Source organism: Desulfovibrio sp. (assembly GCF_009712225.1).
Classification (GTDB): domain Bacteria; phylum Desulfobacterota; class Desulfovibrionia; order Desulfovibrionales; family Desulfovibrionaceae; genus Desulfovibrio.
This window is the reverse complement of record NZ_WASP01000006.1, coordinates 408,119-638,804: the sequence shown is the minus strand read 5'-3', so window position 1 is coordinate 638,804 and position 230,686 is coordinate 408,119. Positions and strand designations below refer to the sequence as shown.

Annotated in this window: 188 protein-coding genes, 5 tRNA genes, 2 other RNA genes and 1 pseudogene (2 of these 196 cut by a window edge); 85 read left to right on the top strand and 111 right to left on the bottom strand. The window is 55.4% G+C overall.

The features are described from left to right. The 15 genes from F8N36_RS08185 to F8N36_RS08115 all read left to right on the top strand — a co-directional run. Positions 1-1,033, top strand: the 3' portion of a protein-coding gene (locus tag F8N36_RS08185) for a sigma 54-interacting transcriptional regulator (protein ID WP_291332308.1). 944 nt of this gene lie to the left of the window's left edge; the window shows 1,033 of its 1,977 coding nt (coding positions 945-1,977); the start codon falls outside the window, past its left edge; the stop codon is at positions 1,031-1,033. An 876-nt stretch (positions 1,034-1,909) separates the two neighbouring features. Further along, a complete protein-coding gene (locus F8N36_RS08180; RefSeq protein WP_366247040.1) occupies positions 1,910-2,125 on the top strand; it encodes a 4Fe-4S binding protein in 216 nt (71 codons plus the stop codon). After that, positions 2,122-3,273 (top strand): 2-oxoacid:acceptor oxidoreductase subunit alpha, encoded by a 1,152-nt coding sequence (locus F8N36_RS08175; protein ID WP_291332307.1) that lies wholly within the window; start codon positions 2,122-2,124, stop codon positions 3,271-3,273. Before F8N36_RS08180 ends, F8N36_RS08175 begins: the two co-directional genes overlap by 4 nt. A 1-nt stretch (position 3,274) precedes the next feature. Continuing rightward, positions 3,275-4,072, top strand: coding sequence for a 2-oxoacid:ferredoxin oxidoreductase subunit beta (locus F8N36_RS08170; RefSeq protein ID WP_291332306.1), 798 nt, complete (start codon positions 3,275-3,277; stop codon positions 4,070-4,072). A gap of 4 nt (positions 4,073-4,076) precedes the next feature. After that, positions 4,077-4,625, top strand: coding sequence for a 2-oxoacid:acceptor oxidoreductase family protein (locus tag F8N36_RS08165; protein ID WP_291332305.1), 549 nt, complete (start codon positions 4,077-4,079; stop codon positions 4,623-4,625). A 241-nt stretch (positions 4,626-4,866) separates the two neighbouring features. Beyond that, a complete protein-coding gene (gene sucC / locus F8N36_RS08160) occupies positions 4,867-6,039 on the top strand; it encodes an ADP-forming succinate--CoA ligase subunit beta (RefSeq protein ID WP_291332304.1) in 1,173 nt (390 codons plus the stop codon). Beyond that, on the top strand, positions 6,036-6,911 hold the full coding sequence (gene sucD, locus F8N36_RS08155) for a succinate--CoA ligase subunit alpha (protein ID WP_291332303.1): 876 nt from the start codon (positions 6,036-6,038) through the stop codon (positions 6,909-6,911). The genes sucC and sucD overlap by 4 nt, the downstream gene beginning before the upstream one ends. 87 nt (positions 6,912-6,998) lie before the next feature. Next, entirely contained in the window at positions 6,999-8,405 is a 1,407-nt protein-coding gene (locus tag F8N36_RS08150) for a DASS family sodium-coupled anion symporter (RefSeq protein ID WP_291332302.1), read from the top strand. Positions 8,406-8,515: 110 nt separating this feature from the next. Further along, on the top strand, positions 8,516-9,895 hold the full coding sequence (locus F8N36_RS08145; protein WP_291332301.1) for an FAD-linked oxidase C-terminal domain-containing protein: 1,380 nt from the start codon (positions 8,516-8,518) through the stop codon (positions 9,893-9,895). Between the two features lies 1 nt (position 9,896). After that, positions 9,897-11,045 carry a (Fe-S)-binding protein gene (locus F8N36_RS08140; RefSeq protein ID WP_291332300.1) on the top strand — a complete coding sequence of 383 codons (1,149 nt, stop codon included), beginning with the start codon at positions 9,897-9,899 and terminating at the stop codon, positions 11,043-11,045. Positions 11,046-11,162: 117 nt separating this feature from the next. Beyond that, on the top strand, positions 11,163-12,626 hold the full coding sequence (locus tag F8N36_RS08135) for a DASS family sodium-coupled anion symporter (protein WP_291332299.1): 1,464 nt from the start codon (positions 11,163-11,165) through the stop codon (positions 12,624-12,626). Positions 12,627-12,643: 17 nt separating this feature from the next. Continuing rightward, on the top strand, positions 12,644-13,924 hold the full coding sequence (locus tag F8N36_RS08130; RefSeq protein WP_291332298.1) for a hypothetical protein: 1,281 nt from the start codon (positions 12,644-12,646) through the stop codon (positions 13,922-13,924). Positions 13,925-14,249: 325 nt separating this feature from the next. Further along, entirely contained in the window at positions 14,250-15,209 is a 960-nt protein-coding gene (locus tag F8N36_RS08125; RefSeq protein WP_291332297.1) for a transglutaminase-like cysteine peptidase, read from the top strand. A 107-nt stretch (positions 15,210-15,316) separates the two neighbouring features. Further along, positions 15,317-17,494: an HD domain-containing phosphohydrolase gene (locus tag F8N36_RS08120; protein ID WP_291332296.1), complete on the top strand. Its 2,178-nt coding sequence runs from the start codon at positions 15,317-15,319 to the stop codon at positions 17,492-17,494. A 5-nt stretch (positions 17,495-17,499) separates the two neighbouring features. After that, positions 17,500-18,525, top strand: a complete 1,026-nt coding sequence (locus tag F8N36_RS08115; RefSeq protein ID WP_291332295.1) for a hypothetical protein — start codon at positions 17,500-17,502, stop codon at positions 18,523-18,525. A gap of 222 nt (positions 18,526-18,747) precedes the next feature. Here F8N36_RS08115 and F8N36_RS08110 read toward each other — a convergent pair whose 3' ends face one another. The 14 genes from F8N36_RS08110 to F8N36_RS08045 all read right to left on the bottom strand — a co-directional run bounded on the left by F8N36_RS08110 (position 18,748) and on the right by F8N36_RS08045 (position 35,726). After that, the gene (locus F8N36_RS08110) at positions 18,748-21,192 is read right to left on the bottom strand and encodes a flagellar hook-basal body complex protein (RefSeq protein WP_291332294.1); all 2,445 of its coding nucleotides are present in this window, start codon (positions 21,190-21,192) and stop codon (positions 18,748-18,750) included. A gap of 83 nt (positions 21,193-21,275) precedes the next feature. Beyond that, entirely contained in the window at positions 21,276-22,022 is a 747-nt protein-coding gene (locus F8N36_RS08105) for a flagellar hook assembly protein FlgD (RefSeq protein ID WP_291332293.1), read from the bottom strand. Between the two features lie 24 nt (positions 22,023-22,046). Continuing rightward, entirely contained in the window at positions 22,047-24,077 is a 2,031-nt protein-coding gene (locus F8N36_RS08100; RefSeq protein ID WP_291332292.1) for a flagellar hook-length control protein FliK, read from the bottom strand. Between the two features lie 112 nt (positions 24,078-24,189). Further along, a complete protein-coding gene (locus F8N36_RS08095) occupies positions 24,190-25,602 on the bottom strand; it encodes a glycosyltransferase family 9 protein (RefSeq protein WP_291332291.1) in 1,413 nt (470 codons plus the stop codon). Positions 25,603-25,604: 2 nt separating this feature from the next. Beyond that, on the bottom strand, positions 25,605-27,434 hold the full coding sequence (locus tag F8N36_RS08090; RefSeq protein WP_291332290.1) for a glycosyltransferase: 1,830 nt from the start codon (positions 27,432-27,434) through the stop codon (positions 25,605-25,607). Continuing rightward, on the bottom strand, positions 27,431-28,567 hold the full coding sequence (locus F8N36_RS08085; RefSeq protein ID WP_291332289.1) for a FapA family protein: 1,137 nt from the start codon (positions 28,565-28,567) through the stop codon (positions 27,431-27,433). Before F8N36_RS08085 ends, F8N36_RS08090 begins: the two co-directional genes overlap by 4 nt. 39 nt (positions 28,568-28,606) lie before the next feature. Then, a complete protein-coding gene (locus tag F8N36_RS08080) occupies positions 28,607-28,960 on the bottom strand; it encodes an STAS domain-containing protein (protein WP_291332288.1) in 354 nt (117 codons plus the stop codon). 32 nt (positions 28,961-28,992) lie between these two features. Next, entirely contained in the window at positions 28,993-29,475 is a 483-nt protein-coding gene (dtd, locus tag F8N36_RS08075) for a D-aminoacyl-tRNA deacylase (protein WP_291332287.1), read from the bottom strand. Beyond that, positions 29,475-31,262 carry a long-chain fatty acid--CoA ligase gene (locus F8N36_RS08070; RefSeq protein ID WP_291332286.1) on the bottom strand — a complete coding sequence of 596 codons (1,788 nt, stop codon included), beginning with the start codon at positions 31,260-31,262 and terminating at the stop codon, positions 29,475-29,477. The genes dtd and F8N36_RS08070 overlap by 1 nt, the downstream gene beginning before the upstream one ends. A gap of 48 nt (positions 31,263-31,310) precedes the next feature. Next, entirely contained in the window at positions 31,311-32,522 is a 1,212-nt protein-coding gene (ispD, locus tag F8N36_RS08065; protein WP_291332285.1) for a 2-C-methyl-D-erythritol 4-phosphate cytidylyltransferase, read from the bottom strand. A gap of 18 nt (positions 32,523-32,540) precedes the next feature. Then, positions 32,541-32,902: RNase P RNA component class A (gene rnpB, locus F8N36_RS08060), an RNA gene on the bottom strand. A 61-nt stretch (positions 32,903-32,963) separates the two neighbouring features. Then, the gene (locus tag F8N36_RS08055) at positions 32,964-33,740 is read right to left on the bottom strand and encodes a C4-type zinc ribbon domain-containing protein (RefSeq protein WP_291332284.1); all 777 of its coding nucleotides are present in this window, start codon (positions 33,738-33,740) and stop codon (positions 32,964-32,966) included. Between the two features lie 19 nt (positions 33,741-33,759). Continuing rightward, positions 33,760-34,551, bottom strand: coding sequence for a Nif3-like dinuclear metal center hexameric protein (locus F8N36_RS08050; protein WP_291332283.1), 792 nt, complete (start codon positions 34,549-34,551; stop codon positions 33,760-33,762). Positions 34,552-34,916: 365 nt separating this feature from the next. Further along, positions 34,917-35,726, bottom strand: coding sequence for a phosphoribosylformylglycinamidine synthase subunit PurQ (locus tag F8N36_RS08045; RefSeq protein WP_291332282.1), 810 nt, complete (start codon positions 35,724-35,726; stop codon positions 34,917-34,919). Positions 35,727-35,997: 271 nt separating this feature from the next. On the opposite strand from F8N36_RS08045, the gene F8N36_RS08040 reads away from it, so the two are divergent. The 11 genes from F8N36_RS08040 (at position 35,998) to F8N36_RS07990 (ending at position 46,920) form a co-directional block, all read left to right on the top strand. Continuing rightward, on the top strand, positions 35,998-37,641 hold the full coding sequence (locus F8N36_RS08040) for a CTP synthase (RefSeq protein ID WP_291332281.1): 1,644 nt from the start codon (positions 35,998-36,000) through the stop codon (positions 37,639-37,641). 332 nt (positions 37,642-37,973) lie between these two features. Then, entirely contained in the window at positions 37,974-39,401 is a 1,428-nt protein-coding gene (gene rpoN, locus F8N36_RS08035) for an RNA polymerase factor sigma-54 (protein ID WP_291332280.1), read from the top strand. 36 nt (positions 39,402-39,437) lie between these two features. Continuing rightward, positions 39,438-39,977 (top strand): ribosome-associated translation inhibitor RaiA, encoded by a 540-nt coding sequence (gene raiA / locus F8N36_RS08030; RefSeq protein ID WP_291332279.1) that lies wholly within the window; start codon positions 39,438-39,440, stop codon positions 39,975-39,977. Positions 39,978-40,149: 172 nt separating this feature from the next. Beyond that, on the top strand, positions 40,150-41,100 hold the full coding sequence (rapZ, locus tag F8N36_RS08025) for an RNase adapter RapZ (protein WP_291332278.1): 951 nt from the start codon (positions 40,150-40,152) through the stop codon (positions 41,098-41,100). A 33-nt stretch (positions 41,101-41,133) separates the two neighbouring features. Continuing rightward, a complete protein-coding gene (locus F8N36_RS08020; protein WP_291332277.1) occupies positions 41,134-41,577 on the top strand; it encodes a PTS sugar transporter subunit IIA in 444 nt (147 codons plus the stop codon). Position 41,578: 1 nt separating this feature from the next. After that, the gene (locus tag F8N36_RS08015; RefSeq protein WP_291332276.1) at positions 41,579-42,037 is read left to right on the top strand and encodes a PTS sugar transporter subunit IIB; all 459 of its coding nucleotides are present in this window, start codon (positions 41,579-41,581) and stop codon (positions 42,035-42,037) included. 219 nt (positions 42,038-42,256) lie between these two features. Then, entirely contained in the window at positions 42,257-42,712 is a 456-nt protein-coding gene (locus F8N36_RS08010) for a hypothetical protein (protein ID WP_291332275.1), read from the top strand. A gap of 261 nt (positions 42,713-42,973) precedes the next feature. After that, positions 42,974-43,050, top strand: a tRNA-Arg gene (locus F8N36_RS08005). A gap of 424 nt (positions 43,051-43,474) precedes the next feature. Continuing rightward, positions 43,475-44,029: a hypothetical protein gene (locus tag F8N36_RS08000; RefSeq protein WP_291332274.1), complete on the top strand. Its 555-nt coding sequence runs from the start codon at positions 43,475-43,477 to the stop codon at positions 44,027-44,029. Positions 44,030-44,311: 282 nt separating this feature from the next. Further along, positions 44,312-46,288 carry a sensor histidine kinase gene (locus tag F8N36_RS07995; protein WP_291332273.1) on the top strand — a complete coding sequence of 659 codons (1,977 nt, stop codon included), beginning with the start codon at positions 44,312-44,314 and terminating at the stop codon, positions 46,286-46,288. Next, positions 46,285-46,920, top strand: coding sequence for a response regulator transcription factor (locus tag F8N36_RS07990; protein WP_291332272.1), 636 nt, complete (start codon positions 46,285-46,287; stop codon positions 46,918-46,920). Before F8N36_RS07995 ends, F8N36_RS07990 begins: the two co-directional genes overlap by 4 nt. 176 nt (positions 46,921-47,096) lie before the next feature. Here the strand turns inward: F8N36_RS07990 and F8N36_RS07985 are convergent, their stop codons facing one another. Continuing rightward, positions 47,097-47,369 carry a hypothetical protein gene (locus F8N36_RS07985; protein WP_291332271.1) on the bottom strand — a complete coding sequence of 91 codons (273 nt, stop codon included), beginning with the start codon at positions 47,367-47,369 and terminating at the stop codon, positions 47,097-47,099. Between the two features lie 4 nt (positions 47,370-47,373). Between F8N36_RS07985 and F8N36_RS07980 the strand changes: the two genes are divergently transcribed. Then, entirely contained in the window at positions 47,374-47,622 is a 249-nt protein-coding gene (locus F8N36_RS07980; RefSeq protein ID WP_291332270.1) for a hypothetical protein, read from the top strand. Positions 47,623-47,945: 323 nt separating this feature from the next. On the opposite strand, the gene F8N36_RS07975 is transcribed toward F8N36_RS07980, so the two are convergent. The 5 genes from F8N36_RS07975 to F8N36_RS07955 form a co-directional block, all read right to left on the bottom strand. Continuing rightward, the gene (locus F8N36_RS07975) at positions 47,946-50,297 is read right to left on the bottom strand and encodes a response regulator (RefSeq protein ID WP_291332269.1); all 2,352 of its coding nucleotides are present in this window, start codon (positions 50,295-50,297) and stop codon (positions 47,946-47,948) included. Between the two features lie 607 nt (positions 50,298-50,904). Further along, positions 50,905-51,381, bottom strand: coding sequence for a hypothetical protein (locus tag F8N36_RS07970; protein WP_291332268.1), 477 nt, complete (start codon positions 51,379-51,381; stop codon positions 50,905-50,907). Between the two features lie 72 nt (positions 51,382-51,453). Further along, complete coding sequence (locus F8N36_RS07965) at positions 51,454-52,869, bottom strand: VWA-like domain-containing protein (protein ID WP_291332267.1); 1,416 nt, start codon at positions 52,867-52,869, stop codon at positions 51,454-51,456. Between the two features lie 2 nt (positions 52,870-52,871). Beyond that, positions 52,872-53,864: a MoxR family ATPase gene (locus tag F8N36_RS07960; RefSeq protein ID WP_291332266.1), complete on the bottom strand. Its 993-nt coding sequence runs from the start codon at positions 53,862-53,864 to the stop codon at positions 52,872-52,874. Between the two features lie 180 nt (positions 53,865-54,044). After that, entirely contained in the window at positions 54,045-55,010 is a 966-nt protein-coding gene (locus F8N36_RS07955) for an AraC family transcriptional regulator (RefSeq protein WP_291332265.1), read from the bottom strand. Positions 55,011-55,312: 302 nt separating this feature from the next. Here F8N36_RS07955 and F8N36_RS07950 point away from each other — a divergent pair, with 302 nt between their 5' ends. The 10 genes from F8N36_RS07950 (at position 55,313) to F8N36_RS07905 (ending at position 66,296) form a co-directional block, all read left to right on the top strand. Next, positions 55,313-56,470, top strand: a complete 1,158-nt coding sequence (locus tag F8N36_RS07950; protein ID WP_291332264.1) for an aldo/keto reductase — start codon at positions 55,313-55,315, stop codon at positions 56,468-56,470. 61 nt (positions 56,471-56,531) lie between these two features. Next, on the top strand, positions 56,532-57,068 hold the full coding sequence (locus F8N36_RS07945; RefSeq protein WP_291332263.1) for a flavodoxin family protein: 537 nt from the start codon (positions 56,532-56,534) through the stop codon (positions 57,066-57,068). Between the two features lie 207 nt (positions 57,069-57,275). After that, a complete protein-coding gene (gene larC, locus F8N36_RS07940) occupies positions 57,276-58,649 on the top strand; it encodes a nickel pincer cofactor biosynthesis protein LarC (protein ID WP_291332262.1) in 1,374 nt (457 codons plus the stop codon). A gap of 24 nt (positions 58,650-58,673) precedes the next feature. Next, on the top strand, positions 58,674-59,438 hold the full coding sequence (gene larB, locus F8N36_RS07935) for a nickel pincer cofactor biosynthesis protein LarB (RefSeq protein WP_291332261.1): 765 nt from the start codon (positions 58,674-58,676) through the stop codon (positions 59,436-59,438). 213 nt (positions 59,439-59,651) lie between these two features. After that, positions 59,652-61,061: an aldo/keto reductase gene (locus tag F8N36_RS07930; protein ID WP_291332260.1), complete on the top strand. Its 1,410-nt coding sequence runs from the start codon at positions 59,652-59,654 to the stop codon at positions 61,059-61,061. Positions 61,062-61,064: 3 nt separating this feature from the next. After that, the gene (locus tag F8N36_RS07925; protein WP_291332259.1) at positions 61,065-62,543 is read left to right on the top strand and encodes a 4Fe-4S binding protein; all 1,479 of its coding nucleotides are present in this window, start codon (positions 61,065-61,067) and stop codon (positions 62,541-62,543) included. A 265-nt stretch (positions 62,544-62,808) separates the two neighbouring features. After that, entirely contained in the window at positions 62,809-63,975 is a 1,167-nt protein-coding gene (locus tag F8N36_RS07920; protein ID WP_291332258.1) for an 8-amino-7-oxononanoate synthase, read from the top strand. After that, complete coding sequence (locus F8N36_RS07915) at positions 63,965-64,630, top strand: pimeloyl-ACP methyl esterase BioG family protein (protein ID WP_291332257.1); 666 nt, start codon at positions 63,965-63,967, stop codon at positions 64,628-64,630. Before F8N36_RS07920 ends, F8N36_RS07915 begins: the two co-directional genes overlap by 11 nt. A gap of 2 nt (positions 64,631-64,632) precedes the next feature. Further along, positions 64,633-65,397, top strand: coding sequence for a malonyl-ACP O-methyltransferase BioC (gene bioC, locus F8N36_RS07910; protein WP_291332256.1), 765 nt, complete (start codon positions 64,633-64,635; stop codon positions 65,395-65,397). Positions 65,398-65,489: 92 nt separating this feature from the next. Then, entirely contained in the window at positions 65,490-66,296 is an 807-nt protein-coding gene (locus F8N36_RS07905; RefSeq protein WP_291332255.1) for a hypothetical protein, read from the top strand. 117 nt (positions 66,297-66,413) lie between these two features. Here the strand turns inward: F8N36_RS07905 and F8N36_RS07900 are convergent, their stop codons facing one another. From F8N36_RS07900 to F8N36_RS07885, 4 genes are all read right to left on the bottom strand, one after another. Beyond that, positions 66,414-69,470 (bottom strand): EAL domain-containing protein, encoded by a 3,057-nt coding sequence (locus tag F8N36_RS07900; RefSeq protein ID WP_291332254.1) that lies wholly within the window; start codon positions 69,468-69,470, stop codon positions 66,414-66,416. Between the two features lie 207 nt (positions 69,471-69,677). Next, positions 69,678-71,669 carry a methyl-accepting chemotaxis protein gene (locus tag F8N36_RS07895; RefSeq protein WP_291332599.1) on the bottom strand — a complete coding sequence of 664 codons (1,992 nt, stop codon included), beginning with the start codon at positions 71,667-71,669 and terminating at the stop codon, positions 69,678-69,680. Between the two features lie 115 nt (positions 71,670-71,784). Next, positions 71,785-72,744 (bottom strand): ornithine cyclodeaminase family protein, encoded by a 960-nt coding sequence (locus F8N36_RS07890; protein WP_291332253.1) that lies wholly within the window; start codon positions 72,742-72,744, stop codon positions 71,785-71,787. A gap of 9 nt (positions 72,745-72,753) precedes the next feature. Then, a complete protein-coding gene (locus F8N36_RS07885) occupies positions 72,754-73,932 on the bottom strand; it encodes an alanine racemase (RefSeq protein ID WP_291332252.1) in 1,179 nt (392 codons plus the stop codon). A gap of 32 nt (positions 73,933-73,964) precedes the next feature. Between F8N36_RS07885 and F8N36_RS07880 the strand changes: the two genes are divergently transcribed. The 3 genes from F8N36_RS07880 (at position 73,965) to F8N36_RS07870 (ending at position 76,191) form a co-directional block, all read left to right on the top strand. Beyond that, the gene (locus tag F8N36_RS07880) at positions 73,965-74,972 is read left to right on the top strand and encodes a LysR substrate-binding domain-containing protein (RefSeq protein WP_291332251.1); all 1,008 of its coding nucleotides are present in this window, start codon (positions 73,965-73,967) and stop codon (positions 74,970-74,972) included. 346 nt (positions 74,973-75,318) lie between these two features. After that, positions 75,319-75,774: an FxsA family protein gene (locus F8N36_RS07875; protein WP_291332250.1), complete on the top strand. Its 456-nt coding sequence runs from the start codon at positions 75,319-75,321 to the stop codon at positions 75,772-75,774. A gap of 3 nt (positions 75,775-75,777) precedes the next feature. Beyond that, entirely contained in the window at positions 75,778-76,191 is a 414-nt protein-coding gene (locus F8N36_RS07870) for a nucleoside 2-deoxyribosyltransferase (protein ID WP_291332249.1), read from the top strand. Positions 76,192-76,702: 511 nt separating this feature from the next. On the opposite strand, the gene F8N36_RS07865 is transcribed toward F8N36_RS07870, so the two are convergent. The 8 genes from F8N36_RS07865 to F8N36_RS07830 all read right to left on the bottom strand — a co-directional run bounded on the left by F8N36_RS07865 (position 76,703) and on the right by F8N36_RS07830 (position 83,761). Then, complete coding sequence (locus F8N36_RS07865) at positions 76,703-77,218, bottom strand: energy transducer TonB (RefSeq protein ID WP_291332248.1); 516 nt, start codon at positions 77,216-77,218, stop codon at positions 76,703-76,705. Beyond that, positions 77,215-77,637: a biopolymer transporter ExbD gene (locus F8N36_RS07860; RefSeq protein ID WP_291332247.1), complete on the bottom strand. Its 423-nt coding sequence runs from the start codon at positions 77,635-77,637 to the stop codon at positions 77,215-77,217. The genes F8N36_RS07865 and F8N36_RS07860 overlap by 4 nt, the downstream gene beginning before the upstream one ends. An 86-nt stretch (positions 77,638-77,723) precedes the next feature. Further along, complete coding sequence (locus F8N36_RS07855) at positions 77,724-78,326, bottom strand: MotA/TolQ/ExbB proton channel family protein (protein ID WP_291332246.1); 603 nt, start codon at positions 78,324-78,326, stop codon at positions 77,724-77,726. 42 nt (positions 78,327-78,368) lie between these two features. Then, entirely contained in the window at positions 78,369-80,201 is a 1,833-nt protein-coding gene (locus F8N36_RS07850) for a GTP-binding protein (RefSeq protein WP_291332245.1), read from the bottom strand. A 73-nt stretch (positions 80,202-80,274) separates the two neighbouring features. Next, a complete protein-coding gene (locus tag F8N36_RS07845) occupies positions 80,275-81,423 on the bottom strand; it encodes a twin-arginine translocation signal domain-containing protein (RefSeq protein ID WP_291332244.1) in 1,149 nt (382 codons plus the stop codon). Positions 81,424-81,433: 10 nt separating this feature from the next. Then, entirely contained in the window at positions 81,434-82,837 is a 1,404-nt protein-coding gene (locus tag F8N36_RS07840) for a hypothetical protein (protein ID WP_291332243.1), read from the bottom strand. Between the two features lie 10 nt (positions 82,838-82,847). Then, a complete protein-coding gene (locus tag F8N36_RS07835) occupies positions 82,848-83,120 on the bottom strand; it encodes a hypothetical protein (RefSeq protein ID WP_291332242.1) in 273 nt (90 codons plus the stop codon). Further along, positions 83,117-83,761 (bottom strand): GntR family transcriptional regulator, encoded by a 645-nt coding sequence (locus tag F8N36_RS07830; RefSeq protein ID WP_291332241.1) that lies wholly within the window; start codon positions 83,759-83,761, stop codon positions 83,117-83,119. The genes F8N36_RS07835 and F8N36_RS07830 overlap by 4 nt, the downstream gene beginning before the upstream one ends. Positions 83,762-84,101: 340 nt before the next feature. On the opposite strand from F8N36_RS07830, the gene F8N36_RS07825 reads away from it, so the two are divergent. Then, positions 84,102-85,277 (top strand): hypothetical protein, encoded by a 1,176-nt coding sequence (locus tag F8N36_RS07825; protein ID WP_291332240.1) that lies wholly within the window; start codon positions 84,102-84,104, stop codon positions 85,275-85,277. Between the two features lie 795 nt (positions 85,278-86,072). Here the strand turns inward: F8N36_RS07825 and F8N36_RS07820 are convergent. From F8N36_RS07820 to F8N36_RS07780, 9 genes are all read right to left on the bottom strand, one after another. After that, on the bottom strand, positions 86,073-86,780 hold the full coding sequence (locus tag F8N36_RS07820) for a hypothetical protein (RefSeq protein ID WP_291332239.1): 708 nt from the start codon (positions 86,778-86,780) through the stop codon (positions 86,073-86,075). Between the two features lie 66 nt (positions 86,781-86,846). Then, positions 86,847-87,806 carry an HNH endonuclease gene (locus tag F8N36_RS07815; protein WP_291332238.1) on the bottom strand — a complete coding sequence of 320 codons (960 nt, stop codon included), beginning with the start codon at positions 87,804-87,806 and terminating at the stop codon, positions 86,847-86,849. 40 nt (positions 87,807-87,846) lie between these two features. Beyond that, the gene (locus tag F8N36_RS07810; protein ID WP_291332237.1) at positions 87,847-88,590 is read right to left on the bottom strand and encodes an endonuclease; all 744 of its coding nucleotides are present in this window, start codon (positions 88,588-88,590) and stop codon (positions 87,847-87,849) included. Next, entirely contained in the window at positions 88,590-88,886 is a 297-nt protein-coding gene (locus tag F8N36_RS07805) for a hypothetical protein (RefSeq protein ID WP_291332236.1), read from the bottom strand. Before F8N36_RS07805 ends, F8N36_RS07810 begins: the two co-directional genes overlap by 1 nt. Positions 88,887-88,972: 86 nt before the next feature. Beyond that, on the bottom strand, positions 88,973-89,257 hold the full coding sequence (locus F8N36_RS07800; protein ID WP_291332235.1) for a hypothetical protein: 285 nt from the start codon (positions 89,255-89,257) through the stop codon (positions 88,973-88,975). Between the two features lie 70 nt (positions 89,258-89,327). Further along, positions 89,328-90,251, bottom strand: a complete 924-nt coding sequence (locus F8N36_RS07795) for an Abi family protein (RefSeq protein WP_291332234.1) — start codon at positions 90,249-90,251, stop codon at positions 89,328-89,330. Positions 90,252-90,585: 334 nt separating this feature from the next. Next, positions 90,586-91,239 carry a hypothetical protein gene (locus F8N36_RS07790; RefSeq protein WP_291332233.1) on the bottom strand — a complete coding sequence of 218 codons (654 nt, stop codon included), beginning with the start codon at positions 91,237-91,239 and terminating at the stop codon, positions 90,586-90,588. A 181-nt stretch (positions 91,240-91,420) separates the two neighbouring features. Beyond that, the gene (locus tag F8N36_RS07785) at positions 91,421-91,897 is read right to left on the bottom strand and encodes an Sbal_3080 family lipoprotein (RefSeq protein WP_291332232.1); all 477 of its coding nucleotides are present in this window, start codon (positions 91,895-91,897) and stop codon (positions 91,421-91,423) included. Positions 91,898-91,998: 101 nt separating this feature from the next. Beyond that, positions 91,999-92,202, bottom strand: coding sequence for a tail fiber assembly protein (locus F8N36_RS07780; RefSeq protein ID WP_291332231.1), 204 nt, complete (start codon positions 92,200-92,202; stop codon positions 91,999-92,001). A 303-nt stretch (positions 92,203-92,505) separates the two neighbouring features. On the opposite strand from F8N36_RS07780, the gene F8N36_RS07775 reads away from it, so the two are divergent. The 6 genes from F8N36_RS07775 to F8N36_RS07750 all read left to right on the top strand — a co-directional run bounded on the left by F8N36_RS07775 (position 92,506) and on the right by F8N36_RS07750 (position 96,508). Continuing rightward, entirely contained in the window at positions 92,506-93,330 is an 825-nt protein-coding gene (locus F8N36_RS07775) for a PD-(D/E)XK nuclease-like domain-containing protein (protein WP_291332230.1), read from the top strand. Then, entirely contained in the window at positions 93,327-93,698 is a 372-nt protein-coding gene (locus F8N36_RS07770) for a recombinase RecT (RefSeq protein WP_291332229.1), read from the top strand. The genes F8N36_RS07775 and F8N36_RS07770 overlap by 4 nt, the downstream gene beginning before the upstream one ends. After that, on the top strand, positions 93,623-94,528 hold the full coding sequence (locus F8N36_RS07765; RefSeq protein WP_291332228.1) for a hypothetical protein: 906 nt from the start codon (positions 93,623-93,625) through the stop codon (positions 94,526-94,528). The genes F8N36_RS07770 and F8N36_RS07765 overlap by 76 nt, the downstream gene beginning before the upstream one ends. A 121-nt stretch (positions 94,529-94,649) precedes the next feature. After that, entirely contained in the window at positions 94,650-94,898 is a 249-nt protein-coding gene (locus F8N36_RS07760) for a hypothetical protein (protein WP_291332227.1), read from the top strand. A gap of 228 nt (positions 94,899-95,126) precedes the next feature. Continuing rightward, positions 95,127-95,420 carry a hypothetical protein gene (locus F8N36_RS07755; protein ID WP_291332226.1) on the top strand — a complete coding sequence of 98 codons (294 nt, stop codon included), beginning with the start codon at positions 95,127-95,129 and terminating at the stop codon, positions 95,418-95,420. A gap of 8 nt (positions 95,421-95,428) precedes the next feature. Continuing rightward, on the top strand, positions 95,429-96,508 hold the full coding sequence (locus F8N36_RS07750) for a site-specific integrase (RefSeq protein ID WP_291332225.1): 1,080 nt from the start codon (positions 95,429-95,431) through the stop codon (positions 96,506-96,508). 36 nt (positions 96,509-96,544) lie between these two features. Here F8N36_RS07750 and F8N36_RS07745 read toward each other — a convergent pair. The 6 genes from F8N36_RS07745 to F8N36_RS07720 all read right to left on the bottom strand — a co-directional run bounded on the left by F8N36_RS07745 (position 96,545) and on the right by F8N36_RS07720 (position 101,444). Next, a tRNA-Val gene (locus F8N36_RS07745) sits at positions 96,545-96,620 on the bottom strand. 134 nt (positions 96,621-96,754) lie between these two features. Then, positions 96,755-97,057 carry a hypothetical protein gene (locus tag F8N36_RS07740; protein ID WP_291332224.1) on the bottom strand — a complete coding sequence of 101 codons (303 nt, stop codon included), beginning with the start codon at positions 97,055-97,057 and terminating at the stop codon, positions 96,755-96,757. Positions 97,058-97,233: 176 nt separating this feature from the next. Then, positions 97,234-98,070 (bottom strand): carbohydrate ABC transporter permease, encoded by an 837-nt coding sequence (locus tag F8N36_RS07735; RefSeq protein WP_291332223.1) that lies wholly within the window; start codon positions 98,068-98,070, stop codon positions 97,234-97,236. Then, the gene (locus tag F8N36_RS07730; RefSeq protein ID WP_291332222.1) at positions 98,067-98,951 is read right to left on the bottom strand and encodes a sugar ABC transporter permease; all 885 of its coding nucleotides are present in this window, start codon (positions 98,949-98,951) and stop codon (positions 98,067-98,069) included. The genes F8N36_RS07735 and F8N36_RS07730 overlap by 4 nt, the downstream gene beginning before the upstream one ends. 92 nt (positions 98,952-99,043) lie before the next feature. After that, positions 99,044-100,327 carry an ABC transporter substrate-binding protein gene (locus tag F8N36_RS07725; protein WP_291332221.1) on the bottom strand — a complete coding sequence of 428 codons (1,284 nt, stop codon included), beginning with the start codon at positions 100,325-100,327 and terminating at the stop codon, positions 99,044-99,046. 127 nt (positions 100,328-100,454) lie between these two features. Continuing rightward, the gene (locus F8N36_RS07720) at positions 100,455-101,444 is read right to left on the bottom strand and encodes an ABC transporter ATP-binding protein (protein WP_291332220.1); all 990 of its coding nucleotides are present in this window, start codon (positions 101,442-101,444) and stop codon (positions 100,455-100,457) included. A 306-nt stretch (positions 101,445-101,750) separates the two neighbouring features. On the opposite strand from F8N36_RS07720, the gene F8N36_RS07715 reads away from it, so the two are divergent. Then, complete coding sequence (locus tag F8N36_RS07715; RefSeq protein WP_291332219.1) at positions 101,751-102,569, top strand: phosphodiesterase; 819 nt, start codon at positions 101,751-101,753, stop codon at positions 102,567-102,569. Positions 102,570-102,662: 93 nt separating this feature from the next. On the opposite strand, the gene F8N36_RS07710 is transcribed toward F8N36_RS07715, so the two are convergent. The 4 genes from F8N36_RS07710 to F8N36_RS07695 all read right to left on the bottom strand — a co-directional run bounded on the left by F8N36_RS07710 (position 102,663) and on the right by F8N36_RS07695 (position 108,600). Next, positions 102,663-104,276 (bottom strand): aldehyde dehydrogenase family protein, encoded by a 1,614-nt coding sequence (locus F8N36_RS07710; protein WP_291332218.1) that lies wholly within the window; start codon positions 104,274-104,276, stop codon positions 102,663-102,665. A 98-nt stretch (positions 104,277-104,374) separates the two neighbouring features. Beyond that, entirely contained in the window at positions 104,375-105,940 is a 1,566-nt protein-coding gene (locus F8N36_RS07705) for a carboxylesterase/lipase family protein (protein ID WP_291332217.1), read from the bottom strand. A gap of 284 nt (positions 105,941-106,224) precedes the next feature. Then, the gene (locus F8N36_RS07700; RefSeq protein WP_291332216.1) at positions 106,225-107,949 is read right to left on the bottom strand and encodes a methyl-accepting chemotaxis protein; all 1,725 of its coding nucleotides are present in this window, start codon (positions 107,947-107,949) and stop codon (positions 106,225-106,227) included. 171 nt (positions 107,950-108,120) lie between these two features. Further along, positions 108,121-108,600, bottom strand: a complete 480-nt coding sequence (locus F8N36_RS07695) for a hypothetical protein (protein WP_291332215.1) — start codon at positions 108,598-108,600, stop codon at positions 108,121-108,123. A 28-nt stretch (positions 108,601-108,628) separates the two neighbouring features. On the opposite strand from F8N36_RS07695, the gene F8N36_RS07690 reads away from it, so the two are divergent. The 5 genes from F8N36_RS07690 to F8N36_RS07670 all read left to right on the top strand — a co-directional run bounded on the left by F8N36_RS07690 (position 108,629) and on the right by F8N36_RS07670 (position 114,956). Continuing rightward, positions 108,629-109,687 carry a glutamate synthase gene (locus F8N36_RS07690; protein ID WP_291332214.1) on the top strand — a complete coding sequence of 353 codons (1,059 nt, stop codon included), beginning with the start codon at positions 108,629-108,631 and terminating at the stop codon, positions 109,685-109,687. Next, a complete protein-coding gene (locus F8N36_RS07685; RefSeq protein WP_291332213.1) occupies positions 109,675-111,306 on the top strand; it encodes a glutamate synthase-related protein in 1,632 nt (543 codons plus the stop codon). Before F8N36_RS07690 ends, F8N36_RS07685 begins: the two co-directional genes overlap by 13 nt. A gap of 20 nt (positions 111,307-111,326) precedes the next feature. Beyond that, the gene (locus tag F8N36_RS07680; RefSeq protein ID WP_291332212.1) at positions 111,327-113,624 is read left to right on the top strand and encodes an FAD-dependent oxidoreductase; all 2,298 of its coding nucleotides are present in this window, start codon (positions 111,327-111,329) and stop codon (positions 113,622-113,624) included. A 221-nt stretch (positions 113,625-113,845) separates the two neighbouring features. Continuing rightward, the gene (locus F8N36_RS07675) at positions 113,846-114,355 is read left to right on the top strand and encodes a nitroreductase family protein (RefSeq protein ID WP_291332211.1); all 510 of its coding nucleotides are present in this window, start codon (positions 113,846-113,848) and stop codon (positions 114,353-114,355) included. A gap of 34 nt (positions 114,356-114,389) precedes the next feature. Continuing rightward, positions 114,390-114,956: a GNAT family N-acetyltransferase gene (locus F8N36_RS07670; RefSeq protein ID WP_291332210.1), complete on the top strand. Its 567-nt coding sequence runs from the start codon at positions 114,390-114,392 to the stop codon at positions 114,954-114,956. A gap of 123 nt (positions 114,957-115,079) precedes the next feature. Here F8N36_RS07670 and gdhA read toward each other — a convergent pair whose 3' ends face one another. Then, positions 115,080-116,429 carry an NADP-specific glutamate dehydrogenase gene (gene gdhA, locus F8N36_RS07665; protein ID WP_291332209.1) on the bottom strand — a complete coding sequence of 450 codons (1,350 nt, stop codon included), beginning with the start codon at positions 116,427-116,429 and terminating at the stop codon, positions 115,080-115,082. Between the two features lie 210 nt (positions 116,430-116,639). Continuing rightward, complete coding sequence (locus tag F8N36_RS07660) at positions 116,640-118,013, bottom strand: NAD(P)/FAD-dependent oxidoreductase (RefSeq protein WP_291332208.1); 1,374 nt, start codon at positions 118,011-118,013, stop codon at positions 116,640-116,642. Between the two features lie 382 nt (positions 118,014-118,395). Here F8N36_RS07660 and F8N36_RS07655 point away from each other — a divergent pair, with 382 nt between their 5' ends. Continuing rightward, the gene (locus F8N36_RS07655; RefSeq protein ID WP_366247039.1) at positions 118,396-118,866 is read left to right on the top strand and encodes a TOBE domain-containing protein; all 471 of its coding nucleotides are present in this window, start codon (positions 118,396-118,398) and stop codon (positions 118,864-118,866) included. 269 nt (positions 118,867-119,135) lie between these two features. Then, entirely contained in the window at positions 119,136-120,437 is a 1,302-nt protein-coding gene (gene brnQ / locus F8N36_RS07650; protein WP_291332206.1) for a branched-chain amino acid transport system II carrier protein, read from the top strand. Between the two features lie 256 nt (positions 120,438-120,693). On the opposite strand, the gene F8N36_RS07645 is transcribed toward brnQ, so the two are convergent. From F8N36_RS07645 to F8N36_RS07585, 13 genes are all read right to left on the bottom strand, one after another. Further along, entirely contained in the window at positions 120,694-122,553 is a 1,860-nt protein-coding gene (locus F8N36_RS07645) for a carbamoyltransferase (RefSeq protein ID WP_291332205.1), read from the bottom strand. A gap of 45 nt (positions 122,554-122,598) precedes the next feature. Further along, positions 122,599-122,748: a DUF5989 family protein gene (locus F8N36_RS07640; protein WP_291332204.1), complete on the bottom strand. Its 150-nt coding sequence runs from the start codon at positions 122,746-122,748 to the stop codon at positions 122,599-122,601. Positions 122,749-122,771: 23 nt separating this feature from the next. Next, positions 122,772-123,140 carry an SxtJ family membrane protein gene (locus tag F8N36_RS07635; RefSeq protein ID WP_291332203.1) on the bottom strand — a complete coding sequence of 123 codons (369 nt, stop codon included), beginning with the start codon at positions 123,138-123,140 and terminating at the stop codon, positions 122,772-122,774. Positions 123,141-123,181: 41 nt separating this feature from the next. Beyond that, positions 123,182-124,219, bottom strand: a complete 1,038-nt coding sequence (locus F8N36_RS07630; protein WP_291332202.1) for a GDSL-type esterase/lipase family protein — start codon at positions 124,217-124,219, stop codon at positions 123,182-123,184. A 352-nt stretch (positions 124,220-124,571) separates the two neighbouring features. Then, positions 124,572-126,323, bottom strand: a complete 1,752-nt coding sequence (locus tag F8N36_RS07625; RefSeq protein WP_291332201.1) for a hypothetical protein — start codon at positions 126,321-126,323, stop codon at positions 124,572-124,574. 306 nt (positions 126,324-126,629) lie between these two features. Next, positions 126,630-128,249, bottom strand: a complete 1,620-nt coding sequence (locus F8N36_RS07620) for a peptide chain release factor 3 (RefSeq protein ID WP_291332200.1) — start codon at positions 128,247-128,249, stop codon at positions 126,630-126,632. A 369-nt stretch (positions 128,250-128,618) separates the two neighbouring features. Next, a complete protein-coding gene (locus F8N36_RS07615; RefSeq protein WP_291332199.1) occupies positions 128,619-129,236 on the bottom strand; it encodes an HD-GYP domain-containing protein in 618 nt (205 codons plus the stop codon). Between the two features lie 57 nt (positions 129,237-129,293). Further along, positions 129,294-129,578: a hypothetical protein gene (locus F8N36_RS07610; RefSeq protein ID WP_291332198.1), complete on the bottom strand. Its 285-nt coding sequence runs from the start codon at positions 129,576-129,578 to the stop codon at positions 129,294-129,296. Positions 129,579-129,682: 104 nt separating this feature from the next. Continuing rightward, a complete protein-coding gene (gene glpK, locus F8N36_RS07605; RefSeq protein WP_291332197.1) occupies positions 129,683-131,179 on the bottom strand; it encodes a glycerol kinase GlpK in 1,497 nt (498 codons plus the stop codon). Between the two features lie 96 nt (positions 131,180-131,275). After that, positions 131,276-132,001, bottom strand: coding sequence for an MIP/aquaporin family protein (locus tag F8N36_RS07600; protein ID WP_291332196.1), 726 nt, complete (start codon positions 131,999-132,001; stop codon positions 131,276-131,278). Between the two features lie 423 nt (positions 132,002-132,424). Continuing rightward, a complete protein-coding gene (locus tag F8N36_RS07595) occupies positions 132,425-134,182 on the bottom strand; it encodes a methyl-accepting chemotaxis protein (protein WP_291332195.1) in 1,758 nt (585 codons plus the stop codon). A 399-nt stretch (positions 134,183-134,581) separates the two neighbouring features. Next, positions 134,582-135,463: a hypothetical protein gene (locus F8N36_RS07590; protein WP_291332194.1), complete on the bottom strand. Its 882-nt coding sequence runs from the start codon at positions 135,461-135,463 to the stop codon at positions 134,582-134,584. A 376-nt stretch (positions 135,464-135,839) separates the two neighbouring features. Beyond that, complete coding sequence (locus F8N36_RS07585; RefSeq protein ID WP_291332193.1) at positions 135,840-137,384, bottom strand: methyl-accepting chemotaxis protein; 1,545 nt, start codon at positions 137,382-137,384, stop codon at positions 135,840-135,842. 811 nt (positions 137,385-138,195) lie between these two features. On the opposite strand from F8N36_RS07585, the gene F8N36_RS07580 reads away from it, so the two are divergent. Next, complete coding sequence (locus F8N36_RS07580; RefSeq protein ID WP_291332192.1) at positions 138,196-139,794, top strand: diguanylate cyclase; 1,599 nt, start codon at positions 138,196-138,198, stop codon at positions 139,792-139,794. A 103-nt stretch (positions 139,795-139,897) separates the two neighbouring features. Here F8N36_RS07580 and F8N36_RS07575 read toward each other — a convergent pair whose 3' ends face one another. The 13 genes and pseudogenes from F8N36_RS07575 to F8N36_RS07515 all read right to left on the bottom strand — a co-directional run bounded on the left by F8N36_RS07575 (position 139,898) and on the right by F8N36_RS07515 (position 151,457). Continuing rightward, positions 139,898-141,337 (bottom strand): NADH-quinone oxidoreductase subunit N, encoded by a 1,440-nt coding sequence (locus tag F8N36_RS07575; protein WP_291332191.1) that lies wholly within the window; start codon positions 141,335-141,337, stop codon positions 139,898-139,900. Positions 141,338-141,369: 32 nt separating this feature from the next. Then, positions 141,370-142,893 (bottom strand): NADH-quinone oxidoreductase subunit M, encoded by a 1,524-nt coding sequence (locus F8N36_RS07570; protein WP_291332190.1) that lies wholly within the window; start codon positions 142,891-142,893, stop codon positions 141,370-141,372. A gap of 25 nt (positions 142,894-142,918) precedes the next feature. Beyond that, positions 142,919-144,709, bottom strand: a complete 1,791-nt coding sequence (locus F8N36_RS07565; protein WP_291332189.1) for a Na(+)/H(+) antiporter subunit D — start codon at positions 144,707-144,709, stop codon at positions 142,919-142,921. Further along, positions 144,702-144,953: a hypothetical protein gene (locus F8N36_RS07560; RefSeq protein ID WP_291332188.1), complete on the bottom strand. Its 252-nt coding sequence runs from the start codon at positions 144,951-144,953 to the stop codon at positions 144,702-144,704. Before F8N36_RS07560 ends, F8N36_RS07565 begins: the two co-directional genes overlap by 8 nt. Next, positions 144,950-146,443 (bottom strand): monovalent cation/H+ antiporter subunit D family protein, encoded by a 1,494-nt coding sequence (locus tag F8N36_RS07555; protein WP_291332187.1) that lies wholly within the window; start codon positions 146,441-146,443, stop codon positions 144,950-144,952. Before F8N36_RS07555 ends, F8N36_RS07560 begins: the two co-directional genes overlap by 4 nt. Positions 146,444-146,455: 12 nt before the next feature. Next, the gene (gene nuoK / locus F8N36_RS07550) at positions 146,456-146,782 is read right to left on the bottom strand and encodes an NADH-quinone oxidoreductase subunit NuoK (RefSeq protein WP_291332186.1); all 327 of its coding nucleotides are present in this window, start codon (positions 146,780-146,782) and stop codon (positions 146,456-146,458) included. Continuing rightward, complete coding sequence (locus F8N36_RS07545) at positions 146,782-147,306, bottom strand: NADH-quinone oxidoreductase subunit J (protein ID WP_291332185.1); 525 nt, start codon at positions 147,304-147,306, stop codon at positions 146,782-146,784. The genes nuoK and F8N36_RS07545 overlap by 1 nt, the downstream gene beginning before the upstream one ends. Then, a complete protein-coding gene (locus F8N36_RS07540) occupies positions 147,306-147,746 on the bottom strand; it encodes an NADH-quinone oxidoreductase subunit I (RefSeq protein WP_291332184.1) in 441 nt (146 codons plus the stop codon). The genes F8N36_RS07545 and F8N36_RS07540 overlap by 1 nt, the downstream gene beginning before the upstream one ends. Position 147,747: 1 nt before the next feature. Beyond that, entirely contained in the window at positions 147,748-148,740 is a 993-nt protein-coding gene (gene nuoH, locus F8N36_RS07535) for an NADH-quinone oxidoreductase subunit NuoH (protein WP_291332183.1), read from the bottom strand. A gap of 11 nt (positions 148,741-148,751) precedes the next feature. Next, positions 148,752-149,870, bottom strand: a complete 1,119-nt coding sequence (locus tag F8N36_RS07530) for an NADH-quinone oxidoreductase subunit D (RefSeq protein ID WP_291332182.1) — start codon at positions 149,868-149,870, stop codon at positions 148,752-148,754. Continuing rightward, complete coding sequence (locus tag F8N36_RS07525; protein ID WP_291332181.1) at positions 149,867-150,463, bottom strand: NADH-quinone oxidoreductase subunit C; 597 nt, start codon at positions 150,461-150,463, stop codon at positions 149,867-149,869. The genes F8N36_RS07530 and F8N36_RS07525 overlap by 4 nt, the downstream gene beginning before the upstream one ends. A 131-nt stretch (positions 150,464-150,594) precedes the next feature. Further along, a pseudogene (nuoB, locus tag F8N36_RS07520) lies at positions 150,595-151,077 on the bottom strand (NADH-quinone oxidoreductase subunit NuoB); the annotation flags it as partial. Next, positions 151,047-151,457: an NADH-quinone oxidoreductase subunit A gene (locus tag F8N36_RS07515; RefSeq protein ID WP_291332180.1), complete on the bottom strand. Its 411-nt coding sequence runs from the start codon at positions 151,455-151,457 to the stop codon at positions 151,047-151,049. The pseudogene nuoB and the gene F8N36_RS07515, both read right to left, overlap by 31 nt. An 885-nt stretch (positions 151,458-152,342) precedes the next feature. Between F8N36_RS07515 and F8N36_RS07510 the strand changes: the two genes are divergently transcribed. Continuing rightward, positions 152,343-152,419, top strand: a tRNA-Pro gene (locus F8N36_RS07510). 82 nt (positions 152,420-152,501) lie between these two features. On the opposite strand, the gene F8N36_RS07505 is transcribed toward F8N36_RS07510, so the two are convergent. From F8N36_RS07505 to F8N36_RS07410, 20 genes are all read right to left on the bottom strand, one after another. Further along, a complete protein-coding gene (locus tag F8N36_RS07505) occupies positions 152,502-152,963 on the bottom strand; it encodes a DinB family protein (protein ID WP_291332179.1) in 462 nt (153 codons plus the stop codon). Between the two features lie 272 nt (positions 152,964-153,235). Then, a complete protein-coding gene (locus F8N36_RS07500; RefSeq protein ID WP_291332178.1) occupies positions 153,236-153,916 on the bottom strand; it encodes an outer membrane beta-barrel protein in 681 nt (226 codons plus the stop codon). A gap of 267 nt (positions 153,917-154,183) precedes the next feature. Continuing rightward, positions 154,184-154,260, bottom strand: a tRNA-Pro gene (locus tag F8N36_RS07495). 54 nt (positions 154,261-154,314) lie between these two features. Beyond that, positions 154,315-156,378 carry an alpha-amylase family glycosyl hydrolase gene (locus tag F8N36_RS07490; RefSeq protein ID WP_291332177.1) on the bottom strand — a complete coding sequence of 688 codons (2,064 nt, stop codon included), beginning with the start codon at positions 156,376-156,378 and terminating at the stop codon, positions 154,315-154,317. 114 nt (positions 156,379-156,492) lie between these two features. Next, on the bottom strand, positions 156,493-157,398 hold the full coding sequence (locus tag F8N36_RS07485; protein ID WP_291332176.1) for an NAD(P)-dependent oxidoreductase: 906 nt from the start codon (positions 157,396-157,398) through the stop codon (positions 156,493-156,495). A gap of 17 nt (positions 157,399-157,415) precedes the next feature. Beyond that, the gene (locus tag F8N36_RS07480) at positions 157,416-159,143 is read right to left on the bottom strand and encodes an SUMF1/EgtB/PvdO family nonheme iron enzyme (protein ID WP_291332175.1); all 1,728 of its coding nucleotides are present in this window, start codon (positions 159,141-159,143) and stop codon (positions 157,416-157,418) included. Then, positions 159,133-160,413 (bottom strand): FtsX-like permease family protein, encoded by a 1,281-nt coding sequence (locus F8N36_RS07475; protein ID WP_291332174.1) that lies wholly within the window; start codon positions 160,411-160,413, stop codon positions 159,133-159,135. Before F8N36_RS07475 ends, F8N36_RS07480 begins: the two co-directional genes overlap by 11 nt. Before the next feature lies 1 nt (position 160,414). Beyond that, a complete protein-coding gene (locus F8N36_RS07470) occupies positions 160,415-161,227 on the bottom strand; it encodes an ABC transporter ATP-binding protein (protein ID WP_291332173.1) in 813 nt (270 codons plus the stop codon). 133 nt (positions 161,228-161,360) lie between these two features. Next, positions 161,361-163,340, bottom strand: a complete 1,980-nt coding sequence (locus F8N36_RS07465) for a vWA domain-containing protein (protein WP_291332172.1) — start codon at positions 163,338-163,340, stop codon at positions 161,361-161,363. 142 nt (positions 163,341-163,482) lie between these two features. Continuing rightward, positions 163,483-164,580, bottom strand: coding sequence for a sel1 repeat family protein (locus F8N36_RS07460; RefSeq protein WP_291332171.1), 1,098 nt, complete (start codon positions 164,578-164,580; stop codon positions 163,483-163,485). Between the two features lie 3 nt (positions 164,581-164,583). Beyond that, complete coding sequence (locus F8N36_RS07455; protein WP_291332170.1) at positions 164,584-167,208, bottom strand: virulence factor SrfC family protein; 2,625 nt, start codon at positions 167,206-167,208, stop codon at positions 164,584-164,586. Between the two features lie 12 nt (positions 167,209-167,220). Beyond that, entirely contained in the window at positions 167,221-170,337 is a 3,117-nt protein-coding gene (locus F8N36_RS07450; protein ID WP_291332169.1) for a virulence factor SrfB, read from the bottom strand. A 2-nt stretch (positions 170,338-170,339) separates the two neighbouring features. Continuing rightward, complete coding sequence (locus F8N36_RS07445) at positions 170,340-171,704, bottom strand: SrfA family protein (protein ID WP_291332168.1); 1,365 nt, start codon at positions 171,702-171,704, stop codon at positions 170,340-170,342. After that, on the bottom strand, positions 171,701-172,879 hold the full coding sequence (locus tag F8N36_RS07440) for a serine protease (RefSeq protein WP_291332167.1): 1,179 nt from the start codon (positions 172,877-172,879) through the stop codon (positions 171,701-171,703). Before F8N36_RS07440 ends, F8N36_RS07445 begins: the two co-directional genes overlap by 4 nt. 81 nt (positions 172,880-172,960) lie before the next feature. Next, positions 172,961-173,821, bottom strand: coding sequence for a glycine zipper domain-containing protein (locus F8N36_RS07435; protein ID WP_291332166.1), 861 nt, complete (start codon positions 173,819-173,821; stop codon positions 172,961-172,963). 309 nt (positions 173,822-174,130) lie between these two features. After that, positions 174,131-174,706, bottom strand: a complete 576-nt coding sequence (locus F8N36_RS07430; RefSeq protein WP_291332165.1) for a TetR/AcrR family transcriptional regulator — start codon at positions 174,704-174,706, stop codon at positions 174,131-174,133. Between the two features lie 145 nt (positions 174,707-174,851). Continuing rightward, the gene (locus tag F8N36_RS07425) at positions 174,852-177,290 is read right to left on the bottom strand and encodes an ATP-binding protein (protein WP_291332164.1); all 2,439 of its coding nucleotides are present in this window, start codon (positions 177,288-177,290) and stop codon (positions 174,852-174,854) included. Positions 177,291-177,299: 9 nt separating this feature from the next. Then, entirely contained in the window at positions 177,300-178,229 is a 930-nt protein-coding gene (gene hemC / locus F8N36_RS07420; protein ID WP_291332163.1) for a hydroxymethylbilane synthase, read from the bottom strand. 10 nt (positions 178,230-178,239) lie between these two features. Further along, positions 178,240-178,470, bottom strand: a complete 231-nt coding sequence (locus F8N36_RS07415; protein WP_291332162.1) for a zinc ribbon domain-containing protein — start codon at positions 178,468-178,470, stop codon at positions 178,240-178,242. 2 nt (positions 178,471-178,472) lie between these two features. Then, a complete protein-coding gene (locus F8N36_RS07410) occupies positions 178,473-179,102 on the bottom strand; it encodes an SIS domain-containing protein (RefSeq protein WP_291332161.1) in 630 nt (209 codons plus the stop codon). Between the two features lie 147 nt (positions 179,103-179,249). Here F8N36_RS07410 and F8N36_RS07405 point away from each other — a divergent pair, with 147 nt between their 5' ends. The 3 genes from F8N36_RS07405 to gatB all read left to right on the top strand — a co-directional run bounded on the left by F8N36_RS07405 (position 179,250) and on the right by gatB (position 183,415). Beyond that, on the top strand, positions 179,250-180,104 hold the full coding sequence (locus F8N36_RS07405; protein WP_291332160.1) for an NAD(+)/NADH kinase: 855 nt from the start codon (positions 179,250-179,252) through the stop codon (positions 180,102-180,104). Then, a complete protein-coding gene (locus F8N36_RS07400; RefSeq protein ID WP_291332159.1) occupies positions 180,091-181,845 on the top strand; it encodes an ARMT1-like domain-containing protein in 1,755 nt (584 codons plus the stop codon). The genes F8N36_RS07405 and F8N36_RS07400 overlap by 14 nt, the downstream gene beginning before the upstream one ends. A gap of 136 nt (positions 181,846-181,981) precedes the next feature. Beyond that, entirely contained in the window at positions 181,982-183,415 is a 1,434-nt protein-coding gene (gene gatB / locus F8N36_RS07395) for an Asp-tRNA(Asn)/Glu-tRNA(Gln) amidotransferase subunit GatB (RefSeq protein WP_291332158.1), read from the top strand. A gap of 91 nt (positions 183,416-183,506) precedes the next feature. Here the strand turns inward: gatB and F8N36_RS07390 are convergent, their stop codons facing one another. Beyond that, positions 183,507-184,463, bottom strand: coding sequence for a hypothetical protein (locus tag F8N36_RS07390; protein WP_291332157.1), 957 nt, complete (start codon positions 184,461-184,463; stop codon positions 183,507-183,509). Positions 184,464-184,654: 191 nt separating this feature from the next. Here F8N36_RS07390 and F8N36_RS07385 point away from each other — a divergent pair, with 191 nt between their 5' ends. Genes F8N36_RS07385 through ybeY form a run of 3 tightly spaced genes read left to right on the top strand, consistent with a single transcriptional unit; the run spans position 184,655 to position 188,628 of the window. After that, complete coding sequence (locus F8N36_RS07385) at positions 184,655-185,653, top strand: PhoH family protein (protein ID WP_291332156.1); 999 nt, start codon at positions 184,655-184,657, stop codon at positions 185,651-185,653. 19 nt (positions 185,654-185,672) lie between these two features. Further along, complete coding sequence (locus tag F8N36_RS07380) at positions 185,673-188,162, top strand: HDIG domain-containing metalloprotein (protein ID WP_291332155.1); 2,490 nt, start codon at positions 185,673-185,675, stop codon at positions 188,160-188,162. Positions 188,163-188,166: 4 nt separating this feature from the next. Next, complete coding sequence (ybeY, locus tag F8N36_RS07375) at positions 188,167-188,628, top strand: rRNA maturation RNase YbeY (protein WP_291332154.1); 462 nt, start codon at positions 188,167-188,169, stop codon at positions 188,626-188,628. Between the two features lie 15 nt (positions 188,629-188,643). Here ybeY and F8N36_RS07370 read toward each other — a convergent pair whose 3' ends face one another. Then, positions 188,644-189,759: an HD domain-containing protein gene (locus F8N36_RS07370; RefSeq protein ID WP_291332153.1), complete on the bottom strand. Its 1,116-nt coding sequence runs from the start codon at positions 189,757-189,759 to the stop codon at positions 188,644-188,646. Here F8N36_RS07370 and F8N36_RS07365 point away from each other — a divergent pair. From F8N36_RS07365 to F8N36_RS07350, 4 genes are all read left to right on the top strand, one after another. Then, on the top strand, positions 189,758-190,576 hold the full coding sequence (locus F8N36_RS07365) for a biotin--acetyl-CoA-carboxylase ligase (RefSeq protein ID WP_291332152.1): 819 nt from the start codon (positions 189,758-189,760) through the stop codon (positions 190,574-190,576). The two genes, F8N36_RS07370 and F8N36_RS07365, sit on opposite strands and share 2 nt — an antisense overlap. A gap of 132 nt (positions 190,577-190,708) precedes the next feature. Then, a complete protein-coding gene (locus tag F8N36_RS07360) occupies positions 190,709-194,410 on the top strand; it encodes a pyruvate carboxylase (RefSeq protein WP_291332151.1) in 3,702 nt (1,233 codons plus the stop codon). A gap of 96 nt (positions 194,411-194,506) precedes the next feature. Further along, positions 194,507-198,082 (top strand): PEP/pyruvate-binding domain-containing protein, encoded by a 3,576-nt coding sequence (locus F8N36_RS07355; protein ID WP_291332150.1) that lies wholly within the window; start codon positions 194,507-194,509, stop codon positions 198,080-198,082. A gap of 220 nt (positions 198,083-198,302) precedes the next feature. Beyond that, positions 198,303-198,644: a pyrimidine dimer DNA glycosylase/endonuclease V gene (locus F8N36_RS07350; RefSeq protein WP_291332149.1), complete on the top strand. Its 342-nt coding sequence runs from the start codon at positions 198,303-198,305 to the stop codon at positions 198,642-198,644. A 90-nt stretch (positions 198,645-198,734) separates the two neighbouring features. On the opposite strand, the gene F8N36_RS07345 is transcribed toward F8N36_RS07350, so the two are convergent. The 5 genes from F8N36_RS07345 to F8N36_RS07325 all read right to left on the bottom strand — a co-directional run bounded on the left by F8N36_RS07345 (position 198,735) and on the right by F8N36_RS07325 (position 208,215). Next, positions 198,735-199,886, bottom strand: coding sequence for a nitronate monooxygenase family protein (locus F8N36_RS07345; RefSeq protein ID WP_291332148.1), 1,152 nt, complete (start codon positions 199,884-199,886; stop codon positions 198,735-198,737). A 139-nt stretch (positions 199,887-200,025) separates the two neighbouring features. Continuing rightward, positions 200,026-203,022 (bottom strand): PD-(D/E)XK nuclease family protein, encoded by a 2,997-nt coding sequence (locus F8N36_RS07340; RefSeq protein ID WP_291332147.1) that lies wholly within the window; start codon positions 203,020-203,022, stop codon positions 200,026-200,028. Next, on the bottom strand, positions 203,019-206,327 hold the full coding sequence (locus F8N36_RS07335) for a UvrD-helicase domain-containing protein (protein WP_291332146.1): 3,309 nt from the start codon (positions 206,325-206,327) through the stop codon (positions 203,019-203,021). The genes F8N36_RS07340 and F8N36_RS07335 overlap by 4 nt, the downstream gene beginning before the upstream one ends. A gap of 9 nt (positions 206,328-206,336) precedes the next feature. Further along, a complete protein-coding gene (locus tag F8N36_RS07330) occupies positions 206,337-207,641 on the bottom strand; it encodes an ATP-dependent 6-phosphofructokinase (RefSeq protein WP_291332145.1) in 1,305 nt (434 codons plus the stop codon). Between the two features lie 13 nt (positions 207,642-207,654). Next, positions 207,655-208,215, bottom strand: coding sequence for an HD domain-containing protein (locus tag F8N36_RS07325; RefSeq protein ID WP_291332144.1), 561 nt, complete (start codon positions 208,213-208,215; stop codon positions 207,655-207,657). Positions 208,216-208,488: 273 nt separating this feature from the next. Here F8N36_RS07325 and ricT point away from each other — a divergent pair, with 273 nt between their 5' ends. Both ricT and metG read left to right on the top strand, forming a co-directional pair. Further along, positions 208,489-209,466 (top strand): regulatory iron-sulfur-containing complex subunit RicT, encoded by a 978-nt coding sequence (gene ricT / locus F8N36_RS07320; protein ID WP_291332143.1) that lies wholly within the window; start codon positions 208,489-208,491, stop codon positions 209,464-209,466. Between the two features lie 24 nt (positions 209,467-209,490). Then, positions 209,491-211,491 (top strand): methionine--tRNA ligase, encoded by a 2,001-nt coding sequence (gene metG / locus F8N36_RS07315; RefSeq protein ID WP_291332142.1) that lies wholly within the window; start codon positions 209,491-209,493, stop codon positions 211,489-211,491. Between the two features lie 95 nt (positions 211,492-211,586). Here metG and F8N36_RS07310 read toward each other — a convergent pair whose 3' ends face one another. Then, a complete protein-coding gene (locus F8N36_RS07310) occupies positions 211,587-211,778 on the bottom strand; it encodes a hypothetical protein (protein ID WP_291332141.1) in 192 nt (63 codons plus the stop codon). A 113-nt stretch (positions 211,779-211,891) separates the two neighbouring features. On the opposite strand from F8N36_RS07310, the gene F8N36_RS07305 reads away from it, so the two are divergent. The 4 genes from F8N36_RS07305 (at position 211,892) to F8N36_RS07290 (ending at position 214,469) form a co-directional block, all read left to right on the top strand. Then, positions 211,892-212,689, top strand: coding sequence for an undecaprenyl-diphosphate phosphatase (locus tag F8N36_RS07305; protein WP_291332140.1), 798 nt, complete (start codon positions 211,892-211,894; stop codon positions 212,687-212,689). A gap of 66 nt (positions 212,690-212,755) precedes the next feature. Then, positions 212,756-212,832 (top strand) — tRNA-Met (locus F8N36_RS07300). 293 nt (positions 212,833-213,125) lie between these two features. Further along, on the top strand, positions 213,126-213,323 hold the full coding sequence (locus F8N36_RS07295) for a hypothetical protein (protein WP_291332139.1): 198 nt from the start codon (positions 213,126-213,128) through the stop codon (positions 213,321-213,323). A 144-nt stretch (positions 213,324-213,467) separates the two neighbouring features. Then, positions 213,468-214,469 (top strand): GNAT family N-acetyltransferase, encoded by a 1,002-nt coding sequence (locus F8N36_RS07290; protein WP_291332138.1) that lies wholly within the window; start codon positions 213,468-213,470, stop codon positions 214,467-214,469. A gap of 39 nt (positions 214,470-214,508) precedes the next feature. On the opposite strand, the gene F8N36_RS07285 is transcribed toward F8N36_RS07290, so the two are convergent. Together F8N36_RS07285 and F8N36_RS07280 are read right to left on the bottom strand one after the other, a co-directional pair. Then, positions 214,509-215,336 (bottom strand): class I SAM-dependent methyltransferase, encoded by an 828-nt coding sequence (locus F8N36_RS07285; protein WP_291332137.1) that lies wholly within the window; start codon positions 215,334-215,336, stop codon positions 214,509-214,511. A 204-nt stretch (positions 215,337-215,540) separates the two neighbouring features. Further along, the gene (locus F8N36_RS07280; protein WP_291332136.1) at positions 215,541-216,827 is read right to left on the bottom strand and encodes a dicarboxylate/amino acid:cation symporter; all 1,287 of its coding nucleotides are present in this window, start codon (positions 216,825-216,827) and stop codon (positions 215,541-215,543) included. Between the two features lie 672 nt (positions 216,828-217,499). On the opposite strand from F8N36_RS07280, the gene F8N36_RS07275 reads away from it, so the two are divergent. The 4 genes from F8N36_RS07275 (at position 217,500) to pgm (ending at position 223,270) form a co-directional block, all read left to right on the top strand. Further along, the gene (locus F8N36_RS07275; protein WP_291332135.1) at positions 217,500-218,969 is read left to right on the top strand and encodes a 30S ribosomal protein S1; all 1,470 of its coding nucleotides are present in this window, start codon (positions 217,500-217,502) and stop codon (positions 218,967-218,969) included. A 14-nt stretch (positions 218,970-218,983) separates the two neighbouring features. After that, on the top strand, positions 218,984-220,411 hold the full coding sequence (locus tag F8N36_RS07270; protein ID WP_291332134.1) for a DegQ family serine endoprotease: 1,428 nt from the start codon (positions 218,984-218,986) through the stop codon (positions 220,409-220,411). Positions 220,412-220,468: 57 nt separating this feature from the next. Next, the gene (locus F8N36_RS07265; protein WP_291332133.1) at positions 220,469-221,494 is read left to right on the top strand and encodes a glycosyltransferase; all 1,026 of its coding nucleotides are present in this window, start codon (positions 220,469-220,471) and stop codon (positions 221,492-221,494) included. Positions 221,495-221,620: 126 nt separating this feature from the next. Then, the gene (gene pgm, locus F8N36_RS07260; protein WP_291332132.1) at positions 221,621-223,270 is read left to right on the top strand and encodes a phosphoglucomutase (alpha-D-glucose-1,6-bisphosphate-dependent); all 1,650 of its coding nucleotides are present in this window, start codon (positions 221,621-221,623) and stop codon (positions 223,268-223,270) included. Positions 223,271-223,441: 171 nt separating this feature from the next. Here the strand turns inward: pgm and F8N36_RS07255 are convergent, their stop codons facing one another. Next, entirely contained in the window at positions 223,442-224,170 is a 729-nt protein-coding gene (locus F8N36_RS07255; RefSeq protein WP_291332131.1) for a pseudouridine synthase, read from the bottom strand. Between the two features lie 94 nt (positions 224,171-224,264). Here F8N36_RS07255 and F8N36_RS07250 point away from each other — a divergent pair, with 94 nt between their 5' ends. Continuing rightward, positions 224,265-224,591, top strand: a complete 327-nt coding sequence (locus tag F8N36_RS07250) for a hypothetical protein (RefSeq protein WP_291332130.1) — start codon at positions 224,265-224,267, stop codon at positions 224,589-224,591. A gap of 72 nt (positions 224,592-224,663) precedes the next feature. Here the strand turns inward: F8N36_RS07250 and F8N36_RS07245 are convergent, their stop codons facing one another. Beyond that, on the bottom strand, positions 224,664-224,885 hold the full coding sequence (locus tag F8N36_RS07245) for a hypothetical protein (protein WP_291332129.1): 222 nt from the start codon (positions 224,883-224,885) through the stop codon (positions 224,664-224,666). 155 nt (positions 224,886-225,040) lie between these two features. Between F8N36_RS07245 and rdgC the strand changes: the two genes are divergently transcribed. The 7 genes from rdgC to ssrA all read left to right on the top strand — a co-directional run. Next, complete coding sequence (rdgC, locus tag F8N36_RS07240) at positions 225,041-225,664, top strand: recombination-associated protein RdgC (protein WP_291332128.1); 624 nt, start codon at positions 225,041-225,043, stop codon at positions 225,662-225,664. 18 nt (positions 225,665-225,682) lie between these two features. Further along, positions 225,683-226,210 (top strand): hypothetical protein, encoded by a 528-nt coding sequence (locus tag F8N36_RS07235; RefSeq protein WP_291332127.1) that lies wholly within the window; start codon positions 225,683-225,685, stop codon positions 226,208-226,210. A gap of 9 nt (positions 226,211-226,219) precedes the next feature. Then, the gene (locus F8N36_RS07230) at positions 226,220-227,251 is read left to right on the top strand and encodes an ABC transporter permease (RefSeq protein ID WP_291332126.1); all 1,032 of its coding nucleotides are present in this window, start codon (positions 226,220-226,222) and stop codon (positions 227,249-227,251) included. After that, positions 227,251-228,087 (top strand): ABC transporter permease, encoded by an 837-nt coding sequence (locus tag F8N36_RS07225; protein WP_291332125.1) that lies wholly within the window; start codon positions 227,251-227,253, stop codon positions 228,085-228,087. Before F8N36_RS07230 ends, F8N36_RS07225 begins: the two co-directional genes overlap by 1 nt. Positions 228,088-228,164: 77 nt before the next feature. Next, positions 228,165-229,769, top strand: a complete 1,605-nt coding sequence (locus tag F8N36_RS07220; protein ID WP_291332124.1) for an AAA family ATPase — start codon at positions 228,165-228,167, stop codon at positions 229,767-229,769. Positions 229,770-230,034: 265 nt separating this feature from the next. Next, the gene (locus F8N36_RS07215) at positions 230,035-230,571 is read left to right on the top strand and encodes a hypothetical protein (RefSeq protein ID WP_291332123.1); all 537 of its coding nucleotides are present in this window, start codon (positions 230,035-230,037) and stop codon (positions 230,569-230,571) included. A 47-nt stretch (positions 230,572-230,618) separates the two neighbouring features. Continuing rightward, positions 230,619-230,686, top strand: a transfer-messenger RNA (tmRNA) gene (gene ssrA / locus F8N36_RS07210) (it continues 312 nt past the right edge of the window).

Sequence of the window (230,686 nt, the reverse complement as noted above, 5' to 3'; positions counted from 1 at the left end):
CGCCGAGATGGTGGCTCAACACAGGTTTGAAGACATAATCGGCTCCTCGGCTGCCATCAAGGCGGCGGTGGCCAGGGCGCGCAAGTTTGCGCCATCCACGCAGCCGGTGCTCATTCAGGGCGAAACCGGCACGGGCAAAGAGCTGTTTGCCCAGTCCATACACAATGCCAGTACGCGCTGTGACCAGCCCTTTGTGGCCATCAACTGCGGCGCACTGCCGCAATCACTGCTGGAATCTGAACTTTTTGGCTATGAAGAGGGAGCTTTTACCGGGGCCAGCCGCAAGGGCAAGCCCGGTCTTTTTGAGCTGGCCCACAACGGCACGCTGTTTCTTGATGAAGTGGCCGAGCTTGATATGCGCGCCCAGCGACGGCTTTTGCGTGTGCTTGAAACCCAGCGGGTGCTGCGCATCAGCGGCACACGCAACATTTGTGTAGATGTGCGCATTATTGCGGCCACCAACGCCAAACTGTGGGAGCGGGTCAGGCGAAACCTGTTTCGCGCCGACCTGTTTTACCGGCTTTCTGTGCTGGTGGTTTCGCTGCCGCCCCTGCGCGAGCGCGAGGGCGATGTGGAGCGGCTCATGCGCTATTTCTTGTCGCAAGCCGAGGGCGATGTGCTGCGCGGTCAGGTTATGGATCCACAGGCGCAGGAGATGTTGTACAGCTACTCCTGGCCGGGCAATATCCGCGAGTTGCGCTACTTCATCCATCGGCTGTGCGCCACCATGCCCGATACGCTCGATACCGCCACCATGCAGGCCGAGCTGCTCATGCCTTTTGACTGCCAGCGCAGCCCCGTTTCTGGCCCCTGCCGCGAAGCGGATGCAAGCCCTTGTACTGGGGCAAACCCCTATGCCGCTGGCCCAGCCCCCAAAGGGCCCACCCACGCGCCAGCAGCAGGCGAGAGCGAGCGTGAGCGTATTGTGCAAGCCCTGCACGCCTGTCACGGGCATCAGGGCAATGCAGCCCTCATGCTGCACATGAGCCGCAGCACGCTGTTCCGCAAAATGCGCAAGTTTGGCATTCGCTAGCTCGCACTGCGCACCCTTCTACTGTCTCTGTTTCTCCTCAAGCCAGCTCCGCATTCGCTCCTCTTTTCATCTCAGTGATTCGCCCCTTGTGGGGTGTCTCTGCTTTCAGTCTTGGCTGCAAGCCTCATATCTGCCATTATGCCTTAACATGCCTAACTGGCATGTTTTTTTTGTGGCTTCCACTGTACGACACTAAACCACCCAGGGTTGGGACAAATGCTACACGCATGACACAAATTGTTTCATTTAATGTGCAAATTGTTTCAGGTGATTGACCTAGGACACTATTGATACCAGATGCCAATAGCATCCAGCTTGAATATTTTGATATTTTTTCGTGGCAGGTATGGCACAAAGATTGCTTAAACTTGTAGCATGTGCGCTCATGAACCATTTTTATTATCTTGAATCAGCGTACAGAGTCATTACAGAATAGCAATTATGTTTTTTTGAAAAACTTGTGTGCGTGATTACAAATATTTTTGCTATGCATATTATTTTGTTGGTATGCAATAATTGCATATCACCTTTTTAAATAGACTGTTTATGTAAACAGTTTTATGTATATTTAAGGAAAATTTTTTCCTAAGACAGTGTATATAGTTAATTGTAGCTGATTTTTTTGTTCTTTACTGTTGGTATATGTGGTGTGATCTGTTCATTCTGTTTTATGGCAGGCCATGATTAATGGCTTGCAGGGCAGGGGGCATACAGCCAAGCATGGTAAATAACAGGCAATAAGCACCGGAAAACGGTGCATGTGTTAGAAGAGACAGGGCATATATGGCCCGTTGTGGCCCGGGTTGCTGGGCCAGAATGTGCGGTCAGACTGCGCCAAGGTAACCAGCCGGCTATCGGCACAAACCCGCATGGGGAATGATGATGGTAAACATCAACCGCCAGTGGTGTAAGGGTTGCGGCATCTGCGTAGCCTTTTGTCCCAAAAAGGCTTTGTCCCTCGATGATGAGGGCAAGGCCTGTCACAATCCCGAGCTTTGCGTGGAATGTGGCATGTGTGAGCAATACTGTCCTGATCTGGCCGTTTCGGTTGAAAAAACCGCCAAGGCCAAAACCGGCAAGGAGGCGGCATGAGCCAGCAAGATATCCTCTTTGTGCAGGGTAACGAAGCCTGCGTGCGCGGTGCCCTGTATGCCGGGCTGCGCTTTTTTGCAGGTTACCCCATTACCCCCTCTACAGAAGTAGCAGAACATCTGGCAGAGCAGCTGCCCCGCGTGGGCGGCAAGTTTATTCAGATGGAAGACGAAATAGCCTCCATGTGCGCTGTGTGCGGTGCATCGCTGGCCGGTTCCAAGGCCATGACCGCTACCAGCGGCCCCGGCTTTTCGCTCAAGCAGGAGGCCATCGGCTATGCCGTCATGGCCGAAATTCCCTGCGTGGTAGTCAACGTGCAGCGCGGCGGTCCCTCAACCGGTCTGGCCACCAAAGTGGCGCAGGGCGACGTCAATCAGGCCCGCTGGGGCACGCACGGCGACCACTCCATCATTGTACTTACCGCCTCGAGCATTCAGGACGTGTTTCAGATCACGGTAGAGGCCTTTAACATGGCTGAAACCTACCGCACGCCGGTTATCCTGCTGTTTGACGAAGTAGTAGGCCATATGCGCGAAAAACTGGTGATTCCTGCTCAGGGCGAGCTGCCCGTGGTAGAACGCCTGCACACCGAGGTTCAGGCCGGGGTCAACTACTACCCCTACCTGCCCCGCGAAGATGGCCGCCTGCCCATGTCCGATTTTGGCGGCGTGCACCGTTACAACGTTACGGGCCTGTACCACGATATTTGGGGTTTCCCCACTGAAAATCCCGAGCAGGTCAGCAAGCTTGTGTACCATCTGGTGGACAAGATCGAAAACCGTGCCCACCTGCTGGCCCGCTGGAAGGAATATTATCTCGACGATGCCGAGCACGTCATCATTTCTTATGGCTCCTCGGCCCGCAGCGCGCGGCATCTGGTAGAAACCCGCCGTTCCAAGGGTGACCGCATCGGCCTGCTTGAACTGCAGACCCTCTGGCCCTTCCCGGCCCAGCTTGTGCGCGAAAAAACGGCCCACGCCCGCAATATCTTTGTGGCAGAAATGAACATGGGCCAGATCACCACCCAGGTGAAGCAGGTGGTGCAGCGGCCCGACCGGGTGTTCCTGGTCAACCGCATGGACGGTCTGATGCTCAACCCCACAGACATCGGCAAGGTCATGCGGGTTATTGAAGGAAGGGGGTTCTAACATGAGCGTGCAAAACATCCGCGAGCGGTTTTTCCCCCATATCTGGTGTCCCGGCTGCGGTCACGGCACCATCCTCAACAACCTGCTGCACGCCGTGCAGGATATGAACATAGACCCCTCAAACATGTGCATGGTTTCGGGCATTGGCTGCTCGGCGCGCATATCGGGCTATGTGGATTTTCATAGCATGCACACCATGCATGGCCGCGCCCTGGCCTGCGCCACGGGCATCAAGATGACCAAACCAGAACTTAATGTGGTGGTTCCCATGGGCGATGGCGACGCCATGGCCATTGGCGGCAACCATTTTATTCACGCCTGCCGCCGCAATATCGATATGGTTGCCATCATCATGAACAACCGCATCTACGGAATGACCGGCGGCCAGTATTCTCCCCTTTCGGGCGAGGGTATTCTGGCCACCACTGCTCCCTACCGCAGCATCGACCACGAATTCGACACCGTAAATCTGGCCATGGGCGCGGGCGCGACCTTTGTGGCCCGTACCACCACATTCCACGTCAAGGAAATCGTTACGCTGCTCAAAAAGGCCTTTGCCCACAAGGGGTTCTCGGTGGTGGAGATACTTTCGCAGTGTCCCACCTACTTTGGACGCAAAAACAAGATGGGCGGCGCGGTGCAGATGCTTGAATGGTACCGCGACAACACTGCCCAGCTGGGCTCCAAAAAGCTGGAGGAAAACCCCAATCTGATTCCGCGCGGTGTTTTTGTGCAGCAAGAACGCCCCGAATACTGCGCCGAATACGCCAAAATCATCGTAAAGGCCCATAAGGAGTAACGTCATGGAAAGATACCGCTTTCTCCTGTCCGGCTCCGGCGGGCAGGGCATCATTACCATGGCCATTCTGCTGGCTGAGGCCGCCGTGCTGCATGAAGGCCTGGTGGCTGTGCAGTCGCAGTCTTACGGGCCAGAAGCCCGAGGTGGGGCAACCCGCTCGGACGTGATCATCTCTGACAGCGAAATCTACTTCCCCAAGGTCAACCAGCCCAACGTGCTGGTGGCCCTTACCGATGAGGCCGCGGGCAAATATCTGCCGCTCATCCGCCCCGGCGGCATGTGCCTGTATGATAGCGACCTTGTGCATCCTTCAAAGCGCATAGACGCCGAGCGCATCGGCCTGCCCATGCTGCGCGGTGTCAAGGAAGCCTTTGCCGGAAAAACCCAAGCCCTGAATATCTGCGTTCTGGGCGCGCTGGCGACCATTACCGGCGCGGTACGGCTTGAATCCATTGAAAAGGTACTTGAATCGCGCTTTGCGTCCGTACACCACGAAAACAACAAAAGAGCGCTACACCTTGGTGCCGGGCTTGCCGGTGAGGCCAAGCGTTAACAGCCAATCAGCGCCGCGCGGCGGAAAACAACCCTCTCTCCTTCGCGAGGCAGCGTGCTGTGTGGCGGCTGGGCAGCCGCCAGCGCTGCGGTCCATCCCCGTGGCGGAGGCATTCCGCCACGGGGGGCCTCTTGGGCTGTATCGGCGGCACGCATTGCAGGCTGTTGCGTCCATGGCGCACCAACCCATTTTTGCGGCAGGCAGGCTCTGACCACTGCCAAAACAAACTTCGAGGATATGCATGAACATCCACGAGTATCAGGCTAAAACACTACTGGCCCAGTTCGGCGTACCCGTACCGCGTGGGTTGCTGGCCGAAAGCCCCGCAGGGGCCCGGCAGGCCGCGCAGGAAATTCCCGGCCCCGTGTGGGTGGTTAAGGCGCAGATTCACGCTGGCGGGCGCGGCAAGGGCGGCGGCGTTGTGGTATGCAAAAGTCCCGACGAGGTCGAGGCCGCTGCGGCCCGCATCATCGGCATGCAACTGGTCACCCATCAGACTGGGCCGGAAGGCAAAAAGGTGCACAAGGTCTGGGTAGAGCAGGGCACAAACATCGCCCGCGAGCTGTACCTGGCCGTGGTGCTTGACCGTGGTGCGCAGTGCCTCACGGTGATGGCCTCGCCCGACGGCGGCATGGACATTGAAGAAGTGGCCGCCAAAACTCCCGAGCGTATCTTTACCACCCGTCTTGATGGCGGCCACCGCATCTGGCCTTTTCAGGCGCGTTCGCTGCTGTTTGGCTGCGGGCTCACTCCTGCACAGGTAAATTCCGGTACGGCCCTGCTGCAAAATCTGGTACGTCTTGCGGCCGAAAAGGATGCCGTGCTGGTTGAGATCAACCCGCTGGCCGTTACGGCCGAGGGTGAGCTGATGGCGCTGGACGGCAAGATGGACTTTGACGAAAGCGCCCTCAAGCGCCATCCCGACATTGCCGCTCTGGAAGACCCAGAGGAATGCGACCCCCTGGAACGCAAAGCCCGCGAGCTTGGCGTAAACTATGTGCGTCTCAACGGCTATGTAGGAACCATGGTCAACGGCGCAGGCCTTGCCATGGCTACCATGGACGCCATCAAGCAGGCTGGTGCTGAGCCCGCCAATTTTCTTGACGCTGGCGGTGGCGCTAACGAGCAGATGGTGGCCGCAGGCTTTGAGGTAATGCTTTCAGACCCCAACGTGCGCGGCATTCTCATCAACATATTTGGCGGCATTCTGCGTTGCGACATCGTGGCGCAAGGCGTTGTGAACGCGGCCCGCAAAATTGATCTGCAGTTGCCCTTGGTGGTGCGCCTTGAGGGTACCAATGTGGAAGAAGGCCGCCGCATTCTGCGCGAAAGCGGGCTGAATTTTGAAACAGCGGCAAGCATGAGCGAGGCGGCTCAAAAGATTGCGGCCCTGACCGCCGGAGGTGCGGCATGAGCATACTCGTCAACGCACAGACCAGGGTGCTGGTGCAGGGCCTCACTGGCCGCGAAGGCATGTTCCACACCGAGCAGATGCAGGCCTACGGAACCAACGTGGTGGCAGGCTGCACGCCGGGCAAGGGCGGGCAGAGCGTGCTGGGCGTGCCGGTGTTCAACACCGTAGCCGAGGCCGTGGAGCAGACAGGAGCCGACGTAAGCGTGATTTTTGTGCCCTCTGCCGTTGCGGCAGACGCCATCTGCGAAGCGGCGGATGCGGGCATTGGCCTTGTTATCTGCATTACAGAGCACATTCCCGTGCTGGACATGGTGCGCGTAAAGGCCCGGCTCAAGGCTACAGGGGCGCAGCTTGTGGGCCCCAACTGCCCCGGCGTTATCAGCCCCGGCCTGTGCAAGATCGGCATCATGCCCGGTTACATCCACAAGCAGGGCAGCATCGGGCTTATCAGCCGTTCCGGCACGCTCACCTATGAGGCCGTGCACCAGCTCACCACACAGGGGCTGGGGCAGAGCACCTGCGTGGGCATTGGCGGCGACCCTGTGCCGGGCCTGTACTTTACCGAGCTTCTCAAAATGTTCCGTGACGACCCGGAAACCGAAGCCGTGTGTCTGATTGGCGAGATCGGCGGCGATGGTGAAGAAACCGCCGCCGCCTACATCAAGGAAAGCAAGTACCCCAAACCTGTCTTTGGTTTTATTGCCGGTCTTACGGCCCCCAAGGGCAAACGCATGGGCCATGCGGGCGCAATTATCAGCGGCTCCAAGGGCCGAGGCGAAGACAAGATTGCGGCGCTGGAAGATGCTGGAGTTAAAGTAATACATGAGCTTGGGCTGCTGGGCGAAACCGTAGCCAGGTTTATGAAAGGATAATTTATAGCTATAATATCAAGTAATTATATATTACGCTGGGCGGGTCGGCCCGCCCAGCGTAATGTTAAACCTTAAAGTAAGGTGCGTATGAAAACTAAGCAGCTCTTATCGTTGCTGGCGGCCATTGCGGCCATGCTAGGCATAGCCTTTCTGGTTCCAGACCTGCCGGGGCTGGACGCCAAGGGGCGAGCGGCACTGGGGGTTGGCGTGTTCGCCATCATAGTGTGGGTAACACAGGCCCTGGATGACGCCCAGAGCGGCTTTTGCATCGTAGCCCTGCTTGTTTTGTTGGGGGCGGCCAAACTTGGCCCGGCACTGTCCGGCTACGCCAACACGGGCGTGTGGATTGTGGTGCTTGGTCTGGTTATGGCGGCAGGTATGGAAATGAGCGGCCTGTCGCGGCGCATGGCGCTGAACATGGTAAGCCTTGCGGGGGCCTCGCCGGTAAAGATGTACTGGGCGGTGGCCCTTATTACCTTGGTGATGACCTTTTTCATCCCATCGCTGGGCGCAAAAACCCTGCTGCTCATGCCCATTATCGCCCAGATGGGTCATGCCTTTGGGGCAGAGAAGGGCAAGAGCAACATGGTCAAGGGACTCATATTTGTGGTGACCATTACGGGAACCATGTACTGCCTTGGCATCATGACCTCGCATGCCGCCAACCCCATCACTGCTGGTCTGCTTGAAAAAGCCACCGGCCAGCCCGTAACCTGGGCGCAGTGGTTCAAGATCGGCGCGCCGCCGGCCTTTGTGTGCGGTCTTCTGGCTGTGCCGATCCTGCTGTGGATGTGGCCGCCGGAAATCAAGGACATCAGCGCTGGTCAGGCCTATGTGCGCAAAGAACTGGACGCCCTTGGCCCCATGAGTTTTGTTGAAAAGTACACCATGGCCGTTTTTCTGTTCACCCTGGCGCTCTGGGCCACGGACACCTATCACGGCATTAACCCCACCCTCGTTGCCATGCTTTCGGTTGTGGCCATGATCGCGCCCGGCCCGCAGCAACTCATGACCTGGAAACAGGCGGAAAAAAAGGTTCCCTGGAATATCTTTATCGTTTACGGCGCTGGTCTTTCCATGGGCTCGGTGCTGGTTTCTTCCGGCGCAGCGGCCTGGATCGCGAGTACGTTTTTCAGCCCGCTGGCCTGTTTTGATATCAAGATGCAGGTGGTCATTCTCATCTGGATCATGCTTGTGCTGCAGTGTCTGTTCACAGGCGCTGGCCCCAAGACAACGGCCCTGACGCCTGTGGTCATCGCCTACGCCACAACTCAGGGCATTGATCCCACGCCCTTTGTGCTGCTTGTGGGCATGAACATGCTGCACCAGTACCTGCTGCCAGTCTCCAACCTGCCCAACATCATCGGCCTTGCCACAGAAGAAATCACTCCCAGCGAACTCATCAAAACTGGTGCTGTTATGAGTATTTTTGGCGCAGTTTTCATGAGCATCATGGTCTACACCTACTGGACGTGGATTGGCATGTTCGGCTAGTTACCTCGTAACAAAATGTTTTATTTCAAATAATTGTGGCTGGTCTCCATTTTTTGGAGACCAGCCGGATAGAATCTTTGCGTGTGCGCAAGCCAACACTGGAGGAAACCATGGCAGGGGAATACCTAACTTCGCTCACCCCTGAGCATAAGAAGTTTCTTGAGGAGTTGTTCAAGGACGGCGTTTCGTTCGACCCCAAGGTGCTGCGCGTGTACGCCTCTGATGCCAGCCTGCTTACCGGCACGGTTCTGGCCATGGTGCGCCCCGAAAGCACCGAGCAGCTGTGTGAGTTCATGCGCTGGGCCAACGAGCAGCGCGTGGCCGTGCACCCGCGCGGGCGTGGCACCAGCCTTTCGGGCGGGTGTGTGCCCACGGTTCCGGGCATAGTGGTTTCCATGCTGGGCATGGATAAAATTCTGGAGATCAGCAAGCAGGATTTTGTGGCTGTGGTTGAGCCGGGCGTTAACACTGCCCAGCTTCAGGCCGAGTGCGAAAAGCTGGGCATGTTTTACCCGCCAGACCCTGCCAGTGGCAAAGCCACCAGTATCGGCGGCAATGTCATTACCTGCGCTGGTGGTCTGCGCGCCGTAAAATACGGCGTTACCCGCGACTATGTGCTGGGCGTTGAGGCAGTGCTGCCCGGCGGCCAGCTGATGAAATTTGGCGGCCGCACCCACAAGGACGTGATCGGCCTTGATCTTGGGCGGCTCTTTGTGGGCAGCGAGGGCACGCTTGGCATTATCACCAAGCTTATTCTCAAGCTTTTGCCCAAGCCTGAGGCTTCTGCCTCGGTACTTGTGGGCTACCCCTCACTGGATGCCGCCCTGGCCTCAATGGGCAAGGTTTTTGCCGCGGGCATCTTACCCTGCGCCGTGGAATTCATGAACGAAACCGTGCTGGAAATCCTCACCAAAACTGGTGAAGTGCCGTGGCCGGACAGCGTAAAGTCTCTGCTGCTGTTCCAGGTGGACGGCAGCAAGGACACCGTGCCGCTCGAAAACGCCCGTCTTTCCAGCCAGCTTGATGACGCCCTGTGGCGTATGGAAGGCGTGGGCAAGGAAGAGGAAGACAAGCTGTGGGCCTATCGGCGCAGGGTTTCGGCTGCCTCGTACGTGCTTGGGCCAGACCGCATCGGCGGCGACATGGCCGTACCGCGAGGTTCCATTCTCAAAGCTGTGCGCAGGTTTGAAGAAATCGCCGCCAGCAACGGCAAGCGGCTCATCGGTTTTGGCCACGCGGGCGACGGCAACATCCACGCCAACCTGCACTACGATGCTTCTGACCCCGATGATGCCCGGCGCACCCAAAAAACTCACCATGAGCTCGACGCGGCAGCCCTGGAATTTGGCGGCAGCCTTTCCGGCGAGCATGGTGGCGGCTGCCTGAAGGAAGTGGGCAAGCAGCTGGGGCAAAAGGAACACGCCCTCATGAAGGGCCTGCGCCGTCTGTTTGATCCCAACGGCATTCTCAATCCCGGCAAGGGGTACTGAAATGAAACGCGGATGCACGCAATGCGGCGAATGCCTGAACGTGTGCCCTGTGTACGCGCTCTTTAAACGAGAGGAATACGCCCCCAAGGGCAAGCGTCTGCTGCTTGAGGCCATTGACCCTGAGTACGGCGGCAGCCCCGACTCTCCCATGCCGTGGGAGGACATACGCGAACTGGCGCGTTTGTGCGCTGGCTGTGAACGTTGCCAGCGGGCCTGCGCGCGAAAGCTCTCTACCTGCGATCTTCTGGCCGAGGCGCGCTCGCGCAACCCGCACTGGACACAGTCTCTGTGGGATGTGTGGATTCGCCGTGTTGGGCCTCTGTGGCCCATGGCGGGCAAAATAGCCATGCTCGCGCCTGATGCCGTGATTCCCGGCGCGTTGCGCTCGTCGGTAGATACCGCCCGCGCTCTGGTTGATCTGCCGCCCTGTGAGCCCTGGGTGCGGCTGCGCCCTGCGCAAAAGGTCAATGGGGTCAAGGTGGCCCTGTTCAGTGGCTGTACGGCAAAAAATGCCCGACCGCGCTGGATTGCCAAGGCTCACCAGCTGCTTGAAGGCTGGGGCTATGAGCTTCTGGATGCCTCTGATTTCGCCTGCTGCGGCGGCACGTTGCACCACGCAGGGCAGCTGGGAGCTCTGGCAGAAGTGCGCGAGCGCAATATCGAGCTGTGGCGCAGCCTCGGCAAGCCATATGTGGCGAGCTTTTGCGCCTCGTGCAAGCACAGTCTTGATGCATACACGGCAGTGCTTTCGCCAGAAGAAGGCAAGGAATGGAAGCAGAAATGCGTTGGGCTGTCGTCTCTGCTTGTAGGCCCGCAGGCAAGCCCCGCAGCCATGATCCCGGCGGCCATCGGTTACCACCAGCCTTGCCACTGGGGCACGGCTGACCCAGATCTGCCCCTGCTCAAAAGCTGGCTGCCCGGCCTGCAAAAGGGCACTGGCCTGTGCTGTGGCATGGGCGGCATACTGAAAATGAGTAACCCCGACCTTTCCGCCGACATGGCGCGCAAATGCATGGAAGGTTTTGCGCCCGAAGTACGACAGATCATTACCGGATGCAGCGGCTGCGTGATGCAGCTTGCCTCGGTGGCGGGAAATAACAGACAGGTGCGCCACTGGCTTGATGTGGTAACCTTGGAGGATACGCACTAGAGCGGAAGTATTTTCTATACGGCAAGCACGCCCTGATGACAGCAAGGGGATATGGGGGGCACCCCCGTGGCAGCCCCCCCCAAATAAGCCCTTTTGCCAGCAAGCGAGGAGGTTTACATGGCCAACAGATTTGAGGAGTACGGCAAGAAATACGGCACAATTGTTGCGGTTGCAGTGGCCCTGCTGGTGTGGCTGCTGCCCACGCCTGACGGCATGAACATAACCCAGCACAAACTGCTGAGCATATTCTCTGGCGCGGTTGTGTTGTGGATTACCCTGAGCGTTTCGGTGGCGACCAGCAGTTTTATCATTGTTTCGCTACTGTATTTCTGGGTGGGCAATGCCGAAGGAACCCTCAAAAACGGTGTTCTTGTACATAATGCCGGGTTTTCACTATCTGGTTTTTCCTCTCCTGCCTTGTGGCTGCTCATTACGGGCTTTGTCATTTCCATTGCCATGACCAACACGGGCATGGCGCGCCGTGTGGCCCTGCACCTCATGCGTCTTTTTGGCAAAAAACCGGGCGGCGCCATCCTTTCGCCCATGATTGCCAACCTGCTTGTTTCGCCGCTCACCCCCTCAAACACCGCCCGCACGGCAGCCATGCTGCCCATTGTTGAGGGCGTGGCCCAGGCCTACCGCGTAGAGCCGGGCAAGAGCAATTTTGGCAAGGCGCTGTTTATCGCCAATACCTTTGCCTCAAACATTACCGCCGGTGGTTTTTTAACGGCCACCATTCCCAACCCTGTGGCCATCGGCATGATGGTTACGGCCATGGGCGGCGCTGTTGTGGCTACCTCGTGGGGGTTCTGGGCTCTGGCGGCCCTGCCCACCACCCTGATCGTGCTTGTGGGCAGCCAGTATGTGGTGCGCTGGATTTTTCCGCCCGAGATGAAGGACATTCCCGGCGGGCTTGAATACATAGAAAAAGAGCTGGAGGCCATGGGCCCCACCACCATGCGCGAAAAAAAGGCCATGCTCTACTTTTTGCTGGCCCTTGTGCTGTGGTCTACCGACATGTGGCACCATTTCAATTCCACCATGGTCGCTTTTGTGGTCAGCACGCTTATTCTGGTGCCCGGCATTGGCGTGCTTTCGTGGAAGGAAGCGCAAAAGTCCATTCCGTGGGAGCTTTTTGTCTATTTTGGCGGCGTTATCACGCTGAGCGACGTGCTCATGAAAACCAAGGCTTTTGAGTGGGTCATCAAAAGCGGCCTGAACGCCATGGGCCTTACCCACGTTGAGATGCTTCCGCTCATGATCGGGCTCATGGGCTTTACCATTTTCAGCCATGTCATCTGGTCTACCACCACGGCAATGGCTGGCGTAATGATTCCCATCTATATCGGCCTAGCGCAGACCTTTGGTTTTCCCATTGCCGGTTTTGTACTGCCGCAGGCCATTCTTATGGGCTATGCGCTGTTTTTGCCCTTTAACACCATGGGCAACATCATCATGTTTGGCGCGGGCTATTACACGGTCAGCGAGCAGCTCAAGGCGGCAGTGGCCGTGGGGCTGTTTGCCTGGCTGGCCTGGGCAGTCACGGCCCTGGTGTGGTTTCCCGTTATCGGTCTTATTTAAGCAAGCTGGAGCAGACAATGACAACAACCCGCAAATCCCTGCCGCCCATGGCGCGCATACGGCAGTCATTTACCCGGCCCCGGGTGGATGATGCCGCAGCAGAAATGACCGCACAGATGGAACTGCTTGCGCCGCGCATCAAGGCTGGCACAAATGTGGGCATAACCGTGGGCAGCCGGGGCATACAGAATATTTGCGCCATGCTGGAGGCCGCCATTGCCGTTGTGCGCCGCTGTGGTGCTACCCCGGTGCTGCTGGCGGCCATGGGCAGCCACGGCGGCGGAACGCCCGAAGGGCAAAAGGAAGTGCTCGACAGCCTGAACATTACCGAAGAAAGGCTTGGAGCAAAGGTTGTGACCTGCGCCACCTGTCGCAGCATTGGGCAAACGCCCGACGGCCTCACAGCCCACATGCTTGATTCCGCCTTTTCGGTGGATGCCATCATTCCCATCAACCGAGTCAAAACGCACACCTCGTTCAAGGGCTGCGTTGAGAGCGGCATGTGCAAGATGCTGGTGGTAGGCCTTGGCGGCCCCGGCGGGGCGGGGCAGTTCCACAGTCTGGGGCAGGCGCAACTGCCGCGCCTGCTGGTGGATGTGAGCCGCATCATTCTGCAAAAGATGCCCGTTATCGGTGGCATTGCCATTGTGGAAAACGCCTACGAAGAAACCGCACGTATTCAGGGCCTGCTGGCCGAAGAAATGATCGAGCGCGAGGTGGAGCTGCTGACCTGGTCAAAAACCCTCATGCCCGCCTTGCCCGTAGACAGGCTGCACGGTCTGATAGTGGAGGAAATGGGCAAGAACTTCAGCGGCACGGGTGTGGATACCAATATCATTGGCCGCTTGCGTATTCAGGGCGAGGCCGAGATGACCAGCCCTAATATCCGCTATGTTTCGGTGCTGGATATTTCGGAAGAGTCGCACGGCAATGCCACTGGCATCGGACTGGTGGACTTTGTGACCCAGCGGCTCATCGACAAGGTTGACCGCAAGGCCACCTATCTGAACAACCTTACCACCACCTTTGTGACCCGCGCCTTTTTGCCAACCTGGTATGATACGGAGCAGGAAGCGCTGGAGACCATGATGTTCTGCCTGCGCAGCATACCTGAAGACGAAGTGCGTCTGGTGCACATTCCCAACACCCTGTATCTCACAGACTGCTTTGTGAGTGAGGCCGTGCTGAAGGAACTCACTGATACTTCGCGCTTTACAGTGGTGCACGAACCCCGGCCGGTGCTGTTTGATGCGGCCGGGCAACTGGCAGACCGCATAGGCAGGCCGCATCAGGCATGATTCTGGGGTCAGCCTCAGTAACGTATGAGGCCATATGCCGTTCTGCGGCTGAGGGGCATTTCAGTAGGGGCCGCCATGCGCGGCCCCTTTTGCGTTGCTGATTTGTTGTCTTGTTGCGTTGTTGTGTGGTGGGTGTGCTTACGTGCGCCAGCCATGGCCAGATTTTGCCCTCTAGAGGCGAAAATTGCGACCAGCAGCCTGCAGAATACTGGACGCATGCAACGCGGCAGTATAGTATCAAACGTCGCATACGCCTGTAATCGGTGAACCTATGCCAAAATTTCGGCACACCAAATTAATTTTTGCCGCCACCTTCTCTGGAGTTATGGCGGCTCTTTTGGTCTGCCTGCTGTGCTGGAATCAGGGCTGGAACCCCGCCTGGGCTGCGGCCCTGAATCCGCAGGCCGGAGCCCCCATTGGCACGGCCAGTGTTTCTGAACCTCCTGCCATATCTTCCAGCGCTGCCAAAAGCAGCACTCTCCAAAATACCACCAATGGGCAGGCTGCTGACCCAAATGGCCCAACAGGTGAAAGTTCTGCTGTTTCCGTACCCCCAGCCGATGCTGCCGGGCTTGCCGAAGATCAGGTTTCCGAGCAGGAACTGGCGGATCAGGCGGAGGGCCAGCAGAAGGCCGGTGCCGCAGCTCCGGCTGCAACGCCTGCCACCGCACCGGCCACACCCGCGGGTGCTGCTGTTCCTCAGGCTGCAGGCGGCGCGCACGATTCAAAGGTGCAGCTTTTTGGCACGGTTGAATTCAAACGCCCCCTTTCGACCCTGCCGGGCTGGCTTGATCTGCTCAAGCGCAACAACATGGATCCCATTTTTATTCCCGGCAAGGTGTTCAAGAAAGGCGTAACCTGGGAGAATTTCAAGTCCAAGGCTCCCATGAACAACAAAATGGAACTGCTGCGCTACGTCAATGCATTCTGGAATACCTGGCCGTATGTGGAAGACATCGTTAACTGGAAACAGGAAGACTACTGGGAAATTCCTGCCGAATTTCTTAAAAAGTCAGGCGATTGTGAAGACTATTCCATTATCAAGTATTTTACCCTTAAGGAATTGGGCGTTGCACCCGAAAGCATGCGTATTGTGGTTGTGCGAGATACAATCCGAAATTTTGCTCATGCCGTGCTGGCCGTGTACGTTAATGACGATGCCTTTATTCTTGATAATTTGAGTAATTCGGTTTTGTCACACACCAAACTGCGCCAATACAGTCCACAGTATTCGGTTAATGAGTTTGGCCGCTGGGCCCACATGAAGGGCCGCAAGATAAACTAGAGCCACCAGACCGTGCCTTGGGCATGGGAGCGTGGCGGGTGCAGTACCCATGCGGCAAGATTGCTGCAAACGGCACTGCCAATCGTAAAGTACAACAGGATATGCCCATGAAAACGCAGGAACTTAACGAGCAAGCCGTTGCCGGACGCTACCGTCTTAAAAAGGCGGCTGTGGCGGCGGTGAGCCTTTCGTTGCTGGTGGTGGCTGCCGCCATTGCCTATGGTCTTTGCACCTTGCAACTCAAGAACGTCACACAGGATATCCTGAATAACCAGCGTGAAGTGCAACAGTCATGGGTCGATAAATCGCAGGAATCCATTCGCGCCTGGCATACCGCAGTGGTGGAACAGGCACGGCTTGTGAGTACTGCCGAGATGTTTCGCCTGTTTGCTGTAGATGTGCGCAATCTTGGCCACAACGGGCAGGCGCGCCTTTCCGCGCCCGACGCCATGAGCCACAGCGATGAATCGTTGCGCAATCTGGCCGAGCAGATGGGCTACATGCAGGACCTGCTGCAGGATTTCAGCCGCAGCAAGGGCTGGATTTCTGCCAAGATGGTGTCGCCCAAGGGCAACCCCTTTGTCGTGCGCATGGGCGATACCCCCCTGGATGAAGCGCAGATTGCCCTTGCCGCGCGGGCTGTTGAGCAGAAGACCGTTGTTTTTGGCCCGGTGCGCGCCCTTGGCAACAACGTTGTGATGGATCTGGCCGACCCCATGTACGAGGTGCTCGGACGTGGTGAAAACGCTCCTGTTGCCGTGTTTTTTGCAACTATCCCCATGGACAGGGTACTGACATCGTTTCTTGCCCTGCGCCAGGAGCAGTACGGCGGATTTTTACCCCGGATTCTGCAGACCGGAGCAAAGGGTACGGAGGCAGTACTGCTGCGTGACGGCAAGATTGTGCTGGAACCCGTGCAGCCCCTGCCGCTGGAAGACGGCCTTGCTTTCAAGCGCAGGCAGGCCCTTGTGGGCGGCGAAGAAGCCTATTCGCTTGGCAGCTACCTCAAAAATCTGGGTTGGCTTGTAGCCCTTGAGGCCCCTGCCGCCATGGTTGACGCTGTGGTTGAGGGGCAGGCCATGCAGATTTATGGTCTGGGCATTCTGGGCAGCCTTGGCACGGCGCTTTTGCTGGCATTTATCTGGGCTTCGCTGGTCAGCCGTTCGCACCGGGCAACAGCACGTCACTTCCAGCATCTGTACACGGTTATCCGCCAGCAAAAGATCATGCTCGACAGCGTGAACGCCTCGTTGCAGGCTGGCCTTATGCTTATGGACAAGGATGGCCGCCTGCAGATGTGCAACCCGGCCTTTGGCCAGATTGCGGGCAAGGACGAGAATACCCTGAAGGACACGCCCGTGGGTGACGTATTGCCGCAGGATGCCGCAACCCGCCTTATGGAAGGCATGGCTCAGGTGACTGGCACAGGCAAGGAAGGCAGCATAGAAGTTTCCATTCCCCAGCCGGGCGATGTGCGCCTGTACCGCGTGACGCTCTTTCCCTTTGAAGACGGAGATGCCGCCAGCGGGGCAAGCAAGGGCGGCTGCGTGGGCATATTCCAGGATATTACGGAATTCCGCCGCCGTGCGGAAGCCGCGCGCGAACGGCAAGCCAACAGCATCGCTGCCCTGGTGCGGGCCATCGAAAGCGTGGACGTGAACCTTATCGGCCACTCCATGAAGATGGAACACGTGGCGGATCTGCTCTCTGGCGCCATGAGCCTGCCCGACAAGGATCGCGAAACCCTGCGTCTTGCGGCACGGCTTTCGCAGGTGGGCAAAATCTTTGTGCCGCGCGAGCTGCTCACCAAGAAGGGCAAGCTTACACCCGAGGAACAGGCCGAAGTCATGCGCGCGCCAGAATACGCCTACCGCATCCTGCGCGACATGCAGTTCAACCTGCCTGTGCCCGACGCTGTGTTCCAGATGGGCGAGCGCATGGACGGAACGGGCCTGCCGCAGCGGCTGGCGGGCGAAGCCATCAACCACAACGCCCGTATTCTGGCTGTGGTCAATGCCTTCTGCGCCATGGTCAGCCCCCGTTCGTACCGTGCGGGCATGCAGCCTGAAGAAGCCGTTGGCCTTCTCATGAAGGACCAGGGCTTTGACAACGAAATTGTCATTGCCCTGTCGCAGATATCTGCCGTCGCTCTGCAACAGGCCATTGCCACGGCGGATGAGGCCAGCAAAAAATCGGCAGAGGCCTCTGCACCTTCCAGTCAGGCAACAGAAGAAAAGCCCGCCGGGCAGGCGGCAGATTCTGCCCCGGCAGAGCAGCAAAAATAACAGGCATGCCGGAACCAGTGATTCAGAATACAGCGGAGCAGGGCTGGTCTGATAAAATCGACGTGGCGATGAACATCTTCGCCAAGCCGTATCAGACCGCCCTCTCTGTGCTTTCGCTGCTCAAGCACAGCGGCAGGCATGTAGGGAGTGTGTGGCTGCAGTTTGAGCCCTACGGTTCCCAGTACGACATTGTCAGCCCCTATGCCATTGCCCAGTACCTGAGCGGCAAGATAGGCGATCGCTGTCGCGTATTTCAGCCCGAGTACTGGCTGGACCTCAACGCCGCAGACCCCGCTCGTCTGCACGAAGATGCCTACCGCTACGGCATCCGCTACCAGTATGCCTTTGAGCACAGCACAAGCCGCAGGCTCTTTTTGATGCACAACGACGTGCTGATATTGCAGGATGTGCTGGGGTTTATGCTTGATCAGATGGGCGAGGCGGTTGCGGTGGGGCATCTGGGGCAGTGCTGGAACTGCCCGGCCCATGTGGAAATACTGACGCGTGAAGTGATGGGCTGCGGGCCTTGCGATCCGCTCAACTACATGAATTTTCAGCCAGATTTTGACCAGTTGCAGCAACTCTACACTCTGGCGCAGCAAAAGGGCATTTTTGCCCGCCCCTACGATCAGGGTTTTACAGGCATCTTTGACCAGCAATCCTGGCCCCTGCCAGAATGCCGCGTCAATGAATGGGCCTGCCTGCTTGATCTTGAGGCATCGCGGCCAGTGTGTGTGCCCAACGGCCCGGTATTGCCGCCCGGTGCATACCGCCAGTGCGGCCCGGTTTGCCTTGATATTGGCGTGGAATGGTTCAGGGGCATGCACGCGCTGGGCAGATTTGCACGGCATCTGGATTTGTCGCGCCATCTCAAGCACTGGGTGGGTACGGGCAAGGTTACAGCCCGCAGGTATGCCCTGGCGGAAGAAAATGCCCTCAAGATACTGCTTGCAAATTTTCCCGACTACTGTGACTGGCTGCGCGGCACCATCGGTAACAAGTCTCTTGGTGTATCAGATATTCGCATCTGAGCTCCGGATTCAACAAGGGCAGTGCGCTATCATTTTTATACCCGCAGGGCCACCTGCGGGTTTTGTGTTTCTGCCCCTGTGCCCACCTTTGCGACAGCACAAAAAAAGGCGTCGTCCACCTGGACGACGCCCGACACGGGAAAGAATGGTTTGCAGCGCTATCCCCAACGCTGGGAGGGCCTTGCGGCCCTCCAGCCTTCTTTCAAGAGTGGTCTCTACTCGTTATCGCTTCATGCCGATTACTGTTTCCAGCATACTGTCCACTGTGGTGATGGTTTTCGAGTTTGCCTGGAAGCCGCGCTGTGTGGCGATCATCTGAACAAATTCTCGGGACATGTCCACGTTGGATTGTTCGATGTTGTAGGCCTTGGTTGAACCAAAACCGTTGTCGCCCGCCACGCCAAGATTGGCTTCACCAGATTCGTTGGTCTGCGCGTACAGGTTGCTGCCTTCGCGGTACAGCCCCTGGGTGCACTTGAAGTCGTACAGGGCGATCTGGTACAGCGGCAGGGTTTTGCTGTTTGAATACACGCCGTTGACAACGCCGTTATTGTCGATCTTGACGTTGCTGAGCGTACCGGAGGCGTAGCCGTCCTGGGTTCTGTTCTGCACCGTGTACGACGTGGTATTGCTCACGCTGGCCGAGTCGCCACGCTGCACAGAGGTCATGGTGGGAACCACGGTGCCATAGTTGACCACGTTCTTGTAAATGGGCACACCGGTAGTCGGTGCCACGCTGGTCTGCTTTGATTCGGTGGTCAGGCTCGCCAGAGTGTTGTTGCCGGTTACCATTGTCGGGTTGGGACGTGTGCCGGCATCGGGCAGCGTGTAGGTGGTCGGGGTAATGGGCTTGGCTACGTTGACCTCAAAGGAAGTGGTGCTTGTGAGGGTATGCGGCGTACCGCCGCCGTCCAGATATTCGTAGTTGGTGCCGTTGTGGTAAACACGGCGCAGCGTGCCGCCATCATCAAAGGCGCCATAGTACTTGGTACCGGCCACGGTGTAGAAGTTACCGTAACTGTCGCTGCCACTGGGGTACACGTTGCCCGTGGTCGTGTCTGTGGTCTTGTTGGTGTAGGTGGTACCACCGCTCACCACATAGTAGACGCCGCTGTTGCTGCCCACATTGAGGTTGCCGAGGGCCGTGCTCAATGTACCGTAAACGTTGGCCGGGTTGGCGCCAACGGTGGTGTCTTTCCAGTAGTAGCCCTTGCTGTCGGCGTACACAGGGTCGAGAGCTGCGCCGTTGGCGGTACCGTACTGACCGTTGGAAAGGGCGTAGTAACCGAACGAGTTCATGCCCAGAGGAGCACTGGCGCCGGTCCAGGGCAGGGTACCAATGGGATTGCCTGCGCTGTCTTTCTGCACGGTGGTAACAATGGGGTTATTCCACGTGGGGTTACCAATGTCTTTCAGGCCAAAGTCAAGTTCCGTAATCTGCTTTTCAACCTGGCTGACCGTGGTGCTGCCCTGGGTCATGGTTTCACTCACGCTGTTGGCGAGCGGCTGGCCGCTGAAGTTGGCCGAGAAGACGGGCAGGCCGTTGCTGGAGGTCTTGGTGGGCTGCCACGAACTCTTGAGCGAGGGGTCGACCGCAACCTGGTTGTTGGCGGCAGGTGTTTCGGTGGCACCATACGAGTAGGCAGTCTGGTTTACCAGCTTGCCGCTGGCATCAAAGATCATGACGCCGCTCATGAGCACGCCGGCCTGCTTGTTAGTTCCCATGACCGGGTCGTTATAAAATTTCGTGGGTTCGGTCGCCCAGGTGTTGGTGGTGGAGTTGTAGCCCTGACCACCATAGCCGCGCTGGTCTTCTGCCGGGGGGATGGTGACCATGTATTCATACATGGTGTAGCCAGCGGGCAGGCCTTCAATGCTGTAAACGGTCTTGCCGTTGGTGTCAGTTTTGGAGGCGTCGACCTGGTCGTAGTAGACCGTGAGATTGTGGGTAGAGCCGCCCTCGTCGTACACCTTGATGCTCGACTGCGTGGCATAGGCCGAGTCGGCCATGGGGGGCGTGCTTCTGGCATCCCACAGGTCAAAAAGTGCGGTCATGGGGCTGGTGCTGCTGGTGGTCTTGTCGCCAGTGCCGTCATTGGTCAGGCCCATGGTAAAGCTGACGTTGGTCGTCTGCTGGGGCGGAATGTTCCAGCTGTCCAGAACGATGTCCACCGGCGTGCCGGTGCCCTTGTAAGCAGAGTTGGTCGCGGTGGTAGAGCCCGTACTGGTCGAGCCACCATAAAAACTCAGCGACTTGGTATTGTCGACCTTCCAGCCTTGCAGCAGATAACCCTCGGGGTTTTGCAGCTCGCGGTTGTTGTTGAAATAAAAGTCACCGGCGCGGGTGTAGTACATCTGCTCGCTGTTGGGCTTGCGCACCTGGAAAAAGCCATTGCCGTCAATGGCAAGGTCGGTGACCGAGTTGGTGGATTCAAAAGAACCCTGCGAGTAGTCGCCAAGCACGGCGTAGGTGCTCACGCCCTGGCCGATCTGTGTGGTACCGCTCACGCTGCCACCGTCGGTGTAGAGATAGTCGCTGAAGTCTGCGCGCTGACCCTTGTAAGCCAGGGTGCTGACGTTGGCGATGTTGTTGCCGACGATGTTCATTTTGTTCCCGTGTGCCATAAGGCCGGAAACGCTTGCCCACATGCTGGATGAGAGACTCATAACTTCCTCCGTGTCTGGGGATAGGGGGATATTTTTTCGGGTAGCGCAGTGGGGACTGCCTGCCCGCAGTTAAATCTGTTTTGCTAACTCGTTGTCGTACCCGATCCGGGTGTATTCGTGCTGGTGGTCGTGGGCACGGTAACCTGCCGTACCTTTGAGAGTTCCATCAGCTGGCCGCCATCAAGGCCCAGGTAGACGGTGTTGTTGTTGTTCACAACGCCTGTGACCTTGGCGTCCACAACCTGGTCGGCAATAACTGCCTCGCCCTTGGCATTGAGCAGCGCCAGGTTAACCGTGTACACGCCGTCTGGGGCCGCAGCTCCGCTGCTGTCCTTGCCACTCCAGTTGAATTCGTATGTGGTGCCAGATGCCTTTGCCCCAACTGTTTCCGTGTAGATAACGTTGTTGTCGGCATCGCGCACCGTAATGGTTCCGCTGGCAACAGTATCGTTGGGCGCGTAGCGGAACTTGGTGATGGAGGTCGTCTTGGCGGTGGTGTCAGTGACCTTGCCAATGCTGTTGCCCGAAACGGTCACTTCCTTGCCAATGTAGGAGGTGGCGTTGATCATCTGCTCATTGTTGGTGGCAGTTGTGAGCGAGCTCATGCTGGTATTCAGGTTGATGAGCTGTTCAAGACTCGAGAACTGTGCCATCTGCGAGACAAATTCCTTGTCGTCCATGGGGTTCAGCGGGTCCTGATACTTGAACTGCGTAACCAGAAGCAGCATGAAGGCGTTCTTATCAAGATTGGCGCCGCCTGACTGCTTGCCAACAACGGCGTTAAACTCGTTGTTGGCCTGTGTGATTGCGGATGCAACGCTGCTAGCCATAATTCACTCTCCTCACGGCCCGGTTCAGGCAACCACATTGAGGTTGCTGGTGGCATATCTTGCCGTGTGACCAAGAGAATGCACAGGCTGTTCCAATGTTGATATTTCCGCGCCAGATGAGGAATTTCGGATGGTTGCAAGGTTCTTTAACCGGGCAAGTTCTTCCCTGCGGGCATCTTCTTCCTGCCGGGCATTGTGCTGGTTAAAGTCCTGCCACGTAGTACTGTTCTGCTCCTGATACGTTTCCTGCCGCACTTCCACCTTGTCCACCTTGACGCCCTGCTGCTCAAGGTTGGTGCGGATAGCATCAACCTGTCGGTTGATCATCTCGGCGATCTCGGACTTTTCAGAGCGGATAATGGCGCTGACCTCTCCGTTGCGCACCGAGAGCGTAACATTGATGGAGCCCAGTTCCTGCGGGTTGAGCTGCAGGTCAAGCCGTGTGCCGCCGCCCTTGATGGTTGAGAGCATGCCCTGCTCAACCTGCTGGGCAGCCTGACGGGCAATGGGGGCTACTGTGGCCACATCCTGCACATCTACAGAGATATTTTGCACGCCCTGGGCGTTTTGCGCTGCTTGCGCGGCGGCGTAGGCAGCGGCGTTGGCACGGCCTGTCATGGAGGCAGACTGCACATCCACCTTGCCCAGCAGTTCGCCCCACGAAGAATTGTTCTTATGGTCCTTGTCCGATTCGCTCTGGCCGGAATTGCTGCCGCTGTTCTTTTGCCCCTTGTCGTCAAACGCGGTGGCCTGCTGGCTGGCTGCCTGTGCCAGTGTCTGATTGGAGGCGGCAGTCTTGGCGGTCTGGGCCTCGGACTGCGTGGCAGACTTGGTGGTCTGGTTCTCTGGTTGCGCGGCAGATCTGGCTGCTTGAGCCAACTGTTGCACCGTCGACTGTGCGGCAGGCTGCGTACCCGCGTTGGATTCGGCAATTTTTTCTGCCTGTGACGAGCGCTGGGCCGCTGTGGACTTGTTGTCGTTGGCGGTATTGGTACGACGGGAGCTGGCGCTTTCGTCCTTGCCGATCATCTCGCTTTGCGCGGCAACCTTGATATCGCCCGATTCAGACTTTTGCCCGGCCTCAAGGGTTGCACCCAGAATGTCGTTGCTCTTTTGCCGCACGGTTTTGTCAATATGCACCTTGCTCTGCTGGGCAGTGCGGTCGCGCAGCGAGTTGGCCTGCTTTTCTTTTTCCGTGCGGGCCCGGGCCTTGCTGATGCGCGGCTGCAGGGTGGTCTTGAGTGCGGTATCCAGCGTCTTTTGCGCGGCAGCCTGCGAGGTGAAAAAGTCGGTAACAGGGGCCATCAGCGTGCCAAACTGCTCGTTGAGGCAGGTGATGGAGGCACTGCCGCCAAAACTGTTGGCCAGGGTCTGCAGGTTGCTTGTACCAAGGCCAAGGCCGCGTCCAAGCGAGATGGCTTCGCCCTGCGTAACTTCCATGGTTCCGGCGGGGTCAAGCTTGTTAACAAAAGAAGATATGGTGTTGAACGCCTGCTGTGCGTTGCCCTGCATCATCATGGTCTGAACAGTGGTGTCCAGCATGCCGGAGGGGTCGATCTTTTTGAGCAGCGAGGTGATGTTGGATTTGTCTTCGTCCGTGAGTACAGGGGTACTGCCACCGCCCTTAACACTGGCCGTAACCTGCGCAAGGGTTGCGCCATCAGGCATGTCGGCCAGGGCAGCCAGCTTCACGAGACTGTCGGGAGATGCCCCCGCCTTGAGCAGGTCGTTGTAAAGGTCTTTGACTTCCTGCTTGGTAAAGCACACTTCGTCCAGCGTGTAGGTAACGCCGTTGCTCGAATTGCGCGAGTAGGGGCTTTGCACCTGCACCGCGGCCTTTGCGGTGGCGGTGGCGGGTGTGGCTGAGTGGGCAGAAATGGCGGTTGTTGCCGTCTGGAAAGGATTGGCGGCCTCGCCTTCAGATTCTTCAACTGCCTTCAGACTGTTGTTGAGGACGTCGAGAAACGAGGACGTGCGCTCATCATCAGGGCGGTTGTTGCTGGCGGCATTCCAAAGAGTTTGGTTGCTGCTTATGCTTGTGGGAAGAATCTGCATTGTTCACTCCTTGCGCCATAAGCTATTCAAGGAGTGTTCCAAATATTTTAGTTGTGCAAATTCATATGGTTAAAAAATGAAGGGTATCTGCAGCAGGGCAATACTTGCCGTGTCAGGCAGGGTTGGCAAAAAGTGGGGCCAGCGCTGCCAGGCGCTGCACGGCCATGTGCCAGCCCTGATCGCTGAAAACGGTGTTTTGCAAAAACATGTGCATGTGGCCGGTAAAGAGGCGTATCATGCCGGGTTGCCTGCGCCAGAAGTCGTCGGGCAGAGGGCTGCGCTGCTTGAGATGGTTGCTGCAAATGGCGCAGAGTCTGGCAATGTGCTCCGCCAGGCTTTGGGCCAACCGGGGGTGTGTCGTATGCAGCAGCGTCAGTCTTTGCCGTAGCAGAGCTTCTTGCGTAGAATCATAAAGATACAGAAATGCTGCCTGCCACACGTCTTCCAGAAGGGGGCGGCAGGATGCCTCTGGCTGGGTCGAAACCCGCCTGAGCGTGTGCAGGCCCAGCGCGTCGCGCCCCGTGCGGTACAGGGCCAGCCCCTTTGCATCTGTGACCGTGGGGGCTGTGGCGGTTGCAAGGCCCGTGTGGATGTCCATGATAATTTTGGCTACAGGCGCGGGCAAAAAGGCCTGCTTGCAATACAGTCTGCCACGGGTGCACTGCCAGCAGCCAACACAGCTCATGGCGGCGCGCAGCACCCACTGGTCAGAGGCCGAAGGTCCGGTTTCGCGTGCGTGCACTGGCCCCATGGAAAGATTGAGCACTGGCACACCCAGAAAGTCGGCCAAATGCATGGGGCCGGTATCGGGCGTAACGCACAGGTCAAGCGTGCCCATAAGCGCCGCCACCTCGCGCAGCGTCAGTTTGCCGCACAGGTTGGCCTGCGTAAGCCCGGTGCGCTGGGCCACCTCCTGCCCCAGTTCCATCTCGCCCTTGCCGCCCAGAAATATGGGTGTCAGATCGGCCGCAGCCAGCCGCAGTGCAAGGCGCGCCCAGAATCCGGCGTCAGGGCGTTTGGCGGCCTCGCTGGCCCCAAGCACCAGCCCCACCCGGCGCGTGCCGGCGGGCGTAGGGCGCGAATGCCCCACGCAGGCAAGGCTTGGGCTAGGCGCAAGGTCGAGCAGATGCAGGTCGGCCCAGTGAAAGGCGTTGGCGTGGTTGTTCTGGGTAAGGGCGGTACGGTAGAGCTGCCAGAAACCCTGTATATGCAGCGAGTTGCCATTGGCCACAGGCCCCAGTTTGACGGGTGATTCCAGCCGGGCCATGGTTTGGGCTGCAACCGGGCTGCTGCTCAGGTTAATGGCCGCCGCATATCTGCGCATGGCGAGGGCCTCGCAGTGCGAGGAGGGAAAGAATACGGCATCGGGAGCCAGTGGCATGAGCTGCTCAAAAAAGGCAGGCTCGGCCACCACCCACAGGGGATTTTGCGGCCACAGCTGACGCAGGCGCACGAGCAGCGGAAAGGTCAGAATCAGGTCGCCCATGCGGTGCATCTGCAGCACCAGAATAGGATCAGCCGCCATGGTCAGCCTCTGGCAGTGCCACGGGCAGCAGGAGTACCGTAAACCTCGCGCATGCGTTCCAGCATGGTTTGCAGCCTGTGCTGCCATGTGTGGCAGGAAAGCACACGCTTGCGGGCGGCCTTTACAATACGCTGGCGTTCCTGCGGGTGCGCAAGATAATGGCGCACCATGTCCGGGGCTTCGTCCGGTTCGCGAAAACAGGCCATTTCGTGCGGCTCAAAAAGCTGCTCCATCTGTTCACGCCAGTCGGTAAGCACAAAACTGCCAGTTGCAGGCACATCAAATACCCGCTGGTTTACAGCGCCTTTCATCTGCTTGCTGGTACAGTTGAAATTGATGACTGACTGGGGATAAAAAAGCGGCAGATCGTGGTAATAGCTCAGCGCGTCCATATAACGTGGCTGCTGGGCCTCGTGGCGGAATTCCACCTTCCAGCCTGTATCACCCACAATGAGGGGGTGCAGGGGCAGCAGGCGGCGCACGCAGCCGTTGCGGTAGAGACGCGTTGCCTGCCATGTGACGGCCGTTTCGTAGGCCAGCTTTGCCTCGTTATCGGGCAGTGCTTCATAGTGTTGGTAGGCATCGGGACGGCAGTTTTTGAGAAAATCGGCCACCGAACGCTGGTCACTTTCCATAAATTCGCGCGAAACAGCGTGAAATGTCAGTAGCAGAGCACGGGGAAAACGGCCGTTTTTGAGTCTGCCGCCCACCTTGTACACCATGGAATTGCCCACAAAAGAGAGGTCTGCCTTCCAGACGGCTGGGGCTGAAGCTCCTTTGGCGGGGTGAAACCGGTCGGGATCCGTACCCAGTGGCAGATAGAAAACGTTGTCAAAGCCAGCGGCCTGCAGTGAGGGAATGTTGTCTGAATCCCACGTAAACAGGGTTGTCCAGGGGCTTACGCAGCGCGTGTACAGGTGGATGATGAGGTGGGGATTGTCCACAAACCACGAGGCAAGGGGCAGCTGTAGACGTGCCAGAAGGTCCATCAGCACGCCTTCCACATCCACGCCCATATGGTTGAGCGTGATGCAGCAGTCTGGTCTGAACGAGATGACCGCTTCAAGCAGCTGCTGTACGAAATCGGTGCGGGCCACCGTATCGTCGCTAAGCACCACCAGTTTGTGTTCAATGCCCAGCTTGCGGCATGCGCCCTCAAGTTCACCCATCAAAAAGTATTTGCTGGTCAGCAGCAGCACCCGGGGGCTGTCGTTCACAAAGCGTGGCCCGGTGGCTTTGCTCCAGAAGTCGAACTTCGCACTGGCGGCCAGTTCTTTTTGCAGTCCGCCGTAATAGTTGCGGTCGAGCCGCAGGTAGAAGGGCAGAGTCAGAGGCAGCAGGCGCATGCCCCCGTGGCGCATTTGCCAGTGGGTAAGTTCGACAAGCGCTTCCTGCGGCTGATCACTGGTGATGAGTGTTACGCGCTGCGCGAACTCTGCAGGCAGGTTTTGCAGCACATGCGTGATGGCCTGCAGGTCGGTTTCCTTCTCCACCACGGCAACCGGCCCATTACTGCGGTGCAATACATGCCCCAGGGCGTGACCAAGGCCGCAACCGAGCAGCACCGGCAGGCAGCCGTGTTGCAGCTCCTGCAACTGGGCATCGACTACTGCGGTTTCCCTTTCGGCACCGCCTGGGTGCAGCATGTGAAAAACGCGGTCGCCCAGCTGCACTTCTACATCATGGGGTATGGCATGGGGCGCAACGCCGGATAATCCGGCTTTTGCAGATTTGCTGGCGTGAATTTCGGCTGGAGTTTGGCCCGATTGTGCCTGAGTGCTGGTATGGTGAGAAAAGACCGCCGTAAAGCACGGCGTATGAGGCAGTGTCATCGTTTGGTGCTCGTCTGGGCGGGCTGCATTGGTTCCGAAATAATTTCGTTATCCACAAGGCGGAAAAGGGTGCACTTGTAGATTTTGTCCACAACCATAAATGCCCGCCCGATGGAAATTTCCACACCGGGGTACACTGTTCCCTGGCAGAGCAGGCGGCAGTTCTGCATGTAGCTTTCGTCCTGCGCCAGTCTGCTCCACAGTTCGTCGCGCCGGTTGATGAGCTGTCTGCGCTGTAGCCGCAGGGCCTGCAGTTTGCGCGAGGCATCGTTGGTTTCTGGCGGCAGGTGCCCGGCAATGGCGTTGAGGTGGGTGATGGTTTGCGAAAGCTGGGCAATAATTTTGTCGATCTTTTCCAGCTGGCGTATGCTCAGAGGGTCGTAGCCAAGGTACACCTTGGTGGCAAGCGCAGCCTTGTTGCCCAGTTGGTTGCCCACATACACGCTGCCGTAGGCGTTGACGATGCCGCCGTAGAGCTTGTCGCGCACTACCATGTTGCTGCCAGCATATATGGTGCTGTACAGGCAGGTTTTTTCGATCACCATGTTGCCGCGTGCGCGGGCCTCCACGCTCTCAAGAAACGTGGTCATGAGCTTGTCGCCCGCGTCAACCTTGCTGTGCTTGCCCGCGCCGCCACGAACGCCGCCTTCAACCAAAAGGTCGCGCCGGGCGCGCACCACGCCACCCTCAACCATGCCCATGATGCGCACGTTGTTGCCCTGCACGGAAAAGCCCGCGCGCACAGAGCCGTGCACAGCCATATCACCCACAAAAAAGATGTTGCCGGTCTGAAAGCTCACGTCCTGGCGCACGTTGAGCAGGGTTTTGACGGTAATTTTGCCGTTGAGGTAAAAAACATACCCCTTGGCGGAGGCGAGCAGATAGTTGGGATAGCGGGGATCAACGCGGGTGTTGCCGCCCATGGGAAAGACGGCCTTGTCGAGAACAAAGCGCGTATCGTACCCCTGTCTGGCAGCTTCCAGCGGTAAAATTTCCGCAAGAACCTGACCGGCGATAACATTCTGGACATAGCCCAGACTGTACACGTCGGTAGATCCGTTATCCCCACCTGGCTTGAGGTTGAGATAATCGAAATCGGGATTGAAGTAATGCCTCAGATAGTATTGCACCATGCACCATCCGTCGGGCTGAAGGGCATACCCGTGATATTGTTACTCAGCAGTATCGGGAATATAGCCTTTCAATTCTTCTTCACTCTCGAATGTGGGGAAAAACCCCTCAATTTCAGCCTTGCGCAACAGTTCTGCCACATGAGGCGCTGGCATCAGCAGTACCAGCCTGCGTCCGCGGCCTCGCCCCTTGGTGCTGGCGCTTACCAGCACTCCAAGCCCAGAGGTGTCCACTTTTTCCACGTGACTCAGATCGAGAACCACCTCGCGGATTCCCGGCGCCAGCAAATAATCTTCGAGCTGTTTGCTGAACTCAGCCACGTCGGTTATCAGCAGATTGCCTGAATAGCGTAGTACCGTGACATTGGTGTGTGATTCCGCCTTCAGCTCAAACATGGCTGTATTTCCTCCGTAAGGCATTAGACGCTTCAACGGGAAAACAGGTTGGCAGAGTCCAGAATAATGGTCACAGGCCCCCAGTTGCAAAGGCGCACATCCATATCGGCTCCGAAGATGCCTGACGATACGCTTACGGCGCAAGTTTCGTCAACCATTTGAACGAAATCCGAAAACAGGTCCTTGGCCCAGGCTGGGTCGCCCGCATCGGTGAAGGAGGGCCTGCGCCCTTTGCGGCAATCGGCGTAGAGGGTAAATTGCGGCACGAGCAGCAGCTGACCGCCAAATTCATCTAAAGATGCATGAAATTTATGGGCATTTTCTCCCGTTCCGGGAAAGATGCGCAACCCCACCAGCTTGCGGGCCATGGCCGTGTAGGAAGGAGAAGATCGAAAATCCGGCCCGTCTTCTTGTCCAAAACCCACGAGCGCCATGATGCCAGCGTCGATGGCCGCCACAAGACGACCATCGACGCTGACAGATGCTTCTTTAACTCTTTGCGCGATTATGCGCATCAGGCATGCCCCACAGGCTCGTCACCGTTTTCGGTGGCTGTGGGGGCGGCAGATTCGGCAGGAGCTGCGGAGGCGACATCCGTAGAGCGCCGACGTTTGCGGTTGGCCATCTTCTGCTCTTCTTCCTCACGCAGGGCGCGGCGCAGTACTTTGCCAACAATGGTCTTGGGCAGCTCGTCGCGAAACTCCACCAGACGTGGAACCTTGTAACCGGCCAGCTTCTGGCGGCACCAGGCTATCACCTCGGCCTTGGTGAGTTCCTCGCCTGGGCGGCGCACCACAAAGGCCTTGAGAATCTCGCCGCGCACATCGTCGGTGATGCCAACGCTCACGGCTTCAAGGACCTTGGGGTGTTCCAGCAACACTTCGTCCACCTCGCGGGGGTACACGTTGTAGCCGCCAACGATAACCATGTCTTTTTTGCGGTCTACTATATAGAAGTAGCCGTCATCGTCCATGGTTGCCAGGTCGCCCGTGTACAACCAGCCGTTGCGAAGGGCGCTGGCACTTTCATCGGGCCTGCGCCAGTAACCGTGCATGACCTGCGGGCCCTGAACGATGAGCTCGCCCATCTTGCCGGGGGGCAGGGTAAGAGAGCCGCCTTCCATGTCCACAATGCGCGCGTCGGTTCCCGGCACGGGCATGCCGATGGAATTGGGGCGCTGCCCCTGCGTGCCCAGCGGGTTGCAGTGGGTAATGGGCGAGGCTTCGGTAAGGCCGTAGCCTTCAAGAATGGCAGCGCCGGTGGTTTCCTGAAACTTGCGGAAAATCTCGCGGGGCAGCGGCGCGGAACCCGAAACGCAGATCTGGATGCTGCGCAGGTCAAAATCGGCCAGGTTCTTTTGCTGCAAGAGCGAAATATAGACCGAGGGCGCACCGGGAAAGACCGTGGGCTTGTACTTGGCAATGAGGCGCAGCACATCCTGTGGCACATAACGTGGCAGGGGCAGGGTGGTGGCCGCCAGGGCAATGGGAATGATCAGGCCCGTGGTAAGGCCGTACACGTGAAAGAAGGGCAGCAGTGAAATAAAGGTGTGCTTATCTTCTGCACTAACATGAATGATATCGAGTACTTGACGGCAGTTTGTGCCCACGTTGCTGTGGGTGAGGGTAACACCCTTGGGCAAGCCAGTGGTGCCGCCCGTGTACTGCAGCATGATGGGGTCGCGCAACGGGTCGGCAATGGGAGCCGAATAACGTTCCGCGCCCTTGAAAAAGTGCTTCCACTCATGAACGTTCTTGCCGTCGTACGGTACGGGTTCCTTGACGCTGCGGCTCTTCTTGAGGCGATAGAGCCAGTTGAGCGGGAAGGAAAGCGCATCCGCAGCGCCGGTGACGATAAAATTCTTCAGCGGCAGGCGGTCACGCAGGGCTGAAACACGCGGCCAGAGCAGGTCGAGCAGCACCATGTGCTCTGCGCCCGAATCCTGCATGTTGGCCATGATTTCCTTTTCCATATACAGGGGGTTGGTCATGACCACCACGCCCCCGGCCTTGATGATGCCCCAGAATGCCACCACTGTCTGCGGCATGTTGGGCATCATGAGGGCCACACGGTGTCCGGTTTTTACGCCAATGCGGCGCAGCGCGCCCGCAAAGCGTTCGGCCTGCTCACGCAGCTGCTTGTAGGTAATGCGCGTATTCTGAAATATAACGGCCAGCCGGTTGGGATATTTATCTGCGGCCTCATCCAGCAAGGCATACAGCGGCTTGTTCCACACCTCGGAAGTGCGTGGAACAAAGGAGTCGTAATGCGCAAACCAGGGTCTGCTGAGTTCTGTATTCATGTCCTTCCTTGTGTGGTCGATACGTTATGGCAGGGGAGGCGGAGCAGATCAGCGCCCCCGCGCGGTCACAACTGCGTATGCCTTGATGCCTTCGGAACGGCCTGTGAAGCCCAGGTGTTCCTCTGTGGTAGCCTTGAGATTCACGCTTGATGCGGGCAACCCCATGAGCCGAGCGACGTTCTTTCTGATTTCTTCGCGGTAGGGCGCCAGCTTGGGAACCTGCGCCACAATGGTCATGTCCACATGACAGGGCGTGCAACCCGCCTCGCGCACCATGTCCAGAACCTGGTGCAGCAGAATGGCGGAAGATATGCCCTCAAAACGTGCGTCTTTATCTGAAAAATGCTGACCGATATCGCCAAGGCATGCGCAGCCCAGCAGAGCGTCGGAAAGGGCGTGCAGCAGCACGTCGCCGTCCGAATGGGCCAGAATTTCCGGCGCGTTGGGAATGCTCACGCCGCCAAGGCGCATGGGGCGGCCCTGGCCGTAGCGGTGCACATCATAGCCCATGCCGGTGCGTATGGAAGGAAGCGGCGCTTCGTCACGCAGCAGATCGAGATCTTCAGGACGGGTAATTTTCACGTTGGCGGCCTCGCCTTGTATGACGCGCACCTCAAAACCCAGAGCCTCAAGCAGGGAGGCATCGTCGGTCACGGCAAGCCCGGCCTCAAGCGCGTGGGCGTGGGCGTCCAGCAGGGTCTGGAGCTGAAAGCCCTGCGGGGTCTGCACCGCAGCAAGCCCGTCACGTGGAAGGGTGGCGGTGACGCGGCCATTTGCAACAGTCTTGATGGTGTCTGTGACGGAAATTGCGGGTATGACGCCAGCCGCGCCCTGAGCTAGCTCATGGCACACACTGCGTACCAGCGCAGGGGAAAGAAAAGGACGGGCTGCATCGTGCACAAGCACGCTTGTGGGGCGCACGGGTAGGGCCGCGAGCCCAAGGCGCACGGAATCCTGGCGCAGGGCACCGCCACAGGCAATAACCCAGGGCAGGCCGAGATCGTCGTGCTTTTGCAGGTCGGCCAGCAGTTCGCTGGCCTCTTCAATCTGGCTGGCGGGAAAAACAAAAACGATGCCGGCAACACATGCGCTGCGGCTCATGGCACGGGCTGTATGCCAGAAAAGAGGCACACCGCGCCATGGCAAAAACTGTTTGGCCGTGCCGCCGGTAGATGCTGCCATACGGTTGCCCTGCCCAGCGGCCAGAACGAGCGCCCAGGGTTTTGCCGCTTGGGGCGAAATGCCGGAACTTTCTGCCATGTAAATACCTTATCAACAAATGGGAGTCGGACGATAAGCCGGGTTCTGTCATGCGGTTGCCCGCACCAGACCGTCATTCCTCTAGGGGCACGGTTACCCGTACCCTCAAGCAACCTACCCGGAAGGCAATGGCCGGGCCGACCACCTTCCCTATTTGGTCTTGCTCCAAACGGGGTATGCCGAGCATGCCGCGTCACCGCGGCATCTGGTGGGCTCTTACCCCACCGTTTCACCCTTACCCCGCACGAGGCGGGGCGGTTTGCTTTCTGTGGCGCTGTCCGAGGGTCGCCCCTCCTGGGTGTTACCCAGCGTTCTGCCCTGTGGAGCCCGGACTTTCCTCCCCGGGCCTTGCGGCCCGCAGCGACGGTCTGTCCGACTCCCACCTGTTGTATCTGTTCTCCGGCAGGGATGGCGGTGCATGCCCTGCCGGAGAAAATCGTATTAATCGACGAGGGTCACCGGCTTCTGGGGCGCGGGAGCGGCTTCTTCCATAGAGAAGTGCTCGCACCAGAAGATAAGGCGCTGGCAGTTGGGGCAGCTCAGAATCTGCTGGCCACGCTGCAGCTCGATAAAGGACTGCGGCGGCACGGAAATGTGGCAGCCAGAGCAGATGCCTTCCTTGACGCCAACGATGACGGGGTGCTCAAGACGCCTGCGGATGAATTCGTAGCGCATGAACACGGGCTGGGGAATATTCTTGCTGGCTGCGTCGCGCTTTTCGTTCAGTACTTCAAGGGCGGCGTTGCCCTTTTGCAGCTTTTCTTCAAGGCCGTCGCGCTTGACTTCAAGCTCGGCCTTGATGGCGGTGTAGGTCAGGTCGATCTCAGCCAGAGCGTCGTTCTGGTATTGCAGCTCTTCGAGAAGAGTCATTTTTTCTTCTTCACGCGAGCGGTTGACTTTTTCCATACTGTCCATTTCGCGCATCATGGCGTGGTATTCGCGCTGGTTGCCCACCTGCATGAGCTTGTTCTTGCTCTTTTTGATGCGCGCGGAATCGTCGTCGATTTCGAGCGAAAGGCGCTTCTGCTGGTCCTGCAGGTGCGAGAGCTTCTCGAGAATATAGTTGCGCTGGGTTTCAATGGCGGCAAAACGCTGTTCAAGCGAATCAAGTTCGCTGGGAGCGCGGCTCAGGTCCTGCTTGACGGCGTGAATGGCATCATCGACCTTTTGCAGCTCGACCAGCTGCTTGATCTGGTCAAAATATACGGCATTGCTCATGAGAGTCCTCCTGATAAAATCATGATAGGGCAACAGTGCGGAACGGAGAGGCAGAAGGCACAAAGAACACTTCCACGTCGTGCAGTCGCTGTTGCAGCAACCGGCTCATGCGTAGCATCATTTCTTCTTCAAGACTGTGGTGCCCCACATCCAGAAGGCAGATTTCTGCAGCAAGGGCCGTGTGGTATTTGACATCGCCGGTTATGAAAAGCTGCGCTCCGGCAGCCTGCGCCGCATCAAGCAGCGATGAACCCGAACCCGTGCAGTAGCCCACGCGCGTAACGGTCTGCGGCTCGGGGCCGCTCACCGTGGCTGTGGAAAGGGGGGCGTTGCTGGCAATGATGCCCGCAATCTGCCGCACGGTCATGGGTTGCGGCAGGTCGCCCGCAAGGCCAAAGCCCAGCGGCAGCGTATCGCCCGTTGCCGGGGTCACCGGCTCCAGAACAGTAAGGTTGCCCAGCTCAAGCGTGCGCGCCAGCCAGCCCGCTGGGCCGTAGGCGTTGACGTCAAGCGAGGTGTGCGCTGCGTATAGCGGCACATCGGCCTGAAACAGCAGGCGCAGCACCGCGTGATAATCGTCAAGCCGGATGGGCAGCACGGCCTTGAGCAGCAACGGGTGATGGCTCAAAACAAACTGCGCGCCCTGTTCCAGCGCAGCCCCAACAGAGGCTGGCGTTGGGTCGAGGCACACGGCAAGTTTTGTAACATTTTGCCTGTGCGCAGCTACCTGCAGGCCCGAAACATCCCACGCGGCAGCGGCGGCCAGAGGCGCGGTTTCTTCTATCGCCTTAATAATTTCAATAGGTTGCATAGATATCACCCACCATAAAAAAAGGCACTTTCTTGCAGTAGCAGAGAAAGCGCCTCGTGAAATACGGCGTAAAAAAGTGTGCAACGTGTTGTGGCAATGTTGTTTCGCACCTTGTCTGACGCGTGCGCGCGCGAAAAACCAAAAAGATAAATTGCTCTTTGGAGTCAGACAATCTATCCAACCACCAAGCCTTTGTCAATATAATTGGCAAAGAAGCCACAGTGTCACAACCCGCCGGCATCAAAGAAAAAGGGGAGGTTTCGTAAAACCTCCCCAGAGATGTCTTCGAAGCGGTCATACTGATGCAAAGGCGGTCTGGTGGGGGAGATTGCCCCGACGCAAACCCGCTGCTACACCGATAAACCTTATTGCCCGCGCAGGTAGCGCACGGCATTAACAAAAATAAGCGTGCCCGGTGCATCCAGTTCGCCGCGTGTCCAGCCGGGGTGGTTGGTAACGTGGTGAAAGGCTTCCGGGTGGGGCATAAGGCCAAGCACCCGGCCCGTGGGGTCGGTGAGGCCAGCAATGGCAAGGGTGGAGCCGTTGGGGTTCAGCGGATATTCCAGCGTGGGCTTGCCAGTGGACGGATCAGCATACTGCAGGGCAATGAGGTTTTCAGCCTCAAGGCGGCGCAGGGTGTCTTCGTCGCGGGCAACCAGCTTGCCTTCGCCATGGCGCACGGGCATGGAAAGCAGGGGCAGGTTTTTGGTGAACACGCAAGGGCTGGAAGCGTTGGGCAACAGGTGCACCCAGCGGTCTTCAAACCGGGCGGAATCGTTGTTGCCCAGCGAAACCTGGCGTTCAAAGCGCTGGCCGCCAAGGGCGGGCAGCACGCCCAGCTTTACGAGCAGCTGAAAACCGTTGCAGATGCCCAGAATCAGCTTGCCCTCATCCAAAAACTCGCGCAAGCTCTGCAACAGGGCCGCGCCCGCGTCATCTTTAAGGTAACGCCAGCGCATGGCCGCAGCCTGGGCCGCGCCGAGATCGTCGCCATCCAGAAACCCGCCGGGAAAAATCAGAAAGTGATAGTCGGCAAGACGAACCTTGGCCGCCACCAGATCGGAAAAATGCACCACGTCAGCCTTGTCGGCACCAGCCAGACGGGCCGTGTGGGCGGTTTCCATGTGAGAGTTTGTGCCGTAGCCGGTGATGACCAATGTGTTGACCGTACCCATGCGGGGGAAGCCTCCTTGGCTTGCAACGCGTATATTTCCGGCCAGGCATACACTTGGCCGGACGTGCTTTTGCCTGGAAAAACCCGGCTGTCCCGCATCTGGCGTGTGTTGCGCCAATGATGACTGGGCCGCCCAAAGGGGCGCGCACGCTGAAAAGGGAATAACACATTACTTAGCTTGTTTTACTTAGTCAATGCTAGCCAAAAAATTCAATTTGGGTTAAGACTGTTTGGTTGAACTACCCAACATACCCAAGTATAGGTGGAAGGCCATGAAAACTAAATACATTTTTGTGACGGGCGGCGTACTGTCGTCGCTGGGCAAGGGCCTTGCGGCTGCGTCGCTGGGCGCGCTGCTGCAAACGCGCGGGCTAACTGTAACCATTCAGAAGCTTGATCCTTACATCAATGTTGACCCCGGCACCATGAACCCGTTCCAGCACGGCGAGGTATTCGTTACCGACGACGGCGCGGAAACGGATCTGGACCTCGGGCACTACGAGCGCTACCTCAACGTGCCCATGTCGCGCAAGAACAACACCACTTCTGGCGCCATTTATAACCATGTTATCGCCAAGGAACGTCATGGCGATTACCTGGGCGCCACTGTGCAGGTTATTCCGCACATCACCGACGAGATCAAAAGCGTGGTGCTCTCCCTTTCTGAAGGCGAAGACGCGCCCGACGTGGCTATCATCGAAATCGGCGGTACGGTGGGCGATATCGAAGGCCTGCCCTTCCTCGAGGCTATCCGCCAGCTTAAATCAGAGCTTGGTCGTGACAACTGCCTCAACATTCACCTCACGCTGGTTCCTTACCTGCGTAGCGCGGGCGAGCACAAAACCAAGCCCACCCAGCACAGCGTGAAAGAACTGCTTTCCATCGGCATTCAGCCCGATATTATTCTGTGCCGCTGCGAGCAGAGCATTCCTGAAGAACTGCGCCGCAAGATCGCCCTGTTCTGCAACGTGGATCAGGACGCCGTGTTCTCTTCGGTGGATGTGAACAACATTTATGAAGTGCCCCTCAAGTTCTATGAGGAAGGCTTTGACCAGAAGGTGGCCATCATGCTGCGCCTGCCCGCGCGCAATGCCCACCTTGAAGCCTGGGAAAAGCTGGTGAGCGACTGTGCCAACCCCAAGGGCAAGGTTACCATTGCCATTGTGGGCAAGTACGTTGACCTCAAGGAAGCTTACAAGAGCCTGCACGAGGCCCTCATTCACGGTGGCGTTGCCAACCGCGTTGAGGTGGAGCTGCGCTACGTCAATTCCGAAAACGTGGACGAAAGCAACTGCGCCGAATCCTTCAAGGGTTGTCACGGCATTCTTGTGCCAGGCGGCTTTGGCTACCGCGGCGTGGAAGGCAAGATTGCCGCCATTCGCTACGCACGTGAAAACAACATTCCCTTCTTTGGTATCTGTCTTGGCATGCAGTGTGCGGTGATTGAATTTGCCCGCCACGTTGCCGGTCTCGACGATGCCAACTCTGAAGAATTCAATCCGCTGTCAGACCACAAAGTCATCTACCTCATGACCGAATGGTTCGACTTCCGCACCAAGAATGTGGAAAAACGCGATGCGGGCAGCGACAAGGGCGGCACCATGCGTCTTGGTTCGTACCCCTGCAAGGTTGCGCCCGAAACCAAGGCTTTTGTGGCCTACAAAAGGGCCATGGTGGATGAACGCCACCGTCACCGCTATGAATTCAACAATGCTTTCAAGGAACTGCTGGCCGAAAAGGGCATGGTTTTCAGCGGCACCGCCCCCGATGATTCTCTTGTGGAAATCATCGAACTGAAAAGCCACCCCTGGTTCCTCGGTTGCCAGTTCCACCCCGAATTCAAGTCGCGTCCCATGACCGCGCACCCGCTGTTCCGTGAATTTATTGGCGCAGCCAAAAAGTTTGCCAAGGTTTAGTTTGTTTGCAGCCCGTGGGTGCAAACAAATAGTGTGATGCAGCCCCAAGGGTTGCCGGTTTACGGTTTTTTACCATGCTTGGGTATCGCAAAATCGCGCAAAAAGGGGAGGGCTTTTGCCTTCCCCTTTTTTGTTTGGGCTCTGGTTTTGGCTATGCCATAAAAACCGCGCAACAGCCCGATTTTGCGGGCCAGTCGTGGGCTTCAGTGGGTCTTGCGTTATGAACCTGAGTTTGCAACCGGCAGCTATTGCATAATTTTTGCAACTATGGCACAGTACTTGTAAACAGATAATTCTATAGCCCTATGGCAAGCTAAGGCAAAAGAGTACACATGGCACTGGAACTACGGCAGCAACTGAAGCTGACACAGCAACTAGTAATGACCCCGCAATTGCAGCAGGCAATCAAGCTGCTGCAGCTCTCGCGCGTGGAACTTCTGGAAACTGTGCAGCAGGAGCTGCTTGAAAACCCTTTTCTTGAAGAATCTTCCCTGGCCGACGACGCCTCGGCGGGTGAGCAGCACGAAGAAAGCCGCGAATCCGTCAAGGAGGACGTGTATGACAAGGAACTGGCAAAGGACGCTGACTGGGAAGATTATCTCGGTGAGTTTGCCAGCACGCCCCGCCTTTCGCAGTCGCGCGAATTTGAACTTGCCGAAGAAATTTCGCCTCTCGAAGCCCGCTACGCGGCCAAGCCCACCCTTGACGGCCATCTGCTGTGGCAGTTGCGCCTTTCTTCGCTGACAGAAGAGCAGAAGGGCATTGGCGAGGTCATTATCGGCAACCTTTCGTCTGCCGGATATTTGCAGGCCAGCATTGAAGAAGTGGCCGAAATGGCCAATGTCGCCCCAGAGGAAGTACTGCCTGTACTTGAAAAGGTGCAGATGTTCGACCCGGTGGGCGTTGCTGCGCGCGATGCCCGCGAATGCCTGATGGTGCAGATCAAGAGTCTTAACTACGCCCGTGATCCCATCCTTGTGGAGCTGGTAGAATCGCACCTTGAAGACCTTGAGGCCAAGCGCTACAAGCCCCTGCTGCGCAAGTTCAAGCTCGATATGGAAGAGCTCAAGGAATATCTGGATATCATCCAGAGCCTTGACCCATTGCCCGGTGCCAGCTTTGGCGGCGGCGAGCCCACCTACGTGAGCCCCGACGTATTCGTGTACAAGATGGGCGACGAATTTGTGATTCTGCTCAACGACGATGGCCTGCCCCAGTTGCAGCTTTCGGCCATGAGCCAGATGAATATTGGCAACTCTGAGCAGGAAAAGGACTACTGTGCGGAAAAGATCCGTTCGGCATCCTGGCTCATTAAAAGCCTGTACCAGCGCCAGCGCACGCTTTACAAGGTTATGGAAAGCATTGTGCGCCACCAGCAGCCATTTTTTGAAGACGGCGTTACCAAGCTTGCGCCGCTTATTCTCAAGGACATTGCCGACGATATCAGCATGCATGAATCAACGGTCAGCCGCATTACTACCAACAAGTATGTGGCCACGCCGCACGGCATCTTTGAGCTGAAGTTTTTCTTTAACAGTGGGCTTGAGCTTGACGACGGTAGCCAGGTTGGCTCGGAAAGCGTCAAGGCTCTGATAAAGAAATTCATCTCTGAAGAGGACACCCGGTCTCCTCTCAGCGATGAGCGTATCGGCGAAATGCTCAAGGAGCGTCTCAAGGTCAATATTGCGCGGCGTACGGTTGCCAAATACCGCACGGCGCTTGATATTCCCTCGTCATCACGCCGCAAGGAGCATTTCTGATTCACGTCTAGTGGCCAAATACTTTAGGAGGACCTTATGAACATCTCATTTGCATTCAAGAACTTTGAAGCCTCCGAACACCTGAAGAAGTATGCCCGTCGCCGCATGGAAAAGCTGGGACGGTTTTTTGGCAAGGCCTCTGGCCTGGAAGTGGCAGTTGTGCTTACCGTCGACAAGTTTCGCCATCGTTGCGAAGTGACCGTTACCGGTGAAGGGCTGCACATCAATGCCACGGAACAGACTTCGGACATGTATGCCGCCATTGACCTTGTTACAGACAAGGTGGAATCGCAGATCAAGCGCCAGGTGGCCCGCGTAAAGGCCCAGCGGCGTCACGCCCGCAATACCGATGTGGACGTGTTCACCTACAACCTCGATGCCGATGCAGACCTGCAGCAGCCCGTGGACGGCACAGACCGCCTCGCCACCAAGCCCCTGCATCTGGATGAAGCGCTCATGCAGCTTGATTCCATTGGCAGCGAGTTTCTTGTGTTCTTTAATGCAGAGAACAACCGCATCAATGTGGTGTACCGCACCAAGGTAAACGGCTACGCCCTCATTGACCCCGTGTTGTAAACGCTCATAATGCTGGGGCGGGCCGAAAGCGGCTCGCCCCTTCTCAAGCGCTCCCTGCCGGTTTCCGAGCAAAGCACCCATCTGGGCGGCCCGGATTGGTCACGTCCGTCAGAAGCATGTGGCCCTCAACGCCTGCTACAAACAGCAAGCTGCCCCTCAAGAGGCGAATGTCATGAAGGATTCCGCGCAGATGTTGCCGTCTGATTCTTCGCAGGCTGAAAATTCTTCTGCCGGTGGGTCTTTTGCCAGTGTAACCGCGCAGGTGTGCATTGTGACGGGCCTTTCTGGCGCGGGCAAAAGTACGGCACTCAAGGTTTTTGAAGACATGGGCCACTTTGTGGTCGATGGTCTGCCCGTAAGTCTGGTTATGGAAATGGTGGACATGATGTCGCGCCCCTCCATGAGCCATTTCAAGGGCATCGCTTTGGGCATGGATTTGCGCCAGAGCAACTTTGTGGAAGACATCAATGAATGTCTCAGCGTACTCGCGGGCAACAACATTCGGCCCATGCTGCTTTTTCTTGAGGCAAACAATCAAGAGCTGATCCGCCGTTATGCCGCCACCCGTCGCCCGCATCCGCTGGAGCGCGGGGGTATGGGGCTTGAGGCGGCCCTGCTGGCCGAGCGCAGCAGCCTGCGCCCCCTGCGCGAAATGGCCGATCTGGTCATTGATACCTCGCGGTTCTCCATACACGACCTGCGCCGCGCCATTCAGAAGCGCTGGAGCGGCAACAAGGGCAAGCTGCGGGCCATACGGGTCAATGTTATCTCGTTTGGCTTCAAATATGGCGTGCCGCGAGAGGCAGACCTTGTTTTTGACTTGCGCTTTCTGGCCAACCCGTATTTTGTGGATGAGCTGCGTCCCCTGAGCGGCAAGGACAAAGCCGTTGCCGATTATGTGTTCAATTCGCCCCATGCGCGGGATTTTCGCGACAAGCTCGTAGATCTGCTGTTTTTCATGCTACCGCTCATGGAGGCCGAAGGCCGCTACCGAATTACGGTGGCGGTGGGCTGCACGGGCGGGCGGCACCGTTCAGTGGCCATGGCCGAAGAAATTTTGCAAGCCCTGCGCCAGGCGGATTATCCGGCTTTTCTGGAGCATCGGCATCTTGAACTTGGCTAAAAAAGCTGGCACGTTCTGTTGCGTGAGGTTGTCATGACGGACGAAAACAAGAAGACCCAGGTCGGAATTATTCTGGTTTCGCATGCCGATTACGGCACGGCCATGCTGCGCACCGCAGAATTTATTCTTGGGCAGCAGAGCGATTGCAGCTCAATCAGCGTTGATGTTGCCCATGAGGTATCAGAAACCGTTCGCCGTCTTACAGACGCAACCCAGCGGCTCGACAAGGGCGCTGGCGTTATTATTCTTACGGATATGTTTGGCGGCACGCCCACCAACATTGCCCTTTCGCTGTTGGCAACCCACAAGGTAGAGGTTGTTACTGGCGTTAACCTGCCGATGTTGCTCAAGGTTTTTACCTCACGCGACAAAGAGCTGGGCGAGCTGGCCCGCATAGCTGGCGAGGCAGGCGCAAAGGGTATTGTGGTTGCAGGCAGCATGCTGCGCAACAAAGCTCGCGACAAAGCCGATAGCTAGTATGTGGTTTCGCGTGGACAATCGCCTGGTTCACGGCCAGGTAATCGAAGCCTGGTTACCCTACACAGGGGCGCGACATCTGGTGGTTGCCAACGACGAACTTGCAGGCGACATAATGCGGCAGCAGATTATTGAACTGGCTGTGCCGCACAGGGTTATGACCCATTTTATCACTGTTAAGGATCTGGGCGCCACTCTGAATTCGTGTGGCGACGAGTGCTTTGTGCTCTTTGCCAATTGCCAGGATGCGCGACAGGCCTGTGATGCCGGTGTGCTCATGCCGGTGCTGAACATGGGCAACCTGCACTATGGCCCGGACAAGCTGCAGGTGCTGCCGCATGTGGCGCTATCAGCCCAGGACAGGGAAGACCTGCACATTATTCAGGACCATCTTGTGCAGCTTGATTTTCGCTGTGTTCCTACCGAGACAGTTCGAGGCCCCAATGATCAACTTTTCTGATATTATCGCTGCCGGGGCTCCCTACGCTTTTTTTTTGTCCTGGCTGGCGCTGCCCGATCAACCTGCATCGTCGGCCTCATAGACCGTCCCATCTGTCTGGCCCTGTTTGCGGGCTTCTTTACCGGCGACTGGTCGCTGGCTCTTCCTCTTGGCATAATCATTGAACTTCTGTGGCTTGATGCCCTTGAACTGGGCAGCGTTGTGCCGCCCTATGGCAGCTTGAGTTTTCTGCTGGTGTTTCCGCTATGCAGGCACTTTGGGCTAGATCAGCCGGGTTTGGCGTTGCTGCCGCTTATTCTGTCCATGATGGCGGCCTACACTGCCAGCTGGTGTGAGCTGCGACAGCGCATTGAGCTGAACCCCATGGTGGATGCCGTGGTGAACTGGTGTGGCGGCAAAGGGCCAGCCTCGCCGGGGCGTGTGATTCTGCTGGCGGGGTTGTGCCGGGCCATGTGGCAAACGGCCCTGTATGCGGTCTGTTTTACGCTTATTTATATTCTGCTGACTGTGCTTGCGGCGCACCGCACACAGCCAGCGTTGCCAGCGGTAACGTGGTCAGCCCTGTATGTGGCGGCTCTGCTTGGGGCGGTGCTTTCGCTACGCACCCGACAGGCCTACGCCGTACTGTTGGGTACGCTGGGCGCGCTGGCCCTGCTGATTTGGGGCGGCAACTAAAGTGTGGCAGGATAGGGCAGCCAGACCAATTGAAATTGATGGCAGCTCTTGTGGACAAACCGGTGCTGCAGTATGCGCTTACAGCGCTGCCGGGCAGGGCGACAACCTCCTAAGTTGTAGGCCATAGATTCGATTTTTCTGAGATTGATTGAACCCTGCGGGATTGCCTGTGCCGTTTATCTGGCCGTCAGAGCCGCTGACAAAGCCAGGCACCGCCTTCAGCTTGACATGAGCCGAAAGAATTACTACACAATGCGAATTGCGCTCGTAGCTCAGTTGGATAGAGCGACAACCTCCTAAGTTGTAGGCCACAGGTTCGATTCCTGTCGGGCGCACCATTTTTAAGGGCTTATGAAGAAAATCTTCATAAGCTCTTTTTACGTTATTTTAACTCCATCACAAGCACTAAAGAATTAATGGACGTTACCTGTGCCTTTTGTGTCGCACAATAGTCGATTTTTGTTGAAAGATAAGAGAACCACGCCGAAACTTTAAAAAAATGTTCATCTGGCGTGGATATCCTTGCCTTTATTCGGCCTCCCCAATTTAATGCTGGCTACCCATTGGAATTTCTGTATTGTTTGTCAAATTATTCTGCCTTTACAATATAAATACCCTCCTCCCTGTCACCAAATGTGCTGACAAAGAATCGTAGTTTTTTGCGACAGACGGCCTGTCTGTTTTTAATAATGCTGGCTAGAGGGCAGTTCCCGTCATGCACGGGTCTGGCTGTTTGCTTTTTTCAAACCATGCGGGGGTAGTATGAAAAAGTGCAGATTTACGGTTCAGCTGGCAGTTTTTCTTGTTCTTTTGGCTGGCTGCGTCGATTCCATGTGGTCGCCTGCCCAGAGCGCAGATGAAGCAGGCGACGTTAAGGCAAAGTATGAAAAGCTGCTTGCAGACTATTCCCAAAACGTGCTGCACCCCACCAAAACGAGCCCCAGTGCTACCGAGTATGTTTTAAAAAACAATATGGTTTCCAAAGAATTGGCTGGCCTGCTCCGCAAGGATGACGAACTGGCGAAAAAAGAAGGCGGCATGGGCTACCTTGATTTTGACTTTCTGGTTAACGGCCAGGATTTGTGCAAGCCGGTCAAGGTGCTTGGCTTGGTCAAAAACAACGCAACATACGCCATGCAGGTCAGCAACCGCAGCAAGGAATGCTGTAAAGACTGCGATGAAATCCCTTACTCCTTTGTGCTGATCAATGAATCTGGCGTGTGGAAGATAGACGACGCCAATTATTCGTTTAAAGACGACGCAGGAACAGTGCAAAAGTTTACCCTCAAAGACATACTGAATGGCAAGGTAGATTAGCTGCCGCTGCGGGCAGGTCGCTGGATAACTGTGGCGTTACGGCCATAAAAAGCGCATTGTGTGCATGGATTTATCAGGCCAATTTAATTGGCAAACAAACCATCGCAACCGTGGCTGACCCGCACAGATGAACAACCTTGCGCGCCAACTTATAACATGCCTTGCCGCTCTGCCGGGCGCTCTGTGCCCACGCTTGCGGGCCTTTATTGGCGCGCCTGATTTTCTTCCATACCTTTTGCCTGTGTGTTGTCTGGCGCAGTATTCCCGGGCCGGGAGCCGCCTATGAGAATCAGCCGGGCAGGTCTGCTGGTGCTCCTTCTGTTGCTTCTTGTGTCTGGTTCTGCCGCGTTTGCCGGGCCAGCGGCCCAGCCGCCAGTGGTGGAACAGGGGGTGCTTGACCTTTCGAGCTGGAGGCTGAACAGGGACGGGCCCGTTAAGCTGGACGGGCAGTGGGAATTCTACTGGAACCAGCTGCTTGCGCCAGATGACTTCAAGGCTGCAAGCCCGGCAGAGCTGACCGGTTACCAGTATTTTCCCGGTTCATGGAAGGGGTTTGTGCTCAACGGGCAAAGCCTGCCGGGAACGGGGCGGGCCACATTCAGGCTGCGCATTGTTCCCGGTCAAAAAATTACTGATGCGGCGTTAAAAGTGTATAATATTCCAGCTGCCTACAAAATATGGGCAAATGGAATGCTTTTGACCGCAAGCGGCGAACCCGGTACCGATGCGGATACAGAGCTTGCCCACCGTACACACAAGATTGTTCCGTTTCCCGATGTCAGCTCAGAGATTGAGCTGGTGCTGCAAATTTCAAATTACCATTTTCGCCGTGGGGGTGTGCGCGATTCCATAGTCCTGTCGTCAGAAGAGCCATTGGAATCGGCCCATATCCGCACCTGGGGCTGGTCACTGCTTTTGATTGGCGGGCTGCTGTTCATGGGGGTGTACCATCTTGTTTTGCATTACTGGCGAAACAAGGATGTTTCTACATTATATTTTGGATTATACTGTATTGTCCTCGTCGGGCACTTCATAACGTCCGATTCCACAGAGTGGGTTGTCACACTTTTTGTTCCAAATCATTATCCGCTATTTCTGGAAAAATTATCTCTTGTATGCTATGTTTGTTCGGCATCAATTCTGTACAGGTTTTACAGGTCGCTATATAAAAATGAGTTTCCTCTTTTCATTCAGTATTTTTGCGATTTCAGAAGTCTGAGCTTTATTTTTTTATGTCTCACGCAGACTGACATTACTGTTTTTAATGCGCTGCATTTTTACATGCTGGCATCTTTTCTGCTTATTGGCAGCTATATAGTGCTGCTGTCCATCTGTTTTTTGCGCGGGCATACGGGCTCGCTGTTTTTGCTCATTGGCTCCATTGTCATAGGGCTGGTCGCCATTAACGATATTTTTTGTCACATGGGCTTCATCAATTCAATACTGCTGATTCAAGAAGGAACATTTGTTTTTGCCCTGTCACAGGCATTTGCACTGGCGCAACGGTTTTCCAACGCTTTTAGGGAAGTAGAATTCCTGTCAAAAGATCTGGAAGACAAAAACGCAGCGCTTGAAACCGAGATGGAAGAGCGCAACCGCCTGGAGCAGGAGATTATCAAGGTCAGCGAGGAAGAACGCCGCTGCCTGAGCCATGATCTGCACGACGGTCTGTGCCAGCATCTGGCCGTGGCGCGGTTGCGGTGCTCTGTGCTGGCGCTGGAGCCTGGCATGGGTCAGGAGGCTCTGACCAACCTGACCGACCTTTCCGCTCTGCTCAACGAATCTGTCAGCCTTGCCTATGACCTCTCGCGCGGGCTGTGGCCGGTGGAGCACGCAATCGACGGAGTTGGGCCCTCGCTTGAAGAACTCGCTCGGCGGGTTGGGGAATCGAGCGGCATCGATGTGGATTTTGTGGAAGATCTGCCCTGTGCCACCTGTAATAATCCGCATCTGCTGCAGCTCTACCGCATAGCGCAAGAGGCGGTGACCAATGCAGTAAAGCATGCCAAGCCGAGCCGTATCAGCATTGTGCTTAACTGCAACGCAGCGCGCGAGCTGGTGCTGTCGGTTTCGGACGACGGCGTAGGAAAAACTGACGCAACCTCGCCAACCGGCGGGCTGGGATTGAGAATCATGGCCCACCGGGCAAGGATGATTGGCGCAGAGCTGACTTTTGAAGCCTCAAAAGGCGGCGGCACGAGTCTTGTCTGCCGGCTGCAGTGCAACACAGAGCAGGAACTGACAGGAGATATGGAATGAGTGAAGACCAACCCCGCAGGGCGCGCGTATTTTTGATCGACGATCACCTTGCCATGCGCAGTGGTCTGTCGCTGTTGCTGACCAAGTCTGGTCATGTCATTTGCGGCGAGGCGGAGACCCGCGCCGAGGTGCTTGCCCGGCTAAAGGATTCCACTGCAGATGTTGCCCTGGTCGACCTGACACTTGGGGACGAATCTGGCCTTGATCTCATTGATGACCTGCTGGCGCACAATGTGGCCGTGGTCATCTATTCCATGCACGAAGACCGCAAAACCGTTGAAAGAGCCTTTGTTGCTGGTGCAGCAGGCTATGTGACAAAGCGTGAAGTAGCGGATGTGCTGCTCACGGCTCTTGATCAGGTTCTAGCGGGCAACCGCTATGCCAGCCCCAGGGCCACAAAAAGTCTGGCCAACCGTTTTCTTGTGCCCCAAGAGGGCATGGAAACAGTGTTGAGCTCGCGTGAAGAACAGATCATAACCATGATCGGCAGAGCTGAAACCAGCGAAGAAATTGCGGAAGCTCTTCATATCAGCATTCATACGGTCAAGACGTACTATGCTCGCATCATTGAAAAACTTGGAATCGGCGGCATGAAAGAGCTGCGCAAATTTGCAGCGTTGCGCAACAAATAAACCCGCCCTTGAGCCTGTTCTGTCCCCCAATTTAACGACACAAAAACGGAAAATTTGGTGACAATTTTTACCAGAATCTCACGTACATTATGAGCAAGCAAAATAGTATGTGTTGCGCGCCATGATCCCTCAGTATCGAAAAGAGAAGCGGCGCGGTTTGCTTGCTGGGTGAGGAGCTACCCGCTCTTATTCGTATCCCCAGCTGTTTTGCTGCACGCAGCATGGTGCATACGCGAGATAACTTTTGATTTTAATGCATTTTCTGGTTTTTGGCTAAAAACAGCATGTATTGAATTGTTGCCTTGCGGTGTCAACATTTTAATCAAGGAAATTGTCATGTTGAGGAATGTCTTGTTCTCTGTTGTCGCAGTTCTTCTTCTGGCAACAACAGCATGTGCAGATGATAAGGCTGTTGAATATGTCAAATCCCAGAAGCTGAAAGTCTGCAACAGAATGACCGTAGGTCAGCTGATCGCCAGAAACGTGAACAGGCCCTACTGGGAGTCTGGCACGTCCAGCAAGGGCGACGTGCTGGTAGAAGTCACGGGTACTATCGGGCAGGCCGGCGAAAGAATGTCGTATTACTCGCAGTTCAAGATCAATATGCGAGAGGGCGGCTTTACTACAACCGGAATGAAACTCGACGGAACGCCTTTGAATCATGATCAGATGCTTGAAGTTTTCCGTGCCATGTGCCGCTAGCTGCAGGCAGCTGATCGCCTTTATGTTTTTTGCAGTTGCTGGCTAACTCTTGGGGAGTGGTTCGTATTGGTTCGGAGGGGCGCAATCTGGCGGCAAGCGTCGCTTTGTATTGCGCAGGTTAGAGCTGTCAGTTTCTGCTGCATTTTGTGGATCATGCTTTTTGAGCAGGTTTTACGGGCATAGGCCTGTGTATGGGCATGGCAGCGAGGCAGCAGATATAAAGGACCAGCAGAGTGATCTGCCGGTCCTTTTTTCATCAATGCTGCCCTGCGATTTGGAATGGATAATTCATGTCATGGTTCAAGAGGCTTGTGCTGCCCGCCTTAAGTGCGTTTTTGCAGCCAGGTGCACAGCTTCTGATACAGTAGCGTGGTTGAGACAGGCTTGGCGATAAAGTCGTTCATGCCTGCAGCAAGGCACAACTCGCGGTCTTCGGCAAAGGCGTTGGCTGTCATGGCAATGATGGGAATCGTACTTCCCTTCGCAAGCTGGCGTATATCGCGGGTAGCATCAAGACCGTTTACGTGCGGCATCTGCATGTCCATAAAAATCAGGTCGTAGGACTTTGCCCGCACCAGTTCAACAGCCTTTGCACCGTCTTCCGCCAGATCCACTGTAAAGCCAACATCTTCAAGCAGGGTTTGCGCTATCTCCCTGTTGATGGGTTCGTCCTCTACCAGCAGTATGCGCTTGCCTTGCAGCTTTTGGCGAATGGTTGCCTCCGCATTGTCAATGCGGCCGCAAACTTCTTCTGCAGCCTGCGGTGCTGCTTTGGTAAGGGTGGCGGTAAACCAGAATGTGCTGCCCTTGCCCAGGGTGCTGGTCATGCCCGCCCTGCCGCCCATCATTTCTGCCATCTTTTTGGTTATGGCCAGGCCCAGGCCCGTGCCACCGTATTTGCGGCTGAGCGAATTATCGGCCTGTTCAAACGCGCTGAACAGCCGGGGCTGCTGCTCAGGGCTTATGCCTATGCCTGTATCCTCAACCTCAAAGCGCAGGGTTATGGTGCTGTCTGTCTGCGATTCCTGGCTTACGCTCAGGCGTACATGCCCGTGATCGGTAAATTTTAGGGCATTGGTAGCAAGGTTGAGCAGCGCCTGTTGCAGCCTGCTTTCATCACCATAAACGGGGCAGCTGAGGGGAGACATTTCTGTTATCAGTTCAATGCCTTTTTCATAAGCCTTTTGCCCAAGAATTGACGAGATGTTTTCAAGCAGGTTCTCTATATGCACGGGAACCGTTTGCAGCACAAACTTGCCCGCCTCAATCTTGGATAATTCAAGAACATTGTTGATTATCTCAAGTAAGTGGTTGCTGGCGATCTCAATCTTGCCCAGCTTGTCATTCTGGCTTGGCGTAAGCCCCGAACGGCGCAATATGTGGATCATGCCGGTTATGGCATTGAGGGGCGTGCGTATTTCGTGGCTCATGTTGGCCAGAAAGGCGCTTTTTGCCACGCTGCCAGCTTCCGCGGCTTCTTTGGCTATCATCAGGTCACGTGTGCGCGATACAACCAGTTGCTCAAGCTGGTCGCGGTGAGCCGCAAGCTCTGCCTCAACCAGCTTGCGTTCAGATATATCCCGCACAAGTCCAATGCCAATCCATTTGCCAAGGGTGTTCATGGATGAAAGTGAAAGCTCAATTGCAAATTCCTGCCCACCCTTGCGCAGGGCGCTCAGTTCAATGCTTTTTCCACAAAACATGCCCTGGCCTGTTTGCACAAATTCTTTCAGCCCGGCAGCAATCTCGGCCCGGTAGCGCTCCGGAACCAGAAAATCGAGCAAAATACGACCTATTGTTTCGCCTGCCGTGTAGCCAAAAATCTGCTCTGCCGCCTTGTTCCAGAAAATGATTTCGCCATCGCTGCTGAGTAGTACCAGCGCGTCCTTAATGCTGTCTGAGGTGAGGCGAAAGCGTTCTTCGTTTTCACGCAGGGTTCTGTCCCTTTTCTGAATTTCCCTGCTCATGGTGTTGATTGATGTGGCAAGGTCGCCAATTTCATCGCTGCCAATGTGTCGAACCCGGGCAGAGTAGTCGCCAGCTGCGAGTCTTTTTGCGTTTTCTTCCAGCCGTGCTAGCCGGTTAGCCACGTATTTGTTGAGCAAAAAACCCAGCGCAAGCAGCAGCAAGGTGTAGCCCACAAGGCGAATTGCAAGCTGCGCCCCCCATGCGGCATAGCTGTTTTTTCGCAGCTGTTCCGTGGGCATGTATATGCTTAAAATGCCGCGCAGCTCACCGTCATTATAATCGTAAGATTCCGAGTAGGCTGCGGCAATGGAGGCAGGGGCAGTAGCGCGGCTGCCGTGGCAGGTGAGGCAGTATTCTTCTATCCAGATAGGGCTTGTGTAGTGGTAGAATGACGAACCGTCTTTTGAAATCTCTAGCAGACGACTTTTTTCGTGCGAATTGGCCCTGAACCAGGCCATGGCATCCAGCTCAAAGCTGTTGGCACGATTCAGGGGATTGCGGGGCTTGTCTGAAACGTTGTTGAAAGTAAGGCCGGTGGTGTTCCAATGGGGAAATTCGACAGAAATGTGCGACAGCGCATGCGCAGGCAAAAAACCAACAGTATGCTCATTTACCGGTAGTCCACTTTCAATGAACTGTTTTTGATAGACCCTGCGGGTAGACATAAGAATTGCCCTTACGTCTTCCGCGTCATGGTTGAGCTCCATCTGTATGGATGATTCAATATGACGGTATCCATAATAAATATCAGCAAAAATGATTATGCTGATAATTACTGTGGCCAGGCTCCAAACTTTGTATTTAATGCGCATAGCTAACTCACAATGGGTCTATGGCACGCTGTCAGTTTGGGGAAACCGAATATGGGTACAGTATGTACGATGCATGAAAATACTGGCAATGGCATGGCATTGCAGGTAATTTTATTGCATCGTAATCTTTTGGAGCAGTAGGGGGAAAGTATGGATTTGTTTTGTGCTAATTATTACTGCCATAAATAAATCATGTCAAAATTCAAATATATAAAAACTGCAACGTGGCGAATAAAAAAGAATAATAAAAACAGGTGTAATATGTTTTTAATGATTTGTTATGTAATAAATTTATGATTTATTTCAGCGTATTAAACTTTTTATAAATTTGTTTGCGTGGATGGTTGCTAATCAGGGTTGAGCCGTAAAAGGCATGTAGCTTAATTTAATACATGTCTGTTTCAAAAAAGATGCGATGTTGAACAGTTATTGTATTCAATTTTCCGATGCATCTGTTGGTATCGTAATTTAATTGCAATTACAGTTACAGAGCAGCCTGCGTTCAACTTGCCTGGGCGTTGCTGGCGAGGCGCAAAAGGCGTTCTGCCAGCAGGTTAGGGGCCAGCATTACCTTGGCGGCCGCCGATGTCTGAACGCTGCCGTTCTCATTCATGGGCTGGCTGTTGTCGGCCTTTTCTATTTCGGCCTCAAGGACATCACGCAGGCGTTGAAACGACTGCTCAACTTCAGGGTATTCGTTAGCTGCACGCCAGGGCAGAATCAGGCAGCGCGTCCACGAATGTCCTTTGTGCGAGGGTGCCTCAAGAGTGTAAAAGCGTGTGGGCGTGTAACCTGCCGCACGCTCAAAAAGACCGGGGTAGCAGTAATCCTGCCGGTCTTCTTCCGGCTGCGGAATGTCTGAAACAATGCTCACAATGGGCAGGGCCAATGCTTTTTCGTGGTCTTCTAGCCGCACGCTGTAGTGCAAAGCAGGTCTGAAGTAGCCGCGTTTTTTTGTGATTTTCCATTCAATAATCATGCATTCTCCTTGCGCTGCCTGTACTCGGCAGCGTTTGCCAGACAGTGCTTACACCCCGATGCCGTGCGGGGCTTATGCCGCGCCAGCTGCTGTGGTGAGGTACAGCACCTGCCCAAATGGCGGCTGTTCTTCATGCGGTGCGGTGCAGACCCACAGCACCGGGTATTCCGGCTCGGCGGGGTAGCGGTTGCATTCAAGGTCGGTAAACCAGATGAGGCATGTGGGCTGCAGGTTTTCATCTTCAATGTGCGCGCAGACAGGTCTGTAATCTGTGCCACCGCCGCCAACGGGATTGAGGGTGGCTGGCATGTCCGTGCGCGTGAGGGTGATGCTTTTTTGCACCCTGGTATCGTGAAACAGCAAGGTCAACGTGGTGTCGTAAGCATCAAGTACGCTTGTGAGTTCCGCGCAGAACATGGCGAGCGCCTGCTCGTCCACAGAGCCGGAACAGTCAACAGCCAATGCCACGTGGGGCAGACGGGCCTCGCGACGTGCGGGCAGGTAAATATTCTGGTACAGATAGCGGCGGTTGGGGCTGGCCCAGGAATAATCGTTTTGCGCGCACTGTTCCAAAAAACGTTGCAACAGAGCTTTCCAGTCTAGTTTTGGCCGCCATGCATAGTTGAGCTGACGGGCAAGACCGGCGGGCATGCTGCCCATGTGACGCGCGCGTTGCAGGGCCTGCATCATGGCTATGTCAGCCTCCTGCTTGGCGGCCTTGAGTGCCTGATCGTTCTGAGCGCCCTGGGCATCGGGGTGGTCTGCCACCTCGCCGGTAAAGTTTGTTTTGCCTTCTGACTGTTCTGGCTTTCCGCGGTCTTTATCTGCGGCCTTGCTGCCCGCTGCAGCCTGCGGGTCCGGGGAATTTTGCTGCTTGTCCTGCTGCCTGTCGCCCTGCGGGTTTTGAGGTTGTGCGGCAGGTTCTGTCTGCTTGCCGCCCTCAAAACCGGCAGATCCCGCACCCTCGGCCTTTTCAGTGCCTTGTGCGGCCTGCGCGCTTTTGGCCCCCTTGTTTTCTGGCGCTTCCTGCAGGCTTGCCAGAGCTTCAAATATCTCGTCCGCATTCATGCCAGCATACGCAGGGTTGTGCGCAAACCCTTGAGGCAGGGTAAAGTCTGATTCGAGCAGGATGTGGTTGATTGCCAGATCACAGGCGCGGTTCCACTGTGCCGCATCGCGCCCTTTGCGGCGCAGGTGGTGCCCAAAGGCCAGATGCAGAACCTCGTGCGCCATGGCTCCTACCAGCGAGTCTGGCGATAGGGCGGCGGCAAAGGCCGGGTTGTAGGCAAGGGTTTTGCCGTCTGTCCACATGTCCGCGCAGGCAGGGTCGGCCTTGAGGCGCAGACGCAGGGCCAGGGAGCCAAAAAATGGGTGCTCCATAACCAGGGATGCCCGCGCCCGTGTAATGCGGTGTTCTGCCTCTATGTATGCGGTCACAGCGGATTTGGCACCTGCGGGACTCTGCGCCGGTAGTTGGTTGGCGCGCATAGTTAAAGTAGTACCTCAGCGTTTTTTTCTGCCCAGCGGCTAAAGGCTGACGTGTGCACCACTTCCGTATTCTGGCAGACGGCATCGCGCATGAGCAGCACGCTGAATTCCGCAGGCAGGCGTTCGGCATAGGCGGTAAGAGCGTCCATGGTGTCTTTTGTTGCCCGCAAGCTCAGGGCCTCGCAGGTGGCGTAGAGCGCTGCCGGTTCTTGCGGCACCTCTGCTTCGCTGGGGTCTGCCAGTATGGAGTCTACGGTTGGCAGCTCACGCCAGACAGACAAAAAACCCATGAATTCCGCCGCTGCGGCAGGGCCCACCGTGCCCTGAAACAGCTCGTACTCGACGTCCTGAGCGGGCTGGGCATCGAGAATGCGCGATACAAATTCCCACGAACGGGGTGAGGCAAAGGCCTTTTCTGCCCGTTGGGGGTCAAAGTCGTGCAGCAGGCGGGGGCGGAAGCGCAAAAATGCGCAGACCTCGCGGCGAATACCTGCGTTCTGCGCCCAGGTAAGCCAGTCGTCGAGGCTGGTGTCAAATTCCAGATGTACCATGCGGTTGGCCAGCGCCGATGGCATGCGGTAAGAAACCGCCTTGTCCTTTTCGCGGTTGCCGGCGGCTACTATGCACCAGCCGTCAGGCAGCCGGTATTCGCCAATGGCACGGTCGAGAATGAGCTGATAGCAGGCCGCCTGCACCAGCGGCGGGGCGGCGTTCAGTTCGTCCAGAAACAGCACTCCCTGTGGGGCATCGCTGGGGCCGGGTAAAAATGATGGGGGGCACCACACGGCAGTACCCTGGTCGCTAAGGCGGGGCAGGCCGCGCAAATCAACGGGATCAAGCAGAACCGCGCGAATGTCGCGCAGTTCAAGATCGTGTATGGCGGCAACCTGAGAAACTATCTGGCTTTTGCCGATACCGGGCGCTCCCCACAAGAAAACCGGCTGCCGGATGTGAGTGAGCGTTTGCAAGGCTGAGATAACCTGAGAGGGTGTCATTGTTCTTCCTGAATTGGGTGTGTGGTGCGGCGTATGGGCGCAGACCAGTTTGTGATCAGCGCGACCATGGCAGGAAGAAAATGTAATAAAAGAAATTGAAAGTCAATATCAATTTGAAGTGTGTCGAATAACTCTCACACAATGCCCGACAGCAAACAGGGCATGAAATGCCGGTGCAGTTCAGGCCGTGGCAGATTCCGCAGAGGGTGCGTCGGGCTGGCTGCTGTGGAGGTTTTTTATATCACGCAGAGGCGGTGTGCCAAACTGGCGGCGGTATTCGCGGCTGAACTGGGAGGGGCTTTCGTATCCCACCTGAAAAGCCGCGCTGGTGGCGTCCAGATGCTCCATAAACATGAGCCGGCGGGCCTCGTGCAGCCGCATCCATTTTTGGTACTGCAACGGGCTCATACTGGTCATGGCGCGAAAATGGTAGTGAAAGGTAGACGTGCTCATGCCTATCTGCCGTGCAAGGCTGTCGATCTTGAGGGGCTGGATAAAATTGTTTTTGAGCCAGTCAATGGCTCTGGCTATCTGAAAACCATGACTGCCGGTTGACACAAGCTGGCGCAGATAGTGCCCCTGTTCGCCCACCAGCAAACGGTAAAGAATCTCTTTGTGGATGAGAGGCGAGAGCACAGGCACATCGTGCGGGTTGTCGAGCAGGTCGAGCAGGCGCTGAAAGGCGTTGAGCAGGGGCATGCTCACCTCGTTCACGCGCATGCCACGCCCGGAACAGCTTGCACGGCTGACGGGGCGGCTGGCTGGCAGGTTGCTGTCCACCAGCATCTGGGCCAACATGCGCATGTCGAGCTTGAGCGCCAGCCCCAGCAACGGAACCTCGGGGCTGGCTTCTACCACATTGGCCACAACGGGCAGGCCCACAGACGAGATCAGGTAATGGTTTGCGTCGTACACGTACTCGTCATCGCCCAGCACCACCCGTTTGGCGCCCTGAGCGACCAGGCAGATGCACGGTTCATATACGCCGCTGCTGGGCTGGGTAGGGGCTTCGTATCGCACCAGCAGCAAACCCGGCACGCTTGTTTCAAGCCGGTGGGTTGTCTCTGTCCAGCGTGCAATGCTGTTAGCCAGCGTCTGGCGCTGTATGGACAGAAGGTCGCATTTTTCGTGGGGCTGTGCGTGCATGGTTGTCTCCGTTTTTTTGTCCTTTAACAGATACAGCCAGGCCGAAACAACACAAAATATGTGAACCTCGTACAATCAGGCAATAATTTAAGAGAATTTGTCTATCCGCTTCTGTCTTGGGCCCGTAAAAGAAAAGAAGCCGCACAAATGAGGTGGCGTGTGCGCCGCAAATGGATAAGTACTTGCGGCAGGTTCCAGTCTGGCTGCCCTGCAGCGGGTTTGAGCCGACAACGTAGAGCGCTGCGCAAGAGCATATCTGACCGCAGCCAGAAAACGAACAAAACCACAAAGGGCCGACACCTATGATCAGGAAACTTGGCTTTGGCTGTATGCGGTTGCCCCTGTTGGACGCCAACGACCAGACTTCGGTTGATCTGGAGCAGATGAACCGCATGGTCGATACGTTTCTTGCCCGGGGTTTTTCGTACTTTGACACGGCATTGCCCTACCATGCCTATCACAGCGAGCAGTTTGTGCGCGAGGCTCTGGTCAAGCGTCACCCGCGCGAGGCCTTCAAGCTTGCCACCAAGCTGCCGCCCCGTATGCTCAAGACAGAGCAGGACCAGCAGAATATTTTTGACGAACAGCTTGAAAAATGTGGCGTGGATTTTTTTGACTACTACTTGCTGCACAACCTCGGCGTAAGCTCGTACGCACAGGCAAAAAAGTATAACTGCTTCGACTTTGTGCTGCGTAAAAAGCATGATGGGCTCATCCGTCAGCTTGGCATGTCGTTTCACGATACGCCCGAACTGCTGGAAGAAATCCTTGCCCTGCACCACCAGGATCTGGATTTTGTGCAGTTGCAGATCAACTACATCGATTGGGAAAACCCCGGCATCCAGTCACGCCGCTGTTATGAGGTTGCGCGCAAGTACAATCTGCCCATTATCGTGATGGAACCGTGCAAGGGCGGCAGCCTCGCCGTTTTGCCGGAAAAGGCCGCGGCCCTGATGAAAGGATACAACCCCACGGCCAGCATTCCCTCATGGGCCATACGCTATGCTGCGGGTCTTGAGGGCGTGATGCTTGTGCTCAGCGGCATGAGCACCATGGATCAGCTGCTGGATAACACCGCCTACATGGCTGATTTTACGCCGCTCAATGAAGAAGAACACGAAATAATCCGTCAGGCTGTGGATATCATAAATGCCGATACGGCCGTTGCCTGTACAAACTGCCGCTACTGTGTGGAACACTGCCCAAGCGATATTCCCATTCCAGACTACTTTGCGCTGTACAACAGCTCGCGGCGGGCTACTTCAAGCAATCATTCAAGCCAGTATGTCTACTACCTCAACATGGCCGCCAAGCACGGCAAGGCCCAGGACTGCATTGCCTGCCGCGCCTGCGAGGAAGTGTGCCCCCAGCATCTGGAAGTATCTGCATTCATGCAGGAAGTTTCAAAGGCCTTTGACAGCGGGCCGGGTTTGCCAAGTGAAAGGCCAACCAGAGCCTGATCTGCGGTCCCTGTAACTTTGGGTAAATTCAGCCTTGCGCACAGCGTAAAGGAGCATCATTATGAAAAATATACTGATTTTGAGCGGCAGCCCGCGCAAGGGCGGCAATTCGGATACTCTTTGCGACCAGTTTATGGCAGGCGCGCAGGAAAGCGGGCATAACGTGGAAAAGATATGGGTGCAGGGCGAAAAAATTGCTCCCTGTCTTGGCTGCGGACATTGCCAGCAGCATGCCGGGGTCTGTGTTCAGAAAGATGCCATGGCGGGTATACTGCAAAAAATGGTTGAAGCCGATGTGCTTGTGCTGGCCTCACCCGTGTATTTTTATTCTGTAAGCGCCCAGATCAAGGCGCTCATAGACAGAACCGTGGCCCGGTATACCGAAATCAAAAACAAGAGCATGTACTACATTATTGCCGCCGCAGATACCAACCTTGCACACATGGAAAGAACCATCGAATGCTTCAGGGGCTTTGCCTACTGCATAGAAGGCTCGGTTGAAAAGGGCGTGGTGTACGGCGTGGGCGCGTGGAACAAGGGCGAGATCAAGGCTTTGCCCAGTATGGCGCAGGCCTGCGAAATGGGCAAAAGCGTCTAAATTTCTCCGGCATGCCGCAGAACGGTGTGCCGGAGGTAGTACTGCCTGTAGTTTTTTTGCCAAATTACAGGATCAGGCAAGAATTATGCTGTTTTGGCTATTTCTTGTGCGGCGCAAAGCTTTTATATTGCCATTCAGGAAGGTTGCCGGGCAACCGCGCCTGCCATAACCGGGTATTGCCGGACAGCATTTTTTGACCGGGGTTTTATGAAAATTCTTTATTACGACTGCTTTGCCGGAATCAGCGGCGACATGAACCTTGCCGCCATGATCGACCTTGGGGTCAGCCCGGACTACCTGAAGGCCGAGCTCGCCAAGCTCGGTCTTCAGGATGAGTTTTCTCTTGATTGTCAGCCCCGGCAGCGCAGCGGCATTCAGGGCATGCAGGTGCATGTGCGGCTTGGCAGCGACCACGGCGAGCATGGCGAACATGAAGATGACCATCATCATGACCATGGTCACCACCATGACCACCATCACGGGCACGGGCATGACCACGGCCACAAACATGATCATGATCACCACCATGAGCATGATCACAAGCATTGCAGCGGCGGGCATTTGCCGCACAGAAATCTGGCCGCCATCGAGGCCATCATCATGCAAAGCGGGCTGTCTGACCCGGTCAAGCAAACAAGCCTACGCATCTTCAAACGCATAGCCGAGGCCGAGGCCAAGGTGCACGGCAAGCCGCTTGAAGAAGTATATTTTCATGAGGTGGGTGCTACCGATTCCATTGTGGATATCGTAGGCGCGGCCATCTGTTACCACGCGCTGGGCGTTGATGCCCTTTGGGCCTCGCCGCTTGAGCTTGGCAGCGGATTTGTGCGCTGCGCCCACGGTATGATGCCCGTGCCCGCCCCGGCAACCGCCGAAATTCTGCACGGTCTGCCCACCAGCCGTGGCGGAGTAGAGCACGAGGCCACAACTCCCACTGGGGCGGCCATTGTGGCAACTCTGGCAAGTTCCATCACCGCTGCCCCGGTTATGACCACTCTTAAAACGGGGTACGGCATTGGCCACCGTCAGTCGCAGCGCCCGAATGTGGAGCGGCCCAACATGCTGCGCGTCGAGCTGGCCGAGGTTGAGGTCGATCAGGCTGGCATACTGGCGCAGCCAGTGCATGCAGGCTCAGGCCATGCTGCCAGCAGCCGGGCCTGTCTGCTGCAGTGCAATATAGACGACATGAGCGGCGAGCTGCTGGCCGAAACTATGGATATGATCATCGAACAGGGCGCGGGCGATGTCTATTTTACGCCTGTGATCATGAAAAAAAGCCGCCCGGGCGTTGTCATTTCCGTAGTGTGCGGCGAGGCCGAACGTGACAGATTTACTGAGCTTTTGTTCCGGCATACCACCACACTTGGGGTAAAGGTTTTTTTGCACGAAAAGGCCATGCTCGAACAGAGTTTTGCCAGCGTAACAACGCCGCTGGGCAGCGTGCGCCTCAAGCAGGCCCTGCTGCACGGCAAGGTGCTGCGTTCAAAACCCGAATTTGAAGACTGCAAGGCGCTGGCGCGCCGTCACGGTATACCTCTCGCCGAGGTATACGCCGCCATCAGCAAGGTTGCGGGCAACTGATCCCGCAAAGGTTGGAGTTTAACAATGTCGTGTGGTTCGCTGGAAAAACTGCTTACTGATATCAGCAACGGCAGCGTTTCTGTTGCCGATGGCATGAATCTGCTGCGTGATAACTCCGTGCTTGATCTTGGGCACACAAAGTTTGATCTGCAGCGCCCTTCACGCAATGGCTTTCCTGAGGTTGTGTACGGCGAGGGCAAAACGCCGGAACAGGTGGGTGAAATTTTTGCCCGTGTGGGCAGCCACAGCAACGTGCTTGCCACCAGGGTTTCCGACGCCATGGCGGCCCACGTGCAGTCGGTATGCCCTGGGGTGGAATACAACGCCCTTGGCCGTACCCTTACCCTGATCACAAAGCCTGTTGCGTGGAAGCAGGGCACGGTTGCCATTGTAACTGCGGGCACTTCTGACCTGCCAGTGGCGGAAGAAGCGCAGGTTACCTGCCACATGCTGGGTGTGCGGGCAAAAATTCTTGCCGATGTGGGTGTTGCGGGCATCCACCGCCTGCTCAACAACCTGCCAGAGGTGCGCGCGGCACGGGCCATAATTGTGGTTGCGGGCATGGAAGGCGCACTTGCCAGCGTAGTGGGCGGTCTGGTGGCACAACCTGTGGTGGCCGTGCCAACATCTGTTGGCTATGGCGCCTCGTTTGCGGGGCTGTCGGCCCTGCTGGGCATGCTCACCTCCTGCGCCAGCGGTGTTACCGTAACCAATATTGACAACGGCTTTGGCGCAGCCTGCGCAGCCTGCCGCATCATCAATGCCTGCGAGGGCAGCCATAACACTTAATCGTCCTGTCGGACAGGTTTTCTACTCCCCCCACGTCAATGCATGATCTGCGCTGCTGTGCAGAATCTGGTGTGCCCTGAACTGCTGCGTCGTCTGCCTGCCAGGCGGCGCGGTTACACTGGCGCTGAATCCAATTTACAGGGTTTTGTTAGCTGCTGAGCCTACGACAAGGCATATTCTGAACTTGAGACCATATTCCAAAGCGGAGTAGCTATGGACGAGAAAAATACATTATCGGGCGTGTCACGCCGCCGTTTGTTGCAGGTGGCGGGAGCCGGTGTTGCGGGCGGTGCCGTGCTGTACGGCCTGGACAAGCTGCGCCTGCTGCCCAGCTTTGAAAAGCCCCTGCCCGTGCCAGCGGCAGAAAAAATGACCTACCGGGTTAACCCCAAAAACGGCGACAAGGTTTCGCTGTTGGGTTTTGGCTGTATGCGCTTTCCCATGCTGCCGGGTGCAGACAGCCCCACCGGGGCCGAAGTGAACGAGCAGGGGGCTTTTGCACTTGTGGACTATGCCATGGCCCACGGCGTGAACTACTACGATACCGCCTGGCCCTATCATCAGGGGGTATCAGAAAGCGTCATCGGCAAGGCGCTGCAGCGGTATCCGCGTGAGAGCTACTTTCTGGCTGACAAAATGCCCACGTTTTTGATGCCAACACGTGAACAGGCCAAAGAAATTTTTGAAAAACAGCTTGAGAAATGCAAGGTCGACTATTTTGACTACTACCTTTTGCACGCCATTCGTTTTGTAGAAGACTACCAGACCGTCTATGAAAAGAACGGCGTGCTCGAATACCTGTTTGAAGAAAAGAAAAAGGGCAGAATCCGCAATCTTGGCTGGTCGTTTCACGGCAATACCGAAACGCTCGAATACCTGCTTTCGCGTAATGTGGAATGGGATTTTGCCATGGTGCAGCTCAACTACCACGACATGCTGCACAAATACGAAATAGCACCCAGACAGGCCAAATTCATTCCCAAAGATCCCGCACCCACGCAGTGGATGTTTGAAAAAATGCAGCAGAGCGGTTTGCCCCTGATCGTCATGGAACCCCTGCTGGGCGGCAGGCTGGCGCGGCTCAACAAAAAGGCGCTGGCGATTCTGCAGGCAGAGCGACCCGAGGCCTCTGCCGCGTCGTGGGCCTTTCGCTATGTGGCGGGCCTGCCCAATGTCATCACCATGCTGAGCGGCATGACCTACATGGAGCACCTGCAGGACAACCTGCGGGCGCTGGCTCCCTACGAGCCCCTGTCAGACCGCGAAATGCAGACTCTCAAGGCCGCTCTGGATGTGTTTCTGACCGGTGCAAACATACGCTGCACCACCTGTGGTTACTGCATGCCATGCCCTTACGGCGTGGATATCCCGGCCGTGTTTGCCCACTTTAACCGCTGCCTTGATGACGAACAGGTTCCCAAAGGTACGCGCGATGCCGATTATGAAAAGGCCCGCCGGGCATATCTGGTGGAATACGAACGTGCCATTCCCGAGCTGCGGCAGGCGGAGCGCTGCACCGGCTGCGGCGTATGCCTCAAGCACTGCCCGCAGATGATTCCCATTCCCGAAGAAATGGCGCGTTTGGGCAAGTTTGTTGAAAATCTGAGAACAAGGCAGGGCTAGCCAATGTTACGCACCATTCGCATCATACTGGCTGCTGTTTGCTTTGCAGCCCTGTGCCTGCTTTTTGTTGATGTGAGCGGCCTGTTTTCGCCCTCGCTTGCCTTTATGGCCAAGGCTCAGTTTGTGCCTGCCATGCTGGCTGGCAGCGTGGGGGCGGTTGTGGGCGTGCTGCTTCTTACCCTGGTTTTTGGCCGTGTTTACTGTTCTGTGCTGTGTCCCCTCGGGGTTATGCAGGATGTGATTGGCGCAAAGGCGGGCAGGTATCGCCATCGTTACTCTTCGCCCCGCACCATGCTGCGACTGACGGTATTTTTTGTGTTTGCGGTTTCGCTGCTTGCTGGTGTGCCCCTGGTGTTTTCGCTGCTTGAACCGTACAGCGCCTTTGGACGCATAGCGGCAGACCTGCTGGCACCCGCATGGGCTACGGGCAACAACGCCCTTGCCTGGGCCTCTGAACGTGCAGGCAACTATGATGTGGCCCCGGCCATGGTATGGCAAAAAGGCATTGCGGCGCTTGCGTCTGCGGGGGCTACTCTTGCCGTCATTGGCGTGCTTGCGTGGCGCAGGGGACGTTTGTGGTGCAATGCTGTGTGCCCGGTGGGCACGTTTCTGGGCTTTTTCAGCCGGTTTGCGGTGCTGCGGCCCCGTATTGAAGAAAACGCCTGTAAAAACTGCGGGCTGTGCGAAAAGGCCTGTAAATCTGGCTGCATAGACACCACTGCCGGAACCGTGGATACAAGCCGGTGCGTAGCCTGCTTTGACTGTGTGGATGTGTGCCGACACGGGGCCATGATCTATGGGCCTCACAAGGCTGGCAGCGCGTCAAAGTCATCGGCGAGGAACAAAGGGCAAGCCACTGGCAAAGGCAAGACCAACACCGCCCGGCGTGGTGTGCTGGCGGCCCTGGTGAGCGTTGCTGTACCAGGCATGGCCTTTGGCCGAAGCGCATCACCCATTGCGGCCCTTACCCGCAAGCTTGAGCCGGAACGTGCGGTTGCTCTGGTTCCCCCGGGCGCACAGTCTGTACAGCAGTTGAGTACCCGTTGCACTGGGTGCCAGCTCTGCGTTTCGGCCTGTCCCAATCAGGTGCTCAAGGGCACAGACAACGGCGGCGGGATGCTGCAACCCTCCATGGCCTTCGAACGGGGCTACTGCCGGGTCAACTGCGTTACCTGTGGCGAGGTTTGCCCCGCTGGTGCCATCAGGCCCATTACCCCGGCAGAGAAAAGCTCCATGCAGATCGGGCGGGCTGTGGTTGTTCTTGACCGCTGCATAACGGTTACAGACAAGGTAACCTGCACTGCCTGCGCCAAGATTTGCCCGCCGCGCGTAATCAATCTGGTGGGTCCGGAGGACGCCCCTAAAAAGCCTGTGGTGGATGCAGAGCGCTGCACCGGCTGCGGCGCGTGCGAATATGTTTGCCCGGCGCGCCCCTTTGCGGCCATTTATGTGGAGGGTGTGGCGGAGCAACGGCGTATCTGACGGTTGAAGCTGGCTGTTTACGATCAGTATGGTTGCCTGCGGGTTTTGCCCCGGGCAACCATTTGCATTTTGGGCGGTTTTCACACAAGAACATGGGTTCACTGGTTGGCGCAGCATATCATGCGCCATTGACTTGCCGGGCTTTGAGAGTGACGATGCCCTACAGCCTGGGCGAGCCCTGCGGTCAGCTGCTGCGTATTCTGAATATTTTTTTGTTTTATTCCGGCTGGTTGTTTTATGCACCGCCGCGACAGGTAGAATGATAATGCAATACCTTAAGCTGATTGATGAAAAAAAACAGAACGGCAGTCTGCGCTCGCTGCGCAATATTGACGCTGTACGGCGCGAAAGAGAAAATGCCGGAGCGCCCTTCATCAATCTGAGTTCCAACGACTATCTTTCGTACGGTGATGATGCCGCCCTGCGGCAACAATTCTGGGCAGAACAGAATGTGCCCTCGCTGCGAATGGGGTCGTGTTCTTCGCGCCTGCTCACGGGAACATGCGACCAGCAGGAGGCCTTTGAAAACGAGCTAGCTGCCGCCTACGGGGCAGAGGCCGCTCTTGTGTTCGGCAGTGGCTACCATGCCAACCAGGGCATTCTGCCCGCAGTATGCACTTCGCGCACCCTTGTGCTGGCAGATAAACTGGTGCACGCCAGCCTGATCGACGGCATACGCATGAGCGATGCCAAATGCATCCGTTTTCGCCACAATGACTACGCGCAGCTTGAAATGCTGGTACAAAAGCACGCGGCGGAATACGAGAATGTTATCGTAGCCACAGAATCCATCTTCAGCATGGATGGTGACGCCTGCGACCTGCCCCGGCTGGTGGCGCTCAAAAGGGCCTGGTCCAACGTGCAGCTCTATGTGGATGAAGCCCACGCGGTGGGTGTGCGCGGGGCGCGGGGCCTTGGCTGCTGCGAAGAACAGGGCTGCGTGGCAGACATTGACTTTCTGGTGGGCACACTTGGCAAGGCATGGGCTTCGCTTGGGGCGTACGTTATCTGTACATCTACTCTGCGCGAATATCTGATCAACACGGTGCGCCCCTTTATTTTTACCACGGCCCTGCCACCGGTAAACATTGCCTGGAGCCGCTTTGTGCTTGCGCAATTTGCCACGGCCGATGCCGCGGTCCGCAGGCAGCACCTGAGCAGTCTGGCTAGCATGATGCACGCCTTTGCCGACAGCCTTGGGCAGTCGGTGCGCAGCACCTCGCAGATAGTGCCCATCATCACGGGTGATAACGAACGTACACTGAACATTGCCGGGCATTTGCAGCGCGAGGGGTTTTACATCATGGCCATACGGCCCCCCACGGTTCCCGCTGGCAGCGCGCGCCTGCGTATTTCGCTTACTGCCGGTACGGCACGCAGCGACGTGGAATCGCTTATGGCGCTGCTTGGCAGGTTGCTGCATGAATATTGATTTTTTGCGGCGCTGCGGCAGTGCCACGCTTGAACTGTTTTTTGCCGGGTGGGGCATGGACAGCCGCCCCTTTGCCTGGGCTGCCGATTCACCGCACACGGCAGGTTGCGATTTTGCCGTGTGCTACGACTATACTGACATGCTGCTGACCAGCGTAGGTCAGGCCTGTGCCGATATTAGCGGCTATGGCGAGGTGCGGGTGCGGGCATGGTCGCTTGGCGTCTATGCGGCCTCGCTGGTGGTGCCGGGGCTGGGTTGCAAGGTAAGCAAAGCGGTCGCCATCAACGGTACGCTTTGGCCTGTTGACGACGAGCTGGGCATTCCGCATGCTGTGTATGATGCCACAGCGGCCAGCCTCTCTGCCGAGAGCCTCGAGCGCTTTAACCGGCGCATGTGTGGCGCGCACAAACCCGTATTTGAGGCGCGCAGGCCTTTGCGCAGTGTGGATTCGCTGCGGGCAGAGCTGCTGCACATACGCGATTGCGCGGTAGATCGCAGCAGGCCCCAGTTTACGGGCTGGACACAGGCTGTGCTGAGCAGCCGTGACAAGATATTTCCCGTTGCCAACATGCGCAGGGCGTGGCCTGAAACGCCCCGGCTTGAGCTGGACGAACCGCACTACATGCCGGATATTCCTTTTGTGACCGCAGAATGAGTATGGATACAGCACTGATCAGGCAGCGCTTTAGCGCCGCATCTGCCAGCTACGATGCCGAAGCGCTGGCGCAGCAGCACATTGCTGCCCATCTGTGGGAACTGGCGACCCCGCACCTTGCCCTTGGGGCTTCGGTGCTCGAAATTGGCGCGGGTACAGGACTGCTGACGCGGTTTGTTCTGGACGCGCAGCCCCGCAGCCTGACGGTCAATGACCTTTATATCAGCCCGCAGGTGCAAGAGCTTGCACAGCAGTTTCCCGGCAGGGTGCAGTTCCGGGAAGGCGACGCGGAGCATCTGGATTTTGGCGGCCCCTTTGATGCCGTGCTCAGCGCGTCTACCGTGCAGTGGTTTGAAGACATCACGGCTTTTTTTGACCGCTGCGCCAGAGTATTGCCCAAAGGGGGGCTGCTGGCGTTCAGCAGCTTTTTGCCCGGCAACCTGCAAGAGGTGGCCGAGCTCACAGGCGTGAGCCTGTCCTATTGCAGCGACGTAGAGTTGCAGGGCCACCTTGCCCGGCATTTTGACCTGGTGGCAATGGAGCAGGGCGAAGTGGCGTTGCATTTTTCCAGCCCACGCGACGTGTTGCTGCATCTGCGCCATACGGGCGTGACAGGCATACGTTCGGTTGTGTGGGGCAAAAACAGCTACAAGGACTTTGTAACGCGCTACACTGCCCGCTACGGCACAGAGCAGGGCGTGAGGCTCACCTATCGGCCAGTGTATGTGGTTGCAAAAAGCAAGGGACTGCCCTGCAGCAAACCTTAAGAGTACCGCGCACTAATCTGATTTTGTACCTCTGGGGTAGCACCCCTTGACCCATACCTCATAAACCTGCCCCGTACGGGAAGGAGTGTTGCATGAAGCGCTCAATCACACTTCTGCAACTGTTTGTACTGGTACTGGCCCTTTGTCACCTGCCAGTGGCTGCTGCTGGCGCCGGGTACGGCTTTGAGTCTGCAAGGGCATACCTTGAAGCCCGCAGCCGCGATATGACCGACTTTCAGAACAGATTTGAAAATGATCTTTTTCAAAACCTTGATGATGCCAACGCCATAAACATCAAATATAAAACAATTCCAGCAGAATACGTGTTATACCGGCTTGATCTGGCAAAAGGAATTGAGGCTAGTAGCAAAAAACCGGAAAAGCTCGCTGCTCTGTGCCGGAATTTTATGTTTATTGATGGGGCAGAAAAGGATTATAACGCAAAAATTCAAGCCTATAACGAGAATATCGCGGAAAAATTCATCCAGCGCGAAATGTATCAGCTGATGGACGATGATGCCCTGCGTGAAGTTTTGGTGAACTACCTGACAACATACAGCATGATATACGGATTCAACAAGCCGGAAACACTGAAAGTAAAGATTGAAAAATCCGTGCCGTATAAAACGGAAGATGGCGATTTTGGCGTTTTGTACACAGTGCACGTCATCGAGAAGGAAGCGGCCACAGGTGCTGGCGCCAAGGCTGCCGCTGCGACCGCAGCCGGTTCTGCCGCAAGTGCGGCAGATGCTACGGATACTGACGCAGAGGCAGCCACATACACCCCGGACAGGGTTTTTCTGGCTTCGTACCATCAGGGCGAGATCGTGAACTTTGAGCAGGCCACAGACGATGCCGCCGACCTTGCTGTCTTGAAGCTGTGTGGCAAACCGCAGTAGGGTGGAAGGGCAGGCTTTTATTTTACAGGCTTGAGTCATCCGCATATTTGAGGGGCTGTCCTTTTCGGGATAGCCCCTCTTCAATAACATCCTGCGATAGATGGGGAGTGGTATTGCCTAACTATCGAAAACAGTCTTGTTAAAGTTTCGGCAGAATTCAATGTAGTCCTTCTTGGGCAGTGGTCTGGAATAAAAATAGCCCTGAATGACATTGCATCTGTTTTTAACCAGAAACTCGAGCTGCTCTCTTGTTTCAACTCCTTCTGCAACCACATCAACATCCAGAGATGAAGCAAGCTTGATTATTGTTGTAACAATTTTGTCTGATCTGTTTTGTTGGCTGAAAATGTCATCAACGAATTTTTTATCAATTTTCAGACATGATATTGGCATGGTATGCAGGTAGGAAAGTGAAGAATACCCAGTACCAAAATCATCAAGAAAGATACGGAAGCCGTGATTATTTAATCTTGATATGGAGTCAATGCTGGTTTCAAGATCTGTCATCAGAATTGTTTCAGTTATTTCCACCCCGATCTGTTCATGAGGTACGCCACTACTGTCCACAGTTTTCAGAAAATCTTCAACGAACTGTTCTTTCGCAATGCTGCGAGCAGAGATGTTGACTGCGACTGAATGAGGTGCGTCAAAAAGGGGAGAAAAGTCTTTCAAGTCCTTACAGACCGTTTGCAGGACAAAACGGTCAATACCAACAATCAGCCCTGTCTCTTCTGCCAGAGATATAAAATCAACAGGTGAAACGTAGTGTCCGTCGGCGCGCTTCCAGCGGACGAGGGCTTCGCATCCCACAATGGTATTCTTTGTTGCGTCTACCTTGGGCTGATAGAAAACTTCAAAGTTCTCATCCTCGATAGCTGCAAACAACTCTGTTTCAAGTTCAAATCTGGCATTAACAGCATCATCAAGTTCTTTTGTAAAAAATGTATATGCGTTTTTTCCACGCTCTTTTGAACGATACATGGCAAGATCGGCATTTTTTATCAGAACATCAGCAGACAGGCCATCACCGGGAAAGAGTGAAATACCAATGCTGGCAGTTATGTATATCTGGCTGTTGTCGACAGTAAAGCACTGCGTTGCAGACAGCAGAATGCTTTTGGCGAGATTTTCAGCTTGTGTTGCCGCATCTTCGCCCTCAAGGATGAACATGAACTCGTCGCCACCGGTCCTGGCGATAATCGGGTTGTTATTAACCAGACTCGCCAAGCGCTCTGCCACATTTTGCAATAGTTTGTCACCAGCAGGGTGACCAAAGCTGTCATTGACCTGCTTGAAGCGGTCCAAATCCATCAGCAAAACGGCAATGACTCCATCTCCGCTTTTTGCACGACCGATCATCTGCGTAAGCTTTTCTTTGTAAAAGGCTTTGTTGCAAAAACCTGTCAGCAGATCGTGTGTTGCCCTGTATTCCAGATCCAATTCCATCTGGACGCGCTCTGACGTGTCAAACACTGAGATGATAAATGTAGAGCTGTCGGCTGTTCTGGCCAGTGAAACATGAACGTCAATAACATTGCCATTGTGTTTTGATATTTTTGTTTCAAATTCTGCGGTATAGTTTCTTTTTATGCTTTTAGGATACGTGATAAATATATTTTCTGTATTAACAAAGAAATCATGTATATATAATTTTTCTTCAATATCTTCTATTTCTCGTTCTACGAGTGCTGCAAATTTTGAATTAGCCATGCAAATCTTGCCTCCGTTGTTTACAACAATGGTGGCAACGCCGGTATTCATAAATAATGATTTGTATTTTATTGCTGATTCCTTGAGCTTTTGTTCAAGCCGTTCAACATTTGATATGTCAATAAATGTTTCGAGTAGAACTTCATGCCCGTTTTTCTGTATGGTATGGACTGACTTCAATACCGGTTTGATTTCTTTTTTGCCTGTGAGCAGCTTTCTCACTGACAGGTTCACTGTTTGATGCATGTCCGTAATGGGGCAACTGCCAACTTCAGTCGGGCAAATGAAATTATGGCATGTCTTGCCAATAATTTCGTCCTTGGGAAGCGCGATCAGATTTTGTGCGTAATCATTAACATCAAGAATTGTATGCGTATCTGGTGAAATGGTAACAACCCCAACATGAAGAGCATTGATTGTTTGGTGTAAAAACAATTCATTGTCTTCAATGTGTGCAAGCATTTTATTTATGTCGTTGGCAAGAAAATGAATTTCGTCAGCGGTATTGTCATTCATTTTGATTTTTTCGTCTGTGAGCGATTTGATGCCTGCCAGCTGACTTTGCAAAGAGATTATTCTGGACAATATTCTCTTTCTGACTGTCCACATAAATGCAACAATCAGAATTGCGCTGAATGCTATAAACAGAAGCAGTGAATTGAAGAATATTTTTTTCCCAAACTGCATGACTGTCCGGTTTGTTTGCATCTGCAGCCCAAGGGCAACATCACCAAAGGCATCAAATATTGGGACATAAACATAGATCGATTCAGATGATTTTTTTATCCTGAAAATATCAACAATGCTTGTTTCAGCCAGTTCTCTGTCAATGCTAAGCGGAGAAACTGGCTTTATTGTGAGCAAAAGATTGTCACCAATATTGTTTATAAAATTATTGTCAATCAATTTTGCAAATACAAGTATGCCATTGTACTCTTTTTGCATCAGTGTATCTGTTATTTTTCGAACTGCAAAAATATATGGTAGGCCATCCATCTGAACAACGCCCTCAAGTGTATTCAGGCCGCTGTTGTCATTTAACATCGCTGCAAGTTGCTTTAGTGAATCTATGGCAGAAGGAGACAGCTTTTCCATGGTTGAAAGCTGTGGAGCTGACTTTGTTCCGTAGATGTATTTATTGTCTAAATCAAATATTGCAGCTGCTGAAATCTGTTGTTGTTCAAAAATACTGTATTCAAAGTTTTTTAAAATGAATTCTTCATCTTTTACATTCATATATTCATATGTATCGTCCCAATAAGCCCAATCCATTGTGAGTTTGTCAAGCTCTTTTTCACAATGGTTTATATAATTCTTAAGCTTTAATGCGTCATCAATAGTCTGATCATTTTCAATATTATCAATGCCATCAAGTATTATGAAATTTGAAACAAATATCGATACAGCAACAAATAATGAAATTACAACTATCGAAGAGAATGACAAGAATGTATTTATTCTCATGAAAGCCTCTGTCTTGAACTGCGTATATGCCAATTATACAATGATAGTTGCATGGGTTTTGGGCTGAGTTATTGTAAATAATTATTCTTGTAAATTTAGCACAAAAAAGTTTAATGATATAGTACCTTGGAACAGGTATTTCCCAAGCGGCCCCTTTGCAGAGGCCGCTCAAGAAAGACTGGCTTAATATTGACAACAGCCTTATGGCTAGCCTTGGCTTTTCATTTCAACAATGAGCCGCTGGAGAGCCTGTGACTGCTGCGCCAGTTCTGCAACTGCGCTGGCTGCCTGTTCCATTGCCTGTGCTGTCTCGGCCGAAATGTTGGCCACCTGTTCAATAGAGTGGTTGATTTCTTCGCTGGCAGCCGATTGCTGTTCGCTGGCGGTAGCGATGGATTGCACCTGATCGTTGACCATATGGACAAATTCCAGAATGCGCTTGAGCGATTCGCCTGATCGCACAGAAAGTGATGTGGCCTCTTCAATGGATGCGGCGACCTGCTCGACATTGTGGATATTCTTTCTCGTGCCTTCCTGAATGCCGGTGATGGCCTGTCCCACTTCCTGGGTGGCAGTCATGGTCTTTTCTGCAAGTTTGCGCACTTCGTCGGCAACGACGGCAAAGCCTCTGCCGGCATCGCCAGCCCGGGCAGCCTCGATAGCTGCGTTTAGCGCCAGCAGATTGGTCTGGTCGGCAATGTCGGCAATTACACCCATGATCTGGCCGATATTTTCAGCCTGCTTGCCCAAGGCGTCCATATCAAGTTTGATTGCGGTGGATTGGGTGTGTACCGCCTCAATGCCCTTGACGGCTTCGTTCACAATCTGTGAGCCTTCCAGGGCCTGCTGCTGGGCTTGTTGCGAAAGGTCAGCTGCCTGTTGGGCATTTCGCGCCACTTCAAGCACTGTGGCATTCATTTCTTCCATGGCAGTGGCTGTTTCGCGTACGCGCCCCGACTGTTCGTCCGCGCCGCGGCTTGACTGTTCTACCTGGGCTGAAAGTTCCTCTGAAGCAGAGGAGACGATTTGCACAACCCCTTCGAGCTGTCTGGCCGCCTGAAGCATGCCTTCAATTTTTGCACGCTCGGCCTGCTCTTTGGCAGCCTGAGCTTCAAGTGTGGCCTGCTGGGCCTTTTCGGTTTCCTGATGGGCTATGTTTGCCTGTTCATCTGCCTCGTTCATTTTAGCAATCAGGGTTGTGACCATGGACTTGATGGCACTATCCAGCACGCCGATTTCATCCTTTTGGTCAAGCCCGGAAGTTGCTGTAAGATCTCCATTGGATATACTGACTGCTGCAGTTACAAGCTTGTTTACGGGTACGGCGATAGACCGTGCCAGCGCAAGGGCCACAAGTGCGCCAGCCAGCAGAAAACCGAGAGAGAGCAGGGTGAATGTCGTCTTCATTTCATAGACGTCTTCAAGCACCTCGGACTTTTTGGCACCTACAGCCACAGACCAGCCAGTATTCGGTATGGGGGCATAGCCGAAATAGTTTTCAGCACCTCCAAACATGTAGCTATCGTAACCTCTTTCACCCTTGACCATGCGTTGCAGCATCTTTGAAACAGCACTGAACTCTGGGTTTGTCTTTCCTTCTTCCAGAAAGTTGCGGGATTCAGTGACGAATTCACGTTTTCTGTGAGCGATCAAGACACCCTTGGCATTAATAATGTAAGAATACCCAATATCACCAAACTTAACCTTATCCGTGATTTCAGACAGAAGCTGCCCGTCAAGTCTGGCAAGCAGAACACCAATAGAGCGTCCATCAACGGTGATTGGGGAGGCCATCATGATAACAGGTTTGCCCGTTACCCGGCTGATGACCACGTCAGACATCACCACCTTGCCTGCAAGAGCGTTCCTGAAGTAATCCCTGTCGCCAAGCTCTGCTGTGCTGCCGTCGGTGTACCGCGTTTTTCCGTCGGGCGTGGCAACGCCCATCTCTATAAACCCTTGTCTCGAAATTTCTTCTTTAAGGGCTGGCAGCTGTTTGTCCCAGTCCATGCTTCGTATGACGAGTCTGTTGGCAACTGCTTCCATACCAACAAAATACACACCGAGCGTTGCATTAATAAGTTTTCCTGCGTCCTCGGCTATCTGAGGGAGGGATTCATTAACTCGTTTTTCAATTGCACTTGCTGATGTGCGGTATGAGGCTACGCCAAAACCAGTACAGACTACGGCCAGCAACATGCAGACAATGCCAATTATCTTTGTTTTGAGCTTAGCATTTTTAAGCATTTTGCCCTCCTTATCAGTTGCTAATCATCTTTGTGACTTAAATAGTATGTAAATATTTGCAAGTTGGCTAGATTTCTTTTGCCAGGCCCAGGCCAAGTGCTTTTTCGAGGGCCAGCGCGCAGATGGCAATGTCTTGAAGGGCCATTCCTGAACTGTCGAAAACCGTAATCTGCTGGTTGGATGTTCTCCCTGCCTGCCCATTGAGCACTGCCCCAAGCGGCGTGATGCACTCATTATTGATCAGGCCTGTTTTGAAAGCTTTTTCGTATTCGCCAACTGTTATTGACTGTTGCACCACGTCAGCAAACAGTTCTGCTTTTGCAACCAGCGCCGGATCAAGCTCCTGCTTGCCCTCGCCATCGGCTCCCATTGCGGAGATGTGTGTGCCTGCGCGTACCAGCTCTACGGGAAACAGTGCCTCATGGGCAGCTGTGACGGTGACGATGATATCTGCCTGTTGCAGGGATTCCGGCGCTGCAGCCGCAGCTGCCTCAATGGAAAGCTCTTCACGAACCCGTCGGGCAAAGGCATCCGCGGCTTCTTTTGATCTGTTGGTTATGAAAACCTTTTCAATTTTTCTTACTTCGCAAATGGCCAGTAGCTCGTACCAAGCCTGATGACCCGCACCAAAAATGGCAAGGGTGGAACTATCGTGACGCGAAAGATGGCGAACAGCAACGGCATCTGCGGCGGCAGTTCGCAGGGCCGTCATGTGCGAGGCGCCAATAAGCGCCCTGGCGTACCCGGTATCAGGATCAAGCAGCAGGGTAGTGGAGGCATGGGCCTTTTGGCCCTGCTTGCGGTTATCTGGCCAGTAGCTGCCCACCTTGAGCCCGACAACGCCACGGTTTGTCAGCAAGCCGCTTTTCATACTGAACGACGTGCCCTGTTTGGGGCCGTGCCCCATAACAACGGGAAAAACCTTGGCCTCACCCCTTCCAATGTCGCTGAACACCCCTTCAATTGCTTCGATGGCGTCGGCCATTGTAACAACAGATTTGGCAGTTTCTTCAGATACATAAAGCATATGTGCCCCCTACCAACCCTTCAGGCGCGTCCACTGGCCCGCGATTGTCTGTTTGTCTGAGCCAATAACATTGTAGGCGCTGTGCTGTTCAACAGTGGCGCAGGCATGGATGGGAAGAATACGCACCTTTGCGCCATAGGGCAGGTCAGGTATATGCCCACCGAAATCTGTCCGGCGGGCAATGATTCCGTGCTCCTGATTCACATTGGTCACAAAAAGCCCGTCGATGAGGTTGCCCTCCAGATCACAGACCAGACCGTAGCCCTGGTCGACGCGTTGTGATTCGGTGCCTCTGTCAGATGATAACGCCGCCCAGCCAGCATCTATGATTGTCCAGTCTTTTTCACGCTGATGCCCTATCACCGTTGCCAGTACAGAAACGGCAATGTCATCGGGCGTGCACACGCCAATACCTGCCTGAACAAGATCAAAAAAGGCAAACACCCCTGCGCGAACTTCAGTGATTCCGTCATAGTTTTCGGCAAACATGGCAGTTGGTGTTGAGCCGATGCTCACGACGGGGCAGCGATACCCCGCATGGCGCAATATTTCGGCTGCCCTTATGGCGCTTGCCCGCTCGTTTTCTGCCGCGGCAAGCAGGGCATGGCGGCTTGTAGCCGTGTAGCTTTCGCCCGCATGGGTCAGCACACCCCGTAGGCTTGCGGATGCATGCAGGCTGCTGGCAATGGCGAGCAGCCGTTCTTGGTCGTCACAATGCACCCCTGACCGGTGCCCGTCGCAATCCAGCTCTATCAGCGCCGGAATGGGAACATCCAGTGTGGATGCTGCCGCAACGGCATCTGCCTGCTCAGTGCTGTCGAGCAGAACTGTCATATTGATACCCTGGCGCAGCAATGCCTGAACACGCGGCAGTTTTTGGGGCGAAATACCTACAGCATAGGTGATGTCGGTTATACCAGCCCCGGCAAATGCCTCTGCTTCATTAAGAGTAGACACGGTAGCAGGGCCGTTTGGTCCGGCCACCATGCGGCGAGCGATTTCGATGGATTTTGCAGTCTTGAGATGGGGACGGAAAACAACATTTTTCATGGCGAGGCGCGAGTGTAACCGACCGATATTGCGGTTCATTCGCGATTCGTCAAGAAGCAGGCACGGAGTGTCCAGCTCGGAAACGTACACAGTTTCAGCTTGAGCCGTTGTCTGCTGAATTTTGTGATGGGTGCACATGATAACCTCTTTTATTCTGATACTACTTTAGTATGACATTAAATGTAAAAATTCAATTTACAAATAATAAATCCCATATTAAGTCGTTCTTAATGTTTACATCAGATGATATGATTTTTATTGCGGCACTCAGCAGATCTTCATCTCTGGCTGCCGCTGCAAGGCTTCTGAATGTTACCCCGCCTGCTGTTACACAGCGGCTGAGAGCTTTGGAAGCCCGTACTGGCGTGCATCTCGTGGATAGAGGAACGGGAGAAATCATATTCACCGAAGAAGGTGAATTGCTGATAGATGCTTCAAAGCGTATATTGCAGGATATAGATAGCGTTTCGGAGTTATTGCGAGAAAGAAAGGGTGTCGTTTCCGGTCAGCTGCACATTGCTGGGCCAACTGGATTCGGGCGCAGGTATCTCGCACCGGTGATAGAATCCTTTAGCACTCTCCATCCACAAGTTACCATCACTCTCAATCTGTCAGACAATCCCGCACATCTTAAATCGGATTATTGGGATTTGATCATTCATATTGGTGAAACACCAACCCACCCGTTTCAGTTGGTCACACTGGCGCCCAACAAGCGTTTGCTGTGCGCCTCGCCAGAATATCTGCAGAAGCACGGCACTCCGCAATCACCCAGGGATCTCGTCAAACACAATTGCCTTGCCCTGCGCGAAAATGATGAAGATGTGACCATGTGGCGCTTTAGTGGGCCAGACAACAACAATACGGCTGTACGCATCACTGCGGGGTTGTCGTGCAATGACGGAGATGTGATTCTGGAGTGGGCACTTTCCGGCATGGGTATCATTTTACGGTCAGAATGGGACGTGGCCGATGTTCTTGCCAGGGGCAACCTTGTTCACCTCATGCCAGACTGGGTTTCTCCCGATGCTCCTGTGGTCGCCCTGCTTGGGCCTCGCCGTCAGCGGACCGCGCGTGCGCGTTTTTTTCTCGAGTCTCTGCGGCAGGCTTTCGACCCGGCTCCATGGCGCTCAGAAGACGAAGGTTGCGGCGCATCGATACCAGCAATTGCGGAATAAACGCAGGTGGCCGATGCATGCGGTGGGTACCTTGGCGTTGTGATGGCATGTAATCAGATTGACCTGCTTGGTAGCTCATGTTTTTATTAGCGTGACAAGCTGATGGTCAAGGTTCAGCAATCAATGTCTGTCGGGTGGAACCTCTGCCCAACCAATCAGCAATACATGCCGCCTTCAGTTCTGGCGACACCCTGGCAGTTACGCGCGTATGGGCATGATGTTTCGGACGCGTGCTGTATGTGTGTTGCCGGGCAGGGTTTGATGTGTGCAATAAGCTTGTCGAACCTGTTGAAACTGTGAGGGCTGTATGTCTCCCCGCCTAACGCCTCAAGAAATTGCCTATCTGTTGGGCAAATCAGACAATGACCTGAACACGCAAAGTGTGCCCACAGTCGCCATACAGGCTTTGGAATTGCTGGAGCGCCTGATGCCCATGCGGCTTGCAAGCTATGTCTTTTTGTTTGCTGTTCTTACGATCATGCCCATGCTTGGCTTCAGGGTTATGCAAAATCTGATTGGCCTCGATGGTAGCTTTTTGGTTGGCATTTTCACAGCCTTTATCGGGGTTTTTCTGATATACCGAAATGCCAACCTTTTTCTCCGGCAAGCAGTTGAAAAAGTACGCAACGCAGAAACAATTCCGGTAGAAGTTTTACAGCGGGGTGCCACATGCGCAGCCGGAATCCTCATGATGCTGCCCGGCCCGGTTGTAAATTTGCTGGCTCTGGGCATACTGTGCCCCCCCGTGACCAGGCTGGTTGCGCTTTCCGTTTATAGATACCTTCAACGTCCTAAGGCATAACGCATGCGCACAATATACCAGGCTGGCCCATTATTCACCGAGGCGGAGCAGGCATGGCACAAGGCGCTGTCCGCACGGCTTAAAGACAGCGGGCACGACGTTATATGGCCTGGTAATCTTCTGACCGATGAACAGGTTCAAAATGCGGGGGCAAATGCCTCCACTTTGATTTTTGATACCTGCAGGGTGGGAATTGAGCGCTGTACCTGCGTGGTGGCCCTGCTTGATGGAACACAGGTAGACGACGGTACAGCATGGGAGATTGGCTACGCCTATGCCAGGGGGTTGCCGATTTACGGAATACGCACAGATTTTCGCCATGCAGGAGAAACACGGCACAGCACGGTCAACAGCATGATAGAAGGGTGTCTGTCGGGGCTGGCAAGGAGTGTGGAGGAGTTGCTGGCGCTTCTTTAAACTGCGTGGGTTGTGTTATTTGATTCGCGAGGGGTGCTGCTGCCACAGGGTGAAAGAGCACTGGTCGCAGATCAAGATTGCGCTCTTTTTACAGGCACAATGGTGGCCGCGGGCAGAATGCACTCGCGGCCAAAGGGGCATGGGTATAATCAGGAGGCCACGTAAGAATTCCACAGCCTGATGGCCGCAGATTCACTTACTGACCACTGCAGGGGGCAGTTGCCGCATTCGCATACAAGCCGATAGATGTCGCGGACTCTGCCGTCTGGGCGTGAGGTCTCGATAGTGGGGTGTTTTCCGCATTTGATACATGGGTGAATGACAGGAAGGTTTTCTTTGTTCATGCGCTTTAACTAATCACGATTGCTCGCGCAGTCAAAGGAAACTATAACCCAAAATGCCGTAGCGTCTTCATGTGCCCAAGATATGTGCCCAAAAATAAGGGGCCATCCTGTTAAGGATAACCCCTTGATTTAGTTTAGGTGCTCTTCGGGTATAATAATATTTTCTGCTAACGTAAGTCGTATTGATATTTCACGTGCAGCACAACGGGGATAGCTCCGTTGCCCAGAATTTCCGGGCGTTTCACGCTGCCGCTTGCCGCGCAAACAGCCCGGTATGCCGCAGCATCGAGAACAGGTGAACCCGATGTTTGCCGCAGCACGGGGTCAGTAAAGCTGCCGTCAGGACGCACGGTGAAAGCATAGGCTGCAACACCAAGCAGTTCCTCTTCACCTTCATCCATGCGGTGGGAATGTACTGCTGCATCCAGATCGTCAAGAAAGGCAAAAAAAGCCTCACGCCTTTTGTCTGCCGTATTGGGTGGTTCAATCCGGTTTGGGGCGGCCTCCATGCTGATGCCAGAGCCTCTCTCTGGTGAAGGCCCAAGCCCAAGAGAATCCATACTGATGGTTATCGGTGTGCCCAGTGAATTTTGCGCTGAGGCTGCGCCAAACAGGTGGAACATCCCCCAGTGAGCAAGGCACGAAATGGCAAGCGCTGCGTAGAATCGTTCGGTGCTGGTCATGGTTTGTCCGTTGCCGGTTGACCTGTAGTGGCAATGAGCAGTTTTTCACCGCCCTGCATACGCACTTCATCCACAAGAAATATCAGACTTTCTATCGGTGCTTTGGGGTCAGCGGCCAGCACTAGTCTGCCCGGTCTGCTCCTGAATCCGCGCACAAGCTCGTGCAGTTTGTTCCTGACCTCGTGCCGGGGCAGGGGCTGCCCTTCGCAAAGAATATCGCCGTCAGCGGTAAGGCGTAGTTCAATCACCCTGCCCGACAGCGCTTTGCTGCTGCTGGCGGCGGGCAGATCTACATCAAGCCCACGAACCGCAAATGCTGCGGCAATAACAAAAAATATAAGCAATATAAACAACATGTCTATGAGCGGGATCAGATCGTACTCATACGTTGCGTTCAACGGGCGGGTAAGGCGAAGCATCAGCATTGCCTCCTTGTATCAGCGAGAGGGAAGCTGCCGGGCAAATCTGCGTCAGCAGGTGGTGCCGCAGGTTGTGCTGCAAAAAATTAGCAGGCATGGCCGGTGCTGCCCTCGCTCTGTATCAACGATGCATTGCCAGCAGCATCAAGCATACTGGCAATGGTTTTGAGGCGGGCATGAAAAAATGCCAGCGAAAACTGGGCAACAATGGCAATGCACAGGCCGGAGGCCGTGTTGAGCAATGCCTGCCAGATGCCATCGGCCAGCATGCTCATGTCTACACCGTTGGTAGCATGCGCGATGCGGGAAAAAATGGAGATCATCCCGCTCACTGTTCCCAGCAGACCCATGAGCGGAGCAAGCCGGGCAATGGCACCCAGCAGGCCGAGCCGACGTTCCAGTTGCTCAAGAATCTGCTCGCCAGCCAGATGCAAGGCTGATTCACGGTTGGGGCTTGCCACTGTGAGCAGCTCGGCAAACGGTTGCAGCAATGGCACTGCGACCATGCGTTCCGCTACTGTGCCCACATCGCCGTTGCACGAGGCTTTGAGCAGTTCTGTTCTTAACACATCATCGGGCAAGGCGCACGATGCGTACAGCAGCAGGCGTTCTACAACCACCGTCAGGGCAAGAATGGAAACCGCTAGCAGGGGCCACATCATCCATCCCCCAAGTGCAATGATGTTCATTTCTGCCTCCTTGACGCAATCGGTACGCAGTACCGGCAGGGTTTATGCTGTTGTGGGCGGGCTGTCTGGAGCATGAACGGGTGACAGGTTCACCCCGATAAAGACCATGTATCGTTCATCAGATTCTTCCGGAACTTCTTCAAATTCCAGACGGCCAGCGGCGTACTGTGCAACAGCTGGTGTGATGGTGCCATCACCACAAAGATCAACAACGCCCTTGGCCCGGAACAGCCCGGGGCCAGCGCAATCCACCATGCTCTCTATGTCTTTTACACTGACCGGTTGCGGTAGCTTGAGGCAAAACGAGGCAAAGCCCTCGTCTGCGTGGTTGGAGGCGCGCAAGGCCTTCATGGTTTGCAGCCGGGGAGTGCGCGATGGTGGCAGGCCTTGGGCGTCCAGCCATGCGGTATGCAATGAGTCTAGGATCGCAAAGGAGATGTTGCCCTGCACTGCGGGAAGGATAACGGCTTTAGGATTGCAGCGGCGCAGATCGTGCATCATTGTCTCGAGCTGTTGCCGGGATACGGCATCGGATTTGTTGGCAATGATAACATCCGCCTGTTCCACCTGCGCCATACTGATGCCAGAGCATGAAACATCCCAGATAAGGGCGTCGGCAACAGTTATGACCAGTCCAGGTTGCACCAGATCGTCAAGATCTTTCATGGATTCTAGTACGTTGACTGGGTTGGCAAGACCCGTGGTTTCAAGAATTATCTGCTCGGCGGGGGCCGCATCCAAAAGGCGTTGCAGGCCCGGGCGCAGGCTGTCGGCAAGCGAGCAGCACACACAGCCTTCATCCAGAGCCTCCACATGCGTTTCGCCGCGAGTGAGGGAAGCGTCAAGCCCGATGTGGCCAAATTCATTCTGTATAACGGCGGCGTATTGTTCCCGGCCATTCAGATAATCCAGCCAGCGGCGTAGAAAGGTGGTTTTTCCCGCGCCGAGAAAACCGGTCAGTATATGCATGACAGGCAGATTGGCATTTGTGCATGCAGTTCCCTGGCGCTGGCGACCGGGCAGATGCGTCATAACTTTGCCGTCAGCAGTCAGGGCGGCGACCGTCCCCGTACGGCCATTGCCGTAACAGGCTGCTCGGGCTGGAGCCTGCGGGCCTGTTCCCAGTCGCGCTTGTAGCGACAGGATCTGGGGGAGGGTATCTTCTCGACCTGCGTCCGGTTGCGTCTGCTGTGTCATGTGCAGACTCAGGCGCGGTTCTTCGCCAAACAGGGTAAGGGCGGTGGCCGCTACCGTTGTAAAGAGCCGCAGCAGCAGCCTGAATGCGGGCACATCGTGTTCCACCCCGCCGGGTGGAACAATCCACTCCAAAGGCTGCGCGGCTTGCGCACCGTTACATTCTGATGCGGCGTGGTGTTGCGCGGCAATACCCCGTTGGGAAATCTGGCGGTATCTGGCCGGTGCGGATACGGACAGGGTCAACCCTGTGCCATCCAGCGCGGTGACAAGCTGAAATTTCCCCATGCAGAATGGGGCAAGTTCTGGTGCGTGCAGCGAGAGATTGCGCACGCTTTCCTCATATCCCTCCCCCATGGCCAGTGACAGGGCCTGTAGGGGAAATATATCCAGAACGGGATCTGCCGCATAGGGGAAGACGTGCGCTGTAAACGTGCCGTAAAGAAAGGAATCGTCCGAGTGTTCTTCCTGAAAAACCAGGCCGTAGACGTGCGGGGAATCAGCTACCCGGCATGTCCAGGCGGCATACAGCTGGTTGGAAGTGTGCACCCCTCGCCAGCCCAGCCCCCGCGCCCGTTTACGGTCAAGGTGAATACCGGTGAGCAGACAGTTGAGAATGGATGGGCTTTCTGCATCTGTTTCTGGCGAGAGGGGGCGCGGCAATAGAGTGGCGAGGCGCATGGCTGTTCTCCGTCGTGGTAGGCTGTGTTCATATCCAGCCGGGAGGAGACCCATCCCCCCCCGGCTGCGCCTTTTACGAGGGAAACTTGATGACGTCCCCGTTGCCGAGGTAGTTTGTTGTTTTTGAGCGAAACCGCGCCGTGCCTTTCACAACAGGGTAACCAGCATCCACAAATTTCTGGGCCGTGATAAGTCCGGTGCAGTGGTTGCAGCCCACCCGCTGCAGATCCCACTTCTTAAGGCCGATCACCAGATCGTCGTATTTGGGGTCCCAGTCGTCAAAGGGCGAGATGTGCAGGCCGCCGTAGAGTCCGTAGAACTGGTCGTTTTCGTAGGCAATGGTTTTGTAGGCGGTGTCGGCAAAAAGAATAATGCCCTGGTGGCAGCATCCGGTAATGCTCACAAGGCCAATGTCTTTTACGTTACAGTACATGGATATCTCGCCGAATACATTGAAAATAATTGGGCAGTCAAAGCCGTAAAGAGCCACGCCGTCCTGAATTTTGTGCAGGCCCTTGGGAACCTCGGTCCACTTGCCCACATGCCCGCAGTCTTTGAGGTACTGTTTACCGTTGGGGTAGAAGGTGTTGGGCGTATAGATGTGGATATTGGGGTTGTATTTGGTTACAGCGGGCAGGCCAAAATAGTGATCCATGTGCTCGTGCGTCTGGATCATTGCGGCAATTTCATTATTGGCCAGCATGGTGTCGATGCCTTCCCGCTTGTAGCAGGTGTCCATCCACAGGTAATTCCAACCGGTGTCAAAGAGGTACTTTGTTACCTTGCCATCCATATTCTCGATTTCCACGAGGCAGGAGAATCCGCCAGCGTTATCCGCATGGACACTTTTTTCACTCACTATCTTCCATGCTTCTTCCAGCTTGTTAGGCAACAGGTGCTTGATCAACTTCATGCCGTCGGCGTAGTTGCCCTTGCCGATACCCTTACCATTGCCGAACGGAGGCCAGTTGAACGTGTACTGGTCTACCAGCAGGCCGCCCGCGCCCGTCACATCCTGCATGAAGATGCCGTTGTCAAACCAGCTTGTCTCGGAAATGTTGGTTATTTTTACAGCTTTGCATACGCCGATATCTGCCGTGCCGCGTTTTACGTCCTTCAGAAAGGCCCTGCGCATGGGGGAATATGAATACGCGCCCATGGCGCCAATGGCACCTACGCCGACCCCTAATGCGGCACCCTTGATAAATTCTCGTCTGTCCATATTGCTCTCCCTACTGCACAAGGGTGAAGTGAGCGCTGAACCATGGCAGCGCGGCCACTATGGCAAAGTACAGGATGACACCAGCGAGTATGCCTACCACAAGACCGGGAAGCATGGCTGGGGTCCAGGCACTCTTGGCGGCAAAGGCGTGTTCGTCTGTGGCAATATCCTCGCTGGTTCGGAGTTCGCGCTTCCAGCCGGGCCAGCCGTCCATGAACCACCAGTTGATCAGCCAGATGTTGATCAGCCAGATCATGGGTATCATGGGAAATTGCTGCGGATGCGAAAAGCCCTTCTGGGTTCCAAGAACAAGATGTGCGTACTGGTAGTACAGACAGTAAACAGTAATACCGCCCAAAATTACCAGAAATGTGCGTATAAGGATGTTGACAGGAGTGCTGAACTTGTTGGGCCAGTTGCCGCAATAGAATTGCAGAAATAATGCTGGCACCAGGAAGAAAATGGCGGTTTCGCCCACATGCAGCCAGCGCCAGTCGGGAGCCGCGTCACGCTTGTGCCCACGGATAGCGTCGCCCCACACCAGTTCCTGCATGTACCAGAAGAAAAAGCATAGGGAAACGGAGATGACGATGATACCAAAGAACAGGGAAAACCGGCGCAACCACGGCCTCTTGATAAGGCAGAAGGGGTAGCGTTCCCAAATACCTTCCATGAACCATACCACAACAGTGCAGCACATGATCCAGGCCACATGGAAGTTGGCGGAAACAGTCTGAGCAAATGATTCCCAGTAAGGCGGAGTAATAGCAGTGAAATACTGCCACGGGTAATACAGAATGCCCATATGGTTATGCATGGTCATAAAATAGATGACCAGACTCAGGCAGAAGGTACCCAGCCATATGCTGAAGCCTCTGACTGGTTGGCCCTGATCCTGCCAGGGGCGGCCTTCCAGCGCCACAATCCAGGCAGGGCTGATCCAAGAGGCGATGACGGCAAACATCATGCAGGCTTGGGCCGCATATTCTGTGGAGTAAAATTCAGTCAGCCCCGGCAGTTTCTGCAATTGGTGAGGACTAAAGTAGGCAAATGCAAAATTGCCTAGAATCCCTTCAAAAAAACCGTGGATCATCATAATCATGATGCCGACGGACACAAGGGAGAGGACTAGCCCTTTTTGCAGGGGATGTGCATTGCGTATCCAACTACGTTTGAACGGCCAAAAATCGAAAATATAGGCCATCCAGATAAGGATGACCAGCCACCAGCGGCAATAGTTGTAGCCAACATACGGCGTATAAAAGCGCATGATGCCGCGTGGATCCTGAAAAATCCACCAGGTTACGGCAAATATGGAGAGCGTTAACACCATGTTGGCCAATACAGGCCAGGGGCCCTGCCAGCGCTTGATGAGCTTTCGCTCTTCAAGATAGGGAATATCGTGGTCAGCCATAGAACCCTCCTCAAGATTGCGGGGTTTCCGTTTCCACGGTGGGGCGCGCTTGCGCGCGCATTGCCTGTGCAACTGCTCGAATCAGTGCATCCTCGTTCATGCTATCCACGGGCAGCCCTAGCCGCTGCCCTTCAAACCGCAACATGCCGGACGAAAATTCCGGCGGCAGCAGCGCCTCGCCGTCGCAAGCCAAGGCCTCTGCATCGAAATTCTCGCCCGGTATGCATGGGGAAACCGCGCGCCAGTTTCCCCGTAAAAAATTACGTCTTTGCCGGTCTATCATTCTTCTTCCCCAAGGCTTTGCAAAAGACATGTTGCGTATGCCGAAACGGAAGAGGCGCAGGCTTGCCCGTCTGCATGACGCAGACCGTGCAGCGTGCGGGCCAGATGCTTGAACAGCTCCTCCAACCGTGCCTGACTGCACTCCTGCAACAGCCGGGCAAGCGCACCAACCTCTGGTAGTGTGGCTGCACCGGCCTGTGCAAGACGGGCGTTGTCGATGGCCCGTAAAAGTATGTAGAAAAATTTGAGGTGATGCTGCGCCAGCAGGCGCATGTCGCCGCTGTGCAGCGCCATGCCTATGGAGGGCAGATGCCGCTCAATCGTCAACATGACTGATGGCGCAAATGAACCAGATACCGCTGCCAGCAAGGGGGTCATGACGATATTCATGGCCCTCAGACTGTCGGCTAGGCTGGCGGCGTCAGGGTTGCAGGGAAGGGCACGCACAAATGTGCCCTTGTTGCGGCGGGTTTCCAGAATACCCTTGCCCACAAGGGTGCTCAGGGCCGTGCGCAGCGTTGCGCGGCTGACCCCAAGCTCTTCGGCGAGGTGCCGTTCGGCGGGCAGGCGTTCAAACAGCGACCAGCGCCCTTGCAACAGGGCGTGCTCCAGCGGGTTTTCAGCATTTGCTGGCGTGATCACGGGCGTCCTCCAAGCAAAGCGTATTCAAGTACTTTTATATGACTTCATTTTGCGCGCCTGTGAATTTTTTGGCAACATAACCCAAAAAAAATTTCTGCTTATATTTAACATAATGAAAAATATAATATATTTTTATTTATTTGGTATGACCACTATAAAAGCATATGTACAATTGTGTGGATAACAAGCAGATTATATGAGCGAAATAGCAGAGTGATATTGATATTTATGAAAGTGGTCTGACCACTGTTGCGTACAAAAAAGTCTTGCTCATGGTTGGTGTCTATTTTACTGCCAATACGGCTGGATTGAGTTCTTATTGTCAACAAATGGAGCTGACATGGCGCGTTTTCTTCAATGGCGCAAAGGGTTTCCTGGATTATTGTGGAGCATTTGCCAGCGCGAGTCGCGCCTTGAGGTTTTTACCCGATGGCCCGGCGCGGGTTTTGATGCTCCGCAGTTGCTGAAAAATGCCGCGTTCAGAAAGCAGGCCGTGATGGAGCAAGATTATCCGCTGCTTGTGGAATTCTGGGACATGATCCATGCCGGGCGGCCTGCAGCCGCCATTTTCAGGCTAAAATACGACGATGGACACACGCCACTCATTTTGCAGGGCTGGCCGGAACCGGGACATGATGTATACAGTGGCTTTCTTAAAGAGGCTTTTTTGCCTGGCGGCTATAATTCTGCCTGCTATAATGCGCAGATTCAGATGCGTGTGGGAGATGCTGATTACCCTGTATTTACTGTAAACATGAGAGAAAAGAAGCTCTGCGATGCCAACAGCGCGGCGCAAATGCTTTTTGAAGGAGAAAAACAGGACGGACGAGAGCTTGCGCTTGATACAGTGGTGCCGAAATCTTTATTGAAAGGTTTTGTTGCAGCCCTGGAAAAAGCTGTAGAGCGAGACGCATGGTCAGGAAAACTGCTATTGGGCAACGCAGAACGCGGCCTGTTTTCAGCCCATGCCCGTCTGACTGTGTGGGGGGAACCCGGTAAGGAAGTAGTGCGTGTTGCACTGGTTAATGTTGACGCCAAGCCCATGCAGGTTGAAGACGATGGTGCCTTGACCCTTTGCACAGACGAGCTTCGCCCAGCGCTTGAAGAACTGTACATGCTCTGCAACCACGCGATTGACGGGCTGATGCTTTCGCATATCCAGATGGGTAGCGGCCGTGTGGCCGTATATGGCGTGGGGCCAGTTTTTGACGGCCTTGAGTGGGGCACCCTGCATGCCTATGAGGGTACCATCGCACAGGATATCGAGCGGTACAGTTTGAGTTCGCTGATTGTGGAAGACACCCTGGATAGTGTCAAATCTATTGACTGGGCGTTATTTGCCCCACTAGGCGTTCGCTCGTATTTCGCCAAACCTTTCTATGCCGAGCATGGTCTGCACGCTGTCCTTATTTTGGCTAGCAAACGGCAACGCGCCTTTGGAGCAGATGCGGAAACTCTTTATGCAGATGTTTCGGCGGCATTTGGTCAGATCATGCTGCGCTGGAGAAATCCTTAATCAGAGACTGTTGTGTGACAGGTCAGTGTGAAAATTTGACTCACAACAGTACAAGCTAGTGCAATAATATTTTATTCGATGAATTCGCTTCCTTATGGAGCATTTTCTGCTGGACACATCGCGAATGCCTTAACGAGTATAGAGAAGCGTGACATCGCTGCACGGTAATTTGCGCAGTGGCTGATCAGGCTGGATTCGGGCCAGACTGCATCTCGAAAGGGTGTAGTCCATATTGGGCCATGACTGAATCTCGACCGCGAATAATCCTATGTTTGGGGATACCGAATTGCAGCAGACTGGGCGCGTTCATAGTAGCACAAAAATCATGGGCTATTTATTGGGGTTGAGGTGTAAGGATTCTGGTATATTGCGAAACTTGCGCATGGTCTGGGGGGGGAGGTGTTCTTGTCTTTGCTCAAAAATGGAAAAAGCCATGGGGCACGTGAAGGGTTGGCCCACATTGGTGCTTGTTGCCAATTATTGCACCATTGGGAAGGTTCGAAAAAATAAAGAAGGGTTACAGACAGAGCTGTAACCCTTCGATTTATTTGGTGGGCAGTACAGGACTTGAACCTGTGGCCCCCGCCTTGTAAGGGCATAGGTGGATATTTAATATTATGAAATAATTGTTTTTATTTTATAGCGCACATGACTTTTTGGGCACTTTTGCCCCATTTCATGTGCCCACTTCATGTGCCCAAGTTTAGATATGCTTTGCGCTTAGTGACTTTGCGTGGCGGAGGTTTACGTAAAAGTTCTGTTCAAAAAATAACTGCATATCTTATGCAAACCGAATCAATTTAATTCTTTATAAATTTTAAATTGCTGTTCAAATTCACTTTCTGACTGAAATTCAATTTCATCAATATTAAACATTTTTTTTCCATCCATCAATTTAATAAAATTTGGGAGCTTATCAATTTCATATATATCTTTAAAATAAACAACTTTATTTTCTCCAGTAATAGAAACATAGTTTATTGTTGTGAATGATACTATGTCCATAAATACAATATTTAGTTTGTTTCTTGTGTTTTTTAAAAGTCCTGAAAATTTTTCAATATTATTTTTTCCAACAGCTTTATGAATTTTCCCTTTTGGGTTGTTGTATTCTACTGAATAAGCAAAATTGTAAATTGGTATGTAATAGTTAGTTATAGTGTTGTTATTTTTAAAATATTCTATAAACAGAAATGATCTGATTGAGGTTGATGAATATTTTATTGGCCCTGATTCATTGGAAATAATTAAAGATTCAGATGTTACGCTATCGATGTTGGCATTATAGTCATTTTCTTTTGAGATTATAAACAACGGTTCTTGAGCTGAAATTTGCATTTTATATAGCGTCACTGTGTAGTATGCGATAAGTCCTGTAAGCACGAGAGTGCACAGCGTTGTAATCGCGTTGAAAAATAATTTGAAATTTTCACGTCTGTTTTGCTTTGTATTTTCTCGACTTGGGCAGCGGCATGGACAATTATTATTGTCATTTTGAATCATGAAGGCTCCCTTTTTTTCGTTTTTAGTTTTCAGCTTATAGTATAATTTGAAAAAAATAATTATATATCATTGGAATATTTTTCTCCTATGGTATTGCAGAAAGACTGCTTGCCTCTCTGAGAATGGCCCAACATTCTTTTCAACCAGCGAATAACCACAGAGGGCTTCTAAGTCTCCATGTGATACCTTGGTTGAAATAAGAACAGTCCCATTATCCTCAAACGAGATTAGCCCTTTATCAAAGAGATGGTCAAAGTCAGGCGTAAGTAGCAATCCATTGTTGCCATCAAGGCGCTCTTCATTACTGCTGTCACGCCAAGGCTTGATATGGCTAGCGCGCAGCAGGCGGCTATCTGTGATACCAGTGAAGCGGCAGCAGTGCTCTATGCCTTCTAGTCTCTCTCGAAATTTGCCTTGCCCGCGGCGCGACATGATCAAGGCTTGCTTCTCAGTCGGTTTAAGTTCGGTGCTAGAGTTAATAATCTCAGTCATTCTGTCTTCCATCTCGGCACGGATCTGGTCGGCTATTGTAGGGTCTTGTGGCTGTGTAGCGGCAAGGCTTATGATGCCTTCAGCAAAATTCCGCATTGGGGCCAACAATGCCGTTGCCAGTACATCAGAAATGCCTGTGAGATACACTCCTTGCAGACCACGGCCATTCGTTTGAAGGGGAGCATATTTGTGGGGTAGCAAAGGAGCTATCGTTTCCATCATATCAGCCGGGCGGAATGGCGTAGGAATTTTGTACCATGCTACTTTTACCAGCCACCCATCGTTATCCCAATCTTTCCCTGCCTCGCCGAACTCTACCGGCTTGTGTGTAGACAGAGCTGCGTGTGTGGCAACGCCAAGGTGTTGAATCTTTGTCTTGTAGAAGGAAAAAATGATATCTCCGACCTCAACGGCCGCCATGGTGTCATAGAAGTAGTTCTTGGCGCCGTTCTTTTTGCGTTTAGGCGACCAGAGGTAGCCGCCTGCTATTTCATATTCCGAGCTTTTATTCTGATTCACCCACCAAAAAGCCATGGTTATCTCTCTTTGCTCGCGCTGTTGGTGCAGTCTTCGTTCACCACATGCCGGCGGCGACACACGGTTGCTTGACGAACATATTCTCGTTACCCTGCAAGGCTTCAATGCGTTTTGCACGGGTGCATTCCCATTTATCCACTGGATACTGCTTGTCCCAGGCCTGCATCAACTGCTCGTGCTGGCGGCTCATGTGGTAGCGCGAGTAGGAGTCCTGCATATAGAAGTAGGTGCGGGCGATCTGTCCACGGGCGCGAGTTGGTGGCTCGGCCTTCCTGTCTGCGATCTTCATGTCGCATGTGCCGAAAGTAGGTTGTTCCCCGGCGAGCATCTGGTAGTTGAAGTTTGAGCGCATTGCGTTGACCGCGCCAATCGCAGGATACAGGTTGTACATATCGGCTTGCATGCGCCTGTATTCTCCGTTGACCTTCTCAGCACATTTGCGCCCGCGAAACTCTTTGCCCCGGTTGTCCACGCATTCGGGTGAGCCCTCGCGCCATTCTGGGAAAGTCTGACCGAAGTTTTCGGCTGGTAAGGCGTGCTCCCATTCGATTTTGTCAGCGCGCTTCTCATGTTTCGGTGTCTCGAACCCATCTGGCAGAGTCACGTTGCCCTGAGCGTCGTATGTGGCCCCGCAATAGAATGTCACGCGGTGGTCGGCGTAGACCTGCGACAACATCTTCTTTGAGTGCGAGAAACTGTCGTTGGTCGTGTTGCCGGCAGCCATGGCCAGAGCGGGGAGCAGGAGCGCGGCCAGTAGGGCCGAGAGAAGGAATTTGCGCATTATACACCATCCTGACGTTCAGCGCATTCAAACGTGATGGATGCGGTTGCGCCGTCCGGCGTTGGCTGGGTTTCCATGGTCAGGATGTTTGCCCGCTTACCCTTTTGAGCGCAGAAATCATTTGCGATTTTGATTGCATCCCGTTTGGCGTCCATCTGCGCGCCATTCAAAAGAGCCTGTGTTCTTTCAATGTCTACGTTGTAGACATTGGGTCGAATTTCTAACGGAGCACCGACTTTTGTGCCGCAGGCCGAAAGCGCCCATGCGCAGCAGACCAACAGAATAAGGTTTCTCATCCTTTCCCCCAAGCTTTTTGGGTTTATCTATCAATCGCTATGCGTTGGCGCAAGGGGAGGTGATGAAGCACGCTCTGTATGGGCCCCTAAGACTTGTTGTCGTTAGGGTGTGCGTCTGTGTCTGCGCGGCACTTACACGACGGGCTGATAGATCCGTCGCGGCAGACAACGCGGCCATTTTTGCACTGACCAGACATGCCGCCGTGATGGGAACAGCAGCCACGGGCAGCCTCAAAGATGCCGGTCAAGTCGTTTGGTTGGGAAGTGGTGGCGCACTGGTCGGAGATGATGGGTTGGGTGGCAGTGGTGTCGTCGGCAAAGGCCGGGATGGCGAGGAGAAGGAATAGGAGAGCGGTGGCGAGTGTTTTCATGGTGACCTCCTAGGAAGGAGGGTAGTCGGGGGTGGAGAAAAAAGAAAGGCCGCTTGTGGCGGCCATATTGTTATTTGTCAAAAATTCCTTGCCATAAGGGTAAGTTCTCCCAATCGTCTGGAAATCCCATAGAATTAGGATGAATATCGGGATATTTTTTTAATAACTGCCCCAATCTGGTTTTCCAACTGTGACTTGGATTAATTATGTTCATCATATGCAGGAGCATGCATAATTGATTATATAATTTATTTTTAGTTTTGTTGTTTGTGTAAACAGAATCAGATAAAATTTTAGGGTTTTTGGGGAGTTTTATTCCGAATTTTAAGCTTCTGTTCCAAACACGACAATGATGTGCACATCTATTTCTCAAGATATTTAAAGCATGTAAAAAAGAACAAAAGACAACCTCATCAAGCCCGTATATCCTGGAGATCATATTTCTATCAGATGGATCTTTTAAATTTTTAATCCATTTTGAAATCTTTCCGAAAGACATGATTTCGCAAACTGCCCATAGAGGGGGCAAGTTCTCTGAATATTTATTTGAAAAATGTTCGATATATTTTTCATCACTTTTTAAGCACGATGCCTTAAGTTCAACTATTGCTTCAAAGTATGAGTCGTCATCAAAACTAAAAAGAGCTTTATCAAGGTGCGCATGAGCTCCGTATTTTATTCCAAGGGTATATGCCCATTGCGTCCTTATAGAAATTTCAATTCGTTCTATTGCGTCTAACAGTAATATACGCAGCTCTCGATCAAAGAGATAATTATTAAGAACAGAATCAAAGGTTGTGGATTCGTGGAATTGGTGCGGATCTCGGCTTATCTCAAAAGGTAGCCAGTATGCTTCTAGGTGGTAATAATTAATGTGAGCTAGGTATCTCATTGCCCGTTCTGGGTCATCAATAATCATTCCTCGCTCTGAGAGTATTTCGACTTGTCTTTTAAATGTGGTTGCGGGTTTTCCGTAGCATTTTTTTTCATCCATGCTCTCACCACCCCTAAAAAAAAGGAACCGCCCTGGTGCGCATTGTTAAGAGGCGTGGGCGGTGTTGTTAGAAGTAATCTATGTATTCATGCAAATTTCGTCAAGAGTAATTTGCATAAAACCGATGATGAATCTGCGGCGTTGCGACTGGTTATCGAAGGAGTTTGGTAGGTTCAAATCGAATTTCTTTAGCCGATTGGGAAGTGCGAAGGAGATTGCGGCAAAGAATTTCCTTAATAACTCGCCCCCTTCCATACGTCCAAAACGACGGAGGTTGGACCCGACGCGGCATATGGCGAGTTCATGGAATGAATAAACTCATTTTTGCATGTTGTCATCGGGAACAAGGAGAAGCTTTCCAATAAGCCCCATCCTTGTCAGCAGTGCTATTTTCATCGCAACGGATCACCTTCAAGAAGCGCCTGCCGTCAGTAATTGGGGGTGGGGTTTCAAGACAGATGTAACCAGTTCGCATGAAATCCAATTCGCTTGAGACGTAATCTTTTGTCGATTCAATGTCGTGAAACTCAGGGGAAAGCAAAACAAAATATTGTTTCGTACTTTGGAATAATTCTTTCATGCCTTTAAGTCTTTTAATTTTGCTATCCAATTGTTTCCTGTCCCATCTAGAAGATAATTTTGCTTCGACAAATATAAGTGTATTTTCAGTGCAGATTATGAAATCGAAATCTTCTTGAGTTCCAGAAATTTTATAGTTTATATTTTGAATTGTCTTTTTTTCTTCATTTTGTTCGTTGTATCTGGTCAGTGCTGCAATGAGCCAATCAATATGATAATCCATAGCCCACCAAGCATTTTTAAGATCAGCATTCAATAATTCAGTGAATTTTTTTGTCAATTTCTCAATAATCGCATCGCTAAGAGGCAATGATAGGTCTGCTCCGTTTCCACAGCAGTTTCGGATGAGCCAGTACCGTTCTTTCCGGTTAAAAATTTCCAGACATTGCGCCAGTGTTTTGCGGCTCATGGTTTGTCTCGTGGTGTTGTAGTTAAACTTATCGGAACGTTTGAAAGCAATTTACGTCGCCTGTCATACTATTTTTTGAGGTAGTTCGTTCGGTATCAACCACCGTAAGTATGTTCAACCTTGCGCAGAAATAGGAAAGGCCGGGATTAGCCCAGCCTTTTTGTGTCCTTCCAGTTCAATTTTACTTCGCGGCTTCCTGAGCCGTAGGCACTTCGGGTGAATTCACCGACGATGGGAACATTTTGTCGACAAGCTCGCGTATCTTTTTATCGCCTTTGACGAATTTCCCCATGTTCGCACTACCATGTCTTGAATCGTAACTTGCAGTACCTATCGTCCGATTGTTGTGCATGACGTCGATACGGGCATACGAAAGGTATAGAGCTAAATCCCAGCTCCACAGACCCAAATAAGTTGACGTAAAATTACATTTTTCTAGTTCAGGGGAGGATTTTTGTAGAACTTTGACACGATAGCCTTTATCGCGCAGGGCAGCCACATATGTCGGCAGGAAACCTTCACGCACGGCTGGGTCTTCAATAATACAAATTTCATCCATTCCTATTGGCTCGCCTACAGGGTGAACCTCTTGTTTGATGGAGCATGCTGTGGTCAGTAAGGAAAGAACGACAAGACAAATTTGAAAAATATTCCGCATAATTTCTCCCATTTTCTTATGACTTAGCAGCCCATAAATGTTGGTGCAACCCAGTTTTTGAATATGGGGAAAGCAAAGGCCGGGTATCCCTCGGCCTTTGCTTATACTTCTGGCATTATAGGCCATGGTGTGGCATCGCCGCCACCATCCCACGGAGCTCCATGCTGTTCGGGCAGGTCACGCAGGGCAGCACGGTAAGCCCGGACTGCCACAAGATCAGCCTCACCGATGGGATAGTCCGACAGCATATACTTGTCCGTAGCCATAAGGCGCGCGTCACGGGCGGCGCGCAGGGTGGCAAACATGCCAGTCTGCAGTGCCTCAGCATGCGCAGTGCACAGGTCTGCCCATGTGGGTTTTGCGCGCTCGTCTTGACGACCTTTGGAACGGCGTGAGGAACGCACTGTGGGCCGTGTTCTGGACGGGGGCAGTATGCTTCGCGCTGGGCATCATCAATCACTTGGAGCAGATGGCATGGTGACATTGTTTCTTTTCCACAACAGCGAGGCCGTGATTCTGGTTGGAACCATGGCTTCCGTCATGGATCAGCTTCGCGCATGGTGCCCTGATGGCCCAGTCATTGACGTTTTCAGACGGGGGAGGGTGCAATGAACGTTGCGCGTATCGTGCGGGACGCGCCGGATGTTTACCACGGCACTAAGGCGCTATCGAAAAGCAGCATGGATGAACTCTTGCGCTGCCCGGCGCGCTTCAAGGTTACCTTTGACGCCATGGGAAGCGGCGACCACGACCAGACAGCCGCCATGCTTGAAGGCGGATTGTTCCATGCCATGGCACTTGAACCAGACACCGTTTCAAGTCGCTACCATCACCGCATTCATGACGGGTCCACAAAGGCCGGGAAAGAAGAAGCGGCGCTTGCTAGAGACAAAGGACTTGAGCTGGTCAGGGCTGGCATGTGGGATGAATGCGCGGCCATGTCCGAGGCCGCCAGAGCGCACCCACTGTTTATTGCCGCATCAAGGTCGGGGACGTTCATCACCGAAACCTCGATTTACTGGCAGGAAGGGCCGGTGCCATGCAAGGCCCGCATTGACCTCATTACTGAGCTGCCGATGTTCGGGCGCTGCGTTGTCGACCTCAAAAGTACCCAGGACGCAAGCCCGTCAGCTATCGCAAAGAGCGTTTACAACTATGGCTATCACCGCCAAGCGGCTTGGTATCTTCGAGCACTTTCAGCTGCTGGCCTGCCAGCTCAGGCATTTATCCTGCTCTTTGTTGAAAAGGCGGCACCCTATGTGGTGTCTGCCTACAACGTGTCTGAGGCTGCGCAGGGAGTTGCCCTGAACGAAATACGGTACGCAGTTAACCTTTTTAAAGACTGCTCGGCTTCCGGCATCTGGCCCGGGTACACCAGCGATATCATCACAGAAATAGACCTGCCCGAATGGGTATACAGGAGGAGTGCATGAACGCACCCACAAAAATTCAGCCAGAAACCGTCGGCCAGCTTATCCAAAAACAAATTCCAGCAATCGCCATGGTCGTTGGCGGTAGCACAAAGGCAGAACGTGAACGACGCGCTGAGCGTTTTGCCCGCATCTGTCTTACAGCCGTGCGCAATACTCCGAAACTTGCAAACTGCACCATGGAAAGCTTTGCTGCCTCAATGATGATCTGCGCACAGCTCGACCTTGAGCCGAACACACCACAGCAGCTTGCCTTCCTCATTCCTTTCGAGATCAAAAGACTGGGCATAACAGAATGCCAGTTTCAGGTCGGCTATCCAATGACAGCCACTTCATCACGTCAGAGCGCATCACTGTGCGGCAGGAGCTGACCCAATCTGAAAAGGCTGAATACGCCGAGGAAATGAGCCGACTTGATGCCAAGATCGAAGAGCTCGAAGAAGAACGCGATCGGCATATGAAAAGCCTGAAAAAGCAGATTGACGCCATGGAAGAAGAGCGGCGCTCCTTGTCGAAGATCGTGCGCGAGGGCAACGAGGAGCGTGAAATCTACTGCGACAAGTGCGCCGATTATAATGCGTGCGAAATCGTCTGGACGGATGCTTATCCGCCTCATGCCGTGGTACAGCGGCGGCCCATGACTGCCGAAGAACGGCAGCTGCCCTTGGAAAAGAAGGCCAAGCCCGATCACGCGGTGGGAGAGCAAACGGAAGCTGCCGGTGACGGTGGTCAGGAAACGGTAACCCTGTCAGGCACAATCGTGAGCTTTGCCGAGGACTCCATTGAAATCGATTTTGGCGAGGCGGGTACATTCACCCTGAATTCTGATGCTGTCAGCATTGAGGGCGGTCAGGAGCCCGGCGAGCAGGCAGAGTTTACCATTGAACGAAACGTGGCCATTGAAGCCGGTATCATTCAGCCCGATGCGGAATCGCAACCAACCCCCGAAGAGCAGCTGCACCAGATTGTTGGCGAAGTCCTGCCAATGGCTCTTGAAGCCGCCGCAGAATTTCACGATGCCGCAGCCGACCTTGCCGACGGTCTGGGCATGACGCTGCGCTCTTGCGGCACATGCGCCCACATCAATGAAACCCCGCAGGACGGGGAAGATGATCCCTGCGCCACTTGCGGAAGCAACGATCTTCCCAACTACGCCCCCATAAACGGCGTCACCAGCCAGCGCGCCGCCAGCGTTCAATAAGTCTCCTCTCCCTCTCTGACCTTGCCTGTCAAAACCTCTCAGCGGACGGGCAAGGGATTGGGTGGAAGAGCCCATTAATTCCGCCGCAATAATGCGGCCTTTTTATTTTCAGGAGGGTAATATGGGTACCCAGGCATCTGCATCGAAGCCAAAGCACAAGCAGAAGAATTTTGCTCAGATCAACGGCAACTGCAAAATGGCAAAGCTCAGTGACGGATTGCAGCCAAGGGCATGCGAAGGATGCGGCACTGTCAGCAGGTTAAGAGTGTGCCCTTTTTGCGGGTTTAGCAGGGGCCGCGAGCAAGACAAACTCGCTACCAAAGGGCGCAAGGTCAAAATTAAGAAGCAACGTAACCATTCCACAGCCTGATAGCCGCGGATATACTTACTGACCACTGCTGCGGATAATCTCCGCATTCACACTTGATGCGGTAAATATCCTTAGTCCTGCCTTCCGGGCGTGCGGTCTCAACTTGTGGAGTTCTGCCACACTTAATACAGGGACGAATAGTAGGGAATTTATCTTCGTTCATATGCTTTGAATAACTAAAAATGTGTGCATCGTCAAAAAGTTTCAGGGATAGAAGGAGGTAGGTGCATGCAATACTTGCTGACAAAAGAAGATGCTCGTCAGTTCTTTGGATTCAAAACTATTGAGGCAACAGAAAAAATGTTGCAGCGCCTTCATGTTCCAAAGGTGGATTTTTCAATAGTTGGTGGCAAAGGCATCCGATATAGACGGAGCGACCTGGAAGAAGCCCTTTCAAAGATAGAAATTCGACCCAAATCGTCTGGACGTATTTCAAAAAGAAGACGGCCACGGACAGATATTTTCGACCTTTCTGTCAATGAACAGCTGGCTATCCTGAGCGCAGAAAAAACACAGCAGTAGGTTCGGGAATGGCTATCCGCAAACGTAATGGCCGGGCATCTTCCTATCAAGTTTACTGGAACAATCCATTCACGGGAAAGAGGGAAAGCGCTTCTTTCCCCACGCTTGCCGAAGCCCGCAAAGAAGATTCACTGATTCAGCACCGCTTGAAGTATGACCGCGAGTCATTCAGACCGGAAGAAGATGAAAATATCAGCACCGGCGGCACGGTCCGCGAGGTTGTTGCCCTTTACCTGTCGGCCAAAAGGTTTAGCGACAAAAATCTGCGTACCATTCTCGAACACCTGAAGCATGTGCATGCCGTGTTCGGGAACCGAGAAGTGTCCAGCCTGGAAAAGCGGGATTTCGTTAAGTTCATCAGCGATGAAGCTGAGCGAGGCGTTAAAACAACCACGTCACACCGTCGACTTACCATTCTCCGCGCGGCCCTGTCCTGGGCTGCCGACTCAGAGTTCATTGAATCCAATCCAATGCAAGGCATGAAACTACCCAGGGGACAGCATGAACGGATTGCTCCCCCGACGCCAGCAGAGGTTTCCGCAATTCTTGCGGTTGCCAAGGGGCACGTATACCGAGCCGTCATGCTGGGCATTTTCCTTGGGGTCCGTATTGGCCCGACCGAATTGTTCCGTCTCAAATGGGAAGATGTCGACTTTGAAAGAAGGACGATTCGAGTGTGGAGTGCTGCCAAAAACAAGAATATGCCATTCCGAGACGTGCCGATTCGAGAAAATTTGTTGGAAGAAATGAAGGTCTGGGGGCGCTCTGATGTTGAGGCCGGATGTGAGTTCATCATCCACTTCAAAGGCAAGCAGATAGACAGCATGAAATCAGCATGGCGAGACACCAAGAAGGCGGCTGGCATCACCAGGCGCATGCGCCCATACGATTTGCGCCATGCTTTTGCCACCTACGCCTTGGACAACGATGCAGACTTGAAGTCTGTTGCTGAGATCATGGGACATTCAAACCCCACCATGATCCTTACCCACTATCAGCACACATCAGAGTCGTCTCGAAGAGCAGCCATCGAATCCTTTCCCGACATCATGCCCTCATGTGCCCAAGCCATGTGCCCAAAAAAATAAGGGGTCATCCTTTTTAGGATAACCCCTTGATTTATTTGGTGGGCAGTACAGGACTTGAACCTGTGGCCCCCGCCTTGTAAGGGCGGTGCTCAACCAGCTGAGCTAACTGCCCGAAACAGCATAGCGCTGGCGGTTATATGCCCTGTTCTTGCATGCAATGCAAGCGTAATTTTTGCACAGAAGCGTATTTTTCGCCGTCATTGTGTTCTGGTCGGGCAGTATACCTGTGCTGCCAGACTGTTTTGGCTATTTCAGGCCGTTGATGTAGGTGGCAATGCTCTTGGTCTGTTCCGGGGTCAGGGGTTGCAGCACCTGCTGCATGCGCGCGGCAGCGCCCGTAGCGTTGCTTATGTTTTTAACCCTGTCCATGCCTGCCAGCAGGGCATCAACCGGTTTGCCCTTCATGGCTGGGCTGGGCGAATGACAGCCAGAGCACAGCTTGGTGTACAGTTCTTCGCCTGAATCGGCACTATAGGCTACCACCGCCGTGCCAGCAAGCAACAGGCCAGCAGCCAGCATCAGTTTTATCGAGTCTGCAAAAACTGCCATAGAATCCTCCAAAGGGTTTCGTTTACAGGCAGCCTGCCCGCACAGTGCAAGGCAGGGCGCTTTTACAAGCAGTGTCACTATAGCCACGAATACAACCGAACCACAATAGATGCGCAAAGCCCCAACGGTCGCCGGTGGCAGCCGTTGGGGCCTTTTGATTGGTGTGGGCAAGGTAGCTATTTAATGCCAGCCCGCATGAACGACTGCACAAACTGCCGCTGGAACAACAAAAATGCCACTAGCAGCGGGCCGGATGTCATGAGTGTTGCCGCGGTAATGATTGTCCAGTCCACTCCCTGTTCTGTGGCAGAGAATATCTGCAAACCCACGGTAAGCGGGCGCGAGTTGACGGAATTTGTCACAATGAGCGGCCAGAGAAAGTTGTTCCAGTGCGTGCTGATGGAAACAAGGGCGTAGGCCGCATACGTGGGTTTGGCCAGCGGCACGTACACGTGCCACAGCACCTGTAGGGTGTTGGCCCCTTCAACCGCAGCGGCTTCTTCCAGCTCTTTGGGCACGCTTTTGAAGGTTTGGCGCAGCAAAAATATGCCAAAGGCCGAAGCCATGTACGGCAGGCTGATGGCAAGGGTAGAATCAAGCACGCCGATCTTGGACATGGTGCTGTAGTTTTCCACCACCAGAACGTCGGGCATGATCATGAGCTGCATGAGAATAAGCGCAAAGGCGATGCCCTTGCCCTTAAAGTCGTAGCGGGCAAATGCGTAGGCCGCCAGGGTGCACAGTACAAGCTGCATGCCGGTGGTAAGCGTTACCAGCATGATGGTGTTGATGAAATAGCGGGCAAAAGGCGCGGCTTTCCAGGCATTGGCGAAATTTTCAAGCGTAAGAGGTGCCGTGAGGCTGAAACGTGTTGAAAATTCCGCCGGGTGAAAGGCAGTCCAGATGGCATAAAAAAGCGGCAGGGCCCACAGAATGGCAAGCATCCAGGCTGCCGTTGTGTCCAGCACGCGCGAAAAGCCGCGGCTGTCGTACATGTTGCGCTGTTCGTTCATCTGTAGTGCACCCTCTTTTCAATGATGCCAAACTGCACAAAGGCGGCAAAGCCCAAAAAGGCCAGCAGCACCATGGTCAGCGTTGCGCCGTAGCCCGTATCCCAGAACTTGAAGCTGGTTTCGTAAATGTAGTAGAGCAGCAGCGAGGTGGCATTGTTGGGGCCGCCTTGGGTGAGCACAAACAGGTGGTCCACCATGCGGAAGGCGTTGATGGTGGCATTGATAAGCACAAAAAGTGTGGTGGGCATAAGCAGGGGAATGACCACGCGGCGGTAATAATAGGCGCGAGAGGCACCCTCAAGCATGGCAGCCTCGCCAAGACTCGGCGGAATTTGCTGCAATGCCGCGAGATAAAAAATCATAAAGAAGCCCGCGTCCTTCCACACTGCCACGCTTATTACGCAGAACAGGGCTGTTTCTTCGCTGCCCAGCCAGTTTATGCCGGTGGTGGCCCCCAGAAAAAAGCGCAGCTGCTCAAGCAGGCCGTAATCGGGCGTGTAAAAAAACAGCCAGATATTTGCCACGGCGATCATGGGCAGCACTGTGGGCACAAAGTAGCACAGGCGCAAAAAAGCCTGCCCTGTGAGCCGTGCGTTGACCAGAAAGGCCATGAGCATGGCCAGCGATATGGAACAGGGGATGGTGCAGCAGGCAAAAATGATGTTGTTGCGCAGCGATTTGAAAAAAACCTCGTCATCCAGCAGATAACGGTACTGCTCAAGCCCCACGAACTGGGCAGGCGCTCCTCCTCGGCCATCCATAAAAAAACTGTGGATAAAAGTGCTTACGGCAGGAAAGTGCGTAAACGTCACCACCAGGGCAAAGCCGGGAAGCAAAAGCAGCCATGCGTTGATCTGCCGCATGGTTTCCGGTTTTAACATAGGCCTGCTCTCTTGAATCTGGGTGAATCTGGTTGGATTGAACAAAGCTGCCAGAGGGGCAAGCCCCCCTGGCAGCACAATAACTGCTTCTTTTACTTCTGATAGCGGCGCAGAATGCGGTCCGCCTCGCGCTGGGCATCCTTGAGTGCGTCTTCCGATTTCTTGGAGCCGTTGACGGCGGCCTGAATGGCGTCGTCGAGGGCCTTTGTTACACGCTGGTTTTCGTGGGTAGAGAGTTCGGGCACGGCGTGGGCCAGCTGGTCGCGGGCCACGGCGGCATAGGGAAAGTCCTTTACATAGGCTTCCATTCGGGCGGTCTTCCAGGCGTCGGGGCGCACGGCCACATAGCCGGTGTCGATACCCCACTGGGCGGCGCGTTCGGCGGTGGTCATCCACTGCACAAACTTGACGGCAGCCTTGCGTTCTTCAGGCGAGGAATTCTTGAAAATGTAGAAGTTGCCGCCGCCGGTGGGCGAGCCAAGGCGGGCATTGGCGGGCAGCATGGCCACGCCAAAGGGGAACTTGGCGTTGGTACGCACGTTGGTGAGGTTGCCGGTAGTGGTCCACATGATAGCGGTTTTGCGCTCAAAGAAATCGCGGGGTGTGGTAGACCAGTCGATGGTTCCCTTGGGCGAAACCTCGTACTTGTAGGCCAGATCGGTAAGGAACTGGAGGGCGTCGATGTTTTTGGGATTGTCGAAAAACACCTTGTTGCCCGCATCATTCATCAGCTCAACGCCGTTGGTGATGGCCAGAGCCTGCAGCATCCAGTAGGCATAGCCGGTGCTGGGAATGGCAACGCCCCATTGACTGACCTTGCCGGATTCGTCCTTCTTGGTAAGCTTTTTGCCCATTTCAACCAGCTCCTGCCATGTGGCGGGGGCTTTGTCGGGGTCAAGGCCGGCATCCTTGAACATTTCCTTGTTCCAGTACATCACGATGGTCGAGCGCTGGAAGGGAATGCCCCAGGTCTTGCCATCGGTCTGGCTGTTGCGCATGAAACCGGGAAAGTAATCCTTGGTGAAGGCCATGTTGTCTTTGCCCACGATTTCGTCGTAGGAAACGATGGCGTTTTCATCGATAAGGGTAAACATGTCGGTAGAGAGCAACACGGCCACATGCGGCGGCTCGCCACCGCGCTGGGCAGTAAGAGCCTTGGTGAGCGTATCACGATAATTGCCCGAATACACAGGCGTAATCTTGATATCAGGGTTCTCTTTCATGAATTCCTGGGTCATGCCTTCAACAATCTTGGTGATGGGGCCGCCTACGGAAACAGGAAAGTAGAACGTAAGATTGGTCTGTGCCGCAAGCGCATTGCCAGCGCACAGGCAGAAACACAAAATTGCCATACATAAAGAGCGGATACGTTTCATGTATTTCTCCTAGCAGGGGTTTGGGGGCTGCATCTGTACTATCGTTTGAATGTTACAGGCCGGGAACAGTCGTGTAACGAAACAGGATCATAATTATCTGGTAATATTAAAAAAATAGGGCTCGTGCCTAGGTCCATTCTCTACGGGCGCCCGATTGCGCCTCAAAGTAATGCAGCGCATCATTGCCAAAGCTCAGGCGTAGTTTGTGGCCGGGTTTGAAGCCGGGGTTGCCCGCCACCTGCACCGATATCTGCTGCTGACCAAGGCTGCACGCCAGCACAGAATCAGAGCCAAGGTATTCCATGCTCAGCACCTCGGCTTCCCATGGGCCATCTTCCGTTACCAGCACATGCTCTGGCCGTATGCCAAGGGTGCATTCTGCACATACGGGGCCGGGCACGGTGCAGCCCTTGCTGCCTGCAATCACTGGCTGGCCGTCTGTCATGGCAACGGTCAAAAGGTTCATGGGCGGCGTACCGATAAAGCTTGCGGCAAATGTCGTAGCCGGTTTGGAATACATGGCCACAGGCCCGTCGTTTTGCACAATGTGCCCGTGCTGCATCAAAATGATGGTGTCGGCCATGCTCATGGCTTCGGTCTGGTCGTGGGTAACGTAAACCATGGTCATGCCCAGGCGCTGCTGGAGCTCACGTATTTCGCGTCGCATTTCAAGGCGCAGCTTGGCATCAAGGTTTGAGAGCGGTTCGTCCATCAGACACACCGCCGCCTCGGCTACCAGCGCCCGACCAAGAGCCACGCGCTGTTGCTGACCGCCGGACAGGGCAGAGGGCTTTCTGTCCAGCAGGCCCGCGAGGCCCAGAATTTCAACGGCTTTATCGAGCCGGCGCTTTTGGTCGGCCTCGGCCACTTTGCGGACTTTAAGGCCAAAGAGGATATTTTCGCGCACGGTAAGGTGCGGAAAAAGTGCGTAAGACTGAAAGACCATGGCAAGGCGGCGCTCTGCGGGGGGCAGATCGGTCACATCGCGGTCGCCTATATAGATACGCCCGCTGGTAACGCTCTCCAGCCCGGCAATGAGGCGCAGCGTTGTGGATTTGCCGCAGCCGGAAGGCCCCAGCAAAACCAGCAGCGAGCCTTCATTGATCTCAAAGGACACATTTTGTACAGCGTGGGTCGCACCCCACTGTTTACATACGTTTTCAAGATGTATCGCGGACAATTTCGGCTCCTTATGTGACAGTGAAGGCTAGGGGAAAAAACAGGGGCTACACATGATTGTATTGGCTTGTCTGAGTTAAATTTTGTTTAAATTACCACCAATTGCGCGTTGTGGCAAGAACACAGGCTTTTACGATTGTTACATTACAGCCGATTACGTTACAGTTTTGTGACAAGGTGTGCTTGACTGCAACTTCCCAAAGAGATTAGGAATATTACATAATAGAATTGCTGGAGGGGTGGCATGTTCATAGCGCAAATATCGGATTTGCACGTGGCGGAAGGGCGCGGGTTGGCATTTAATGTTTCCGATGGCGCTCTGCTGCTTGAAAAGACCGTGGCGCATCTGGCATCGCTGCCACAGCGCCCCGATTGCGTTGTGGTGAGCGGCGATATATCGGTCAATGGGCAGTCTGGTGGTTATGCTATTGCTGCGGAAGCTCTGGGCTCACTCGATATGCCGGTGTATGCGCTGCCCGGCAATCATGACAGGCGCGAAAATTTTATGACCGGGCTTGCCCGGTTTTGCCCGGCAGATCCTGCTGTTGCGCCCTATTTGTGCTATACAGTTGAAAAATATCCGCTTCGAATGGTGTTTTTTGACGGAACCCGCCCCGGTTCGCATTCCGGCCATTTTGACGGCCCTGTATCGCAATGGCTGGAGCAGACGCTGGCCGCGCAGCCAGAAAGGCCCACCCTCGTATTCACGCACCACCCACCATATTTCACGGCCCTTGGCGTGATGGATGAACCTTACGAGAACGCCGAGAAGCTTGGCCGGATTCTGCAAAAGTTCCCCAATGTGCGCCTGTGCTGTGGGCATCTGCACCGCTATATGTTTACCGTGTGGCATGGGGTAGCGGCGGTCACGGCCCCGCCAGTGTGCATGCATATTGTTCCCGATTTCTGTCCCACTGGCGGCGATGCCTTTACGGACGAAGCCCCCGCATTTTTGCTGCACCACTTTGTTGATGGCCGGGTAAACACCCATTACTGCCGTGTGCCGGGTAAATTTGCCGAGCGTGGGCCGTTCAGTTTTTCCCACCCGCCGAAGCTGGGTTAGTGTAGGGTTTTGAACATTATATGTAACAAAAAAGGCCGCTTGTGCGGCCTTTCAAGTTTTACTTCAAGTTTTATTTTAGAGACAACTTCAGCATTAGAACAGAAAATCCGTGGACAAGAAGTTGGACTTTCTGTTGCGCACGATGTCAGAAACCAGTGCCTTGTTGGGGACAGAGCCCTTGGCCGCCACCAGTGTGCGGATGGAAAATGCCCGCAGCGCATCGCTGACTGAGAGCGTACCCTCGGCGGAATCCTTGCGCCCAGTGAAGGGGAAGGTATCCGGCCCGCGTTGGCATTGACTGTTGATGTTCACGCGGCACACCTGGTTGACCATGGGGTCGATGAGCGCGGCCACAGCATCGGGATCAGTGCCAAAAATACTGGCCTGCTGACCGAAGGGCGAGGCGATCACAGCTTCTGCGGCTTCTGACACGTCGTTATACGAAACCACGGGCACAACCGGCGCAAACTGCTCCTCTGTGTGCAGGCGCATTTCTGCGGTTATGCCAGCCATGAGGGTGGGATAGTAAAGGGTGCGGTTATAGGTGCCGCCGTGCGGGTTGGCGATACGTGCTCCCCTGGCAACTGCATCGTCCACCAGTTCGCACAGTTCGTCCACCTTTCCGGGCACGGGCAGCGGGGTAATTTTAACACCCGGCTTCCAGGGCAGGCCCATGGGCAGGGCGGCAATGGCCTGGCTGAACTTTGCCAGAAATTCCTCTGTGCGCGAGGCGTGCACATAAAAGATCTTGAGGGCCGTGCAGCGCTGGCCGTTAAAGCTCAGCGCACCCGTAACCGCCTCTGAAACGGTCAGATCCATGTCTGCGCAGGGCAGCACAATACCCGCGTTTTTGGCATCGAGTCCCAGCACGCAACGCAGCCTGTGGGGTGAGGGATGGTGTCTGCGCAGGGCATCGGCAGCCTTGCTTGAACCGATAAAGGCCAGCACGCTGATGTGGCCCGATTGCAGCGCGGGGATGGCCACGCGTCTGTCGCCAAAAAGAATGTTCACCACCCCTGCGGGGAAGCATTCGGCAAAGGCCTCAAGCAGCGGCGCGTACAGCAGTTTGCCTATGCGCGGCGTTTTGACAATGACAGGGTTGCCCATGATCAGCGCGGGAATAAGCGTGGTAAAGGTCTCGTTGAGGGGGTAGTTGTACGGCCCCATGCAAAGCACCGGCCCAAGCGGAGCGCGGCGAATCTGGGCGTAAATGCCGCTTTCGATCACAAAGCGCGACGAAGCCCGGTCAAGGTCCTTGAGTGCGTCTACGGTGGCGCGGATGTAGTCAATGGTGCGGTCGAATTCTGCGCAGCAATCGTTGAGCGGCTTGCAGATTTCCCACACCATGAGGCGAACCACTTCTTCGCGTACGGCAGCCATACGGCGGGCGAATTCTTCCACGCGGGCAATGCGGTCTTCAACGCGCATGGTGGGCCACGCGCCACGGCCATTGTCCCACGCTTTGCTTACAGCCTCCACCGCGGCCAGCGATTCGGCTTCGGTCAGTTCCGGGCAGGAGCCGATGACGCGCTGCTCACCGTTTACATACAGGGGTGAAGTAACCGTGCGCATGGGGCCGGTCCATTCAAGCAGCTTGCCGCCGATCAGGTAGCGGCGTTCGTCGAGGCGCTCAAGTGTGCATTCTTCGGGTATGCTGTCCACATCCGGCGAAAAATTTGCGCCGGGCAGGCTCGATATATCTGTCATGTTCTACTCCCAACCTTCAACTGGTGAAGGTTTTGAACTGAATTTGTGTCGCAAGGGTATGGAGCCGCAGCGGGCATGTCAATGCTGACCTGTTCAACCTACTGGTACAGCTGAATATCCTTCCATACTTCATACACCCTGTTGTGCGGGTTGGATTCCACACTGTTGTTCTGGTCAAAAATATAGGTGAGCCGCCGCTCAGAACCATACTGCGGCCATGCCGGCGTGATGCCGGGGCCATTGGGATTGCCTGTTTTGACAAAATTTAGCCATGCGCCGTGCATGGACTGCGTAAGTTCCTTGCGGCGCGCCGAGGGCGTGAGCAGCCAGAATGGGTGGTCGTTTGTAGCAAGGGCGGTGGTAATTTCCGTAGAATGGGCCGCACCCAGCATCAGCAGTTCTGGCAGCAGCGGGGCGTAGTCAAAGCGGTACACGTATGTGTTGGCAAAGGCGCTCTGCACATCTGCGCATTTGACCATATCCACCACAAAGGCCCGATCGCCAGCGAGGGTGGTCATTTTCTTCATGCCTTTTTCATTGGCGTACAGATCAGTGACAGCCGGGATATGCGCTGCGGCGCCGTTGTCGCGCAGCATCTTTTCCACCTGTTGCCAGTTTTTGGGCAACAGGCCCAGCAGGGCAAACAGTGTGCCTTCATTGCGGTTTGTGCCCAAAATGACCTTTACATCGCGGGCGTTGCCCTGGGCCATGGCTTCCCACGGATGCAGGGGCAGCAGATCGTCCTTGACCGGGCCGGGCATGAAGATGCCGGGGTGTCGGCGGGGGCCTTCCCTGAGCGTGAATGTGGCCGCAGCAAGCATGTCCTGCGCAGGCATATCCAGCAGCCTGTCTACGTCGGTACGCGGGTTGATGCCAAGCTTTTCAAAAAAGATGGCGTTGTTCATCTCAACCATACGGCGGGATTCGGTATTTCCTGTTACGCCGCTTTCGGCAATGGCCTTTTGAAAGAGCCTCTTTGCGGCAGGTGAGGCCAGCATGTTGTACACGCCTGTGCCGCCAGCAGATTCACCCGCAATGGTAACGTTGTCGGGGTCGCCACCAAACGAGGCAATGTTGTCGCGCACCCAGCGCAAGGCGGCAATCTGGTCTGATACGCCGCAGTTGGATTCAAACCTGCTGCCGTACATGGAAAAATCGTAGAAGCCCAACGGCCCCACGCGATAATTGAAATTGACAAAGACCACGCCATCACGGGCAAATGATGTGCCGTCGTACATGGGGTCGCTGCCTTCGCCCATATGATATGCGCCGCCGTAAATCCACACAAATACCGGCAGTTTTGTATTTGGGGCGGCAGTCCGCGGGGCCCACACGTTCAGGTACAGGCAGTCTTCGCTGGCGGGCACGCGCGAGCGCTCTAGCCCAAACATGTTCATGTACTGAATGGGTTTGTTGCCAAAGGCCACGCACTTTTTTACGTCCTGCCATGGCTGCGGCGGCTGGTTGCGCCGAAAACGCAGTTCGCCTACGGGCGGCGCGGCATAGGGAATTCCCAGCCATGTTTTGACGCCAGAGGCAACAAAACCCTGCACCTTGCCATACATGGTGGATGCAAGAGTGTCGGCTGACATTTCATGACGGGATACGGGACGGGCGCAGGCACACAAGAGCATTACCACCAGAATGAGGATGCGGTTTTTCATAGAAGTTTCCTGAAAAAAACCAGGGTACGCTGCATGATTTTTCGCATTGAAACTGCGGGCACAGGCGCATCATCTGTGTATGCATGACTGATGGTGCAACGCCTCTGATAAATGTGGCGTGTTGCGGGCAAAAACGCAAGAACGGTTTGAATCTGTGTTGAGCCGTGCCGACTACGTGACATGCCTTGCTGCATGCCACGCACAATCTCCATAGAAAAAATTCCCGGTCTGCGCATGCGCTGCGCAAACCGGGAACTTCTTGACCTGTTGTATGAGCGTGTAGCTTAGTCTTGCTGCATTTCCTGAATAAGAGCGGCAAGTCTTTTGGCCTGTTCGGTAAGGTCGGCCACGGCTGTGGATGCCTGACTCATGGCCTCTGCAGTTACGCGCGAAACCTCGTTGACTTCCACAATGCTGCGGTTGATTTCTTCGCTGGCAGCTGACTGTTCTTCGCTGGCGGCGGCAATGGCATTTACCTGATCAGCCGTGGCGGTAACCACGTCCACAATGCCTTGCAGCGCTTCACCAGACTGCCCGGCAAGCTCTGTGGCCACGCCGATGGAGCTCACCGCGTTCTCCACGCCCTTCATACTCTTGGCGGTGCTATCCTGAATGGCCTGAATGGCCTTGGCCACGTCGCTGGTCGAGACCATGGTCTTTTCTGCCAGCTTGCGCACTTCGTCTGCCACCACGGCAAAGCCACGACCGGCATCGCCCGCGCGGGCCGCTTCAATGGCGGCGTTTAATGCCAGCAGATTGGTCTGGTCTGCGATATCGGAAATAACGCCCATGATCTGGTTGATGGCCTGCGCGTGTTCGCTCAGGCGGGTCATGTCTTCCTTGAGCGAGAGCGAATGGCTCTGCACTTCAGTGATGCTGTTTACGGCATCCTGCACAACCTTGGCACCTGCAAGGGCCTTGTCGCGCGTTTCAAGCGACGCGCTTGAGGCAAGACCGGCGTTGCGGGCCACATCCTGCACAGTGGCGTTCATTTCATTCATGGCAGTGGCCGCACCGGCCAGGCGCTTGGAGGATTCCTCGGCGCCTTCGTCCGAACGCTGGATCTGGTGCGAAAGATCAGATGAAGCGGCAGACAGGGCTTTTGCAATGGATTCCAGCTGCTGCGCGGCTGCCAGCATGCCCTCCCTGCGGGCCGATTCTGCACGAAGCTTGGCTTCTTCGGCTGCGGTCTGGGCCACCTTGGCGTGCCCAAGGGCTTCGTCGGCCTGACGGGTTTTGTCGGCTGCTTCCTTGATACGGCCATGCAGATTCTCGATCATCATGCCCAGCGAACTGTTGAGCCTGCGAATTTCGAGAGGACAGGACATTTTGAGCTGGGGCAGGGCAGCTTCTTCACCCTGGGCGACTTTCTCTGCTTCAACAGTGATCTGGCGCAGGGGCACACAGATGATACGCGTGATCAGCCAGGCAAAACCCAGAATGATGGTGAGTATGCCAGTACAGATAAGCAGCTCAAGGTTGTCGTAATGGTCGTTGCGTTCCGAAACCAGTTTGGCGACACGGGTGCGCTCGGCTTCAACGCTGTCGATGTACACGCCTGTGCCGACAATGACATCAGTGCCGGGTATCAGGCGGGTATAGGCAAGCTTGGGCTGCACGCCGGCGCCAGGCTTGTCAAACCGGTAGGCCACAAAGCCGCCGCCTTTTTTGGCAGCTTCAATAAGCTCGCGGATAAAATAAACGCCGTCAGTGTCTTTGAGATCTATGACATTTTTGCCATTTTGCGATTTGTTTGTGGGCACATTGATGCGTGTGCCATCAGTTTTGTAGGTAAAAAGATAACCCTCATCATTGGGGAAAAAACGTTGATAATCTGTGTGTTTCTCAATAAGCGTGTATTGTTCCTTGGGATCGGTAACGCCTTTGAGTCTGTCGGCCAGATCCTGCGCCGCAACGTCCACAACGCTTTTGAGGCCATATTCATATTTTGACTGCAGAGCAGCCGAGAGTTGGGGGATTGTTACTTCCGTAAAAACAAGTGTGGACATGTGGGTGCTGGTGAAAAAAAGAGTTGCCATACCCACAACGAACACACCGCAAAGGGTAACAAGCCACATTCTGACATTCATCTTTAACCTCGCATGGCGATTGACTATATCTCGACAGTAAATTCAACATATATTCGCTGAATTATTCTAATTTTTAGGTTTATGTGAGCCTTAGTCTAAATTAAATATCGGTCGCTGCCAATATTTTGTTATGGCAATATGGCAATTTTGCAAAAAAAATGTTTCAAAATTGCCATTCAGGTAAACATATATAATTTTTTGGATAGAGAATTTATTCACTGCAGTTTTATACACTACGGTGATGCTACTGATTTTTTTGCAATGAGGGGACATTTTATTCTTGCCCATCGTAAAGGTTTGTAGCAAACTCATTTTCCCCCCTGCGCCAGAGGCCGAACGCAACCGCCAGTGTGGGCCCGCCGGTTGGAGCGCAGAGGCTGTCTTTTGACAGTCGCTACTGCTCGGCTCGTGGTGCGTTTTGGCCACGTCTTCTGACAACGCCAAAAGGTCTGTCAACTTTGCACCCCTAATATGAGGGTTCATTCGCGTCTTATTGTAGCCCTGTTTGCGGCTGGTCTTCAACTGACGCATTTTCCTGAGGTTATCAGCTATGTGCAGAATTGGTTCCATCAAGAGCAAGACGCCCGTACCCCCCTCTATGGCGCTCAATCTAATGCTGCCGCAGCAGGAAGGGCATGACAATTCAGGTTTTGCTATGGTTATGCAGGATCTGGAAGGCGTGTTTAGCCACTACAAGGACAAGCCCCTGCTTTCGTTGGCCTGCACCCCCGAGGGTGTGCAGCTGGTCAATGATTACATGGAAGAAAGGGCTTTTGTTCAGGTGGCTCAGTGGGTCCCCGAGGTGGACAAGCGCCCCGATCTCAAGATCAATGCCATGCCCCGTTATGTTTTTCGCAACTACGACTACCCCGAGGAATACCGCACGCGTAGTCAGAAAGAACGCGAAGACCTGTTGCTGGACACGCGTCTTGAGCTGAGGGCTTTGTTGGCCGAGAAGCAGAATGGCTTTGTCTATTCCTTCTGGCCTGATGTGCTGACCCTTAAAGAAATTGGCGATCCTGCCGACATAGCTGTCTATTTTCGACTATGGAACAATGACGGCCGCCTGACTGCGCGCAACATCGTTACCCAGTGCCGCCAAAACACCAACTACGCAATTGTGCGTTACGCCGCGCACCCCTTCTTTTTGCAGGGGTACACCGTGTGCGCCAATGGTGAAAACACGTTTTTCACCAAGAACAAAGAATTTCAGAAGTCGCTGCACAGAGGGTATGTGGGTTTTGAATCTGACTCGCAAAACTTTCTGTACACGCTGCACTATGTGCTGCATGAGCTGCGCTGGCCCATCAAGTATTACAAGCACGTCATTACGCCTCTGCCCTTTGTGGAAGTTGAAAAGCGTGCCGACCGCAAGGTGCTGAACCTTATACGTGAATCGCTTGCGCATCTTGAGATCAACGGCCCCAACACCATCATCGGCCTTCTGCCAGACGGCAAGATGATTACCTGCTGCGATTCAAAGAAGCTGCGGCCCGTTGTTGTGGGCGGAACCTCGGACATGGTGGCCATCGCCTCAGAGGTCTGCGGTCTGAACGCCATCATGCCCGACCGCGATCTTTCCAAAGACATCTACCCCAATGAGCGGGAGATGGTGGTTATTGACAACGATCTGGCGGTGCAGCGATGGAATCAGTAAGAACTCAGGACGTCAGCGTCAACGACCTGCGCTGGAAGATAGAATACCGCCCCGATTTGTGCACCATGTGCGGCTCGTGCGTGGCGGCGTGTACATTCAATGCCATTGATGTGGGCATGATGCGCCGCAGCATCACGCTTTCGCGCAAGGCCTTTCCCGACCCCACGCAGGAACACTCCGCGCGGCCGGTCATCATGCAGAAGCCCAGCATTCCCAGTGCCTGCGTTGGCTGCGGCATGTGCGAAAAAATATGCCCCAACGCTGCCATTAAGCCAGTGCGCAACCAGGATACGCGGTTTTCCGTGCTGGCGCGTCAACACGGCCCCGTCAAGCGGGGCGGGCGCACCAACCTGAACCCCCCGCGTACGCTCGATTCCATCTTTGTGGGCCGCATCAGCCAGATGACCGACCCCGCGCTGGATTCCGAGCGCCATACCTTTGATATCCGTTCGCCCCTTGGCCGCGTTATGCTTGCCAAGGAGCTGCCCCTGCGTGTGGATGGCGACAGCCTTGTGTTGACCGAAAGCACCCCTCCGGTGCACTGGATTTATCCCGCCATCTTCAGCGACATGAGCATTGGCGCGCTTTCCACCCGTGCGTGGGAGGCCATCGCCCTTGCCGCAGCCTATCTTAATGAAAAGTGCGGCATGCCCGTGCGCATGTGCTCGGGCGAGGGCGGCATGCCCATCAAGCTGCTGGAATCTGATCAACTCAAGTACATGATCCTGCAGATCGCTTCCGGCCACTTTGGCTGGAACCGCATCATCAAGGCCATGCCCCGCATGAAGACCGATCCGGCTGGCGTGCTGATCAAGATCGGTCAGGGTGCAAAGCCCGGCGACGGCGGTCTTTTGCCCGCCGCCAAGGTGGCTCCGCACATTCAGGCCATCCGCGGCGTACCAAAGGCAACCCTGCATTCGCCGCCGAACCATCAGGGCCTGTACTCCATTGAAGAATCGGTGCAGAAAATGCACCTTTCGCTCAATGCCGCCTTTGGCTTCCGTGTGCCGGTCGCCATCAAGTGCGCGGCGTCGGCTACCTCTGTTTCCGTTTACAACAACCTGCTGCGCGATCCCTACAAGATCTGCGGCGGTTTCTTTATGGACGGTATTCAGGGCGGCACCGGCGCGGCCAACGAGGTTTCGCTCGAGCATACGGGGCATCCCATTGTTTCCAAGCTGCGCGACTGCTACATGGCAGCCGTGGCCCATGGCCTGCAGGGGCAGATTCCCCTTTGGGTTGGCGGCGGTATCGGCCTTACCGGCAATGCGGCTGCGGATGCCTTCAAGATGATCTGCCTTGGCGCCAATGGCGTTATCATCGGCAAGATTCTCATTCAGTTGCTGGGCTGCGTCGGCAATGAACATGGCCGCTGCAACGCCTGTAACACCGGCAAATGTCCCACGGGCATATGCACCCAGGATCCGCGTCTGGTCAAAAGGCTGGATGTGGACAGGGGCGCACAGAACATTGTGGACTACATGCTGGCCTTTGACTCCGAACTGCGCAAACTGCTGGCCCCGGTGGGCAACAGCTCGCTGCCGGTTGGGCGTTCCGACGCCCTGGTTACCACGGACAAGGCTGTGGCCGACAAGCTGGACATCCAGTACGCCTGTTAGACATTGGCGAGGAGCAGAACATGCTGCGCGTTAGCACGGTAGACGAACACAAGCGCATGTCCACCCAGGACCTGCTGCTGGCTATTGAAGCCGCGGTAGAGAAGGGCGAGACTGACTTTTATATTGAGGCTTCGGGCCAGCACGACATCGGCGGCCCCCTTTGGAACAAGGAAGGCAAAAAGCTTACCTTCAAAGTGAAAAACCCCGGTCAGCGGGTGGGCTCCATGTGCCTGCCCAATACCGAAATACTGGTTGAAGGTTCTGCCTCGGCTGATGTGGGCTGGTTGAACGCGGGCGGGCGCATTGTAGTGCGTGGCGACGCGGGCGACACTGCGGCCCACTGCGCCGCAGCGGGCACCGTTTACGTGGGTGGCCGCGCGGGTACGCGTACCGGCTCGCTCATGAAGCACGACCCCCTCTATGAAGCTCCCGAACTGTGGGTGCTCAAGAGCGTGGGCAGCTTTTCGTTCGAATTCATGGGCGGCGGCAAGGCAGTTGTCTGTGGGCACGACTGCCAGGGCCTTGGTTCTGTGATGGGCGAACGCCCCTGCGTGGGCATGGTGGGTGGTGCGGTTTATTTTCGCGGCGAAGTGGGCCAGATGCCCAAGGACGTGCGTGTCAATGAACTGGACGAAGAAGACGTTGCCTGGCTTGATACTGGTCTTGATGACTTTTTGATGGCCATTGACCAGCCCAGCCTGCGCAATGAATTGTGCGACTGGAGCCAGTGGCGCAAGATCACCCCCCTCATGTACGAGGAACGCGGCCAGAAGGAAGTAGTGAGCCTTGGGCAGTTCCGTAGCAAGGAATGGATCACCAGCGGTATTTTCAGCGACGTTGCCCCCGACGACTTCATGGTCAACGGGCTGGTGGCGCGCGGCGATTACCGTCTGCGTGTTCCCATGTGGCAAAACGCCGCTTTTGCTGCGCCCTGCGAGTTCAACTGTCCGGCCTCCATTCCCACCCAGCGCAGACTTAATCTTCTGCGTGAAGGAAATGTGGACGCAGCTTACCGCATGGTGCTGGATTACACGCCGTTCCCCGGTTCCGTGTGCGGCAGCGTGTGCCCCAACCCGTGCATGCAGAGCTGCACGCGCACCGATCTCGACAGCCCCGTGCAGATCGGCAAGCTTGGTTCCTTCTCTGCCGATATCAAGGTAGAAAAGCCCAAAACCCGCACCGGAAAGCACATTGGTGTTATCGGCGGCGGCGTGGGCGGCCTTACGGCAGCCTGGCAGCTTGCCCGCATGGGTCACGATGTGACCGTGTACGAAGCTGATTCCGTCATGGGCGGCAAGCTTGAGCAGGTCATTCCCCGCGCGCGTCTCAACCATGACCTTCTGCGCAAGGAACTGAAGCGCATTGAAGACATGGGCGTGACCTTTGTGAACAACTGCCCCGTTGATGCCCAAAAGTTTGCCGAGCTGCGCAAAAAGCACGCCGCCCTGGTGGTTGCCACCGGCGGGCACGTGCCGCGCATCTTCCCCTGGCCTGGGCACGAAAAGATCGTGGCTGGTATCGACTTTTTGAAGGCCGTCAACAAGGGCGATAAGCCCGCCGTGCCCGACAGCGTGATCGTTATTGGTTGCGGCAATGCTGGTATGGACGCCGCCGTGGGCGCATATGCCATGGGCGCCAAGCAGGTGACCTGTATAGACGTGCAGAAGCCCGCCGCCTTTGCCCACGAAATTGAGCACGTTGAAGCCCTTGGCGGCAAGCTTGTTTGGCCTGTGCAGACCAAGGAAGTGACCGACAACGGCATCATCAGCCAGGAAGGCACGCTTATTCCCGGCAAGATGGTCATCATCACCATTGGCGAATCGCCCGACCTTTCCTTCCTGCCCGAAGGACTGGAAAAGTTCCGCGAATGGATCGTGCCCAAGCCCGACCTCAGCATCATGGACGGCGTGTTTGCCGTTGGCGACGTGATCAAGCCCGGCCTGCTCGTGCACGCCATCGGCACTGGTCGTGATGCCGCCCTCGCTGCCGATGCCTGGGTAAAGGGCGAAAGCTATACCCCTGAAAAGAAACAGCTTGTGCCTTCCACGCGGTTGCACACGGCCTATTTTGCCAAGTGTCACGACCGTGATCTGCCCACGCCACAGGATGAGTTTTCCCGTTGCGTGAGCTGTGGTACCTGCCGCGATTGCAAAATGTGCCTTAAATCCTGCCCGGAAAAGGCCATTGACCGCAAGGAAACCGCTGGCGGCGGATTTGAGTACGTCTCTGATCCCGCCCGTTGCATCGGCTGTGGCATTTGCTCTGGCATCTGCCCCTGCGGCATCTGGACCATGTACCCCAACTGGGACATGAGCTAGAAAATAAGCTTGCCTGAGTCTCTCAGGTATCTGGTTACAGCAAACAGCCCCCTTTCACCCGATTGAACCGGGACTGAAAGGGGGCTTTTGGTTACCGCCCTCTGCAGGATATGTTTCAGCAGTGTCGCAGCTACTGGTATATTGTTGGAGTTGTTGCAAATCATGCGGTGTTGCCCGAGCCGGAGCGCACCATCTGGGCCGCAACAGACAAGGAGTTGATTATGGATGTTTTTGATGCCCTGTTTACCCGCCGCAGTATTCGCAAGTTTACCGCCGAACCTGTGAGCGATGCGGATCTGCAACTGGTGCTCAAGGCGGCCATGTGCGCACCCAGCGCGCACAACAAGCAGCCTTGGCACTTTGTTGTGGTGCGCGACGCTGCTTTGCTCGCGGGCATTGCCGAGCGCCACCCCTACGCCAAGATGGCCGCAGAGGCGTCTGTGGTGATTGTAGTGTGCGCCAATCCCGAAGAATCCAAGTCTCCGGGTTACTGGCAGCAGGATTGCACAGCTGCTCTCGAAAACATGCTGATCGCCGCGCGCGGCCTGAACCTTGGCACTGTGTGGTGCGGCATGTACCCCTTTGAGGACCGCGTTGAACCCATACGTGAGCTGCTCAAGGTCCCAGCACACATCAACATGCTTGGACTCGTGGTTATGGGGCATCCCGCTCAGCCCTTTAGCGAGGCGGACCGTTTCAACGAGAGCAAAATTCACTACAACTGCTGGTAAATCACACTCTGGCTGCAAGGCAGGAAGAAGCCTGATGGATACGTTATTCCCGGTATCGGGAGGGGTCGGTTCCGCAAATGTGGTGGTGGAAGATGCGCGGCAGCAGGATATGGCCGCCGTGCAGGCTATCTATGCCCCGCACGTGCTGCAGGGATTGGCTACCTTTGAGGAACAGCCGCCAGATCTGGGCGAGATGTCGCTGCGGCGTGATGCTGTGCTTGCGCTTGGTCTGCCGTTTCTGGTGGCGCGGCAGGGCGGAGCTGTCGTGGGATATTGTTATGCAGGGCTTTACGGCTCGCGCTCAGCCTATCGCTACTGCCTTGAAGATTCCATTTATGTGGATGCCCACTGTCGTGGCCGCGGTATTGGCCGGGCCTTGCTGCACGAGCTTATTGCCCGCTGCGAGCAGGGGCCGTGGCGGCAGATGATTGCGGTGGTAGGCCACAGCGGCAACGCAGGCTCCATTGCCCTGCATTCCAGCTTTGGTTTTCAGCACATGGGTGTGCTGCGCAGCGTGGGCTTCAAGCTTGGTCAGTGGGTGGATATTGTGCTCATGCAGCGCCCGCTGGGGCAGGGTGATGCCTCTCGCCCATCAGAATAATATGCTGTGATATTTAGCCCACTGCGCAAAAAACCTGCTGCGTGGGAATGCCGCCTCTTCAGTGCATTCCCCGCAACAGGCTTTTTGCGTACAGCGCCTTTCCTGCATTTGCAGGAAAGGATGCTACAGACCCAGGGCTATCATTGCATCGGCAACCTTGCGGAAGCCCGCAATGTTCGCGCCCATTACCAGATTGCCGGCATGGCCGAATTCAGCGGCCGTGGTAGCGGCATTGTGGTGAATGTCATACATGATCTGCCGCAGCTGGTTGTCCACCCGTTCAAAGGTCCAGCGCTGCATGCTGGCATTTTGCGCCATTTCAAGCTGGCTCACCGAAACACCGCCAGCGTTGGCCGCCTTGGCGGGGCCATAGGAGATGCCCGAGGCAATAAAGGCGTGCACCGCGTCGAGCGTGGCGGGCATGTTTGCACCCTCGGCCACGCAGGCGCAGCCGTTGTCCAGCAGGGTTTGTGCGTCGGCCAGGTTCAGCTCGTTCTGCGTCGCGCAGGGGAAGGCCGCAAAGCAGGGCACGCTCCACACTGCATTGCGGCCCTCGGGGTAGGCCTTTACGGGGGTGTAGGTTGCGGTAGAAACCAGTTCCGCATAGCGGGTGAGCGGCTTGCGTTCGATTTCCTTCACCTGTTTGAGCACATCCAGCCTGATACCTTCAGCATCGTAGATCATGCCCGACGAATCGGAAACGGTAACAGGTTTTGCGCCCACCTGAATGAGCTTTTCGCAGCAGTGAATGGCCACGTTGCCCGCACCTGAAACCGTGCATACCTTGCCCTCAAGGTTTTTGCCCAGAGCTTCAAGCATGGCCTGGGCAAAGTACACCGCACCATAACCGGTTGCTTCGGGACGTGCCAGTGAGCCGCCAAACAGCAGGTTTTTGCCGGTAAGCACGCCTTCGTAGCGACGGGTAAGGCGCTTGTACTGACCGAAAAGAAAGCTGATTTCCTGGCTTCCAACGCCAATGTCACCAGCGGGTACGTCCACAGTTGCGCCAATGTGGGTGCAAAGCTCTGTCATAAAGGCCTGACAGAAGCGCATGATTTCCATCTTGGACTTGCCCTTGGGATTGAAATCAGAGCCACCTTTCGCGCCGCCTATGGCAAGGCCGGTGAGGGAGTTCTTAAAAATCTGTTCAAAACCAAGGAATTTCAGCAGCCCCTGGTTAACACTGGGGTGAAACCTCAGGCCTCCCTTGAAGGGACCAAGAGCGGAGTTGAACTGAATCCGATATCCACGGTTAACCTGTACCTGTCCTGAATCATCCATCCACTGCACGCGGAAGGAAACACAGCGCTCCGGCTCGGTAATACGCTCAAGTATCTTCATTTTCGCGTATTCTGGCTTTTTGCAAAGTATGGGCTGCAGGCTTTGCAATACTTCTTGTACTGCCTGCAAAAATACGGGCTCGTGAGGATATCTTTCTTTAAGGTTATTTAACACCTGTTCCACGTAGGCCATTTTGCTCTCCTGATAGGGGGGGTGAGGATTGCACCGAAAAAATTTCGCATAAATTGAACATAAACATATGTATGTTAGACAACATATTGCAGTTTGACAAGAATTTTACATGATACTTAATCTGATATCTGAAAATTGACAAAAGTAAGGAAAAGCCCCGGTCAGCATGACGCTGACCGGGGCAAAACCGTATAAAATGGGGGTATGCAGCTAGGCGCTGACGGTTTCTCTGGGGGCTTCAAGCGCTGCGTGCAGTGCTTCATCCAGGGTGGGGTGGGCAAACATGAAGGCGTGCAGCGCCTCGCCGTGGTATTGTCCCAAGAGCAGCAACTGGGCGGCCGTAACAAGGTGCGATACTCCGTGCCCGAGCGCGGCAATGCCCGCCAGCTCACCCTTGTGCCATACCACCTTCACAAAGCCAGAGGCGTCGCCGCCAGCCTGCGCTATGGCATTGCCCATGAGCTGGGCTTTGGCAACCGTAACCTCGCCACCGCAGGCCAGAGCCTGTTTGGTGGTTATGCCCACCCGCATGATCTCGAGGCTGCCGTACACGCACGAAGGCACGGGCCCGGAAGCATACTGGGCCGTATGCGTACCAAGAATGTGTCGCGCCACATAAGAACCCTGGTGCTCCGCCGCGTGTGCCAGCAGGGTTTGCCCGTTGATGTCGCCAATGGCGTACACCGAGGGGGCAGCCATAAGGCTGTCGTTCACATCAATATACCCACGAGCCTTGAGTACGCAGCCAGCGCTCTCAGCGCCAACCCCGTCGGTATTGGGAGTTCTGCCAACGGCCACGAGGGCCTTGGCAGCCGTGAGTTCGCGGCCATCTTCAAGGGCCAGCACGGCCATGCCGTTGATGGTGGCGAGTGAGGTTGCCTTTACCCCGGTAATGCAGGTGATGCCGGTTTTGCCCAGCAGTTTGGCCATTTCCTGGCCCAGGTCGGCATCTTCCGTGGGTGCCACATGCGGGGCGGCTTCCACAATGGTCACCTTGCTGCCCATGGCATTGAAAAAGTCGGCCATTTCAAGGCCAATGGCACCAGCGCCCACCACAATCAGGCTTTCCGGCACGGCAGTTATGCGCAGCATGTCTGTGCTGTCCAGAACCGCATCGTGGTCGGGTGCCATGCCGGGAAAAGCCGCAGACCGCGAGCCGCCAGCCAGTATGATGCGATGGGCCTGCAGGGCCTGGCTGGTGCCATCTGCACAGACAACCTGCACCTCGTTGGGGCCGGTGCAGACCGCACGGCCATCAATAAGGGTAACGCCAAGCTGCTCAAGGCTTTTACCCAGAGCTTGAGACGTACCTTTGACAAAGCGCTGAATACGTTTTTGCAGGGCATCGTAATCCACCTCAATGGATCCCTTGGCCACGCGCTGGCGCTCCAGACCCCGCAAAAGCCCCTTGGGCGCAGTTGCGCCAAGCAGCAGCTTGGTGGGTATGCAGCCGCAATTAAGGCACACACCGCCCAGGTGAGTGCTCTCAACCAGAGCAACCTTTTTTCCACCACGGGCGAGTATGCCAGCGGCCTTGGCTCCGCCTGGCCCACCGCCGATAACGACGACATCAAATGTATTCATGCTTTCTCCACTATTGGCAAAGGACAAACATTTTTGCTGGCATGCCGTAGCCCGGACAGGGCGCAACTGCAAGGAGATACGGCAGCAATACTCAGACTGGCTCCCATCCGGCGTCCGGCTGGCATGGTACGGTGTCTTTGAAAAATTGTCATCTGGTGGCTGGCTGCAACGCATGCAGCTGGAAGCATTGAACGATTTGAACTACGCGCCCTCTGAATTTAATTTTTTATGCAATATCAGGTTATTATGAAAAAGGGTGAACATGTAACTGTCTATGATAAAAGTAAAAAATTGCAATTTTATCTTATGGTGTGCGTTGTTGGCTATCTGGAGAAAGAGCTAGTAGGGTTGAGTCATGCAATGCGGAGGAATACCTCCCCCCATGTGTTATGATTATCACTCCGCGAAACTACAGGAGAATAATATGGAAACCAGTGCAAGAAATGTTTTTAGCGGCAGGGTTGTTGCTGTAAACTCCGGCGCCGTGAATGATGAAGTTGAGCTTGCTGTTGATGGTGGCATTAGCATTGTTGCTTCCATCACCAAGGTGAGTACCAACAATCTTGGCCTCAAGCCCGGTGCAACCGCCATTGCGCTTATCAAGGCCAGCTTTGTGCTGCTGATGAATGACGCGGACAAGTACCTGCTCTCTACCCGCAACCAATTTGCTGGCACTGTGAGCAAGGTTACCCCCGGCGCGGTTAATGCGGAGGTTATCGTTGATCTGCCCGGCGGCGCTTCCATTGCCTCCATCGTGACCATGGGCAGCATCAAGAACCTTGGCCTTGAAGCTGGCAAAAGAGTTACCGCCATCGTCAAGGCTTCGCAGGTCATCCTGGCTGTGCCTAAATAGCTCTTTCCTGGTAGTCTGCAGGCAGCCGCATTTACTGGCATGCCGTTGTTACGGCCCAGCTGTTGCTTCACAGCTGGGCCGTTTTGTATACGTCAGTAACATTGCGATTTTGTTGAAACAGGATTGAAGAAGCAATATTGGCTGAAAAAAAATGGCACAAGAGTATGGCCTCGCGTGCCCCATTCTGTTATTTGAGGCGGCGGCTGACGCTTTGGCAGTAAGCCACGGCATACTGTAGCGCCTGACAATAAATTTATTATTGGAATCATATGAACAAAAAACTCTTGCGTGACTCGTTTATAGTTGGTGCAGCGCTGTTTTCCATGTTTTTTGGGGCTGGAAATGTGGTTTTTCCTCTCTATATCGGGCTTACAGCTGGCAATCAGTGGTTTACAGGATTTTTGTGCTACTATGCCGCAGACGTGGGCCTTGCGCTGCTGACTATCTACGCCATGCTTGCATCTGACTGCATAGACACCAAGGAAGGCCTTTTGCACAGGCTTGGTAGTGTGCCAGCAATGCTTATGATGAGTGCGATTATTCTGTGCATTGGTCCCTTGCTGGCCATTCCCCGCACCGGGGCCACGGCTTTTGCCATTTCCTTTGCGCCACTGGGCTATTCTTCTAAAGGCATATCGTTAGCCAAGATTCTGTATTCTGTAGCTTTTTTTGGCATTTCAACCATACTGGCCTACCGCGAATCAAACATGGTTGATGCCATTGCGCGCTATCTGTCGCCTATCAAGATCGGTGGTTTTATTCTGATTGTTATCGCCGCTGTGGCCTGGCCTCTGGGCGAAATCAACCCCACGGTACACGATGCCAACGTGACCTGGAACAGTATTCTGGCTGGCTACCAGACCCTTGATGTCATGGCTTCGCTGGTGTTTGGTTTTGTCATTGTGAGCGCCCTGAAAAACAAGGGCTATACCTCTGGCAGTCAGAAAGCGCTTTCTGTGGGGCTTTCAAGCCTGGTGGCCGGCGCACTGCTGTTCGTTATTTATGGGGGTCTGTGCTATCTGGGAGCCACGGGTTCTGGCCTGTACCCCGCAGATACAGAAAAAGGCGCGCTGGCGGCCTATCTGGTGGGCGGGCTGTTTGGCCGCGCCAGCAACGTGGTGCTAGCCGTGGTGATGAGTGTTTCGTGCATGGCAACGGCCGTGGGGCTGATTGGCACCACGGGCACCTTTATTTCGCAATTCAGCAAAGGGCGTGTGAGCTACAAGTGCGTGGCCGTTTGCACCGGGCTTTTCAGCATGGTGGTTTCAAACGTGGGACTGGACAGTATCATTGCCTTTGCCGCGCCCATACTCACGTTTTTGTACCCCGGCACACTTGTGGTTATTGTTCTTTCACTTTTTGACAAGCACATAGGCAACGACAATGTCTTTCGCTTTGCCACAGGCGGTGCTCTCTTGTGCAGCGGCATAAGTGTACTGGAAGGATTTGGGCTGCCCATCAAGCTGACCGCCTACCTGCCTTTTGAGGCAGTGGGGCTTGGCTGGATTGTTCCCGCCTGCATATTCGGGCTTGTGGGCTGCCTTGTGCGACAGAGAAGGCAGCAGATCTAAAGAGTATCTCGCTTGCCCTGACGTATTGCTGCAGAATTTATCGGGCGGGCATCGGTTTGTTCCGGTGCTCGCCTTTCCTATTTTGCGCAGGTCTTGTCCGCAATGTTATTTTTGCCAAATCAGGTGCAGCCAATCATGCGGAACTGCTACCAAAATTGAACCATATTGCCTTGTTGCAAAACATATAAATTCAGGGCGAAACTCTTGCAACAGAGTTTCGCCCTGAATTTATAGTATGGCTTGTATGCGGTGTGTGTTAGTCGAGGGTGAAAATGGACTTGAAGTCTACATTTTCCTGCCACTCAGGCTGGTCACGTTTGTCAAAAACAATGTCGCCCAATACAAGAAAGTCCATTTCAGTACGCATAAAACAGGTGTATGCGTCAAGCGGCGTGCACACAATAGGTTCGCCGCGTACGTTAAAGCTGGTGTTTACCACCATGGGGCATCCCTGTTCGCGCCTGAAGGTATCAATCAGCCCCCAGTAGCGGGGATTTGTGCTGCGCGAGACGCTTTGAATACGGGCAGAACCGTCCACATGCGTGATTGCCGGTACCGTAGAGCGTTGCAGGTACAGGCGGTCGTAAAGTGGCAGTTCACGCACATTGTCCGGCAGCGGTATGCGGTGTTTTTGCGCCACCGGGGCACACACCAGCATGTAGGGCGACGTGGGCTCAAGATCAAACCATTCCGCACAGTATTCTTCAAGCACCGAAGGGGCGAAGGGACGGAATCCTTCACGGAACTTGATCTTGAGGTTCAGTTTTTTCTGCATTTCTGGCCGCCTGGGATCGCCAAGAATGGATCTGTCGCCAAGGGCACGGGGACCGTATTCCATGCGCCCCTGAAACCAGCCAACCACCGCGCCGTCTGCAAGGTGCTGCGCAACAGTAGAGTACAGCACATCTGTGCTGGCGTATTCCTTGTGGGGCGCATTGAACCTGCGCACCACGCGCATGATATCGTTGCGCGAAAACTCTGGTCCCAGGTATGCCCCCTGCATGGCGTCAACGCCATTAGGGGAGGGGCGCTCATTGCCCGCCCAGATGTGCCATGCGGCATACGCTGCGCCCAATGCGCCGCCAGAGTCGCCCGATGCGGGCTGAATCCACACATTCTTGAAAATGCCCTTGCGTATGAGCAGGCCGTTGGCCACGCAGTTAAGGGCCACGCCACCAGCCATGACAAGGTTTTCGCAGCCGGTCAGCTCGCGCGCGGTGCGGGCAAGCCTGAGCACGATTTCTTCTGTCACCTGCTGGATGGCAAGCGCGAGAGCCATATATTCCTGGCCGATTTCGCTTTCCGCATCGCGCGGTGGTATGCCCAGAAGCTTTTCCCACTTGGCGCGCTTGTACATGCGTAGGCCCGTTGCATAATCAAAGTAGTCCATGTTCAGCAGCAGGGAGCCGTCTTCACGAATGTCCACCAGCGTATCGCAAATGGCCTTTTTAAGCCTTGCCACAAGCTCAAGGTCGCCGTCGCCGTAGGGCGCAAGCCCCATTAGCTTGTATTCGCCCGAATTGACCTTAAAACCGCAGTATGCCGTAAAGGCCGTGTACAGCAGTCCCAGTGAATGGGGAAACTGCTGTTCTTTGAGGATGCGTATCTGGGCGTTTTCACCCATGCCGATGGTGGTGGTTGCCCATTCTCCCACACCATCGATGGTCAGAATGGCCGCCCTGTCAAAAGGCGAGGGATAAAAGGCACTGGCCGCATGAGAAAGGTGGTGCTCTGGAAAAAGCACCTTGGGTGAGCCGGGGCCAAGCTTTGCAATGGCATCGCGCAGCATGCCGCGCATGAACAGTTTTTCCTTGATCCAGACCGGTATGGCAGAAAGAAAACTGCGCAGCCCGGAAGGGGCAAAGCCATTGTATGTTTCGAGCAGACGTTCAAATTTGAGGTAGGGCTTGTCGTAAAAAGCGACAGCCTCCAGATCAGCAATATTCAGCCCGCCCTCGCGCAGAACATAGGCCGCCGCGTTACGCGGAAAGCCTGAATCGTGCTTGATGCGCGAAAACCTTTCTTCATGAGCGGCGGCCACAATTTTGCCGTCAACAAACAATACGGCGGCAGAATCGTGGTAATAAGCAGATATGCCAAGAATGGCCATGGGCATTAAAGACTCCGTGTATTGCAGGCGCGGCGCGCCAAGCGTGCGTGATTAGAAAACTGAATAAATAAAGGGTGCTATCGCCGAGCCGCTGGTCATCACCACAAGTACGCCAAAAAGCAGCAGAACGATAACAAGAGGGAGCAGCCAGAATTTTTTGCGCTGCATAAAAAATTGCAGCAGGTCTTTAAGAAAATCCATAAATATCTCCTGTGGAACGCACCCTAAAATGGATGTTCCAGATCTTTTGCTTCGACAAGATAGTCACGAGTTACAAAGGTGGAATCCGTGCCTTTTTTCCAGGCCTTGCGGCGCATGGGATCGTGTCCGAACAGACGCATGACCAGCGCGATGGGCGTTACAATAACCGCAAAGATTATGCTCAACACAACGCGCGACATAACGGAGCCCAGCAGCAAGGAAATGCCAAGCCAAAGCATTGCAAGTGGCTTGTACGCGCGAGGCCACACCATGCCAAGCAGCAACAGCACGATGGCAAGGGGCAACAGAGCAAGCGAGCGGATATACGTAATCACCAGCAGACATATAAGGGTCATGGCCATGGCGGTATCGGCACATTCCTTGTCGTTCACGGAAGCAGGTAAAAAACCAAAATAAAGTTTGCGTTCTTGCATCAGTTACCTTTTGCAGCGGGGGCAGATTGCAGCGCGGCTCGCACGTAGGGTTCCAGAATATCGGCGGCAACGGCGTTGCCAAACGCATTCCAGTGCTTGTCGCAACTAAAGTACAGATCAGGGTATTTAACGCCTCTGGCTACCATGGCGGGCATAAGGTCCACATAGGTTGCGCCTGTGCGGTTTGCCAGCTCTCGCAGTTTCTGAGCCAGGGGTGGCTCCTTGCCGTCGTAGTGTTCAAAATCCTGATAGGCTGGAATGGTGAACAAAATAACCTTGCGTTTGCCCGCTTCGGCTACAAGTTGTTCAAGCGAGTAGCGCATGATGTTCCATTCATTATCTGGAACTGCATAATACATGGAGCTTCCGGAAGGGTCACTTGTTTTTTCCGGTGCCCATCGCGGCACAAGTTTCATGTTGTCGATCTTGAAGTCGTGCAGGTAAATTGCCACACGGTACAGGCAGCTCCATTCCAGCACCGTGAGTTGCAGACTCTTGCCAAAAGCCTGCAGGCGCGTGGGGTTTGGCAACGTATTTACAGGATAAAAGAGTTTGTAACTCGGGTACTCGCCCACGAGAAAAGGTCTATAATCGTCTGTATCCTGAGTATGGTAAAATTCGAGGCTGTTGTCCTCAAAATCGTTGCGGGGCAAAATACCCAGCATGACAACATCGTGCCGGAAATTTTTTACCATATACTTGTATTGAAGCCATTCCTGAATGGTGCCAAAGCCACCAGAAGTGCCAAAGTTCAGCACTTCCTTGCCTGTTTTGACTTCCAAGAGGTTTGACAGCCTGTTTTCAGCCTTGTTGCCCCAGCCTTCTATAAAGGAGTCACCCAGAATTACAACGCGTTGCTGATCTGCGTCCCTGGTGCGTTCCTTGTCGCGCATGCCGTAGGCGTTGGAGACGTAGGTTTCTGTGAAGCACGCCTTTTTATGTAAATATGTGGACGATGGATGATGCCATACACCAAAATGCTCGTCACTGAATGTCCAGAACTTACTGTTGACATTTACAAAGCTGTAGGAAGGCATCTGGATATTTGTATTTACATATTTTATGTAAAAAAAGGACGCCACCTCAAGCATGGCAATACTTATAATCAAATAAATCAGAATTTTTTTCAACATAACAAATTCATGTCGCACTTTATGCGTCGTGTATAATTTCTTGGCACATACTCAATCTCAAAAGAGAGAGAGGGGGTGTTACACACCTTATATGTGCATGGATGGCATTCCACACAAGTAGAATGTCACAGCAGGGTAATAGAAGCAATGTCTTTCACGTTGCATAACCGTAGAATACAGAACATTGCGAATGAATGCCTCCCACAAAACAGAGATAAAGCTTTGGGGAGGCTCAACATTAGTATCCATATTGGGTTCAGCGAATTGCATCCTCAAAATATGGAAACAATGTTTCAGCGGCCCAAATATGCCCCTGGGTATTCCAGTGTCCGTCATGGCTGAAATTTGCTTCAGAAGGTAGGTGCCCCGAATTGAGTATTGTGTCGCATTGATCGAAATGCTGGATGCGATATTTATCGAAAATTTGAACAAACCGTTCACGTATGAGTGAATCCTTTTGGCAGTACATGCTCGTAGAATGAGATAATAATGCTACCAATTTAAAACCATCTGCCTCTGCACGGTGTTTCCATTCCGAAATTGCAAAATCAGTTCTTGCAATGCCATCAATTGTAAGTGGTGACATGTCCTTTTTGTCAAACTGATAATCTAGATTCATTAAATCAACACCATCTTCATCTTTAACTAGGTCATGATACTTTTTGTTTTGTTTCAGAAAGTTCAATCTTTGACCAATAATGTTGTCATTGGCATATTCTCCTGAGAATATGCCAATATTTAGATGATAGTTAAGCTGCAAGGATATTGAAACATATTTATACAGCATGCTGTACTTGAAGAGCCCTTTGCGAATTTTGGCAAACAGGGTGGTCGCAGGGGTTGTTGTACTGGCAGGCAAAAGGTATCCAGCGTAATCTAACTGCGGTTCAAGTATGAAAAATTTTCCATCTGGGTCTTTTTGCACCGTGGGGCGGGGGTTGTGTTCTGGATCCCATCCATTTCTCAACGCAACATGAACAGGACAATTGTCCGAAAAGTCATTGCTGACAATCACGAGCACAACATAATCCGGCCTAAACTCTTTTGCAAAAAAATCATAGTACGGCAGTTGGTTGACCTGCCCAGTACCTGAATAGCCATATGCTGCCGCAGTAAATTTGTACTTGCTGTTTTTACTATTCAGCCATTTTTCTAGTATAACATGGCTTTTTTGATTGTTATGAACCTGCAAAGATTCAACAAAGCTGTCGCCAATAAATGCAATGCGCACTTCGTTGGGTTGTTTTTTTGAAACGGGGGGCTCGCGATCAACAAAGCCAAGAGAATTTACTTGTTCTGTAACAGAAAAATCTGTGTAGTTTGTCCAATGCACTGTAGAATTTGGAGTGTAGATATTTCCAATTTGCGGAACAGTTTCAAGTAATGTTGATGAATTTTTAATTCCCTTGACCATCCGGAGATATATTTCACCAGCCGCACAAACAATAATGATCAATCCCAAAAAAAATGTAAAATTTAAGATAGATATGCGAAAAAAAGAATATCTCATCAGAAAGGGCAAATAGCTGAACGCCAATATTCCACCAGAAACAAAGCTCAGTAGTGTTATCCACCAGCGAAGTCCCAGGCTGACCTTTATGGTATACGTGCGGCCATTAGCTCTGGGGTCAGTATTATCGGAGGAACTAAAGTACAGAGCTCCGCCCCAGTGTGAATACGCACCAGTGCCTTTGGAACGAATATCACTATGTGTACTATGTGCAGGGCCAAGCTGTGTACCGTTTTCAAAAAGCAAGAGGTTTGATTCTTGTGGCGAAGACTCGGAATCTCCATTTTCCAATGTCCATACCGGGTTTCGCCAGTATATATAGCGAGACAGCGGTGAAATATAGGCATTATTCTGTTTGTCTGACGGTGCTGGGATAGGACCTTCATAGGTGGGATTAAAAAAGTGCAATACTACTGAAATTAACAAGACAGCTGTCGACAAAAATCTTATTTTTCGGAGGGTTGAAAAAGAACTCAATTTATTTTTAATGCTTAGCACGATACAATCCTTGTTATTAACTGTTAGAAAGAAAAACAGTGGTAACAATATAAAGTATTTAATTAAAATTGCAGTCATATGACAAAATATACGGACTGTTTTTCTATCATAAGGGCGGAAGAAGAAGATCAAAAAACATTTCTTTTTCTTGTAATCATACCGTATTTTTTATTTTTTGGCAAGAGATTGGTCGTTTGTAGCATATGGGTACGTGGGCTGCACTAGCATATAAAAAACACGCACTATCCCTCTGTCGTTCAGAGCGGCAGTGCGTGTTTGTTTAGCTCAGGAATATGGCAGCGTTTACTATCTGATTTCGCGCGTAGTGTGGAAGGTGATTTGCGGCCATTCTTCAATGATACGCGAAAGCTTCCATTCGCTGGTAGAAAGTATGGCCAGGCATTCGTCGCCATCATACGCGAGGCTTGACTGCTGGTCAGACTTGAATGACTCAAGGGCGGCCCGGTCGTTTGAGGTTATCCATCGGGCAGCCGAAATAGGCGAGGGTTCGTACACCGCGGTAACGCCATACTCTGCCTTGAGGCGGGCAATGATGACATCAAACTGCAGCACACCCACTGCGCCAAGAATATGTGAGCTGTCCATGATGGGTCGAAAAACTTGAATGGCACCTTCTTCGGCCAGTTGCTTGAGGCCCTTGGCCAGCTGTTTTGAACGCAGCGGGTCGGCCAGCTGCACACGGCGGAAATGCTCGGGCGAAAAATTGGGGATGCCCGTAAACTTGAGCGGTTCTGAAGTGGTGAGCGTGTCGCCGATCTTGAGCGTGCCGTGGTTGTGCAGGCCGATAATGTCGCCGGGCCACGCATCTTCCACACCTTCACGATCCTGGGCCATAAAGGTGATGGCGCGCGAAAGCTGCACTTCCTTGCCGATGCGGTGGTGTTTGACCTTCATGCCGCGCTCAAACCTGCCGGAACAGATGCGCATGAAAGCTATTCTGTCGCGGTGGGCCGGGTCCATGTTGGCCTGAATCTTGAAAACCACGCCGGAAAAGTCTTCTTCAAGCGGATTAACAAGCCGTTCGCCCGTGGCGCATTCGGCCACTCGGGGAATCGGGCCGGGTGCAAGACGCACAAGGGTATCAAGCAGCTCCTGTACGCCAAAGTTGTTGACGGCGCTGCCAAAAAATACCGGGGTCTGCTTGCCCTTGAGGTACATTTCCTTGTCAAAGGGATAGCCAGCGCCCTCCAGCAGGTCGATTTCAGTGCGCAGCTGCTCGGCAGCATCTTCACCAATAAGTTCTGCAAGCTGGGGGTCGTTAAGGCCGTTGATGGTCAGGGCTTCCTTGGGACGCGAGGACTTTTTGCCGTCTTCAGCAAAAAAGCGGATCGCCTGACGCTCGATGTCGTACACCCCCTGAAAGCTCTTGCCCATGCCGATGGGCCAGGTCATGGGGGCAGCCTGAATACCCAGAGTCTGCTCGATATCACTCAGCAGGTCAAAGGCGTCGCGGCCTTCGCGGTCAAGCTTGTTGATAAAGGTGAGAATGGGCGTGTCGCGCATGCGGCACACTTCCATGAGCTTGCGGGTCTGCGTTTCAACACCCTTGACCGAGTCGATGACCATAAGGGCAGAGTCCACCGCCGTGAGCACGCGGTAGGTGTCTTCTGAAAAGTCCTGGTGACCGGGTGTATCAAGCAGATTGATGATATGGTCGGCGTAGGTGAACTTCATCACCGATGAGGAAACGGAGATGCCGCGCTCGCGCTCCACTTCCATCCAGTCGGACGTGGCGTGGCGCTGGGCCTTTTTGGCCTTGACCGCACCGGCCATCTGAATGGCCCCACCGAACAGCAGCAGCTTTTCGGTAAGGGTTGTTTTACCTGCGTCAGGGTGCGAAATAATGCCGAAAGTGCGGCGTCTGAGCGCTTCACGGCTTATGGCCGACGATATGTTTGTTTGCATAAGAACTGCCTGAAATTCAGAGGTCTGGTGTGAGCGGCAAGCACCATTCGGCTGACGAAGTGCAAGAGCCGACGAAAGGCAGAAGTGCTGGCTGGCCCGCTATCGGCGCGCCACATGCGGCCTGCGCGATCTTGGGCGCGCAGTGGACAGCAGGTTGGAGCGAAGAGCGTAATCGGGGAAAGGCATGCCGAGCATTTGCCAAAACGATAAAATAACCTGTTGTCGTATGGCAGTCAAACAATTTGGGTATGTCTCAGGCTCGCCTATTGGGGAGCATAAAGACAGCCCGGGCACGCCGGGGCACGGCGTTTCATGCCCAGGCGTATGCCGGTGTTGCTTGTAGGAGAAGTACGGTTTTACGAAGGGGAATTATTCAATGCGCAGCATGGCAACAAGGTCGCGCAGGCGATCCCTAACACGTGCGAATGCCGCCACAACCTTGGGGTCAAACTGGCTGCCCGTGCCGTGGGCTATTTCGCGGCAGGCTTCATCAAATGTTTTTGCTGCGCGGTAGGGCCGCGACTGCAGCATGGCCGAAAGGCTGTCTGCCACAGCAATGATTCTCGCGCCAAGCGGAATATGCCCACCAGCAAGCCCCTGGGGGTAACCACTACCGTCAAAGCGTTCGTGATGCGCCCGAACCATATCCACAATGCCACATTCTCGCAGGCAGGCGATGGGAGCCAAAATGTCTGCGCCGATATCCGGGTGCCTGCGAATTGCCAGCCACTCTTTTGGCGTTAGGGTAGTGGTTTTGGCCAGTATTTCATCCGGCACGCCAATTTTGCCAAGATCGTGCAAATGCCCTGCCACGTGGATAAGGTCTGCCATCTGGTGACCAAGGCCCATGGAGAGGGCCAGAGTTTGGGATATGACAGCTACTTCTTCTGAGTGAGCCAGTGTATAGGTGTCTTTTGCGTCAATCGCCTTGCCCAGTGATTCAGCGAGCTGATGGATTATTTCGGTAACCGCACTGGCGCAGGGCATGGTCCGGTTCTGGCGATGAGCATTTTCGGCAAGGCTTAGGCTTGAATTGCACAGCATTTACATGTCCTTACTGCCATCGGCCAGAGTACCGGCATGGCGCAGATTTTTAGGCACAGAATTGACAGGTGATTCGTGAAAACACGGATTATCAGATTTGAAAGTTAATTTCAATATCAAATATGCCGTTTTGCCATGGGAGACAGGTAGCTGTTTTTCTGGCAGGCACTGCTGCACACATATATCGTAATGTGCTGTAATCAATGACGCAGGTGATGGGGTAAAACTTTGCAACGGGTAGACAGATTGCGTCAGTAACAGTGGCATTTTTAAACCATCAGCCAAGATATTCGGCCTAATCCGTCACTCAGACGCAAAAAAGGGCCACCCAACGGGCGGCCCTTTTTTGTTGAAATGGGCAGAGCTAATGCGCTACCTGAAGGGAAACGTTACTCCTCAATCCAGTTTCTGGCACGTTCAACGGCGCGATGCCACTGGTGCAGCAGTTCCTGCCGGCGGTCTTCGGGCATGTTGGGCTCAAAGCGGCGGTCAAGCTTCCATTGGGCGCAGAGCTGTTCTTCGCTTTCCCAGAAGCCCACCGCAAGGCCTGCAAGGTAAGCAGCGCCCAGCGCGGTTGTTTCCGTAACGATGGGGCGTTCAACCACAACGCCGGTAAGGTTGGCCTGGCACTGCATGAGCATGTTGTTGCGGCTTGCGCCGCCGTCCACGCGCAGGGTGGTAAGGGGAACGCCCGCATCCTTCTGCATTGCATCCATGATATCAAGGGTTTGCAGGGCGATGGATTCGATGGCGGCCCTGGCTATGTGCCCTCGGTTGGTGCCACGGGTTATACCCACCATTGTGCCACGCGCGTACTGGTCCCAATAGGGGGCACCCATGCCCACAAAGGCGGGCACAAGGTACACGCCGCCGTTGTCGGGTACAGTGATGGCGAGGCTCTCCATTTCGGAAGAATCGCGAATAAAGCCAAGGCCGTCACGCAGCCACTGCACAACCGCACCACCCACAAAAACGCTGCCTTCCAGGGCATAGTAGCGGCCTTTGGGGGTTTCCCATGCCACGGTGGTAAGCATGTTGTTTTTGCTTTCGCGGGGCTTGGTGCCAGTATTGAGCAGCAGGAAGCAACCCGTGCCGTAGGTGTTCTTGGCCATGCCCTCGGTCATGCAGGCGTTGCCGTAGGTGGCTGCCTGCTGGTCGCCCGCCACACCGGCAATGGGCACAGCCTGTCCGAAAAATTCGGGGTGCGTCTGTGCCATAACGCTGGAAGAAGGCGCAACTTCGGGCAGCATGGCGCGCGGCACGCCCATGATTTCGAGCAGTTCATCATCCCACTGGCCGGTGTGAATGTTGAAAAGCAGGGTACGGCTGGCGTTGGAGGGGTCAGTTACGTGCGAACCACGCTTGCTGAAGTTCCAGATAAGCCATGTGTCGATAGTGCCAAAAAGCAGCTCGCCCGCTTCGGCCTTGGCACGCGCCCCAGGCACGTTGTCGAGTATCCAGCGAACCTTGGTGCCAGAAAAATAGGCATCAAGCACAAGGCCAGTCTTCTGGCGAATTACCTCGGCTTTGCCCTCTGCACGCAGTTGGTCGCAAAAACCTGCCGTACGGCGATCCTGCCACACAATGGCGTTGTACACGGGGGCGCCGGTGGCCTTGTCCCACACAACGGTGGTTTCGCGCTGGTTGGTGATGCCCACGGCGGCCAGTTCGTTGCCCTGAGCATTGGCATGCTTCAGGCATTCCTTGGCAACGTGCGACTGGGTGTCAAAGATTTCGTTGGGGTTGTGCTCAACCCAGCCCGGCTGGGGAAATATCTGGGTGAATTCGCGCTGGGATACCTGCACGATATTGGCATCGCGGTCAAAAAGAATGGCACGGGAGCTGGTGGTGCCCTGGTCGAGCGAGAGTATGTATTTCTGAGCCATAAATTCCTCCGAAAGCATGGTTGGTGCTTGTAGGCGCCCGGGCGTGGCCTGTGACCGTCTGCCCGGCAAAAGCACGGAGTTGCTCAAATTACGATATTAGATCAGGCCGACGGCCTTGCCCACAACATAGGCAAGAGCACCGCCCACCATGGGAGCGCAAACGGGAACCCATGCGTAGGCCCAGTCAGAAGAGCCCTTGCCAGCGATGGGCAATACGGCGTGGGCAATGCGGGGGCCAAGGTCACGGGCAGGATTGATAGCATAACCGGTGGGGCCACCAAGGCTGAGGCCCAGCGCCCACACAAGAATACCAACAAGATAGGGGCCAAAACCGGCAGGCAGGGCGCCGTTGTTCTTGTGGAAAATGGCAAAAATTGCAAACAGCAGCATGAACGTGCCGATGACTTCGCACAGGAAGTTCTGGGGATAGCTGCGTATGGCAGGGCCAGTGCTGAACACGGCAAGCTTGAGGCCAGGATCTTCGGTGGGGGCCCAGTGGGGCAGGTAGGCAAGCCAGACAATGGTTGCACCGGTGAAGGCCCCGGCAACCTGTGCCAGCATGGTGGCGATGGCCTGGGCGGTACCGTAGGTGCCGAGCATTGTTTTAGCCAAGGTTACCGCAGGATTAAGGTCAGCCTGCGGGGCGCCCAATGCAACAGCGGTGAATACACCAAGAATAACACCAAAGGCCCAGCCAGCGGTAATGACAATCCAGCCGCCGCCATTGCCTTTTGAATCTTTGAGCAAAACGCAGGCAACAACGCCAGCACCAAAGGTTATCAGCATCATAGTACCAAAAAATTCACCAAGAAGATTTGTCATTGGCAGATCCTTCACAAGTTAATGATATGCTTGCGAGCCGTAGCTTACTACATCCAGTTTCCATATCTTGCTTGTTTATGAATGGGGGGACTGCTTGGCGCAAAATTCCTTTCTGCTTGGGTGCTGATGGCTCATTAGTGTTTTGTGATTTTTTTGCTAGCGTGAATATCCGATTCTGGCCGAGCCGGAGCACCACAATTGGTTATAAGTTGTATGGAATACTAATCCTATAATCGATATATAAAGAGATGCAAAAAAGATTGCAAGAGGATTGACAATGTTACAAACGGTAAATGTAATCATTAGTGTTGCATAAAAAACAACTTGTGCAGCCTTTATCTGGCAAAACAACATGAAAAAAGGCCGCCTCAAAGGGCGGCCCAATACTTGACAGGCGCAGCCATGTTTGCCGTAGCACTGGCGTCAGCCGTGATTTTTCATTTCATTTATGAGTTGTTGCAGCGTGGAGGATTGCCGCGTTAGAGCATTTACTGCCTGAGCGGCGTTTTCCATGGCCTGCGCTGTCTGGGATGAAATGGTGGCAACCTGTTCCACAGACCTGTTGATTTCTTCACTTGTTGCCGACTGCTGTTCGCTTGCGGCGGCTATGGCCTGAATCTGGTCGTTCACGTGCTCCACGTATTCAAGAATCTGGCGCAAGGCTTCGCCCGACCGGACAGACAGGCTGGTGGTTTGTTCAATAGCCGCGCCCACATCCTCGACGCTGTCGATGTTTTTGCGCGTTCCCTGCTGGATGCCGCTTATGGCTTCGCCCACTTCGCGGGTTGCTGTCATGGTTTTTTCTGCAAGCTTGCGCACTTCGTCTGCTACAACTGCAAAGCCTCGGCCAGCATCGCCAGCCCGTGCCGCCTCAATGGCAGCATTGAGGGCAAGCAGGTTTGTCTGGTCAGCTATGTCGGCAATGACATTCATGATCTGGCCGATGGCTTCTGCCTGTTTGCCCAGTGCTCCCATATCCTGCTTGATTGCCAGCGATTTTGTGTGAATGGACTTGATACCCTCGACCGCGCCGGTAACAATCTGTACGCCTTCAAGGGTCTGCTTTTGGGCGTTACCCGACACATCGGCTGCAAGCTGGGCGTTTTTGGCAACCTCCAGCACTGTGGCGTTCATTTCTTCCATGGCTGTGGCTGTTTCGTGGATGCGGTTTGCCTGCTCATCCGCGCCACGGCTGGACTGGGAAATCTGGGTTGCAAGCTGCTCGGAAGCAGTGGAGATTACTTCAACAGCCGCATCCAGTTGCCTGGCTGCCTGTATCATTCCTTCAACTTTTGCTTTTTCGGCCATATGCTTTGCTTCAGTGGCTTCGGCCATGGCCTTGTGAGCGGCTTCTGCCTGTTCCACAGCTTCGGCCTGACGCGCTGTAGCCAGGGTAAAGCTCTCTTTCAGTTTATCGCGCATTTCACGCATGGCGGCAAACAGCCCGCAATTCTTGCGGCTGCCGTGCAGGGTCATGTCAACCTCAAGGTCACCACTCGAAATTTTACGGGCAACTTCTGCCACGTCTGAAGGCTCTGCACCAAGCTGGGCCATGAACGCGCGTATTGTAAAAAATGCGCCAGCTGAACCCGTAATTATGGAAATTGCCGTCAGCAGCCATTGCATCATCAGGCTTGTGGCCAGCTCGGCCTTCAAGGTACCCAGATTGCTTTTTGTCGCGTTCATCTGTTCATTGATGAATGGGTCCAGAGCGTCTGTGAGCGATTCTGTCGCCTTGTCAAAATCGTCCATGAGCTCATTGCCAGCTTCTATGCCCTGATTGATGTAGGTATCGGCCATTTTGCGGCCAAGGGCATACATTTCGTCAAAGGATTTTACTGTTGCCGCAAGGCGCTCAAGGGCTTTCTTGTCGTTTTCGCTGGAGAATTTGTTTTTGAATCTGGCGGCATGCGCGTGAAAAGTATCTGCTGATTCCTGCGCATCCTTGTAGCCATCGGTATTGTGCGTGGCAGACACGTCCGAGAGAAACTGCTGCACCTGCACGGTCTGCAGTTTCATGTCTGCTGCAATCAGGGCCATGGGCAGACTTTCCTGATTGGTAATGTCGGCAAGCATATCTGCCTCATTCAGATAGTGGCGCATGACCAGGGTGCTGAGCAGCATGAGAAAGAATATGGAACCAAAACCCAGCCAAAGCCGGGTTGCAACTTTAAACTGCATTGTGCGCCTCCCTGGAGGGGGTGGGTTGAACATGTGGGGCAGTAAAATCGCAGAAAGCCGACGTATCAGTTTATCTGTTCAGATGCCTGTCTGTCAGACCATGGAAGCGAATGCTGCCGCAAAAAGCCTAAAATATTACATGCGGCTGTGCGGTAAGGCTTCGGCCAGTCGATGAGCAAAGCTGAGCGGATTACTTGTATTCACCGTAATGTGACTTCAGGCTTGTGTCCATATGCTGTGGGCAGATTTATGGCATAAGGTAGAAAAGCTGTTTTTTAACAAGCTCAATAAAACCGGGAAATCAAGGATACAAAGGAACAGCCGAGCCAGGCAGGGGGGCAGGCCGAAGGATTTTCAGCCCCAAATCACATCTGTATCTGCAACACATCGCCGCTCAGGCTATGCTCCGGAATCAAAATCGCATTCGTTGTTCTCAATGCGGCAATACTGGTCAATAAAACTGGCAAGTCGCACGGATCCTGTGTTGGATATTTCAGTCCAGTTCAGATTGAACAGCGTACTATGCAGCTCAAGTTCGTGTGTAAATTGCATGCGCAGCTTCAGCATGTTGCTCATACTACTGCTTGTGACGCCAATTTTTTTGCCCAGAAAAATGTAGGCGTCGTTCATCATGTCTGATCTGTCCGAAAGAATGTAGAGCATCAAATGGGTATCTGCAGAAAGGCTTTTCAGCTCGGCCTCTTCGGGTAACAGGACGCAGGCCCCGGCTGCGGAGATGTTTATGATCTGGGTTTTGCCAGCAGAGCTGTGATAGTGCTGCTGTATAAGATTTTTGAGGTCAAGTTTGTCCTCTGGTACGGCGTCAAGACGTATGATGCCCGATACTCTCGAGTATTCCTGCTGCCATTCAATGCGCCTGTCGCGTCGCATGCGGCGTTCCACGCTTTTGGCGGCAAAGCGCAGGTGCATGGCGCTGATGTTGCCTTCACGGTCTTTTTTGACATCAAGAATTTTGCCCGTTCCAAGGTAGCCCAGACGCATACGTTGCGGGAAATTTTTATCCAGACAAAAAAAGTATTCAAATTCATTGAGGTATATTTTGCAGGGGCGTGAAAGAACTTCCTGTTCAACGATCGTGACAAATGCTTCACGACCTTCAACGCTCTTGATATGGCCATAGCACATTATATCTTTCAGTTTACCCTGGTGCAGCATGCAGCCGGTAACCTTTATAAGCGACTTTGCATTGCGAGCAGCTGCGTATATTTCGTAATTATTCGATTTTGGTACATAGCTGTAATTTTCTGTTTGGGAAGACATGCAGATCCTCTCAATAAGGCAACAAGAAGAATTCTATTTGCTCAAACTGACAATTGTAAAAATGTGATTCCTAACAGGGTGTAGTAATGACCTGATTTTGCACAACTTCATAACCGACCTTATTACAAGACTATTGTGAATACTTCAACTGGTTATCATTAAGCAACATGATACTTTTTATGGGCGCTGTCGACTACCGCCAGGTACCCCCGCCACCGAGGTTATTGTGGTAAAGCATGTCGGATAGGGTGGCTGCATCGCCCAAGGCACAAGTATGGTTGAAATTGAAAAGGGGCTTATGAACTGCGTCATAAGCCCCTTGGGTGTAACAAACCAATCCGCTTTCTGCTAAAAAACCGTGTGTGCTGCCTTGCTGCTAGCTCGGGGTTTTCATGTTGAGGATAAGCTGCCGGAGCACCTGCGCCTGTTGTGCAAGGCCCTCCACGGCGTGCGAAGCGTCCTGCATGGTGTGGGCAGTTTCGGCAGAGATGTTTGCAACCTGCTCTACAGATCTGCTGATTTCCTCACTGGCGGCAGACTGCTGCTCACTTGCAGTGGCAATGGCCTGAACCTGATCATTGACCATATGCACGAATTGTAGAATTTGCTTGAGGGAATCGCCAGAGCGGATGGAAAGTGCTGTAGCTTCTTCAATGGCACTGGCGCTTTGTTCCACATTCAGAATATTCTTTTTTGTTCCGCTCTGGATATCGCCAATGGCACGGCCTACCTCTTGCGTGGCGGTCATGGTTTTTTCCGCCAGTTTGCGTACTTCGTCTGCCACCACTGCAAAGCCCCGGCCAGCATCGCCAGCGCGAGCGGCTTCAATGGCGGCATTGAGCGCCAGCAGATTTGTCTGGTCGGCAATGTCGGCAATAACAGCCATGACATTGCCGATACTTTCAGCCTGCTTGCCAAGCATGTCCATGTCTTGCCTGATAGCGAGGGACTGTGCGTGAACCGATTCAATGCCCTTAACGGCGCTGTTCACTATCTGTGAGCCTTCCTGGGCCTGCTGGCGGGCCTGATCGGCAATGTCTGCGGCCTGCTGGGCATTTTGGGCGACTTCGCGCACTGTCGCGTTCATTTCTTCCATGGCCGTGGCCGTATCACGCACACGACTGGACTGGTCTTCAGCGCCACGGTGTGACTGTCCGATTTTTACGGCCAGACCCTGCGAGGCTTCGGATACTATTTCAACCACTGCTTCAAGCTGGTGGGCAGCCTGTAGCATGCCTTCATTTTTGGCATTTTCGGCAAGCGCCTGTGCCTGCCTGGCCTCTGCCAGCGCTTTTGTGGCTTCTTCCCTTTCGTGCACAGCCTCGGCCTGGGCCTTTGCTGAAGATTCCCGGTAGGCGGCCAGGTTGTCTGCCGTGGTGTTCAATGCCTGCGCAAGTACACCAAGACTGGCAAATTTGTTTGCAGCAAGCCGCTCGTCAGCATCCTGTCTGCCAAGTTTTGCGGCAAAGGCCACGCATTGGCGCATGGCAAAGAGGTCGCGGTTGGTCAAAAAGTACCCGGCGCAGTATACAAGGCAGATGGCAAAAACAAACTCAATCCACATAAGGGTGCGACGCGATGCGATGTCCTGATTAAGATCGGCCATGGCCGTTTCGGCAAGCGTGGTGATGTTTGCGTCAAATTTTTCAAAGTGTTCCCTGAAGGCCACGGCGTAGGGCGTCGCCTCTTTTTCGTAGGTTTTATAGGCAAGGTGTCGCTGGTCTGCGGGCACATTTGCCAGGGGGGCCACAAGACTCTGCCCGTTGTTCATGAATGCAATGGCAGCACTGTGCGCCTTTTCGGTCAGATTTTTTGATTCAGCAGGCAGATTGAGTGCAGAGAGTGTAGCAAAATGCTTTTTTACCGTTGCTATTGCCGTATCGATCTGCTTGAGGTCCTTGTTTATATCGCTCCCAAGCATGATGTTTCTTGTTAATCTACTAAAATAATTTATATTTTTTGTAATATCGAGTGCAAGAACCCTTCCAGCAATGGCCGTATCCCGGGTGTGGGCATATTTGTGTTCGATATCGTTAATGGACTGTAATGAAAGGAAAAATAACCCAGACATGGCTATGACCCCCACGGAGATGGTGAGGATAAACTTTCCACGCAGTGTGTGCAGTATCTGGCTAAACAAAGCGGTTTCTCCGTAATAAATGAAAGTGTGTCGCAGGCGTATTTAGTTTGTAATACAAACCATGCAATAGCATAATTTATAATACAAAGCTGTATTTTGGCAATTAGAGGCAGTGCTATTAATAGCAACATGTAAGTTTTGTTGGTGCGCCATGGCCTGATAAAGCGAAAGAATCGCTATAAATATAAATTTTTTTTCAGAATTCGTCTACTTTTGTTGATATTTTTTGAATAAATAATGTAATCGATATCATTATGCTTTGAAAAATTATTTTCTTTATATCTGGAGCAGGGCTTGCTTCCACTGTGATCCGCCTATAGTTCAGCACAGGGAAACACTGCTGGATGTATGGGCGGCTTGCTTGCCCACGGCCATGGGTTTTGATGATTGAGGACTGTGGCAGATTGACGTATGATGCTAAGGTTACTTTAGGCTCAGGGATTGAGCACGTTATGTGCATGAAATGTCATGCATGTTATGATGTTAATGTTTTGATTGCTCTCGTGTGGATTTCATTCCACAGTACGCAGCGATACGGAATTTCATAAAAGGCCTTGTGAGTTACGGGTAGAGCATGAACAGGATTAATATTTTGAGTTTCCTTAAACTTGATACGATTCGCGGGCGCATACGATTTTATGTAATGCTTGTTGTGTGTATTCCTTCTGTCACCGCAGCGTTGTTCTTTTTTCTTTTTCAACGCGGGCAGGTGGTTGAAGCGGAAAAAATACTGATTGTGGAAGACCTTAATAAAAATAGAAATACGGTTAATGGCTACATCAATGTATGCTTTGAAGATGTAAATTTTTTGATCAGAATTGTTCAATCGCACCGCTCTGAAATCTCCAGGGTAGCCATTGAGTTCGAAGAATACATTGCCACTCATCCCGATATGGCATCTGCGGCATTTATTGGCGCAGATGGAAATTCTGTAATTGATACCATGGGCGTAACAGGTATTTACACAGGCGACAGGCATTATTTTACCGAGGCAAAAGCGGGCAGGCCAGCAATTACAACCATCACCAAAGGGCGTATTTCCGGCAAGCCCATATGCATTTTTTCAGCGCCTGTATTTGATGCCGCCAGTAAATTTGACGGCGTGGTTTTTTTGACCATTCGCGTTGGAGAGCTGGACGCCTGGATGCGTGGCTCATTTGTTCCAGATATCCGGGGGCTGGTGCTGTGCGACGCAAAAGGAAACGTGCTTGCCCCGGCCAACGCCGTTGCCGAGGGCAATGACGGCGCAGGCGTCATGGTTTCTGCACAGCTCAGATCGCTCAGCGATTCCGGTCAGGTTTTTGTCAATGAGGCCGGAACTCGCATGGTTGGCGCATCCGTTGATGTGGGCAATGACGGGTGGAAACTGATCTATTTTCAGACAGTGGACAAGATTCTTGCCAGTTACCGGTGGCAAACCCTGTCTGTAAGTTTGGGGGCACTTTGCGCCATTTTGCTGGTAATGCCTTTTATTCTGCGCTTTTGTCGCAGTATTGAAGTCCCCCTTGAAGAGCTTACTGCGTATGCCCTTGAGCTGCGCAAAAATGATTATGCCCAGGCAGGCAAGCTGCACTCGCACAATAACATGCCCACAGAGCTCAAAATTCTTTTTGATGCCTTTACAGTGATGAGCTTCAGGGTAAGCAGACAGATAAAAAATGCAGAAGCGCAAAGCCTTAGTGACCCCCTTACCGGATTGTACAACAGGCGCTTTTTGCAGCTGACGGGAGCGGATTTTTATCGAAAAACCCTGATCTTTGGGCAGTATTGCTCGTGCCTTATGTTGGACATAGACCACTTTAAAAAGATCAACGATACTTACGGCCACAATGTGGGCGACATGGTTTTGGGAGTGGTTGCAAAAATCCTTGGCGGCAGTGTGCGACAGGCCGACCTGCTTGTGCGGTACGGCGGCGAGGAGTTTGTTGTTCTTGCCAACTGTGCGCACCCCAGACAGGGCGAAGAGCTGGCACAGCGCATACGCCAGGCCATAGCTGCTCATTCTTTTGTGCACGATGGGCAAACGCTGCACGTTACTGTGAGCGTGGGTGTGGCAGTAAGTGAAATGAATGGGCCAGAAGAGCAGGTGTCTTCTGCCAACGACTCACTTCTTCAGCTGCTGGTCAAGGCAGACAAAGCCCTGTATGCCGCCAAGGCCGCAGGGCGCAACGCTGTGAAGGTTGCCGAATAAACCTGGATGGCCGTCAGTACCCCTTAGGCCGCATAAAAAAGTTAAGCCCCAGAACGCCAACGCGCCTGGGGCTTTTTTGCTGCAAGGTGTTTTGTCTGTTCTGTTACCATGCGGCCAGCACGGCCTCGGTAGCCATGCGGATCATGCTCTCGGGTGCCATGCCCAGAGCCAGCACCAGCCCCACAAGGCATATGCCAGCCAGACGCGCACCAGCGTGCGGCACAATGCCCTGTGCGTTTTCGGGTGCGGGTTCTGTGTACACGGCCCGCACCACCTGCAAATAATAGTAAATGCCTATGGCGGTATTGATGGCCGCTATGATCACGAGTGCCGTATGGCCCGCGCGCCAAGCGCCGGTCAGCAGCATGAATTTGCCCATGAACCCCACAAATGGCGGAATTCCCGCCAGCGCAAACATGCTTACGCCAAGCACAAATGCCAGCAGGGGCGAGCGCCGTGAGAGGCCGTTAAGATCCTTGATGCTCAGGTTCTGGCCTTCAGTCGAAACAACGCACAGCACCAGAAATGCCGCCAGCATCATGAACAGGTAGCCTGTGGCATAATACAGCGATGTGGCGATGCCCCATCCCTGAAGGGTGGCCATACCCATAAGAATGTACCCGGCATGCGCGATGCCCGAAAAACCCAGCATGCGCTTTACGTCTGTCTGCACCAGAGCGGTAAGGTTGCCGTAGCACATGGAGGCGATGGAAAGCCCTGTGAGCAGCATGGCCATATGCCCCTCATCGGGAAAGGCCAGGGCGCAGAAACGCGCCAGCACGGCCACGGCCACAATCTTGGGCATGGAAGCAATAAAGGCCGTGGTGTCGTTTGACGCGCCCTGATACACATCTGGCGCCCAAAAATGGAAGGGAAACACCGCCAGCTTGAAGAACATGCCGCAGAGCATCATCACCAGCCCCACCAGCGCGGCCGCATTCAAACCCGTGGGCTGGGCAAGGGCTGTGCGCATGGCGGGCAGTATCTGTTCAAGATAGGTGCTGCCAGCTATGCCAAAAATCCAGCTCATGCCAAACAGCATGATGCCCGAGGCCGTTACGCCAAACAGCAGATACTTGATAGCCGCTTCCATTGGCGCGCGCATGCTGTCTGACGGCGTGCGCATGGGCACGAGCAGATAGAGCGAATACGACGACAGCTCCAGGGCAATAAACAGGGTGATGAGCTCCACACTGCTGGAAAGCAGGGTGAGCCCCAGCAGGCTTGTAAGTAAAAAGAAATAATATTCCGGTCGCATACGTACTGATATGCCCTTGGTATCTGCGCCAAAAAGCAGCATCAGCGTAAAGCCGACCGACATCACGCTTTTTACCATCTGCGAAAACAGGTCTACCCTGTAGGCTCCGTAAAACAGGGTTCCCTTGGCGAAAAGGCAGCTCACAGAGGTGGCCGCAAAGGCAGCCCCCACGCACAGAACCAGCAGACGCAGGGTTTGCGTGCGCGCTTCTGTGAGGGTCATGCAGAATGCCAGCAGGCAGCCCGCAAGAAGAACAAGTTCCGGTGCAAAAAGATATGCGTTCATGCGTAGGCCTTTTGTCCTTGCTTGGGGTTCGGTCAGCGAGCAACAAGTTCCGCAAGGGCCAGAGCGCTTTGGGCATGGTAGCCTGTCTGCGCCAGCAGATGGTCAAGGCTTGGCCTCATGACGCGCAAAAACGGTTCCGGCGCAAGCCCTATCCAGAAAACAAACACCAGCAATGGGGCCAGGGTCACCGCCTCGCGCCAGCCCAGATCGTACATTCGCGACTGGTCTGGGTTGTTGGTGCCGCCCCATATCACGCGCTGCAGCATGCGCAGCATGTAGGCCGCCGCAAGTATTGCCCCCGGCACGGCACACACTGCCACGATCTTGTTGTTGAAAAAGGCTCCGGCCAGGATGAGAAATTCACCCACGAAGCTGTTTGTGCCGGGAAAGGCCAGTGACGACAGCGAGAAAAACGTCAGGTACGTAACATAGATGGGCATGAACTTGCCAAGCCCTGCCGCGTCGGAAAGCTCACGGCTGTGCGAGCGCTCGTACACCATGCCTACGCAGAGAAACAGCGCACCGGTGGTTACGCCGTGGTTGATCATTTGCAGCAGCGCCCCTTCCAGCCCGCGCTGGTTAAGGGCAAATATACCCAGGGTCACAAAACCCATGTGGCCGACGCTCGAATAGGCAATGAGCTTCTTCATGTCCTGCTGGGCAAGGGCTGTCAGCCCGCCGTAGATGATTCCCGCCACAGAAAGCCACTGCAGGGCGGGCAACAGGCCAATGGCCGCGCCGGGCGTGATGGGCAGGCAAAACCGCAAAAAACCGTATGTGCCCATTTTAAGCAGCACAGATGCCAGTATCACCGAGCCAGCGGTTGGGGCCTCCACGTGGGCCGCAGGCAGCCATGTGTGAAAGGGAAACATGGGCACCTTGATGGCAAAGGCAATGAAAAAAGCCAGAAACACCAGCAGCTGGAAACGCTCGGAATACTGCTGCCCCATAAGTGCCGGAATGCTGAACGTGCCCTGATTGATGTACAGGGCCACAATGGCAACAAGCAAAAATACCGAACCTGCCAGCGTGTACAGGAAAAACTTTATGGAAGCATAGCCCTTGCGAGGGCCACCCCACACGGCGATGAGCAGATACATGGGAATAAGCATTGCTTCCCACAGTACATAAAACAGCACCAGATCCAGCGCCATGAAAACGCCAAGCATGGATGTTTCCATAACCAGCAGGCAGATCATGAATTCCTTGACGCGGGTCTGAATGTACTTCCATGATCCCAGCACGCACAGCGGCATGATGAGGGTTGTCATCATCACCAGCAGCAGTGATATGCCGTCCACCCCAAGGGTGTAGTTGACGTTCAGGCTTTCGATCCAGGGATGGTGCTCGGCAAACTGGTACTGGGCCGATGTGGCGTTAAACCGCGTAAACAGCGGCAGTGAAACAACAGCATTGGTCAGTGTGACAAAGAGCGTCCATATCCGCACACTGTTTTCTCCCGGCAGCAGGGGCACAATGACAGCCCCTGCCAGCGGCAGAAAAACAAGAATACTGAGGATGGGGTAGCCCAGGGTGTTCATGCTCAGAAAATCCATCGCGGCGATCTCCTTTCTGCGCGGCTTACACAAAAGCCAGCAGCGTGAGCACCAGGGCCACCACGGCGGCCATGGAAATGATATTGATTTGCAGGCTGCCGCTCTGCACCACACGCAACACGCCGCCCAGGGCGCGCACACTGCGGGCCGTGCCGTCGACAACCGTATCTATGCCGTGCCAGTCAAACCACGACCAGAATCGCGCCGTGCGCATGAGCGGCACAATACCCTGACGGTTCCAGGCCTCGCCCACGGCATTGTCCACTGACTGCACAGGCTTGCGGGCAACCCAGTAAAACAGCCTGCCGCCCATGCGGTAAAACCAGTCCAGATCAAGGCTGATGCAGGGCTCTGGCGTAAGCTTTTTGAGCAACAAGAAGAAGCCAACAGCCGTAAACAGCAGTATTTGCAAGGTCTCAGAGATATGGGTCGCCGTGTAAGGATCGTACTGGGCGGCCACACTGGGGAAGGGCAGCATATCGTACAGGTAGGGCGTATAGCAGCCAATAAAGATGCACAAAAAAGCCGCCATGGCCATGGCCACCTGCATGTTACGCGGGGGGTCGCCAGCGCGTTCCCATGTTTCCTGCGAGCAGTTGTTTTTGCCAAACCAGATAAAGTACGGAACCTTCAGCCCCGTGTGCAAAAACGTACCGGCAGAAGCCAGCGTGAGCAGAAATCCCGCCCAGTAGTTGTGGGCCTCAAATCCGGCGGCCACAATCATGGCCTTGGACACAAAACCGCTGAACAGCGGAAAGGCCGAAATGGAAAGCCCGCCAATCAGGGTAAACACAAAGGTTTTGGGCATTTTTTTGTACAGGCCGCCCAGCTGTGTAAACTTGCTTACGCCAGTCATGTGCAGCACTGAACCGCAGCCCATAAACAGCAGCCCCTTGTAGAGAATGTGGGCAAAAGCGTGGGCGCAGGCCCCGTTGATGGCCAGCGGCGTGCCAATGCCCACGGCGGCTACCATATAGCCCACCTGACTGATGATGTGATAGGCCAGCAGGCGGCGGGCGTCGTTTTCAAGCACGGCGTACACAACGCCGTACAGGGCCATGCACACGCCCAACGGCACCAGAATTTCCATGCCTGCAAAACTGCGCGCCAGCACGTATACGGCAGTTTTAGTGGTAAATGCGCACATGAATACCGCGCCTGTTACCGTGGCTTCGCCATAGGCATCTGGCAGCCATGCGTGCAGGGGCGGCACAGCCGCGTTAAGAATAAACCCGGCCATGATCAGGTAGGTGTACAGTTGCGGGTCGGCCACGCCGATAGGGCCAAAGCTCAGGTCGCCCGTGGCGCGGTAGCGCAGCACAAGGCCCGCCAGCAGCAGCAAACCGCCAGCGGTGTGCACCAGCAAATACCGGTAGCCCGAAGCCAGTGATTCCTTACGCCGCCGAAACCACACAAGAAATACGGACGAAAAGGCCATCAGCTCCCAAAACAGGAAGAGCGTGAGGTAATCACCGCAAAAGATAACGCCCAGCGAGCCTGCCACATATGTCCAGGCGGCGGAATGCTGCGCGGCTTCTTCCACATGCAGACCGTAGATGGAACCGATCACGCACATGAGAGTCATGATGTAGGCAAACACCATGCTCAGCTCGTCAACCTTGCCGAATATGAGCTGCCATTTCATGAAGGGAACCACGCCGTACACGCCGTTGTGCCCCTGCATGAGCAGCACCGCGCAAAAAGCCAGCACCGGCACAAGCACAATGAAAATACGGCGCACGGCCCGCGGCAGCAGCGGCAGAATTACCGCGCCAATCAACAGAATGGCAGAGGGGTGAATCCATGGTTCAGTCATCGTAATAATCCTCGCGGGTCATGATGCCCAAATGGCCGAACCACTTGGAAACGATGATAATCACAACGCAGGCCACAAAGCCGAACACGGCCCAGAATCCGGGTATGCGCTCAACAAAGGTGTGAACGTGCTCTTTGGAGACAAACAGGGCATCCCACGCTACCAGCGCTGCCAGCGCAACCAGGCACACGCGTATGGTTGCCTTGAGGCGGGCGCGAAAGAATTCGATTATGTTCACTATCATCCTGTCACCACCTTCACGAAGGACATGATGGCATCTGGGTAAATGCCAATGAACACAGAAACCCCAGCCGCCACGAGTATGGGTATGACCATGCTCAACGGGGCTTCACGAATGCCGGTCTCTTCGTTTTCCGGCCGTTTGCCAAAAAACGCCTTGTAGGTCACAGGCGCAAAGTAGGCCACGTTGAGCAGCGTGCTTGCCAGCAGCACCAGCAAAATGCCCATGGAATGAGTGGGCATTTCCATGGCACCCACCAGCAGCTTCCACTTGGTTACAAAGCCAGCCACGGGCGGCGCGCCGATCATGGAAAGCGAGGCCACGGCAAATGCAGCAAAGGTAAAGGGCATGGTGCGGCCAAGGCCGCTCATCTCAGAGATGCACTTTTTGTGCGTGGCCACGTAGATTGCGCCCGCGCAGAAGAAAAGCGTGATCTTTGAAAAGGCATGGTTGGCGATGTGCACAATGCCGCCCTGTATGCCGTCAACCGTCAGCAGGGCCACGCCCAGCACGATGTATGAAAGCTGGCTGACTGTGGAGTAGGCCAGCCGCGCCTTGAGGTTGTCCTTGGTCAGGGCAATGATGGACGCCGCCAGAATGGTAATCGACACAAAGTAGGCTGTGGGCACACCCAGGTTCAGGGCTTTCATCAAGTCTGTGCCAAACACAAACAGCATGACCCGTGTGGTGCAAAATACGCCCACCTTGACCACGGCCACCGCGTGCAGCAGTGCCGAAACAGGCGTGGGAGCCACCATTGCGCCCGGCAGCCAGTGGTGGAAGGGCATGATGCCATTCTTGGCAAAGCCAAGAATGCAGCACACATACAGCACCGTTGCCAGCGCGTCGCTTGCTCCGGCGGGCAGAATGCCCGTGTGGCTGTTGTGGGCAAAGTCCAGATTGCCCGTCAGTACATAGATGACGATCATGGCGGGCAGCACAAGCCCTTTGGCCGTGGTGGTAAGGTACACAATGTACTTGCGCGCGCCGTCGTATCCCTCGGCATCCTGATGGTGGGCCACCAGAGGGTAGGTACATACGCTCACCACTTCATAAAACAGGTAGAGCGTAAACAGGTTGTCGGCAAAGGCCACACCCATGGCTCCAAAAAGCGTAAGGGCAAAGCAGGCGCTGAAGCGTGTCTGCGCGTGCTCGTTGAGGCCGCGCATGTAACCCGCCGCATAAAAAACGGTGATGATCCACAAAAACGAACCAACCAGCGCAAATACCATGGAAAAAGCATCTGCCCGCAGGCTTACGGAAAGCCCCGGCAGAATGGCAAAAACCGTAAGGTGCAGGGTGCGGCCAAGCCCCATGGGCGCAGGTGCAACCTCGCCAACCATGGAGGCGATGATGCAGAACATGACCACAGCTGTGATGAACGAAACGGTTTCGCGCAGGTTGGGCCGACGCCCCGTCAGCATTATGAGGCATGCGCCTATCAACGCTGCAAGTATGGCGGCCAGGGGTCTGACGGATTCAACAATATCCATATGCTGTTCCCCTTAACCTTTGAGGTCTGACGGAGCGTCTGTTTCAACAGATCTGTACAGCCGGTACACCGCAATGATGATGGAAAGTACGATAACCGCTTCTGCGGCAGCAATGGCCATGACAAAAAGGGCGGCTATCTGCCCGGTTGCCGTATCGGCCGCGCTGAATCGTCCAAAGGCCATAAAGTTGACCGAAGCACCGCAAAGAATGAGTTCCGAGGCTATAAGCATGCCTATGAACGTGCGCCGCATGGCCATGCCAAACAGCCCCAGGCCAAACAGGGCAGCGCCGATAACCAGATATGTCTCCAAATTCTGACTCAGGCTGGCGTAGTGCATCACTTGTCCCTCCCGTGGCGGGCCAGCGCAAGCGCGCCCACCATGGCAACCACCAGAACCACTGAAATGAGTTCAAAACTCATGGAGTATGTGCTCAGCAGCGATTGCCCGATGCGCTCGATGGTGCCCTCTGTCTGCACTGGCGGCGTGTCTGGCCATGGAGCCACGATAGACTGGGCCACCAGCACGGCAGTAATGGCGCAACTGGCCGCAGCGCCCAGAAACAGGCTGAGCTTGTGACGGCGCGGGCCGCGGTTTGCGTCCGATGTTTCGGCCAGCATGATGGCAAATGTTATGGTAACGCACAGCGCGCCCACATAAACAAGCATCTGCATGAAGGCCACAAAGGGGCTCGACAGATAGTAGTACAACCCCGCCACGCCGGTGAAGCACAGGGCAAGCCCGGCCACGCGGCGTATGAGCGTGCGCGCCGACACAGCCAGTATTGCGCCGCAAAAGGTCACCAGCACAAAGAACCAGAAGATGCCCTCGGCCAGCGATTGCATGGTTTCATGACTGTACATCAGGGACGCTCCTTGAGCCGCCGTACAAGGTCAAAGTGGTACTCTGCCTCGTCAAAACCGGCCAGATTGTAGTCATGAGAAAAGGTGAGCGCGTCGGTGGGGCACGATTCCACACACATGCCGCACAGGCTGCACTTGGTAAAATCCAGTTGGTAGCTGGTCAGGGTTTTCTTTTTGGCTCCTTCCAGCTTTTCGCCCGCAAGCTCTATGCAGCCAGAGGGGCAGGCCTTTTGGCACGATCCGCACACAATGCAGCGGTCTGTGCCGGTTTCCGCATCATACACAAGGTCGATATGGCCCCTGTAACGCGGCGTGATGGGCAGAACCTCTCGCGGGTACGACTTGGTAACCCCCGGCTTGAAAAAATAGCGCAGCGTTATGCCCATGCCCACAAACAGGCTCCAGCCGCCTGAAAAGATATTTTTAAAGTATGCGTTCATGTTACAGCACCTTGAGCAATGCGCTGGTTATGAGAAGATTGACGAGCGCAATGGGTATGAGCACCTTCCACGAAAGGTTCAGCAGGCCGTAAAAGGTGGTGCGCGGAAATGTCCAGCGAACCCATATGACCGTAAAAATGACCGCGTACAGTTTGATGGCAAACCAGTGCGCCCCCGGCCACAGGCCCAGCGGGCAATCCCACCCACCAAGAAAGAGCAGGGTAAGCAGGCTTGAGCCCACAACCACGTTGGCATACTCGCCCATAAAGTACACGCCAAAGCCCATGCCGGAATATTCCGTAAACGCGCCAGCGATCAGCTCGCTTTCGGCCTCGGCCATGTCAAAGGGGGCGCGGTTTGTCTCTGCCAGCATGCAGATGAAAAAGATGATGCACGAGAAGGGCATGAGCGGGCTTGCCGAGAGGCGCAGCACATTCCAGTGCCAGAACCCGCCCGACTGCGCGGCTACCACTTCATTAAGATTAAGGGTGCCCATAACCATCACCAGGCTCACCACCACCAGCAGCATGGGAATTTCGTAGGCCACGTTTTGCGAAACCACGCGCGCAGCAGAGATAACGGCGTATTTGTTGCGCGAACCCCACGCGCCAAGCAGCAGGCCCAGCACGTTCACCGAGGCAAAGGCATAGATGGCCAGCAGCCCCAGGTTAAGGTTACGCGCCACCAGCCCCTCGGTGTAGGGAATGGTTACAAAGCTCATGAAGGCAGGCGTCATGACCAGCACGGGGCCAAGGCAAAACAGCACGCCATCAGAATCTTTGGGAATAAACACCTGCTTGGTCATCAGCTTGAGGCCGTCAGCCAGGGGCTGCAACAGGCCGTAGGGGCCAACTTCCTTGGGGCCGATACGCCGCTGTATGTGCCCGGCAACCTTGCGTTCTACCCACACAAGGTAGGCCGCATTGAGCGCCACAAAGACAAGAAACCCCACCAGATACCCAAGAAGACGCAGCATTTCGGAGTAAAACGTCATGGCTGTTCTCCTCAGCGGTCGATATCAGGAATAACCAGATCAAGGCTGCCAAGCAGCGCCAGGGCATCGGGCAGCAGCATGCCCCTGCACGCCTCGCCAAAAAGAAGCAGATTGGCAAAGCAGGGCGTGCGCCACTTGACCCGCCAGGGGGTGCCGCTGCCATCGCTGAAAGCATGGATGCCCAACAGGCCGCGCGCTGTTTCTACCGCGTGGTAATAGTCGCCCTTGGGAGGCTTGATGGTTTTGGGAACCTTGGCAGCCATGACCGGGCCATCGGGCAGCTGATCCAGCGCCTGTTCGATGATGCGCAGGCTCTGCTCTATTTCATCCATGCGCACATGATAGCGTGCCATGGAGTCGGCCTCGTGGTACACGGGCACGTCAAAGTTGAAGCGGCCGTAAACGCTGTAGGGCTCATGCTTGCGCAGGTCAAAGTCGATGCCAGCGCCGCGTGCCACTGGCCCGGTAGCGCCGTATTTGCGGCACATTTCGGCATCAACAATGCCCACATCCACAAGACGCTGCTGGATGATAAGGTTCTTGCTTACAAGCGAATGATACATGGGAAGGCGCATGCGCATGCGCTTTATAAAGGTTCGCGTACCTGTAACAAAGGCATCGTCAATGTCGTTGTACACGCCGCCAAAGCGAAAATAGCAGTATGTGAGGCGTGACCCGGTGACAGATTCAAGCAGATCAAGAATCTGTTCGCGGTCGTCAAACGCGTACAAGAGCGGCGAAAACCCGCCAAGGTCGAGCACAAAGGCTCCAAACCACAGCAGGTGGCTTGAAACGCGGTTCAGTTCGTTGGTGATTACACGGATGTACTCGGCCCGTTCCGGCACTTCAATTCCGGCGGCCCGCTCGACCACACAGGCATAGCCGTGGTTGTAGGCCAGAGCGTGCAGGTAATCCATGCGGCCTGTGTTGGGCATAAACTGCGCCCAGGTGCGGTTTTCAGCCATTTTTTCGTGCATGCGGTGGATGTAGCCAAGCACGGGCTCGGCCTCCACAAGATATTCGCCGTCCATGACCAGTTTGACGCGCAAAACACCGTGCGTTGCCGGGTGCTGCGGGCCAAGGTTCAGAACAAACCGCTCGTCTGTGGGACTTTGGGCAAGATAGTTCATGCGCTGTAGTCCTTGAGCAAGGGGTGGTATTCCGCGTCTTCGGGCAGCAGAAGGGGAATCAGGTAGGGATGCCCGATAAAGACGATGCCAAAGAACTCGTGTATTTCGCGTTCCTGCCAGTGGGCTATGGGGTAGATTTCGGCAATGGTGGGGATTTGCGGATTGGAGCGCGGCGTGCGCACCCGCAGGTTTACCCGGTGGCGGGCAGAAAAACGGTTGAAGACATAGACAACTTCAAGCGAGTCTTTCTGCGGTATGGAATCTTGCGCGAGCTGCTCTGCCTCCACAGCCTGTGGCGCTGCAGGGGCATCTGGCGCGGCTTCCGTTGCCTCAGCACTGGCTGCAGCTGCCTCTGCGGCCTTTTTGGCCTTGGCCTCCGCCTCTTTGCGCAAGGTCGCGCATTCGCCAAGCCAGTCAACGCCGGTCATGCATTCAAGAAAGTACCCGGCTTCATCCATGATTGTTACCGCGGCAAGCAGGGAGCTATCTGGCAGCGCCACCGAAATATCATAGCCCACAGCGGCATGGTCGGTAGCGCGGGCTGTGGCTCCGGGCAGGGCAGCCAGCTTGTTGGTAAGCGTATCTGTGCTCATGCCTGTTGCCCTCCTGCCGCATCTGGGGGCGATTTCATTTCGGCCCCGGATCCATCATCTGCAATCGTGGCCGGGTCTGCCAGTGCTGCCGCTTTTGCTGCCGCAGGCCCCGGCAGTCCTGGTGGCGTAACCACTGGCCAGCGCCGGGTTCCGGTAAGCTTTTCTTCCAGCTTCAAAATACCTTCAATAAGCGCCTCTGGCCGGGGAGGGCAGCCGGGAATAAACACATCCACAGGAAACAGCTTGCCCACGCCTTCCACAACGCCGTACTGCCCTTCGTACACAAAAGGCCCGCCAGAGATGGCGCAGTTGCCCATGGCGATAACCCACTTGGGTTCGGGCATCTGGTCGTAAAGAATCTGCACAGCCGGGGCCATCTTTTTATTGATGGTGCCACAAACGATCATCACGTCGCTTTGCCGGGGCGAGGGGCGGAATACCTCGGCCCCAAATCGCGCCAAGTCAAAGCGCGATGCGCCGGTGGCCATCATTTCAATGGCGCAGCAGGCAAGGCCAAAGGTCATGGGCCAAAGCGAGTTGGCGCGGCACATGTCAAACAGCGTATCGAGCCGCGAAAAGTGGACTACCGATCCGAATATATTTTCCGTTGCCATTGGAAGACTCCCTTTTTCCACGCATAAACAATGACAAGGGACAAGATGCCCACGAACAGAAAGACTTCTGCGAAGGTTAAAAAGTCGCTGACAGGCGAGGCTTTGTTGTAGATGACGGCAACGGGAAAGAGAAAGAGAATGTCGACCGCAAAGGCAAGAAACAGCAGAGAGTACATGTAGTACACAGCGCCGAACTTGATCCAGGCGTCACCAATGGGGTCAATGCCACATTCGACAATCTGTCTGGTTTTGCCAACGGTGTTGCGTGTAAGGCGGGGGGCGAGAAAAAAGACTATTACAAAAGGCCCAAGAGCAAAGCTCATGCCGCCAAGGCAAAATGCCATGATGTAGACAATATCAACAAGTTCACTGCTGGACATAATTTCTTCCTTCTTTGCAGGAATAAAATTAATACATCTGTCAGCAACAATACAAAATACTGCAACTATGGCGATTGTGAATTTTTTATTATATTGAATATTAACACCAGTAATATATTGTGTCAATATTTGTTAAAAAAATTACATAGTTCTTACCAAAAGGATACAATGTAAACCTAATCATATTTATAAAAATATGAGCATAATCACATATGTAACATATAAATATCTGTTCTTTAGCCTAATGTGCTGAAAATGCACAGTTATGGATTACAAACGAAGAGCAGGGCTGCTTGTAGGATTTAATGTTACTTTTTTATAAAAAGTAACACAAGTAGGCGACGGAAAAAATCACCAGAGGCGATGAAACATGCGATGGAGAGAAGCAATGGCGGCGTGTGAGTGAAAGGCGGATATGATCTGAGTGAAAAAGTGTCATCCCGCCTTAAGGCATCCTTTGATCACCGCACGAGCCTCTATGGATTTTGACGGATAGCGGATAGGCATTGCAGATATGCGTGCTTGGTGAGAACTGACTTGCTTTGGGGAGTTTTTCAATGCGCTGTGGCATTCGATTTGAGGTGACTGAAAAATATTTTTTGGATGCAACGCTGCGTTTTGGGCTTAGAGTGGGCATACGGCCATTATGGGGCGTTTGGAGGGTGCGGCTGTTTGGAGTTGATTTTACCTTGATTTCATCACCTGACACATCAAGAGAAAGCGGGAAGTCGCCAAATAAAAATTGGGTAAGCGCTTGAAAAGCAGGTTCAGCCCACGCTGAAATGGCACGGCAAGCTGCCTCTGTGTCGTCCGCATAAGAAAAAGCGTGTAATGATTATAAAAGTTGACAGCCGCGGCAGTTCGGCGTAGTTACTTCTCTCGCGTCGGGATGTAGCGCAGCCTGGGAGCGCACTTGAATGGGGTTCAAGGGGTCGAAGGTTCAAATCCTTTCATCCCGACCAGAAATTTAAAGGGAATTCATGGAAACATGAATTCCCTTTTCTCGTTTCTGCCTTTTCGCTTTTTGCACTAGCGGCATTAAGCTTACTTACGATCTTCTGCTATTTGCTGCATGCGCTCGCGATAATGGTCGGAGTGCATCTGTATATGCTCAAAATATCCTTCAATCAAAGTGCGTAGCGACTTTGGCCCATCCGGTCGCTGCCATATGTTCTCAAGTGCATTGGCCGGAATTATCTGCATGATGTGCATGAGCAGCCAGTTATACTGCCGCCAGAAGTTTGCCATCTCAGCAAAATCACAGCCGTCATATTGCTGGACCATCACAAAATTTTCCGCCTCATAAGGGGGGAACTGCTCAAGGTTGCCCGATATTAAACGTGCAAAGCGCTGATGGTTGTTGGCAGCAGAATCCACCAGATGGCCGACAATTTCCGTAAGTGTCCATGCGCCAGACGTCACCCGCACATGTGCCAGTGCCGGGTCTGTAGCATGCAGCAGCGCGTCAAAGCCCTCAATGATATCTTGCCCTTTTTTCAGGTCCATAATGTCTCCTGTGGCTGGGTGCGATTATGTAAGCATTATTTACCGCCATGAGTGTGCAGTCAACTGAACCATGTGTGAAGACATGAAGCGACAGCGCACAATCCATGAGGTTGAGGCGCAATTTTTTTGTAAGCCCTAATCGCGAATCTGCGCTGTGTTGTTTGTCCAAAAAACCTGTTCAGGGCACCTGCGTTGTTTTTCCCAAAAAAATGGGCCGGAGAAATCCCCGGCCCAATGAACTTGCAGCAAACGTTTCGCTGCATTCTTGATGTTTAGAATGTATAGCGCAGACCAAGGCTGAATTCATTGGCATAAGGAGCTGAGCCAATGGATACCTTGTTGTCGTCAGCGCGCTTGCTGACATCGGTATAACCCAGCCCCACAAAGCGGTAGGCCAGATCTGCCGACAGGTTTTCTGTAAAGGCATAGGAACAGCCTGCGCCAAGATTCCAGGCAAAAACGGTATCATGCTGCGTCAGGCTGCCGGAATCGCCGTCGCCGTCAACGTCGGCAGTGTACTTTGTTTTGATGAACCCCAGGCCAAGACCGCCGCCAATGTAGGGGGTAAAGGCCGTGGAGTTGTGGAAGTCCCAATATGCGTTGGCAAACAGCGTTTGCAGGCCCCATTCGCCTTTAAAAGATGCAGCGCCGGCTGTTCCTCTCGCATCCCAGGTTTTGGTAATGTTGGTTCTGATTGCGTATTCCAGCTCAGCGCGCATGGGCACCTGAAACTGCGGATAAAAATCATAGCCCAAAAATACGCCGCCGCCCACAGAATTTTGCGAATATTGGCCAATACCAAGGCCTTTCACATCACCGCTCAACGAGAAGGGGCCAGTGCTCTGAATGGAATCAATAAATTTTATACCAGCGTAAACGCCAGTGGTTTCTGCCGCCGCAGGAGCAGCAAGAGCCAGTGACAAAACCAATGCAATCACAGCACGTTTAAACATGATGAATCTCCTTAGTTTAACAATACATATCAGCTTTTAATTAAAATAAGCTTTTTTTATTTTTTCTACAATACTGCAAGAGCATTCTGGAATAGTTTTTTAAAAGAGCTGCGTCCAAAAAATTTATATAAGCTAGTTGTTGGGCAGCGAGAAAGTCAGTTCAGCTGTCTTGTGCTGAATTGTGCAGTGGCGTGTGGGTGGGATGGAGGCCGACATGTACAAACGAGAAAAGGGAATTCATGTTTTCATGAATTCCCTTCAAATCTCTGGTCGGGATGAAAGGATTTGAACCTTCGACCCCTTGAACCCCATTCAAGTGCGCTCCCAGGCTGCGCTACATCCCGACGCGAGAGAACTAACTACGCGGAACTGCCTCACCTGTCAATATTTTTGGTAAATTATTTTACATTTTCTAGAACAAGTCCCACAAGCGGCGGCATGTACAGAGCAATATCACCCTCAATCCTCCCCGGCATAGGAGAGGTAAAATGCGCCATTGGCGGGCTTTTTACCGTCAGATTGCCATGCCCTGCAAAACGTACTTCGTCCGAGTTCAGCAGTTCATCATATTTGCCGGGGCTAACGGCAAAGAGCAGGTTTTTCTGCGCCTGCAGCTCATGAAAGTTAAAAACAAAGAGCAGTTGCCCGCGTTCAAAGGCCAACAGGCGCTTTTCTTCATGAATAAAGCGGAACACGGGCGGCTGGGCAAAGTCGTCCAAATGCCGCTGCACAAGGCCCATCAGTTCTTTATCCCAATCTGCCAGGGCGTGGTATTTAAGTTGTGGGTCGTCAGCAAGTTGCCATTGGCGATGGGCGTGTTTTTCCGCATCGAGCCATTCGGGATGGCCAAATTCGCATCCCATAAAATTTAGGTAGCCCGCATCGGCCGCAGCCAGCGTTATGAGACGCATGAGGCGATAAAAGGCCAGCCCGCGTGAGATGTTCCAGCTTTCGGAATCTATGCACATGTGGCGGTACATTTCGTCGCCCAGCAGTCGCCAGATCATGGCATCGCTGCCGTTGATGTGCTGATCGTGGCATTCCACATAACTTATGGTGCGGTCGTAGGACCTGTGGTTGGTCATTTCATACCACAGACTACCCATGTCGTGTGGCTCGGCAATACACTTGGCCCAGTAATCGGGTATCCCCATGGCAAAGCGGTAGTCAAAGCCAAGGCCGCCCTGTTCAGGCGGACAGGTGAGGCCGGGCATGCCCGAAAATTCTTCGGCAATCGTCACCGCAGCAGGGCAGATTTCGTGGGTCAGGGCGTTGGCAAGGTTCAGATACAGCTCACCGTTAATATTCGCGCGCGGCTGGCCGTTTTTATCGTAAAAGCAGCGCCCCACATGCGAAAAATCGTCGTCCGCGCCAAAGTCGTGGTACAGGGTGTTGCCCACAGCATCGAAACGAAAGCCGTCCACCAAAAATTCTTCAAGCCAGTAGCGACAGTTTGAGAGCAGAAAACGACGCGTCATCTCCTGTTCATAATCGAATGAAGGCGTGCCCCACTGGTTTTGCTGCCCGGTAAACAGATACCGGCTGCCGTCGTAGCGGGCCAGCCCCTGTTCTGTATTAGCGCTGGCGTGGCCGTGGGGCACGTCGAGCAGCACCGCCAGCCCAAGCCCGTGGGCAGTGTCCACAAGCTCTTTGAAGTCGTCTGGAGTGCCGTAGCGTGAGGACGGCGCAAAATAGCTGCTTACCTGATAGCCAAACGAACGGTAAAGAGGGTGTTCCAGTATGCCCATGAGCTGCACGACCGTGTATCCACAAGCCTTGATGCGCGGCAAAATATGGTGGCTGAAATCGGCATAGCTGCCCACGCTATCGCCCTTATGCGCCAGCGATGACTGCGCCATGCCCACGTGTGCCTCGTAAATGCGGGGAAAGACCGTGCGCGCTGGCCGCTGGTGTTTAAAACGGTAGGGCGCTTGCGGCGCCCACAGGCGCGCGCACCATTGTTCTGGCAGAGCGGCATTTTGCTCCACCCATGTGGCAAAGGCTGGCACGCGCTTGAGGGCCTTGCCGTTTTGCTTTTCTGCGCCTTGTGAAACGGCGTTACGGGCAGCGACCAGCCGAAGCTCCACGTATGTGCCGTGCTCCAGGGCATCGGGGGGCAGATCAAGCTCAAAAATATTGTTGGCGCAGCGTTTGAAGCGGTATTTTGCGTGTCGCTGAAAATTCAGCCTGTCTGTAGTCAGCCACAGGCTTTCGGTATTGGGCATGTATTCTCGCCAACGCCATATGCTGCCTGAGGGGCCATCGATGCGGTGCGCGCCAAGGGTAAGGTGCAGATCTGCATAGGAGCGCAGCGACCCAAAGTGGGTGCAGATGCGTTCCTGCTCGGCCATAAAGGCCCGGGTTCTGCGTTGAAGAAAGGGGCGGTAAAGCTCCAGGGCAGGGTCTTCCAGCGGGCTATGGGGAATTTGTGTCGGGTTGCCGGGAGCTATGGCGGGGGGCATGGCGGATCTCCTGTTTATTGTTGCCCAAATTGGCGGGCTCAGGCTCGTCATGCAAAGCGGCCCGCCCGGCCATAAGCCGGACGGGCACAAGGCCACATTGGGCCATAATTCAAACTATTTGCAGCAGGCGTTCCACTTTTTGGCCGAAAGCTCGGCCAGGCATTCCACCAGAGCCTGGGTACCCTTGCTGCCCTGGCCCTTGGCCTGCATGGTGCGGTACAGCTGGTCGGCCAGGGTAATGCCGGGCAGCACAAGCTTCATGCGGCGGCATTCTTCAAGGCAAAGGCCAAGGTCCTTGATGAAGTGGTCAATGAAAAAGCCGGGGGCAAAGTCGCCCTTGAGCATACGGCGGCCAAGGGAGTTCATGGCAAAGCTGCCGCCAGAGCCGGCAACCACCAGTTCCATCCACTTGGAAACGTCAAGCCCGGCCTCCTGCGCAAAAAGGAAGGATTCGCAGGTGCTGATCATCACGCCAGCAATTGCGGCCTGGTTGGCAAGCTTGCCCTTCTGGCCAAAGCCCGCACCACCGCAGTGCAGAATGTTGGTGCCCATCTTGTTGAAGCAGGGCAGCACGCGTTCGTAAGCAGCCTGATCGCCGCCCACAAAGATGGAGAGCTTGGCATCACGCGCGCCCACGTCGCCGCCGGTAACCGGGGCGTCGAGCGATTCGCAGCCCTGCTGCCTGGCGGCAGCGGCAATGCGCTCGGCCAGCACGGGGCTGGAGGTGCTCATGTCGCACACAATGCCGCCAGCGGCCAGGCCGCGCAGCACGCCGTTTTCACCCAGGGTCACTTCTTCCACGTCGTGGGGGTAGCCCACGATGGTGAACACCACGTCAGAGGCTTCGGCCACGGCGCGCGGGGTGTCGGCCCATTTTGCGCCCTTGTCGAGAAGGGGCTGGGTTTTGGCCTTGGTACGGTTGTATACAGTCAGCGGCCAGCCAGCAGCCTGAAGGTGTCCCGCCATCGAAAGGCCCATAACACCAGTGCCAATCCAGCCAATACGCATTTTGTCAGCCATCTATTTTCTCCTTTTCTCTACTGAAACCGACGTTCCAGAATTTCCTTCTGCATGGTTTCACGAGATAATACCTTGTTTTTACGCAACATATCTATGTGAAGCCGATACAGCTCGAGGTTTTTATGCATGTTTTCATTGAACGGGTCCGCACCGCTGAAATCCTTGACGAGGGATTCGTTGGCTGCAGCCAGCACCTCAGGAGCGAGCAAAGCGCTTTCTTCCACTTTGCTGCGGTAGAAGGTGAGGGATTTGTCCAGGCTTGTATCCAGCATGACAAGTCCTCGTTGGGCAGTATCTAATATCTTCTTAAGCTTTTCAAGCTCTGCGCCCTTGGCGGTGGCTTTGTCACGCTCCATACTTTCCATCTGTGTTTTTAAACTGTTACGCCTACTTGAATAGTTGCGGATGGTTTCGATCATATACACGCCGGTACGCAGCAGCGATTGCGCTTCCATCTGCTTTTGGCGCTCAAGCATGATATTGTTTTCTTTGATGGTATTACGCAATTCCTGAAGATTCTTGCGCGATGTTTCGTCCGGCGCGGCTGCAAGCAGCCGGTCGAGTTCCTCCAGAGGATTGCGGGCCGCCTGGCCATCGGCCAGAGGAGCCAGTTTTTCACCGGCCTTGTTCCATTCGGCGGTCAGTTCCTGTGGCCGGTCACCACCGGGGGTATTGATACCCGATATTACAGGTCTAAAACCCAGGTCGCGGGCGTGAGCCGGGCCATCTGCGAGAAAGAAGGGTGTTTCTTCCCTGCGGCCAGGCATGATTTCGGCATCGCTGGAAAGAAACGAGCCGCCCTTGCGCACAAAACCGCCCGCAGAACCGTGCAGCCGTCCAGCCATGGAAAAACGGAAGGTGTCCAGCACCATTTCAGCTGCATTGCCCGCAGTGTCGTAAATACCCAGCGGATTGGGTTTACGAGAGCCTATGTTGGCCATGCCCTCTGCGCGAGGGCCCTGTTCGGGCCGGTACACGGCGTAGTCGGCCTTGCTTTCACCGGGTTGCAGGGCAAAAAAGTTTTCCTGCAGCAACAGCTGGCTGCCAGCCGTCTGGCCGCCACGGGCCGCATATTCCCATTCTGTTTCTGTAGGCAGGCGCACAAAGCCCACGTTGCGCTGGTCACCGGCAAAGCGGGGCAGCGAATCGGGCGCGTTTTGCAACAGCCATGTGGTATAGCGGCGGGTAAAGTCCACTGCATCGTACCAGCTTATGTCGGTAGCGGGGCGGGCTGCCTCTGCGCCCGGCTGGGCAGTGTCGGGACAGGTATTGTCCATTATGGCGTGCCACTGCAGGTTACTGACCTCATACTTTGCCACAAGGTAAAAAAAGTTCTGCCCCTGCGGAGCCATCTTGCGCCACGCTGCGGGCAGGTCGTCGAGCGTAAAGGTACCAGAAAGGGCAGTATTGAAACGGCGGTCGTAGTAGGCCCTGTCCTGGTGTGAACTGTCATCCACGCCGGGGCGCATGGGCATGTCCCACAGCAGACCCTTGGCGGGCACAGCCACCAGTTTGAAAACCATGCTCAGGCCGCAGGGCATGGGTAGTATGATGTCTGTATCTGAAGGCCTGGGATTAAAGGCATCAGCCGTGTTTACATCGGCCTTGCGGGCCAGAGCGGCCAGCGCGGGGCTGGATGCGCAGGGGGCGAGCGACAGCCCGAGTAACAGGGCGCAGCACATGGTGGCGGCAAGGCCTCGCAGCAGCACTGGGGCGCGAAAACGGGAGCGCACGTTATATTTCACGGATAACCTCCGAGGGTTCAATGCGGGCCGCCCGCAGGGCGGGGCCAAGGGCAGCCAGCAGGGCAAGCCCGGCAACAGCTGCAAAGGTGATCAAAAAGTGTTGGGGCAGCAGCAGGCACACCTGCTCCAAACCGCTCACACTGGCACGGAACAGGGTATTGATGACAAGTGCAGCTACTCCGTACACCCCGGCGGCCAATGCCGTACCCAAAAGGGCCGTAAGCAGCGACTGCGTCAGTGGAAAAAGCACAAGCCTGCCCGTGGTAAAACCGTTGAGCCGCAGCAGGCCAAGAATGCGCTGTTTGCGCTTGATGCTTGCCAGCACGCTGCTGGCTGTAGAAGCCAGAAAGCCAATGGCCGTAGCTGCGCAAATAAGGGCAAAAATCATGTTGAGGGCGCGGGCAAGGGCCGTGACCTGCTCTATTTCTTCCGCACGTGTGTACACATCAAGCTTTTGCGTTGCAAAAGCATGGCGCAAAGGCATGACGTCTTCAAGATTTCGGGCGTAAAGGCGAAAACCGGGGTAAACGCGGGGCTCTTGCGGGCGCGGTTCGCCTGTCCAGCCGTTTTGCGCGCCAAGTTCGGGGACGGCGCGTCCATCGCGGTAGTCTTCTGTGGCTTCCATAAGAGGCAGGGGCACATAGGCCACATCCTTCTGCTGGGCGGCCAGAGGCAGTACTGCCGCCACGCGCAGGGCTACACGGGCTGTCTGCACCTTGCCCTGAAAACGACGTTCAACCTTTCCGTTAAGGGTGTCGCCTTGTTTGACGTGCAGCTTCTCTGCCGCAGGGGCAGAAAGCGTTACGCCAATGGCTTCAGCAGCGGGATTTTGCGGCATAAGAGGGGCCGCAGCGCCAAACCGCAGCAGCAGGGGGTCGCCCGCCGCCGTGGGTTCAAGCGAGGCAACCAGCAGGATGCGGCCATTGGCCTCGGTATTGGTTTCGGGGCGGGCCTCATTGACGCTCAGATCCATAGTGGCGGCAATGGAGCGTGTGCGGGGCAGCACAAAGGCTACATCGGGGTGAGCGGCCAGTTGCGCCAGATATTCCGGCGTGTACCTGCCGCTAACCACGGGGGAAATTTCCAGATTGCGGGGGTCGTTGCGCAGGCGTTCGGTAAGGGTTTGCACCACGCCAAACTTTACGCCATAGAGCACCATCAGGGGGGTGAGCACGGCAGCCAGACCAAGTACGGCGCAGGCGGAAAGCAGAAATTCGTGCCAGTAATCCTTGCCAGCCAGACGCAAGATGGTTGAAAAGGTCTTTGCCATGTCAGGCAGCCTCCCCGGACCAGCGCAACACGGATACGCTGCCGCCAGCATCCTGACCAACCTGCACCTGCGCCAGAGCAAAACCGGCCTGCCGTGCCTGGTCAAGGTTATGCGTGACCATCACCACCGTAATGCCCAGCTGGCGGGCCAACTCGGCAAAAAGGCGCAGCACGTTGGCAGCGTGGCCAGGGTCGAGGGCGGCTGTGGGCTCGTCTGCCAGTACAACAGAAGGCCCGTGTGCCAGTGCCGCTGCAATGGCTACACGCTGGCGTTCGCCTACAGAAAGTGTGGCAGGATACTGCCCAAGCAGATGACCGATGCCAAGCCTGTCCACAACAGTTGCCACTGCATCCTGCCGCTGGGGCAAAATTCCCAGGCTTTTGCAGCGCAGCACGATGTTTTCGCGCGCGGATAAAAAGGGCAAAAGGCCGCCTGTTTGCAGCACATACCCCAGATGGTGCAGGCGCAGCAAGGCCAGAGCATCTGTGCCGCCGTGCCTCCATGCGGCCATTATATCGGTGGGAGCGCCAGAAGTAGGGGAAAATACAAAACTGGTAGAGGCACTGGCCGCTGTGGGCAGCGTACCCTGGGAAGCTGTGTGTTGGTGCGGCAGGGCAAAACCCTCTGGCGTCATATCGGGGCTGAGGGCGCAGGCCAGCATGTCGAGCGCCGTGCTTTTGCCGCAGCCGCTGGGGCCTACAAGGGCAAGCAGGCTGCCCCGCGCCACGTTCAGCTGCTCAATGCGCAGGCGAAAGCCCTCGTTGCCGGGGCGTGTTTTGCCAATATTGCGCAGCGAAAAAACCATGTCTGGCATGATCACCCCCAGGCCGAGGGCAAAGGCCGTATGCCCTTGCCCCAAGCCCAGATATTGCGGTTAGAGTATTTCAATCCTGAAATGCTCTAGTGTAGGCGAAAGCGTTATTTATTTTCGCTTGTTAGCGCCATTTTTAGGGCAGCATGCTCAACGGCACGCGGTACACCCAGTCGCCCGGGTTGGACTGACCAAAACTTTCCCAGTTGGCGCGGTCGCGGTCATATTCTTCGTAACGGGCAAGGCGCGATTTAAGACGGTTGATAAAGGCCGTCTGCTCACCCACGCTCATGCGGTACCAGTCTTCCTCACGCAGCAGCATGACGTCGCTCTTGTAGGGCAGGCCATCCAGAAATTCGGAAAGCACGCCAAGCTCGGCCAGATTTTTGCCCTGTGTGGGCATATTGGGGTCGCGGGCCATGCGGGTGGAGGCAGAAAGCACACCCTGGAAAAAGTCGCGCGCATCGGTCTTTTTGGTGCGCTCGGCATTGTCGATGATGGTCTTGAGCTGGGTGCTCAGGTCGTTGAGCTGGTTTTTGGTCAGCAGCACGGCCACTTCCACGCTGGGGGTTTGCCTGCTTTTGGCGAGCTGGTTCAGATCCATGTCGGCAATCCACGAATTGACCACTGAGGGGGCGGCATTCTCACGTGTTTTGCCCAGATATTCCAGCTGCATGGCATAGCCGAGAGTCGCGGCCAGATTGGCAGCCTGATCTTCGGCCGAAGCCGTTTGGGGCTTTTCGTCCTTGGGCTTGGTCATAACCTTGCCTTCGGCAGTGTTCTTGACCATGTCCACCATGCCGGTGCCCAGGGTCTTGGTAATGGCGGCAAACTGCTCCGCGCCCTTGGCTGGCGTGGGCGCTGCGACCACAAGGTAGTTTGAACGATTGCCAGAAAGCTTGCTCAGAGCGCGGTAGCTCTGCTCCGCATAGGCGTGGTTGGCGCTGCCGCCAGGGCTTTTAATGTGCAGGGCCGTAATCCAGATGCCTTTCTGACGGGCAAAGTCGTTTACTTCACTGGGGCCCATGCTTACAGAGGCGTATTTGTCTCCGCTTTTAAGCGGGCCCGCATCAGAGATCAGCAGAATAAGCCGCGAGGAATAGTCGCTCCAGTTGAGGGCCTCAACGGCCTTGTACACGCCAGCCAGCGAATCCTCGTTAAAATCATGGCTCGAAACCTTGGCTTCCTGCACCTTTGAAAGCTTTTCTTCAAGGCTCTTGCGGTCTTTTGCGGTAGCAAAATCGCTGACCACCTCTGTGGTGTATTCCAGACCGGGCACGGCCTTGGTACTGCTGCGAAAGGCCACAACTGCAAAGCCCACGTTTTCGGCCATGTGGTCTTTTTCAATCTTGTCGTATATCTGGCGTACCACGTTGAGGCTCTGGTCAATGTAGGGCTTCATGGAAATGGTGGTGTCGATGACAAGGGCGATACCGGTTTTGGGCGGGCCGTTTTTGCCGTCCTTGCCCTTGGAGTTGCCGGGGTCGATGGAGGCCACGCGCAGAAATTTCACACCATCAAACGGATCCTTCATGTCCAGAATGGGCATGAGATAAAAACGCTTTTCAGAAACAGCACCCTGGGCGTCAGCCGGTTCGCTGGCAAGAATGGGCATGGTTTCAGGCGCGGGTTCCTTGCTCTGCCGCAGGGTTGCAGCCTGCGCTTCCAGCGCATCGAGCCTTTTTTCCATGTCGGGTGCGGCGCACAGTTCGTTCAGGCCTGTTTCAGTCTTGAAAAACAGCACCGGATCGCGGCCCGTGCGTGGCGTGAAGAGCAGGGTGAGCGACTGGTTCCAGTCCGTTGTTTTTGCGGCTTCCATCCAGCCTTCGGGTTGGGCGGTAGAAGCGCCAACTTGAACCCAGCCATCCTTGCGGTCAAACACATACATGACCGTGAAGGGCACAACGCTTTTGCGCACTACGGCCCCATCCGCCTTTGGTTCGGCAAGCAATGCCGCTCCCGGATGGCTGACCACACGCTGAAAAAGTGTTTTTTTGCCCTGTTGCAGCAGGGGGGCGGCAGACGCAGCAGAAAAACTGTCAGCCATGCAAATGCCGAGGCCCAGCGCCAGCAACAACACAAGGCAGCAACGTCGAACAAGAGGCATGGAATGCATAGTGGACTCCTTGCGGAAAAGGGCAACCTTACACAGAGGCTGCACAGACGGGGGCAGTACCCCCCCCGCCATGGTGGCGCAAACGCCAGATAATCTTATCCTGAACCTTTAAATACGCACCAGCACAATGGCCGTTTGGCCGTTACTGCCAGTTTTGCAACAGTGAGCGGGCCTCGGCATCACCCTTGGCTTCAAGTCCACGGGCGTATTCCTTCAGTTTGTCGAGTGAGGTCTTGGCCTGAGGTTGCCCCTTTTGCGCCGCTTGATCATACCAGCGCTTGGCCTGGGTAAGATCGGCGGGAATACTGCCGCGCGGCAGGGTGCTGGCAGGGTCGTAAAACTGGCCCACAAGAAACATGGATTCGGCATCGCCCTTTTGTGCTGCGTCTTCAAGCAGCAAAAAGGCGGCGTCGCTTTCTTCCGGCGTGGCATCGGCCTTGCGCAGGGGTTTGGCCATGGCCAGACTCACATCGGGCAGGGCCTGACCGCGCAATTGTTCGCGGGCAGAGGCAAGGGGGGTAGCCGCAGGCTTGGCCGCATCGGCCCCCTGCTGGGGATCATCAGCCGGTTTTGGCTGGGTCTGCCCGGGAGTTTGCGGTTTATCCGTATTCTGGGTCTGCGCCGGGGGAGTGGGCAGGGGAGCTTTTTCGGGCTCACGCAGTAAAAACCACCACGCGGCTGCGCCTGCGGCAACGAGCGCCAGCACAATCAACGCCACAAGCATACCCTTACCGCCAGATTTTTCTGGCTGCTGGGTGTTCATTTCAAGCGGTGGTTCCTGCGGAGGCACAGGCTGTTGCGACTCGTCAAAGGCAAGAGGCGGCTCTGGCGATTCCAGCACTGGTTCTGGCTGCGACACAAGGGGCGCAGGCTGAGGGGCCGGGGCAACAGGAGTTGCAGCGCCCATGCCGTGCCCGCCCGCAATGTGCGAATACACAAGCGATTTCACGGCCAGCGCGCAACTACCCACGCCACGCAGACTGATGCGGTAGGCGTCGAGGTTGTCCACCTCGTCAACCACTGCCGGGCCCACGGCCAGACGCAGACTGCCGCCGTCGTTATCCCAAGCGTCAGGGGTGAGCAGGGTTTCACTTTCCTGCCAACCACGAGGGCCAAGGCATTTGCCGTCAGAGGCGCGCAGCAGGGTAAAATCGGGATCGCTCACACTGCCCGCGTCAAATATCTCTATGATGCCATTGCCCGGGCCACGCCCGGTATCGGCTGAAATGCTGGCACGCATGGTCTATCCTTTAAACGCCTGCAAAATTTCGCGCAGGCGGTTGTTCTGTTCCGGATTGAGGCTCTGCTGGCCGTCAAAATCCACGTTGGCCATAACACTATAGGCCATGGCCCGCAGCCAGTCTGTGTACCACAGTCGGTCGTAGGGCGATTCTGTTTCGCCTATGGGCGGCTCGCCCTTGATCTCCTGCGGCGGATTGAACAGGGCCACACTTTTGCCGCCAAAAACCACAGTGCGCTGGGGCTGTTCCTTGAAGCGCGGGTCAAAGCCCCACCAATCAACAAAAGCATTGATGGCATCGGCCGCAAGGCTCACCTGCTTCCACATGAGCCTTTCACGGGCCATGTTGCTGAATGCCGAGCAGCGCCGCAGTTCTGTTTCGAGAGTTTCGCGCAGTTTGCAGCGGGCCGCAGCCTGCGCCAGCTCGTGGCAGAACTGGTCCAGTTCCTTGGCAGGCAGGCCCAGCAGGTTTCTTGCCTCTGCGTCGTTGCACAGATCGCGCAGGCGTCCTGTCCAGTGGTCCATAACCAGCCCGGCAAAAACCTGGGCGCTGTCCCTGGCCTGGTCGTCCTGAGCATCGTCGGTAGCAGTGGTCACAGGGGCATCGTCGCCAAAAATGTCGCCCAGAATGTCATTGGCCGAAACACGAGCGCCAACCACCTGTGCTGTTGCTGCGGGTTGACCATCTTCCGGGCTTTGGCGGGCATTGAGGCATATTTCGTACAGGTCGAAATCGCGCACCTGAAGCCTGCGCAAAAACTCGCCAAACAGCTGTTTTTCCGCAACCTTGGCCATTTGAGAAACTAGCAGGCGCGAAAGCTGTTCCTTTTGCCTGCGCATTTCTTCCCTGTCGTCTGTGCGGTAAAAAGGCCCAAGCCCCGTGCGCACGCGTTCGCACTTTTCTACAAGGCTGCCGCTAATCTGCTGGCGCTTGAGTTCGGGATTGCACAGGGGGCGCAGGCTCTCGCGCAGCAGGCCCACGCCGCCGTCGTTGAGGGTCATGGCTGCCTGCCAGGCCCGCTCTGGGTTGGCCACATGCTTTTGCACAAGGGGCGAATTGAGAAACGACTGGTGCACTTCTTCCACAAAGGCCTGCTGTTCCTGCCTGATGCCGGTCTCGCGCCTGCCAGCGTAGTCAAAAATGGCCTCGCACAAAAAATTGGGATTACGCAGCAAAAACACATTGTTGAAAGGGTGCGTACCGTCCCAGTTGTGCGGCCAGTCGTGTACCTGGCCAAAAAAATTGACCAGCGAAGATTCCATGCGGGTTGTCCAGCGCGTTTCCACCGAGGGAGAGCCAGCCTTTTTTTCAAACTCCATGTCCATCTTGGTGAGCACAAAAAAGAGCGCTGGCGCTTTGCTGGCGCGCGATTCTGGTGTTTCGCCATGGGTGGAACATATCCATTCGTACACGGCCTGCGGCAGGTCCTGCACTTCCTGGGTGCTGGGTCCTATGCACAGCAGCATGCTGGTAAGTTCTTTTTCCTCGCGGTAGCGCTCAAAAAGATAGGCCACCTTGCCGCGCAAAAAGAGTTCCTTGAGCATGTCCTTGCGACTGTCCAAGGCCGCACGCAGATCGCTGAACTTATAGCGCGCGCGATAACCGGGAAAGTCGAGCAGATCGGTGTGATCAAAAAAATCGTCGGGCTTTTCGCGCATGTAGATGGTTATTTCTGCCGTGAGCGCAGTGACAAGCGCACGGGGCAGATCAGCCTTGCGGCCCTGCGCACCCACGATGGTCAGCATATCGGTGGGAGGCTCATTAAGACCCTGAAGCCGCGCCACGTCGATGATACTGTTGCTGCGCGGAATAAGGGCATCGATGGCGCAGCTGGCTTCTGTGGGGTTGCCAAGCTGACGCAGCGCCGCACCAAGCTGCACGTAGACGGCCTGAAATTCGGGTACGCTGTCCCATATCAGGCCCACAAGGCTTGCACGGTCTTCGAGCTCAAGGCGGGGGGCCAGTTCCATGGCCCGCACCCAAAAGCCATTTTGCAGCATCTGCACCCGGGGGCGCGAGATGAAGTTTTTATTAACGTAATCGCGCAATTCTTCCACATCGTCCACGCTCATGCCACCAGCCACAGGCAGGGACTGCGCACGGCTCTCCAGGCGTTCAAGCTCCTTTGCAAGAGCTTCGGCATTGGGAGAATCCTTGTGGTCACAGTCTGCGTAGTAGGTGTTGGCAAGCACGCGGGCCACGTCTGTTTCAGAAAGCAGGCGCAGCCGGATGGGAAAGGTCTCGGTAACGCCCTCTGGTGGCGTGGTGGTAAAGCGCGTGACAAGGCCGGTAGATTCCTTGCCGCCTTCCGGGTTGATATCTTTGATAAAATCAAAGGTTTGACCGCAAAAATCGGCCAGCAGAACCTTGTCGGCATTACTGGCAAGGGTCGAAATAAGGTAGGACTTGCCCGACTGGCTGGGGCCAAAAACGCCCACGCACATCTTGCGGCGGGCGGCCTGCTCGCACTTGTCGAAAAAGCGCGCCGCGTGGCGCAGATCCTTTTGCAGGGCTGCGCGCTCACTGCCCACAAGCTCGGCATTGTCCTGTAGCCACGCCCCAGCGCTACGCGAGGTCTCCGACAGTTCGCGGCAACGCCGCGCCAAATCCATATCCTGCTGCTGCATAACCATCCTCAATTATCCGGCGTCGGTAACAATGCCCGTATCCAGCCAGTAGCCTTCGTCCAGTTTCAGGGTTTGCAGGCGAATTTCAAGATCGCGTCGGTCAACGCTGCGTTCCTGACAATCCACAATGGAATCAATGCGGAATTCACCCTCGCTGCGGCGATCCTTGTCCGTTTCGCTGCGGATATCTTCTTCATCCAGGGCATCGGCAACGCTCAGGCTTACTTCAACCCGGTAGGGCAGGCGGCCCGAAGCGCGCGAACGGGCTTCCTCTGTGGCAAAGGTAAGCAGATGGTAGCGCGTGGTGGGCCAGCGCTCGGCATCAAGCTGCCTGTAGCCGATGGAAAGAGGGCCGCTAAAGGCCACGGCGCGGGTTTTGTCCGTGCCGTCCTTGCTGTCCACATCAACGGTAAACCACACCTTGGGCCGCTTGAGCTGGCTGTTTATGTCCATCTCGCCGATGTAGCGGGCTGTGGACGTGAGCTTGAGCGCACCGGAATCGAAGGAGAATCCTTCAAGGTGGCCGTCGGCCAGCGCACAAAGAATGGCCCCCACCACAACCGTGGTTTTGGGGTCGGTAATGCGGCCCTGAGCGTCGGCAAAAGGATACCACGAACCAGCATGGTAGCGCCGCATGGGAATGATTCTGTCTGGCGGCACGGGCAGCTTGGCAAGCACGGTTGCGATTACGCCGTTCCACGAGCTGGGCCGCCCGGTGAGCAGCAGCACGTCGCAGTCGTACATGTGTACTACTTCGCACAGGGCCGAAAGCGTTGGCCCAAGTGTGCTGCGAATGGTTTCTTCCACCGCGGCCTGATTGACGGAAATGGGCACATCCAGAATGTTAAAGTTCTGAATGAAGGACGCCGAACGCCGCACCATGGATGCCACATCGCGCAGTGTGGCCGGTTGTGGGCGCGGGGCAAGCACTGCCGGTCGAAAACCCGCGGCCTGGGCGGATGCCTCGCTGCCGGATTCTGCCGCTGCGGCATCTGCCACGGGGTCGGGTTCAAAAAAGTCGGCCAGCGTGCAGCTGAAACTTGCGCCGCGCAGATCGGGATTTTCGCAGGTAGCAAGCAGCCCCAGAGCCACGGGTACGGCAATCTGCCGCACCAGACGCACGCGGGTATTGCGGTCTTCCTGCGACATGCCTATGGAATCACGGCCAAAGAGCTGCCCAAGCAGCGAACGTGGCTCGGCAAGGCCTTCACGCGCCAGCGCCTGGCCTATGGCCGGTATGACGTGGTTTGCCACCACCTCGCGCAGCACTTCGTCGCCCGCAATGTTGAAGCCGTCGCGGAATTCGGTATGCGGCTTGATGCGCGCCGTATCACCCTCGCCGCTGGCAAGCTCGAAGGTGGTGATGGAAAGGTCGGTTGTACCGCCGCCAATGTCGATGGAAGCCATGCGTATGCAGGGATGCTTGGCGCACGATTCGCGGGGCTTGCCCATAAGACGGAAGAGATGATGCGCATCGCCGTGCTGTTTGACGGCAAGCTCGTTGTAGAGCAGCACCAGTTGCGAACAGCTGGCTTCGTCCCAGTCGCAGCGCACCTGCGGACTCTGGCGGTAATCGCCCGTAAGGCCACGCCCCTGCTGTCGGGGAGCGTACCACTGGTTCCAGCCCAGAGCGTCCCACACCACCCGTACGGCCCACGTGACCCAACGGCGGAAAATACGCTTTTCTGCCACAGGCATGGCCGTTGGAACGGTAAAAATGAGCCTTCTGAGCCTGCGGGGCAGGTTGGGCAGTTCACGCCGGGCGCGGGTGGCTGGCGAATTTATGGTCACAAGCGCCTGGGTCAGAATTTCGCCAAGCATAAAGAGCATGAGCGAAGAGCGCGTGAACAGCGATTCAAAAATGGGCTCGGCCTGCTGCTTTTGCAGGGCAGGGCTTTTTTTGAACATGGGATCATCAAAGCACGAAATGGGCGTGCCCTGCGGGTTCAGCTGACGGGGAAACAGACCACGGCTCACCATGGGCTCTGATTTGCCACCGCTATTGTAGCGCCAGCTCTGCTGCCAGGGGCGCTCGTCCCACAGGTAGCGCTTGGGGCTCGACATGCCGGTTGTGCCCTCGGCGCACACGGCCTGCGTCGCAAGGCGGGCAGCTTCAGGCCCAATGCGCACAGCCGAGAGCCATGCAAAGGCCGGACTCTGTCGGCCAGAGCGGCGTGAAAGGGCATCGTTGCCAAAGGCCGCGTCCACAAACTCCACCCGGGTTTCAAACGGGTCGGAATAGATATGCTCTGGCTGGCTCAGGTCGCGCAGCTCGAGCAGATAACTGTCGTTGAGGTTGGTGATGCGCTGGGGCAGGGTTTCAACCAGAATGCCCGTGGTGCGCGAGTTGCCGATGTCGAGCACCAGATCAACGTCCACCGGAGTATCGCGGTCGGGATTGATGACCTGCGCTGCCAGATCGTTGAGCGCCAGGCGCACAACTTCAAGCCATGTGAGGTAAAAGGCCAGATGCTCGAGCACATAGGGATAATTTTCGTGCCATGCCCCGCGCCCCTTGTGCTGCGACTGCTTCCAGCCGTCGTAGAGGCCGTAAAGCCATTCATCCACCCAGGCGGCATTGAGAAACCACGAATTGTCGCGCACAAGGTGGGCCAGCATGAAATGCCCGTGGGCAGTTACATCTTGCGGCGAAAGCGCATGATACTGCTCACCTTCGGCAGGGCGGTCTTCCACATTGGTGTCAAACATGAGCACCACGCGCAGCTGGCCGGGGTGTTTGTCTGACCGCATGACGCGGGCACGCGCCCAGTTTGAGGGGCCGCACTCAAAACGCTTGCCGCCGTCTGGCCAGGGCTGGTCGAGGGTGCGCAAAAAAGGAATGGGCAGCCAGTGACCTTCCCAGGCATCCAGGGCGCGCTTGGCTTCCACACTGTAATCTTCGTCGCATTGCTGACCGCTCAGCTGGTCGATAAAACCGTTTTCCGTCTCTGTCAGGCAGCGCAGATAGTGGGTGTAGCGCGTCTGCTCATCGGTCTCTTTTTTCTTTTCTTCACGAAAATACCGGCGCAGACGCTTAACGGCTTCTTCGGGAATGGCGAAATCAAGAAACTGCGGGCAGCCGCCGGGAATAATGCTGACCGGCGAAAGGTAACGGGGTATGACATCCATCATTATTTCCTTTTGAAACGAGCGTCCCACTTGAGATTGGCCCCACCAAGCTCTCTGCCCTTGCACTGGGTGGAATTTTCCTGACCGTTGCATTCAACCTTTTGCGGAACATAGGTGCCGCCACGGGGGCAACGGGCCTGGCTGGAATCAAACTGCAGCTGATTGCCCTGGAAACGCGCCGAGGCAGAACCACTGCACACCTGCCCGTTGCGCTCGCGCACAAAACGGCGCCCTTTGCCGGACTTGTCAAAGCAGTATTCGGCAATGATGGGCTCGTTGGAAGGGTGCGAATACAGGCCGGTTTCGCTTGTCCAGCAGCCTTCAAGGAAGGTCAGGTCGTTTTTCTTGGCCGCGTCTTCAGGAATGGCAAGATTGTCATTCTTCTTGGGCGTGGGCTTGGGCGGCTCTTCCTGCTTGGGTTCTTCCTTGGGAGGCTGCTGCTTGGGTTCCGGTTTTGGCTTGGGCTGCGGCTTGGGAGCTTCAGCTACCTTGGGCGGCTCAACAGGCGTTTCACCAAGGAAAGGCTCAACCACTTCCGGATCGGGCTGTTTGGGTTCTTCCTTTTTGAGATCAACCTTGGGCGTTACGGGCGGCGTAACCGGCGGGGTCACGGGCTTGCACAGGGCTGCCCGTTCCTGAAGCTGACGCCACAAAAGGGCAAGCTGGTCTTCGTTGGCGGCGGCCTTCTGTTTTTCAGCCTCAAGGGCAGCGCGGTCAACAGGCAGGCAGCCAGCGGGCAGGGGAGAGGGCAAAAGTCCAAGTGCCGCGCCCAGCAGCCAGAGCAGAAGCAGCAAAAGCAACAGGGGCAGCAGCCAGGGCAGGCAGCCGCTACGAGGCGCAACGGCAACCGGTACGGGCGCTGCTACGGGCGCAGGCGGAGCAGGCGGCAGTACGCCGCCAAGACGGGTAAGATCCTGCGGCTGTGCACCCACGCTGCCGGGGGCAAAACCCCAGTTTATAAGCACTGGCTTGCTGTCCACAGACCAGATGTCCTCATCCGCCGGGTGCTGCAGCGCAAGGCGCAGCAATTGACCAGAGAGGGCCTGCCGGGCCTGGGCATCGGCGGTCATGTCCTTGGCAAGAGCGGCAATGTCAGCGGCCAGAGCACCTGCCTGCGCGCGCAGGGCCTGAGCTTCTGGTTCTGCAAGTTCAGTCAGAGGCACGGCGGGGCCAGTACCCTCGGCATACCAGTCTACACTGTTGCCTTCGGCATTGTGCTGCGGTTCGGCCAGCAGGGCGGCGTGTTCCGCCCCCAGCTTCTGTTGCAGAATGGCCTTGAGCTGCTCGTAGCAGTCAGTGGCAAAAATCCCCTGGCTGGCAAGCGCGCGCATCTGGCCGCGCAAACTTACGGCTATGCGGATACTCATTGCTTGCCTCCGGCGGCTTCACTGGCCTGCGCCATGGTGATGGGAACGCCCGCCGCGCGTAAAAACGCGGTCAGGCTGGAGCTCACGATGGCAAGGCTGGACTGGCGATACGAGGCATCGTCAAGCTTGATGAAGGTATTGATGCCCACCACGTCGCCTTTTTCGTTTACCAGCGGCCCGCCGCTGTTACCCTGCGAAACAGTAGCAGTGTGCACGATAAGAGGCGGCGTGCGCTCGAGAATAACACTCACGACACCTTCGGTGTAAACCACCTCGGGGGCCGCAGCCTCGTCGCCCTTGAGCAGGGCTGCAAATTTGGGGTCGTCGTTGGTAACAGCGCCGGGAAAGCCCCATGCACTCACTCGTTCGGTGCGGCTTACGTTTTGCGCCAGCTTGAGCGGCACAATGCCCGAAGTTCCGTTGACGGCCAGCAGGGCAAAGTCCTGCCCGTTGTCGTGGCTGACCTGACGCACAGTGGCGGCAAAGGGCCTGCCCATGGCCTTGTTGACCACAACCGCCTCTGTGGCATTGCCCACCACATGGGCGTTGGTAAGCACGTAGCCGGGGGCCACAAAAAAGCCGGAACCCATGGAAAGGCCTTCTTCGCGCATGGCGAGCACAAGCACCGTGGCCTGTTCCATCAGCTCAGAAACATTGCGTGGCGTCTGTTTTTGCACAGGAACTGGCGGAATCTGTGTTTTTGCAGCCGCATTGTCCTGCTGAGGCGCTGCCGGGGTATCGGTACGCCCGGCGCCAGCTTTGTCTGCCGCGTCGCCGGGTTTCAGGGGCGCGGCATCAGCCTTGCCCGATCCCGAGGCCAAAGGTGGCCACATGACGCCTGCGGGCGGAGTGATGAGCCCCAGCCCCTGTTTGACCTCGCAGGGTTCCTTGGCCAGAAGGGCGCGCAACTGCTGCATGAACGTTTCGAGCGCGGCGTTGTGCTCGCGCCACTGTTCTGTCTGCGCTGCCACGGCAGCCTTGGAGGCCTCGGCCTGCTGCCATTCTCTCCAGAACAGCCAGGCGGCAAGCAGCAAAAGCCCCAGAAACAGAATAATTCCCCAGAAAAGAGGACGACGGTACCAGGGCAGGGCAGCCACGCCCACCGCAGGTGCGGCTTCTGGTGAAGCAGCAGTTTGCGGCGTTTCGGGCGGTACGGATTGTTGGCTTTCGTTCATGTATGGCTCCGCGCGGCATGCGGCGCAGTAAAATGCCGCGCAGCCGCCACAACAAAACAGGGCGGCAGCGCGGCAGCAGAGTTATCCAAGCAGGTTATTAACGGTTTCTTCGTAGCTCGACATGCGCGAATTCACATCGCGGCGCGTGCTTTCAAGGTCTTCGCGCGAGGTCTTCCATTCCGCGGCCTGGGCAGCCACATTGTTTTGCTCGGGCGTACGCGAGGCGCTGGCCGCAGGGGCGGACGAGCTTTTGGCTTGACCGGCAGAGCCCTTCTTGAACTTGGCAGCCCCGGAAGTGCCGGAAGACGAAGAGACAGAAGTCGGCTGGGCCGAAGTATAGGGCTCGGCCAGAGCCTGCTGGTATTCGCCATCCTTCTTAGCCATGGTGGCTGCGGTATCGTTGAGGATAAACGAGGTTTCCTCAAGGCCACTGCGAATTTCGTTGTATCTTTCCTGGAATTCTACGCGCGAAATCTGGCCAGCCTTGAACTGGTTGGCGGCGAGCTTGAACTGGTCGTCATAGCACTTGGCCGCGACCTTGGCGGCTGCCGTAGAGCGGTTCATGCTGGCGGCTTCGGTGCCAAGCTGCTGGCTGTACTGGTGCAGGTACGCTGCATCGCGGTCTTGCGCCTTTGACTTGCCGTACACGTTGCCTGCCACAGCGCCCGCGGCACCACCAGCGGCAGCGCCAATAAGAGCGCCGCTGGCCTTGCCGGTGGCAAGACCGCCTATGAGCGCGCCAAGCAGCGCACCACCCACAGCACCAGCCGCCGTGCTCTTGCCCGTGCTGTTTTCGTCTTGCCGCAGCTGGTTAACAGGCTGATAACACTGAGGATAATAATTGACCTTGGTTTTTTGCGCACCATACTGACTGGTGCAGCCCGAAACCAGAAGTCCGGCGGTAAGAAAAAGGCACATGGGGATGCTCGCAAGCCTTTGCATAAAACCGTCTCCTCCAAAAAGGTTGAGTCTACGAGCGCCACGGCATATCTGCCCAGAGCTCACGGCAATCCGCACAAATAACGGCACGGACTCGACTAATCACTCGCGGATAATGTACCCTGAACATTTCGTATTTACTGCAAAGCGCGGGGGGTCGGCAAGCCCTATTGCCTGGCCAATAAGGCAAGGCCGTCAAACGGACTGTCTTTAGCGCATGTAAATGTCCAAAAACCGGCCTGCCGTGCGGCAGATATAAAAAAAGCCGCCAGTCTGTTCGACCGACGGCTCAGTATTTTGCAAAAGCAGGCATCAAGCCTTGATGGAGCGCGAAATAAAATCAAGTACGTCTTCGTAGAGGGTGGGTACGGCGTAGGGCGTAAGCACGCGGGTACGGTTGGAGCCAACCATAAGGGAGATAATCACCTGGGCGGTGCTTTTACTGTCTATCTTCTGGATGCTGCCGTCTTCCACACCCTTGGCGATAACGCGTTCAAGCTCGTTGTGCACCTGCGAAAACATGGAATCCATGATATCGCGGTCAGTCTTGGTTTTCATGTCGCTGTAAGGCGAGCAGCGCACAAGAACCAGCCAGTTGGAATCCTTGTCGATGGAAAAATCAAGGTATGCCCTGCAAAACCGCATTACGCCGTCATAACCGCAGGTAGCCTCGGCGGTAGCTGCACGCAGCTTTACAAGAAAGCGTTCAAGAACATCCAGCCCAGAGGCAAGGAACAGTTTTTCCTTGTTGCCATAGTGGTGCGTCAGCAGGCCAAGAGCAACGCCTGCTTTGTCAGATATTTTCTTGAAGGTGGTTTCCACATACCCGCATTCGCCAAAAAGGTCTTTGGCGGCCTGCAGCAACGCTTCTTTCTTGTTTTTGTTCATCACGGCTTTTGCTGGGTTAGAGTGAGGCATAAGGATTTTCCATGCGTTGACCCCATTACATATTAAGTTGGTAAAGTCAAGGTATGTGTGGGGTTATTGATGTGTTCTCACGCCCGGCCGTGCCCAGTGCACGCGGCGTAATTTATCAATCCTTGGTTTTTTTGCTGCGCCTAAAAGCATTCTGCGCGTAAGCACCCAACTGTTCAAGCCTGCTGTCAACCATGTCGTACAAACTGCCCCGTGTAAAACCGCCATTTTTGAGTCTGCGGCCTACAGAAAGTCCGGTCAGAAGCCCTAGGGCTTCTTCTATGCGTCGCACGGGGTAGATGGCAAACTGGCCGTTTTCAACCGCCTTGACAACATTGGGGCTGAGCATGAGGTGATCGACGTTATCGTAGGGAATGATAACCCCCTGCGTGCCGGTGAGCCCCTGCCGCGCGCACACGTTGTAAAAGCCTTCAATCTTGCGGGTTACGCCGCCCACGGCCATGATCTGCCCGGTCTGGCTGACCGCGCCGGTAAAGGCAAGATCAAGCCGCACCGGCACATCGGCAATGGCCGAAAGCAGAACAGCCAGCTCTGCGCCAGAGGCGCTGTCGCCCTCGATACCCGCATAGCTCTGCTCGAAATAGAGCGAACCAGAAAGCACCAGCGGCTTTTTGCGGGCAAAAAGGTCGGTGAGGTAACTTTTCAGAATCATCATGGCCTTGGTGTGGATGGGCCCGCCAAGCTCGGCCTCGCGCTCGAGGTCGATGATGCCCTCATGCCCCACACCCACGGTACATGAGATACGGTGCGGCAGGCCGAACTCAAAGTCGCCGTGCCACGTCACCGAAAGACCGTTGACCTGTCCGATGCCCTGGCCCGAGGTCTGCACCTTGATCATGTCGCGGTCGTATTCTTCCATGTAGATTTCTTCTACCAGATTGGCCCGGTAAACACGCGCTGCATAGGCTTCTTCCAGCACCGGGGCGCTGACGCAATCCTGCTTTTTCATGCGTGCAAGGGCAGAGGCCTCTATCATGAGCTCGCGCAACTGCGGAAAGCGCAACGAAAGACGGCGCTGGTCTTCACAGATACGCGAACCAAGGTCGATGAGCCATGCCAGAGCCGTGCGGTCAAAGCAGGGCAGTTCCGTTTCCTTGATGATGGTGGCGATATGCCCAAGATAGGCGCGAATGTTGCCCGCGCTACGCTCGGTTGTATCGGCCATGTGCGCCTTGATACGAAAGAGCTTTGAAAACCGGTCGTCATTGACAAGCAGGCCTTCGTACAGCTCTTCGTCGCCGACCAGCACCACCTTGAGATTCAGGGGCAGGGGCTCGGGGTTGATGCCCTTGGTACGGATGGGCGTATCGGGCCCGTCACCGGAATCTTCAATACGCGCCACGTTTGAACGCAGGGCGCGCAGCAGCCCTTCCCACGCATTGGGATGCTGCAAAAGATCCTCTATGTGCAGCACCAGAAAGCCGCCATTGGCTTTGTGGATGCTGCCCGCACGGATCAGCGTGAAGTCGGTGACCAGCGCGCCCATTTCAGATTCGCGTTCCACACAGCCCAGCAGATTGACGGCGGTGGGGTGGTCTTCAACAATTATGGGCGCACCTTCAAGCTCGCTGCTGTCAACCAGCAGGTTGACCTCGTAGCGGTACAGCACGGCTTCGGCCGAGGGGCCGCCGTGCATGTCGCCCATGGGGCCCATGCCACCGTCACGAATCAGAAAGGCGTCGGTATTTTTAAGAATATCATCGCGCAGGACCGCAAAATAGGTATCAAGCCCCTTGACCTTACAGGCCTTGAGCATGCGCTGCTCAAGGGGAGTAAGGTACGAGGCAAGCACCTGATTCATGGCATCGCGTTCAAGGCCACGTTCGTCGTCCTGAAAGCTTTCTTCCGCCTTGTTGAGCTGGCGCATAAAGCCGGACATGGCCTGCACAAGGTTGTCACCCCTGCTTTTAAGGCTCAGGCGCAGGTTTGTGTCCAGCTTGTCGAATTCTTCTTCGCTCAGGCGCTTGCCTTCCACCAGAGGGTGCAGGGTAAGGCCGCCGCTTTCGTCCATATCAAGGTTAAAACCCTTGTCTACGGCCACAGAATTCATTTTGCGCAACAGGCCCATGCGGGCGTTCTGGAAGTTGTCCACCAGCTTGGCGCGGCGCTTTACAAAGGTGCTGGCCTCAAAACGGCGAGGCAACTCGACGCGTATGTGTTCAACAAGTTCCTTAAGGTTTTGCTTGAACTTTTTACCCATGCCAGCGGGCAGGGCAAAAAGGTGCGGCCTGTCAGGATCTGCAAAATTGTTCACATATACAAGGTCGTTGGGCGTAGGCAACTTTTTTGCCTGCGGGCCAAGATAGCTGAGCAGCATGTGGCTGCGGCCAAGGTCGGCCTCGCCAGACAGGTAGACATTGTAGCCCTTGGTCTGGATTTGCAGCGCCAGATCCAGCGCCTGCATGGCCCTAGGCTGAAAGGGGTTCTGGCGTCCGTTGCGCGGCAGGGGAATATCCTTGCTCGCATCCCAAGGAATACGGGCAGGATCAAAAGTGGCGTGCAGACGTGACGCAGATAAGGGAGCGATAGTTGGCATAGGGGATCGTTATTGGTGATAAAGTTTTTCCAGAATGGCGCGGCCGCCTCTGGCAAGGAGTTTTTCGGCAAGTTCCAGACCCACCTGACGGGCCATGGAAGTGTGACCCTGCTGTGAATCGCGCAGGATACTGCTGCCGTCCACCTCTGCCACCAGACCTTCAAGCACAAAGGATTCGTCATTCTCAAGCCGGGCATGACCAGCAATGGGAACCTGGCAGCCGCCCTCAAGACCCGCAAGAAAGCCGCGTTCGGCTTCCACACATACGCGGGTGGGGGTATCTTCTATTTCTGCAAGCAGGGTAAAGAGCTCGTAATCGTCCTCGCGGCATTCAATGCCAATGGCACCCTGGCCCACGGCGGGCAAAAAGGTCTGTGGGTCGAGGGCGTGCATGTAAGGCGCGCTGAGCCCCAGACGGTTCATGCCGGCAGAGGCAAGGATGATGGCATCGTAAACGCCCTCGCGCAATTTGCGCAGACGCGTGTCCACATTGCCGCGCAGGCTTTCAATGCGCAGGTCGGGGCGCAGGGCCAGCAGCTGGGCCTGACGGCGCAGACTGCTTGTGCCAACGCACGCGCCCTGCGGCAGGGCAGCCAGATCGGCATAGTTGCACGAAAGCATGCAGTCGGTGGGGGCCTCGCGTTTGGGAATGCAGCCCAGAATCAGCCCTTCGGGCAGTTCCATGGGCACGTCCTTGATGCTGTGCACGGCGAGGTCGGCGCTGTTATCAAGCAGGGCTTCCTCAATTTCCTTAACAAAAAGGCCCTTGCCACCCACCTGGGCCAGCGGCACATCCTGAATGATGTCGCCCTTGGTCTTGATGATGGAAAGGTCAATGGAGAGTTCGGGATCAAGCGCCAGCAGGCGGCTTTTTACATGCTCTGCCTGCCACAGGGCCAACTGGCTGCCACGGGTAGCGATAACTAAAGATTTACGCATGCCTTACCGCCTAATGCCCACAGCTCGCGCAGTTGCCGCCGGAACATCCCGCACAGCCGCCACCGCCGGTTGAAGCGGCATATTCGCCGCCTTCCGCGCCGTTTCTACGACGGGCGCAGCACGACATGAGTTTTTGCGTATCATTGGAGCCGCAATACGGGCAGGTGGGCGGGGTTTCGTCAAACACCAGTTCTTCAAAATCCCGGCCGCATTTCTGGCAAGAATACTCGTAGATGGGCATGGTCAAACCTCGGTTGTGTGTCGGCTTTGCAGATAGGGGGTCAGCGCGACAGCATTTTCAAAAAGATAATAGTCCGTCAGCCGGCAAAACATGTGTCCGGCTGCAAGGTGCAGCTCGTGTACGAGCGCGGGTTCCGCCTGCGGGGTTTCAATAACCACGTCGCAGTGGCGGTTAAGGTCGCTTTCCGGGCTGCACAGGCTAACGGCAAGCAGTGCGCCGCGCCTTGCCGCCTCAAGGGCGGCTATTATGTTGGCGGTATGGCCGCTGGCGGTGATGGCCAGCAGCATGTCGCCGGGTCGCCCCAGGGCTTCTACCTGACGCGAAAATATCTGGCTGAAGTCCAGGTCGCCGCCAATGGCCGTTAGCGATGTGGAGTCTGCCGACAGCGCCAGCGCGGGCAGGGCGGGCCTGTCCATGGCAAACCTGTTTACAAATTCGGCAGCCATATGTTGGGCCAGCGCGGCGCTTGGGCCGTTGCCGCACAGCAGTATCTTGCCGCCCGCCGCAAGGCAGGCCGCTGTACGCAGGGCAATATGGCGCAGATCGTCGCCCTGCGAGAGAAAAAATTCCTCGCGCAGGCGCGCGCCATCGTGGGCATGGCGTTTAATAATTTCAAGGGCTGTATCGTGCATGCTGCTCACAACTGCCGAAGCGTGACGTGGAAGCCTATTTACTTATGTCAAAGCCCCGCAACTGACAAGCGCCCACAGGCTTGCGGTAACAGACTTGATAACGTAACTTGCTGCGGTATGCAAAACGCAACATGCCGACATATTCTTTTGGTTTACAAAGCCCGGCACGAAAGGGCCGCCGCCCTTGCCGAAGAGGCTGCCCTGTGGCTGCGCCAAAAAGGTCATGAGGTAACGGCAGTGATTTGCGCGGGGGCTGATTCACCAGCCTACGCGGCAGATCCACTCGACTTTGTTGTCGTTCTTGGGGGCGATGGCACCATGCTTGGCGTGGCGCGGCGGCTTGTGGGCCGTAAAGTGCCGGTGCTGGGCATAAACTTTGGCCGTATCGGCTTTTTGACCGATGCCCAGCCAGAGCAGTGGTGTGAAAAACTGGAAGAATGCCTCACCGGCGCTGAGCCAGTGCGCTCATGTATGGCCCTGAGCTGGTCGCTGACCCGCAAGGGCAGCCAGATAGCCACGGGCAGCGCCGTCAACGACGTGGTTTTGAGCCGTGGCTCGCTGTCGCGGCTTGTACTTTTTGATGTATACATTGCGGGCGAACGGCTGGGCTCGCTGCGGGGCGACGGCATCATTGTGGCTACCCCTGTGGGCAGCTCTGGCTACAGTGTTTCTGCTGGCGGCTCGTTGTTGCATCCTTCTATGGAAGCCATAGCCATCACGCCCATCTGTCCCTTTCTCAACAGTATTTCGCCCATGGTTTTTCCCGGCAATACCGAGTGTTCCTTTCAGATATTGCAGGGCTCAACCGACTGTTTCCTTACCGTAGACGGACAGGAAGGGCAGCAGCTTGAGCTTGGCGACATCGTTACGGTTGCGGGCCTGCCCGACGCCGTGCACTTTCTTGGCAAAGGAACAACATTTTTTGAGCGGTTGCGCTCGCGGGGCTTTGTTTTGCAAGGCTCTGAATGCGGCAAGCCTGGGGAAATGCATGAACAGTGTTAGTTCCATTGATTCTGTACGCGAATTTCGACTCGGTCAGAATATACGGTTTGATGCCTGGCTTTACAGCATGCTGATGGACAATAACATTGCCTACGGCATGAACCCCGATATCGTTGCCAGTCAGGAGCAGATGGCATTTATGGTAAGCCTCGTGCACGATCAGGTATACCTGCCGTGCTCTGACGCAACCTTCAAACTGCTGTGCCAGCCCACTGCGCCCGAAGAACTGCAGCGCCAGTACAACCGCTCGTGGCGCATCATCATGCGTCTGGTGCGCTCATTTACGCCAGAAGGTGAAAAGCGCAAGCGTATCCTGCAGTTTTGCCGTTTTCGCTTTAGCCAGTACGTTACCCAGCACACGCTCATTCCTTCCCGCCTGGTCAAGCGCATGACAGATCTTGTGCTTGCACAGGGCAACCAGCTGGACGACCCCTGGCGGCAACTGCGCAGAATCTCTACCAAACGCCAGTTTGAAATGCTCGGTGAACCCTTTGTGCGCAACAATCTTGAAGCAATGCCGGCAGATGCCATGGCCGAATCAATGCCTCTGGTGCGGCGCAAGCTTGATTATGTTGAGCTTTCGCGCCTGCTGTGCCTTTCGGCCATGTCGCGCCTCTGGATAGAGGAGCAGCCAGATGCTGAAACCGTGCGCCTTGCCATGGAAAAAGTCCGTGAAACCTGCGCGCACCTGCGGTCATTTTTTGAGGCCAGCGCGGGCAAATCCAGTACGGTGCTGTTTTTGTGCGATGCCGACGGGGGCGTTGTTTTTGACCTTGCTGTTGCCAAAAGCCTCATCCGCATGGGGCACAAGGTTATTTTTGCCGTTAAATCCGGCTTCTTTTTTTATTCGCCCACGCTGGAAGACATGGAGGTTGACCCCTCCATCAGGCAGATGATCGGCGGCGGCACCGTACTGCACGAGCCGCGCATGAGCAAAAATGAGCTGCTGCGCGAACTGCGAGAGCACCGGCTTGTGGTCATAGGCGACGGTACTCGTGAGCGCATCAACCTGTACAGGGTTTCCGTAACCTTTTCACGCGCGTGGAAAGAGGCCGATCTCATTCTTGGCAAGGGCTGGCGCGTGGCTGATGTGCTCATGGGCAGCAGCCACCAGTACACGAGAGACGTGGTCTGCTACTGGCAGGACGACAAGGGCTTTCACATCAAGCTGCGCCCACATGCCAAGAGCGCACACAAATTCAGCGAGAGCGACATTGCCGCCCAGGCGTCCACCATTATCGCAGGCATGCGCGAGGCCCGCACGCAGGGGCGCACGGTCATGTTTTACAGCTGCGTTATCGGCAGCATACCGGGTGAAACCTCTACCGCAACGGAACTTGTGAGCGCTTTTGTAGACAATTTGCGGAAAAAAATGGATAATATTCTGATAATCAACCCCGCCGAGCACTTCATCGAAGGCATGGACGGCGATGACCTCATGTATATGTGGGAGCAGGTGCAACGCAGCGGTTATATCGATGTGTGGCGCTTTCAGACCGTTGAAGACATTGAGGAAAGTTTTGCACTGCTTGGCCGCAAGGTTCCGCCGCAATGGTCGGGCAAGGATTCGACATTTTCCACCGGCTGCACCAAGGAAATGCGCATCGCTCTTGATGTGCAGGCCAAAAACAGGGAAATGCAGATCATCGGCCCCGATCCGCAGCGGTTTTTCCGCAGAAGCGAGTACGGGGTGGGCAAATATTTTGACGCCAGCATCCCGCATGGACGTTCCGGCGTTTAAAAGGGCAGCCCTGGCTGCCGGATGTCTGGTTTAGAGCACTTGACCTTGAAAATGCTCTAGCGAGCGTTTATACGCAGAGCGGCGCTTTTGCCGCGCGATTACGGGGCTGAACCCCGCTGAGGGAGTAATTTGACCTATGGCCGCCTATGAAGCCGTGATTGGCCTTGAAGTGCATGTGCAACTTGCCACGGCCTCCAAACTGTTCTGTTCCTGCCCCACAACCTTCGGGCAGCCCGCCAACGCCAATGTTTGCGAAGTGTGCTCCGGCATGCCCGGCGCATTGCCCGTGCCCAACCGGCAGGCGGTTCACTATGCCACCATGGTTGGCCTGGCCACCAATTGCGCCATCAATACACGTTCCATTTTTGCGCGTAAAAACTATTTTTATCCCGACCTGCCCTCTGGCTACCAGATTTCGCAGTTCGAGCTGCCCATCTGTGAGCACGGCCACCTTGAAGTAAACGTGGACGGTCGCACCAAGCACGTGGGCATCACCCGCATCCATATGGAAAACGACGCGGGCAAGAATATTCATGCCCAGGGCGAAAACCTGAGTTACGTTGACCTCAACCGCGCGGGCACGCCCCTGGTCGAAATTGTTTCCGAGCCGGACATGCGCTCGGCCGCCGAGGCAGTGGCCTACCTCAAGGCCCTGTACAGCATTGTGACCTATCTTGGCGTTTGCGACGGCAACATGGAAGAAGGCAGCTTCAGGTGCGATGCCAACGTTTCGTTGCGCCCTGTGGGCACGGAACCCTTCGGTACCCGCACCGAACTAAAAAATCTCAATTCTTTCCGCAACGTACAACGGGCCATTGAATATGAAATTGCGCGTCAGCAGGATGTGCTGGACGACGGCGACAAGGTCATACAGGAAACCCGACTGTACGATGCGGTCAAAAACACCACCGCATCCATGCGCAGCAAGGAAGAAGCGCACGATTACCGCTACTTCCCCGATCCGGACATTCTGCCCATTGATATTACGGAAGAAGAAATGACCCGCTGGCGCGCCGAAATGCCAGAACTGCCCCAGCAGCGCCTTGCCCGCTTTGTGAGCATGGCCGCTCTGCCCGAAGCTGAGGCCGAAGTGCTGGTGCAGAGCAGGGGACTAGCCGACTTTTTTGAGGCTGCCGCTGCCAAGGCCGATGCCAAAAAGGTTGCCAACTTTGTGCTTGGCCCGCTGCTGCGCGAATGCAACACCCGTGGGCTGAATGCGGCAGATCCCTCTGCCTGGGCCATGAAGCCCGAGGCTCTGGCCGAACTGGTGCGGCTGGTTGACGGCGGCACCATCAGCGCCAAGATTGCCAACGATATTTTTGGCGATATCTTTGAGCTTGGCGTTATGCCCGAAGCCTATGTGAAGGAAAAAGGCCTGGTGCAGATTTCCGACACTTCGGCTCTCGAAGCCGCCGTGGACGAAGTTATAGCCGCCAACCCCGCAGAGGTTGAGGCCTACCGAGGCGGTAAAACCAAACTCATCAGTTTCTTTGTGGGGCAGATCATGCGCGCCACCAAGGGCAAGGCCAATCCTGCCCTGGTGAACGGACTGCTGGCCAAAAAGCTGTAACACGCCACATTACACAGCTGAAAAACGAATCAGCGGAGTCCCGGTACTGCCGGAAACTCCGCTGATTTTTTGTTAAGTGGCAGGTTACTGGCTAAACACTCATGTTCAGGCCAGAAAGCATGGAAAGACCGCCGCTGGAATAACTGCCGAACGAATTGGTGGCATTGCCCGAGCCGGACCACCAGGCGGCCATGGATTCCACTTCAATGCGCTTGCGCAGGTCAGAGGGCGAAATCTGCAGCGACTTGCGCGCGTCATCAAGGCCGGAAAGGGCCTGAATCTGACCGAATTTTTTGACCAGGGCAGGGTTGTTGTCAAAAAATTTCTGCACGGCGGCCTTGGTGGCGGCATCGCTGCTTTCTACTGTTATGCTGCCGTCGTTATTGGCCTTGAGGGTAAATTTTGCATCGCTGCTCACGGCAAGGCTGCTCATACCGGTATTCAGCGTGCTGCCAAGCTTTGAATTGTCGAGCACGGCCTGAATGGCGGCCTTGCTGGCGCTGTCTGTGCTGCTGGCGGCAATGAGCTTGCCGCTGCTGTCGACGGTCATGGAAACCTGGGTGCCGCTGCTAATGCCAGCAGAGGTGAGGGCCGTGCGCAAATCCTTGCCAATGGCTGCGTTGCCTTTAAGCCAGGCCTGCACATTGGCCTGATCGGTAGCATTGGCGCTGGTGGCGGTAAGCGAACCATCTTCAGCCAAAGTGAAAGTAACGCTTGAAGGATCGCTAACCCCAAGCTTTGCCAGGCCATCTTTAACCGCGGTGTTGAACTCGGTATTCAGCTTTTCGCGATATTTGGTGATCTGGCTAAAGGTAACGCGGCTGTTGCTTTCAAGGCCCATGGCGTCCATGGCGTACTTTGTCAGCTCTACCATGCTGGAAAGCTGGTTGGATATGCTTTTGCCGCTGAGCATCTGGCTCAGCGAACTTTTTGAGCTGCTGGAACTGTCGGAACCGGAGGAGCTGCCGGATGTGGATGTGCTCAGCTTCTGGTTTTGCCACTGGTACAGTGCGCTTGTGTAGGTGCTGATTCCCGATACGCTGCTCATGATGACTCCTCGGCATTTTTTGCCCGCACATGTGCATTGACGGGCTTATTTGCTCATTTCAGCGTAATTATGCATATTTCAGGCCATTCATTTTTTGCCCTTTTACTGTTTCGCAGCCCGCAGGTAGGAAAAATATCCGGTTGCCGAAGCCAGCAATAGACAGGTTCGGTGAAATAGGCTAGAGAGCGGCTATGGCAGTACATTCCTCCATGCTTGAGACCGTCGAATTCGACGATCCCGCGTTAGCCAATCAGCTGTTTGGCCCTCACAATGCGCATCTTGAGCTGCTGGCCGCCGCAAGCGGGGCCAATATCGGCAGCCGTGGCGCCAGCATCCTTATCGAAAGCTCCGACATGAACGTGCGTCAGCTGCTGTGCAACGTGTTTGTGCAGCTCTACGAACTTTTGCGCGGTGGCATTTCTCTCAGCCAGCAGGACATAACCCGCAGCTACGACATGCTGCGGGCTGACCCAGGCCTGAATCTCGAAAAGATTTTCAAGGATGCGGTGTTCGTCAACACGCCGCGTAAAACGGTTACGGCCCGTAATGTGGCCCAACGCACCTATCTGGACCTGCTGCGCCGCAACGAGCTTGTTTTTGCCGTGGGGCCCGCTGGTACGGGCAAGACATATCTGGCTGTGGCCATGGCGCTCTCCATGTTTCAGCAGCACAAGGTCAAGCGAATTGTGCTAACACGACCTGCGGTGGAAGCTGGCGAACGCCTTGGCTTTTTGCCCGGCGATCTGGCCGAGAAGGTCAATCCCTACCTTCGCCCCCTGTACGACGCACTGCACGACATGATGCCGCAGCCCAAGGTGGCCTCCATGCTTGAGGTGGGCTCCATTGAAGTAGCCCCGCTGGCCTTCATGCGCGGGCGCACGCTCAATGACGCCTTTATCATTCTGGATGAAGCGCAAAATACCACCCAGGAACAGATGAAAATGTTTCTTACCCGCATGGGTTTTGGCTCTCGCATGGTCGTAACGGGCGACACAACCCAGATCGATCTGCCCATGCAGCCCGGCGGTCAGCGCCCGCGCTCTGGCCTGATTCATGCCCTTAATATTCTTTCCAAAGTTCCAACCATCGCCGTGCACCACTTCTCCAAGGCTGACGTTGTGCGTCATCCCTTGGTGGGAGCTATTGTAAACGCCTATGATAATGCAGAAAAAAGCGGCTCGCCCAGCTAGCATCCCAGCCCTCATTCACATGCTTCGTGCCCGGCACCACTGCGGTCTGGGTCTCTCGGCTCTGGTGCTGACCCTGCTGTTTATCGGCCTGCTGGCTGGGGCCAACTTTGAGGCCGTGCCGCGTGTATACGTGGCGGGGCAGGTGGCCGAAAGCGACGTAATCGCCGACCGCGACATTCTGGTCGAAGACGTGCAGGCCACCAAGGCCCGCCGCAAGCAGGTGCAGCTGTTGCAGCCGCCTGTGTATGATCTGAGTCTTGAACCCTTTACGGCTTTTCAGAACCGTATTGTGGAAATTTTACGCAGCCTCAATAACGGCATCGACTATCATGCCGGGCATGACGGGCCGGTGCACCGGCTGGTAGAAGAGCTGACCCCTGCGGTGGCAGATGAAATTCTGCCCGAGCTGGCCCTGCCCGAAGCCCAGACCTATCTGCTCAAGGTGCTGTTGCCCCAGATTCGCGAACACATGGCCGAGGGCCTTGTGGGCGATATCCGTTCTGCTCGGGTAGAGCGCTCTGGCGTGATTGTGCGCAATCTCGACACCAGCACTGAAATGCTGCGCCCCGATGTATCCAACCTGCCTGATGTACAGTCATACCTTGCAGAAATCTCTGCCCAGATACGCCAGGTTTCCACGCTTAATCCGCAGTCGCGCCGCGCCATCAATATTCTGCTCTCCGCAACCATGCCCTCGTCGCTTACCCTCAACAGGGAATCGACCCAAAAACGCAGCAACGCCGTTATGTCCATGGTTGAGCCCGTGTATTACCAGATACAGAAGGGCGAAATTGTGCTGCGCAAGGGCGAGCGGGTGAGCCGCGAACAGCAGATCAAGCTGCAGACGCTCTACAAATCAGCCTCTGACCCCATGCGCTGGGATATCGCCGCCGGGGCTTTCTTGTGCTCGCTGGTGCTTTCCATCGGCTTTTTCGTTGCTCCCAGCGGCAAGCCCGGCACGCCTTTACGCTGCAAGGACATGCTGCTGATATCGCTGCTTTTGCTGCTTTTCAGCATTGGGGCCAAGGCCGTCTATGTGCTGGGAATGCGCAACGACAGCCTTACATTTATCAACACGCTGGCGGTGGGGTATCCCGTTGCCGGGGCAGTGGGGCTGGTGGCCATGGTATTTGCCGCCCGGCGCTACTGCACCATGGCCCTTCTGCTTTCTTTCTTTACCATGCTCATGTTTCAGGCGCAGTTTTCGCTGTTCCTGCTGCATTTTCTTGGCGGCATGCTGGCCACCTGGCTTGTGACCAATGCCCAGAGCCGTCAGGACGTGGTGTGGAGCATCGTACCGCTCACCATCGGGCAATCCATCATCTGGTTCGGTGCCACACTGCTGGCCCACAGCGCCCCCGGCGTCATGCCCATGCAGCTTCTGGCAGTGTTCATTAACAGCGTGCTTTCACTTATTCTGCTGTTTGCCGTGAGCCCCGTGCTTGAAATTTCTTTTGGCTACAGTACGCGCTTCCGCCTCATGGAGCTCATGAGCCTTGAGCAGCCCCTCATGCAGGAGCTTATGGTCACCGTGCCCGGCACGTACCACCATTCACTTGTGGTCGCCAACATGGTTGAAGCCGGAGCCAAGGCCATCGGCGCCAACAGCCTGCTATGCAAGGTTGCAGCCCTGTATCACGATGTGGGCAAGCTCTCGTACCCCGAATACTTTATCGAAAACCAGTTTGGCGGCCCCAACAAGCACGACAAGCTGGCCCCCTCCATGAGTGCGCTCATCCTGCTTTCGCACGTCAAGAAGGGCACGGAACTGGCCGAGCGCTACAAGCTTGGGCAGGATATCGCCGACATCATCAGCCAGCACCACGGCACGCGGCTTATCCGTTTCTTCTACCAGAAGGCCCTGAATCAGGGCGAAAAGCCGCGTGAATCCGACTTCAGCTATCTTGGACCGCGCCCGCAAACCAAGGAAGCCGCCATTCTCATGCTGGCCGATTCGGTGGAGGCCTCCAGCCGTACGCTCAGCGATCCAACGCCCGCGCGCATCAAGACGCACATCGACACCATCATCAAGGGCATTTTTTCGGAAGGCCAGCTGGACGAGTCCGAGCTGACCTTCAAGGATCTGCACTTCCTGAGTGAGAACTTCCAGCGTATTCTCACCGGCATTTTCCACCAGCGCATCGCTTATCCCGATGCCCGCATTGACGCAGCCAAGGCCAATGGCAAAAACGGCAACGGCAATGGTGCCGTGGCGGCTCAAGGTGCTGCAGCCCCCGCAGCTGCGGCTCAGGGCAAAAACTGCGGCGACAAGCCCTGCCCGGAAAAATCTGGAGCGGAAAAAATCGGAACAGACAGGCTGGCAGCCGACAAAAAATCTGCCGAACATAATGCAGAACATCGCACAGAACATCACGCTGAGCATCACCCAGCGCACCCTGCAGACGAGCAGACATCTGCCATAAAATCCCTGCCCGGCGGCCCGGCCAGCGTCAAACCCGGCGCGGTTTCTGCCGTGGTGCTGCATTCAGAGGGCAAAGGGCAGGCATAGGCCCATGCAGTTGAGCCCTCCGATTCGCTCACGGGAAACCGTGCGCCTTTTCAGCCGTTATTCTGCTGCTGCGTGGCTGCTGCCCCTCGACAGGCGCGAGCTTGTGGCGGCACTTGCGGCCATGCTTGATGTATGCGGCGAGGCACAGGTTCCGTGCGCACCTCCGGCAGTAGAGCTGCATCTGGTGGACGATGCGACCATTGGTGCGGCAAACCTGCGTTGCCTGGGCTGCACCGGCCCAACCAATGTGCTCTCCTTTCCCGGTGGTTGTGACTGCCCCGGCACCCTTTTGTTGTCACTCGACACGCTGCGCAGGGAATGCCTGCTGTATGGTCAGGAGCCCGCAGAGCATGCGCTGCGCCTGCTGGCACACGGCATGGCCCATCTGTGCGGGCTTGATCATGGGGAAGAGATGGATGCAGTAAGTCAGATATTTATGGATGCGGCCATTGAGGCTGTGGCCTGATCGCAGCCCGCACTGCTAGGCCGCCTGCTTTTTGCGCAGGGCTGCCAGTGCCACGCACTGCATTTCGCGCAGCTTGCGGGCCGATTCTTCGCCCCGGTTGTGCCATTCTTCCGGCAGCCGCACGGCGGTAATGACCTCAAGGCTTGGGTAGGCCAGCTCACTGACAGGCGAGCTGCTGTCTGCATCCGCCAGCTTCCAGAATGGTTCAGACAGTCCCAGCTGGTTAACCCGCCAGAGAAGATCGCGCCGTGTGCCTGCCCGCAGAGTGCCGAACATGCCCGCCTTCATGTGTTCTTCCGCAGCCAGCGCGCCCGCCCGGGCGTAAACTGCAGGCAGCCGCAACCTTTTGGCCAGGGCCAGTGCCAGCGGTACGCCGCGCGCCTCGTGCCCATAGTGGTGCGGCAGCAGGGCAGGGTCTGTGCCGATTTTTCCGATGTCGTGGCAAAGGGCCATCCACACGGCCATGGCATCGCCCGCCAGTTCGTCCATAAGGCGCAGGCTGTGGCCAAGCACACTGTTGGCGTGCCACTGCCGGGGCCCGGCGGGAATGTACCGCGCACGCTCGTGCTCTTCAAACCAGGGCCGCAGACAACCACCCTGGGCCAGCACACGAAAAAAACGGGCAGGACGCGGCGCGGCCAGAGCCTTGAGCATTTCCCGCGCGACCCTCTCGGCGGGCAGGACGGCCAGCTGCTGACCTGTCATGGCGCGCATCTGGACAAAGGCTTCGCGGTCAATACGCCAGTTGGGCCAGCGGGCAGCAAAACGCGCCAGTCTGAAAACTCTGGTGGGGTCGTCGGTGAAGGCCGTGGGAGAGGCTGGTCGCAACAGTCTGTCGCGCAGGTCTTGCACCGCTTGCGGGTGCATGTGCAGCCGCCCTACGCTGTCGAGCGCCATGGCGTTTATGGTGAGATCGCGCGCCACAAAATCTGATGCAAGGGTTCCACCGCGCAGGGGCATGCATTCGCGCCCGTGCCACAGGCAGACATTCACACTTTTGCCCACGCATACGGCCTCAGGATGAGCAGACAGAAAATCGGTCATGCTTCCGTCAAAGGCAAAATCAAATTCTGTGGGTTTGCGCCCAAGCAAGAGGTCGCGTACAGCGCCGCCAACGAGGTAAAGTTCCATGCCGGTAATATGCCACAGCCACCAGCCCGAGGGAAGCGCTGCCACTGGCGCTGACAAAAATTTTGTTCCACGCATCTGGCGCTTTGGGCAGGTGGGCTCGTGCCTTGACACAGCCGCCAATCTGGCAGCGCGCGGGTGGCTTGAACCGTGGGACAGCGTGCAGGTCTACAGTCAGACATCCGGGCGTGGGCAACTCCGGCGGCAATGGCATTCGCCCGTGGGCAATCTGTATGCCGCCTTGCGCATTCCGATGACGCCCCCTTTTGACGGCACGGCGGCAGCGCCCGCCGTGGGCATGCTGCTGGCTGAGGCCCTTGCGCAGGATGGCTGGCAGGTGAAACTCAAGTGGCCCAACGACCTTGTGGTGTGTGATGCGGACAGACAGTCGCAAAAAGTTGCGGGCATTCTGCTTGAAGAGCGGGGCGGGGTACTGCTGGCGGGCATTGGCATCAACGTTTGCTGGGCTCCGCCCGCTGAACAGATGCGTGCTGATGCCGCCCTTGAGGCAACCTGCCTCAAAAATCTGCATAAATCGATCTCAATTGTGCATTATACGGCTGAAGCGCTATGGCAAACCCTTGTAAAGCGCATGTTTTCAGCATATATTGGCTGCCACTCTTTTCCTGAGGGGTGGAGAAATCGCGCGGAGTCTCTCTTGCTCTGGCGCGGCGAGAACGTGGAGCTGCGTGACGATGACCGCATCGTGCGCGGCTGGCTGGCGGGCTTAGGAACGTCAGGCGGCCTGTGTCTTAACATCAACGGACGGCTTGAGGAATTCATTTGCGGTAGTCTCCGGCTGAACCCTGCGCAAAAATGATGCGGGCTCACGGTCATTTTGGCAGGCCAGGCATGGTGACATCGCCGCCCAATGCGAAGCACGTAAGCGTGTTTTCGCCGTCTAACGCTGGCGCGTAGGCAGAAATGCGCCAGTAGAAAAGGGCTGAAAGGCATGGCCAACAAGACATTCTCGGAAGTACAGGATTATTTGAAGGGCAAGGTTATACTGGTTGCTAACCGTGGTATCCCGGCCCGTCGTATTTGTCGCTCTATCCGCGAACGTTTTGACGCGGTGGCGGCAATGACTGCGACAGATGTGGACAAAACGGCCCCTGCCGCCTCAACGGCGCAGGAATTGATGCTGCTGGGTACAGACCCCCGTGCGTATCTGGATATTGACCGCATCATCGACAAGGCCAAACAACGTGGCGTAGTCGGCATTCACCCCGGTTGGGGGTTTGCTTCCGAGGACACGCGCTTTCCGCAGCGCTGCAAAGAGGCGGGCATTACCTTTATCGGCGCAACCGCCGAGGCCATGAACCTGTTGGGCAACAAGGTTCAGGCTCGTGAAGTGGCCCGCAAATTAGGCATTCCTGTTGTGCCCGGCTCTGAAGGAGCCGTGGATATTCCCACCGCCCGCAAGCTCATCAGTGAAATCGGGCTGCCCATCATGCTCAAGGCAGAGGGTGGCGGCGGCGGTCGCGGCATTTTTGCCATTCACAACGAAGCAGACCTGGAAGACGCCTTTTTCAAGGCTTCTACCATGGCTCAGGCCTCGTTTGGCAACCCGCGCCTGTTCGTTGAAAAGTTCCTGGCCGATGTGCGCCACATTGAAATTCAGGTTATTGCCGACATGTACGGCAACGTGTTCGCCTTTGACGAACGCGATTGCACCGTGCAGCGCAACCATCAGAAGCTCATTGAAATCACGCCTTCACCCTGGCCGGGCATGACCAAGAACCTGCGCGACAGGCTCAAGGACTATTCCCGCCGTCTGGTGCGCGCCGTTGGCTACCATTCGCTTGCCACGGTCGAATTCCTCGTTACCCCCGACGGAACGCCCTATCTTATTGAAGTAAATACCCGTTTGCAGGTTGAGCACGGCATTACCGAATGCCGTTACGGCATCGACCTTGTGGAAGAGCAGATTGCCGTGGCCTTTGGCGCGGAACTGCGCTACCGTGAGGAAAGCCAGCGTCCTTCTTACTGGGCCATGCAGGTGCGCATCAACTGCGAAAACCCGCAGGACAACTTTGCTCCCAATTCAGGTCTCATTTCACGCTATGTGTCGCCCGGCGGCCCCGGCGTGCGCCTTGATTCCAATATCAGTGCCGGTTACGAGTTTCCTGCCAACTACGACTCGGCGGGCGCTCTGCTCATTTCGTATGCCACCGACTGGGAAAAGGTGCTGGGCATCACCGAACGCGCTCTGAGCGAATACGTGATTGGCGGCATCAAAACCACCATTCCCTTCTTCCGTCAGGTCATCAAGCACCCGCTGTTCAAGCAGGGCGACATCAATACCAACTTCATCGCCACGCACCCAGAGCTCATGGTCTACACGGATCTTGCGCCTGAAGGCGAGCGCCTTGCCAAGCTGGTGGCCGAAATTTCGGCCAAGGGCTTCAACCCCTACGTGCAACTTGGCGAATACCGCTCGAGCAGCACGCCCTGTCTTGGCCCCTTCGAGCCGGTGCTGCCGCCCATTTCCACGGCTACCCGCCGTCAGCCCTCGCCTTATCCGCAGGGCGACCGCATGGCTACGCTCGATTACATCCGCGATTCGGGCCTGGTGCATTTTAGCGATACCACCACGCGCGACTTCACGCAGTCCAACTCCGGCAACAGGCTACGCCTGGCCGAAGACCGGCTGATGGGCCCCTACCTTGACAATGCGGGATTTTTCTCGCTTGAAAACGGTGGCGGTGCGCACTTCCATGTGGCCATGCTGGCCAACATGACGTACCCCTTCACCGAAGCCAAGGAATGGAACCGTTTCGCGCCCAAGACCCTCAAGCAGCTGCTGGTGCGTTCTACCAACGTGCTTGGCTACACGCCGCAGCCGCGTAACCTCATGCTCAAAACCGGCGAGATGATCTGCGACCATTACCAGGTTGTGCGTTGTTTCGACTTTTTGAACCATGTGGAAAACATGCGCCCCATCGCCGAAGTGGTGATGAGCCGCAAGGACATCCTCTTCCAGCCTGCCATTTCTATGTCGTGGGCCAAGGGATTTGACGTTCAGCATTATCTGGGTGTTACCGAAGCCATGCTGCGCATGGTGGGCGACATCATGGGCTCCACGCCCAAGGAAGCCTCGCGCAACATCATTCTGGGCCTCAAGGACATGGCTGGCGTTTGCCCGCCGCGCTTTATGGACGAACTGGTAAAGGCCCTGCGCAAAGCCTGGCCTGAGCTGGTGCTGCATTACCACAGGCATTACACCGATGGTCTGTTTGTGCCTTCTTGCGGCGCTGCCGCCAAGGCTGGCGCGCACATCATCGACGTGGGTCTGGGCTCTGCGGTGCGTTCCTACGGTCAGGGCGACGTGCTTGCCACCATGGCCTACATTGAAGACGAGCTGGGCCTCAAGTGCAACCTTGATAAAAATGCCATCCGCGACGCAAACTTTGTTTGCAAGCAGATCATGCCTTACTACGACCGCTACTGCGCGCCGTACTTCCAGGGTATTGATTATGACGTGACGCGCCACGGCATGCCTGGCGGCGCCACGTCTTCCTCGCAGGAAGGCGCCATGAAGCAGGGCTACATTCACCTGTTGCCCTACATGCTCAAGTTCCTCGAAGGTACGCGCAAGATCGTGCGCTACCACGACGTAACCCCCGGCTCGCAGATCACCTGGAACACGGCCTTTCTGGCTGTTACCGGCGCGTGGAAGCGGGGCGGCGAAGATGAAGTGCGCTACCTGCTTGAAGTGCTGGGTCAGGTTACCCGTACGCCCGAAAAAGAACTTACCGACGAGATGCGCCGTGCGCGCCTGAACATCTATCAGGACTGCAACGACGCTTTCCGCAACCTTCTGCAGGGCAAGTTTGGCAGGTTGCCGCTCGGCTTCCCGGCCGACTGGGTTTATCAGAGTGCCTTTGGCTCTGACTGGAAGAGCGCCATGGCTGCCCGCACCGAGGTTTCTCCGCTTGAATCGCTGGCAGATGTCAACCTGGCCGCCGAGGAAAAGGCCTGCACCGAAATACTCAAGCGCAAGCCCAACGACGAAGAGTTCGTGCTTTACCTCAACCACCCGGCTGACGCTCTCAAGACCATACAGTTCAAATCAAAGTTTGGTGATGCCAACAACCTGCCCCTGCATGTATGGTTTGAAGGCCTTAAAGTGGGTCAGGACCTGTACTTTAACGACAGCAGCGGCAAGCCCCACCACCTCTTGCTGCTCAGCATATCCAACCCCAACGATGCGGGTATCTCCATTTGCCGCTACGTGCTCGACTCCGAATTCATGAGCTGCGAGGTTCAGGTTCGGCAGCCCTCGGGCAATGGGGCAAAAAGCACGCTCATGGCTGATACGGCCAACAAGTTCCATGTGGCCGCGCCCAGCAATGGCGATTTGTGGGTCATGTATGTGCACCCCGGTGATGTGGTCAAGGCAGGCGAAGAGCTCTTTAACGTGTCCATCATGAAGCAGGAAAAAGCCGTTCTGGCCCCTGTGGATGGCATGGTGAAGCGGGTGCTCAAAACCGCCGATTTTAAAGAAAACAAGCAAATGGTTTCGGTCAGAGAAGGTGAGCTTATTGTCGAGCTGGGCCCGGTGCCGCGCGTGTGCGGCAATGAAGCCTGCGGCCAGCCCATTCCTATGGATAACATCGCCTTCTGTCCCTACTGTGGAGCACGCGTTAGCTAATAGCACGCACTGTGCTGGAATTTGTGGACAGTTCCTTCATGGCGATATACAATTTCCAAGGTTGTAAAGCTTCTGTTTCCCAAACCGGAGGAAGACATGTCTAAGAGTCCCGCCGCCAAACCTGCGCAGAACAAACCCAAGGTCAACGCGCCTGAGGCAGTTCAGAAAAAATTGGTGCTCGACGGCGCCGAAATTGTGCAGATTGGTCCCGAAGCGGAGTTGCTTGTTGGTGGTAAGAACTACAACACTGCTCTGATCAGCCAGATTCAGGGCATTCAGGCGCCCCATTTCCGTGCTATCTCGTCCATTGCCTTTCATCATCTGCTGGATGAAACAAAGGTCAACGGCAGGGTGGTGCGCAGCGTCGTAGACCGCGAATATGGGCGCATTGACTGGAACGACCCGGAAATCAACCAGGATCCGGACTTCTTGCAGAAGTTCGTGCGTCAGCTCGGCAAGCAGATTCAGCAGGCCGCGCTGGCGGAAGGTGAGCAGTCGCACACCAAGCTGCGTACCTTTATCAACAATATAGTCGAAGGCTTCGCCACCTCGCCAGAGGGCATCGACCAGCTGCGCAAGCGCTCGGTTATGGTGCAGGCGGCCATTTTGTCTGTCGAGGTTCCCCACGAGGTTTCTGAAGCGGTGCGCGGTGCCTATCGCGCCATCTGCAAAGAAAACGAAGACGACATGACCCCCGTGGCCGTGCGTTCTTCGGCCGCTGGTGAAGACTCGCGCAAGAAGGCCTTTGCCGGTCTTCAGGATACCTACCTTAATATGGTGGGTGAAGATAAGGTAGTGGAAGCCTACCACTGGGACTGCGCTTCTGCCTACAACCTGCGTTCCATGACCTACCGCCGCGAGGCCATCCTCGATGCGCTGGCCAAGGCCGAGGAAACCGGCGACGAAAGCATTGCTGAAAACGCCAAGCTTGAGTGGGCCATTGAGCACACCTCGCTTTCTGTCTGCATGATGCAGATGATCAACCCTGTCATTTCGGGTACGGCCTTCTCGGCCGACACCGCCACGGGTTGCCGTGGTACTGACCGCCGCGAGCTGGTCAGCATCGACGCCAGCTACGGCCTCGGCGAGGCTGTGGTGGGCGGCAAGGTTACCCCCGACAAGCTTTATGTCTTCCAGCGCGACGACGGTGGCGAAGTTGTCATTCGTCAGATGGGCTGCAAGGACATGAAGATTGTCTATGACGAACGCGGCGGTACCCGCGAGGTTGAAGTATCCGAGCTTGAGGCTCTGCGCTGGGCGCTGTCGCTCAGCCAGGCCGAACGCGTTGCCCAGGGTGTGCGTGCGGTAAGCAAGGCTTACGGCGGCATCATCATGGATACGGAATTCTGCCTTGATGCCAACGACAAGCTCTGGTTCGTGCAGGCGCGGCCCGAAACCCGCTGGAATGACGACCTTGAGCTGCATCCCCATACCATCTTCATGCGCCGCCGCGAGGTTGACGCCAAGGCCGCAGCCGAAGCCGAAGTGCTGATTGAAGGCAATGGTGCTTCACGCGGCGCTGGTCAGGGCACTGTGCGCTTCCTGCGTTCTGCCCTTGAGCTGAACAAGATCGCCAAGGGCGACGTGCTGGCCGCCGAGCGTACCGACCCGGACATGGTTCCCGGCATGCGCGTGGCTTCGGCCATTATGGCAGATGTGGGCGGCGACACCAGCCACGCAGCCATTACCTCGCGCGAGCTTGGTATTGCCGCTGTTATCGGTATTCAGCGTCTTGACGTGCTGCGTGCCCTCGACGGTGCAGAAGTGACCGTTGACGGTACCCGCGGCAAGATCTATCGCGGCCTTTTGCCCCTGCACCTTGTGGGCGGCGAAATGGACCTTTCCAAGCTGCCTTCTACCAAAACCAAGGTTGGCCTTGTGCTGGCCGACGTGGGTCAGGCGCTGTTCCTCTCGCGTCTGCGCAACTTTGCGCAGTTCGAAGTGGGCCTGTTGCGTGCGGAATTCATGCTGGGCAACATCAGCATCCATCCGCAGGCGCTGGAAGCCTTTGACAGCGGCGAACTTGAAAACGTGGTTCAGAGCAAGCTGAAAGAGCTCGAAAACCGCCTTTCCAAGGTGCTGCGCGAGCAGATGGCCGCCGGTCTTATTGTGTTCAACTTCAACCTGCGTGAATACGTGGGCGAAGTTACCGGTCTTGCCGCCGAAATTGAAGCTCTTGCCGAATCCAACAAGAGCCTCAACGCAGAAGAAGTGCTGTTGCAGCACCGCAAGATGCGCGAGCTTGATCACAAGGTTGACCAGCACCTCGAAATGGCCTCGCGCCGCATTGAAGTGCTCAAGACCTCCAATGATTTGTGCGACCATGTGCGCATCATCATGGGCTACGACGACGCTCTTGCCCTGCTGAATCCCTCTGATCCTGAAGCCGCCAAGCGCACAGCCGAAATCGAAGCCTGCGTTGACGAACAGGTGCGCCGCATCAGCGAACTGCCCGCTGTCACCAAGCTGCTTGATAATATCAACCGCCTGCGTGAAGAAGTGAGCCTGCGTTCCGGCCTCAAAAAAGAAATGGACGACCTGCGCAACCTTACGGACAAAATCCGCGGCATGATCAAGGCCCGTGGTTTCCGTACCGGTAAGGAACACTACGTCCAGACCCTGGCCCAGAACCTTGCGCTGTTTGCCATGGCCTTCTACGGCAAGCCCATTACTTACCGTACCACAGACTTCAAGAGCAACGAATACCGCAACCTGCTTGGTGGCAGCCTTTTCGAACATGTCGAAGACAACCCCATGCTTGGCTACCGCGGCGTTTCGCGCAATATTCACGACTGGGAAGTCGAAGCCTTCAAGCTGGCCCGCGGCGTGTATGGCGGCTCCAACCTGCGCATGATGCTTCCCTTTGTGCGTACGCTGGAAGAAGCCCGCTCCATGCGCAGCTACCTTGAGCAGGTTCACAAGCTCAAGAGCGGTCAGGACGGCCTCAAGATCATCCTCATGTCCGAGCTGCCTTCCAACGCCATTCTGGCCAAGCAGTTCATCACGGAATTCGATGGTTTCTCCATCGGCTCCAACGACATGACCCAGATGGTGCTGGCTACCGACCGCGATAACGCGCGTCTGTCCCACATCTACGACGAAGAAGATCCGGCGGTTGTCTGGGCCATTCTGGTCAGCATCTTCACCGGCCAGAAGTACGCCAAGAAAGTGGGCTTCTGCGGTCAGGGCGTGTCCAACAGCATTATCCTGCGCGGTCTGGTTGCCATTGCCGGCATCACCTCCGCCTCGGTTGTGCCCGATACGTACTATCAGACCGTGTTCGACATCGCCTCTGTGGAAGCGGAAAACCATACTGCCGCCGACCTCGGCAAATGGCTTGCCTCGCAGCACCACAAGCGCCTTGCTGACCTGATGGAAAAGACCGGTTACGGTCATATCCTCAAGAAGTACAAGGAACCCCAGGATATTCAGGAATGGTACGAAGGCGAGTTGCAGCGTCGGCACGAACAGTTCCGCGAGCACCTCGACACTCCCAAGGAAGGCTTCTACCGTTCCGAGCTTCAGAGCTTCCGTTCCACCTTCCACAAGCCTGTGATCTATGCCACCTGGAACTGGGACGAAACAGTAGAGGATGCCCTGCATCACTCTGGGTTCCAGAACTTCGAGGAACAGGCCAAGGCCCTCGAATACTCCCGCACGGTCAACGACTAGTTTAGCTGGTCGATACCACACTGATAAAAAAGGCCCGGATCTTCGGATCCGGGCCTTTTTTGTGTAGGGAAGGGCGGCTTTGTTTGTCGCACTCTGGCGGCATCGGTTCTTGTTTACCATGATAAAATCATACACAGTTGTGAATGGGGCAGGGCAGGGATAAACCATTCGCTGACAAGCCATGTTGTCTGACTTACCTTTCACCCATACGGAGACCACCATGCGCATGTGGATGCTGCCACCAGCTGGCATGTGCCGCAAACACCTTTTAGGCGAGCATGTTGAACTGCACATGCTGCTGGGCAGTTTGCGCCGAGGCAAAAATATTGAGGGTTTTCTTTCTGGCGGTCTTGTTGACCCCCAACAGGTTTTCGCCAGACACCAAGAACTGGTGGCAGAAATGGCACGGCGGGGATTCAAGCACTCCTCCCCCCTTGATGAGCACGAGTGCGCGATTCTCGGCGCAGCTTATGCTGGCCGCGCCGCCATAAACATGGCAGCCAATGCAAAGGATCTTTGCCAGCGTTGCCCGGAATGCTCTGGCCTTATGACAAAAACATAACTCCCCGAAATTTTAAGACCATAAACAGCGCAAAAAAGCCGAGCCTGGAAATTCCAGACCCGGCTTTGACTATTACGGAAGCGGAGTAGCTTACTTGGAGCTCAGGTTCAACCTGCTCTGCATGCTCTGCACGCTCTTGCTCAGTGAGTTCATGGCTTCATCAAACTCTTTTTGCAGGCTATCCATCAGCTCATGCACAGAGATGATCTTGTTCACACGAGCCACGTTGGCACCGCAGAACGCAAAGCCCCTTTCAAGGTTACCCTTCATGGCGTTGATAAGCGCCTGGGCAATGCAGTAGGGCGTTTTTTCCTGCTCGCAGGTGTGCACGCAGTGAAAAACGCACTTGAAGGGCTTTTTCTTGCCTTCACGCGAGGCAGTGATGAATTCGTTGCCAAGGGCGCGGCCAGGCATGCCCACCGGGCTCTTGATGATGGTGATGTCTTCATCACGCGCAGAGAGATAGCTCTGCTTGAAACGGTCGTCGGCATCGCATTCGTGGGTAGCCACAAAGCGGGTACCCATCTGCACGCCAGAAGCGCCCAGTTCCAGAAACTTCATGATGTCGGCACCGGTATACACGCCGCCAGCGGCGATAACGGGCACGGCGCGGCCGCACTTGTCTTCCATGGCCTTGGCGGCATCAACAACCTGAGGCACCAGGGTTTCGAGCGAGTGGTTGGGGTCCTGCAGTTCCTCGGCCTTGAAGCCAAGATGACCACCAGCCTTGGGGCCTTCGACCACAAAGGCGTCGGGCGTGTAGCCAAAGCGCGAAGCCCACTTTTTGGCGATTACCGTAGCGGCTCTGGCCGAAGAAACAATGGGAACCAGCTTGGTCTTGAACTCTTCCTTCTTTTCTTCACACAGCTGCAACAGGTGATGCGGCATGTCGAGGGGAAGGCCAGCGCCAGAAAAAATGATGTCGGCCTTGCTTTCGATGGCAGTGCGCACCATCTGGCTGAAGGTGGTAAGAGCCACCATAAGGTTGACGCCGATGATACCGTTGCTGAGTTCGCGGGCTTTGAGTATTTCATTGCGCAGGGCGCGCAGATTGGCGGTAAGGGGATCCTTGGCCACGTCAGGCTCTCTCATGCCTATCATGGCTCCGGCGATAACGCCGATGCCGCCCTGATTGGCAACAGCCGACGCTAAGCCGGAAAGAGAAATACCCACGCCCATGCCACCCTGTACCACGGGAATTTTGGCCGTGAGATTACCTATCTTGAGTTCGGGAAGAGACATTGCAAGACCTCCGTCCTGTCCGTAAGAGGTATGCCGGATGAACCATGAGATTTAAGGGGCATACCTGTGTTTGCCGGGAAGCATAGCTGGTAATGCGGCGAGACGCAACAGCCATATTTATTATATTTATTCCACCTTGTTAACCAGCGCACAAAGAAGCGTAAGGACACCAGTCGCAATGGCGGTCTGGCCGTGCCACAAAGGCGGGCGCATGGTTCATGTGCAGCAGTACCAGAGAAAGCGCCGAGTGGCAGTACACAATGGCATTGGCAAGATCTTCATCCACCAGTCCGCCAAAGAGCGGATATTCCTTGCCCGCATCGCGCAGTTCCACAAGCGCCGCGTCACCAACCGGGCCGAATTTGCTGCCCGCCGCCATGCTTACGTAGCAGGGCAGTTGCAGGCTTGGCAGCCGGGGTCGCAGCTCGTCAAACATGGTTTCCATGTCTTCCAGCGGCTGACCGTCAATCCTTTCTGGCTGCCCATCAAAAGTCTGGTCATTGACCTGAATCAGGCGCAGGGTCGTAAACAGGCTTTCAACCCTTCGAAAAAACAGGATATCGCCCCACAGGCTGCCATCGTGTTTTTTGAGTCCGCCGGTTTTGTAGTCGAGAATATGCACAAAGCCATCGCGCTGATCTATGCGGTCCATTATGCCCGTAAAGGAATATTTACCGCCAGCCAGCAACAGCTTTGCATCCAGTTTTTCTTCCAGAGCCACAACAGTGGTGCTTGCGGGCTGGTTTTCAAGAAAACGCTGCAAGCGTACAGGCGTGGCCTCTTCAAGCATGAGGCAGCTGTCTGGCGGCAGGTTGTGGCGTAGATCGGTTTTTTCCAGCGCCTCGTGGAAGCGGGCAAGCATGGTATCGTGGCTGATATCACCCCGGCGCACCTCTTTGCCGATGTAGGGCTCAAACAGCGCCCGCAAGGTATCGTGTATGCAGGTGCCCACGGCTGCGGGGTCGTCGCCCTCGTTGACCTCCTGCGGGGGTTGCAGCCCGCAAAGGTATTGCCATGCAAAACGCAGCGGGCACTGCTGGTAAATGTCGAGCCGCGTTGGAGACAGCGGCTTTTGCAACAGGGCAAGCATGGCCGTGTGCAGAGCCTCGGTGCGGGGCAGGCTTTTGGGCGCGGCGGGCGTACTGCGCACCACGCAGCGGGCAACGCCCAGCGGCTCCTCGCCGGGGGTCAGCAGGCGGCCACGTCGCTGTTCTTCTTCCCACAGCAGTTGCTCGACAAAACGGCTACGGCTTTTTTTGCCGTCAAACAGGGTAGAGCGGCTGATGCCCTCCTGCCAGAAAAAGCGTACCTCGCGGGCTCCGGCACACAACCGGTAAAGCGTGTGGGCAGTGGCACGCTCACGCCTGTGGGCATCGGGCAGGCCAAGCACCTGCCGCAACGAATCGGGCAACAGCGGGTCTTGCGCCGGGTTGCCGGGCAGCTTGTCGTCTGTGGCGTCCACAATAAGCACACGGTCAAAGTGCAGCATGCGCGTTTCAAGCATGCCAAGCACCTGCAAACCGGCCAGCGGCTCTGCCTCAAAAGGCACTCGCTCCTGTTGCAGCACCTGACGCACAATGCCGTAGAGCACATGTTTGCCAAAGGGCGTCTGGGCAAGGCAGTTTTGGCGCAGCACCGGGGCCGCATGGCGGGCAAGCCGGTACATGGCCTCGGCATCGAGCGGAAAATGCCGCCACATGTCGCCGCCGTTGCGCAGCAGAAAATCACAGATATTTTGCAGGCACAGGGCCACACCCTCGGTTGTGTCAGCCTGCCCAAGCCGATGAACCAGCATATCCACAACAGATTCAAACAGCTGCATGAGCTCTGGATGCATGCCGGGCGCGCATTGCTGCGCCACATCCTGTAAATCCACAAAGCGCGCGCCGTTGCGAATCTGGCCCACCACACGGCGCAACACTTCACGCAGGTACAGGGGCGTGCCGCTGCCGTCGTCTACCCGCAGCAGGTTGAGGTAGGGATGGCGCAAACACTGGAGCAGGCTGCGCCAGTAATAACGGCCATCCTCGGTCTTACCCTCCTGCAATTGCAGCAGAGCTTCAAGCAGACGGTTGAGGGGCGAGCGCTCAAGCGGGTAGCCCATGGAGACGTTGACATCCTTGTTGGGCAAATGATGCAATACGGGCATAAGCACTGCGCTGTCAGTCAGCACAACTGCCGTTGAAAGCCCGTCTGGCGCGGATAAATCGGCATCGGCAGCGGGTGTTTCCGCCAACTGTTCATGTAAGGCTTTAAGCTGGGAATGGGCATCGTAGCCAGCAAAAAACGAGATTTTGGGTTTGTGGGCAGCTTCATCCTCCGTGGGTTCCACAGCCAGACGGGCGGTGGCCTTCCAGCGGCGCAACCATGCTGCCTGCGATTTGCACGCCCAGTGCGGGGCAGTGCCGTGGGCCAGTGCTGGGTCGGTGTGCAGGCATACCTGCCCGCCCACCTGCCACAGCCTGTGCAGCAGGGCATCCTCACTGCCCGTAAGCTGCGAAAACCCGGCCATGATCACAGGCCTGTCATCACCCGGCACAAAAAACTGCGGGATTGCGGCATCCGGCTCTGTAACTGCAAAGGCGTCAAAGGCAGGTGTTGTCCAGCCGCGACTTGTCAGCTCCGCCACATAGGCCTTGCCGATGCGCCCCAATGCACCCAGCAGGGCAGCGGCAGAGCCGGAAACCTCCTGCTCCACATAGGCAAGATCCACAGCTGCAACACGCTGGCCCAGCATTTCTTCCAGCAGGTTTGAAAGCCGCATGCCCCAGGGCAAAAAATGCTCCATCTTCATGCTGTCAAAACGCGTGGCGAGGGCTTCATCCTCTTGCGCAAGCGTTTTAACGCAGTCGCGCAGCAGTGATACCCTGTCCAGCACGTTGGCCGTGTGCAGAGGCACTGCGCTGGTTTGCGAACGCCAGGCAGAAATCACGTCGGCAAGGGTCATCACCTTTGGCAGCAACCCCTGAAAGCCCTCCTCGGCGTACAGCTTGGTGAGGTAACGCCACGGTCGGTTGTGCGGCACAATCAGCAGGGTTGCACCGGGCCGCCCCGTGCCTGCTGCGGCAAGATAATTCTTTAGATCAGGCAGAAACGGACGCTGCCACGGAAAAACCATAAAGGGCGATGCACTCATGCTTGCTTCTCCTGCGCGGGCAATAGGTCGCCGCAGCGTTCGGCAAGGGGCGAAACATGCTGCGCCTCAACAAGCTGAAAGCGCCGTAAATCAAGGTACACCAGCAGGCCGCGGGCGCTGCCCGGCGCACAGCTGCCGCTGGCCTCAAGGCAGGCAAGGTAGGTTTGCAGCTGCTCCACGTGGTCTGCTTCAGGCTGGCCGCTTTTGTAATCAAGCACCAGCGGCCCCCACGGTTCGTGAACAAGAAGGTCAACACGTAAAAGCTGACCCTCGGCATCCATAAGCGAATGTTCTGGCCAGCCGGTTTGCAGCCAGCGGGCCGCCTGCGGCTGCGAGGCGAACCACTCAAGGGCGGCGGCTGCGTTCTGGCGCAGGGGGCCCTCGTCCGGAACCGGCAGCGAAAAATGCCCCAGACCAAAATTCAGAGCAGCCTGCGCATCGCCTTGCGGGTTGCCGGTTATGTGCAGATGCTCAAGACACAGATGCAAAAAACTGCCCCGATCTTCGGCCTTGAAACTGAACCCGGCAAGCGGATTACGAAAGATCTTGAGGCGCGGCAGCCACTGCATGGGCCGCCAGTCGGCTTCAAATGCGTCGCCGGTCTGCCCTGTCAGATGATCGGTCATCTGTTCTGCCGCAACTTCTGCCACATTTTCTGCCTGGCCTTTTGCAGCCTTCGGGTTCGCTGACAGTTCTGCAGCCGCAGCTGCGGCTACTTGCGGTTCTGGCGCGCCATCGTGCGTTTCACGCACATCACCCACTGCGTAAGGGGCCGTATACCCGGCCTCGGCCATCAGCAGATCAAGCGCATCAGTGGTGGAACCACGCCCACCCCTGGTGCTCGTGCGCAGCACGTACAGGGAGTCACGCGCGCGGGTAAAGGCCACATAGAGCAAGTGGACATTTTCGCGGCACTGGCGGGCCATTTCTTCGTGATAGGGCGTACCAAGGCTTTTTCTGTTGCTCACAACCATGCGAAGACCCTCGCGCTCTACCAGCACGGTTGAGCTGCCCATGCGGGCGCGCAGGTCTGTCCACGGAACCACAACCACCGGGGCCTCAAGCCCCTTGGATTTGTGGATGGTCATAACGCGCACGGCGTCCATGTTTTCGGGCATGGGTACCTTTTCTTCGCCGCTTTTGGCGCGCCAGTGCTCAAGAAAGGTAGGCAGGGTGGCAAGGCCTTTTTCTTCCGCGCTGTGCAGCACTTCCATAAAACGCCGCAAAAAAGTCTCCGCCTCGGGGTAGCGCCGCGCCACATCCATGCGGGCGTACCATTCGAGAATCATGTCGTAGGGCGTCATGAGACCAGACTGACTGTGGAAGGGCGCAAACAGGCGCTGCCAGAGCTGCGGCCAGCGGTTTTTGAATCGCTGGAATACCGGCCCGCGCCCGGATGAGGCGCACCAGCCTGCAATGTCCTGCCGGGCCAACTCCGCCGCCTCAGGGTGCTCGCGAATGATGCTGCCGCACACAAGACTCATGAAGGCAATGTCGTCTTCCGGATTATCAAGGAACGACAGCATAGCAACGGTTTGCACCACAAGAGGATGATTGGCCAGCCGCAGGCTGTTTTCTGTAATAACGGGGATGTCTTCGCGTATGAGCCGGTCGGCCACAAGGGTGGCCTTGTCGTTGCTGCGCACAAGTATGAGCACATCGGCCCAGGGGTGGCCGGGGCGGATATCCTCGTGCAGCAGGGCGCACAGGCGTTCAAGCACGTCTTCGTTCAGGGCGTCCGCATCCAGCGAGTGCACAGTTTCCACGTGCACCAGCCCACCTTCAAGGGCGCGCTGCGGGCACTGCTGTTCTGTACCCTCAAAGGCCCGCACCAGCCCCCTGGCTGCCTCTGTGCAGATATCTGGCGGTGTAGACGAAGGCAGCAGGGCGGTCATGACCTGCAAGGCAACATCCTGCTTTGCCAGCGGGCCAAAAATGGCGTTGTTGTGCTGCACAATTTCGCGGCGGCTGCGCCAGTTAAAGGGCAGGTTGTCGCGCCCGCTGTCTGGTGCAAGGGCGGTGAGGCCCTCGTCGTCAAACACGCCGTCGAAAAGCTCCGGCTCGCCACCGCGCCAACCGTAAATGGACTGCTTTACGTCGCCCACCCAGGTGAGCGACCCACCGCGCGAAAGGGCTTCTTCCAGCAGGGGACGCAGGGCAAACCACTGTTCGCGACTGGTATCCTGAAATTCATCCACCAGAAAGTGCGTGAGGCGCGAGCCCATGCGGCACAGGGCCTCTGGCACGCCGTTTTCGTTTTCAAGCACCAGCCGCGCCTTGTGCGGAATAAGCAGACCGGGCAGGCTGCCCTCCTGCTGCTGGTTTGAGCTGAATGCCTCAACCAGCATGCGGGCCAGCAACAGCACAGGGGCATGGCCCAGCGCCTGACGCAGCATGGGGGCGGTATCTACCAGCACACAGGCGGCTCGGGCAAAGGCCTCGTAGGCTTTTTGCACCTCGTCGCTGACAACGGGCTTTTTCAAAAACAGTTCAGAGGCGCTGGCCTTGCTCAAAAACGCCGAGGCCTTGCACTGTTTGGCGGCAATGGCCTCCACAGCGGCAAGAGCGTTTTTGTTGAAGCTTAGTCCTTCGGCCAGAGCAACACGGTGAAAATTGCTGGCGTGGATTACGGCCAGGCTTTCCACCTCGCTCAACCTCTTGTGCAGGACATCAGCAGGCGAAACATCGTCAAAACGCCCAAGCAGTACGTCGTCGAGCAGGCCGCGCAGCTGGTTGAGCAGCTTTTCGCCCGCCAGAAAACCGGTGCTGTTTTCGCGCCATGCAAGGGCCCGGTATACGTCGCGCAGCAGCGCGCGCATGACCTCGTTACCCTGCCATGCCTGTTCAAGCAGAGCATCAAGGTAGGGGGTAAGCACTTCTTCTGTGGCAAAAACAGGCTGAAAGTCGGGGTGCAGATCGAGCTCCAGCGCTGCGGCCCGCACGATGAGGTGCAGCAGGCTGTCGATGGTGCGTATGTTGAGCGCGCCCATGTCGCGCATGATCACGTCTACCCAGCGTGCGGCTTGCTCGGGCGAAAAGGGCAGCCCCTCGGCGGTCTGGCCTAGTGCCGTGCTTTTGAGCTGCCGAATGACGCGGTCGCGCATTTCGGCCGCAGCGGCATTGGTAAAGGTAATGGCAAGGATATCGCCCCAGCCGCCAGCACCGCCCGGCGAAAGCACACAGGCCGAGGAAGCGGACGCACTTGCAGGCGGCCCGCTCTCAACCAGTCTTTGCAGAAAACAGCGCGTCAGTTCATAGGTCTTGCCGGAACCGGCAGAGGCCTTTACCTGTCTGAGGTGCTTCATGCTGCCGTACTATTCGGGCGGCAGCATGCCGTGCAGCATGCCCTGACCGGTCGATTCAAGCACAGCCCGCCACAGGTCTGAGTAGATGTTGAGCTTGCGACGCTTGCGGGTGACAAGCTCAAGCGGCAGATGAACATAGCGATCCTGAATTTTGCCCACAACCATGTCGGTGCGGCCTGCCATGGCCGCGTGCACGGCGTACTGGCCCAAAAAACCACAGTAAACCTTGTCATTTGCATTGGCCGGAATGGAGCGAATGATGTAGCTCGGGTCAATATACTTCATGGAATGCTCGATGCCGCGCTCGCCAAGGTAGACGCTGATATTTTTGCGCAGCAGGTCGGCCACGTCGCCCAGCACGGGATTGCCCGAGGCATCCTTGCCGGTGTGGCTTTCCATCAGGTGCTGGCCTGCACCCTCGGCGGCAACAATCACGGCATGCCCGCGAGAACGCAGCCTTTCTTCCAGTGCTGGCAAAAGGCCGCCCTCGCCCTCAAAGGCAAAGGGAGCCTCTGGAATCAGCACAAAGTTCACTTCTTTAAGGGCAAGAGCCGCACGAGCGGCAATAAAGCCCGATTCGCGCCCCATCAGCTTTACCAGCCCAATGCCGTTGGGCACGCCGCAGGCCTCGGTATGGGCGCATTCAATGGCCTCTGTGGCCTTGAAGGCGGCAGTTTCAAAACCAAATGACTGGGGGATGAAGTTGATATCGTTATCAATGGTTTTGGGAATGCCAATGACGGATATCTTGAGCCCACGCGACTGTACCTCGCTGCTGATGGCGAGCGCGGCCTTCATGGTGCCGTCGCCGCCAATGACAAAGAGCACGTTGACGTTGCTGCGCTCAAGGGTATCGACGATTTCTTCGGGCGACTGAGGCCCGCGCGAAGAGCCAAGCATGGTTCCGCCAAAGCGGTGAATGTCGGCTACGCTTGAGGGCGTAAGCTCAACCGGAGTATGCCCGTACTTGGGAATAAAACCCTCCAGCCCATAGGGTATGCCAAGAATCGAGGGCACATTGTAGGCATGGAAGGCCTCCATCACTATGGCGCGAATAACATCGTTGATGCCGGGGCAGAGGCCGCCGCAGGTAACAATGGCGCATTTGGCGCGCGTGGTGTCGAAATAGAGCTTTTTGCGGGGGCCCGCGGCTTCAAGACATACGCTGAAGGGCGAGTCCGCTTCTTCCAATAGTTCTTCGTCAACAACGATCTGCACGGTCTTGTTGTCTGCCCAGGTGCGGTAGGGCAGCACAGAATCAAGCTTGCAAGGGCCAAGAGTGCGTATTTCCGTTTGCAGCGAACATTCTTGCATGATGAGCCTCTGGTTATTTGCTTAAACCGAGTTCGGCAGAATGGGTGCGCATGGCCTCGATGGACAGGGCAAGAAATTCATCAAGCTCAAGCCCGGCTTCGGCGCACTGGCGAATATTGTCGCGGCATACGCTGGCGGCAAAGGCCTTGTCCTTCATCTTTTTCTTTATGCTTTTTACTTCCATGCCTTCCATGCCGGTGGGCCGCATGAGGGCAGCGGCAGAGATAAGCCCGGTAACGGTTTCGCCGCAGCGCAGGGCATAGTCAAAGCGACAGGCCGGGGCGCTTGCGCCGTTCATTTCTGCATTGTGGGCGCGAATGGCGGTAAGGGCTTCTTCCGGCAGCTTGCCAGCCAGTATATCGGCAGTATCCAGCCCATGACGGGCGGGATTTTCGGCGGTAGTGGGGTAGTCGAGATCGTGTAGCAGGCCGGTAAGGCCCCACAGGTCTTCATTTTCACCAAAACGCACCGCAAGGGCACGCATAATGACTTCCGAGGCAAGGGCATGTTGCAGCAGCGATGCTGGAGTTTTATTTTCGGCCAGCATATCGAGGGCCGCCTGACGTTGTATCATGGCAATTACTCCTGTATTCTTAAAAATGTAAATCAGGCATCCCTGCTTTGCAAGCCGCAGCCAAAAAACGCCTCAACAGCGCGGCCCCAGCCGTGGCCGAAGCCGTCGCCCAGTTGACAGCACGGCATTAATGACGGAAAAGAACCTTTTCAGAATTCATTTTCTACTACCTTTGCGAAGCGACTACTTATGCCCATATATGGCCTTCGTTTCAGAACGCTTGGACAGACAAGCTATTATTCCGGCCTCCCCGGCTTCAAACGGGGAGATCATGTGCTTATCGAGGCAGAACAGGGACAAACCCTGGCCGAGATAGTATCTGGCCCGGCAGAACACCTGCCCGGTCAGATGGAGCAGGAACTGCCCTCAATTCTGCGGCACGCCGGCTCGGAAGACATTCACCGTGGCGAAGCCAACGAGCAGATGGCGCGTGAAGCGCAGGAATTCTGCCGTCAGTGCATCCGCGACCGCGATCTTGATATGAAGCTTGTGGACGTGGAGGTCTTTTTTGACCGCAGCAAGCTCATCTTTTACTTTACAGCCCCCTCACGCATTGATTTTCGCGATCTGGTCAAAGACCTGGTGCGCGAATACCGTGCGCGTATCGAGCTGCGCCAGATTGGCGTGCGCCACGAAACGCAGATGGTGGGTGCCGTGGGCAACTGCGGCATGGTGTGCTGCTGCCGCCGCTACCTGCGCAAGTTTGCGCCGGTGACCATACGCATGGCAAAAGAGCAAAACCTCTTTTTGAACCCGGCAAAAATTTCGGGCATTTGTGGCCGTTTGCTCTGCTGCCTTTCGTACGAGCAGGACAATTACGACCATTTCCACCGCATGTGCCCAAGGCTTGGAAAGAAGTATCAGACAGACAAAGGCCCCATGAAGGTTTTGCGGGCCAACATGTTTCGCAATTCTCTTTCTGTGCTGACGGAAAACAACGAAGAAGTGGAACTGAGCCTTGACGACTGGCAGGCGCTTTCGCCGCACCGGCCAGAAGCACCCCAGGGCACGCAGCAAAAGCAGCCGCCCAAGGGACCGGTTGGCGACAGCCTGCTGGTGGTTTCTGCCACGCCAGACACCCTTGATTCTCTTGATTTTATGGATGAATTCCGTCAGGACGAGCGCGATGCCCAGGCAGACGAATCCGCAGCCGAACCGGGCGAGCGGGGCGCTGGTGCAGAAGCACAGGCAGAGCCGGGCAAGAGCCGTCGCAAACGTCGCCGCAAGTCGCAGCGCCCCGACCACGAGTAGTCAACAAAGCTTACGGAGCCTTGAGTGAACAGCTTTTTCATCACAACGCCCATCTACTACGTTAATGCCAAGCCCCATCTGGGGCATGCCTATACCACTGTGGTTGCCGATGCCATGGCCCGCTACCACAAGCTGATCGGCGAGGAGACCATGTTCCTCACCGGCACGGACGAGCATGGCGACAAGATCGTTCAGGCTGCGGAAAAAGAAGGCAAGACGCCCAAGGAATTTGTGGACGCCATCAGCGCCCGGTTCCGCACGTTGTGGCCCCAGCTTGATGTGGCCAACGACCGCTTTGTGCGCACCACCGACCCGGAACACATCAAGGCAGTGCAGGCCTTTCTGCAAAAGGTCTATGACGCGGGCGACATCTATTTTGGCGAGTTTGGCGGGCATTACTGCTACGGCTGCGAGCGCTTTTATACCGAAAAAGAGCTGGAAAACGGCCTTTGCCCCCAGCACCTGACCAAGCCCGAATTTATCAGCGAGAAGAACTACTTCTTCCGCATGTCCAAGTATCTTCCCTGGCTCAAGGAGCACATTACCGCCAACCCTTCCTTTATCCGGCCCGAACGCTACCGTAGCGAAGTGCTGGCAATGCTGGAATCGGGCGCACTTGAAGACCTGTGCATCTCGCGGCCCAAGTCGCGCCTTACCTGGGGCATAGAACTGCCTTTTGACAAGGATTACGTGTGCTATGTGTGGTTTGACGCACTGCTCAACTACATCAGCGCACTGGACTGGCCCGACGGTGATGCCTTCAAGAAGTTCTGGCCCGGCGAACACCTGGTTGCCAAGGATATTCTGAAGCCCCACGCCGTGTTCTGGCCTACCATGCTCAAATCTGCCGGCCTGCCGCAGTACGAGCACCTCAACGTGCACGGCTACTGGCTTGTGCGCGACACAAAAATGTCAAAGTCTTTGGGCAATGTGGTGGAACCCAGCGATATGGCCCAGCGCTTTGGGCCTGATGCCTTCCGCTATTTTCTGCTGCGCGAAATGCACTTTGGCTCGGATGCCAGCTTTAGCGACGAGGCCCTTGTGGGGCGCATCAACGCCGACCTTGCCAATGATCTTGGCAACCTGTTCAGCCGCGTGCTCTCCATGACCGCCAAATATTTTGGCAGCCGCGTGCCCATGCCCGCACAGCTGCAGGAAGACGACAAGGCCATTGCCGACCTGTGCGCCAATTCCATGCGCAACTTTGTGCAGCTTTTTGGCAACGTGCAGTTTGCGCAGGGGCTGGAATCGCTGTGGGAACTGGTGCGCGCCCTCAACAAATATGTGGACACCCAGGCCCCCTGGACGCTCTACAAGCAGGGCAACATGGAGCGCCTCGCCACAGTCATGTATGTGATGCTTGCGGCCATGCGCAAAACAGCGCTGTGCCTCTGGCCCGTTATGCCCGTGGCTTCTGGCAAGATGCTGGCCCAGCTTGCGCAGCCGGTGCAGGAGGGTATGCCCCCTGTTGCCAATATTGAAGACGAAATTGGCCATTTTGACGGCCTTGAACCCGGCCTTGTGGTGGCCGAGAGCTCCAACCTGTTTCCGCGTATTGAAGTAAAGAAAGAAGGTGCGCAGGAAGCCAAGGAGCCCAAGCCCCAGAAAAAGGCCAAGGCAGACAAGCCGCAGGAAAAAGCCGCGCCCAGCACGGCCACCAGCCCCGCCGAAGGCGATGCAGCAGCCCCGGAAGCCAAACCCAATGTGGAATTCGACCAGTTCAAGGCTCTGGATCTGCGCGTTGGCACGGTAAAAGTAGCAGAAAAACACCCCAATGCCGACCGTATTCTGCGGCTCGAGATTGACTTTGGCGAGGGCTCGCTTCGCCAGATTCTTTCTGGCCTTGCAGAGCACTATGCGCCTGAAGACATGGTGGGCAAGCGGGTGTGTGCGGTGCTCAACCTTGCCCCGCGCAAAATTCGCGGGCTGGTTTCGCACGGCATGGTGCTTACCGCCGGATCAGACAACGGGCTCGGTCTTCTGACTGTAGACCGCGATGTGCCTGACGGCAGCGAAATTGCTTAAATGATATGGTGATGCGGCGTCGCCCCCTTGCTCAAAAGGGGTGCGACGTCTGCAAGCACCACAAGTGGACTGCCGGAGCAGCTAAAGCGGGCTGATCAGTTGGCCTTTGCCTGCTCCTCGCGGAACAGACGCTCAAGGGCGGCCGCGTCAAGCGGGGTAAGGTTAAAACGCATGCCTGCCTCATCCAGCAGGGTAGCCAGGCTCTTGCCGGGGTGCTGGGCCCGCTGTTCAGCCAGATAGGCAGCAGCCTTACGCACAAGTTCGCCTTGCGGCATAATGGTTGTCATGGAGATATCCTTTTTTGTTCACCCATAGCCGTTGTGCCGTCTTTTGGCAATGCCGCGCCCTTACTGGGCAACACATTCCTCAGTCGGCGACAGCATAGCTGGCAGAGGGTTTTATGGATAATTTGTTTACTGCGCTGATTCTGAGCATTGTTGAGGGGCTGACGGAATTTTTGCCCGTGTCATCCTCTGGTCACCTAATTCTGGTGGGCGATCTGCTCAATTTTTCTGGCGAAAAAGCGGCCACTTTTGAGGTGGTTATTCAGCTCGGTGCCATCATGGCCGTTGTGGTACTGTACTGGAAGCGCTTTTGGGGCCTTGTGCAGCCACAACCTTATGTGCGCTTTGCGGGCATGCGGGGTATCATGCTACTGATCCTCACATCGCTGCCTGCCAGCGTGCTGGGGCTTTTGCTGCACTCGACCATCAAAACCTACCTGTTCCGCCCTGTAACGGTGCTAGCCGCTCTGGTGGTGGGCGCAGTGGTCATGATTGTGGTTGAACGCCGCAAGTTCAAACCCTCATTCATGACGCTCGACGACATGACGCCCAAGCTCGCTCTGGGTATTGGCTGCTTTCAGTGTCTTGCCCTGTGGCCCGGTTTTTCACGTTCCGCATCAACAATCATGGGTGCCATGCTGCTGGGCTCCAAGCGCTCGCTGGCGGCGGAGTATTCGTTTATCGCCGCTGTGCCCATCATGATTGCCGCCACCGGCTACGATATGCTGAAAAGCTGGCATCTGTTCAGCGCTGCCGACATTCCCTTTTTTGCCGTGGGCATGATTGGCTCTTTTTTGGCGGCGCTGCTGGCAGTTAAGGTTTTTATCAGCCTGATGGGACGCCTTACGCTGGTTCCTTTTGCTATCTACCGGCTGCTGATTGCCCCCTTAGTATATTATTTTATGGTGAACTAAAAAAAATGCTTGCCAATGTGCGGCAAATTTTATAAATAAATCGTCGCGCTAACGAGGCGCAGACACGGCAAGGTAGCTCAGTTGGTCAGAGCATGCGGTTCATACCCGCAGTGTCGGGGGTTCAAATCCCTCCCTTGCTACCAGAATTTAAGCACTTAAGTGCTGCATATATCAGGCGCTCATGCTTCCAGTGGTCACACGGAAACATGAGCGCCTTGCTTTTGTCTGCACGCAGGTAAGCTACGCCAGCAAGATGCTCACGGGCTCTTAAGCTTCAAAAACCAGTGCAGGCCTTTGCCCGGGTTCACAACTGATTTCAAAATTCAGAAAAGGGCAGAAGCCCTATGTGCAATCCAGATTTTTTCATCATATTGATAACGACTACGATACGTGATATTTTTAGGTACTTATACACGTTTGCACTGGGGGCATAAATATGAAAGATAAAACCGTGTACCGCTGCAAGCGTTGTGGGGATGTTTTTTATTGTCCAACCGGCTTTGTGGACGAAGTAATCTTTAAATTCCGCCTGCTTTTCAAATTACTGTCCTGCCCCAGATGCGGCAGCACTCTTATAGATGAAGAGCAGTACCTTGAAGAAAAAAAGAAACAAGACTCTACAACAAAAAACTGACAGGCCTGACATCTGCTGTCATAGTACGTTAGTTACCGCAAACAACCAGCAGTCCTGTCATTAACCAGACATATCATGGCGTTTATGCCTTAGCTGCGCGTGCGCGCTCAAGGCATAAACGCCTCGTTGTTCCCAGGGTATCACATGCAGTTCGTAAGTTTGCCACACAATACCAAACCAGAGCAGTACAACACATGGCTGCAGGCCGCGCTGCACGGCAGCCACACTGACCCTTTCTGCTGCACACCATCGTGGCAGCTGGCCTTTCACGACGCATTTGGCCCCAAAAGACGGCTGCTGATAACCGAAGAAGAGGGCAGCGTTATTGCTTTTGCCGAAGGCCTTGTGTCTGAAGAAGAAATCTACATCACCCCCCTTGAACCCTCGTGGTTTTTTGGCTGCCCCCTGCTGGGTGACAAAGCACCACAGCTTTTTGCCGAAGCCATGCGTTTTTTTGCCAAAACCTATGCGCCGCGCTTTCCCAAGATTCTGGTTGGCGGGCTTGGGCCAGGCCTCACGTATATGCAGCAGTTGCTGAACAAGACTGGCTTGCCGCTTCAAGCGCATCTGGTTAAGGCGGGCATTCAGGGGTCGGCATCGCTAGAGGGCGGGCTGGATGGTTTTCTATCGCGCAGGTCAGCCAACCTGCGCCGCAATCTCAAGCGGGCTAGCCAAAAGGCGGCTGACAAGGGCATTTATTTTGAACGTGTGCTGCCCACCACCGCAGAAGAGGCCCAAAACACCTATACCCGCATGATCGCCGTTGAGCGCGCCAGCTGGAAGGGCATAGACCACTGCGGCATGGCCGAACCCGGCATATGCGATTTTTACAACTTTCTGCTTGAGCGGCTTGCCCCGGAACGCGGGGCGCGGGTAATCTTTGCCCGGCACGATGACCGTGATGTTGGCTTTATTTTTGGCGGTCTGGCTGGCCAGGTTTATCGTGGACAGCAGTTCAGCTATGCGCACGATTTTCATGCACACTCGCTCGGCAACCTCATGCAGGTTGAAAAGATACGCTGGCTTTGTGAAGAAGGCGTGCATCGATACGACATGGGCCCTCTTGATGGCCCCAAGATGCAGTACAAAACGCACTGGACGGAAACGGCCTTTCCACTCAGAACCTGGCTGGTCGAAAAAGCCTAGGTGGAAAGCCCGGTCGGACAGGGCAATTCCACACCATTCCTATGGGCAAACCTTCCATAACAGCATGGCAACCCGCGAGTGCCCCTGCTCGCGCACAGTTCCATCCCTGCTTATTTCGCGCAGCTTGTCCGCTATGGCGGCCTGCTGTCCTTCACTGAGCTGCCCCCGGCTATTGAAGTGCCGGGTGTACATGAGAATGGCCTCGTCCAGCGAGCATTCTGAATCCCACGAACGTTCCAGATATTCCACTTCGGGATAATAGCCCTGAAGCCAGAGGATATTAAATGCGCAGTACAACCCACGGCGCGTCATGTCTTCGCGCCTGTCGTCGCCTGCAATGGGGCACAGCTCGCGCCGTACGGAATTATCGCCCGTCACCTGTGTGAGAAGGCAGCAATACCCCGATGAAGCCTCGGTCATTTTGTTGAGAGTAGAGCGGTCGTATATTGCTGGTGTGCGCGAGGCAAATACGAGATTGAAGCACTTTACCCACCCCAAAGCTTCCAGATCAGCTTCCGCCCAGTCCAGCACCTGAAAATGGGCGTTATCCACCATGGCCCCGGCGGCATTTGCCCTTGCGCACTCGATCATGCCAGGTGCGATATCGCTGCCCTCAACATGACCCGTCAGCTGCGCAAATTCCAGGGCATGCCGTCCCGGGCCGCACCCCACATCAAGCACCGCATCATGCCTGCCGAGGCCCGTACGAGCCGCAACCCGGGCAACAAGTGCCTTTCTGTACGCGCTTGAATCAGCTTCACCGCCGTGCGCGTTAAACGAGCTTGCGCGACGGGTCCAGAAATCTGCCATGTCGGATCTGTCGGGCTGACGGTCCGCCCAGTATGCGTCAAAAATGCTGATATCCATGCGTCCCCACCGGTTTACTGTGCCTGCGACAGGTAATCTGCTGCGGGCGGTATGCAACCAGCGTACCGCGGGAGAGGGTGGGAATAAAGAAAAATCGCCCGCCGCAGTGTGCTGGCAGACGATTTTGTCGGTAATCTGGGGGCAAAAAACAAAAAATCTGCGCCCGCCAGGCAATTTTGACCGGCGGGCGCAGATTATTGAGGGCTAGGCTGTCGTAACAGGCTCACCTACTGTTTTTTTTTGATCCAGAACTTCGTTGAGCTTCTCGGAATCAAGATTTCCGGTGACCTTCGAGATAAAGATGGTGGCAACGCCATTGCCCACCAGGTTGGTAAGGGCACGCGCTTCAGACATGAAGCGGTCGATACCAAAGATAACGGCGATGCTTTCAGGCGGAATGCTGCCGACCGAACTCAGCGTACCGGCAAGCACGATAAAGCCGCCGCCGGTAACAGCCGCCGCACCCTTGGAAGAAATAAGCAGAATACCCAGCAACACAAGCTGATCGCCAAGCGCCATGGGCGTGTTGGTTGCCTGCGCCAGAAAGATGGCGGCCATGGTCAGGTAAATGGCCGTGCCGTCAAGGTTGAACGAGTACCCTGCAGGAATAACCAGATCTACGACGCTCTTGTTGCAGCCAGCCTTTTCCATCTTGCGCAGCATGTTGGGCAGCACCGATTCAGAAGAAGAGGTGCCAAGCACAATGAACAGCTCGGAGCGGATATAGCGCAGGAACTTGAAGATGTTGAACCCGCAGCTGAAGGCAATGGTTCCCAGAATGAACACCACAAACAAAATGCTCGTGACATAAAAACACACAATCAGCTCACCCAGCACAAGGACAGAGCCAATACCCTCCTTGCCGATGGTAAAGGCCATTGCACCGAAAGCGCCAATGGGGGCCACGTGCATGATGATGCCGATGACCTTGAACAGCACTTCAGAAAGGCTCTTGATGAGATCAAAGCACAGCTTGCCCTTTTCGCCACTGTAATTCAGGGCAAAGGCAAACAGTATGGCCACCAGCAGAACCTGCAGGATTTCGCCGCTGGTGAATGCCGAAACAAAGGTGCTGGGAATGATATTCAGGAAGAAATTGACGATATTGTTATCTTTGGCCTTGCCAGCGTACTGGGCGGCAATGTTCTTGTCGGCGGCGTTGAAGGTGCTGACGTCAACATTCATGCCCACGCCGGGCTGCGCCAGGTTCACCACCACAAGACCGATGGCCAGGGCTGTAAGGGTAATAACTGTAAAGTAAACAAGGGCCATGCCGCCGGTTTTGCCAACGGCCTTGATGTCTTTCATACCAGCGATGCCGGTCACAACCGTTGAGAAGATCAACGGGGCAATGATCATTTTAATAAGATTGATAAAGCCCTTGCCCAGGGGCTGCATCTTTACGGCCAATTCAGGATAAAAATGCCCCAAAAGAATGCCTATGAATATGGCAATGAGAACCTGAACATACAAAATCTTCAAATACTTCATAGCTGTTATCCTGGCTGTTGGCCTAATAGAAGTCTGGTTTCATACTTCTGCTCATCAAAAACTTTCACCATGATAAGGTGCATCAGATTAAGGTGGTAGAATTCCTCCGTACAAACACAGACGCATGCTTTCTCTGCCCATCAATAACAGAGCAGGGCATGCAATAACCCCTGCCACACCATCCCCAACCCCAAACATTACACACATACATTCCATGCAATTATCCCTGCTGAACATAACCTTTCCTGCCGTTACCCCTAAAAACTGTTTGTTCACTCTATCAATAACTGCATGTTCCACAAAAGATTTCACTGCCAAAGCCATAACACTGCATGATACTAAGATGCAATCAAATTATTTTTTTAACTAATTGCATGCGAACAATACTGTTTGTTTGCACAATACAGTTGCACAACACATGCTAACTACCGGCCATATCACATTTAATAAATCAATATACCAAAGCTGGACTTTAAGAGCGCCCGGCAGGCATTGCCAGTGCCTGCCGGGGAGGGGCGTGACAAAAAAATATCCACCTGTATAAATTTGATTCAGTTACCCATGTGGCGGCCGCAAAAACCATGGCACAAAAAGACAATTGTTTTCCTCGTGCGGATGGCGTAATATAGCGGACTTGAGCAATAAGCCCAGCTTGTAAGGAGCAGGAAAACTATGACCGAGGACAAGATCGCAACCTCCATGTCGGAGGAAGGCGCTGAGGATTTTGCCGCCATGCTGGCGGCCCACGAAACCGCATCCAGCCGCTTGCAGCCCGGACAGAAAGTGACCGGAACTGTAATTGCCATTACCGGCGACAGTGTTTTTGTGGACGTGGGCATCAAGGTTGACGGCATCATTGACCGCAAGGACATTCTTGACGCCGAGGGCAATGAAAGCGTTAAGCCCGGCGACAGCCTCGAAGCGTGGGTTACCGGCGTTTCTTCGCAAGAGATTCGCCTTTCCCGCTCCATGAGCGGCAGCGGCGTTGCCGCGCTTGAAGAAGCCCGTGATGCCGCGGTTCCGGTTGATGGCCGCGTGACCGCTGTGTGCAAGGGTGGCTACACCGTTGACGTGCTTGGCAAGTCTGCTTTCTGCCCCGGCAGCCAGATTGGCGTTGCAGCGACAGAAGACGCCGCCTCGCTCGTGGGCCGCAACATGCAGTTTCTGGTTATCCGGGTTGAAAACCGCGGCAGAAACGTTGTGGTTTCACACCGTGCCATTGTTGAGCGCGAACGCGCCGAACAGCTTGACGCACTGCTTGAAAGCCTCAAGCCGGGCGATACGGTTGAAGGCAAGATCACGCGCTTTGCCGCTTTTGGCGCGTTTATGGAACTTGCACCTTCTGTTGAAGGCATGATCCACCTTTCCGAGCTTTCCTGGTCGCGCGTGGGCGCTCCCGACGAAGCTGTGTCACTGGGCGACACCGTGCGCGCCAAGGTTATTTCCATCAGCAAGGACAGCAAGGGGCACGTGCGAATTTCGCTTTCGCGCAAACAGGCCGAGGGCGATCCCTGGCAGGATGTGGCCACGCGGCTTGAGGCTGGCGCGGTCGTTTCCGGCAAGGTTGTGCGCCTTGCGCCCTTTGGCGCCTTTGTTGAAGTGCTGCCCGGCATCGAAGGCCTTGTGCACATTTCTGAAATGTCGTGGACCAAGCGCGTGGCCAAGGCCGAAGACGTGCTGACCGCGGGCGATACCGTTTCGGTCAAGGTTAAGGAAATCAACCTTGAAAGCCGCCGTATCTCCCTGAGCCTGCGCGACGCCGAAGGCGACCCGTGGAAGGAAGCCGCCCAGCAGTTCGCCGTGGGCACCACGGTGAGCGGCACGGTTGAAAGCCGCAGCCCCTACGGTCTGTTCATTACGCTGGCGCCCGGCATTACCGGCCTGCTGCCTGCCGGGGTTATCAAGAACTCCAAGCAGGGCAAGCAGTACAGCAAACTGGACAAGGGCGACGCCGTCACCCTGACTGTACAAAATTTGGACACCGCTGCCCGGCGCATCAGCCTGGCCCCTGAAGGCGACCAGCCCGCCGAACCCGCGGAAGACAAGGCCTGGAAGCAGCATGCGGCAGCCGGAAGCTCCACCGGCGGCGCTGGAATGAACATCATGGCACAGGCTTTGCAGAAGGCTCTGAAAAATAAGTAACCAGGAGCTTTTCCATGATGATAAAAAAATGTCTTGCAGCCATGCTTGCCGTGACCTTTCTCGCGGCATCGCAGCTTGCCCAGGCAGCAGGCTTGCCCGATTTTAGCGACCTTGCGGCCAAAAGCGGCCCAGCGGTTGTCAACATCGGTACAGAAAAAAAAGCCAGCGGCAACAGTCAGGACGATCTCATGGGGGAAATGTTCCGCAATATGCCGCCAGGCTTCGACAAGTTCTTTGACCAGTTTGGCGGCAAGCGCGGTGGCAAGCGCCCCCAATCGAGACAGAAATCTCTGGGGTCCGGCTTCATTGTCTCCGCGGATGGCTATATCGTTACCAATAATCATGTGGTTGCCGATGCCGATGTCATTCGCGTAACCCTTGACCAGAGCAACGGCAAAAGCGAGCCTGTTACGGCCAAGCTTGTTGGTGCCGACGAAGAAACCGACCTTGCCCTGCTGAAGATTGAAACCAAGAACGCCTTGCCCTTCCTTTCGTTCGGCAATTCTGACGAACTCAAGGTGGGCGAGTGGCTGCTGGCCATCGGCAACCCCTTTGGCCTCGATCATACGGTGACGGCGGGTATTCTTTCGGCCAAAAACCGCAACATACACGCTGGCCCCTTTGACAACTTCCTGCAGACGGATGCGTCCATCAACCCTGGCAACAGTGGTGGCCCGCTGCTGAACATGGCCGGTCAGGTCATAGGCATCAACACGGCCATTCTTGCCAGCGGTCAGGGCCTTGGCTTTGCCATACCCAGCAACATGGCTGCCAAGATTGTTGACCAGATCAAGTCGGGCAAAAAAATCAGCCGCGGCTGGATTGGTGTGGGCATCCAGGATGTGGAAGAAAATACCGCCAAGGCACTGGGCCTCAAGGAAGCCAAGGGCGCCCTTGTGGGCAGTGTGATGGAAGGTGAGCCTGCCTCCAAGGCTGGCATGAAGGACGGCGACATTATTGTTTCCGTGGACAGCAAGCCCATTGACGACGCGGCGGCTCTGCTGCGCGTCATTGCCGACAAAGCCCCGGGCAGCAAGACTGTGATTACGGTTTGGCGCGATGGCAAGACCACCGACCTTACGGTGACCCTTGGCGAGCGCAAATCAAGCCAGTCTGCCGACCAGAATGGCAAGGACCAGAAGCAGAAGGATGAAGGTCTGTTGGGCATTTCCGTCCGTTCGCTTACGGATGAGGAACGCCGTGACCTCAAGATAGAAAAGAACGAAGGCCTGGTAATTGTTGATGTGAACCCTGAAAAGCCCGCTGCTGAAGCCGACCTGCGGCCTGGCGACGTGATTCTCAAGGCAAACCTCAAGCCGGTGCGCACGGCTGCGGAACTTTCCAAGATCGTCAATGACGAGGGTGCCGCGCGCGGAGCAGTAATGCTGCAAATCTCTCGGCGTGGCGAAGTGTATTTCCGCACAGTGAGTCTGGGCAAATAACAGGCATCCAAACATTCGGGCTGCCTCTCTGGCGAGGGGCAGCCCTTTTTTTTATATATGAGCTTACGAATACTTTGCATGGGCGCGCCCCTGCTGGTTCCCGCCCTTAACCGTCTTGGTCACCGCACGCTTACCGTTCATCCCGGTTCGCATGCGGATTTACCCACCCCGCACCCTTATTCCGTGCGGCAGCTGCTGCAACGCCTTGAGGCTGCCGGTTTCTGGCCCGATGCCCTGTTTTGCTGCGACGACGGCAACATGCCCCAGTTGCTTGATCCGCAAAACGTGCCGTGGCCTGCGGTGCGCTATTCCATCGATACCTACTGCAACCCCTGGCACATTCCCTATTCCTGGGGCTTTGACGCCACCCTTGTGGCGCAAAAGGAATATGTGGAGCTGTTTTCGCAAGAGGGCATGACCGCGCAGTGGTTTCCGCTCTTTTGCCCGCAGTTTTCACTCGCGGAATCAGACTTTGCAGAACGCGATATTCCTGTAAGTTTTGTGGGAACCCTGGGGCACAAAAACAACCCCGACCGCGAGCCTTTTCTCAAGACATTCCGCACCCAGCACCCTCTGGTTATCTTGACTGGCGATTACCGCCCCATATTCGAACGCAGCCGCATTGCCCTTAACCAGACAGCAGCCTCGGAAGTAAATTTTCGCTGCTTCGAGGCTATGTCTTGCGGCGCGGCCCTGCTGATGGAAACCTGCGGCAACGGGCTTGGCGACCTGTTTGTAGAAGGGCAGGAGATTCTTCCCACTTTTCCCCGCAACAATGCGCAGGCCGCAGCAGCCATTGCGGCCAGAGCGCTCAGCCAGCCCCAGTGGCTGGCTGAAGTGGCAAGTGCGGGGAGCAGGGCAGTGAGCCAGCGGCATACAGACACCGTGCGTGCCGTGCGGCTGACACAGATCATGGCCGAAATGTGCGCCAGCCATGCGCATAAAGAGCGACTTGAACAATCGCTTGAAAAAAGGTCTACGCTCATTCGCGCGGCCTACGGCATACTTGCCAGCGAGATCACCGACCCCAGTCTGCAAGAACACCGCGAATTTTTTAAAAAATTGTGTCTCCGCGAAATCTAGGGCCAGATCTGCGCCGTATCAGCCAACCGTAAGCTGTTCGCACCTACCAGGCCGGCAGGTGCGCGGCGTTGCGGCCTCGCAAAATTGGGCCTATAGTCTGCTCAGCCATCTCTTTTGGAGGATATAATGCCGGTTGTGCATAGCGATGCCGGGCATCTGCCCGCGCTGGAAAAGCTGGAAAACATACCCGCGCTCATGAGCGCCTACTACACGGAATTTCCCAATCCTGCGCTTGCGGCCCAGCGGGTTTCGTTCGGCACTTCGGGGCATCGCGGCACGTCAGTGCTGTGCAGCTTTAACGAAGAGCATATCTATGCCATCACCCAGGCCGTGTGCGACTACCGCGCGGCCAAGGGTATTGACGGCCCGCTGTTTCTGGGTGGCGACACGCACGCCCTTTCCGAGGCGGCCTTTCGCTCTGCGCTGGAAGTGCTGGTGGCCAACAATGTATCTGTGCGCATTGCACAGGGCGGAGCCTACACAGCCACGCCCGCAATTTCTCATGCGGTGCTCAAGTGGAACACAGGCCGCGTCAATGGCCTGGCCGACGGTATTGTCATTACCCCCTCGCACAATCCCCCGCGCGATGGCGGATTCAAGTACAACCCGCCCCACGGTGGCCCCGCCGAGTCGGAAGTAACAAGCCATATTGAAAAATGCGCCAATGCTTACCTTGAGAACGGCAACAAGGGCGTAAAACTTACGCATCTGCGTGCCGCCCGCGCCTCGTCGCTGGTGGAAGAATACGACTTTATCGGCAGCTATGTACAGGATCTGGCAGGCGTGCTCGACATGAAAGCCATCGCCTCGTCGGGTTTGCGCATTGGCGTTGATCCGCTGGGCGGCGCAAGCCTGCCCATGTGGGAGCCCATCGCCGATGCCTACGGCATTGATCTGGAAGTGGTAAACAGGGCGGTTGACCCCACCTTTCGCTTTGTGCCCTGTGACAAGGACGGCAAAATCCGCATGGACTGCTCATCGCCCTTTGCCATGAGCCGCCTGCTTGATCTGCGCGACCATTTTGACCTGAGCTTTGCCTGTGACCCCGATTCAGACCGCCACGGCGTGGTGACGCGTCAGGAGCTCATGAATCCCAACCACTATCTGAGCGTTGCCGCCTGGTATCTGTTCCGCACCCGCAGGCAGTGGCCCACGCAGCGCGGCATAGGCAAAACTCTGGTCACAAGCGCCATGCTCGACAGGGTAGGCAAGGATCTTGGCCGCCCGATAGTGGAAGTGCCCGTGGGCTTCAAATGGTTTGTACCCTACCTGCTCAGCGGGAGCTGCGGCTTTGGCTGCGAGGAAAGCGCTGGTGCGTCCTTCCTCTGTTTTGACGGCACGCCCTGGAGCACTGACAAGGACGGCCCTCTCATGTGCCTGCTGGCCGCTGAAATGATGGCGGTGGAGCAATCGTCGCCCGGCGAGCTGTACACCAGACTGACCGAACGCCTTGGCGCGCCCGCCTACCAGCGGCTTGATGCCCCGGCAGATGACAACGTGCGCGCCAAACTTGCGGCGCTTACGCCCGAAAGTGTCACGCTCAAGACTCTGGGCGGCTCGCCCGTTACCAGTGTACTTACACGCGCCCCCGGCAATGATGCTTCTATCGGCGGGGTAAAGGTGGTCAGCGACGACGGCTGGTTTGCAGTGCGCCCTTCCGGTACGGAAGCTATCTGCAAGGTGTATACAGAAAGCTTCAAGGGCGAGGAGCACCTGCAGGCCGTGCAGAAAGACGCCATTGATTTTCTGGAGCAGCTCCTGAAAAACAAGGACTGATTCCGGAGATGGCAGCCGTGCCATCCTCACCAAAAACACGTATATATTATAAGGTATATACCAGTTAAAAAATCAAGGCGCAGCCACACACCGCCAATGCGGTTAGCGGCTGCGCCTTTTTATTTACAAAAACAGCAGGGCAGGGGCGACAGAATATTATCGGACCTGCAACTACATCGGCGGCAAGCCAGCGCTTTCGCGCAGTTTTGCAATTTCCGCATCGGTCAACGGCCGAACCTTGCCGCTGGCCAGATTGCCAAGACGCAAAGCCCCCTGAGCAACACGGCACAGGCGCAGCACAGTAAGCCCCAAGTCGCGGCACATACGGCGAATCTGGCGGTTAAACCCCTGACGCAGAACCATCTGCATCGAGGTGTTGCCGCCAGAGGGCTGGGTGGTCACGTCCACGGGCAGCAGATCTTCACCCTCGGCAAGGCGCATGCCGCGCCGCATGGTCTTGAGGGCGTCTTCCGGCACAGAGCCGCGCACAAGCACCTCGTAGGTTTTGGGCTGGTGGTGCCGGGGATGGGTAAGACGTTGCGCCAGCTGACCATCGTTGGTCAGCAGCAGCATGCCTTCAGAAAAATAGTCGAGCCTACCAACAGGGTAAAGACGAAGTCCCTTGAATTCCTGAGGCAGGCAGTCAAGTACCGTGGGCCTGCCTTCCGGGTCGCTCACCGTGCAAACCACCTGCACGGGCTTGTTGAGCATAAGATAGGTAAAAGCCTGCGGGGCCGACAAAATACGCCCATCCACCATAATACTTTCAAATGGCAGCACATGCCGCGCCGGGTTTGATTCCGGCTGGCCGTCTACACGCACGCGCCCTGCAAGAATAAGCTCGTCGGCCTTGCGGCGAGAGCAATGGCCTGTGGCGGCAATAGCCTTGTTGAGGCGCACGCCATCCTGCGATTCTGGCTCTGCAGCAGGCTGTGGCCTGCGCAGTGCTGAGCCTTCAGCACGAGCACCTCGCCTTGAATCAGGGCCAGGGCCTTTGCGCGCGCCACCAGAACGATCTGCGGGCCTGCCTCTGGAAAATGCCCCAGCGGAATCCCGAGTCGCATTCCGCGACGAATCACGGGACGAATCTCTGGAAGGTTCTTTTTTTGATGGCCGTGAAGACGAACTGGTTTGGGAACGTTTATTGGCGGTCGATCCGGCATTGCCGGAATGTTTGGGCGGCACGGTGATTTCTCCTTGGCAAGATGCGCACATGGTGCGTGAAGTGGAGCATGCCGTCAAGAGTATGCACAGGGGAGGCAGCCGGCAGTCTCCTGAAACAAGGCTTCCAGGGCCTTTCCATCTTCAAAAGTTTACATAATTATCATTATGGGACATTTATAACATCCGACCATGGCGCAACTCTCGCCCCGGAAAGGGGTAAAAAATGCCCTCAAAACGGCTCTGGCAACACAGCTCTCTCCTCACATAAAATCAGCTGGCCCTGATTTGGCGCTGGCTCAAAATGATGAAGCTTGTTCTTCAAATGTATGCTGCTGGCGGTTTTTGCGGCACCTGAATATTCTTGCCGGCTTTGGATGTGTGTGGGTATAAAACCCGGCATGTTTTCAGCAGCCAGTGGCTCTCTTGCCAGCCAATCATGACCTTCTGCCAAATGTGAATTCCTTTCCTTATAAATATACGTGCGGCCGCAAATTCTGCCGCTCACATGCGCTAGCCCTGCCAGCCCCTGCCTCGTCATGCACTTGCCCCCGGGGCGGCTCTGACGTACAACACTGCCAACACAGGTTTTACAAGCAAGGAGTTTACATGGGCTTTGCCAACAGCTCTTGCAGCTTTACACGGTTTCGTATTCTTGATCCCGTTCCGGCCACGCTCTGGCCGCAGATACCGGACAAACTGAAGCAGTTCGCCATGCGCGACATTGATGATATTCCTGAAATGCAGGGCCAGGGTTGGGCATGTTTTGAGGACATGCTCGATACCGACTGGGTTACGGCCCCGCCCCAAAAAGGCTCGTACATCGTTTTTTCGTTGCGGCTCGATATGCGTCGCATACCTGCAGGCGTGGTCAAAAAGCATGTGGCCCTTGCCCTCAAGGAAGAAAAAGCGCGTATGGCTCAACAGGGCAAGAATTACATTGCCCGCGAACGCAAAAAGGAGCTCAAGGAGCAGGTTTTGCTGCGCCTTCGCTCGCGTTTTTTGCCTGTTCCCGGCGAATTCAACGTGCTGTGGGCCACGGATAAAAATGAAGTCTGGTTTGCATCGACCCAAAACAAGATGATCGACCTCTTCATGGAAGAATTTCTCAAGACCTTCGAGCTGCACCTGGAGCAACTGACTCCTTACAATCTGGCGGTTTCCATGCTGGATGAAGAAAGCCTTATCCGCCTGGATAAGCTGGAACCCACGCAGTTCGCGCCCCTTTCCTGATGACGGCACGGAGCCCCCATGAATATGCCTTATCTTGGTGAATCCACAGACAGCATTCTCGGCAAAGAATTTCTGACCTGGCTCTGGTACCAGAGCGACACCGCCCCCGGCGCGTTTACCGACAAGGAAGGCGCCCCCTTTGCCGTATCAATGGAACAGCGCATTGTGGTTGAAGGCGGCGAAGGTGACGCCCGCGAAACAGCCTCTGTTTCCGGCTCGCTCTCCCCTCTTCGCGAGGCCCGCTTTGGCCTTGGCACCGGCAAGCAGGTCAGCCGTGCCCTTCTGCGTCTTGAAAAAGAAGAGCTGGCCTTTCAGGTGAGCCTTAAGGCCGAGGATTTTTGCCTCAACAGCCTTAAAACTCCCAAGCTCGACAAGGGCGACACCGACGACGATCCCGATGCCCTGCTGCTGGAAAAATTCTATCTTATGGAAGTGTGCACCGGCCTGCTGGATTCCCTGTACGCCCGCTTTCTCAAGCTGCGCCTTTCTTCTGCCTGGCAGAAGGAAGTGGACGACATGCGCCAGTGGATGACCCGTACGGAGTAACCGCCTTACATGAGCACCCTGCCCTCAACTGCCGCAAAAAGCCGCCTATCTGGCCCGCTTCTGCACGTTTTACGCAAAACGCTGTGGATGCTGCTTGTGCTGTGGGGCATTACCATCATCAGCTTTTGGGTCATTCATCTGGCCCCGGGCTCACCCACAGATCTGGAAACCACACTCAATCCGCTGGCTGGCGCTGCTGCCCGCCAGCGCCTTGAGGTGCTGTATGGCCTCGACCGCCCACTGTACGTGCAGTACTGGGACTGGTTGACGCGCATTGTACAGCTTGATTTTGGCAACTCCATGTCTGCCGATTCGCGCCCGGTGCTTACCAAGATTCTTGAGCGGCTGCCCCTTACCGTTGGCATGAATGTTGTTTCGCTGGTGCTCACCCTGCTCATAGCCATTCCTGTGGGCATTGTTTCTGCCTGCCGGCAGAATTCGCTGCTCGACAAGTCAGTTACTGTGCTGGTTTTTTTGGGTTTTGCCATGCCTTCATTCTGGCTGGCCCTGCTGCTCATGATGTTTTTTGGCATTGAGTTGCAATGGTTGCCCATTTCTGGCCTTACTTCCATGAACTACGCGCAGTTGAGCGCGTGGGGCAAATTTTGCGACCTGGCCAGGCACCTGGCTCTGCCCACCCTGGTGTACACGGTTGGCGGTCTGGCGGGCATGTCGCGCTATATGCGGGCCTGCATGCTTGAGGTACTGCGGCAGGATTATATTCTTACCGCGCGGGCCAAAGGCCTTGGCGCGACAGCCGTGATATGGCGGCACGCCTTGCGCAACGCCCTGCTGCCGGTCATTACCCTGCTTGGGCTTTCTGTGCCGGGGCTCATTGGCGGCAGCGTGATCATTGAATCAATTTTTGCCCTGCCGGGGCTGGGCCAGCTTTTTTACGGCGCTGTAATGGCGCGCGATTACACCATGATCATGGGTAACCTGGTGCTTGGAGCTGTGCTTACCCTCGCTGGCAACCTGCTGGCCGATTTTTGCTACGGTTTGGCAGACCCGCGCATTCGCAACGCAAAGGACAACGCCTGATGCTGCCCCTTGCTGTCAAAAAGCTGCTTGGCCGCAACTTCATGCTGGCGCTGGGCCTTGTAATTGTGCTCGGCATGTCGCTGGCTGCCCTGCTGGCGCCGTGGATTGCGCCTTTTGACCCCAACGCCCTGCACCTGCAAAATATTCTGGAACCGCCCTCCTCCCGCTTTCTGCTCGGTACAGACCGGCTGGGGCGCGATGTTTTTTCGCGCCTGCTTTACGGTGGGCGCGTTTCGCTGTGGGTGGGCTTTGTGGCCGTGGGCATATCGGTAAGTATTGGCACGGTGCTGGGGCTGGTGAGCGGCTATTTTCGCCGCTGGGTGGACGAGTGCATCATGCGCGTGGTCGACATAATGCTCTGCTTCCCTTCATTTTTTCTTATTCTGGCGGTCATTGCCTTTTTGGAACCCAATCTTACCAATATCATGGTGGTCATTGGGCTTACCTCGTGGATGGGCGTCACCAGGCTTGTGCGCGCCGAGGCTCTCAGCCTGCGTGAGCGCGAATTTGTTGATGCTGCCCGACTGGCGGGCACATCAACCGCTGGTATACTGTTTCGGCACATACTGCCCAATGCCCTCGCCCCGGTGCTGATAACAGCCACCCTTGGCGTGGCCGGGGCAATTCTGGTAGAATCGAGCCTCAGCTTTCTGGGCCTGGGCGTGCAGCCACCTGCGGCAAGCTGGGGCAATATGCTTATGGACGGCAAGGCGGTGATTGAAACTGCGCCCTGGCTGTCGGTATACCCCGGTTTGGCCATACTGGTTACGGTGTTGGGCTACAACCTGCTGGGTGAAAGCCTGCGAGATATTTTTGACCCAAGACTACGCCAATAGCTTTATTATGCTGAATATTTTTAAAAGTTAAAGCTATACTTTAACCACATAAACCGCCATAACAACACGTTGAAGCCATGCTTGAATACCTGCGCATTCGCAATCTGGCCCTTATTGAAGACATGGAACTGGAATTTTCATCCGGCATGAACGTGCTTACGGGTGAAACCGGGGCGGGCAAGAGCTTTATTCTTAAAGCGCTGGGCTTTCTGCTTGGCGACAAACTGTCGGCAGACATGGTTCGGGCTGGAGCGGAGCGCGCTCAGGTCGAAGCTCTCTTTAGCACCGCCGAGGCCGACATGGTGCTGCGCCGCGAAATTGTGGCAGAAACCGGCCGCAGTCGCCTGTACATCAATGATGAGCTACGCTCGCAGGACAGCCTGCGCGATCTGCGCAACCGCCTTGTGGCCCACACCAGCCAGCACGCCCAGCAAAAACTGCTTCAGGCATCATTTCAGGCACGTCTGCTTGAAGGCGGCATTAGCTGTCCCGAGTTGCTCGCGCAGCGCGACGATCTGCTCTCGCGTCTCCAGGCTAACGCGGCCCAGCGCACTGCCCTGCTGAACAGACAGACCGGGCTTGTGGAGCGCCGCGAGCTGCTCGAGATGCAGCAGCAGGAGATAGACAAGGTTTCGCCAGAAGAAGGCGAAGAAGAACGCCTTGAAGAAATCCGCGCTATGGCCCGCTCCATGGAGCACCAGCAGGAAAATTACGAACAGGCCCTGATGCTGCTGCAAGGCGATGAACAGGAAGGCGTGGTCGACCAGCTGGGTCAGCTTGAAAAACTTTTGGTGCGCATGGCCCGCGAGGATGATTCCCTTCAGGCCGATGCCGACGCAGTGGCCGCATTGCGCCAGCAGCTGGCCCACCTTGGCGGCAAGTTGCGCAGGCCCCCGGCCTTGCCCGGGCTGGACGAAATGCCCGACATGGACCATCTGGAAGAACGCCTTTTTGCCCTTGCCCAACTCAAGCGCAAGCTGCACCGCACCCTGCCTGAAATTCTGGCCCTGCGCGAAGAAATTGCAGAGAATCTTTCCTTCCTTGATGTATGCGCTCTGGACATAACCCGGCTGGACAAGGAAGCGGCAGCTCTTGCCGCAGAGCTGGCCGCCGTGACTGCCCGCATCATTCCGGCGCGCCGCGAGGCCGCAGCCACTATTGCCGCGAACCTGGAAAACGAACTGCGCCAGCTTGGCTTTTCAGAAGAGGTACGGGTTATTCCCGATTTTGCCGCGCAGGAAATCTGGCCCGGCGTGCAAGACGAACGGGGCCGTATTCTGTGGGCACCCAACCCTGGCCAACCTCCTCAGCCGCTGGATAAAATCGCCTCTGGCGGTGAACTTTCACGTTTCTTGCTGGCCCTAGCCAGTGTGCAGCAGGATGACGAAGGCGCAACCTTTATTTTCGACGAAGTTGACGCTGGCGTTGGCGGCATGACCCTGAACAAACTGGCCGAAAAGCTTTACGCACTGGCCGAAACACGCCAGATGCTGCTTATCACCCACTGGCCGCAGCTTGCGGCCCGAGCCCGCAGGCATTTCCAGATCGTCAAGGTTGTGCGCGATGGCGAAACCTTTACCCTCTGCTCGCCTCTCAACAAGGCAGACCGCCATGCAGAACTTGCCCGCATGGCTGGCGGCGGCGCACAGGGCGAGGCCGTGGCCCGCAGCCTGGAAGCCTAGGGTTTTGCGTCTGGCCCCTGCCAGACCAACGACAACATACTCTGCAAAATTTGCCGCCTGAGCCTCATTGGTCAACCACAACCTGTTTGTAACAGGCCATTTCCCCGTCATATGTGTTTGAAGCGACAGTATTCACCGACATTTTTTTGACTTTTTCTAAACTTTTTCCCCATTTTGGGACTATGAATCATTCTGGCACTTATTTTGCTTATACCCAAGGCAAATGACTGCAAGGCAAAATTGACCATAGCCACAGGGGGAGCATGTGACTAACGAAAATAATAATTGCATAAGCGCCATGCTCCACATGCAATCTGGCGCTTCCGAGGCAACCTCGTCAGCACGGCACTACCCAAGTACGGGTCAGGCGCTTTCTGGCCTTGACGAAACATCTGTCAGGGCTTTGAACAGCCTGGCAAAAGACGGTGAAGGGCTTGTTACCGCACTTGAGGCCCGGCTGGACGAGCTTCAGGAAGCGTTTATGGACATGCTGAACACGCAGCTTCAGGAACGGCATTTGCGCCCGGAAGATCGCCTGCATCTGTACCTCTCGCCAGAGGGGTCATTGGTGGTCGAAGGTACAGACAATGACGCCGACCTGCTGTGCGACATAATTGCCCGCAAACCAGATTTGCAAAAGAGCTTTAAAGTGATGGCGCAGGTGGCCATGCTTTCACACGGAGTGGAGCTGGCAACCCAGATTCAGAACGACATGCTGGAACATACGGACGACGCCACCCCTCTGCTGGAGCACTATCACATGTGCCTCAAGGGGCCGCTTTCACATTTCTACATTCGTTAGCGCTTGCCAAACTGGCATAAGCGACTTATTGTAATGTTTGACCCAATGGGGGCGCACTGGTTTCGACGGGGACGTGGAAGCCTTAGCGGCAGGTCGAGGCGCCGCTGGCCTCGTA

What these genes read in the sequence shown, in the direction of transcription:
- F8N36_RS07435 (WP_291332166.1), bottom strand. Translation starts at nt 173,821, where the DNA reads ATGCAAAGGCTTGCGAGCATCCCCATGTGCCTTTTTCTTACCGCCGGA.
- F8N36_RS07810 (WP_291332237.1), bottom strand. Translation starts at nt 88,590, where the DNA reads ATGCGCAAATTCCTTCTCTCGGCCCTACTGGCCGCGCTCCTGCTCCCC.
- F8N36_RS07900 (WP_291332254.1), bottom strand. Translation starts at nt 69,470, where the DNA reads ATGAGAATAAATACATTCTTGTCATTCTCTTCGATAGTTGTAATTTCA.
- F8N36_RS07790 (WP_291332233.1), bottom strand. Translation starts at nt 91,239, where the DNA reads ATGAGCCGCAAAACACTGGCGCAATGTCTGGAAATTTTTAACCGGAAA.
- F8N36_RS07860 (WP_291332247.1), bottom strand. Translation starts at nt 77,637, where the DNA reads ATGCTTCGCCTTACCCGCCCGTTGAACGCAACGTATGAGTACGATCTG.
- F8N36_RS08140 (WP_291332300.1), top strand. Translation starts at nt 9,897, where the DNA reads ATGAAACGCGGATGCACGCAATGCGGCGAATGCCTGAACGTGTGCCCT.
- F8N36_RS07620 (WP_291332200.1), bottom strand. Translation starts at nt 128,249, where the DNA reads ATGCAAACAAACATATCGTCGGCCATAAGCCGTGAAGCGCTCAGACGC.
- F8N36_RS07925 (WP_291332259.1), top strand. Translation starts at nt 61,065, where the DNA reads ATGTTACGCACCATTCGCATCATACTGGCTGCTGTTTGCTTTGCAGCC.
- F8N36_RS07235 (WP_291332127.1), top strand. Translation starts at nt 225,683, where the DNA reads ATGAATATGCCTTATCTTGGTGAATCCACAGACAGCATTCTCGGCAAA.
- F8N36_RS07500 (WP_291332178.1), bottom strand. Translation starts at nt 153,916, where the DNA reads ATGTTTAAACGTGCTGTGATTGCATTGGTTTTGTCACTGGCTCTTGCT.
- F8N36_RS07515 (WP_291332180.1), bottom strand. Translation starts at nt 151,457, where the DNA reads ATGTCCAGCAGTGAACTTGTTGATATTGTCTACATCATGGCATTTTGC.
- F8N36_RS07735 (WP_291332223.1), bottom strand. Translation starts at nt 98,070, where the DNA reads ATGAACGAACAGCGCAACATGTACGACAGCCGCGGCTTTTCGCGCGTG.
- gdhA (WP_291332209.1), bottom strand. Translation starts at nt 116,429, where the DNA reads ATGGCCTACGTGGAACAGGTGTTAAATAACCTTAAAGAAAGATATCCT.
- F8N36_RS07945 (WP_291332263.1), top strand. Translation starts at nt 56,532, where the DNA reads ATGAAAAATATACTGATTTTGAGCGGCAGCCCGCGCAAGGGCGGCAAT.
- F8N36_RS07545 (WP_291332185.1), bottom strand. Translation starts at nt 147,306, where the DNA reads ATGTACAGTCATGAAACCATGCAATCGCTGGCCGAGGGCATCTTCTGG.
- F8N36_RS07310 (WP_291332141.1), bottom strand. Translation starts at nt 211,778, where the DNA reads ATGACAACCATTATGCCGCAAGGCGAACTTGTGCGTAAGGCTGCTGCC.
- F8N36_RS07630 (WP_291332202.1), bottom strand. Translation starts at nt 124,219, where the DNA reads ATGCCTTCCTACAGCTTTGTAAATGTCAACAGTAAGTTCTGGACATTC.
- F8N36_RS07655 (WP_366247039.1), top strand. Translation starts at nt 118,396, where the DNA reads ATGTGTTATGATTATCACTCCGCGAAACTACAGGAGAATAATATGGAA.
- F8N36_RS07865 (WP_291332248.1), bottom strand. Translation starts at nt 77,218, where the DNA reads ATGACCAGCACCGAACGATTCTACGCAGCGCTTGCCATTTCGTGCCTT.
- ybeY (WP_291332154.1), top strand. Translation starts at nt 188,167, where the DNA reads ATGCAGTTGAGCCCTCCGATTCGCTCACGGGAAACCGTGCGCCTTTTC.
- F8N36_RS07715 (WP_291332219.1), top strand. Translation starts at nt 101,751, where the DNA reads ATGTTCATAGCGCAAATATCGGATTTGCACGTGGCGGAAGGGCGCGGG.
- nuoH (WP_291332183.1), bottom strand. Translation starts at nt 148,740, where the DNA reads ATGACGTTTTACTCCGAAATGCTGCGTCTTCTTGGGTATCTGGTGGGG.
- F8N36_RS07565 (WP_291332189.1), bottom strand. Translation starts at nt 144,709, where the DNA reads ATGACTGAACCATGGATTCACCCCTCTGCCATTCTGTTGATTGGCGCG.
- F8N36_RS07820 (WP_291332239.1), bottom strand. Translation starts at nt 86,780, where the DNA reads ATGATTCAAAATGACAATAATAATTGTCCATGCCGCTGCCCAAGTCGA.
- larB (WP_291332261.1), top strand. Translation starts at nt 58,674, where the DNA reads ATGTCGTGTGGTTCGCTGGAAAAACTGCTTACTGATATCAGCAACGGC.
- F8N36_RS07800 (WP_291332235.1), bottom strand. Translation starts at nt 89,257, where the DNA reads ATGAAAACACTCGCCACCGCTCTCCTATTCCTTCTCCTCGCCATCCCG.
- rpoN (WP_291332280.1), top strand. Translation starts at nt 37,974, where the DNA reads ATGGCACTGGAACTACGGCAGCAACTGAAGCTGACACAGCAACTAGTA.
- F8N36_RS07710 (WP_291332218.1), bottom strand. Translation starts at nt 104,276, where the DNA reads ATGACAGATATATCGAGCCTGCCCGGCGCAAATTTTTCGCCGGATGTG.
- F8N36_RS07750 (WP_291332225.1), top strand. Translation starts at nt 95,429, where the DNA reads ATGGCTATCCGCAAACGTAATGGCCGGGCATCTTCCTATCAAGTTTAC.
- F8N36_RS08000 (WP_291332274.1), top strand. Translation starts at nt 43,475, where the DNA reads ATGAAAAAGTGCAGATTTACGGTTCAGCTGGCAGTTTTTCTTGTTCTT.
- nuoK (WP_291332186.1), bottom strand. Translation starts at nt 146,782, where the DNA reads ATGCACTACGCCAGCCTGAGTCAGAATTTGGAGACATATCTGGTTATC.
- F8N36_RS07225 (WP_291332125.1), top strand. Translation starts at nt 227,251, where the DNA reads ATGCTGCCCCTTGCTGTCAAAAAGCTGCTTGGCCGCAACTTCATGCTG.
- F8N36_RS08015 (WP_291332276.1), top strand. Translation starts at nt 41,579, where the DNA reads ATGTGGTTTCGCGTGGACAATCGCCTGGTTCACGGCCAGGTAATCGAA.
- F8N36_RS07730 (WP_291332222.1), bottom strand. Translation starts at nt 98,951, where the DNA reads ATGTTAAAACCGGAAACCATGCGGCAGATCAACGCATGGCTGCTTTTG.
- F8N36_RS07775 (WP_291332230.1), top strand. Translation starts at nt 92,506, where the DNA reads ATGAACGTTGCGCGTATCGTGCGGGACGCGCCGGATGTTTACCACGGC.
- F8N36_RS07995 (WP_291332273.1), top strand. Translation starts at nt 44,312, where the DNA reads ATGAGAATCAGCCGGGCAGGTCTGCTGGTGCTCCTTCTGTTGCTTCTT.
- F8N36_RS08020 (WP_291332277.1), top strand. Translation starts at nt 41,134, where the DNA reads ATGACGGACGAAAACAAGAAGACCCAGGTCGGAATTATTCTGGTTTCG.
- F8N36_RS07475 (WP_291332174.1), bottom strand. Translation starts at nt 160,413, where the DNA reads ATGGCAAAGACCTTTTCAACCATCTTGCGTCTGGCTGGCAAGGATTAC.
- F8N36_RS07485 (WP_291332176.1), bottom strand. Translation starts at nt 157,398, where the DNA reads ATGGCTGACAAAATGCGTATTGGCTGGATTGGCACTGGTGTTATGGGC.
- F8N36_RS07455 (WP_291332170.1), bottom strand. Translation starts at nt 167,208, where the DNA reads ATGCAGCAGCAGGATATGGATTTGGCGCGGCGTTGCCGCGAACTGTCG.
- F8N36_RS08095 (WP_291332291.1), bottom strand. Translation starts at nt 25,602, where the DNA reads ATGGCGGCTGATCCTATTCTGGTGCTGCAGATGCACCGCATGGGCGAC.
- F8N36_RS07490 (WP_291332177.1), bottom strand. Translation starts at nt 156,378, where the DNA reads ATGCCCCCCGCCATAGCTCCCGGCAACCCGACACAAATTCCCCATAGC.
- bioC (WP_291332256.1), top strand. Translation starts at nt 64,633, where the DNA reads ATGGATACAGCACTGATCAGGCAGCGCTTTAGCGCCGCATCTGCCAGC.
- F8N36_RS07575 (WP_291332191.1), bottom strand. Translation starts at nt 141,337, where the DNA reads ATGAACGCATATCTTTTTGCACCGGAACTTGTTCTTCTTGCGGGCTGC.
- F8N36_RS07440 (WP_291332167.1), bottom strand. Translation starts at nt 172,879, where the DNA reads ATGAACGAAAGCCAACAATCCGTACCGCCCGAAACGCCGCAAACTGCT.
- F8N36_RS07785 (WP_291332232.1), bottom strand. Translation starts at nt 91,897, where the DNA reads ATGCGGAATATTTTTCAAATTTGTCTTGTCGTTCTTTCCTTACTGACC.
- F8N36_RS07325 (WP_291332144.1), bottom strand. Translation starts at nt 208,215, where the DNA reads ATGATACAACGTCAGGCGGCCCTCGATATGCTGGCCGAAAATAAAACT.
- F8N36_RS07930 (WP_291332260.1), top strand. Translation starts at nt 59,652, where the DNA reads ATGGACGAGAAAAATACATTATCGGGCGTGTCACGCCGCCGTTTGTTG.
- F8N36_RS07840 (WP_291332243.1), bottom strand. Translation starts at nt 82,837, where the DNA reads ATGGCTGACCACGATATTCCCTATCTTGAAGAGCGAAAGCTCATCAAG.
- F8N36_RS07220 (WP_291332124.1), top strand. Translation starts at nt 228,165, where the DNA reads ATGCTTGAATACCTGCGCATTCGCAATCTGGCCCTTATTGAAGACATG.
- F8N36_RS07795 (WP_291332234.1), bottom strand. Translation starts at nt 90,251, where the DNA reads ATGGATGAAAAAAAATGCTACGGAAAACCCGCAACCACATTTAAAAGA.
- F8N36_RS07805 (WP_291332236.1), bottom strand. Translation starts at nt 88,886, where the DNA reads ATGAGAAACCTTATTCTGTTGGTCTGCTGCGCATGGGCGCTTTCGGCC.
- F8N36_RS07980 (WP_291332270.1), top strand. Translation starts at nt 47,374, where the DNA reads ATGACCGTAGGTCAGCTGATCGCCAGAAACGTGAACAGGCCCTACTGG.
- F8N36_RS07570 (WP_291332190.1), bottom strand. Translation starts at nt 142,893, where the DNA reads ATGGATTTTCTGAGCATGAACACCCTGGGCTACCCCATCCTCAGTATT.
- F8N36_RS07670 (WP_291332210.1), top strand. Translation starts at nt 114,390, where the DNA reads ATGGATACGTTATTCCCGGTATCGGGAGGGGTCGGTTCCGCAAATGTG.
- F8N36_RS07885 (WP_291332252.1), bottom strand. Translation starts at nt 73,932, where the DNA reads ATGTGCACCCATCACAAAATTCAGCAGACAACGGCTCAAGCTGAAACT.
- F8N36_RS07780 (WP_291332231.1), bottom strand. Translation starts at nt 92,202, where the DNA reads ATGTTTGCCACCCTGCGCGCCGCCCGTGACGCGCGCCTTATGGCTACG.
- F8N36_RS07755 (WP_291332226.1), top strand. Translation starts at nt 95,127, where the DNA reads ATGCAATACTTGCTGACAAAAGAAGATGCTCGTCAGTTCTTTGGATTC.
- F8N36_RS07600 (WP_291332196.1), bottom strand. Translation starts at nt 132,001, where the DNA reads ATGACAAATCTTCTTGGTGAATTTTTTGGTACTATGATGCTGATAACC.
- F8N36_RS07890 (WP_291332253.1), bottom strand. Translation starts at nt 72,744, where the DNA reads ATGCTTTATGTATCTGAAGAAACTGCCAAATCTGTTGTTACAATGGCC.
- pgm (WP_291332132.1), top strand. Translation starts at nt 221,621, where the DNA reads ATGCCGGTTGTGCATAGCGATGCCGGGCATCTGCCCGCGCTGGAAAAG.
- F8N36_RS07385 (WP_291332156.1), top strand. Translation starts at nt 184,655, where the DNA reads ATGGCAGTACATTCCTCCATGCTTGAGACCGTCGAATTCGACGATCCC.
- F8N36_RS07380 (WP_291332155.1), top strand. Translation starts at nt 185,673, where the DNA reads ATGCTTCGTGCCCGGCACCACTGCGGTCTGGGTCTCTCGGCTCTGGTG.
- F8N36_RS07365 (WP_291332152.1), top strand. Translation starts at nt 189,758, where the DNA reads ATGCCGGTAATATGCCACAGCCACCAGCCCGAGGGAAGCGCTGCCACT.
- gatB (WP_291332158.1), top strand. Translation starts at nt 181,982, where the DNA reads ATGGCCGCCTATGAAGCCGTGATTGGCCTTGAAGTGCATGTGCAACTT.
- F8N36_RS07675 (WP_291332211.1), top strand. Translation starts at nt 113,846, where the DNA reads ATGGATGTTTTTGATGCCCTGTTTACCCGCCGCAGTATTCGCAAGTTT.
- F8N36_RS08145 (WP_291332301.1), top strand. Translation starts at nt 8,516, where the DNA reads ATGGCAGGGGAATACCTAACTTCGCTCACCCCTGAGCATAAGAAGTTT.
- F8N36_RS07920 (WP_291332258.1), top strand. Translation starts at nt 62,809, where the DNA reads ATGCAATACCTTAAGCTGATTGATGAAAAAAAACAGAACGGCAGTCTG.
- F8N36_RS07850 (WP_291332245.1), bottom strand. Translation starts at nt 80,201, where the DNA reads ATGCGCCTCGCCACTCTATTGCCGCGCCCCCTCTCGCCAGAAACAGAT.
- F8N36_RS08085 (WP_291332289.1), bottom strand. Translation starts at nt 28,567, where the DNA reads ATGGTGCAATACTATCTGAGGCATTACTTCAATCCCGATTTCGATTAT.
- F8N36_RS07855 (WP_291332246.1), bottom strand. Translation starts at nt 78,326, where the DNA reads ATGAACATCATTGCACTTGGGGGATGGATGATGTGGCCCCTGCTAGCG.
- glpK (WP_291332197.1), bottom strand. Translation starts at nt 131,179, where the DNA reads ATGGCTCAGAAATACATACTCTCGCTCGACCAGGGCACCACCAGCTCC.
- F8N36_RS08130 (WP_291332298.1), top strand. Translation starts at nt 12,644, where the DNA reads ATGACAACAACCCGCAAATCCCTGCCGCCCATGGCGCGCATACGGCAG.
- F8N36_RS07835 (WP_291332242.1), bottom strand. Translation starts at nt 83,120, where the DNA reads ATGATAGACCGGCAAAGACGTAATTTTTTACGGGGAAACTGGCGCGCG.
- F8N36_RS07740 (WP_291332224.1), bottom strand. Translation starts at nt 97,057, where the DNA reads ATGGCAGTTTTTGCAGACTCGATAAAACTGATGCTGGCTGCTGGCCTG.
- F8N36_RS07685 (WP_291332213.1), top strand. Translation starts at nt 109,675, where the DNA reads ATGGAATCAGTAAGAACTCAGGACGTCAGCGTCAACGACCTGCGCTGG.
- F8N36_RS08170 (WP_291332306.1), top strand. Translation starts at nt 3,275, where the DNA reads ATGAGCGTGCAAAACATCCGCGAGCGGTTTTTCCCCCATATCTGGTGT.
- F8N36_RS07280 (WP_291332136.1), bottom strand. Translation starts at nt 216,827, where the DNA reads ATGAAGTATTTGAAGATTTTGTATGTTCAGGTTCTCATTGCCATATTC.
- F8N36_RS07450 (WP_291332169.1), bottom strand. Translation starts at nt 170,337, where the DNA reads ATGGATGTCATACCCCGTTACCTTTCGCCGGTCAGCATTATTCCCGGC.
- F8N36_RS07530 (WP_291332182.1), bottom strand. Translation starts at nt 149,870, where the DNA reads ATGAACTATCTTGCCCAAAGTCCCACAGACGAGCGGTTTGTTCTGAAC.
- F8N36_RS07585 (WP_291332193.1), bottom strand. Translation starts at nt 137,384, where the DNA reads ATGCTTGGGAGCGATATAAACAAGGACCTCAAGCAGATCGATACGGCA.
- dtd (WP_291332287.1), bottom strand. Translation starts at nt 29,475, where the DNA reads ATGCGCATAATCGCGCAAAGAGTTAAAGAAGCATCTGTCAGCGTCGAT.
- sucC (WP_291332304.1), top strand. Translation starts at nt 4,867, where the DNA reads ATGAACATCCACGAGTATCAGGCTAAAACACTACTGGCCCAGTTCGGC.
- F8N36_RS07965 (WP_291332267.1), bottom strand. Translation starts at nt 52,869, where the DNA reads ATGCGCGCCAACCAACTACCGGCGCAGAGTCCCGCAGGTGCCAAATCC.
- F8N36_RS08115 (WP_291332295.1), top strand. Translation starts at nt 17,500, where the DNA reads ATGCCGGAACCAGTGATTCAGAATACAGCGGAGCAGGGCTGGTCTGAT.
- F8N36_RS07340 (WP_291332147.1), bottom strand. Translation starts at nt 203,022, where the DNA reads ATGAGTGCATCGCCCTTTATGGTTTTTCCGTGGCAGCGTCCGTTTCTG.
- F8N36_RS08070 (WP_291332286.1), bottom strand. Translation starts at nt 31,262, where the DNA reads ATGAATACAGAACTCAGCAGACCCTGGTTTGCGCATTACGACTCCTTT.
- F8N36_RS08175 (WP_291332307.1), top strand. Translation starts at nt 2,122, where the DNA reads ATGAGCCAGCAAGATATCCTCTTTGTGCAGGGTAACGAAGCCTGCGTG.
- F8N36_RS07335 (WP_291332146.1), bottom strand. Translation starts at nt 206,327, where the DNA reads ATGAAGCACCTCAGACAGGTAAAGGCCTCTGCCGGTTCCGGCAAGACC.
- rdgC (WP_291332128.1), top strand. Translation starts at nt 225,041, where the DNA reads ATGGGCTTTGCCAACAGCTCTTGCAGCTTTACACGGTTTCGTATTCTT.
- F8N36_RS07955 (WP_291332265.1), bottom strand. Translation starts at nt 55,010, where the DNA reads ATGCACGCACAGCCCCACGAAAAATGCGACCTTCTGTCCATACAGCGC.
- sucD (WP_291332303.1), top strand. Translation starts at nt 6,036, where the DNA reads ATGAGCATACTCGTCAACGCACAGACCAGGGTGCTGGTGCAGGGCCTC.
- F8N36_RS07880 (WP_291332251.1), top strand. Translation starts at nt 73,965, where the DNA reads ATGACATTAAATGTAAAAATTCAATTTACAAATAATAAATCCCATATT.
- F8N36_RS07305 (WP_291332140.1), top strand. Translation starts at nt 211,892, where the DNA reads ATGGATAATTTGTTTACTGCGCTGATTCTGAGCATTGTTGAGGGGCTG.
- F8N36_RS07425 (WP_291332164.1), bottom strand. Translation starts at nt 177,290, where the DNA reads ATGCCAACTATCGCTCCCTTATCTGCGTCACGTCTGCACGCCACTTTT.
- raiA (WP_291332279.1), top strand. Translation starts at nt 39,438, where the DNA reads ATGAACATCTCATTTGCATTCAAGAACTTTGAAGCCTCCGAACACCTG.
- F8N36_RS07905 (WP_291332255.1), top strand. Translation starts at nt 65,490, where the DNA reads ATGAAGCGCTCAATCACACTTCTGCAACTGTTTGTACTGGTACTGGCC.
- larC (WP_291332262.1), top strand. Translation starts at nt 57,276, where the DNA reads ATGAAAATTCTTTATTACGACTGCTTTGCCGGAATCAGCGGCGACATG.
- F8N36_RS07355 (WP_291332150.1), top strand. Translation starts at nt 194,507, where the DNA reads ATGTCTAAGAGTCCCGCCGCCAAACCTGCGCAGAACAAACCCAAGGTC.
- F8N36_RS07540 (WP_291332184.1), bottom strand. Translation starts at nt 147,746, where the DNA reads ATGAACGCATACTTTAAAAATATCTTTTCAGGCGGCTGGAGCCTGTTT.
- F8N36_RS07645 (WP_291332205.1), bottom strand. Translation starts at nt 122,553, where the DNA reads ATGCCCATGGCCATTCTTGGCATATCTGCTTATTACCACGATTCTGCC.
- F8N36_RS07950 (WP_291332264.1), top strand. Translation starts at nt 55,313, where the DNA reads ATGATCAGGAAACTTGGCTTTGGCTGTATGCGGTTGCCCCTGTTGGAC.
- F8N36_RS07360 (WP_291332151.1), top strand. Translation starts at nt 190,709, where the DNA reads ATGGCCAACAAGACATTCTCGGAAGTACAGGATTATTTGAAGGGCAAG.
- F8N36_RS07725 (WP_291332221.1), bottom strand. Translation starts at nt 100,327, where the DNA reads ATGAAACGTATCCGCTCTTTATGTATGGCAATTTTGTGTTTCTGCCTG.
- F8N36_RS08045 (WP_291332282.1), bottom strand. Translation starts at nt 35,726, where the DNA reads ATGGGTACGGTCAACACATTGGTCATCACCGGCTACGGCACAAACTCT.
- F8N36_RS07430 (WP_291332165.1), bottom strand. Translation starts at nt 174,706, where the DNA reads ATGAACAAAAACAAGAAAGAAGCGTTGCTGCAGGCCGCCAAAGACCTT.
- F8N36_RS07770 (WP_291332229.1), top strand. Translation starts at nt 93,327, where the DNA reads ATGAACGCACCCACAAAAATTCAGCCAGAAACCGTCGGCCAGCTTATC.
- F8N36_RS07265 (WP_291332133.1), top strand. Translation starts at nt 220,469, where the DNA reads ATGAGCTTACGAATACTTTGCATGGGCGCGCCCCTGCTGGTTCCCGCC.
- F8N36_RS07350 (WP_291332149.1), top strand. Translation starts at nt 198,303, where the DNA reads ATGCGCATGTGGATGCTGCCACCAGCTGGCATGTGCCGCAAACACCTT.
- F8N36_RS08100 (WP_291332292.1), bottom strand. Translation starts at nt 24,077, where the DNA reads ATGCAGATTCTTCCCACAAGCATAAGCAGCAACCAAACTCTTTGGAAT.
- F8N36_RS07295 (WP_291332139.1), top strand. Translation starts at nt 213,126, where the DNA reads ATGAAAGATAAAACCGTGTACCGCTGCAAGCGTTGTGGGGATGTTTTT.
- F8N36_RS07615 (WP_291332199.1), bottom strand. Translation starts at nt 129,236, where the DNA reads ATGCCCTGCGCCAGTGCGGTTACCGAAATAATCCATCAGCTCGCTGAA.
- F8N36_RS08120 (WP_291332296.1), top strand. Translation starts at nt 15,317, where the DNA reads ATGAAAACGCAGGAACTTAACGAGCAAGCCGTTGCCGGACGCTACCGT.
- F8N36_RS07760 (WP_291332227.1), top strand. Translation starts at nt 94,650, where the DNA reads ATGGGTACCCAGGCATCTGCATCGAAGCCAAAGCACAAGCAGAAGAAT.
- F8N36_RS07230 (WP_291332126.1), top strand. Translation starts at nt 226,220, where the DNA reads ATGAGCACCCTGCCCTCAACTGCCGCAAAAAGCCGCCTATCTGGCCCG.
- rapZ (WP_291332278.1), top strand. Translation starts at nt 40,150, where the DNA reads ATGAAGGATTCCGCGCAGATGTTGCCGTCTGATTCTTCGCAGGCTGAA.
- F8N36_RS07960 (WP_291332266.1), bottom strand. Translation starts at nt 53,864, where the DNA reads ATGACACCCTCTCAGGTTATCTCAGCCTTGCAAACGCTCACTCACATC.
- F8N36_RS08110 (WP_291332294.1), bottom strand. Translation starts at nt 21,192, where the DNA reads ATGAGTCTCTCATCCAGCATGTGGGCAAGCGTTTCCGGCCTTATGGCA.
- ispD (WP_291332285.1), bottom strand. Translation starts at nt 32,522, where the DNA reads ATGGCAGAAAGTTCCGGCATTTCGCCCCAAGCGGCAAAACCCTGGGCG.
- F8N36_RS08055 (WP_291332284.1), bottom strand. Translation starts at nt 33,740, where the DNA reads ATGAGCAATGCCGTATATTTTGACCAGATCAAGCAGCTGGTCGAGCTG.
- F8N36_RS07270 (WP_291332134.1), top strand. Translation starts at nt 218,984, where the DNA reads ATGATGATAAAAAAATGTCTTGCAGCCATGCTTGCCGTGACCTTTCTC.
- brnQ (WP_291332206.1), top strand. Translation starts at nt 119,136, where the DNA reads ATGAACAAAAAACTCTTGCGTGACTCGTTTATAGTTGGTGCAGCGCTG.
- F8N36_RS08105 (WP_291332293.1), bottom strand. Translation starts at nt 22,022, where the DNA reads ATGGCTAGCAGCGTTGCATCCGCAATCACACAGGCCAACAACGAGTTT.
- F8N36_RS07465 (WP_291332172.1), bottom strand. Translation starts at nt 163,340, where the DNA reads ATGCATTCCATGCCTCTTGTTCGACGTTGCTGCCTTGTGTTGTTGCTG.
- F8N36_RS07555 (WP_291332187.1), bottom strand. Translation starts at nt 146,443, where the DNA reads ATGGATATTGTTGAATCCGTCAGACCCCTGGCCGCCATACTTGCAGCG.
- F8N36_RS08040 (WP_291332281.1), top strand. Translation starts at nt 35,998, where the DNA reads ATGAAAACTAAATACATTTTTGTGACGGGCGGCGTACTGTCGTCGCTG.
- F8N36_RS08090 (WP_291332290.1), bottom strand. Translation starts at nt 27,434, where the DNA reads ATGACACTGCCTCATACGCCGTGCTTTACGGCGGTCTTTTCTCACCAT.
- F8N36_RS07410 (WP_291332161.1), bottom strand. Translation starts at nt 179,102, where the DNA reads ATGCACGATACAGCCCTTGAAATTATTAAACGCCATGCCCACGATGGC.
- F8N36_RS08150 (WP_291332302.1), top strand. Translation starts at nt 6,999, where the DNA reads ATGAAAACTAAGCAGCTCTTATCGTTGCTGGCGGCCATTGCGGCCATG.
- F8N36_RS08050 (WP_291332283.1), bottom strand. Translation starts at nt 34,551, where the DNA reads ATGCAACCTATTGAAATTATTAAGGCGATAGAAGAAACCGCGCCTCTG.
- F8N36_RS07690 (WP_291332214.1), top strand. Translation starts at nt 108,629, where the DNA reads ATGGCGCTCAATCTAATGCTGCCGCAGCAGGAAGGGCATGACAATTCA.
- F8N36_RS07815 (WP_291332238.1), bottom strand. Translation starts at nt 87,806, where the DNA reads ATGGCTTTTTGGTGGGTGAATCAGAATAAAAGCTCGGAATATGAAATA.
- F8N36_RS08135 (WP_291332299.1), top strand. Translation starts at nt 11,163, where the DNA reads ATGGCCAACAGATTTGAGGAGTACGGCAAGAAATACGGCACAATTGTT.
- F8N36_RS07975 (WP_291332269.1), bottom strand. Translation starts at nt 50,297, where the DNA reads ATGGAGCTCAACCATGACGCGGAAGACGTAAGGGCAATTCTTATGTCT.
- F8N36_RS07445 (WP_291332168.1), bottom strand. Translation starts at nt 171,704, where the DNA reads ATGAGTATCCGCATAGCCGTAAGTTTGCGCGGCCAGATGCGCGCGCTT.
- F8N36_RS07590 (WP_291332194.1), bottom strand. Translation starts at nt 135,463, where the DNA reads ATGTCTTCCCAAACAGAAAATTACAGCTATGTACCAAAATCGAATAAT.
- F8N36_RS07400 (WP_291332159.1), top strand. Translation starts at nt 180,091, where the DNA reads ATGAACAGTGTTAGTTCCATTGATTCTGTACGCGAATTTCGACTCGGT.
- F8N36_RS07680 (WP_291332212.1), top strand. Translation starts at nt 111,327, where the DNA reads ATGCTGCGCGTTAGCACGGTAGACGAACACAAGCGCATGTCCACCCAG.
- F8N36_RS07525 (WP_291332181.1), bottom strand. Translation starts at nt 150,463, where the DNA reads ATGAGCACAGATACGCTTACCAACAAGCTGGCTGCCCTGCCCGGAGCC.
- F8N36_RS07970 (WP_291332268.1), bottom strand. Translation starts at nt 51,381, where the DNA reads ATGATTATTGAATGGAAAATCACAAAAAAACGCGGCTACTTCAGACCT.
- F8N36_RS07765 (WP_291332228.1), top strand. Translation starts at nt 93,623, where the DNA reads ATGCCAGTTTCAGGTCGGCTATCCAATGACAGCCACTTCATCACGTCA.
- F8N36_RS07460 (WP_291332171.1), bottom strand. Translation starts at nt 164,580, where the DNA reads ATGCGTGCCAGCATTTCAGCCGATACCGGGCGTGGCCCGGGCAATGGC.
- F8N36_RS08080 (WP_291332288.1), bottom strand. Translation starts at nt 28,960, where the DNA reads ATGTTTGAGCTGAAGGCGGAATCACACACCAATGTCACGGTACTACGC.
- F8N36_RS08165 (WP_291332305.1), top strand. Translation starts at nt 4,077, where the DNA reads ATGGAAAGATACCGCTTTCTCCTGTCCGGCTCCGGCGGGCAGGGCATC.
- F8N36_RS07595 (WP_291332195.1), bottom strand. Translation starts at nt 134,182, where the DNA reads ATGCAGTTTAAAGTTGCAACCCGGCTTTGGCTGGGTTTTGGTTCCATA.
- F8N36_RS07845 (WP_291332244.1), bottom strand. Translation starts at nt 81,423, where the DNA reads ATGGACAGACGAGAATTTATCAAGGGTGCCGCATTAGGGGTCGGCGTA.
- F8N36_RS07505 (WP_291332179.1), bottom strand. Translation starts at nt 152,963, where the DNA reads ATGGACCTGAAAAAAGGGCAAGATATCATTGAGGGCTTTGACGCGCTG.
- F8N36_RS07695 (WP_291332215.1), bottom strand. Translation starts at nt 108,600, where the DNA reads ATGGAACCAATTCTGCACATAGCTGATAACCTCAGGAAAATGCGTCAG.
- F8N36_RS07370 (WP_291332153.1), bottom strand. Translation starts at nt 189,759, where the DNA reads ATGGAACTTTACCTCGTTGGCGGCGCTGTACGCGACCTCTTGCTTGGG.
- hemC (WP_291332163.1), bottom strand. Translation starts at nt 178,229, where the DNA reads ATGCGTAAATCTTTAGTTATCGCTACCCGTGGCAGCCAGTTGGCCCTG.
- F8N36_RS08180 (WP_366247040.1), top strand. Translation starts at nt 1,910, where the DNA reads ATGATGATGGTAAACATCAACCGCCAGTGGTGTAAGGGTTGCGGCATC.
- F8N36_RS07640 (WP_291332204.1), bottom strand. Translation starts at nt 122,748, where the DNA reads ATGGATTTTCTTAAAGACCTGCTGCAATTTTTTATGCAGCGCAAAAAA.
- F8N36_RS07390 (WP_291332157.1), bottom strand. Translation starts at nt 184,463, where the DNA reads ATGAGCAGCGTATCGGGAATCAGCACCTACACAAGCGCACTGTACCAG.
- F8N36_RS07275 (WP_291332135.1), top strand. Translation starts at nt 217,500, where the DNA reads ATGACCGAGGACAAGATCGCAACCTCCATGTCGGAGGAAGGCGCTGAG.
- F8N36_RS07345 (WP_291332148.1), bottom strand. Translation starts at nt 199,886, where the DNA reads ATGTCTCTTCCCGAACTCAAGATAGGTAATCTCACGGCCAAAATTCCC.
- F8N36_RS07330 (WP_291332145.1), bottom strand. Translation starts at nt 207,641, where the DNA reads ATGCAAGAATGTTCGCTGCAAACGGAAATACGCACTCTTGGCCCTTGC.
- F8N36_RS07700 (WP_291332216.1), bottom strand. Translation starts at nt 107,949, where the DNA reads ATGTCCACACTTGTTTTTACGGAAGTAACAATCCCCCAACTCTCGGCT.
- F8N36_RS07870 (WP_291332249.1), top strand. Translation starts at nt 75,778, where the DNA reads ATGCGCACAATATACCAGGCTGGCCCATTATTCACCGAGGCGGAGCAG.
- F8N36_RS07705 (WP_291332217.1), bottom strand. Translation starts at nt 105,940, where the DNA reads ATGAAAAACCGCATCCTCATTCTGGTGGTAATGCTCTTGTGTGCCTGC.
- F8N36_RS07660 (WP_291332208.1), bottom strand. Translation starts at nt 118,013, where the DNA reads ATGAATACATTTGATGTCGTCGTTATCGGCGGTGGGCCAGGCGGAGCC.
- F8N36_RS08125 (WP_291332297.1), top strand. Translation starts at nt 14,250, where the DNA reads ATGGCGGCTCTTTTGGTCTGCCTGCTGTGCTGGAATCAGGGCTGGAAC.
- F8N36_RS07470 (WP_291332173.1), bottom strand. Translation starts at nt 161,227, where the DNA reads ATGCCAGACATGGTTTTTTCGCTGCGCAATATTGGCAAAACACGCCCC.
- F8N36_RS07285 (WP_291332137.1), bottom strand. Translation starts at nt 215,336, where the DNA reads ATGGATATCAGCATTTTTGACGCATACTGGGCGGACCGTCAGCCCGAC.
- F8N36_RS07825 (WP_291332240.1), top strand. Translation starts at nt 84,102, where the DNA reads ATGGCGCGTTTTCTTCAATGGCGCAAAGGGTTTCCTGGATTATTGTGG.
- F8N36_RS07415 (WP_291332162.1), bottom strand. Translation starts at nt 178,470, where the DNA reads ATGCCCATCTACGAGTATTCTTGCCAGAAATGCGGCCGGGATTTTGAA.
- F8N36_RS07895 (WP_291332599.1), bottom strand. Translation starts at nt 71,669, where the DNA reads ATGTTGCTGGCCGTAGTCTGTACTGGTTTTGGCGTAGCCTCATACCGC.
- F8N36_RS07915 (WP_291332257.1), top strand. Translation starts at nt 63,965, where the DNA reads ATGAATATTGATTTTTTGCGGCGCTGCGGCAGTGCCACGCTTGAACTG.
- F8N36_RS07290 (WP_291332138.1), top strand. Translation starts at nt 213,468, where the DNA reads ATGCAGTTCGTAAGTTTGCCACACAATACCAAACCAGAGCAGTACAAC.
- F8N36_RS07990 (WP_291332272.1), top strand. Translation starts at nt 46,285, where the DNA reads ATGAGTGAAGACCAACCCCGCAGGGCGCGCGTATTTTTGATCGACGAT.
- F8N36_RS07560 (WP_291332188.1), bottom strand. Translation starts at nt 144,953, where the DNA reads ATGATAGTGAACATAATCGAATTCTTTCGCGCCCGCCTCAAGGCAACC.